The sequence below is a fragment of the Streptomyces sp. NPDC054757 genome (assembly GCF_053612185.1).
In genome coordinates this window covers 1-197051 of record NZ_JBSHBW010000014.1, presented here as the reverse complement: position 1 = coordinate 197051, position 197051 = coordinate 1, and the positions used below count along the sequence as shown (strand labels likewise).

The window sequence follows — 197051 nt, the reverse complement described above, 5'->3', positions numbered from 1 at the left end:
GCGGGGGCGCGCCCCCCCGCCGCCCCCCCCCCGCCCGGGTGGCCGGCCCCACTGCGCCCCGCGCCGGGGGGGCGCCCCGGCCCGGGGGCCCCCCCACGGCTGTCGGCGGCGGGTGTTGTTCCAGCCGGTCGGGGGAGGTGCGCGCCGGCCGGTGTCCAGCGCGCCCCGAACCCTCCCTCAGTCCGTGGCCGTACTGACCGAGCGGGCCGCGAGGTAGCGGCCGGGGAAGTCGCCGCCCCCGTGGACCGCGAGGTCGGCGCCGTTCACGTACGACGCCTGGCTGCCCGCCAGGAACAGACAGGCGTCGGCCACATCGGACGGCGCGGCCATCCGGCCCATGGGGATGGTCCGCGCCACCGCGGCGCCTCCGTCGTCGCCGTAGACGGACGCGGCGTTCTCGGTGCGGATCAGGCCGGTGGTGATGTGGTTGACGCGGACCAGCGGCGCCCACTCAAGGGCCAGGGCGCGGGTCAGGCCGAGCAGTCCGGCCTTGGCGGCCGAGTAGGCGGCCGTCCCCGGCTGCGGGTCGTGCCCCGAGACGCTGCCGATGTTCACGACCGAGCCGCCCTCCTCCTGTGCCCGCATGACGCGGTTGGCCGCCTGGGCCGTGTAGAAGGGGGCCAGCAGATTGAGTGCGACGATCCGCTCGACGAACCGCGGTGAGACCGTGGCGGCGTCCGAGTCGGGCGAGCCCCCCGCGTTGTTGACGAGGGTGTCCAGCCGGCCGAAGCGGGCCGCCGCATGCTCGATCAGGCCGGCCGCCGCATCCGGGTCGCGTACGTCCGCCGCGAGGAAGGCCGCCGTGCGCGCGCCCGAGGCGGGCAGGGCGTCCGGTGTGCCGCGTCCGCACACCAGGACCTCGGCGCCCGCGCCGAGGAACGCCTCCGCGATCGCGTAACCGATGCCCTTGGTGCCGCCCGTGACGACGACCGCGCGTCCAGTGAAGTCCGCCGGGTTGCTGATGGTCATGAGCCGCCTCCGTGCCGTCCGGGCCCGGCTGCGCCATGGACGGCCGGGAGCTGGTACGGGATCAACCTACCAAGCGTTAGGTAGGTGAACTAGAGTGCCCGGGACTGGCCGAGAATTCCGACGGACGAGGGGTCTCCATGACGCAGGACCACCGGGCCCGCACCGTTCCCGGTGTGCTGGCGGACACCGCCCGGCGCCACCCGGACACCGAGGCGCTCATCGACGGTGAGACCCGGCTGACGTACCGCGAACTGGCCCTGCGGGTGCGGCGCGCCACCGCCGCCGTGATGGCGTCCGGAGTCCTTCCCGGTGACCGGGTGGCGGTCTGGGCCCCGAACGGGCACCGCTGGGTGGTGGCCGCGCTCGGGGCGCTCGGCGCGGGAGCCGTGCTGGTGCCGGTCAACACCCGCTACAAGGGCGAGGAGGCGGGCTGGCTGCTGGCCAGGAGCGGGGCCAGGACCCTCTTCGTGGACAACGGCTTCCTGGGCCACGACTACCTCGGATACCTCGGCGGGCTGTCCGGCGGCGCGGACTGCGGCACGGAGGGCGGCACCCCGCCGCCCGTCACGGCCTCCCCGGACGGCGCACCCGGCCCGGCCGGCCAGGACGGTGCACCCGATGCGGCGCCTACGGTCGGAGCACCCGCGACCGCCGTGCCCGGCCAGAGCCCCCTCCCCGCGCTGCCCGCTCTGGTCGACGTGGTGCTCATCGGCGGCGGCCCGGCGCCCGGGGCGCGCAGCTGGGAGGAGTTCCTGGCCGCGGGCGCGTCCGTGTCCGACGCGGCGGCCGGGGCACGCGCCGCCGGGGTCGGCGAAGAGGACGTCTGCGACATGTTCTTCACCTCGGGCACCACAGGACGGCCCAAGGGCGCGCTGACGGCTCACGGCCAGAACATCCGCGCCTTCGACGCGTGGAGCCGGCGGGCCGGGCTGCGCCACGGCGACCGGTACCTCATCGTCAACCCCCTCTTCCACACCTTCGGTTACAAGGCCGGGGTCCTCGCCTGTCTGGGCCGGGCCGCCACGATGGTGCTCCAGCCGGTCTTCGACGTACGGGAGACGCTGCGGCTGGTGAGCGAGGAGAAGGTGACGGTGCTGCCCGGCCCGCCCGCCCTCTACACCTCGATCCTCGGGCATCCGGACCGCCACGGCTACGACACCTCGTCCCTGCGCCTGGCCGTCACCGGTGCTTCCGTCGTGCCCGTCGCGCTGGTCGAGCGGATGCGTGAGGAGCTGAGGCTGACCGTGCTCACCGCATACGGACTCACCGAGTCGTGCGGTCTGGTATCCATGTGCACGGCGGACGACGATGCCCGGACGGTCGCCGAGACCTCCGGCCGGGCCGTGGAAGGTGTGGACCTCTGTGTGGTCGACGCGGCGGGCAACCGGCTCGGGCCGGGCGAGGACGGTGAGATCGTGGTCGGCGGATACAACGTGATGCGCGGGTACTTCGAGGACCCTGCCGCGACCGCCGGGGCGATCGACACGCTGGGCCGGCTCCGCACCGGCGACGTCGGACGCATCGACGAGCACGGCAACCTCACCGTCACCGGCCGGCTGAAGGACATGTTCCTGGTGGGCGGCTTCAATGTGTACCCGGCCGAGATCGAGCAACTGCTCGCACGGCACGGGCAGATCTCCGACGCCGCGGTCGTCGGGATACCGGACCCGCGGCTCGGTGAGGTGGGCCGGGCCTATGTCACCGCCCGGCCGGGCGAGCGGCCGGACCCCGCGGAGGTGATCGCCTACTGCCGGGAGCGGCTGGCGAACTTCAAGGTGCCCCGCGAGGTCGTGGTCCTCGACCGACTCCCGCGCAACGCCCTGGGCAAGGTCGTCAAGACCGCCCTGGACAGGGGCTGATCAAGGTGTACGCGGTCAACGGGCCCGACGGACCAGGGGCGTTCACCTCCGTACCGGTGGTGTCCGGCCGGCAGGCCGTGTTCCGCGGCTGACCGCGAGACGCGTCAGTAGGCAGGGCACGCGGAATCCCACGGGCACGTGGAGTCCAGGGCACGCAGAATTCAGGGCACACAGAGGTATTCCGGGCACGGTGAGTGAACCGGATCACTTTCTGTTCATGTTCAGGCATAGGTAAAGGCCGAACGGGGAGGTGACCAGACCGCTGGTGTGAACCAGTGGCATCGGTTCGGTGATTGAAAGGCAGAACACACGTGTCGGCAAGCGAGACCATTCATGTAGACGGGATGTGGCGGGGCGCCGCGTCCGGCGCCACACGGGAGGTTCTCGACCCCGCCGACGCGAAGACCCTGCAGATCGTGGCCGAAGGCGACGCGCAGGACGCGGACGCCGCCGTGCGGGCCGCGCACACCGCTTTCGCGGGCGGCCAGGGCGACTGGCCACGCACGCCCGTGGCCGAACGCGCCGCGCTGCTGCGCCGGGTCGCCGGACTGCTCCAGCGCGACCGCGAGGAGATCGCGCTCATCGAGAGCCGTGACACCGGCAAGACGCTGGAGGAGGGCCGGGTCGATGTCGACGATGTCACCAACGCCTTCCGGTACTTCGCCGATCTGGTGATGAACGAGAGCGGCGGCCGGGTCGTGGACGCAGGTTCGCCCGATGTGCACAGCGTCGTCGTGCACGAACCGGTCGGCGTCTGCGCGCTGATCACCCCGTGGAACTACCCCCTCCTTCAGGCGAGTTGGAAGATCGCACCGGCCCTCGCCGCGGGCAACACCTTCGTGGTCAAGCCCAGCGAGGTCACCCCGCTCTCCACCGTCCATCTGGTGAAGCTCCTGGTGGAGGCGGGGCTGCCCGCCGGAGTGGCCAACATCGTCACAGGCCCCGGTGTGCCCGTGGGGGCCCGGCTGGCCGCCCACCCGCAGGTCGCACTGTTCTCCTTCACCGGGGGACTGGCCAGCGGTACCACGGCGGCGAGTTCGGCCGTGGCCGGTGCGAAGAAGATCGCCCTGGAGCTGGGCGGCAAGAACCCCAATGTCGTCTTCGCCGACGCCTGCGCCACCGATGAGGGCTTCGACACCGCCGTCGACCAGGCGCTGAACGCCGCCTTCATCCACAGCGGCCAGGTCTGCTCGGCCGGTGCCAGGCTCATCGTCGAGGAGTCCGTACGGGACCGCTTCGTCACCGAACTGGCCCGCCGCGCCGAGCGGATCAGGATCGGCCGCGGCACCGCCGAAGGCGTCGAATGCGGACCGCTGGTCTCCCAGCAGCAGCTGGACAAGGTCGAGGCGTACGTCGCCTCCGCGCTGGCCGAAGGGGCACGCCTGCGCTGCGGCGGCAGGCGCCCCGAGCCGTCCGACGACCGGCCCGCCACCGGCTACTTCTACGCGCCCACCGTCCTGGACGGCTGCCACCGCTCCATGAAGGTCGTGCGTGAGGAGACCTTCGGCCCGATCCTGACCGTCGAGACCTTCCGCGACGAGGAGGAGGCGGTGACACTGGCCAATGACACCGAGTACGGACTGGCCGGCGCCGTCTGGTCGGCCGACACCGCCCGCGCCCGCCGGGTCGCCGCCCGGCTGCGGCACGGCACCGTCTGGATCAACGACTACCACCCCTATCTCCCGCAGGCGGAGTGGGGCGGTTTCGGCAAGTCCGGCATCGGCCGTGAGCTGGGCCCGTCCGGCCTGGACGAGTACCGCGAGTCGAAGCACATCTACGAGAACCTCCGGCCCGCCCCGGTCGGCTGGTTCGCGGGCTGACTGCCCGTCTGTTCCCGTACCACGCAAGAGCGTCAGCACTTTGCAGAAGGAGCAATGCCCCATGCCTCCGGAGATCTCCACGGTCACCGCCGACTACGTCGTCGTCGGTGGCGGCACCGCGGGCTCGGTGATCGCCTCCCGGCTCACCGAGGACCCCGCCGTCAGTGTCGTCGTCGTCGAGGGCGGCCCCACCGACATCGACCGCGACGACGTCCTCACCCTCCGCCGCTGGCTCGGCCTGCTCGGCGGCGACCTGGACTACGCGTACCCCACCACCGAGCAGCCGCGCGGCAATTCGCACATCCTGCACAGCCGCGCCAAGGTGCTCGGCGGCTGTTCCTCGCACAACACCCTGATCTCGTTCAAGCCGCTGCCGGGCGACTGGGACGAGTGGTCGGAGCACGGTGCGGCCGGCTGGGACGCGAAGTCCATGGACCCGTACTTCTCCAAGCTCCGCAACAACATCGTCGCGGTGGACGAGAAGGACCGGAACGCCATCGCCCGTGACTTCGTGTCCGCCGCGCAGCAGGCGGCGGGCGTCCCGCGCGTGGAGGGCTTCAACAAGAAGCCGTTCCACGAGGGCGTCGGCTTCTTCGACCTCGCTTACCACCCCGAGAACAACAAGCGCTCATCGGCCTCGGTGGCCTATCTCCACTCGCACATCGAAGCGGGCGACCGGCCCAACCTCACGATCATGCTGGAGACCTGGGCTCACCGGCTCGAAGTGGAGGACGGCCGCGCGACGGGCGTACACGTCCGCACCAAGGACGGCGAGGAGATCCTCCTGCGGGCCGGCCGCGAAGTGCTGGTCTGCGCGGGCGCGGTGGACACCCCGCGGCTGCTGATGCTGTCCGGCATCGGCCCGAAGCAGGATCTGGAGGCGCTCGGCATCCCGGTCGTGCACGACCTGCCGGGCGTCGGCGAGAACCTTCTCGATCACCCGGAGTCCGTCATCGTGTGGGAGACCGACGGGCCCATCCCGGAGAACTCGGCGATGGACTCCGACGCAGGTCTCTTCGTCCGCCGCGACCCCGGATCGCGCGGACCCGACCTGATGTTCCACTTCTACCAGATCCCCTTCACCGACAACCCGGAGCGCCTCGGCTACGAGAAGCCCGAGCACGGCGTTTCGATGACCCCCAACATCCCCAAGCCCCGCAGCCGCGGCCGCCTCTATCTGACCAGCGCCGACCCCGAGGCCAAACCGGCCCTGGACTTCCGGTACTTCACCGACGAGGACGACTACGACGGCCGGACACTGGTCGACGGCATCCGCCTCGCCCGCGAGATCGCGAAGACCGAGCCGCTCGCCCACTGGCTCAAGCGCGAGGTCTGCCCGGGGCCCGATGTCGTGTCCGACGAGGACATCAGCGAGTACGCCCGCAAGGTGGCCCACACCGTCTACCACCCGGCGGGCACCTGCCGCATGGGCGCCCCTGACGACGCCCTGGCCGTGGTCGACCCGGAGCTGCGGGTCCGCGGGCTGTCGGGCATCCGTATCGCGGACGCGTCGGTCTTCCCGACGATGCCCTCGGTCAACCCGATGATCGGAGTCCTCATGGTGGGCGAGAAGTGCGCCGAACTGCTGACCGCGGCCCAGGGAGGTACGGCATGACCACGACCAGTACCCAGGCGGACTCCGGCGACGGGGAGCCGCGCGGCGACGCGGCGGCCGCGGCCGGCGACGGGAAGCGCGGCACCGTCTTCTCCGTCCGCAATCTGTGGAAGGTCTTCGGCCCGGGTGCCGACCGGATCCCCGCCGACACCACGCTGACCGGTCTGAGCGGAGAGGAACTGCGGCAGCGCACCGGCTGCACCGCCGCCGTACGCGATGTCTCCTTCGACGTCCACGAGGGCGAGGTCTTCGTGGTCATGGGCCTCTCCGGCTCCGGCAAGTCGACACTGGTGCGCTGTCTGACCCGGCTCATCGAGCCGACCAGCGGCGGCCTCACCATGGACGGCGAGGACGTCCGCGCCATGGACAGGACCAAGCTGCGCGAACTGCGCCGCCACCGCGCCGCCATGGTCTTCCAGCACTTCGGGCTGCTCCCGCACCGCACCGTCCTGGACAACGTCGCCTACGGCCTTGAGGTCCAGGGCGTGAGCCGGGCCGAACGCCGCGCCAGGGCAGCCGGTTTCATCGAGAAGGTCGGCCTGACCGGCCTGGAGGACCGGCGCCCGAGCCAGCTCTCCGGTGGCCAGCAACAGCGGGTCGGGCTGGCCCGCGCACTCGCGGTCGACCCCGAAGTCCTGCTCTTCGACGAGCCGTTCAGCGCCCTCGACCCGCTCATCAGGCGCGATATGCAGGAGGAGGTCGTACGGCTGCACAAGGACGAGGGCCGCACGATGGTCTTCATCACCCACGACCTGTCCGAGGCGCTGACCCTGGGCGACCGTATCGCCCTGATGCGGGACGGCCGGATCGTGCAGCTCGGCACCCCGGAGGAGATCGTCGGCTCGCCCGCCGACGACTACGTACGCGACTTCGTACGCGACGTACCGCGCGAACAGGTCCTCACCGTCCGCCGTGCCATGCGCGCCGCACGGGGCAGCGAGGCCGACGAGGGCGAGTCGGTCGAGCCCGGCACGCTCATATCCGACGCCATCGACACCGTCGTCCGCTCCGGAAGCGCCGTACGCGTCGTCGAGGGAGACCGGTGCCTGGGCGTCGTGGACCACGCCTGTCTGCTCGCCGTGGTGGCCCGTCTCGACGAGAGCCCGGCCGAGAGCGGAGTGGCCGCCTGATGCCCACGCAACCGGCCCACGTGCCCGTCCGCCCGCCCGTCCCCCCGGCCGCCCGGAGGCGCGCATGACGGCCACCACCGCCACGCCCGTACCCGCCGACACCCCCGCCGCTCCCGGCAGGGCGGCCAGGCTCCGTGGGGCGCTGCTCCACCGGGCCCCGGGCAAACTCCTCGTACTCGCCGTCGCCGCCGCCGTACTGGTCCCGATCGCGAACTCCCTCTGGTCCGGCGGGCTGTGGCCCGGCGCCCTCACCGTGGACGTCTCGAAGCCGCTGGGGCACGTCAGCGACTGGATCATCGACAACCGCGACACCCACCCGGTGTTCCTGTACTTCCTCGGCTATCTCAGCAACGCCGTGATCATCGCCGTACGCGCTGTCTATCTGGTGCTGCTCGCCCTCGGCTGGACCGGGGTCACCGCCGGGGCGACCCTGCTGGCCTGGCGGGTCGCCGGCTGGCGCATCGCCGCGACCGCACTGGTCGCCTTCCTGGTCAGCGGAGTGCTGGACATGTGGGTGCCGACGATGCAGACCCTCGCGCTGATGGTGGTGGCCGTCGTCGTGTCCGCCGTCGTCGGAGCGGCGCTGGGACTGGCGGGCGGCCTGTCCGACCGGCTCTTCCGCATCCTGCGCCCGGTGCTCGACACCATGCAGGTGCTCCCGGCCTTCGCGTATCTGCTGCCGGTGGTCCTGGTGTTCGGCATCGGCGTCCCGGCGGCGCTGCTCGCCACCGTCGTCTACGCGGCGCCGCCGATGGCCCGGCTCACCGCCCTCGGGCTGCGCGGCGCCGACGCCGGGGTCCTGGAGGCCGTCGCCTCGCTCGGCTCCACCGCACGCCAGCGGCTGGTCACCGCCCGGCTGCCGCTGGCCCGCAAGGAACTGCTGCTGGGCCTCAACCAGACCATCATGATGGCCCTCTCGATGGTCGTCATCGCCTCACTCATCGGCGCCGCTGGGCTCGGCGACCGCGTCTACCAGGCGCTGGCCTCCGTCGACGTCGGCGGGGCGCTGGCCGCGGCCATCCCGATCGTGCTGCTCGCCATCGTCATGGACCGCACCACGGCCGCTGCCGGGGCGCGCCTCGGCAGTGAGCCCTCCGGGCCGGCCGCCCTGCGCGGCCCGCGCGGCTGGGCCCTCGCGGCCGCCGGCACCGCCGTCGTCGCGGTGGCCGGCCGGCTGGCGGGCTCCACGCTCTGGCCGTCCGGGGTCACCGTCGCCATCGCACGGCCCGTCGACGACTTCAAGGAGTGGATGGTCGACCACCTCTACTCCGGGGTCCCCGTCGTCGGCGGCACCGCCGACTGGGCCGCGCACTTCACCTCGTGGATCCTGGACCCGCTCAGGGACGGGCTGACCGGCCTGCCCTGGTGGGGCGCGCTGCTGATCGTCGCCGCCCTGGCCTGGCTGATCGGCACCTGGCAGACCGCGTTCACCGCGGTGCTCGCGCTCTGCGCGATCGGCGTACTCGGCATGTGGAAGCCGTCCATGGACACGCTCTCGCAGGTCCTCGCCGCACTGGTCGTCACGCTGGTCATCGGCTTCGCCGTGGGAATCCTCGCGGCGGGCAGCCGCCGCACCGAAGCCGTACTGCGCCCGGTCCTGGACGTCATGCAGACCATGCCGCAGTTCGTCTACCTCATCCCGGTGGTCGCGCTCTTCGCCGTGGGCCGCGCCCCGGCCGCCGCCGCCGCGGTCGTCTACGCGCTGCCCGCCGTCATCCGCATCACCACCCAGGGCCTGCGCCAGGTCGACCCGGCGGCGGTCGAGGCGGCACGCTCGCTCGGCGCCACCCGGCTGCAGACCCTGCGCCAGGTCCAGCTGCCACTGGCCCGCCCCGCGCTCCTGCTCGCCGTCAACCAGGGCGTGGTGCTCGTGCTCGCCGTGGTCATCATCGGCGGCCTGGTGGGCGGCGGGGCACTCGGCTACGACGTCGTCACCGGACTCGCCACCGGCGACCTCGCCGTCGGACTCGTCGCGGGGGTGGCCATCGTCTGCCTCGGCCTGATGCTCGACCGTGTCACCCAGCCCACCGAACGCCGCATCCGGAAGGGGGCCTGAGCCGTGACCCGCACCCGTGGCGCGCGCCGCGCCACCACCGCCCTCGCCGCGCTGGCCTCCGGCACCCTGCTGGTCGCGCTGAGCGGCTGCGGCGCCGCCGACATGACCAAGCAGACCTCGCCGTTCGCCGCGGCCAAGGGGGCCAAGTCCGTCACCCTCTCCGTGCAGAGCTGGGTCGGCGCCCAGGCCAATGTGGCCGTCGCCAGGTATCTGCTCGAACACCGCCTCGGCTACCGCGTCGACACCGTCCAGGTGGACGAGATCCCCGCCTGGGACGCGCTCAGCCAGGGCCGCGTCGACGCGATCCTGGAGGACTGGGGCCACCCCGACCAGGAGAAGCGGTACGTCAAGGAGAAGAAGACGATCACCGCGGGCGGCGACCTCGGGGTCACCGGCCACATCGGCTGGTTCGTACCGAAGTACTGGGCGGACAAGCACCCCGACGTCACCGACTGGAAGAACCTCGACAAGTACGCCGGTCAGCTCCGCACGGCGGAGAGCGGCAGCAAGGGCCAGCTCATGGACGGCTCGCCGTCCTATGTCACGAACGACAAGGCCCTGGTGAAGAACCTCAAGCTGGACTACGACGTGGTCTTCGCGGGGTCCGAGGCGGCGCAGATCACCCAGATCCAGCAGTTCGCCAAGGAGAAGAAGCCCTTCCTGAGCTACTGGTACGAGCCGCAGTGGCTCTTCAACCAGGTGCCGATGGAGGAGGTCAAGCTCCCCCCGTACACCGCGAAGTGCGCGGACAAGGGGGTCAAGGACCCTCAGTCCATCGACTGCGCCTATCCGTCGACACCGCTGCAGAAGTACTTCAACACCGAGTTCACCAGGACGGGCGGCACCGCCGCGGCCTTCCTGAAGAACTTCCGGTGGACGAAGGACGACCAGAACAAGGTCTCCGCGATGATCGCCTCGCAGGGACTCTCGGCCGACGAGGCGGCCAAGCGCTGGGTGGACCAGAACCCGGCCGTCTGGAAGAAGTGGCTCCCCGGCAAGAAGTGACGGAAGCCGCGTGTACGGGCCGAACCGGTGGGTCCGGCGCGGCAGGTCCGGCCCCGCTCCGGCCGCCCGGCCAGGTCCTTCGTGGTTCGCCCGGGGTGGGGGCCGGGGCCGGATGTGCTGCGCCTGCTGTGCTGCGCCTGCTGTGCCTGCTGCGCCTGCTGTGCTGCGCCGTACGGGTGGGAGCCGGGCGCCGTCCGCAGGGCCGCCCGCGGCCGCTGTTTCGGCGACCCCCCGGCCCCGGTACCCATGGGACACAGGCAGCGGCTGCCGGGCCTGCCGGCGCGTGAGGGATTCCGGGGCCCTGGACGGCCGGCCCCACCACCCCACGTACACCGGAGGATCCCGTGCTGACCACCCACTACGTCCCTGGCGCCCCGGACTGGCTCGACCTCGGCGCCCCGGACATCGACGCCTCCGTCGCCTTTTACACAGGGGTGTTCGGCTGGACCTTCCAGTCGGCCGGCCCCGAAGCCGGCGGCTACGGCTTCTTCCGGAAGGGCGGCAGGATCGTCGCGGCCATCGGCCCCTCGGCCGTGGAGGGCGCACGGGCCACCTGGACGGTCTACTTCCACACCTCCGACGCCGACGCCACCGCCCGCGCGGTCGAACAGGCCGGCGGTACGGTCCGCGTCCCGCCGGCCGATGTCTTCACCGCCGGCCGTACGGCGCGCTTCACCGACCCCGCGGGCGCGGAGTTCGCCGTCTGGCAGCCGGGCGACAGGCAGGGGCTTGACACCGTCATGGAGCCGGACGCGATGTGCTGGACGGAGCTGCACACCACCGACGCGGCAGCGGCGGAACAGTTCTACCGTGCGGTCTTCTCCTGGGACCACCAGGAGATGTCCATGGGCGATGGCATGGTCTACACCGTGGTCTCCGCGCAGGGCGGTGGCGAGGGCGACGACACCAGCCACGGCGGGATCATGCAGATCCCGCAGGAGAACGTGCGGGCCGGGGCGGCGTCGGAGTGGCATCCGTACTTCGGCGTCGAGGACTGCGACACCACGTTCACCGCGGCCACCGACCGGGGCGCCACGGCCCTGATGCCGCCGAGCAGTGTTCCCGGAGTCGGCAGGCTGGCCCTGCTCACGGACCCGGACGGCGCGGTGTTCGCGCTGATCAAGGGCGATCCTTCGATGGCCTGAAACCCGTGCGGACAAGGGCCCCGGCAGTCCCGCCCGCACGGGACCTGACAGTTTCCGCGCGGGCACGGGGGACGAACTCCGCCCGTGCCCGCGCGGGAGCGGGCGTGCGGCAGGCCCGGCCTCAGCTCGCGGGCGCCGCGTTGAGCAGGTCGAGCGCGCTCTGCTGGCAGCCGTAGTCCGGCGTTCCGGCCCAGGGGCCGTTCCAGTGCGGCCCGTACATGTCGAGCGCGTTGCGGTCCTTGCTGTGTGCGGCGTCCGCCCAGCGGCTCAGCGGGGCGTTGTACGGGTGGTCCGACAGCTCCGAGTTGAGCTTGCCGAGCCCCCGTACATAGGCCCCCTTGAACGACGGCCCGTCACCCGTGCAGCCGTCGGACTCGCCGGGCTCCCGCAGCACACCGTCGGTCTCCAGCCGGGTGGACGAGGCGTCGGCCAGGGTCCGGGCGGTGTCCAGGAGGCTGTTGTCGCCGGTGGCCCGGTGGAGTTCGGCCAGTCCACCGAGGATCACACCCTGGTTGTACGTCCAGGTCTGCTGGCCGTTGTTGGAACAGGCGTCGGTCAGACCGTCGTTGATCATGTGGTCCGCGTTGATCATGCCGCTGGAGCTGAACCACGACCACTCGTTCTTCGCCCGGTCCAGATAGGCGGAGTCGCCCGGGATGCGGTTGTGCAGGGCGGCGTTGAGCTGGAGGAACAGCTCGTTGGTGATCGCGTTCTTGTAGGTCTTGTTCTCGTTCCACAGCACACCGCCGCCACAGGTCCCCGTCCAGTTGGCGAACATGTGGTCGGCGTCGGCCCGTGCGGTGTCGAGATAGCGGCTGTCGCCGGTCAGGTCGTACGCGGCGACCCAGGCCAGCCCCCACCAGCCGGTGTCGTCGAGGTAGTCGTTGGTGAAGTTGCCGCCCTGCGCGCCGATGTTCTTGTCGTAGATGCTGGAGACGGCGTACTTGTAGCTGGGCATGCCGCTGGTACGGATGTTGTCGATGACGGCCGTCAGCGCGTTGGCACTGGTCCACCAGCCATTGCCACCGAACAGGCCGGTGCCGCGGTCGAACGACATCATCAGCGCGGTCGCCGCCGCGGTGCTCCTGCTGCCCGCGTTCCAGTCCGTACGCGCCCACTCCGTGCAGGCGATCTCGGCCCGGTCCCCGGCCTTTCCGCAGGCCCGGAGCGCACCGACTCCGGCCGAGTTCCAGTCGTCGACGTTGTACATCTGGGTGCGCCAGCCGCCCGATCCCGAAGGGGTCCTGGTGTCACCCAGCTTGCTCCCCGACGACCAGGTCTTTCCGCCGTCGAAGGAGCGGTCCAGCCAGACCTCGTCACCCGGGTTGCCGTTGTCGATGGAGGCCCACCCCATGACATCGTTGTCATCGATATGCAGAGCGATGCTGCGCGAGTAGACCGAGGCGGTGACCGGCGTCCGGTCCTTCGTCGCCGTGGCGGGGTCGCGGGCGTCGCAGTACTTGTTGCAGATCGCTCCCTGGGCGCCGGTGGAGGCCGTGGTTCCGGCGGAGGCCGCCGATGGCAGGAAGCCGAGAAGCAGGCAGGACATCGCGGCGAGCAGAGTCAGCCGTCCGGGTGTGGGGGTCATGTGAGCCTTCCGGTGGGGTGGGGGCCGTCAGGGTGCCCGGGGCGGGCGGGCGCAGAAAAAATCAGGTCCATGCCAATAGTGAACCCTGCGGCGTGAGATGAGCCCCCGCCGTACGGGCCGGAGTTCAGCGGTCGGCGGTGGGCCCGGCGGCAGGTGGCCATGGGCTCCCGGGCAGCCGCTGCGTTTGCGGGGGCGTGTCACTCGTGCCGAGAATCGGATCCAGTACGGCAGCACGCCCCTGTCCGTGACATCGGGGACCTCGGGCACCAGAACGGAGCACGGCCATGAAGCCGATCGTCACCGTGGGCCTGGACAGCAGGGCCGAGTCGCTCTCCGCGGTCCGCTGGGCGGCGCGTGAGGCGCAGTCGCGCGGCGCGGCCCTGCGCGTCCTGCACGCACGGGTGCCGCATCCGGACGGTCACGCCGGGACGCCGGACGAGGGCGGCCAGGAGGGACTCGGCCTTCCCCGGTGGATCATGGAGCGGGCGCGCATCGTCATTGACGAGCGCTGTCCCGGACTGCCCGTCACCGAGCAACTCACGGAGGGCGACCCGGCGGAGACCCTGCTGGAGGCGGCGGGCGACTCGCAGGTGGTCGTGCTCGGCTCCCGGGACATGGCCCCGCTGGCCAGTTACTACCTGGGCGACATCGGTCTGCGGGTGGTGGCGCGCGCCGACGCCCCGGTCGTGCTCGTCCGGGCGCGGGAGGCGACCGGGCCGGTGGCCGATGACGGCGCCGTGGTCCTGGGTCTTTCGCTGCACGGGCCGTGCGACGCGCTGTGTGCGTTCGCCTTCGACACCGCGGCCAGGCGCGGCGTCATGCTGCGGGCCGTGCACGGCAGAAGCGTTCCGGAGCACGCGTACACCCGGAGCGGAACCGACTCCCGTGCCGCCCGGCGGGCCACCGAGCGCGCCCAGTCGGAGCTGAGCGAGGCGCTGCGGCCCTGGCAGGAGAAGTTCCCCCAGGTGCGCACCACCGAACGGGTACGGACGGAGAGTCCGGCCCAGGCCGTCGTCCGGGGCGCCACGGGCGCGGGGCTGCTGGTCGTGGGGCGCCGCAGGGGCCGGCCCGCGCTCTCGCCACCGGTCGGCCATGTCCTGTCGTCGGCCGTGCACCACACGCCGTGTCCGGTGGCGGTCGTCCCGCACGACTGACCGGGCGCCGGCCCCGACCGGCGGACCACCGAAACCAGGCAGAGAAGGCAGGGAGCGCCATGCGCGAGACCAGTACGGAAGCACCGGCCGCGGTCACCGACGACGAACTCGCGTCCCTGGTCGCGCACTGGCGGGCCGCCAACTACCTGGCGGCCGGCCAGATCTACCTCCAGGACAATCCGCTGCTCACCGAACCGCTGCGGCCGGAACACATCAAACCCCGGTTGCTCGGCCACTGGGGCACCTCGCCTGGACTGAACCTGGTCCACACCCATCTGAACCGCGTGGCCAAGGCACGCGGCCAGGACACGGTGTGTGTCTGGGGGCCCGGCCACGGCGGCCCGGCCGTCCTCGCCAACTCGTGGCTTGAGGGCAGCTACACCGAGACGTACCCGGACATCGGCCGGGACGCGGCCGGCATGGCGCGGCTCTTCCGCCAGTTCTCCTTCCCCGGCGGTGTGCCCAGCCATGTCGCGCCCGAGACGCCGGGCTCGATCCACGAGGGCGGGGAGCTGGGCTACTCGCTCTCCCACGCGTACGGCGCGGCCTTCGACAACCCCGGTCTGCTGGTGGCCTGTGTCATCGGCGACGGCGAGGCGGAGACCGGGCCGCTCGCCGGGTCGTGGCACTCCAACAAGTTCCTCGACCCGGTGCACGACGGTGCCGTCCTCCCGATCCTGCATCTGAACGGATACAAGATCGCCAATCCGTCGGTGCTCGCGCGCATTCCCGAGGCGGAGCTCGACGGACTGCTCCGCGGGTACGGGCACGAGGTCCTGCACGTCACCGGCGCCGATCCGGACACGGTCCACCGGGACATGGCCGAGGCGATGGACACCGCCCTGGACCGCATCGCGCTCATCCAGCGCGGCGCCCGCGAGGAGGGCGCCGCCGTACGCCCCCGCTGGCCCGTGATCGTACTGCGCACCCCCAAGGGCTGGACGGGGCCCGCAAGCGTCGACGGGCTGCCGGTCGAGGGCACCTGGCGGGCCCACCAGGTGCCGCTGCCCGGCGTCCGCGAGAACCCCGAGCACCTCAGGCAGCTGGAGATGTGGCTGCGCTCCTACCGGCCGGAAGACCTCTTCGACCCCCAGGGGCGGCCCCGCGCCGAGGTACTGGCCTGTGTCCCCGAAGGCCCCCTGCGCCTCGGAGCCAACCCGCACACCAACGGCGGCCTGCGCCTGCGGGAACTCCCCGTACCGTCCCTGGACGAGTACGCCGTGCAGGTCCCCCGGCCCGGCGCCACCCTGCACGAACCGACCAGCGTCCTCGGCGATCTGCTCGAAGCGGTCATGGCGGCGACCGCGGAGCGCCGCGACTTCCGGGTGGTGGGCCCCGACGAGACCGCCTCGAACCGGCTCCAGGCCCTGTACGGGGCCAGCGGCAAGGCGTGGCAGGCGGAGGTCCTCGGCGTCGACGAGCATCTCGACCGGCACGGCCGGGTGATGGAGATCCTCTCCGAACACACCTGCCAGGGCTGGCTGGAGGGCTATCTGCTCACCGGGCGGCACGGGCTGTTCTCCTGCTACGAAGCGTTCGTGCACATCGTCGACTCGATGGTCAACCAGCACATCAAGTGGCTGAAGGTGTCGCGCACGCTGCCCTGGCGCCGGCCTATCGCCTCCCTCAACTACCTGCTCACCTCGCACGTCTGGCGCCAGGACCACAACGGCTTCTCGCACCAGGATCCCGGCTTTGTGGACCACGTACTGAACAAGTCACCGGAAGTCGTCCGCGTCTATCTCCCGCCGGACACCAACACCCTGCTCTCCGTCGCCGAACATGTCCTGCACAGCCGGGACTACGTCAATGTCGTGGTGGCGGGCAAGCAGCCCTGCTTCGACTGGCTCACCATGGACGAGGCGCGCGCCCACTGCGCGCGCGGTGCCGGGGTCTGGGAGTGGGCCGGCACCGAACGGGAGGGCGAGGAACCCGATGTCGTGCTGGCCTGCGCGGGCGACGTACCCACCCAGGAGGTGCTGGCCGCCGCTCTGCTGATCCGCCGCTACCTGCCTGGGCTCGCGGTCCGGGTGGTCAATGTGGTGGATCTGGCCCGGCTGCTCCCGGAGTCGGAGCACCCGCACGGTCTTTCGGGCAAGCAGTACGACGCGCTCTTCACCCGCGACAAGCCGGTGATCTTCGCGTATCACGGCTACCCGTGGCTGATCCACCGCCTCGCCTACCGCCAGGCCGGCCACGAGAACCTGCATGTACGGGGTTACAAGGAGTCCGGGACCACGACCACCCCCTTCGACATGGTGGTCCGCAACGACCTGGACCGCTACCGGCTGGTCCTGGACGTCATCGACCGTGTCCCGGGGCTCGCGGTACGGGCCACCCACGCGCGCCAGACCATGGAGGACGCCCGCCTCAGGCACCACGCCTGGATCCATGCGCACGGCACCGACCTGCCCGAGGTGGCCGACTGGACCTGGCAGCCGCTGCCGCTCGACGGCTGAGAGACCGCTCGATCCGGAGGTGCCCTTCCACCTGAGCGACCCCGCCGGACCCCGCCATCTGAGACATGCCCGCGGATCACGGCGCGTCCGCGGGCCGCGGGCGGCACAATCGGTGGCGCCGTGAAAGGCCCCGGCGCCACCGGGAGCCCTCCGTCCCCGCCCCCTGTGGAAGGGCCTCCGATGACAACTCCCCGGGTACGCCGGGTGCGAGTCCCGCAAGTGGCCCTTTCCGCCGACGAGTTCGCCACGGCCGACTACGCCTCCGCCTTCGAACTGCCCTCCCGGCATGCGCGCTCCCGGACGCCCGAGCAGTGGGCACGGGCCACCTTCGAGGGCGCTCCGGCCACCGTGCGCTGGGCCCTGCTGCGGGGCTGGACCCTCGTCCTCGGGCTGCGGATGGGACCGAGGCCGTCGCCGGACCATGTCCTCGGCTGGCCGGTCTCCGAGTCCGGCCCCGGATCGGTGACTCTCGAAGCGCGTTCGCCGCTGGTCGCGACCCGCAACGTCGTGGTGGTGAACGGCTCGGGCGTCGTCTGGGTCACCTTCGTGCGCTACCACAGGCGGCTCTCCCGGCTGGTGTGGGCGGCAGCCGCGCCCGTGCACCATCTGGCGGTGCCCTATCTCCTCGGGCGGGCGGAGCGGACCCGTACGGCTTCCTGACCGCCCGGCGGCGCGGACGCCGCCGGGCGGCGCACCCGCGCGGCTCTGTCAGGAAGACCGTGCGGGCGGCTTTCGGCCGGGCGCCAGGTCAGGGGCGGACGGTGCAGACAGCCAGCAGACAGAAATTCGCCCCCTGGGTGTTGCTCGGCCCCGTGCTCCTGCCCCCGGCGCCCTGATCACCGATGGTGCAACGGGCCAGCAGGCAGAAGTTGATGCCCTGTATGCCGCGGTAGGCGTTCGCGAGTGGCGGCGCGGTGGCCGTCCGGTGCGCTGTGCTCTGGGCCGGAGCAGCGCCCGGCGCGGCCCCGGCGGGGGCCGAAGCCGCGGCGGCGCCGCCCGCGGAGACCAGCAGGAGCAGGCCGGCGGCCGCGGTGGCGGTCCCCCAGCGGGGCAGGGAAACGGGAATCCTCAAGGGTTCTCCAACTCTCGTACGGACCATACGGTTTCGCCGTCATTCGGCACTGAAGCCGGTGCGGCTTGGTCGGCCGGCCCGGTGTGTCCCAGGTCTCTTCCGTGTGGTCCCCGCGCTTCCGCCGGTGGGGAAAAGATCCGATTAACCCGCTTGATGATCTGAAAATGTGAGCTAAGACACAGCGGCAGTCCATAGCATCCTCAGCTCCGAACCGTTGGTTGACAGCGCATCTGAGGCGGTGTCGGCATTGGAGGCAGCAGCTGTGGTTCGTCGTGAAGGGGCCGGAGGACCGGCCCGGAGGAAGGCCCGGCGGCGACCCGTTCGGAGTCGGTCGCGATGACCGCGCACCCCTCGGACCGCCCTGCCCGGTGAGCCCGCTACCGCCCGTTCCCCTTCTCCGGCCGACGGCTGCAACCCCCCGTCAGCCGTCCGGCCGTCCCCAGCTCCGAGGTGAGTTCCGCGTGACCCACGCACAGACCCACGACAGCCATGCCGCCGACGGCGGTGCCGACAGCAAGCGTGCCGACGACGGTGGTGCCGACAACAGCCTTGCTGACGGCCGTGGAGCGGTGCTCCCGCTGACCGCCGCTCAGCGGGGGCTCTGGTTCGCGCAGAAACTCGACCCGGGCAACCCGTCGTACAACGTGGCCGAGTACGCGGTCATCCCCGGCCGGGTCGATCTCGCGCTGCTCAGGGAAGCGGTCCGGCATGTGGCCGGGGAGACGGAGGCGATGCGGCTCACCTTCGGCGAGCACGACGGCATCCCGTACCAGCGGGTCAGCCCGGACAGCGGCATCACGGTCCCGCTCGTCGATCTGTCGGGCCATCAGGATCCGGAAGGTGCGGCGCGGCGTCTGATGGCCACCGATCTCGCGACCGCGGCCGACCCGGCCGTGGGGCCGCTGGTACGGATGACGCTCTACCGGCTCGCCGACGACCTGCACTTCTTCCACCAGCAGGTGCACCACCTCGCCCTCGACGGCTACAGCGCGGTGCTCGCGCTGGGCCGTATCGCCGACGCCTACACGCAGATGACCGCGCCGGACGCGGAGCCCGTCGCGTCGCTGCCCGCGCCGCTGGGACCGCTCGTCGACGCGGACCGGGCCTACGAGACGTCTCAACTGCGCGCCGCCGACAAGGAGTTCTGGGCGCGTTACCTCGACGGGGCGCCCGCAGCCGTGGGGATCGCCGGGGAGGAGGCCGGCGCCCCCGGGCGCGGATTCCTGGCGGCGAGCGGCGAGATCGACCGGGACGGTGCCGAACGGCTGCGCGCGGCCGCCCGCGCCTCCGGTGTCGCCTGGCCCGCCTTCGTCATGGCGGCCGTGGCCGCCTACCTGCAGCGCAGCCGGGGTGTGCCCGAGGTCGTCATCGGGCTGCCGGTCACCGGGCGCCGGACCTCCGTGTCCCGTACAACGCCCGGCATGCTCTCCAACATCCTGCCTCTGCGGCTTCCGGTGTCCCCGTCCGACCGGGTGAGCGACGTGGCGAAGCGGGCGTCGGCCCAGGCCCGCGCCGTGCTGAGACACCAGCGGTACCCCGCCGAGGATCTCCGCAACGACCGGGGGCTCGCCGCCGGAGGCGGCCGTCTGACCGGCCCCTCGGTCAATGTGCTCGCCTTCGACGACACCCTCCGCTTCGGACCGCACACGGCCACCCTGCACAACCTCTCCGTCGGCCCGGTCGACGACATGGTGGTGGCCGTGCACGCCTCGTACGGGGGCGGCGGACTCCGCATCGACCTGCTGGGCAATCCGCGCCTGCACACCCAGCGGGAACTGGAGAACCACCACGACCGCCTCCTGCGCCTGGTCGGGCGCTTCACCGATGACCCCGGGCGGCAGATCGGCTCGCTGCGGACCGTCGGCGACACGGAACAGCGCCGCCTCATCGGCCTGGGCTCCGGGGACGCGGGCACGGCGGGGGAGAGCGGCACCGTACCGGCCGCCGCTCCCGCCACCGGAACGCTGCCCGAGCAGTTCGCCGCCCGCGCCCGCGAACACCCGCAGGACACCGCCCTGGTGTCCGGCGCCGTGCGGCTGACCTTCGGCGCACTCGACGCGCGGGTGAACGCCCTCGCCGCCCGGCTGGCGGAGAACGGCGCAGGACCGGGCACCCGGGTCGCGGTCGGACTGCCCCGCTCGGCCGACCTGGTGGTCGCGATGCTCGCCGTCATGCGGACGGGCGCCGCCTACCTGCCGCTCGACCCCACCTATCCGGCCGACCGGCTCGCCTACATGATCGAGGACTCCCGGCCGGTCGCGCTGGTCGCGACCCATGGGTCGGCGGCCCGCACCGACCCGGCCGGCGGACTGCCGCTGGTCGAGCCGGACGCCGCGGGACCGGCCACTTCACCGGCCGCCCCGGCCGGTTCCACCCGGCCCGGTCCCCGCGATGCCGCCTACGTCATCTACACCTCGGGTTCCACGGGCCGCCCCAAAGGCGTGGTCGTCGAGCACCGTTCCCTGAGCAACCTGCTGGCGCACCACCGCAGAGAGGCCCATACGCTGGCGGAGCGGGCGCTCGGGCGGCGGCTGCGGGTCGCCCTCACGGCGGCCACCTCGTTCGACGCCTCCTGGGACCCGGTCCTGTGGATGCTGGCCGGACACGAACTGCACATCGTGGACGACGACACCCGCAGGGACCCGGAGGCGCTCGTCGCGTTCCTGGTGGAACGGCGCATCGACGCCATCGAGACCACGCCCAGCTACCTCCGTCAGATGATCACGGCCGGGCTGCTCGGCTCTCCCGTACACCACCCCCGGGTGATCGCGCTCGGCGGGGAAGCGGTCGACGACGCGCTGTGGAGCCGACTCGCCGACCACCAGGACCTGTTGGTCTTCAATTTCTACGGACCCACCGAGACCACGGTCGACGCGGTCACCACCCGGATCTCCGGCGGGACCCCGGCGATCGGCCGGCCGGTCTCCGGTGCGCGTGCCTATGTCCTGGACTCGGCGCTCCACCCGCTGCCCGTCGGGGCGACCGGTGAGCTCTACCTCGCGGGTGAGGGCGTAGCCCGCGGCTACTCGGGCCGGCCGGGCCTGACGGCGGACCGGTTCCTGCCCGACCCGTTCGGCGCGCCAGGCAGCCGGATGTACCGCACCGGAGACCTCGCGAACTGGAGCGACGACGGCACCCTGGAGTTCGCAGGCCGCAGCGACCAGCAGATCAAGGTACGGGGGTACCGCGTCGAGACCGGCGAGATCGAGTCCGCGCTGCGCTCGCTGCCGGGCGTCGACGAAGCCGCGGTGACGCTCGCCGCCCCTGCGGACGGGGGAGTGGAGCGGCTCGCCGCCTATCTGGTGAGCCGCACGGGGCCCGCGCCGGTGTTCCCGGACATACGCGACGCCCTCGCGGACACGCTGCCCGAGCACATGGTGCCCACCGCGTACGCGGCCGTGGAACGGCTGCCGCTGACCCCGAACGGCAAGCTGGACACGGCCGCGCTCCCGCACGCCGCACCCCTGGCGCCCCGGGCGGGAGGCGAACCGCGCACCCCCGACGAGGCCGCGATGTGCGGGCTCTTCGCGGAGTGCCTGGAACTGCCCAGAGCCGGCCGGGACGACAACTTCTTCGCACTGGGCGGCCACTCGCTGCTGGCGACCCGGCTGGTGAGCCGGGTGCGTGCGCACTTCGGCGTCGAGCTCCCGATCCGCGCACTGTTCGAAGCACCCACCCCGGCAGGTCTTGCCGCGCTGCTGGACAGCGCCCACGGGGCACGGCCCGCCGTGACGCCCGCGGTGCCGCGCCCGGAACGGATCCCGCTCTCCTTCGCCCAGCAGCGGCTGTGGCTCCTCGACCGGATGGGCGGAGGCAGTCGCGCCTACCACCTGCCGGTCGCGCTGCGGCTGACCGGACCGCTCGACCGGCAGGCACTGGCCCACGCACTGGACGACGTGGTGCGGCGGCACGAGAGCCTGCGCACCGTATTCGCCGAGGACGCGGAAGGCCCCCACCAGCGGGTCCTCGCACCGGAGGACATCCGGGTACCGCTGTGGGCCCCGGACGGCGGCACCGGACGAGAAGACAGCACCGGACGAGACAGCACCGGACGAGACAGCACCGGACGAGACAGCACCGGGCAGGACGGCCTCGGGCAGGACGGCCTCGGGCAGGACGGCCTCGGGCAGGACATCACCGGCCCGGCCGAGTTCGTCCTGGACCGGGACCTCCCGCTGCGCGCGGAGCTGACCGTCACCGGCCCCGACTGCCATCTGCTGGTCCTGACTCTGCATCACATAGCCGCCGACGGCTGGTCGATGGGCCCGCTGCTCGGTGATCTCTCGGACGCCTACGCGGCACGCCGCGACGGTGTGGAGCCCGACTGGGCGCCGCTGCCGGTGCAGTACGCCGACTACGCGCTCTGGCAGCGCGCACTGCTCGGCGACCCCGCCGACCCGCGCAGCCTGGCCGGAAGACAGCTGGAGCACTGGACCGCGGCGCTCACCGGGCTGCCCGCCGGGATCTCCTTCCCGGCCGACCGGCCCCGCCCGGCGCACTCTTCGGGCCGGGGCGCCACCGTCCCGCTGCGGATCGGCGCGGCCACCCACCGGGCCCTCACCGAACTCGCGGCGCGGGAGGGCGCGAGCACCTTCATGGTGCTGCACACCGCGCTCGCCGCCCTGATGACCAGGCTGGGCGCCGGGGACGACATCGCTGTGGGCACCCCGGTCGCCGGGCGCACCGATGAGAGCCTCACCGGGCTCGTCGGCTTCTTCGTCAACACCCTCGTGCTGCGTACGGACACCTCGGGGGCGCCCGGCTTCCGTGAACTGCTGAACCGCACCAGAAGCGCCGACCTGGACGCCTACGCCCACCAGGAGCTCCCCTTCGACCGGCTGGTCGAAGCGCTCAACCCGTCGCGCAGCCCGGCACAGCACCCGCTCTTCCAGGTCATGATCAGCCTCAACAACGCACCCGCTCCGACCGTCTCCCTGCCGGATCTCAGGGCCGAGCACGACCCGGCGGCCGGACGCACCGGCGCGAAGTTCGACCTGACCTGGGACCTGGCCGAACACCATGACACCGCAGGGACACCCGCGGGGATCACCGGTGAACTGGAGTACAGCGAGGACCTCTTCGACCGTACGAGCGCCGAACGCTTCGCCGACCACTACGCGCGCCTCCTGGCCGCCCTGCTGCGCCACCCGGACCGGCCCGTCACCGACGCCGACTTCCTGACGGCCGCCGAGTACACGGCCGCGGTCGGCGGCCCCGCGGACACCCCGGCCCCCGCGCGGGGCCAAGCCGCCGAACCCGTCGACCCGATCGGCACGGTGGTGGACGTCCTCACCACCCGGGCCGTCGTCACCCCCGGCCGCACAGCTCTGGTGGACGGCGGCGGCGCCCTCACCTTCGGTGACCTCCACGACCGTACGGAGCAACTGGCCCTGCTGCTGCACGAGTCGGGGGTCCGGCACGGCGACCGGGTCGCCGTCGCACTGCCGCGTACCTCGCTGCACATCGTGGCGCTGCTCGGTGTGCTGCGCGCCGGAGCCGTCTTCGTGCCGCTCGACCCCTCGCACCCGCACGCCCGCAACCGGCTCATCCTCGACACCGCCGCCCCCGCACTCGTACTGACGACCGGCCGCACGACCGACGCGCTCCCCGAGACCGGACACCGCAGGCTCCTCATCGGTGACGGAGCCCCGCGACCCGCCACGGCCGGCCCGGCGCCGCAGCCGCCCCGGCCCTGCGACGCGGCGTACGTGCTGTACACCTCGGGATCCACCGGCCGCCCCAAGGGCGTGGTCGTCGAGCACCGTTCACTCGCCAGCCTGCTCGCCAGCCATCAGGAACGGCTGATCGGACCGGCGGAGCGGGCCAACAACGGGCTCGCGCTGCGGGTCGCGCTCACCGCGGCCACCACGTTCGACGCCTCCTGGGACCCGCTGCTGTGGATGATCGCCGGTCATGAACTCCACCTGGTGGACGACGCGACGCGGCGCGACCCCGAGGCGCTCACCGCCCATCTGCACAGCAACGCCATCGACGTCCTGGAGACCACCCCGTCCTTCCTCGAACAGCTCCGCTCCTGCGGCCTGTTCGCACCCGGCCGCCCCCGCCCGCGGGTGCTCGCCCTCGGCGGCGAAGCGGTCAACGAAGCACTCTGGAACGAACTCGGAGCGCTGGACGACGTCGCCGTGTGGAACCTGTACGGGCCCACCGAGGCCACCGTGGACAGCGTCATGGGACCGATCACCGCCGGGACCCGGCCGCACATCGGCCGGCCGGTGGACCGGATGCGCGCCAGGCTGCTCGACGCCCGGCTGCGTCCCGTCGCCCCGGGCGTCACCGGTGAGCTCTATCTGACCGGTGCCGGGCTCGCCCGCGGATATGAGAACCGGGCGTCGGCCACGGCCGCGCGCTTCCTGCCGGACCCCTTCGGCGGCCCCGGGGCGCGGATGTACCGGACCGGCGACCTGGTGCGCCGCCGCGCCGGACATCTGGAGTACGCCGGCCGGGCCGACGGCCAGGTCAAGGTCCGGGGCTTCCGTATCGAGACCGGGGAGGTCGAGGCGGCGCTCCTTCGGCACGCCGGAGTGGTCCAGGCCGCCGTGGCCGTACGGCCCGACGCGTCCGGCGCGGCCCGGCTCGTGGCATGGGCCGTCCCCTGCGACGGGCAGGACCTCTCCCCGCGCGCCCTGCGCGCCTTCGTGGCCGGGCGGCTCCCCGCGTACATGGTGCCCTCGTCGGTCGTCCCCGTACCCGGGCTGCCACTGACCGTGCACGGCAAGGTCGACTTCGACGCCCTGCCGGCCGGAGCGGCCGAGAGCGACGGGACGGACGACCCGCCGCGCTCGGCTCAGGAGGAGATCCTGTGCGCCCTGTTCGCCGAGACCCTCGGACACCCCCGGGTCGCCCGCACGGCCGACTTCTTCGACCTCGGCGGCCACTCCCTGCTGGCCACCCGCCTCGTCGGCCGGATCCGGTCCGCCTTCGGCACCGAACTGCCCGTCCGTACACTCTTCGAGGCGACCACCCCCGCGGCACTGGCCGAACGGCTCGGCGAGGCGGGCGCCGCACGGCCCGCGCTGCGCAGGACGGCCCGCCCCGACCGGCTGCCGCTCTCACCCGCCCAGCAGCGCCTGTGGTTCCTGCACCGGATGGACCCCGACGACGCCTCCTACCACATCCCCGTCGCCGTACGGCTGACCGGAACACTCGACCGCGACGCCCTGCGCTGTGCGCTGGCCGACGTCGTGGCCCGGCACGAGAGCCTGCGCACTCTCATCCAGGAGTCCGGCGGCGATCCCCACCAGACCGTACTCGCCCCCGGCGGCGCCCGCCCCGAACTCCCCGTGACAGCGGCCACCCCGTCCGGGCTCACCGAAGCGCTCCGGGCATCCGCCGTCCGCAGCTTCGACCTCGCCCGTGAACTGCCCCTGCGAGCCGAGCTGTTCGCGCTCGCCGACGACCAGCACGTGCTGCTCCTGACGGCCCACCACATCGCGGCGGACGGCTGGTCGATGGGCCCGCTCGCCCAGGATCTGGCCGGTGCCTACAGCGCCCGGGTAGCGGGCCGCACACCGGCCTGGACACCACTGCCCGTGCAGTACGCCGACTACGCCCTGTGGCAGCGCGCCGTCCTGGGCGCCGCCGAGGAGTCCGACAGCCTCGCCGCCCGCCAGCTCGCCCACTGGCGGGGGCAGCTCGCATCGGCACCGGCCGAGACCGCGCTGCCGGCCGACCGTCCGCGCCCGGTGCACCCGAGCGGCCGGGGCGGGACCGTCGCACTGCGGCTCTCGCCGGAGACCACCGAGGCGGTCTCCCGGCTCGCCCGCTCCTCGGCCACCAGCACCTTCATGGTGCTGCACACGGCACTGACCGTCCTGCTGCACCGGTCCGGCGCCGGCGACGACATCACAGTGGGGACGCCGGTCGCCGGGCGCACCGACGAGGAACTCGACGGACTCGTCGGATTCTTCGTCAACACCCTCGCCCTGCGGGTCCGCACCGACGGCGCACCCACGTTCCGGGAGCTGCTGGGCCGGGTGCGCGAGACGGACCTGGCGGCCTACGCCCACCAGGACCTCCCCTTCGAACGGCTCGTGGAGGAACTCAGGCCCGACCGCTCACTCAGCAGGCACCCGCTCTTCCAGGTCATGCTCACCCTCAACAACACCGTGCGGCCCCGGCTGGAACTGCCCGGTCTCCAGGCGGAGATGAGCGGAGTCGGCACCGGGGGAGCCAAGTTCGACCTCTCCCTGAGCCTGACCGAGCAGCACGAAGAAGGGGGCGCACACCGGCTCGAAGGGACGCTGGAGTTCAGCCGGGACCTCTTCGACACCGCGACCGCCCGTGACCTGGCCGACCGGTTCGGCCGGCTCGTGGACGGCGCCGCCGCCGCGCCGGACACCCCCATCCGGGACCTCGCCCTGATCCCCGCCGCCGAGCAGACCCGTCTGCTCGCCCTGGGCGAGGGGCGGCCCGCTCCCTGCCCGGCCGGCACCGTACTCGACCGGTTCGCCCGGACCGTCGCCACCGCACGCACCGGCGACATCGCTGTCACCGCCCCCGACGGCAGTCTCTCCTTCACCGGACTCGACTCCCGCTCCGACCGGATCGCGGCCCTCCTCACCGAGAGCGGGGTACGGCCGGGCGACCCGGTCGCCGTCCTGCTGCCGCGCTGCACCGACTCCATCGCCACGCTCGTCGGCGTACTCAAGGCCGGCGGCGTGCACGCGCCGGTCGACGCGAGCCTGCCCGCGGGGCGGATCACCGCGATCCTCGACGACACCCGGCCGCGCACCGTCGTCACGGTGGCCGGCACCGCGGAGCGGATACCCGGGCAGTGGCACCGGACGGTCCTCGACAGCGACCGGTCGGCGCGTACCTTGGCACTCCCCGCCCCGGGCCCCGCGCACCGTCCCGCCCCGGACGACCCCGCCTATCTGATCCACACCTCGGGTTCGACCGGACGGCCCAAGGGCGTACTCGTCGCCCACCGCTCCCTCGCCCGCCTCCTGGAACACCACCGTGACCATGTCTTCGCACCCGCGGCGCGCACCGCGGGCCGGGCGCGTCTGACCGCCGCGCTCACCGCGACGCTCTCCTTCGACGCCGCCTGGGACCCGGTCCTCTGGATGTTCGCCGGTCACCGCCTGCACCTCGTGGACGACCTCACCCGGCGCGACCCCGAAGCCCTGGTCGCCCGGGTACGCGAGGAGCGGATCGACGTCCTGGAGACCACGCCGACCCACACCCGGCAGCTCCTGGACAGCGGGCTGCTCGCCGTGGGGGAGCACCACCCGGCCGTGCTGATCCTCGGCGGCGAAGCCGTGCCGCAGGGACTGTGGAGCGAGCTGCGCGACGTCCCCGGAACGCAGAGCTGGAATTTCTACGGGCCCACCGAGGCCACCGTCGACACCCTGGAGACCCCTCTGGCGGCGGCCCGGCCGGTACTCGGCGCCCCGGTGACCGGTACCCGCGTCCACGTCCTGGACGACGCGCTGCGCCCCGCACCCACCGGGACCACAGGCGACCTCTATCTCGCCGGTGACAGCCTCGCGCTCGGATACCTGGGCCGCCCGGCGGAGACCGCCCGCAGCTTTCTGCCCGACCCGTACGGGCCGCCCGGCAGCCGGATGTACCGCACCGGCGACCGGGCACGCCGTACCCGGGACGACGAGCTGGAGTTCACCGGGCGCGCCGACCACCAGGCCAAGGTCCGCGGCTTCCGGGTCGAACCGGACGGGATCGCCGCCGTACTCGCGACGCACCCGCAGGTCGAGGCGGCGGCGGTCACCGTGCACGGGAGCGGTGCGGAGGCCGCGCTGGCCGCCTACATTGTGCCCGCGGACAGCGACGCACCGGCCGGCTCCGCCGGGCTTCGCGACCACGCGGCACGCCAACTGCCCGCGTACATGGTCCCGTCCAGCTGGCTCACGCTGGAGCGGCTGCCGCTGACCCCGAGCGGCAAGCTCGACCGGGCCGCGCTGCCACCGCCCGCACCGCGCACCCGGGACGCCGGGACCGGCCGGGTTCCGCGCACCCCCCGGGAGGACGTGCTCTGCCAGCTCTTCGCCGAAGTCCTCGGAACCGACCAGGTGCTGACCGATGACGACTTCTTCGCACTCGGCGGCCACTCCCTGCTGGCCACCCGCCTCATCGGCCGTATCCGTACGGCACTCGGCGTGGAGCTGGGCATCCGGGCGCTGTTCGAGGCTCCGACCCCGGCCGGGCTCGCCGAGCGGCTCGACGGCGCGGCCGACAGCCCGCTGACGACGCTGCTGCCGCTGCGCACGGCAGGCGGTCTCCCCCCGCTGTTCTGCGTCCATCCCGCGGGCGGCCTCGCCTGGTCGTACGCCGGTCTGCTGCCGCATCTGGACGAGGGCCGGCCGCTCTACGGACTCCAGTCGCCGAACCTGGACGGCGGGGCCCCCTTCCCCGACAGCATCGAGGCCATGGCCGCCGTCTACGTGGCGGAGCTGCGGACGGTCCAGCCGCACGGCCCCTACCACCTGCTCGGCTGGTCCTTCGGAGGCAATGTCGTCCAGGAGGTCGCCGTCCAGCTCCAGGAGGCGGGGGAGCGGGTCGCCCTGCTCGCTCTCCTCGACGCGTTCCCGGTCGCCCCGCTCGACAACCTGGACAGCGCCGACCGGGACACGGTCTTCCGCGCGCTGCTGGGCAACCTCGGTGTCGAGGGCGCCGCGCCCGGCGGCGACACAGCCGTGGACGCCACGGCCGTACGCGACGAGTTCCGGCGCACCGGCAGCCCCCTGGGCGCCCTCGAACCGGCCACCATCGATCACATGGTGGACAACTTCGCAGGCCAGGCGCGGCTGATGCGGGTCTACACCCCCCGTACCTTCCACGGCCCCGTGCTCTTCTTCACCGCTGCGGAGGGCCGCCCCGCCGGCACCTTCGGAACGGACCTCTGGGCGCCGTACATCACCGGTCCGATCGAGAACCACGACGTGGCGTGTGCGCACGCCCGGATGATGCAGCCCGCGGCCCGCGAGCAGATCGGCACCACCGTGGCCGCGGCCCTGCGCGCCACTCACCCCACCGCACAAGGAGAACTGTCATGACCAACCCCTTCGACGACCCGCAGACCCAGCACCGCGTCGTGGTCAACGACGAGGGACAGCACGCACTGTGGCCCTCGTTCGCCGCGGTACCCGACGGGTGGGGAGCGGTGTACGGGCCGGCCGACCACGGAGCCTGCCTCGCCTACGTCGACCAGAACTGGACCGACCTGACACCGCGCAGTGCCCGGATCACCGTCGGCTGACCGGCCACCGGAGCCCCCGGCATGCCGGGCGTCCGCCATTCACCCGACGAGAGGCAGCGATGACGGCCCAGCCGACGTCCCCAGCGATCCAAGCGGAAGGAATCACCAAGAGATTCGGTGCGAAACAGGCCCTCGGGGGTGTCGGTCTGGAGGCCGGGCCCGGGACCGTACTCGGCGTCCTCGGCCCCAACGGGGCGGGCAAGACCACCCTGGTGCGGATCCTGTCGACCCTGCTGCGACCCGATGCCGGGCACGCCAGGATCGCCGGCCGCGACGTGGCACATGACCCCGAGGGGGTGCGCCGCAGGCTCGGGCTCTCGGGCCAGTACGCGGCCGTCGACGAGAAGCTCACCGGGCGCGAGAACCTGTACCTGGTGGCCCGCCTCTACGGAATGCGCCGGACCGCCGCCCGGCGCAGGGCGGCCGAACTGCTCGCCGGCTTCCGCCTCGACGAGGCCGCCGACCAGCTGAGCGGGGCGTACTCCGGCGGAATGCGCCGGCGCCTCGACCTCGCGGGCGCTCTGGTGGCCCGACCGCCGGTGGTCGTACTGGACGAGCCCACCACCGGGCTCGACCCCCGCGGCCGCATCGACACCTGGCAGTCCATCCGGGAACTCGTCGGCGCCGGCACCACCGTCCTGCTCACCACCCAGTACCTGGAGGAGGCCGATCAGCTGGCCGACAGCATCGTCGTCATCGACCGCGGCACCGCCATCGCACGGGGCTCGGCAGCCGAACTGAAGGCCAGGGTGGGCGGCGAGCGTCTCGCGCTGACCGTGCCCGACCCGGAGGCCAGGTCGCGGACGTACGGGATACTCGGCTCCCTCGGCGCCCACGAACCCGAACTGGACCGGCGCACCGGCCGGTTCACGGTCACCACCGACCACGGTGCGCACACCCTGGAGTACGTACTGGGGTGTCTGCGGCTCGACGGGATCACGGTGCGGGACGTGGAACTGGCGCCACCCACCCTCGACGACGTCTTCCTCGCACTCACCGGCGGCCCGTCCCGGGGGACCGGGGGCGGCCCCCCGACGGCCGAGCCGGTGGGTACGGCCGTGCCCGCCGGGCGAGGACCCGGCCGGGAGACGCGGGAGGGGCAGCCGTGGCAGGGGTGAACCGGGTGGCGCGCGACGCCACCATCATCGCCTGGCGCAATCTGCTCAACCTGCGCCGTACACCCGGATCCGTGATCGCCGCGCTCGTCCAGCCGGTGATGTTCGTGCTGCTCCTGGCCTATGTGTTCGGCGGGAGCCTCGGGGGCGCGCACTACCGGACCTTCCTGATGGGCGGGATCTTCGCGCAGGCGGTCACCTTCAACGCGGCGTTCACCGCACTCGGACTCGCGCACGACATGGACAAGGGCATCGTCGACCGGTTCCGGTCGCTGCCGATGCCCAGAATGGCGGTGATCCTGGGCCGGACCCTGTCCGATCTGACCATGAGCGTCGTCACGCTCACCGTGACCTCGCTCTGCGGACTCCTCGTCGGATGGCGCATCGCCAACTCCGCAGCCGAGGCGGCCCTCGCCTATCTGCTGGTGCTGCTCTTCGCCTTCGCCATGTCCTGGGTCGGCGCCACCATCGGACTGATGGCCCGCAGTGTGGAGGTCGCTCAGAGTGCCGGGCTGATCTGGCTCTTCCCGGTGACGTTCATTTCGTCGGCGTTCGTCCCGACGGACACGATGCCGGGACCGCTCAGGACCGTCACGCAGTGGAATCCGGTGTCGGCGACGGCCACCGCCGTCCGCCTGCTCTTCGGAAACCCTCCACCGGGCGGACTGCGGGCGGACGGCGCCTGGCCCGTCGTACACGCCCTTCCGTACGCCCTGCTCTGCGCCTGCGTGATCACCGGCGTCTTCATGGGCCTGGCACTGCGGCGCTTCCACCGGATCACGGTGCGCTGAGGGCGGCCGCGACGACGGGGCGGGCGGGGACTGCGCCGGGGGTCAGACGTCGGCCCAGACCAGCCGCCCGCCCGCCTCCTGCGAGGTGCCCCAGGCGGCTGCCAGCGCGGTCACGATGAGCAGACCACGGCCCCGTTCCGAGAGACCGGCCGGTGCGGCGCCGTCCGGCTCGGTCTCGCACACCGGCGGCCTGCGCTGGGCCGGAATGCCGTCCCCGCCCGCGTCCCACACCTGGATCCTTATCCGGGAGCTGGTGCGCCGCAGGCAGCAGCGGACCGTGGCGGACCGGGCACAGTAGCGGACGGAGTTGGTGACGAGTTCGGAGACCAGCAGGACGGCGGTCTCCGTCCGCTCCTCCGGCTCGCCCCAGGCCAGCATGGCGTCGCGGACGCGCTGCCGTGAGTCGGTGACCCCCTCCGGTATGCGCGGCGTCGACCAGCGGTAGGCGCAGTCGTCCCTGTCGTCGAAGGGCGCGGCAGAGGCATCACCATCGAATTCAGACATATATGCACTATCAACACTTTCGGCATACTCTGCAACTGTCAGAGTGTGAATCACGCAGAATGCGACCCCGCGGTTGCCCGGTTTCGCCGTGAATGAGCCGTGAAGGAGATGGACGCCGTGAGAGCCCGCTCAGGCCCCACCCTGGAGCATCGTGTGGTCGCGGAGCAGCTCCGCCTGGCCCGTGAGCGCGCCGGCTGCAGCCTGGCGGCCGTGGCCGTGGCGCTGGACCTCTCCGAGGCCACCGTGCGGCGCATCGAGCGGGCGGAGACCGCTCTGGACGCCGGGCAGGTCAGGGATCTCCTGGAGTACTACCACCACCCGGAGGAGGACGCCCGGCGGATCAGGGCCAGTCTGGTCAGGGCGAACGAACCCGGCTGGTGGCACCGCTGGCGGGACGTCCTGCCCGCCTGGCAGCGGGACGTCATCGGTATCGAGTCGTCGGCCGGGGTGATCCGGATGTGGCACCCCGCCCTCGTCCCCGATCTGCTGCGGACCCCCGCCTACGCCGCCGCGGTCGAGGCGGTCCGCCACCCACAGGCGCCGCCCGCGGTACGGGCACGGCGTACGGAGTTCCTCCGGGCACGGCAGGAGCGCTTCCACGAGCGGGAGGCGGTCCTGTGGGCGCTGGTCCCGGAGGCCGCCCTGCACACCTGCGTCGGCTCCCCCGAGGTCATGCGCGAGCAGCTCGACTCCCTGCGGCAAGCGGTCGGCCGCCCGAACATCACCCTCCAGGTGATGCCGCTGGGGGCCGGACCGCACGCCTTGACGGGGGCTCCGCCGCTGGAGCTGATCCGGCTTCCCGTCCCGGAGATCCCGGACCACGCCGTCGTGGGCGCCCCCGGCGGCGAGGCCGCCGTCACCCATGACCGCGCGCTGGTCTCCGCGTACCGGATGCTCCTCGACTCCGCCTGCGGCGCGGCGCCGGCCGCGGGCGCCGCGCTGTCCGCGCTGTTCCGGATCTGAGGTCTGAACGGCCCGGACCGGCCGGTATCACCCGTACTGGTGTGATCGACCGAGTCTCACCGGAAAATGGATCAAGATCCGGTATTCCTTTGCGCATGGACACCTACCGGATCTATCGGTCCGATTCCTCTCGTAACCCTGCCCCCGCCCGCCGGTCCCGGTCGCTCTCCGGCCTGCGGGCCGGCGCCGCGCTGCTCGCCGCCGCCACGGCCGTACTGGCCGCCACCGTGCCCGGCGCGTCCGCGGCCGCACCCGCGAACAGGCCCGCCGTGGAACGCCCTTGGCAGGACGGGCCGGCCACCGCAGCGACCCAGCGGTACCTCGACGAGGTGAGGGACAACCCGGACCAGCTCAGGTCCTTTCTCCGCCCGATGCCGAAGGGCGGGGACCTGCACACCCATCTGTCGGGCGCCGTACCCGTCGAGGCGCTGATCGGCTTCGCGGCCGACGACGGGCTGTGCATCGACGAGTCCACGCTCTCGGCATCCGCCCCGCCGTGCGGACCCGGGACGCGGCCCGCCGCGGACGCCGTGTCCGACCACGACTTCCGGCAGGACGTCATCCACGCCTGGTCCATGGAGGACTTCAAGGAGACGCCCGCCGAGAGCGGCCACGACCACTTCTTCGCGACCTTCGGGAAGTTCAAGGCCGTCACAGGATCGCACCGCGGCCGGCTGGTCGCCGAGGTGACGAAGGTGGCCGCCGCGAACCACCAGGATTACGTGGAACCGCTGTTCACCCCGCAGGGCCCCGCTCTGCAGCAACTGGGGGCGGGCCTCCGGTGGACCGGCGACTTCGGCCGGATGCGGGAGGACCTGCTCGCGGGCGGCAAGCTGGGCCGGGTCCTCGACGACGCCAAGGCCGAGACCGCCCGGGAGATGGCCGAGCAGCGCGCCACCCTCGGCTGCGACGCCCCCGAACCGCAGCCCGCCTGCCGGGTGCGGGTGCGCTTCGACTTCCAGGTCGGCCGCGCCGCCGATCCGCAGTACGTCTTCACCCAGCTCCTCGCCGGCTTCGAGATGGCCGAGAAGGACCCGCGCTATGTGGGGGTGAACCTGGTGCAGGCCGAGGACGCCCCCATCGCCCTGCGCGACTACCACCTGCAGATGCGCATGATCAGGTATCTGCGCTCCGTCTACCGCACGGCGCATGTCACCCTGCACGCCGGTGAACTGACCAGCAAGGTGGCCCCCCGCGACGACCTCAGGTTCCATGTACGCGACGCCGTCGAGACCGCCGGGACCGAGCGCATCGGCCACGGAGTGGACGTCATGGGCGAGGACCGGCCGTGGCAGCTGCTGCGGACCATGGCGCGCCGCCACATCGTGGTGGAGGTGCCGCTGACCAGCAACTGCCAGATCCTCGAAGTCTGCGGCGACGACCACCCGGTCAACCGCTACCTGGCCGCCGGTGTGCCGGTGGCGCTGTCCACCGACGACCAGGGCGTCTCGGGCACCGACATCACGGCCGAGTACGCTCGGGCCGTCACCGACCACCACCTGTCGTACCGTCAGCTGCGCGACAGCGCCCGTACGTCACTGGAGTACGCCTTCATCCAGGGCCGCAGCATCTGGCGAGCCGTGGGGGACCACCGGCCCACCGCCGCCTGCGCCGGCAGTGACCCCCGGACCGGCAGGCTCACCGGGAGCTGCCGCGAGCTGCTGAACGCCAGCCCCAAGGCCGCCCTCCAGTGGCGTGACGAGACGGAGCGCGCCGCGTTCGAGGCGCGCCACCAGGCGTAGGGACCCCTGTCCCTGTCAGGCCCGGGCCGGTCCGCGACTGACCGCGGACCGGCCCGTCCGGCTACTTCTCCGAGAGCAACGGGCCGACCATCGCGTGCAGTTGCTCCACGCTCACCCCGCCGGACGCCCGGGCGGCGATCCTTCCCTCGCGGTCGACCACCACCGTGGAGGGGATGGCCTGGGGGCTGAGGCTGCCGGCCGGAAAGCGCAGCAGCAGTCTGCCCTGCGGGTCGTACAGACTCGGATACGGCACACCCCGGCTCTTCTCGAACGCGAGGGCCGGGCCGGTGGAGGGGTCGCCGGTGTTGATCCCGACGAACCGGGCGCCACGGGTGCGGAGTTGGCGGGAGACCGCTGCCAGGTTCTTGGCCTCGGCGCGGCACGGGGCGCACCAGGAACTCCATACGTTCAGCACGACGACCTTGCCCCGGTACGCGGCACCCACATCGAGCGTGTCGCCACCCAGGGTCTTCCCGGTGAGGCGGGGCGCCGTGACGCGGTCGGCCTTCGCCACCGCGGTGAAGCCTTTGCTGCCCGCCGCCCGTCCGCTCCCGTCCGAACTGCCTTTGCCTGAAACGACGTTGCAGCCCGCCAGGGCGAACACGCAGACGGCCGCGGCCACCCCGAGCCGGGCGGTGCGGCGGCCGCCGGGGCCGGGGTGGCCGAGGGCGGCGCTGCTCGGGGCAGGGCTCACAGGGATCATGTGAAAATTTTCGCATGGCTGTCGCGCGCCACCCTGACGGACCCCGCCCGTTGGTTCGGCGGGCGCGGGCGCGGGCGCGAGTGCTGATTGATGGGGGGTGCGGGCACCTGCAAAGCACAGGCACGGGCACACGCCGGCGGGCCCCGGCCTTCCGGCAGGGGCCCGCGGCAGGCGAGGGTGTCAGTCCTTGAACGAGTCCTTCGCGCCGGCGGCACGGTCCTTCGCGTCACCGAGGGTGTCCTTGGTCTTGCCCTTCGCCTGGTCGGTCCTGCCCTCGGCCTCCTGGCGCTTGTCGCCGGTCATCTTCCCGGCGGCCTCCTTGGCCTTGCCCTTCATCTTGTCCATGGCGTTGTCGTCGCCCATTACAGCTCCTCGTACAGTGCGGATCGCTGACCAGCCCACGGTAGGACCGTTCTGCGCGTACCGCCTGATATCGCACCCAATCGCGCTCCGGGACCACCGCCGACGGCCGCGCAGCCACCGCCCCCGGGTGTCAGCGCGCCGCCGGGCAGTGCCGTGAGCGTGCCGGTGACTCGCTCAGCAGGAAGTCCGCCACGGCGTCGGCCGCGCACCCCTTCGCCATGGCCACACCGTGGCCGGTCGCCTCGACGGTGACCATGGCGGCCCGGCCGCCGAAGGCCCGCAGGGTCCGGCGGGCCTCGCTCAGCGGGGTCGAGGGATCCTCGGTGTTCTGCGCCATGAGGATGTTGTGCGGACCGCGCGAAACCGGCTTCGGCGGGTGGTCGGAGCCGGCCGACGGCCAGAAGGCGCACGGCCAGATGTTGGCCGGGGACCCTGCCGTCAGCGGGAACAGCGCCGCGCTGCGGGCGACCGCCCGCCGGTAGCCCGCGACGCCCTTCGGCCAGACGCTGTCGTTGCAGACGATGGCGTCCTGCGCGCTGAAGAAGTTGTCGGGGAGCACCCTGCCAGTCTGGAGCTTCGACGTGAGGTCGGGCGGAATCGAGCCGGTGCCGGCCGCACCGAGCAGCTCCGCGAGCGCCGGGAAGGAGTCGCGCTGTTCGAGCAGGGTCGCCGCGGCCTCCAGCAGGCTGTTCCCGGTGAGGCCCCGGCCGGTCATCAGCGGCAGCGGCGTTCCGTTCAGCTCCCGGGCGGTGGACAGGACCGTGCGCCGCACGTCAGGCGCCGAGCCTCCCAGGTGGTAGGCGCCGTCCCGGGCCGCGGCCCACCGCGCGAAGCCGCCGAAGGCGTCCTCGACCCCGCGCCCCTTGTTCTGGATGACCGCCTTCACCCCGCCCGGCGGGACGACGCTGTCCAGGAGGACCCGTCCCGATGTCGCGGGGTACAGCGAGGCATAGACCTGGCCGACGAAGGTCCCGTACGAGGTTCCGGTGTAGGACAGGGTGCGCAGCCCGAGGGTGGTCCGGACGCGGTCGATGTCGCGGGCGATGTTGACCGTGTTGAAGAAGGGCAGGGCCGCTCCCGCGTGCCGGGCGCAGGCGCCCGCGACGCGCCGGGCCCACGCCACATTGGCGTCGATGCTCCCGTCGGCCGCCGGATAGGAGACACCGGCGGCCGCTGTGCGGTCGGCGCGCGCGATGCCGCAGTGCAGCGGGTCGCTGTGGCCGATGCCCCGGTAGTCGAGCCCGTACAGGTCGGTGGCCCGGGTGACGCGGGCGGGCAGCGCGGACACGTCCAGCGAGGGCAGGTCGAGCCCGCTGCTGCCGGGGCCGCCCTGCCCCGTCATGAGGGACTTCGGCCGGGGCGCCCCGGAGCGGATCCGCGACACCTCGATGGTGAGGCGGCGTCCGCCGGGGGCGCGGTAGTCGAGCGGTACGCGGACGGTCGTGCACTGCTGGCGCGGATCACGCCGGACCGGGGCGGCGCCGCCCGTGCCGGTGTCCGCGGCCGGGCAGGCGCCCCAGCGCACTCCGGTTCCGGCCGTGTCCGCGGTGGGCGAGCCCGCCGTACGGCGTTCGGCGCCGCTGCCGCAGGCGACCGCCCCGGCCAGGAGGGAAGCGAGGACGGCCAGGGCCAGGGCGGGGTGCGGTTTCTCGCGCGGTGGCCGTGCGGCGGGCCGGCGGGTGAGCTGCCGGAGCGGGACGACGACAGCGGCAGCGACGTTGGGGACGCCGGGGCTATTCACGGAACATGAGGCCTTTCAGCACGACGGATGGAGCCGTTGTGTGCTGAGTCTGTGGCCTGCGGCCCGTGAGAACGATCAACCCGGCGGGTGGAGTCCCGGCCGCCGTCCCGGCTTCCACGTCCCGGCTCGCACCCCGGCCGGGTACGGAGAGTGCGGGAAGGGGACGGCGCGAGCCCGCCGGTGACCGCGGTCCGCTGGGGATCCGCTGTCACCGGCGGGCTCGTGTCCGCCGTGCCGCCGGGGGCTTTCACTCACCCGGGCTCGACCGCTCCACGCCGTGTAACTCCGGCTCAGTACGCCGAGTTGACGTTGTCGATGGAGCCGTAGCGGTGAGCCGCGTAGTTGGCGGCGGCCGTCAGGTTCGCGACCGGGTCGGTCAGCTTGAAGGAGGTTCCGGCGACGTGGTACGTGTTGAACGTGGGCTGGATCACCTGGAGCAGGCCCTTCGACGGAATGCCGTTCTGGGCGTTGATGTCCCAGTTGTTGACGGCGTTCGGGTTGCCGCTGGACTCACGCATGATGTTGCGGTGCAGGCCCTCGTAGGTGCCCGGGATGTTCTTGGCCTTCATGATGGCCAGCGATTCCTTGATCCAGCCGTCGAGGTTGTTCTTGTAGTGCACGGGCGCGGCGGCCTTGTGCTTCGCGGCGCTCTTCTTGACGGCGGCCTTCTTCTTCGCGGCCTTGGCCTTCGTGGACTTCTCGTCCTTGTCGTTCTTCTTGGCGGGCTTGGCCGCGGCCTTCTTGGCGGTGTCCTTCTTCGGCGCGTCCTTCGCGGGAAGGCCGTTGACGGAGACCGGCTTGACCGAGGCGGCCGCCTGCGTCGCGGGTATCTGGGCGCTGCTCGACTCGGCGGTGGCGGCCAGAGCGGTGCTGGCTCCCACGGTCACGAGGACGGCGGCGGCGATCTTGTGGTTACGAGTGGTACGGGGCACAGAAATGCGGGGCATTCGGTGCATTCGGGGCATGGAGATGCGGGGCATGCTGGCCTCTTCCAGGTGGGGGACGTGACGTGCGGCCTTCGGCGGCGCAGTGGATGTGAACCGAGGGTCTTGGCCGCGTTCGCCGACTGGCGTGGGTCGCAGGCTCGTTCTCGGTGCTTGCCGGGAACCATGGTTAGCGCCCGTCTTCAGCGGTGGCAATGACCCCCTGTACTACCCCTCATCGTGAGATGAGCTGAAATGCCCGAAATCATGGCTCTTCTGTGGGGCAGGGTGGCGTTGAGGGCCGACTATCACGGGTCGTAAGTGACCTAGGTCCTGTGGCTGGTGTCACCTGGTGAAGTGCCCGAAAATGCCCAAAAAGTCGTCTGGGTCACAGGGTTGAGGGGCCTCGTGGTGATTCAGGGACGCTGTGGTGGGTACACGGCTGCCTCCCGGAGTCGGGCCCGGGCTCCCCGCCCCTCGCCCTTGCGGCGCCTGGGCTCTCGCCCGTGCCGTGCCTGGGCTCTCGCCGCGCTGTGCCTGGGCACTCGCCTCTGCTGTGTCTGCGCAGGATTGCTGGGTGCGGTGGCGGTCCGGGCCCGGTTCGGCAGCGCCGCGCGACGGACCTGGAGGCCCGTGGAGGCAGACGGCTCAGGGCCGGAACGGACGGCTCCACCAGAGATACCCTCGAATCAAGGGAACCCCGCCCGCCATCCGGTGATACGGCGGCCGTGGCGCGCGGGACACTCAGCGAGGAGGTTCCCACGATGACTTCCACGACACGGCTGATGACCGTACTTCCCACATTTCACCGTGAACGCCTGATGGACCTGGCCCGGGACGTCTTCTTTCCCCAGGACGCGAGGATCTTCGAGGAGGAGTCGCCCGCGGACAAGTTCTGGATCATCCACACCGGCACCGTGGCCCTCGATCTGCATGTACCGCAGCGGGGCAGGGTGATGGTCGACACCCTGGGGGTCGGGGACCTGCTCGGCTGGTCCTGGCTCTTCCCGCCGCACCGGTGGCACTTCGGCGCCGAGGCGTTCAGCCCGGTCCGGGCGCACGAATTCGACGCGGTCACCGCCCGGGAGGTGTGCGAGAGCGACCACGAGCTCGGCCTGGCCCTGGCGCGCTCCGTCGCCGAGGTCCTCGCCACCCGCCTTGAGGTCGCCCGTACCAAACTGCTCGACCAGTACATGCTGCACGGGGCCACCGGGGCATAGGACCGGCCGGCCGGAACGGGCAGGAGCTGCCGGTACGCGCGGGAGTGGTCGATGCGCGCAGTACTAAGGGGACGGCCGGTATGTGCGGTGCGGTACTAAGGGAGAGCGGCCGGTACGCGCAGTACTCAGGGGGAGCGGCCGGTACGCGCAGTACTCAGGGGGAGCGGTCAGGTGCGCGGCGGCCCGGATGAGGCATCTGCGGTCACGGGCTGTGCCGATTCCGTCACCGCGGCGTGGCGGAGCCGCCTGAGCCGGTGCATCACATCGTTGCCGCCCCGGCCGAAATAGTCGTGCAGCCGGACGTACTCCGCGTAGAGGAGGTCGTACGCCGCCGCCCTCGCCGGATCGGGTGCGTACCCGGCCGGGCGGATCCGGCCCATCGCCGACGCCGCGGCGTGGATGTCCTCGTACGCGCCGGCGGCCACCGCGGCATGCATGGCCGAGCCGAGCGCCGGGCCCCGCGACGAGTGGATCAGGCTCAGCGGGCGCCGGGTGACATCGGCGTACAGCTGGTTCAGGAAGGTGTTCTCCAGCAGACCTCCCGCGAGTGTGATGCCGGTGACCGGGACGCCGCCCTCCTCGAAGGCCTCGATGATGCGGCGGGTGCCGAAGGCCGTCGCCTCCAGCAGGGCGCGGTAGACGTCCTCGGGCCGGGTGGCCAGTGTCAGCCCCACGACCAGGCCGCTCAGCTCGTGGTCGGCGAGCACCGACCGGTTCCCGCTGTGCCAGTCCAGCGCCACCAGACCGTGCTCCCCGACGGCCTGCGCGGCGGCCAGCCGGGTCAGATGGCCGTGGAGCGTACGGCCCAGCCGCTCCGCCTCCCGTACACAGGACTCCGGGACCGCGGTCCGCAGGAACCAGGCGAAGATGTCGCCGACACCGCTCTGCCCGGCCTCGTACCCCCACAGCCCGGGAACGATGCCGCCGTCGACCACCCCGGACACGCCGACCACCGGGCTCGGCTCGGGGGAGCTCACCATGTGGCAGGCCGATGTCCCCATGATCAGGACCATCCGGCCGGCCCCGGCCGCGCCCGTCGCCGGCACGGTCACATGCGCGTCGATGTTCCCGACACAGACCGCGATCCCCTCGGGCAGTCCGGTCCAGGCGGCCGCGCGGGCGGTCAGACCTCCCGCGCGGGCCCCGAGCCGCCCGGTCGGATGCTCGACCTTGTCGCGTACGAAGTCCCGGAAGGCCGGGTTGAGCGCGGCGAGGAACGCGTCGGACGGGTGGGCGCCGTCCTGCAGCAGACCCTTGTATCCGGCGGCGCACGCACTGCGGACATAGCGGCCGCAGAGCTGCCAGACGATCCAGTCCGTCGCCTCGGCCCAGTGCCGGGTCAGGCCGTACAGCTCCGGATCCTCCTCAAGGAGCTGAAGCCCCTTGGCGAACTGGCCCTCGGACGAGACCCGGCCCCCGTACCGCTCCAGCCATGGTTCGGCGCGCTCGGCCGCCAGGGCGCTGATCCGGTCTGCCTGCGGCTGGGCCGAGTGGTGCTTCCACAGCTTGACGTACGCGTGCGGCCTGTCCCCGTACCCCGGCAGCTCGCAGAGCGGGGTGCCGTCGGATGTCACCGGGACCATGGTGCACGAGGTGAAGTCCGTCCCCACGCCGATCACCCGCTCGGCGGGCACCCCGCTCGCCTCCAGCGCCCGGGGTACCGCGTGGCGCAGTACCCCGATGTAGTCGGAAGGGACCTGGAGCGCCCACTCGGGCGGCAGCCGCGGGCCGCCGCCGGGGAGCGCCTCGTCGAGCACACCGTGCGGGTAGGGATGTTCGGCCGCGCCCAGTTCCGCCCCGTCCCGTACGCGGACCACCACCGCCCGGCCCGACAGGGTGCCGAAGTCCACACCGACGACGTACGACTCCTGGTCCCGGCCGCTCCCCGGCGCTGCGCTCACGACTCACTTCTCCTGCCCGTAAGGCCCGTAAGGAGGGGCCGGCCCGCGCGGCCGGTTCCGGTCGGCGGCGCGGGCGCGGAGCGCCGTTCGCCGCGGATCATCGTACGCGGGCGGGGTGGACGTGAAAGCGCAGCAGAGTGGTGTCGTCGGACGGCTGCCCCTCGGTACGGACCACCGGCCCGGGCGACACCGCGTCCGCCACGGCGGGCCAGAGGGACGCGGCCGGAGCGTTGGCGGAGAGGTAGGAGAGGGTCCAAGGCCCGGGATGCCGCTGGAACAGCAGACGCGCCGCCTCCCGTGCGACACCCCGGCGGCGGTGGCGGCGTACGACGAAGAACTCGCTGATGTTCCAGGTGCCTTCGTCCCCCTCCACATCGCGGCGGGCCAGCGCGAACCCCGCCAGCCGGTCCGCCGCGGTGATCAGGTATGCCTCCCGGTCGGCCGAGCCGGTGAAGTAGTGGTCGAAATACCGGTACTCATAGGTGCCCTGGGCGGATAGTTCCGCCGGGCGGAACTCGGAGAAGTCGTACAGGTACAGCTGCAGCAGACGGGCCAGGACGGACTTGTCGCCCGGCCCCGCTGCCGTGAGACGGACGGGGGCGGACGCGCTCGTGCGGGTGGTGTTCATCCGGGCACGGTCCCAGGCCACGGGCGGTCCCGCCCCCGAATTACCGCCGCCCCTGGTCCGCGCCCAGGTTGGGGCGGGCCGGGATCCGCTGCCCGAAGTAGTCGGTGAGCGTGCCGTCGTCCACCGGGGCGCCCGCGCCGCGCGCGGGCGAACCGGCACGCAGCCTGACACCGTCCGGCGCCGTGGGGTGTGCGGAGCGCAGCAGCGGGTCGGCGTCGACGGCCGCGTGGTCCCGGGGCTGGGCGGTGTTCCAGTACAGGTTGCCCGAGTAGGTGCTGAGGGTGTCGGTGACCGGTGAACCGCCCACGGCTCCGACGAGGACATTGTCCGAGAAGACTGTCCCGGTCTGGCCGTTGTTGGAGATCAGCGCGGTGCCCGGCCGGTCGGTGACGACGGTGTTGCGGTAGACGCGGGTGTCCGTGGTGCTGCCGCAGACCACCGAGATCACCCCGTAGGGGGCCGAGGTGTTGCGGTCGTTGATGCTGATGTTGTCGTGCACCCGGTTGCCGTCCGTGGTGGTGGTCGCCCCGTTGCAGATCAGCAGGAAGCCGCCCTCGTTGTCATGGCTGTAGTTGTAGCGGTAGACGTTCCGGGTGTTGGCGCCGTCGATGTCGTACGCCATGGAGTCCCGCGTTCCGTGCCCCCCGCTCACCTCGTTGTACTGGTAGAGCACGTCATCCGAATTCCAGGCCCACACACCGGCGTTGTAGGCGGCGGAGCGCATGTTGAAGCCGTCCACGCGGTTGTGCTCGACCAGCGCACCGCGTGCGTTCTGTACGACGATGCCGTCCCCGCCCGCGTCCGAGACCTTGTTCCGGTCGATGACCAGGCCGGTGATGGCCTCCCAGCTGCTGCCTGTTCCGTCGGGGTTCGCGGCCCGGTGGCTCCAGGTCGAGGCCGTGCCGATGCCGGTGCGGTCCGTGTGCCTGACGGTGGAGCGCGTGATCCGTACGCCGTCGAAGCGGGTCGGCACGGCGGACCCCTGCACCACGAAGAGGATGCCGCCGCTGGGGTCCGGGTCCTTGCTGTCGGAGCCGTTGACATCATGGACGTCCACGCCGTCGACGACGTAGTGGTGGCCGGTGCCGAAGTCCCGCAGCAGGACGAGCAGTCCGGCCCGGCGGTCCGTCGTGGTGGCCGGGCCCGTGTCGGAGAGGTCGAGGTCGCGGATCTCCCAGCCCTCGGAGTCGCGCAGCAGGACGGCGGCGCGGGCGCCCGCCCCCTCGATGTGCGGTTTGGCCCCGCTGCCGTAGGCGCCGAGCCGGATGGGGTCGGTGGCCGTGCCCGAACCGGTGGGGGCGAGCGTCCCCGTACAGCCGCGCCCGCGCCGCAGCAGCAGCCGGTCGCCCGGGGCGTAGGCCCGTGAGGCTTTGGCGAGGCTGTGCCAGGCGCGGGCCGCGCTGGTGCCCGGCGAACTGTCGCTGCCGCCGCGGCAGTCCACGTAGTAAGTGGTGCCCGTGCGGGGCTGGGCGGCGGCAGCGGCGGTCGGTGCCAGACCGGCGACGGCGGCCGCGAGCGCGGTCAGTACGGCCTTGGTCCGCAGCAGTTCTCTGAACATGGCCGGGACGGTATCCGGAGCCCCGGTGCCCCGGCCATGGACAGAAGTGGAGGGCACTTGGACCTCCGTCCCGGCGCCTGGTGCCCGTCGGGCGGCACCCGGCGAAGGTGCCGGCCGCTGGTACCGCCCGAGGGGCATCTCAGCCGCGGTCGGCTCCGGCGACCCTGCGGGCGATCCGTACGATGTCGCCGGCCGGTTCCGTGCGATACGGGGGGTGGTCGCGGATCCAGCCTTCCTCGACGGCGTACCAGTCGATGTCCCGGGGCGCGCGGTTCCCGGCGAGTGCGGAGCCCCGCTCCTGGAAGTAGGTCTTCCAGCGGAGCGTGTAGAGACCGCCGACAAGACCGGACCACTCACGGTTCGCGTAGTCGCGCAGCCCGCCGTCGTCCGCGGCGGCGCGACCGCCCCAGACGGTGAGGAGCGACACCGCGTCCTGCTCCAGCCGGTCCTTCTCCGCGCTGCCCGCGCCCCAGGACCTGGCGTCGGCGATCCAGCGCCCCAGCAGGAACCGGCGGTCCGTGGCGACGGTCTCCTCCAGCAGCCCCATCCACTCGAACCACTCGGCGGTGAGCCGCCGGAACGCCGTCAGGTCCGCGCCGTCGTACGCCGCCTTGATCCGGGGGAGCAGGGTGCGGCTGTGGTGGGAGACGGTCTGGCGGGTGACGTCCAGCAGGTCGTAACGGTAGGCGCTGCTGCGCCGCAACGCGGCTGGTACGGCGAGGAGTTCGGGCAGGGCGCGGGCGAACTCGGCCGTGTCGTAGCGCAGGCCGCCCGGCGACCAGGCCGCGCCGCTCCGTGCGGTCAGCGAGGGGCGGGCGCCGAAGAGCCCGTCCGGTGCCTCGCTCCAACTGTCCTCGCGGGTCGTCCCGTACGCGGTGCGGCGCAGGATGTCCCAGGCCGCCCGCGCGTGCCGGTCGGGCGCCCCGTACCGCTCGGCCGACCACCGGTCGAACCAGGCGGCCAGGGAGACCGGTCCGTCGCTCCAGGGCAGATCGCTGAAGAGCGCGAAGGCCGCCGGATTGTTGTCCGCGCCTTCCGGCATCAGCGCGATGCCGCTCAGCGCGCTGCCCTGCTTCGTCCGCCACTGCTCGTACAGAGCGACCCAGTCGGGGGTGTTGGCCCCTATCGTGGTGTGCCCGCCGAAGTTCCAGATCGAACCGAAGGCGTACGGCGTCCCGGCCCAGTCCTGCTCGCGGTCGGTCACGGTCGGGTAGCGGTCCGAGAGGCCGTCCACGATGAACATCTTCGACCGGTCGACGGCCTCGATGATCTCGCGGCGGGGGTTGGTCTGCCAGCCCAGTACGTTCCAGACGGCCCCGGGACGCGCGGTCCGCAGGGCCTTCTCCACGGCCTTCGCGGCCTCGCCGACGGGTACGTCCCCGGGGTCTCCGCCCTCGTGCAGCAGGTCGACCTTGTACATGTCCGAGTCCCCGAGAAGGGCGCGCTGGATCCGGTAGAAGGTCTCGGCGACGCGTCCGAAGACCGCGGTGCGCGGATCCAGCCAGTCGGGCCGGGTGAAACCGGTCCAGGCTCCCTGCGGCACCACATGGGCGCCCGGATTGCGGTCGGCGAAGCCGGGCGGCACCGTACCGAAGTAGCCGGGGAGCACCGGGGTCATGCCCAGTTCGCGCACCCGTCCGACGATCCGCTGCGCGAGGCGCACCCGCCGGTCCAGAAGCTGCTGGGAGACCGGCCCGCCGAAGCCCGACATGTTCTGCAGCAGCCACCACGGCTGGTGCGCGGGGCCCGGTATCCACGCCCGCAGCTCGGCGTCGCCGTACCCGAACTCCTGGAAGGTGCGGTGGTAGACGGTGTCCGCACCGGCGTAGACGAGGACCTCGTTGTAGCCGTTCAGGGCCAGCACGTCGAGTTCGTGCTCCCAGTAGTCCCAGCCGCTGTACGGGCCTGTGTAGCCGTCGTTGGTGTCGTTGAGGACGAACCGGTGCGCGACGTTGGCGGACTTGACGAGCGGGGTCCGCAGGCCGGGCAGCCGGAGGGGGAGGGCGGTCTGCTCACCGTTCCAGGAGAAGTGGGCGTGCGCCGCCGATCTCAGGTAGTGGTGCACGCCGGTGAGCTGTACGGCCGGGGTGTTGCCCTCGACCACGATCCGGCCGGCCGTCCCGGACACCCGGAAGGCGTCAGCGCCGTCCCTGGCCGGCACGGTGCGGAAGGAGAACTGGTCGCAGTGGCGGGGGAGGAGCCGTGCCAGCGCCCGGGCAGCCGCGGGGCGCTGCGTCGCCGATGCGCTGCCGGGGCCGGCGCCGAGAGCGGCGGCGGCGCCGAGAGCGGTGAAGACCGTGCGTCGGCCGATGTCCATGGGGCGACTCCCTTATGGCGGGTGTGGCGGACTTATGGCGGGTGTGACGGACCGGATCACTGGCCGGGGATCTTAGCTTGTCGTTACGGTCCGCGATCGAACGCGGCTCGAACCAGGTGAGGGCTTCTGCAGTCACCGGACGTGGTCGCGGTCGTGGACGTGGCCGTAGTCGTGGCCTCCGGCTGATCCGTACCTCCGTCACAGAGCCAGAGGAGTCAGGGCGAAGGCTGTGGTCGTGAGTTCGGTGTATCAGGGTGTCCTGCGGGACGGGTCCGAGAAGGCGTCACATCTCCGGACGGATTGTCGTGTACGGACGGGCCGGTGCGGACGCTGGTCGACCTGTCACCCGCGCCGGAACACCGTCGTGGTCAAGTAGCCCTGTACGGAGGACCCAGTCAACGGCAGGTCGACTTCGTCCGGCTTCGCCGGGGCCTGGCCGGGGCGCCGCCGTGCTGACCTCGGTCCAGACCCGCGAGGTCATCGGGCGATGGTGGACGCCGGGCAGTGGTGGCCGAGTGACCTGGACCTCCTGCTGCCGCCGGCCCACGTCTGCCGGGTCGTCCTGGCCCCGCCCACCGGTGGCCCCGCGTCCACGTCAAACCGATCCGCAACAACGGCACCACCTTCGTCCCTCTCACCCGCGGTGGAAAATTCGACACCCGCATACCCCACGCACTGAACGGCTCCGGTCGCGACGCGGCAGCCGAAATCCTGGCCCTGTTCTCCACCAGCGGCGGACAGCTCCACGCCCGCCGGCGCTGATCGCGGACACGTCTGCGTCCGCTGTGAGACGTGTCCGCCTCGGCTGCGCCAGTGGTGGCCACCCGATCCGCGGACGCCGTATCGGACCGCACCGACCGATTTGCGATTTCAGCAAGGCTATTTGCCACCCAAAGGCATGTGCGCGCAGACTGCGTCCAGAAAGCGCTGGTTCACGATTCCCTTACAGGACAGATGGGGTTGCGGATGGAAAATCGCCATGTTGTGATCATTCCGATTGAGATCGACGAGGAGAAGGAAAGCTCGTATCTCGACGCCTGGCAGGATGCTGCGAACGTGATGGCAGCTCAACCCGGTTTCATTCGGACGTACATGTTCCGCACGATCGTTCCAGGGAGCGAATTCTCTCTCGTCAATGTGGCGGAATGGGAGTCCACCGCTCACTGGGAAGAGGCGATGAACGTCTGCCCGATGCTGGGACAGCGGATAGCCGTCGCCCATGCCTCGAACTACGAGGCGATCCGGACGGTCCTGCCTGCGCAGAGGCCGGGTTCCGGAGATGGTCACACGCCCGTCGGCCTGTCTCCGGTGGAGGCGCGTCGCCGCGTTGTGGACGGGGAGCTCACGCTGGTCGATGTCCGCGAGGACGATGAATGGGCGGCGGGTCACCCGACGGGCGCCGTCCACGCCGCGCTCAGTACATTTCCGGCCTCGCTGTCGGATGTGCCTGACGGCCCCCTGGCCTTCATTTGCCGCACGGGAAATCGCAGCATGCAGGGCGGCGCGCGGGCGATCCAAGGGGGCCGCTCCTCCGTCTACAGCGTGACAGGCGGCCTTGAGGCATGGGAAGCGGCTGGTTTGCCGGTTGCCCTCCCCGACCGCGGGGGCTCGGCGAACAACGGCAACCGTGCCGGAGCTGCGGTACATAAGGTCTGACGAAAGCAGAACCGGCGGATAACCGCCGCATACGTCCGCCGGCGTGAGGCCGGCCGGGTACGCCACCCGCCCCGCACCCTTCGGGAGTTCCCTACCGCCATTTGAGTCGGGGCTCGTTCATGCGGTGGGCGGCGATTTCCCGAAACGGGAATTGCAGCGGGTGCGGAATTTCAGAAAGGAACCATAGCGTGTTTTCTGTCGACACCCTGGAGTTCGAGGGGCTGGGCAACCGCAGTTACCTGGCCGGCGGTCCGAGAGCAGCGGTCGTGGTCGATCCGCCCCGTGACGTCGACCAGGTGATCGCCGCTGCCGCCCGGCGGGGGGTGCGCATCGCCTGCGTGGCGGAGACGCACGTGCACAACGACTACATCACCGGCGGTCTGGAACTGGCACGCCTCACCGGCGCCCGCTACCTGGTCCCGGCCGACGCCCACGTCTCCTTCCCGCGCACTCCCGTCACGGACGGCGACACGTTCGATGTGGACGAACACCTGGTGCTGCGTGCGATAGCCACCCCGGGCCACACCCCGCACCACACCTCGTACGCACTGGAGGAGGGGGGACGCGCGGTGGCGGTCTTCACTGGCGGCTCGCTGCTGATCGGCACCGTGGGGCGTCCGGACCTGGTGGACCCACGGCTGACCGAACGCCTGGCCCGCGCGCAGCACGCCTCCGCCCACCGGCTGGCGGCAACGCTCGACGACCAGGTGCCCGTGCTGCCCACGCACGGCTTCGGCAGCTTCTGTTCCTCCTCGCAGGCCGAGGGCGATGCGACCACGATCGGCAAGGAACGCACCAGCAACGACGCTCTCACCCTGGATGTGGACTCCTTCGTGAAGCGGGTCCTGGCTGGCCTGGAAGACGTACCCGCCTACTACGCGCACATGGGTCCGGCCAACGCCGCCGGCCCCGCGCCGGTCGACCTGACCCCGCCCGAGCCCGCCGACGCCGCACAGATCGCCGGGCGGCTGGCGGCGGGGGAGTGGGTGGTGGACCTGCGCAGCCGGGTCGCCTTCGCCGACGGCCATGTGGCCGGATCGTTCAACTTCGAGGGCACCGGCAAGCTGGCCACCCATCTGGCCTGGCTGATCCCGTGGGGCAAGCCGGTCACCCTGCTCGGCGACACCCCGGCGCAGATTGCCGACGCGCAGCGGGAGTTGACCCGGGTCGGCATCGACCGCCCGGCCGCCGCCAGCACCGGAGATCCGGTCACCTGGATTCGTGAGGGGGAACAGCTCGCTTCCTTCCCTCGCGCCCGCTTCGCCGACCTCGCCGATGCACGCAAGCGGGGCGAGGACGTGGTGGTACTGGATGTGCGCCGGGATTCCGAACGTGCGAACGGCTTCATCGAGAGCTCCGTGCACATTCCGCTCCACGAGCTGCACGGTCGGGTCGGCGAGATACCCGACGGCATGGTGTGGGTGCACTGCGCCGGCGGTATGCGGGCGGCGACCGCCGCTTCCCTTCTGGACGCGACCGGACGAAAGGTCACCGCCGTAGACGACGGCTTCGAGGCCGCCGCCGACACGGGCCTGAGCGTCACCCGGCCCTGATGTCCTGCTCCACCTGCACAGAAGAAGGCACGTGTTGTTCCTCTCCCCTCACCACGCTGACCACCTCGGCCCGAACATGCCTGCCCACCTGCCCCAAGCTGTCCTCACCACCGCCTTCACCGCCCAGCCACCTTTCTGATCAAATACCGCTGACCCGCCAACTGGAGCGACTTCTCAGCTTGTTCTTCAACCCTTGGCGGGGCCTCAGCGGCGGCAGTAGATTCTCCGCAGTGACCTTGATGGAGACGCAGGGCCTCGCGTCGATGACCGACGAGGCGCAGTTGAGTTGGAGGGCGCTGGGGGACATGACTCGGCGGCCCGCCGTGGTCATGCTCCACGGCGGGCCGGGTCTACCGGACTATTTGAGCCAAGTCGCCCCCATGGTCGCGGACCTCGCGCCCGTGTACCGGTACGACCAGCGCGGCACGGGCCACTCCCGGTGGCGGGGCCGCCATTCCTTCGCCCGGCATGTCAACGATCTCGTGGAGCTGCTCGACGCATGGGACGTGCCCAGGGCTGTGCTCATCGGGCACTCCTACGGAACTGACCTGGCGAGTCGGTTCTGCCTGGCGCACCCGGACCGGGTTGCCGCGATGCTGCTGATGTGCGGGCCGTTCGTCGGCGATTGGCGCACGGAGGACAGAGCGGAGCGAGACCGCCGCATGTCCGCAGCTCAGCAGGTACGGCTCCGCGAACTGGAGGAACTGCCGCACCGCACGGAGGAGCAGGAAGTCGAGCTGCTCACGCTGGCCTGGTTCACCGATCACGCCGATGCCGAACGGGGGTGGCGCTGGGCCGCGCAGGGTGCCCGGCGGCGTCGCCCCGTCAACTGGGCCATGAACGGTGATCTCGGCAAGGCAGGGCGCGCGGACCCGCTCGATGAGCATCTTGCCGAGCTGCGCGCGTGCCTGCCCGCGCGGGCGGAGCTTGTCGGTGGCGCCGACGATCCCCGCCCCGTATCGGCTCTGGAATCACTCGCGCTCCGGCTCGGTCTTCCGCTGACGCGGATCGAGGGCGCTGGGCACGAGCCCTGGTTGGAGCAGCCCGACGTCGTGCGTGCACACCTTCGGCGATTCGTGCAACGCGCAGTGGGCTCGTAGGGCTTCGACCGGTCTGTCAGCTGCTCCCGATCGGGCCTGGGCGGGCCGGACCCCGCGACTGCGGCACGATCCGCCGGGCAGCCCCTGAGCCGCTCACCGGGGCATCCGTCGGACGCGGGGACGGCTGCACCAGCTCCGGTCAGTCCGTGGGCGCCGCCGTGGCGGGGCCGTCCCACAGCCGCAGGCCGACGGTCAGCCCGTGGACACAACGGGCCGCGAGCTCGGCCGGGCCGCCGGGGCCGTGGTCCGGTGCGTCCGACGCGGCCCAGACCTCGACGGCGACACGCATCGCGGTGTTGGCGGCGGCGGAGGCCAGCCTGATCTCCAGCGGGTCCGCCCCACCGCCCGCCAACGCGGCGAGCACCGGGGTGAGTTCCTCCTCGGCGTCGTGGGTCACCCGGAGCCAGACGGAGAGCAGGCCCGGATGGGTGTCCATCGCGCGGATCAGCCCCCGGGTCCAGTGCAGCGCCTGGGTCTCGGCCTCGTCGGTGGGGGTGAGCGCGCGCAGCGTGGCGCGTTCGAGCGCCAGGGGTGCGGGCAGGTCGCCCGGGGTGTCGCGCAGATCGGCGATCCACTGCCGCACGCCGCTGGAGAGCAGGGGGGCGACCGCGTCCTCCTTCGTCCGGAAGTACCGGTAGAAGGTGCGCAGCGCGATGCCCGATGCGCGGGCGATGTCCTCGGCTGTGGTGCCGTCGGCGCCCCGTTCGGCGAAGAGGGCGGCGGCGGTGCGGGCGATCTCCAGCTGGGTCGCCGCCTTGCGGCGCTCGGTGAGCGAGGGCCGGCCGGTGGCTGTCCGGGGCGTGTCTGGCATGCCCCAAGGGTATGTCCCGGTGCCGCTGTCCTGCTCGATCTGCCTTTCTGGCACAACGTGCCATAAAGGCGTACCGTGCAGAAGAAGGGTTCGAAGGCGAGCCCGGAACGGAGACAGGAACAATGAACCGCTTTGACGGACGCCGCGTACTGGTCACCGGTGGTGGCTCGGGCATCGGGCAGGCCACTGTGGCCCGCATCCTCGCCGAGGGCGGCACCGTCGTCGCCGCCGACATCGTCGAGGCGGGCCTCGACACCACCCGCGAGCAGGCGCGCGCGGCAGGGACCGAGAGCCGGCTCACCACGGTCGTGGCCGACATCTCGGACGAGGCGTCGGTGCGCTCGGCCATCGGCGGCGCCATCAGTGATCTGGGCGGCCTGGACGCGCTGGTCAACGCGGCGGGCATTCTGCGGTCCTCGCACACCGCGGACACGAGCCTGGAGTTCTGGAACAGGATGCTCGCGGTGAACCTGACCGGCACCTTCCTGGTCACCCGCGAGGCGCTGCCCGCGCTGCTGGCGGACGGCAAGGGCGTGGTGGTCAACTTCAGCTCCACGTCCGCGAGCTTCGCCCACCCGTACATGGCGGCCTACGCGGCGACCAAGGGCGGTATCCAGTCCTTCACCCACGCCATAGCCATCGAGTACGCCAAGCAGGGGCTGCGGGCGGTCTGTGTCGCGCCGGGCTCCATCGCCTCGGGCATGACCAGCGACCCGGGCCTGCCCGCGGACGCCGACCTCAGCCTGCTCGCGAAGCTCTCCCCGGCCATCGGCCAGGGCTTCGCCGGGCCGGAGACGGTGGCGGGTGTGATCGCCATGCTCGCGTCCGACGACGGCGCGTTCGTGACGGGCACCGAGCTCCGTATCGACGGCGGTACGCACGCCTGAGCCGTGCCATCCGGCGGCCGGGGCAGCCACCGCCCAGCCGGCCGCCCGACGGAGCCTCTCCGCCGGGCGGCCGACGAGCGGCCGACGAGCGGTGGCTGTCCGGTATGGGCAGACTGGAAGCACCGGACGAGGCGCCGTCGGCGGCGCCCGGCCCCTCAGCGCAGCGCCGCCCCGACACGCGGCGGGCGTGGGGCGGCGGAACCGGACGGTTCCCGGCGGACGAGGAGGAGATCCCGGTGGATGCCGCAGGCGTGGAATGGAGCGACGCGGTCTCCGGGGCCCCCTGTTGGGTCAACCTGACCGCACGGGATCTGGTGGCGGCCCAGGACTTCTACGGCGCCGTCATGTCCTGGCGGTTCCGGCCGGCGAAGCTCGGCGAGGAGTTCAGCGTCGCCCTTCTGGACGGATCCCCGGTCGCCGGTATCGGTGCGCTCGCGCCCACCCTCCAGGTCGCCGTCGCCTGGACCCCGTTCTTCGCCGTCTCCGACGTGGACGTGGCAGCCGCCCGGATCAGGGAGCGCAGCGGCACGGTGGCCATCGGACCGGTCTCCCTCGTCTCGGGGCGCGGAGCGCTGGCCGCCGACCGGGAAGGCGCGGTCTTCGGGATCTGGGAGGGACAGCTCCTCTCCGGCTGGGAGGCGTGGCGCGACAGCACCCCCGCCTGGCTGCGGCTGCGTACCCGTGACGCCTTCGACGCGGCGATCTTCTACGGGGGAGTGCTCGACTGGGCCACCGGGCTCCCGGGCAGCTGCGAGGTCGAGTACGAGGAGGACGAGGTGGTCCTGCGCAGTGGGGGTCACGTGGTCGCCCGCCTCAGCTCCGGCGCGCTGGAGGCGGCTCGCGATCCGGCGATCCGGCCGCACTGGCAGGTGCACTTCCCGGTGCCCGACGTCTCGGTCTGTGTAGCGGCGGCGCTCGCGCACGGCGGCACCGTGGTCGCCCGCCACTCGACGCCCTCCGGTATGGAGGCGACACTGTGCGACCCGGACGGCGGTCTGTTCACCGTGACCCCGCTGCATCCCGGTGACGTGGGGGCCCGGCTCTCGCCGGGGCCGGCCGAGTAGGGGAGACCGGTGGGGGCTGAGCAGGGGCTGGGCGTTACGCGGAGGCTGGGCGCCACGCCGTGACCGGACGTCAGCCCGCTGTGCCTGAACATCACGCCGTGACGGAACGCCATGCTGTGGCCGAACGCTGCACCGGGCCGGCCGGCGCGCCGGGACCGACCCCGTAGGCGTTCCCGGCTCCTGCGGGCACGTGCTGTCAGGTCGGGTACCGGCAGTCGCCAACCGGCAGTCGCCAATCCGCAGTCGCCAACCGGCAGTCGCCCACCCGTAAGAGGCAGCCCGCGATCCACGGCAGAAGGGCCCCGCCGTTCTGCGCAGATCCCGTTCGAGCGGGGCGGGCTGACCGGCGGCGCCCGTGGGAGGAGCCGGGCCGGTCCGTCACCGCATCCCCAACACCCCTGCGCTCAAGCGCCGTTCGGTGCCACCCCCGTATCGCCTCTGCTCACTCTCCCCAGCAGGCAAGCCTTTGGCCATGGGACACCCATCGGCTGCCCCCGAGAGTAAAACGCGGGTACAGACGCCCCCGGTCATCTTGTTGACGTGTTCCTGGCGAACGTAGGTTGTGGCCGCCTCGCCGCGTACCCCGCAGGCCGGGGCAGCAAAGGCACCCGCACAGCTCCTCGTTCCCCCACAAGACGGAGGCAGAAAGTTGTTGCGCAGATCCCTTTCCCTCACGGCGGTGGCCGGTATGGCCGCCGCCGCGCTCGCGCTGGCCGCACCCATCGGCCAGGCGGCGCCCGCCTCTTCGGGCTCATCCGCCCATGGCGTCAAGGTCGCCCGCTCGTGTGCGCAGCCGACGAAGAAGGACTACATGGCGTGCAACGCACTCCATGTCACGTCCGGCACCCCCGCGTCGGCGAACGCCGAGCGCAACCTGACCGCGGCCGCGGCGCCGTCGGGCCTCGGCCCGTCCTCGCTCCAGGCGGCGTACAAACTCCCGTCCGCATCGGCGGGTTCGGGTGCGACCGTGGCGATCGTCGACGCGTACGACGACCCGAAGGCCGAGTCCGACCTGGCGACCTACCGTAAGCAGTACGGGCTTTCGGCGTGCACCACGGCCAACGGCTGCTTCAAGAAGGTCGGCCAGTCCGGCACCTCCAGCCTGCCTTCGGCCGACGGCGGCTGGGCCGAGGAGATATCCCTCGACCTCGACATGGTCAGCGCGGCCTGCCCCAACTGCCACATCCTCCTGGTGGAGGCCACGTCACCGACGATGGCCAACCTGGGCACCGCGGTCAACACGGCCGTCAAGCTCGGCGCCAAGTACGTCTCCAACAGCTACGGCGGCGGCGAGTCCTCCTCCGACAGCTCGTACGACACCAAGTACTTCAACCACCCCGGTGTGGCCGTCACCGTGAGCTCCGGTGACGACGGCTACGGCGCCGAGTACCCGGCGTCGTCGCGCTATGTCACCGCTGTGGGCGGTACGTCGCTCAAGACCGCTTCCTCCACGCGCGGATGGGTGGACACGGTGTGGAGCGGCGCCGGTTCGGGCTGCTCCGGCTATGACGCCAAGCCCACGTGGCAGAAGGACACCGGCTGCGCCAAGCGCACGGTCGCCGATGTGTCCGCGGTCGCCGACCCCAACACCGGCGTCGCCGTGTACGACTCGTACAGCCCCGGCACCGGCTGGATGGTCTTCGGCGGCACCAGCGCGTCGTCGCCCCTGATCGCGGCGGTCTACGCACTCGCGGGCACCCCGTCGTCGGGCTCCACCCCGGCGTCGTTCCCGTACGCGCACACCGGTTCGCTCAATGACGTCACCAGCGGCTCGAACGGCAGCTGTGGCTCGTCCTACCTGTGCACCGGCAAGGCCGGCTACGACGGCCCGAGCGGCCTCGGCACCCCCAACGGAACCGCGGCCTTCACCGGCTGACATCCGTTGTTCCCTCCTTGCGGGGCGGTCCCCTGGGGGCCGCCCCGCAAGGCTGTCCGCACGCCCCACCGGGGGATGCCGGACGAGAGCGCCCCTCAGGGCGCCGCCGCCGGAGCGTTCAGCTCCCGGCCCCGTCGGGCGGCAGGTCCTCCAGCAGACTCCCCAGCGCGCCGAGCACCAGCCGGGAGATCTCCTCGGGAGCGGCGCTCGCCAGGGGTTCCCTGGCCACGACGACCCGCATCAGGCCGATCCCGAGCAGCCACGCCATGGCCAGATCCGCGCGCAGGAGACTGTCCTCCTCTGCGGACAGGGTGGACAGTGCCGCCGAGTACGCGTCGCCCACGGCCCGGACCATGTCGCCCACCTCGCCACCGGCCCCGATGGACCGCAGATAGACGGCCAGCGGCAGATCGGCCGTCTCCTTCCCGCCATCGGTGAGCATCCCGCGCAGAGCGGTGGCGAACAGCCGCTCCGGCGCCGTCGTGCGCACCTGCTCCTGGCCCCCGGACGCCATCACCTCGGTGAGCAGCGCCTGCTTCGAGCCGAAGTAGCGGAACAGCAGAGCCTGGTTGACCCCCGCGTGCGCGGCGATGTCGCGTACCGTCGCCGCCTCGTATCCCCGCTCGGCGAAGAGCTTCGCCGCCGCGTCGAGGAGCAGTCGCCGGGTGCCCCGGGCGTCACGGCGCCGCTCGGCAGGTCCGTCGGCCGGGTGTTCCCCCATGATCCGTTTCCTCCTCGATGAGGCGTCAGCATAACGGCCGTATACCGCCGTTGACGGTGCCCTGTCGCGCATCTAGCGTTTGTAAGCAGGTGCTTACAAAAGAGGAGAGCAGCGTGACCACAGCCAGCACGGAACCTCTCGCCTATCCCTTCAACGCGGCCGAGGGGCTTGCCCTGGCCGAGGAGTACGAACAGGTACGCAACCGCCCGGGACTGCTGCGGGTCCGGATGGCCTACGGCGAGCCGGCCTGGCTCGTCACCCGCTACGAGGAGGCCCGCTTCGTCCTCGGTGACCTGCGCTTCAGCCGGGCCGAGGGGTACAAGCACGACGAACCCCGTCAGGGCGAGGGCCGCAGGGACAGCGGCATCCTGGGCATGGACCCGCCGGACCACACCCGGCTGCGCTCGCTGGTCGCCAAGGCGTTCACCGTCCGTCAGGTCGAGAAACTCCGGCCCCAGGTGAAGGAGTTGACCGCCTCGCTGCTGGACCGGATGGAGGCCGCCGGACCGCCGGTCGACCTGGTCGAGGAGTACGCGCTGCCGATCCCGGTCGCCGTGATCTGCCGGATGCTGGGTGTGCCGGAGGAGGACCGGCCCAAGTTCCGGGTCTGGAGTGACGCCGCGCTCTCGACGAGTTCGCTGACGGCCGAGGAGTTCGACGCCAACCGTGAAGAACTCCGCGCCTATATGGCCGGGTTGATCGCCCAGCACCGCGCCGATCCGCGTGACGACCTGATGACGGCCCTGATCGAGGCCAGGGACGGCGGCGACCGGCTCTCCGAACTCGAACTGGTCGACCTCTGCGTCGGGATCCTGGTCGCCGGGCACGAGACCACCGCGAGCCAGATCCCCAACTTCGTCCATACCCTGCTGGACCACCCGGGGGAGTGGCAGCGGCTGGGCTCCGAGCCGGGCCTGATCGACGGCGCGGTGGAGGAACTGCTCCGCTTCGTACCGCTGGGCAGCGGCGCGGGCCAGCCACGCTACGCCAAGGAGGACATCGAGGTCGGCGGGACCCTGGTCCGCGCCGGCTCTCCCGTCCTGGTGGCGGTGGGCGCGGCCAACCGGGACGCCCTGCGCTTCTCGGCCCCTGGCAAGCTGGACCTCTCACGCGCGGCCAACCAGCACCTCGGTTTCGGCCATGGCGTCCACCACTGCCTGGGCGCCCCGCTGGCGCGGCTCGAACTCCAGGAGGCACTGGGCGCGCTCACCGCCCGCTTCCCGGATCTCCGGCTGGCCGGTGACATCGTCTGGAAGGGCGAGATGCTGGTCCGCGGCCCCCGGGTCATGCCGGTGGGGTGGTGAGCCGATGACCTGGCATGTGGAGGTGGACCGCAACCAGTGCATGGCGTCGGGGATGTGCGCCGGAGCCGCCCCCGATCTCTTCGCCCTCGACCACGACCGGGCCCGTGCGCTCCGCAGCGAGATCGAGGAGGACGAACGGGCCCTGGACGCCGCGGACATCTGCCCGGCGATGGCCATCGCCGTCCACGACGGGGAGAAACCCATCGGCCCGCGCCCGTAGGAACGGGCGGGAGTCCGGCGCGCCGCCCCTCCGCGGTCTTCGCGTCTTCGCGTACGTCCGCGAGGGGCGGCGCGGCCGTCCGGCCCCGTCACACGTCCAGCAGCCACCGGGCCGCCGCGCCGAGCGCCGCGTCCGCCTCCGGGAGGACACCGGCGCCGCCGAGGAAGCCGTGGAACATCCCCCGCTCCACGCGCACTTCGGCCGGGACGCCCGCCTCGCGCAGCAGCTCCGCGTAGTCCCTGCCCTCGTCCCGCAGCGGGTCGCACTCGGGCAGTATCAGCAGTGCGGGAGGCAGCCCGCCCAGGTCGCCCGCGCGCACCGGGGACGCGTAGGGCTCAGCGCCGTCGCCGTCCGGCCCGAGGTACTGCTGCCAGTACCAGCGCATATGGGCGGTGGTGTGGAAGAATCCGGTGGCGTACTCGGTGGCCGAAGCGGTCTCCAGACGGTGGTCGAGTACCGGGTAGACCAGCAGCTGGGCCGCGATGGCCGGACCGTCGGAGTCCCGGGCCATCAGGGCGGCCGCCGCCGCCAGGTTGCCGCCGCTGGAGTCGCCCGCGACGATCAGCCGGGACGGGTCGCAGCGCAGCTCACGGGCGCGCCCGGCTGCCCACTCCAGGACGGCGTGGACATCGAGCAGCGCGCAGGGGAACCGGTGCTCGGGCGCCCGGCGGTAGTCGGCCGACACCACCAGCGCCCCGGTGCGCGAGGCGAGTTCACGGCAGAGCCCGTCATGGGTGTCCAGGCCACACATCACCCAGCCGCCGCCGTGGCAGAAGACGATGAGCGGCCGGCCGCCGTCCGTACGGTGCGGATCGGGTTCGTAGATCCGTACGGGCACGGGTGAAGCGCCCGCTGGGCCCGGTACGTACGCGTCGCCCACCCGCGCGATCTCCGGGAGCCCGCGGGCCGGTCCGGCCGATGAGGCGGCGCGCAGGGCGGCCACGTCCAGGGGGCCGTCGACCGGGTCGGGGAAACCGTGGGCCAGTGCGTCGGCGAAGCGGCGTGCGGCAGGGGTGAGGCTCATCCGGTGGTCAGCCCCCCGTCCACGGTGAACTCTGCTCCGGTGATGTAGGAGGAGGCGTCGGACGCCAGGAAGCGGACCAGTTCGGCGATCTCGTCCGGTCTGCCCATGCGCCGCAGTGGCACCCGCGGGTGCTCCCGCTGCCCGGCGTCCTCGCCCAGCGCCCCCGCGACCATCGGGGTGTCGACCATCCCGGGATGCACCGAGTTGACCCGGATGCCGTCCGCCGCGAGATCCAGGGCGACGTGCTTGCTGAGCCCGCGCAGCCCGAACTTGCTCGACCCGTAGGCCGCGTGCTGCGCGATGCCCACCATTCCCGCGGTAGACGAGATGTTGACGATGGATCCGCCTCCCGCGTCCCTCAGGGCGGGGAGCGCGGCCTTGATGCCCAGGAAGGGCCCGAGCAGATTGACGCGGAACAGCAGTTCGAAGTTCTCCTGCGTCTCGGCATCGACCGGGGCGGTACGCCACAGGGCGGCGTTGTTGACGAGGATGTCCAGCCGCCCGAAACTCCGTACGGCCGTCTCGACCGCCGTCTCCCAGCTCGCCGCGTCCGTCACATCGTGCGGGACGAAGACCGCGGCCCCGCCGAGACCGGCGGCGACCTCGCGGCCCTCCTCCTCCCGGACATCGGTGATCACGACCCGGGCGCCCGATGCGACGAACAGCCGTGCCTCGACGGCTCCCTGGCCGCGGCCGGCTCCGGTGATCAGCGCCACCTTGCCGTCCAGCCGTACTGCGTCCGCTGCCGCCGCTGCCGCGTCCGCGGCCTCCCGGGCGGTCACTTCTCGCCGTCCAGCGCCCGGAAGTGCGGGATGACCGTCTCGCCCCACTGGCGGATGGTCTCCATGCACGCCTCCTGCGGCACCGTGCCCATCTGGATCAGGCACATCACCTCGTCCACTCCGATCTGCCGCAGCTTCTCGACATAGGCGATGGCGGTGTCCGCGGTGCCGTAGGCGTGGTCCGCGTTGTAGGTGCCGGTGTCGACCGGGCGGGCCGGGATGTTGGCGTCGTGCAGCCTGGCGACCAGTTCGTCACGCTCGCGGGCCAGCACCGCCACATGGTCCTCGTCCTCGTCGTCCCCGGTGGGGGCGGGCGAGTTCCCGTACCAGTGCGCGATGGACTCGGCGAAGAAGCGCTGGCCCCGGGTGCCGATGCGCAGCGCGCGCTCCGCGTCGTCGAGGACGATCGTCGGGCAGAGCGCCGAGAAGTGGTCGTTGACCTCGGTCGACACACACCGCTCGCCGCTCCTGGCGGCGATGGCCTCGTCGTACACCGCACGCATCGCACGGACGTCGTCGGCCCCCGCGAAGCCCATCACCAGGGCGCCGATGCCCAGTTCGGCGGCGAGCTTGAGGGTGTCGTGCTTGCTGCACGCCATGAAGAGGGGCGGATGCGGGTCCTGCACAGGGCGGGGCAGGATGGCGCCGGGGCCGATGTCGATCGAGCCGTGCCACTCGAAGCGCTCCTCGCGCCAGGCGGCGGAGAAGATCCGCAGCGCCTCCTCCATCTGCGGATAGGTGTCCTCGGGGCGCACCCCGTACATGGACATCTCCTGCTTCGTCGCGCCGCGCCCCGAGCCGATGTCGACGCGTCCGCCGGAGAGCACATCGAGCATGGCCGCGCGCTCGGCGACCCGGACCGGGTGCTGGTACCCGAAGGGCATCGTGACGACGCCGTGGCCGATGCGGATCCGGGAGGTCCGGGCGGCGACCCAGGTCAGGAAGATCTCGGACGCGCTCATGTGCGCGTACTGCGAGAGCGAGTGGTGCTCGACGGCCCAGATCCGGTCGAAGCCCACCTCCTCGGCGTACACGGCCTGTTCGACGCAGTCGTTGATGACCTGGCGTTCGCGTTCCGGGGTCGGGTTCGAGAGCTGAGCCTCGAAGATCATGGAGAACTTCATGGGATGCCTCCGAGTATTTCGATTAGGAATACTTCTATCAGGCATAGGTGGAGGACGGAAGGGGCGGGGCCCCGGCCGCCCGCCGTGGTCTGCCCGGACGCGGCCGGACCGTAGACTGCGGGGCGTGGCGGAGAAGCGGACGAGCAGCGAACAGGGCGGCGAGCAGGGCGGACAGCGGGGCGCCGGGTCCGGCAGGCCGGCGCTCCCGGCGACCAGCTGGGCCGTGCTGGGGCTGCTCTCCTTCGGCGAGGAGCTGTCCGGCTACGACCTGAAGAAGTGGTCGGACTGGTCGCTGCGGTTCTTCTACTGGAGCCCGTCGTTCTCGCAGATCTACGGGGAGCTCAAGCGGCTGGACAAGGTCGGCTATGTGACCTCCCGGATGGTCGCCCAGGAGACCGGCAACCGGGACAAGCGGGTCTACGCGATCACCGCCGAGGGGATGGACGCCGTACGGGAATGGGCGCGCGAGGCGCCCGTCGAGCCGCCCGTGCTCAAGCACGGCGTCATGCTGCGGATCTGGCTCGGCCACCTGCTGGAGGCCCGGCAGATGCGCGATGTGCTCGGCACCCACCGCGAGTACGCGGAGAAGATGCGGCAGCGCGCCGAGGTCGACATCGCCGGGGCGCGGGACGAGGAGGCGTGGGCCTACCCCACCCTCACCCTCAAGTGGGCCGAGCGGTACTACGCTTCGGAGCGCGATCTGGCCGACTCGATGCTCGCCGACCTGGAGGAGCTGGAGCGCAGGCGGCCGTAGCCCCGCCGGAAGTACAGCAGCGGCCCGGCCTCGCCGTGCCGCTCCAGCGTGGTGACCCGGCCGAGCGCGATCAGATGGTCGCCGCCGGGGAAGGTGTCCGCGAGCTCGCACTCGACGGTGGCCAGCGCCCCGTCCAGCAGCGGTGCGCCGTTGGCGCCGGGCCGCCAGCCCGCGTCCCGGAACTTCTCCTGGCCGGTCACCGCGAACTGCCTGCACAGCGGCTGCTGTTCGGCGGCGAGGATGTTCACCGCGAAGCGGCCGGCCGCGCGGATGTGCGGCCAGGTCGTCGAGGTGAGGGCCGGGCAGAAGCAGATCAGCGGCGGATCCAGAGATACCGCTGAGAAGGACTGGACGGCCATTCCGGTGGGGCGTCCGTCGCTCTGGATCGCGGTGATGACCGCGACCCCGGTGCAGAAACTGCTGAGTACCTCCCGCATGGAGTCGTCGAATCCCGGCGTGGAGTGGGGTGTGAGGGTCGGCATGCTGCCTCCAATGTTCCTACTAGGTGTATGCCTAACCGAAACACGTGTGATTGGATACCGGCCACGCCCGCACGTCAAGTAGGGAGGGTCATCATCAGCACGGACCAGGTGCCACCGCCCACCACCCTCGCGCAGCTGACGGACTTCGCGGCCCGCGCCCACGGGGATCTCGACGCCCTCGCCGACGGAGAGGTGCGCTGGGACTTCGGACAGCTGGACGAGGCGGTCCGCGCCGCGGCGCGAGCCGTCATCGCCCTCGGCGTGGAACCGGGCGACCGGGTGGCGCTATGGGCCTCCAACAGCCGCGCATGGATCACCGCAGCCCTCGGCGCGCTCTCGGCCGGGGGTGTCCTCGTGCCCCTCAACACCCGCTACAAAGCGGCCGAGGCCGCCGACATCATCCGCCGCAGCGGGGCCCGCACCCTTCTCACCGAACGCGGCTTCCTCGGTATCGACTACGTCGCCATGCTGCGGGACTCCGGAGAGGACCTCGGCGCGCTCGAAACCGTCGTCGTACTCCGGGGCGGGGCGACCGGACCCGCGCTGGGCTGGGACGACTGTCTCGCACGCGGCCGGCAGGTCTCCGAGGCCCACCGGTCCGCCCGCGCCGCCGCCGTCGCGCCGGACGACCTCGCCGACATCCTCTACACCTCGGGCACCACCGGCCTCCCCAAGGGCGTCATGAGCACCCACCGGCAGGTGCTCGCCGGTATCGGGGCCTGGTCCCGGGCCGTCACCCTGCGTCCGGGCGACCGCTATCTGCTGCTCAACCCCTTCTTCCACACCTTCGGATACAAGGCCGGCTTCGTCGCCTGCCTGCTGCGCGGCGCGGCCATGGTCCCCGAGGCGGTCTACGACGTGGACCGGGTACTGCGCCGGATCGCGGAGGAGCACATCAGCGTGCTGCTCGCCCCGCCGACCGTCTTCCACGGCCTGGTACGCCACCCGCGCCTCGCGGGCCACGACCTCGGAGCGCTGCGCCTGGCGGGCACCGGGGCCTCCGTCGTACCGGTCGAACTCGTCGACGAGATACGCGAACGGCTCGGCGTACCCGGCGTGTTCACGGCCTACGGGCTCACCGAGTGCATGGGGGTCGTCGCCGTCTGCCCCGTCGACGCCGACGCGTGGAGCGTCTCGCACACCGTCGGTCTGCCGCTCCCCGGAACCGAGATCCGCATCGTCGGCCCCGGCGGCCCGGCCGGTGACGCGCTGCCGCCGGGCCGCGCCGGGGAGATCGCCGTACGCGGCCCCCAGGTCATGCGCGGATACCTCGACGACCCGGGGGCCACCGCCCGCGTCATCGACGGCGACGGCTGGCTGTACACCGGCGACATCGGCGTACTGGACGCACGCGGCTACCTCTCGATCACCGACCGGCTCAAGGACATGTACGTCGTCGGCGGCTTCAACGCCTACCCCGCCGAGGTCGAGAACGTCCTGCGCTGCCATCCCCTGATCACCGAGGCCGCGGTGGTCGGCGCCCCCGACGAACGGCTCGGCGAGGTCGGCGTCGCCTATCTGGTCACCGAGGGCGGGCAGCGCCCCGACCCGGCCGAACTCACCGCATGGACCCGGGAACGGCTCGCCAACTTCAAGGTCCCGCGCCGCTTCCATGTCGTCCCGGAGCTGCCGCGCAACGCCAGCGGCAAGATCCTCAAGGCCCGGCTGCGGCGCGCCGAAGAGAGGGCCCGCCAGGAAGAGGCCAACCCGCAAGAGGCCGACCCGGAAGGAGAGAGCCGATGAGATTCGGCGAGGAGCACCAGGAACTGCGCACGGCCGTACGGTCGCTGCTGGCCCGGCACGAAGGGGCCGCCGCCTGGGGGCCGCTGACCCGCCAGATCGGGGCCGCGGGACTGGCCGTTCCCGAGGAGTACGGCGGTGCGGGGTGCGGCCCCGTCGAGGTCCATGTGGTCATGGAGGAGCTGGGAAGGTCCCTGGCCCCGGTCCCGTATCTCGGCTCCGCCGTCCTCGTCACCCAGGCGCTGCTGGCCGCGGGCGACACCGAGCTGCTGCCCGCGCTGGTGGACGGCGGGAGCACCGGGGCTCTCGCCTGGGCGGAGAACGGATCGTGGCGGCCGGAAGCCGTACGGGCCCATGCCGTACGCGGCCCCGGCGGCTGGCGGATCAGCGGGGTCAAGGAGCACGTCCTGGACGGGGCCGACGCCGATGTACTGCTGGCCGTCGCCCGTACCGAGGCCGGTCTCGCGCTCTTCCATGTCCCGCCGGACGCCGGCGGTGTCACCCGGAAGACGCACACCACCATGGATCTGACCCGGCCGCAGGCGACGCTGACCTTCGACGGGGCCGAGGCCCGACCCGTCGCAGCCGACGGCGACCAGGTCCTCGCCCATGTCAGGGATCTGGCCTGTACGGCCCTGGCCGCGGAGCAGGTCGGCGCAGCGGAGCGCTGTCTCGAACTGACCGTCGCCCATGTGCGCGACCGGGTGCAGTTCGGCCGGCCGATCGGCTCGTTCCAGGCGGTGAAGCACCGGCTCGCCGACGCCTTCGTACGGGTCGAGTCCGCGCGCTCCGCCGCACTCGGGGCCTCCTGGGCCGCGGCGGACGGCTCGGCCGACCTGTCGCGGTACGCGGCCGTCGCCAAGTCCGCCTGCTCCGAGGCATTCTCGGCGGTGGCCGGGGACATGATCCAGCTGCACGGCGGAATCGGCATCACCTGGGAGCACGACGCCCACCGCTACTTCAAACGGGCCCACGGCTCGGCCCGGCTCTTCGGCTCACCGGCCGGGCACCGCGACCGTATCGCCGAGGCGGTGATCGGACCGCCCGGGGCCCTGGCCGGAGCGCGGGGTGCCCTGGCCGGGCCGCCCGGGGCCGGTGCGGAGCGCCTCGGCTGACACCGGCGCGGCGGCCGGCCCGCCGGAGGGTACAGCGCCGGCCGTGCCACCCCTCTTCTCCCTTATCTCCTCTCCCCAGCGATCGTTTGGCAGGTGTAGGTGTCATGGGCAGTACCGAGACGTTCCGCTCGGAGTTCCGTACGTGGCTGCGGTCCGCGCTCACCGGAGAGTTCGCCGCGCTCAGGGGCCGTGGCGGTCCCGGCCGGGAGCACGAGGCGTTCGCCGAACGGCTGGCCTGGGAGCGGCATATGGCCGCTGCGGGCTGGACCTGCGTCGGCTGGCCGGAGGCGTACGGCGGACGCGGCGCGACCCTGGAGGAGCAGGTCGCCCTCCACGAGGAGTACGCACTGGCCGACGCCCCGGCCCGGGTGGGGCACATCGGTGAACAGCTGCTCGGCCCCACACTCATCGCCTTCGGTACGGACGGGCAGCGGGCCCGCTTCCTGCCGGGGATCAGATCGGTCGGCGAACTGTGGTGCCAGGGATACAGCGAACCCGAAGCGGGCTCCGACCTCGCCAATGTCCGTACCCGGGCCGAGCGGGACGCGGACGGGTGGTCGGTCACCGGCCAGAAGATCTGGACCTCGCTGGCCCATGAGTCCCAGTGGTGCTTCCTGGTGGCCCGCACCGGCCAGGGCGCCCGCCGGCACGAGGGGCTCTCCTGTCTGCTCGTGCCCATGGACCAGCCGGGGATCGACGTACGGCCCATCACTCAGCTGACCGGCACCAGCGAATTCAACGAGGTCTTCTTCGACGGGGCCCGCACCGCCGCGGAGAACGTCGTGGGGGATCCCGGCGACGGCTGGCGGGTCGCCATGGCCACCCTCGGTTTCGAGCGCGGCGTCTCCACCCTCGGCCAGCAGGTCGGGTTCCGGCGCGAGCTGGAGGCGCTGATCGCTCTGGCACGGCGCAACGGCGCGGCGGACGACCCGCTGGTCCGCGACCGGCTTGCCCGCGCCTGGACCGGTCTGGAGATCATCCGGTTCAACGCCCTGCGGATGCTGGACGGCGCCGCCGCCGGGGCTCCCGGGCCGGAGGCATCCATCAGCAAGATCTACTGGGCGACCTGGCACCAGGAGCTCGGCGAGCTGGCCATGGATGTCCGCGGCGCGGGCGGCATGCTGGCGGACGGCGCGCCGTACGACCTGGACGACTGGCAGCGGCTCTTTCTCTTCTCACGCGCCGACACCATCTACGCCGGGTCGAACGAGATCCAGCGCAACATCATCGCGGAGCGGGTGCTCGGCCTGCCGAAGGAGGCGCGGGCCTGACCCCGGCCGGGTGCCCGGTGCCGGGCCCCGGCCGGGCGCCGCCGCCGGGCGCCCCGGCAGCCGGGCGGCGTTCCCGGCATCCGGGGGCCGGGCATCCGCTACGTCAGCAGCCTCGCCCGGAGCTTGTGCAGCGTCCCGGCGTCCAGGCCCAGTCCCTTCGAGAGATAGCCGTCGAAACCGCCGTACCGGTGGGTCACCTCGCCGAGCGCCGCACCGATGTACTCCTTGCGGACCTCCTGCAGCGGCACGATCAGCTGCGGATCCTTCATGACCCCCGAACTCTTCAGCCCCGCGCGGGTCCTGAGGTCGGCGGCCCTGCGGATGGTGTTGGAGAGCAGATAGTCCGACTCGGCGGTGCGGGCCGGGACACCCACCGCCCGCAGCAGGACGTAACTCATCCAGCCGGTACGGTCCTTGCCCGATGTGCAGTGGAAGAGGAGCGGAAGCCCCTTGCCTTCGGCGATGGTGTCCAGCACCCGGGCGAACTGGCGGCGCGCCCCCGCCTCGGTGACGAAGGTGCGGTAGATCCGCCGCATCGTCTCCGCGCCTCTGCCGTCCCCCAGGGCCTTCTGCTGGGTGGCCGGGTCGCGGCTGCCGATGGCCGCCGTCGTCCGTTCGTACAGCCCGGTGTCGTCGATCGGCAGGGGGACAGCGGACGCCCCCTTCGGGAGCCGGTCCGTGCCGTCCGTCCTGACTTCGAGGGGAAGCCGGAAGTCGACCACCGACTTGAGCCCGAGCTTCGACACCGCGGTCAGATCGGCCGGTGTGAGCTTGCCGAGTGAGTCACCGCGGAACACGACGCCGTAGCGCAGCTGTTTGCCGTCGGCGGTCCGGTAACCGCCCAGGTCACGGACGTTGACCGCGCCCTTGAGCGCGATGTGCCGGGCGGCCGGTGACGCGGCTCCGGTGCCGGTGGCGGGAGCTGTGGTGCTCCTGGGCGAGGGGTGGGACGGGGTGGAGGTGCTGGAACAGCCGGTGAGCACCAGGGCCGTGCTGAGCACGGCGGTGACGGCGCCGGTGACGGCCCGGTTCGGGTTCGCCCGCCGGATCGGCTTTCGGGTACGGGGCATCGGAACAACTCCCAGGGTGGGGAAGGGAAAGGGGCAGGGGTGAGGTGCGGGGACCGGAGCGGTGCGGTGGCCGCGGAGGGCGTGCCGCGCGGCCGGTCCGCCCCGCCGTCGGCGGCCCCGATGAAGGCGGCCCCGATGAGTCGATCCCCCCGGAGCGGCGGTCCCCCGGAGCGGCGGTCCGGTCCGGCCGTCCGGGACACCGGGGCCCGCCGGGCAGGCGGTGAAGTGCCGTACGGACAGCGGCGGCCCACGTCCACCCGGTACGGGAACGGGCAGGCCAGTACGGCAGGGGACAGGGCGTCCGCGCTGCTCCGCGGGGCCGGCGGACGGATGCTGGACGGGAAGGTAGCAGCGGATCCGCTCTCCGGGGGAGGTGCCGCAGCCGTGGTTGTCGCGGGACCCGGCCGGGCCCCGCCCCACTGGGCCCCGACGCCCCTCCCGTACAGCCGTCGCACGCCCGCTGCCTGCGGGAACACCATCACCCCCGGCCGCGCCCGCCGCCCCGCGCCCCGGACAGGAACGCGCGGGTTTCCCACTCAGCGGGAGCCGCCGCTCGGCGTCGCCGGGGGCCGCGGCCTAGCCTCGGCGGACAGTCCCGTCACCGGCGTCGCACCACGCGTGGTCCCACCAGTTCCGGTACGGCCCCACGGGCCCGGCTCGTCGAGTCCCCTTCAGCCCCACACCCCTTCAGCCCCACCACTCCTCAGTCCCACACCCTTGCGGAGGACCGCCCATGCTCACGGCCAGTGAACGGCAGACCGCCGCCGACGCCCTCGGCGCGGCCGAACGCGACCGGCGGCCCATCGCCCCGCTGACCGAGCTGTTCCCCGGCATCGGAACCGAGGACGCCTACGAGATCCAACTGCTCGGCATCGGCCGAAGGGTCGCCGCCGGAGCCGCCGTGCACGGTCACAAGGTCGGGCTCTCCTCACCCGTCATGCAGCGCATGATGGGCGTCGACGAGCCGGACTACGGCCACCTCCTGGACGACATGCGGCTCTCCGCGGACCGGCCGGTCCGCGTCGACCGCTACTGCGCGCCACGCATCGAGGTCGAGGTCGGCTTCGTACTCGGCGACGACCTGCCGGGTGAGGACTGCACCACGGCGGACGTACTCGCCGCCACCGAACGCGTCGTCCCCGCCATCGAGCTGATCGACAGCCGGATCGCCGACTGGCGCATCGCCATCGCCGACACCGTCGCCGACAACGCCTCGTCCGCCGGATACGTCACGGGTGACGGGCGCGACCCGCGCGAACTGGACCTCAAGGCCATCGACGCCGTGCTGCGCCGGGGCGACGAGGAGATCGCCGCGGGCCGCAGCGACGCCGTACTCGGCGACCCCGCCGCATCCGTGGCCTGGCTGGCCCGCACCGTGGCCCGCTTCGGCGTCCCGCTGAAGAAGGGCCATCTGGTACTGCCGGGCTCCTGCACCAGGGCTGTCGACGTCGCGGCCGGCCAGACGTACACCGCCGATTTCACCGGGCTCGGCCCGGTCTCGCTCTCCTTCATCTGAGGTGATGATGACCAACAGGACCAAGGCGACCGCCGCCATCGTCGGCTCCGGCAACATCGGGACCGACCTGCTGTACAAGCTCCAGCGGTCCCCGTACATCGAGCCCCGCTGGATGATCGGCGTCGACCCCGCCAGCGAAGGGCTGGCCCGCGCCCGCGCCGCCGGGATCGAGGCCGGCTCCGACGGAGTCGGCCCGCTGCTCGACGGGGACGAGCGGCCGGACCTCGTCTTCGAGGCGACCTCCGCCGGCGTGCACCGGGCCAACGCCCCGCGCTACGCCGAACTCGGCATCCGCGCCATCGACCTGACCCCGGCCGCGGTCGGACCGGCTGTGGTGCCGCCCGCGAACCTGCGCGCCCATCTCGACCAGCCGAACGTCAACATGATCACCTGCGGTGGGCAGGCCACCATCCCGATGGTCTACGCCGTCTCGCGGATCGCCCCCGTCCGGTACGCCGAGATCGTCGCCTCCGTCTCCTCCGTGTCGGCAGGACCGGGAACCCGCGCCAACATCGACGAGTTCACCCGGACCACCTCCCGCGGCATCGAGGACATCGGCGGCGCGGAGCGCGGCAAGGCCATCATCATCCTCAACCCGGCGGACCCGCCCGTGATGATGCGCGACACCGTCTTCTGCGCCATCCCCGAGGACGCCGACCGCGACGCCATCGCCCTCTCCGTGAAGCAGGTCGCCGAGGACGTCGCCTCGTACGTGCCCGGCTACCGGCTGCGCTCCGAGCCGCAGTTCGACGACCCCACCCCGGAGAACGGCGGCATGGCGCGCGTCGCGGTCTTCCTTGAGGTGGAGGGCGCGGGCGACTACCTCCCGCCGTACGCCGGAAATCTCGACATCATGACCGCCGCCGCCACCAAGGTCGGCGAGGAGTTCGCCAAGGCGCTCCTCGCGTCCGGCCGCTGAGGAGTACCAGATGCCCTACTCGGACACGCTCGACATCCGCGTCACCGACTCATCCCTGCGGGACGGATCGCACGCCATGCGCCACCAGTTCACGGTGGAGCACGTACGGTCGATCGTCACCGCACTCGACGGCGCCGGGGTCCCGGTCATCGAGGTCACGCACGGCGACGGACTCGGCGGCTCCTCCTTCAACTACGGCTTCTCGCACACCCCCGAACAGGACCTCATCAAGACCGCGGTGGAGACGGCGAAGCAGGCCCGCATCGCCTTCCTGATGCTCCCCGGGCTCGGCGTCAAGGACGACATCCGTGCCGCCCACGCCAACGGCGCCGCCATCTGCCGCATCGCCACGCACTGCACCGAGGCGGACATCTCCGTCCAGCACTTCGGGCTGGCCCGCGAGATGGGCCTGGAGACCGTCGGCTTCCTGATGATGGCGCACTCCACCACCCCCGAAACCCTGGCCGGGCAGGGCCGCATCATGGCCGACGCGGGCTGCCAGTGCGTGTACGTGGTCGACTCGGCCGGTGCCATGGTCATGGACGACGTGACCGACCGGACCGCCGCCCTCGTCGCCGAACTCGGCGACGACGCCCAGGTGGGCTTCCACGGCCACGAGAACCTCGCACTCGGCACCGGCAACTCGATCGCCGCGATCCGGGCCGGAGCGCTGCAGATCGACGGCTCGACCCGCCGGCTCGGCGCCGGGGCGGGCAACACCGCCGTGGAGGCGCTCGTCGCCGTCTGCGCCAAGATGGGCATCCGTACCGGTATCGACGTACTCAAGATCATCGACGCGGCCGAGGACGCCGTACGCCCCGTGATGGACGACGAGTGCCGGCTCGACCGGCTCGCCCTGCTGATGGGGCACGCGGGCGTCTACTCCAGCTTCCTCAAGCACGCCTACCGGCAGGCCGGACGGTACGGGGTCTCCGGCGCAGAGATCCTGCTGCGCGCGGGGGAGCGCAGGCTCGTCGGCGGCCAGGAGGACCAGCTGATCGACATCGCGCTCGAACTCTCCGCCGACCGCTGACCAACCGCTGACCCGGAACCCGGCCCGGCACCCCCGGCCCCGGTCCGGCACCCCGCCCGGCCCCGGTCCGGCAGGTCCGGAGCAGCCGCGGAGCCCGTCCCGACGCGTCAACCACCACCAAGGAGGCACAAGATGACCGCAGCAAGCGAGGAAGTCCGCGTCATTGAGGCGGCCGCGCCGCCCACCCGCTTCGCGCGGGGCTGGCACTGCCTCGGCCTCGCCGACTCCTTCAAGGACGGGCAGCCGCACGAGATCGAGGCGTTCGGCACCCGGCTCGTGGTCTTCCAGGGCCAGGACGACGGCGAACTGCACGTCCTCAACGCCTACTGCCCGCACATGGGCGGCAACCTCGCCCAGGGCACGGTCAAGGGCGACGCCGTCGCCTGCCCCTTCCACGACTGGCGCTGGTCGGGCAACGGCCGCTGCGCGGGGATCCCCTACGCGCGCCGGGTGCCGCCGCGGGCCAGGACCCGGGCCTGGACCACCGCCGAGGAGAACAAACAGCTCTTCGTCTGGCACGACCCCGAGGGAAACCCGCCGCCGCCCGGTGTGGTCATCCCGCGGATCGAAGGGGCCTTCAGCGACGAGTGGAGCGACTGGAGCTGGAACGTCCTGCGGGTGGAGAACTCCAACTGCCGCGAGATCGTCGACAACGTGGTCGACATGGCGCACTTCTTCTACGTGCACTACTGCTTCCCGACGTACTTCAAGAACGTCTTCGAGGGGCACACCGCCACCCAGTACATGGAGAGTTCACCCCGCGGCGACGTCGACCTCGGGACTCTCAGCACCGAGGGCGTGCTCCGTTCCGACGCCTCGTACCACGGCCCCTCCTACATGATCGACTACATGTGGAGCGATGTCGGCGCGGACGTGGACATGGAGAGCGTGCTGATCAACTGCCACTATCCGATCGACTCCGACAGCTTCCTGCTGATGTACGGCGCGATCGTCAAGAAGCTGCCCGGTATGACCGACGAACAGGCGGCCGACGCCGCCCGGCTCACATCGGAGGGGCTGGCCGTCGGCTTCGAGCAGGACGTGCACATCTGGAAGAACAAGACCCGTATCGACAACCCGCTCCTCTCGGAGGAGGACGGCCCGGTCTACCAACTGCGCCGCTGGTACGAGCAGTTCTATGTGAACGCGGGCGACGTCAAGGACGAGATGACCCAGCGCTTCGAGTTCGAGATCGACACCTCCCGGGCCACCGCCGCGTGGCGGCGCGAGGTCGACGAGAACGTGGCGCGTCACCGGAGCGAGGGCTGACATGACACCGGTCGAGTGCGCGGCCTGCGGCAACCAGGTCCTGTGCGAGAAGTTCTCCATGGCCCACACCTCGGTGCAGTGGACGGCCGAGGCGGCAGAGGTCTGCGACGAGTACCGGGACCGGATGCGTACCTGCGCGGCCCTGCGCGACAGCATCGACCGGGCCGTCGGTGACGGACGGCTGGCGGTGGCCGATGCCTGAGCTGCCCCAGGTGCCGGCGGCCCGGACGCACCGGGTCCGGGTCACCGCTGTGGTGGCCGAGACGGCGGACGCGTACTCCTTTGAACTGGACCCGGCCGATGGCGCACTCGCCTACCGGCCGGGCCAGTTCCTGACCCTGAGACTGCCGGGGCCGGACGGGGGAGTGGCCGCACGGTGCTACTCCCTCGCCAGCTCCCCGCACTCCGGTGAACCGATGAAGATCACGGTGAAGCGGGTGGCGGGCGGCCACGGCTCCAACTGGCTCTGCGACCACATCGGCGAGGGCGACGAACTGGAGGTGCTGCCACCGGCCGGCACCTTCGGCTCAGGTCCGCCGGACGGCGATGTGCTGCTGGCCGCGGCGGGCAGCGGCATCACCCCGGTGATCTCGCTCGCCAAGTCGGCACTGGCCGGGGGCGAGGGGCGCGTCGTGCTGCTGTACGCCAACCGCGATGCGGCCTCGGTGATCTTCCGGGACGAACTGCGCGAACTCGCCGAGGCCCATCCCCGGCGTCTCCTCGTCCTGCACTGGCTGGAGGTGCTCGACGGCCTGCCGACCGCCGACCGGCTCACCGGACTCCTCGGCCCTTACGCCGGCCACCGCGCGTACCTCTGCGGGCCCGCGCCCTTCATGGACGCGGTGGACACCGCCCTCCGCGCGGCGGGGGCGGAGCCCGCCGCCATCCACCGGGAGCGGTTCTTCTCCCTCAGCGGCGACGTCTTCCGGGCCCCGGTCCCGGCCGCTCCGGCCGAGCAGCCCGCCGGGGCCCGGGGCGAAGCCGCCGAGGCGGTCGTCGAGCTGGACGGCGAGACCCACCGGGTGGCCTGGGATGCCGCCACACCGCTGCTCGACGCCCTGCTCGCCGCGGGTATCGACGCCCCCTACTCCTGCCGGGAGGGGGCGTGCGCCGCCTGTGCCTGCCGGGTGCTCGAAGGGGAGGTCACCGTGGCCCACGACGAGGTCCTGGACGACCAGGACCGCGCCGAGGGATACATCCTGGCCTGCCAGGCGCTGCCGGCCTGCGAGCGGATCAGCATCAGCTACTCCTGAGCTGTCTGCCTGTCTGCCTGTCTGCCTGAGCTGCCCTGCCTGCCGCCCCGTGGCTGCCCCGGCCTGCGCCCCGGTCCAGGTCCGCCCGGCCCCCCCCCGGGGCCCGATCCCTCACATCCAGTCGGCGAACCGCAGCCACGACATCATGTTGTCCATCTCGGCGGGGTCGATGGGCGGAGCCACCGCGGGGGCGGGCGGCGGCGCGGGGGCGGGGGCCGTCCGCGTACGGGCCTCGGCGCGCCCCGGCCCGAAGAGCGAGCGCCACACCGCCCGGGACGTGGCCAGCACCACGGGGGCCAGCCGCTCCAGCTCGCGGTGGGTGCCATTGCCGCAGAGCGACACCGAAGCGATCGCCCGGCCCGCGCCCCGCAGCGGCGCCGCCACACAGGACACCCCGCGGAACGCCTCCTCCACGTCGAAGGCCACGCCCCGCTCCCGGATCCGCCGCAGCTCCTCGTGGAACGCCTGCGGCCGGGTGATCGTCCGCGCCGTACGCGGCCGCAGTCCCGCCCGTACCGTCTCGGCGACGAGCGCGTCCTCACTGAACGCGAGGATCGCCTTGCCCGTCCCCGTGCAGTACGCCGGCTGCCTGCCGCCCACCCGCGAGGGCACGCCCCCGTCCTGGGCGCCGCCGATCCGCTCCAGATAGACCACTTCGGGCCCGTCGAGGACGGCGAGGTGTGCCACATGCCCGGTGGACTCGTGCAGCGTGTGCAGATGCGGCAGGGCCGCCCGGCGCAGCCGGTTGTGGTGCGAGGCCAGGGCGCCCAGCTCCAGCATCCGCATACCGAGCCGGTAGTCCCGGCCCTCCCGGTCCAGCCAGCGTAGACGTACGAGCTGATCGAGTATGCGGTGCACCGACGAGCGCGGAAGGCCCGACCGGTGCATCACATCGGTCAGCGTCAGCCGGGGTGCCGGGCCTTCGAACGCGCCCAGCACCAGGGCGGCCTTCTCCAACAGTGAGGGCGGCTGCTCTGCCATGACGTGAGGCTTCCACGGTTCCCGCTCAGCGGGAAGAAGGTATTTCGTTTCGGAATAGTAAAAGCGTAGGTTCCTCGCATCCATCCAGGACGACCGAGAGGGGATGCGCATGAGTGCCGACGATGTCCTCGCCGCAGTGCGGGCCCTTGCCCCGACCCTGCGCGAGCGCGCCGCCGAGACCGAGGCGCTGCGCCGCGTGCCGGACACCTCCATCAAGGAACTCGCCGAGACCGGATTCTTCCGGCTCCTCCAGCCGAGGGCGTACGGCGGCTTCGCCGCACACCCCGCCGTCTTCTACCGCGCCGTCAGAGAGATCGCCAGGGCCTGCGGGTCCACCGGCTGGGTCGCCTCCGTCGTCGGCGTGCACCCCTGGCACGTCGGCCTGTACGACCGGCGCGCCCAGGACGAGGTGTGGGGCCGGGACAACCGGGTCCGCATCTGCTCCTCGTACGCCCCGACCGGCAAGGTCACCCCCGTCGAAGGCGGCTTCCGGCTCTCCGGGCGCTGGCGCTTCTCGTCCGGCTGCGACCACGCCGAGTGGGCGCTGCTCGGCGGCATCATCCACGACGCCGACGGCACCGCGGTCGACATGCGGACCTTCCTGGTGCCGCGCACCGAGTACCGCATCGACGACGTGTGGGACACCGTCGGACTCCGCGGCAGCGGCAGCAACGACATCATCATCGAGGACACCTTCGTCCCCGAGCACCGCGCCCTGAGCTTCGGACCGGTCACCGCCCTGCGGGCCCCCGGCATCCAGCACAACCCGGAACCGCTCTACCGCCTGCCGTACGCCTCGGTCTTCACCACCACCATCTCCACCCCGGTGATCGGCATCGCCGAAGGCGCGTACGACAGCTATGTCGCCGCCACCCGAGAGCGGATACGCGTCTCGTACGGGCAGCAGGTCGCCGAGGACCCCTTCGCCCAGGTGCGCATCGCCCGCGCCGCCAGCGACATCGACGCCTCCTGGCTCCAGCTCATCAGGAACATCTCGGACCTGTACGAGTGCGCCGAACGCGGCGACGATCTGCCCACCGCGCTGCGCACCCGCACCCGCCGCGACCAGGTGCTCGCCACCGAGCGGGCCGTCGCCGCGGTCGACCTGCTGATGGAGAACGCCGGCGGCAGCGCCATGCGCACCGGGGACAACGCGATCCAGCGGGCCTGGCGCGACGCCCACAACGCCCGCGGCCATGCCGCCAACGACCCCGAGCGCGCGCTCGTCCTCTTCGGCCGGGGAGCCCTCGGCCTCGACCCCCAGGACACGATGCTGTGATCGACCACGCCTCCACCTCGCGCACCGCGACGGCCGCCGGACTCACCCTCCACTACCACGAGGCGGGGCCCGCGGACCCCGGCGCGCCCGTCGTGATCATGCTGCACGGCGGCGGCCCCGGCGCCTCCGCCTGGTCCAACTTCGGCGGCAACCTGCCGGTGTTCGCCGAGCACTTCCGTACCCTCCTCGTCGACCAGCCCTGCTTCGGCGGCTCGGACAAGCCCGAACTCGACAAGGACTTCTTCAGCTACAGCGCGGACGCCGTGGCCGCCCTGATGGATGAACTGGGCATCGCCCGCGCCCACTTCATCGGCAACTCGCTCGGCGGCGGCACCTCCGTACGCATCGCCCTGAACCACCCGGAGAAGGTCGGCAAGCTCCTGCTGATGGGGCCGGGCGGTATCTCCCTCAACCTCTTCGCCGCCGACCCCACCGAAGGCATCAAGCGGCTCTTCGAGTTCAGCGCGGCGGCCGAGTCCACCAAGGACCAGCTGCGCACCTTCCTCACCACACTCGCCTACGACCCGGCGATCGTCACCGACGAGCTGATCGAGGAGCGCTGGGCCCAGGCCACCGGACCGGGCGCCAGGCTCGGCAACGCCCGGATGGCCGCGTCCTTCGCCAACCCGGCCTGGCAGCAGGACACCATGCTGTGGCGCGAGGCCCACCGGATCACCGCGCCCACCCTGCTGACCTGGGGCCGCGAGGACCGGGCCAACCCGCTCGACGGAGCACTGGTGGCGCTCAAGGCGATCCCCGACGCCCGGCTGCATGTCTTCCCGCACTGCGGCCACTGGGCCCAGACCGAGCAGGCCGACGAGTTCAACCGGCTCGCCGTCGACTTCTTCACGCACTGAGAGGCACCGGGTTCATGGACATTCGCACACTGGGCTATCTGCGTCTGGAAACCGCCAGGTTCGACGAGTGGCGTGCCTTCACGCTCGACGTCCTCGGCATGATCGAGGCGCCCGGTTCGACCGAGGACACCCTGCGGCTGCGTCTCGACGACCGCGCGCACCGCATCACCGTCGTCCGCGGCGCCACCGACCGGCTCCTCGCCGCGGGCTGGGAGGTACGCGACGCCGCAGCGCTCGACACCGCCCGCGCGGAACTCACCGCGGCCGGGGTGCGGATCGAGGACGCCAAGGCGGACGAGCTGGCCGACCGGCGGGTGCAGGGCATGTTCCACTGCCAGGACCCGGCCGGCAACGAGCTGGAGATCTTCTGGGGCCAGGCGCAGGACCACAGCCCGGCCGTCACCCCGTACGGCAACCGCTTCGTCACCGGCGACCTGGGCCTCGGCCATGTGGTGCTCCCCGCGCCCGCCATCGAGGAGTCGTACGACTTCTACGAGAAGCTCCTCGGCTTCCGGCTGCGCGACTCGATGCGGCTGCCCGCAACGATGGTCTCCGGCGCCCCGGCCGGCCGCGACTTCCACTGGATGCACTTCATGGGGTGCAACCCCCGCCACCACAGCCTGGGTCTCTTCCCCGGCCTGATCGAGCCCGGCATCGTGCACTTCATGGTCGAGGTGGAGACCCTCGACGACGTGGGCCGCGGGCTCGACCGCCTGCACGCCGCGGGCATCCCCGTGGCGTCCTCGCTCGGCCGGCACACCAACGACCTGATGGTGTCCTTCTACGCCCAGGCCCCCGGCGGCTTCCAGGTCGAGTACGGCACCGAGGGCCGCCTCGTGGACGACACGACCTGGGTCGCCAAGGAGATGACGGCCGACAGCTTCTGGGGCCACCAGTGGAACGGCTGACGGAACCGGTCGCCCCCGCCGCCTTCCGCGAGGTGCTCGGCCGGTTCGCCAGCGGCATCACGGTCGTCGCCTCCGCAGGCGGCGACGGCAGACCGGTGGGCCTGGCCTGCCAGTCCTTCGCCTCGCTCTCCCTCGACCCGCCGCTGATCATGCTCTGCGTCGGAAAGGCGTCGACCAGCTGGCCGCGCGTCGCGGAGACCGGACGCTTCGCCGTCAGCGTCCTCGCCGAGGAGCAGCGCGAGGTCTGCGCCTCGCTCGGCGGACGCGGGGGCGACAAGTTCGACGGCGTCGGCTGGACGGTGTCGGAGCACGGCACCGTACGGATCGACGGCGCCCTGGCCACCGTGGACTGCGCACTGCACAGCGTCCAGGAGGCGGGCGACCACCTCGTCGTCACCGGCGAAGTGCTCGAACTCGCAGCCAGGCCCGACGGATCGCCGCTGCTCTACTTCGGCAGCGCCTACGCGGCGGGCGACTTCCGATGAACCGCGGCGCGCGCACCGGCCGCGCCGGCCGCCCGTGCCCGCGGCGCGCCACAGCCGTGCCATGTGACCGGGGGCCGGCGCCGGCCGGCGCCCGGCCGGAGAGGACCGCACCATGAACACCCGCTGGGACCACAGTTACGACGTGGTCGTCGTCGGATCCGGCGCCGCCGGACTCGCCGCGGCCATCACCGCCAGGCTGCGTGGCCTGACCGCCCTGGTGATCGAGAAGACGGAGCTGTACGGCGGCTCCACCGCCCTGTCGGGCGGCGCGATCTGGGTACCGGGCAACTTCCATCTGGACGACGCAGGGCTCGGCGACACCCCCGCCAAGGCGCGCGCGTACCTCGACGCGACCGTCGGCGACCGGGTGCCCGTCGAGCGCAAGGACGCCTATCTGGAGCACGGACCGCGCATGGTCCGCGAGTTCCACGACCGCACCACGGTCAGATTCGCCTACACCCCCGGCTACTCGGACTACTTCCCCGAAGCACTCGGCGGCTACCCGCAGGGCCGCTCCATCGAGCCGCTGGTCTTCGACTTCAAGAAGCTGCCGCCCGAACGCCGCGCCACCATGCGCCGGGCCGGCCTGCCCACGTACGGGCTCACCATCACCTCGTACGACTTCCGCTTCCTCAACATGGTCGCCCGCACCTGGAAGGGCCGGCGGACCTCGCTGAAGGTCGGCATGCAGGCGGCCGGGGCGCTGGCCAGAGGTGCGAAACCCATCGCGCTCGGCGAGGCCCTGATCGCCCGGATGCGCCAGTCGCTCGACGCGCTCGGCGGCGAGCTGTGGCTCTCCACCCCGCTCACCGGCCTGGTGGAGGAGGACGGCAGGATCGCCGGGGTACGCGCCGAACGCGACGGCTCACCCGTCACCATCCGGGCACACGGCGGTGTGGTCCTCGCCTCCGGCGGCTTCTCGCACGACCAGACGCTGCGCGAGAAGTACCTGCCCGCGCCCACCTCGACGGCCTGGACCTCCGCGTCGGACGGCCAGACCGGCGACGCGCTGCGGATCGGCGTCGAGGCAGGGGCCGCCACGGACCTGCTCGACAAGGTCTGGGGAGCCCCGTCCGTCGTCCCGCCTGGACCGGACGACAAGCCGTTCTTCCTCGTCGCCGACCGCGGGATCCCCAGCATGGTCATCGTCAACGGCGCGGGGGAGCGGTACGCCAACGAGGCCGCTCCGTACCACCAGTTCGTCGACGAGATGTACGCCAACGACCGGCCGGACGCCTCCACCGTGCCGTCCTGGCTGATCCTCGACGCCCGCTCCAAGGCCCGCTACATCTTCATGGGCCTCTTCCCCGGCCAGTCCTTCCCGAAGGAGTGGCTGGCGAGCGGCTTCGTCAAGAAGGCCCGGAGCCTGCCCGAGCTGGCCGCCCGGATCGGCGCGGAACCGGAACGGCTGCGCGCCACCATCGACCGGTTCAACGGCTTCGCGCGGAAGGGCCGCGACGAGGACTTCCAGCGGGGCGAGAGCGTCTACGACCGGTACTACGGCGACCCGACGCTGCTCAACCCCAACCTCGCGCCGCTCGACAAGGCGCCGTACTACGCCATCCCCGTCCACCCGGGGGACATCGGCACCAAGGGCGGTCTGGTGGCCGACGGGTCCGCGCGCGTCCTGCGTGAGGACGGCACCGTCATCCAGGGGCTGTACGCATCGGGCAATGTGTCGGCCGCGGTGATGGGGGAGACCTATCCCGGGCCCGGGGCGACCATCGGCCCTGCCATGACGTTCAGCTGGGCGGCGGTGGGCGACATCGCGCAGCAGCTCAAGGGCGTACGCAGGCAGTGACCCTGGCCGGGGTGGTGCGGGAGGGGGCGGTCGAGAGCTGACCGCCCCCTCCCGCGTGTCTCCTGTTTTCCCTGCTTTCCCTGTCTTTTCTGTCTTCCTTGTTCCTTATACATCGGACAACTGGATGGTTTGGGTTGGCTGTTGATTCGATGTCGCACCTCTTGACACCCGGATGAAGCGGATAGCAGAGTTCCGCCCGATCGCGAATTCGCTGATACATCCGATGAAAGCTGCTCGCGGCAGAGGGATCTGTGCGACAGCGGCCCCTACGTGGCAGGGAGTCAGACGTGCATCGCAGCCTGGACGGCAGCAGACCAGGAGGCAGAGCCCCCGCGAAAGCGCGGCTCGCGACGGCGGCGGTCCTCACCGCCCTGGCGGTGGGTGCGGCGCCCGCGCTCACCGCGGGCACCGCGGCAGCGGCCCACGCCCCCTCGGGCCGGAACATCTACGTATCGGTGTCCGGCAGCGACCGGAACTCCGGGCTCTCCACCCGCGCGCCCCTGCTGACCCTGGCGGCGGCGCAGACCACCGCGCGCAAGGCCACCAGGTCCGGGCACCCGGTCCATGTGTGGGTCCGCGGCGGTACCTACCACCTCACCGCCACCCTCAAGTTCGGCGCCGCGGACTCCGGCCGCCCGTCGGCGCCGGTGACCTACTCCTCGTACCCCGGCGAGCGGGCCGTGCTCAGCGGGGGCCGCAGGGTGCGCGGAGGGTGGACCACCGACCGGCACAACAGTGCGGTCCGGGTGGCGGACATCGGCGCACACCACAAGGTCGACGGGCTGTTCGTGGGCGGCGCCCGGCAGGTGCTCGCCCGCTACCCGGACTTCGATCCGGACACCGCCGTACTCAACGGCTCGACCACGATGGCCGCCCTCAACACCCGCTCCGCGCACTGGAAGAACCCCTCCACCGGCGACATCCGCGGCCTGCACTCCTCCCACTGGGGCGGCAACGACTACACGATCACCGGGCGCGACGCATCCGGCCTCAAGCTGAAGTGGGCCGGGGACAACAACCGGGGTGGGGAGGTGGACACCCAACACGTGGTCGCGGAAGGCGTCTTCGAGGAACTCGACGCGCCCGGCGAGTGGTTCTACGACCAGGACACCGGGAAGCTGTACGTGATTCCGCCGGCCGGCACCGATCTGTCGAGGACCACGGTCGACACGGCCGAGCTGGACGAACTCGTCCGGGTCGAGGGCGCGTCCGCCGCACGGCCCGTCCACGACCTCACATTCGACGGCTTCACCTACACCGCCACCCACCGGACCCTCTTCGACACCCCGTACGAGCCGCTGCAACTCGGGGACTGGGCGGTGGCACGGGCCGGGGCCGTCCACATCAAGAACGCCAGGAACATCACCGTCTCCCGCTCCTCCTTCGCCCAGGTGGGCGGCAACGGTGTCTTCATCGACGGCTACAACAAGGGCGACGCCGTCACCGGCAACAGCTTCTCGGGGTCCGGCGCGAGCGACGTCCAGGTGGTCGGCTCCACCCGGGCCGTCCGCAACCCCTCGACCTGGGCGCACATGGTCGATCCGCCCACCGACCTGACCCCCGGACCCAGGACCGACGACTATCCGCGCGACATCGACATCAGCGGCAACAGCATGGCGGACATGGGCCGGTTCGAGAAGCAGAGCGCCGGAGTCAACATCTCGATGAGCAGCCGCGTCACCGTCGCGCACAACACCATCCACGGCAGTCCGCGCTCCTGCGTCAACGTCAACGACGGCACCTGGGGCGGGCACCGCATCCAGTACAACGACATCTTCGACTGTGTGAAGGAGACCTCGGACCACGGGCCCGTCAACGCCTGGGGCCGGGACCGCTACTGGCCCATCGCCGGGCCCAGTACCAACCCCAGCGCGGAGTCCGACGCGCTGCAGAAGAGCTACGCGCTGCTCGACGTGGTACAGCCGATCACGATCAGCTCCAACCGGATCTGGCACAACAGCGAATGGGCCGTCGACCTGGACGACGGATCGAGCAACTACGTCGTGAAGAACAATCTGCTCCTCGGCGCAGGCATCAAGCTGCGCGACGGATTCCGGCGGACGGTCACCAACAACATCCTGGTCGGCGGATCGGTCTACGAGCAGATCTCGCACCGCGACAACGACGACGCCATCAGCAGGAACATCATCCTGGCGGACTCGCCCTACGCGCTCACCGGCAGCGATCCCGCCACGGCCGAGTACACCGCCGACCACAACCTGTTCTGGGCCGCCGGCCGTCCGGTCAGCCTGCCCGGCGTCTGGGGCGCCAACCGGCTCGACACCCACTCGGTCACCGCGGACCCGCGGTTCGCCGGGGGATCGCCATGGGAATCACCCGGCATGACGGACTACACACCGGCCCCGGACTCGCCCGCGAAGGCCCTGGGATTCGTGGACCTCCCGATGGACCGCTTCGGCACCGGAAGGCCGGGTGAGGCGACACCCCCCGCGGTCGTCCTGCCGGCCGCCCCCGCGCCCGACACCGTCATCGAGACCCAGCCCGAGCCGCTGATGGGCGCCACCGCCCGGCAGATCCACGACAAGGAGACCCAGTCGGCCGTCGGACTCGGTGACCTGGACGGCCTCTACCTGCCGAGCGTCCCCGCCACCTCCTACGCGTACGGGCAGGGGCTGCGCCCGCTCGACGTGATCCGGTCGGTGAACGGGACCGGTGTGAGCGACCGCGACAGCTTCTGGACCGTCTACCACAGGCTCGCGCCCGGCAGCACCGTCACCCTCGGCGTGTGGCGCGCGCAGTCCGCGACCACCGTCACGCTGGTCAAGCCCACCGGGCCGCAGGAGTACAACAACACCGCGGGCGTGACCTACACCGGGAGCGGCTGGGGGTGGCGCGGCGCCCAGGCCGGCGGTCAGGGCTCCTTCCAGGACGACATCGACGCCACCACCGCCGTCGGTGACTCCTTCACCATCACCTTCAACGGGACGGGAGCCGACTTCCTCACCGAACTGAACGCGGACGAGGGGAAGATCGACATCGCCGTCGACGGAGTCCACCGGGAGACGGCCGACGCCACCAGCGGCTCCCGCCAGTACCAGCAGAAGCTCTACTCGGTCAGCGGCCTCCCGGCCGGGGTGCACACCCTCACGGGAACGATGGAGAGCGGACAGTACATGATCGTGGACGGGTTCACCGTACGGAGCTGAGATCCGGCCGGGCCGAGGGGCGGGCGTCACACGTGGCGCACCCGCGGCAGGGCGCCCCGCCCGCCCCAACCGGTTCCGGCCACCACGGGGGAGTGGCGGGTGGGACGTCCTTCCGGCAAGTACCGTGGGATACGGGATGGTTGGGGTGGGGCGCTACGACCCGTCTCCCCCGGCCTGTGGTGTTTCCGGATGTTCCGCGGTCCTCCGGACGGAGCCCGGTTCTTCTTCTGGGGGGTTCATGCAGAGATCAAGAACGCTGTCGGCGGCTCTCGCCCTGTCGTTCGCCACGGCCGGTCTGGGGGTGGTCGCCGCGCCGGACGCGTCCGCGATCACCCCGCCGGTGGCGTTCACGGCGGACGCGCTGCCGACCTGGCAGACCAACGGGATCGTCTGGGCGCTCGCCCAGAGCAACGGCGTGGTGTTCGCGGGCGGTACGTTCTCCGCACTGCGGCCGCCGGCCGGTTCCTCCGGCAAGGCGCGGTCCGCGGTGAACTTCGCCGCCTTCAACGCGGCCACCGGTGCACCGACCGGCTGCTCCCTCTCCTTCACGGTCGGCAGCGGTACCGCCACGGTGCGGGCCCTGGCGGTGTCCCCCGACAAGAAGACGCTCTACGCGGGCGGCTACTTCGGCGCGGTCAACGGCACCAAGGTCTCCTCCCTGGTGGCCGTCGACATCGCCACCTGCAAGCCCAGGGCCTCGTTCCGGCCCGCTTTCGCGGCGACCGTCCGCGCGCTGACGGTGACCAAGGACACGGTGTACGCGGGAGGTGACTTCGCCACCGTCAGCGGACAGAAGCGCGCACGGTTCGCGGCCGTCAAGGCGTCCACCGGGGCCGTGCTGCCCTTCACCGCGGACGCGGACGCACCGGGCCGCGCCCTCGCCCTCACACCCGACGGCAAGAACGCTGTGCTCGGCGGTGACTTCTTCAAGGTCAACGGAGTGACGTCGCACGCCCTCGCCGTGGTGAACGCCCAGTCGGGCAAGGTGGCCAAGGCCTACCCGGGCTTCATCGAGACCAACTCCGTGGTCAAGACGCTCGACACGGACGCCACCGGGATCTACACCGGCAACGAGGGCACCGGCTTCGGTGTGTTCGACGGCCGTATCGCGCTCGACGCGAGCACACTCGGCCAGCGCTGGCGCGACACCTGCCTGGGCGCCACCCAGTCGGTGAAGTCGTACAAGGGCGTGCTCTACAGCGCCTCGCACGCCCACGACTGCTCCAGCGTCGGCGAGTTCCCCAACGGGCCGCGCCACCACTTCCTCGCGGAGCCGACCACGGGCACCGGCAAGCTCGGCTGGTTCCCCGACACCAACGACGGCAACGGCGAGGGCATCGGTCCGCGCGCACTGACCATCGCGACCGCGGGATCCACCCAGTACCTGTGGTCGGGCGGCGAGTTCACCACCGTCAACCGCTCCGCCGCCCAGAGCCTCACCCGGTTCGCATCCACCGGGGACAAGGGAGCGCCGACCGTCCCGGTGGGCGCGGCGGCCAGTGCGGAGCCGGGGCAGGTGCGGATCAGCTGGCGCGCCGCCTTCGACACGGACGACTCGAAGCTGACGTACAAGGTGTACCGCGACGGGGCCGCCACACCGATGGCGACCGTACGGGCCGACTCGCTGATGTGGGACCGCCCGCAGATCTCCGTCACGGACACCTCGGTCACCAAGGGCAAGAGCTACAGCTACCGGATCACCGCATCCGACGCGGCGGGCAACACCAGTGCCAAGTCGGCTGCCGTCACCGCCACCGCGACATCCGCGGCCGAGCGCTATCCGACCGCGGTCCTCGGCGACGGCGCCTCGCTCTACTGGCGTTACGACGACCGCACGGCGCCGTTCGTGGCGGACTCGTCGCGCGCGAACCGTTCCGGGGTGGACGCCAACGCCCCCGCACTGCGCCAGACTCCTGGAGCGGTCGGCGGCCCGTCGACCGCGATCGGGTTCAACGGCACCAACCAGTGGATATACAGCGACCGCCGGTACGCCGCGCCCGTCAAGTACAGCCTGGAGACCTGGTTCAGGACCACCAGCAAGACGGGCGGAAAACTGATCGGCTTCGGCGACAACACGACGGCCGCAAGCAAGAAGTACGACAAGCAGGTGTACATGACCAACGCGGGCAAGCTCGTCTTCGGGGTGAGCGCCGACGGACTCAGGACGCTGGTGAGCCCCAAGGCGTACAACGACGGAAAATGGCACCAGATGGTCGCGACGCAGGGCCCGACCGGGATGCGTCTGTATGCCGACGGCCACCTCCTGAAGAGCAACACCGTGACGAAGAGCGAGAGGTCGAGCGGGTACTGGCGGGTCGGCGGCGACACCCTGACCGGCTGGCCCTCACGCCCCACAAGCGGCTTCTTCAAGGGTGAGCTGGACGAGACGGCCGTCTACCCGGGGGTGCTCAGCGCCGCACGGGCGGCTGGCCACTACTCGCTGGGGAAGGGAGCCGGGCGATGAGCGGGGGTGGCCGGTCCGACCGTGACGCCCGGACGGTCGAGATCGGCTACGCCCTGGCCAGTGCGGGCTTCCTGGGCGCGGTGGTGTTCGGCGTGATCGCCGGTCCCGCGGCCGTATGGAATCTGCCGCACCGCGTCACGGCGGCCCTGGTGGCGACGGGGACGGTGGCCGCCGGGCTGTTGGCGGTGGTGCGCGTGGTGCATGTGCTGCGTACCTTCGAACGCGGACGCCGGACGCCGGGGCCCGGCAGGGGGACGGGTGTGCCGGAGCGCTGAAGGGGCGGAGGGGAGCCCGGGGGAGCCCGGGGGTCTTCGCCGGGGATTTGTGCATGTCACAGGCGTCCCGACAGAATGCGACCCGGTACTGATCCGATCCGAACCTGAGGAACCGGTTGTGGCCCCCGCACCGCCCCCGCACCCCGCCCCGGCGCCCGTCACCGTCGTCGGGATCGGCGCCGACGGCTGGGACGGGCTGCCCGCCGCGGCGCAGCAGGCCCTGCTCGACGCGGAGGTCCTCGTCGGCGGCCCACGCCAGCTGGGGCTGCTCCCCGCGCGGTGCGGGGGCGAGCGGGTGGAGTGGCCCACACCGCTGCGCCCCGCCGTACCCCGCATCCTCGCGGCCCACGCCGGGCGCCGGATCTCCGTCCTGGCCAGCGGGGACCCCATGTTCTACGGCATCGGGCGGGCGCTCACCGAGGTGCTGGGCGAGGGCGGGCTCCGGGTGCTGCCGTACCCCTCCTCCGTCTCGTACGCCTGCGCCAGGCTGGGCTGGCCGGTCGAGGACACCGAGGCCATCACCCTGGTCGGCCGGCCCATCGCCCGGCTGGCCGCCGCGCTGCACGACCGCCGACGGCTCCTGGTGCTCAGCGCGGGCGCCGCGACACCGGCCGACGTGGCGGCGCACCTCACCGGGCACGGCTTCGGAGCGAGCCGGATACGGGTGCTCGAACAGCTGGGCGGCGAGCGGGAGAACCTCATCGAGGGCACGGCCGCGAGCTGGCCGCATCCGCCCGGCGACCCGCTGAACGTGATCGCGGTCGACTGCCGCCGTACCCCGGGCGCCCCGAGGACCGGCGCCGTCCCCGGGCTGCCCGACGACGCGTACGAACACGACGGCCAGCTCACCAAACGCCATGTGCGCGCCGCCACCCTGGCCGCGCTCGCCCCGGCCCCCGGTGAACTGCTCTGGGACATCGGGGGCGGCTCGGGCTCCATCGCCATCGAGTGGATGCGCACCCACCCGTCCTGCCGCGCCGTCACCGTCGAGCGCGATCCGGTGCGGGCCGGGCGCATCGCCCGCAACGCCGCCCGGCTCGGCGTCCCCGCGCTGCGCGTCGTCACCGGCGCGGCCCCGGACGCGCTGGCCGGACTGCCCGTGCCGAACGCGGTGTTCATCGGGGGCGGACTCACCGCCCCGGGGCTGCTTGACGCCTGCTGGGACGCCCTGCCCGACGGCGGACGGCTCGTCGCCAACACCGTGACGCTGGAGTCGGAGGCGCTCCTCGCCGACCGGTACCGCCGCCACGGCGGTGACCTGGTGCGCCTCGCCGTCGCGCACGCCGTGCCGGTCGGGGGCTTCACCGGCTGGCGGCAGGCCATGCCGGTCACCCAATGGGCCGTCGGGAAGAGCGCCGAGAGGGACGTCGGGAAGACGGTCGAGAGCGCCGAAGCCGATATGACCGAAGCCGATATGACCGAAGCCGAAATGGCCGACGCCGACATGACCGACGCCGAGAAGAACCCGTACCCACCCCTTCCTGGAGACGACAGATGACCGTGTACTTCATCGGTGCCGGACCCGGCGCCGCGGACCTCATCACGGTGCGTGGCGCCCGTCTGCTCGCCTCCTGCGGTGTCTGTCTCTACGCCGGCAGCCTGGTCCCGCGTGAACTGCTCGCCGAATGCCCGCCGGACGCCCGGCTGACCGACACCGCGCAGCTCGACCTGGACGAGATCACCGCCGAACTGGTACGCGCCGACCAGGAGGGCCACGACGTGGCCCGTCTGCACTCCGGGGACCCCTCGGTCTTCAGCGCGGTGGCAGAGCAGATGCGCCGGCTCGACGCCGCCGGGGTGGCGTACGAGGTGGTGCCCGGGGTTCCCGCCTTCGCTGCGGCGGCCGCCGCGCTGAAGCGCGAACTGACGGTCCCCACAGTCGGCCAGACCGTGATCCTCACCCGCGTCGCCCAGCGGGCCACCGCCATGCCGGACGGCGAGGACCTGGCCACACTCGGCGCGTCGGGCGCGCTGATCGTGCTCCACCTGGCGGTGCAGCACACCGAACGGGTCGTGGCTGAGCTGCTGCCGCACTACGGCGCGGACTGCCCGGCCGCTGTCGTGGCCCTGGCCAGCCGCCCCGACGAGATCGTTCTGCGCGGCACCCTCGACACCCTCGCCGGGCAGGTCGCGGAAGCGGGGATCCTGCGCACGGCGGTCATCATGGTGGGCCGCACCCTCGGCGCCGAACAGTTCGGCGACAGCCACCTGTACTCGCCGGAGCGGGAACGGGACTGCCTGCCCGCCCCGGGAGCCTGACCGCCGACCGCCCGCTGTCGGCCGTCGGAACGCCAGGGTCTGTCGGCACTTCGACGACAGACCCTAGGGAGCCACCGGTATCAGCCACTGCGCGGCCGCCGCGAGCAGCGAGGTGACGCCGACCCCGATGGTCGGATCGGGCGCCGGGGCGAAGAGGGACGAGTGGTTGCCGGGGATCTCCGGCGGGATCCCGTTCTCCAGGATCCCGCCGGGGTCGAAGCCCTCGAACCGGGCCGGATCCGTACCGCCGAAGTACCAGAAGACGGAGGGCACGCCGAGCGCGGTCCCGAAGGTGCCGAAGTCCTCGCTGCCGGTGATCGCCTGGGGCAGCGTGAACACCCGGCCATCACCCAGGGCGGCGGTCAGCCCGGCCTGCACCGTGCCGGTGGCCACGGGGTCGTTGAACGTGACCGGGAAGCAGTGGAACGCCTCGATCTCGGGCTCCTTCGGGGCCCCGGACGCGGCGGCCTCACCGCGGATGATCCGTTCGACGGCCGCCAGCACCCGTTCCCGTACCGCTGCGGTGGTGCTCCGGATGTTGATGCTCAGGTCGGCGGTGTCCGGGATGATGTTCTCCTTGGTGCCGCTGTGGACGGACCCCACGGTGACCACGGCCGTTTGACCCGCTCCGACCTCACGCGACACCACGGTCTGCAGACGCATGATGACCGCCGCCGCCAGCACGACGGGATCCACGGTCGCCTCGGGCGTCGACCCATGGCCGCCCCGCCCGAACAGCCGGACCCGCAGGCTGTCCGAAGCCGCCATCACCGGTCCCGGCCGGGTGCCGACGAAGCCGGCCGGCGCGGGGGCCACATGCTGGCCCAGACAGATCCCGGCCCGGGGGAACCGTTCCAGGAACCCGTCGTCGATCATGGCCGTGGCCCCGCCGACCTCCTCCGCCGGCTGGAACACGGCCACGACCGTGCCCCGCCAGGCGTCCCGGTTGGCGGCGAGCAGCGCGGTGGCCCCCAGCAGACAGGTGACATGCATGTCGTGCCCGCAGGCGTGCATCACGGGCACCTCGTCGCCGTCGCCGTCCTGCGCGGTCACGGTGGAGGCGTAGGGCAGTCCGGTCTCCTCCCGTACCGGCAGCCCGTCCATGTCGGCCCGCAGCAGGACCACCGGCCCCTCGCCGGTCCCGAGCACCCCGACGACACCGGTGCCGCCCACCTGCTCGGTGACCTCCCAGCCCTGCTCACGCAGCCGGTCCGCGACGAGGGCGGCCGTGCGGACCTCCTGGAAGGAGAGCTCCGGGTGGGCGTGCAGATCCCTGTACAGCTCGCGCAGGGCGGGCAGTCGGCCTTCGAGGCCGGTGAGCAGGGGAGTGGCGGAAACAGTCATACGGCGCTCCTCTCTACAGTGGCCATCACCGGACGGTGGCCGGCGGCTGCCCCACCCTCCGGCCCGCGCGTCAAGGAGGCCCCGAAATGCAGGAAAGCCGCATACCTGACCGGGAACCGCCGGATTCCCGCAGCCGTCTGTCCGAACCCGATCTCGTACTGGTGGACGCACTGCAGTACGCGCCGCGCGCCCCCTGGACCCGGATCGGGCGGGCGATCGGAGCGGACCCGACGACAGCGGCCCGCCGCTGGGAGCGTCTGAGGGCCGCGGGGCTGGCCTGGGTCACCGCCTATGACGCGCCCGACGCGGCGACCATCGCCTATGTGGAGGTCCGCTGCCGGCCGGGATCCCTCGACGCGGTCACCGCCGCGCTGGCCGGGATGGCCTGGGTCTTCAGCCTCGACGTGACAGCGGGCGACTACGACCTGCTCGTGTCCGTCGCCGCGGCCGATCTGCCGCGGCTCGGGCAGTCCGTCCACCGCCTCATCGGCGGACTGCCGGGGGTGCGCTCCACCCGCACCCGGCTGGCCCTCACCTTCTTCGGAGAGGGTGGCGACTGGCGGATGGGTGCGATGGAACCCGCACTCCGCACGGGTCTGGCAGCCTCTCGCTCACCCCGCAGGCCCCGCGGCGGCACTCGGACGCCCGCCGAGCAGGACCCCGAGGACCGGGCCCTGAAGACCGCGCTGGGAGCCGACGGACGTATGGGCTACACGGAACTCGGCGCGGCGGCCGGCATGAGTGAGCACACCGCCCGCCGCAGACTCCAGCGGATGATCCGGACCGGCTCCATCTCCTTCCGCTGCGACCTCGCCCGTCCGCTGGCCGGTCTGTCCACGATGGTGGTGTTCCGGGGTGTCGTACCGCACGGACGGCTGGAAGCGACGGGAAGCGCGGTGGCCCGGATGGAACAGGTGCGGATGTGCGCGTCCGTGAGCGGCCCGCACAACCTGCTCATCGCGGTCTGGCTCCCCGGCCTGAGCGGTATCGCTTCCTTCGAGGCGTCGCTCGCCGAACGCTTCCCCGAACTGGAGGTCAAGGACCGGTCGGTGGCCCTCCAGTCCGCCAAACGCATGGGATGGCTCCTGGACATCGACGGCCGCGCGGTCCGCCGTGTGCCACTCGGGCTTCCCGAGCACGACTGACCGCGGTTGACTGAGCAGGGCCGGTCGCGGCGGACGGGCTCAGCGGGCGCGCCACGCTCCCGTCGCGCTGCGGCCCACGATGCCGCCCGCGCGGTCGATGCAGATGACGTCGACCGCGACCGGCGCCCCCCGCAGCACCGAGAGCGCCTGGTCGCGGGCGGCCACCGCCACCAGATCGCCCAGCGGTACCCCCGCCGCACCGCACAACTGCAGGGCGGCGAGCCCGGTGTTGGCCCCGGCGACCTCAGCGGCCAGCGCTTCACCGGCGCCGCCCTGCCGGGCCAGGCCCGCCAGGAAGCCCTTGTCCACCTGGGAACGGGCGGAGTGCAGATCCAGATGCCCGGCCGCCAGTTTCGAGAGTTTGGCGAAGCCCCCGCAGACGGTGAGCCGGTCCACCGGATGACGCCGTACGTACTTGAGCACGGCCCCCGCGAAGTCACCCATGTCGAGCAGAGCGTCCTCGGGGAGCCCGTACTCGGCGACGACCGTACGCTCCGACGTGGAGCCGGTGCATCCGGCGAGATGGGTACGCCCGGCCGCCCGCGCCACATCGACACCGCGCCGGATCGAGTCGATCCAGGCCGAGCACGAGTAGGGCACCACCACGCCCGTGGTCCCCAGGATGGACAGACCGCCCAGGATGCCCAGGCGGGGGTTCCAGGTGGAGCGGGCGATCTCCTCGCCGTGGTCCACGGCGACGGTCAGCTCGGCGTCCGCGCCGGTGCCATGGCGTTCGGCGACCCGCGTGAGGTGTTCGCGCATCATCTGCCGCGGCACCGGATTGACCGCGGGCTCGCCCACCTCCAGCGGAAGGCCGGGGCGGGTGACGGTACCGACACCGGGGCCCGCCCTGAACACCACCCCCGAGCCCGGGGGCAGCCGCCGGACGGTGACCCGGACCAGCGCGCCGTGGGTGACGTCCGGGTCGTCGCCCGCGTCCTTGACCACCCCGGCGGTCGCCCGGCCGTCGCCCAGCTCCTCCACGGCCAGCGCGAACGACGGCGTCTGCCCCTTGGGCAGGGTGACCGTCACCGGGTCGGGGAACTCGCCGCTCAGCAGCGCGGTCCAGGCGGCCGTCGCGGCAGCCGTCGCGCAGGCGCCGGTCGTCCAGCCCGGCCGCAGCCCGGTGTGCTTGAGTTGGGCGCTGCGGCCACCCACCCCCTCAGCCACGAGAGGCTCCGATGCACGTACTGATACTCGGCGGCACGACCGAGGCCCGGCGGATCGCCGCGGAGCTGCACCCCGGGGCCCGTGTCACCAGTTCCCTGGCCGGGCGCCTGGCACGGCCCGTGCTGCCGCCGGGGGAGGTCCGTATCGGCGGATTCGGCGGAGCCGGGGGTCTGGCGCAGTGGCTGCGCGAGCACGAGGTCGACGCGCTCATCGACGCGACCCATCCTTTCGCCGGAACCATCAGTTTCAACGCGGCTTCGGCCGCTGCCACCGCCCATGTTCCCCTGCTCGCCGTGCGCAGGCCCGGGTGGGTGGCGGGCGAGGCCGACGACTGGCATCCGGCCGACTCCCTTGAGCAGGCCGCCGCGATGCTTCCGGTGCTGGGGCGCCGGGTCTTCCTCACCACGGGGCGTACGGGTCTGGCCGCGTTCGCGGCTCTGGACGGGCTCTGGTTCCTGGTGCGGTCGGTCGACGCCCCGCACCCCCCGCACCCGGCGCACATGGAAACGCTGCTGGACCGGGGCCCCTTCGCCCTGGAAGGCGAGCGGGCGCTGCTGCGCGACCACCGGATCGACGTACTGGTCACCAAGGACAGCGGGGGGCCGGCCACCGCGGCCAAGCTCACCGCGGCACGCGAGGCGGGCGTTCCGGTGGTCGTCGTCCGCCGCCCCGCCGTGCCCGAGGGCGTACAGCTCGCGCAAACCCCCGGCGAAGCCGTCCGGTGGGTACGGGAGCGGCGGGACGGCGGGGGAGCGGCCTGAGCCGCGCCCGCCGCCAGCACCGGGACAGCAGCCCGGTGCACCGGACACCGGTGCACCCCGTACGGGTCAGCCCCGTACCCGTCCGTCCCGTACCGGCCTGCCCCGCTCACCCCTCGGGATAGCTCCGTGGCGTCCAGACGATCTCCTCGCCGTCACCACGCCGCACGGTCCGGGTCCTGGACGAGCCGACCAGCAGAATCGTGCGCATGTCGACATCGGCCGGATCCAGCGCCCCCAGACGCACGATCCGCACGCTCTCGTCCGGCCCGCCGACGTCCCGGCCCAGCACCACGGGGGTGCCCGGCGCGCGGTGCTCCAGAAGCAGGTCGCGGGCCTTGCCGACCTGCCAGGTCCGGCTGCGGGAACCGGGGTTGTACAGGGCGAGCACCAGGTCGGCCGCCGCAGCGGCGCGCAGCCGCTCCGCGATCACCTCCCACGGCTTGAGCCGGTCCGAGAGCGAGATCGTCGCGTAGTCGTGGCCGAGCGGCGCCCCCGCACGCGCGGCAGCCGCGTTGGCCGCCGTCACCCCCGGCAGCACCCGCACCGGAACATCGCGGTACGCGTCCTGGGCGGCGACCTCCAGTACGGCGGTGGCCATGGCGAACACACCGGGGTCGCCGCCCGACACCACCACGACCTTCCGCCCGCGCCCGGCCAGATCGAGAGCCAGCTCGGCACGCTCCGACTCGACCTTGTTGTCGGAACCGTGCCGCCGCTGCCCCGGCCGGACCGGGACCCGGTCCAGATACGTGGTGTAGCCGACCAGATCGTCCGCCGCCGCCAGTGCGCCCCGGGTCTCCGGGGTGAGCCAGAGCGGCCCCGCGGGCCCGGTACCGACCACGGTGACATCGCCGTGCTCCCGTACCGGACCGGGTGCGCCGATCCGGCTCGGCAGCACCGCCACCGAGAAGTACGGCACCGATCCCGCCTCCACATCGGCCAGTTCGCCGGTACGCTCCCCCGGCATCGTGGCGCGCTCCACATAGCGGGCGTCGGCCATCCGCCCCGACCGGGCGACGGCCCGCCGTACCGCGGGGAAGGTGCGGCCCAGCTTCATCACCACCGCGGAGTCCGTCGACGCCAGACGGGCCGTCAGCTCCTCCTCGGGCAGTGTGCCCGGCAGGATCGTCAGCACCTCCTCGCCCTCGACGAGCGGCGCACCGAGCCGGGCGGCGGCGGCGCTCACCGAGGTCACACCCGGGATCACCTCGGTCGGATAGCGGTCCGCCAGCCGCTTGTGCATATGCATGTACGAGCCGTAGAAGAGCGGATCGCCCTCGGCGAGCACCGCCACCGTGCGGCCCGCGTCGAGATGCGCGGCCAGCCGGGCCGCCGCTTCGGCGTAGAACTCCTCCATGGCGCCCCGGTATCCGCCGGGATGGTCGGTGGTCTCCGTGGTGACCGGGTAGACCAGCGCCTCCTCGATGTGGTCGGCGCGGATGTGCGCGGCCGCGATGGACCGGGCTATGGACCGGCCGTGCCGGGCGCTGTGGAAGGCGACCACCTGCGCCTGCGCGATGACCTCCACGGCGCGTACGGTCATCAGCGACGGGTCGCCCGGGCCGAGCCCGACCCCGTACAGCCGTCCGGTGCTCTGCTCGCTCATGCCGCTGTTCATTCCTCTTCGCTCGCGATGGCGTTGACCGCTGCCGCCGCGATGGCGCTGCCGCCGCGCCGCCCCCGCACCACCAGATGGTCGAGGTCCAGACCGTTCGCCGCCAGCGCGTCCTTGGACTCGGCCGCGCCGACGAAACCGACCGGCACCCCGATGACCGCCGCAGGGCGCGGTGCGCCCTCGCGGACCATCTCAAGGAGCCGGAACAGGGCGGTCGGCGCATTGCCCACGGCCACCACGGCGCCCTCCATACGGTCACGCCACAGTTCGAGCGCGGCCGCGGTGCGCGTCGTGCCCAGCTCCGCCGCGAGGCCGGGCACGGACGGGTCGGAGAGCGTGCACACCACCTCGTTGCCGGCCGGCAGCCGTTTACGGGTCACCCCGCTGGCCACCATCGCCACGTCGCACAGCACCGGGGCCCCGGCACGCAGCGCCTCGCGGGCGCGCGCCACCACCTGCGGGGTGTAGGCGAGATCACGCACCAGGTCGACCATGCCGCAGGCGTGGATCATCCGGACGGTGACCTGGCTGACATCGGCGGGAAGCCCCGAGAGGTCCGCCTCTGCGCGGATGGTCGCAAAGGACTGGCGGTAGATCGCCGGGCCGTCCTTCTCGTAGTCGAACACTGTCTTCTCGCTCATTTCGTCACTGCGTGAGGGGTGTGGTCCGGGCATCCGCCACGGTGGCGGCGAACTCTGAAGGGTCGTTCATGGTGCCGTGCAGCCGTTCGCCGCGTACGGAGACCTCGTAACCGCCGGCCGTGGCGACCACGTCCACCCGGTCGCCGTGCGGGTGGCCGCAGCGCCGTGCGCACCCCGACCAGTACACGGGCAGGCCGCGGCCCGTGCCGGGGGCCAGCGCGGCGTCGGCGCGCACATCGGCCAGGGACTTGGCGCAGCCGGGGCGCCCGATGCACGCCCCCACCCCGTGCCAGGGGGAGTCCGGACCGGTGATCATCCCCGCCGCCGACAGTCCGGCCGACCGGGCTTCGGCGGCGTCCGGGCCCAGGCCGGGGAGCACCACTCCCCGCCAGGGGGTCAGCCGCAGCTCCCCGCTCCCGTCCCGCAGCGCGGTCCCGGTCAGCAGGCGCCACTGGGCGGCGGTGAGGGAGCCGAGCGGCGCCCCGGCGCAGAGCACGGCCCGCCCGTCCGGGGCCATGACGGTGCCGGGCACGGGACCGGCACCGGACGGCAGCGGTCCGACCCGCTCCCGGGCAGCGGCGGGGATCCCGGCCGCCGCCAGCCGCTCCGCGACCGCCCGTACGAACAGGCCCGGAACGCCGGGCAGTTCAGCCACCCGCCAGGCTCCGGTCCCGGCAGCACGGACGGCGTCCAGAAAGGTCTCGGCCGCCAGCAGGGCGCAGCGGGCCGCGTCCGCGGCCGGAACCGCCAGCGTCTCCCGCACCCCGTCGGCACACAGCAGCGCGCCGCCGTCCGCGGAAGCGACCAACGTCACATCGGCGCCGAGTCCGGCCACATCGCCGCGGCCGTCGTCGAGCGCGAACAGGAACCGGCCCGAGAGACCGGCGGCGGCCTCAGTGGCACAGAGCAGCGCATCCAACTCCCGTGCCCAGCCCTGCACATCGGCGGCCCCGCGCCCGTCGAGCCCGCACAGCGGCGATGCCACGACATTGCGGGCCCGCTCATGGCGTACGGACGGCAGCAGCCCGGCGCCCGCGAGCAACGCGGCGAGCTCCTGGCCGCTGCCGGGGTCCAGCCCCCGCAGCTGCACATTGCCGCGCGACGTCAGATGCAGCGTCCCGTCGCCCAGCCGCAGCGCGGCGTCCAGCAACACCCCGGCCTGCGCGACCGTCAGTACCCCCGCGGGGATCCGGACCCGCGCCAGTGCGCCGTCGTCCGCCGTGTGCAGGCGCAGGCTGCCCGGACACGCGTCACCGCGGTCACGCCGGGGGACCGGCTGCTGTGGCGGCGGAGGTATGGAGGAGTGGGGCATGGCGGCGAGCATACCGACCGGCTCACAGGGCCCGTGTCCTGCACCGATACGCCGGCTCGCGCACACCGGGCGGGCCGCGGGCGGGACCGCGGGCACTCTCCCGGCCGCCCGCCAAGGTCGTTACTATGCTTCTCGACGGGCCATGAGGGTCTTCCGTTCGGATCAGCCGGATCAGGGTGCACGCCGGACCCGCGAGCCCGGTACGAGCCGGACGAAAGCCCACGGGCCCGTTGTCGCCCAAGACGGCGACAGGGGAGGAAGCCCGGTCAGATTCCGGCGCGGTCCCGCCACTGTGAGCCCGGCTCCGTGAGCCGGGTGAGCCAGGAACTCCCTTCCCCGGACTCTCGGCCCCGCCCGAGCAGGGGAGACCCGATCCTCCACAACCCGGGGCGCGGACACCCCGAGGAAGGCATGACGCCGCATGCTCCTGCTTCTGTCGACGTCCGACACCGATCTGCTCAGCGCACGTGCCGCGGAAGGCCCGGTGGCGTACCGCTTCGCCAACCCGTCCCGGCTCCCGCTCACCGAACTGCCCGCCCTCCTCGAAGGCGCCGACCTGGTCGTCGTACGCCTCCTCGGCGGCATCCGCGCCTGGCAGGAGGGGATCGATCTGCTCCTGGCCGACGGGCGCCCGGTCGTCGTCCTCACCGGCGAGCAGGCCCCCGACGCCCAGTTGATGGAGGCATCGACCGTCCCGGTCGGCATCGCGGCCGAGGCCCACGCCTATCTGGCACACGGCGGGCCCGCCAACCTCGGCCAGCTCGCCCGGTTCCTCTCCGACACCGTGCTGCTCACCGGCCACGGCTTCGAACCGCCGGCGCCCGCACCCAGCTGGGGTCCGCTGGAGCGCACCGCACGCGCCACGGACGGCCCGACCGTCGCGGTGCTCTACTACCGGGCCCACCACATGAGCGGCAACACCGCCTTCGTGGACGCCCTCTGCTCCGCCGTCGAGGACGCCGGGGGCCGGCCCCTGCCGCTCTACGTCGCCTCACTGCGCACCCCCGAGCCTGGGCTGATCGAGACGCTGCGCGCGGCGGACGCCATCGTCACCACCGTCCTGGCCGCCGGCGGGACGAAGCCCGCAGAGGCGTCAGCGGGCGGCGACGACGAGTCCTGGGACGCGGGCGCCCTGACCGCCCTGGACGTCCCCATCCTCCAGGCGCTCTGCCTCACCGGATCGCGGGCCGCCTGGGAGGCCAACGACGAGGGCGTTTCGCCGCTGGACGCGGCAGGGCAGATCGCGGTGCCCGAGTTCGACGGCCGCCTGATCACCGTGCCGTTCTCCTTCAAGGAGATCGACCAGGACGGGCTGCCCGCCTATGTCGCCGACCCCGAACGGGCCGCCCGCGTCGCCGGGATCGCCGTCCGCCACGCCCGTCTGCGGCACATAGCCCCCGCCGACAAGAAGCTGGCCCTGGTGCTCTCCGCATACCCCACCAAACACTCCAGGATCGGCAACGCCGTCGGCCTGGACACCCCCGCGAGCGCCGTGGCCCTGCTGCGCCGACTCCGCGACCAGGGGTACGACTTCGGCACCCGGGAGATCCCCGGTCTCGCCTCGGGTGACGGCGACGAACTGATCCGCGCACTGATCGAGGCAGGCGGCCACGACCAGGAGTGGCTCACCGAGGAACAGCTCGCCCGCAACCCGGTCCGTATCCCCGCCGCCGACTACCGGCGCTGGTACGCCACACTCCCCGCCGAACTGCGCGCGGACGTGGAGGAGCACTGGGGACCGGCGCCCGGCGAGATGTTCCTCGACCGCAGCCGCAACCCCGAGGGCGACATCGTGCTCGCCGCACTGCGCCACGGCAATCTGCTGATCCTCATCCAGCCGCCACGCGGCTTCGGCGAGAACCCGATCGCGATCTACCACGACCCCGATCTGCCGCCCTCGCACCACTACTTGGCGGCGTACCGCTGGATCGCCGCATCCGCGGACGACGGCGGTTTCGGTGCCGACGCCGTGATCCATCTCGGCAAGCACGGCAACCTGGAGTGGCTGCCGGGGAAGAACGCCGGCCTGTCCGCCGCGTGCGGACCCGACGCCGCCCTGGGCGATCTTCCGCTGGTCTACCCGTTCCTGGTGAACGACCCGGGCGAGGGCACCCAGGCCAAGCGCCGTGTCCACGCCACCCTGGTCGACCACCTGGTGCCGCCGATGGCCCGCGCCGACTCGTACGGGGACATCGCGCGCCTGGAGCAACTCCTCGACGAGTACGCCCAGATCGCGTCCATGGACCCGGCGAAGCTGCCCGCCATCCGGGCCCAGATCTGGACGCTCATCCAGGCCGCCAAGCTCGACCACGACCTCGGTCTGGAGAACCGGCCCGACGACGAGGGCTTCGACGACTTCATCTTCCACGTCGACGGCTGGCTGTGCGAGATCAAGGACGCGCAGATCCGCGACGGGCTGCACGTCCTCGGCAATCCGCCCGCCGGAGCCGACCGGGTCAACCTGGTCCTCGCCATCCTGCGCGCCCGCCAGATCTGGGGCGGCACCGCCTCACTGCCCGGACTGCGCGAAGCACTCGGCCTGGACGAGGCGAACGCCACCCGCACCGGCGCCGACGCGGCCGAGGACCAGGCACGGGCCCTCGTCGAGGCGATGGAAGCGGCGGGCTGGGACCCGGAAGCCGCGGTCAAGGTGGCCGAAGGGCACCCGCAGGCCGTGGCGGACATCCTCGGCTTCGCGGCCCGGGAGGTCGTCCCGCGGCTGGCGGCCACCACCGACGAGATCGACCACGCCCTCCACGCCCTGGACGGCGGCTTCGTCCCCGCGGGCCCCTCCGGATCCCCGCTGCGCGGACTGGTCAACGTTCTGCCGACCGGCCGCAACTTCTACTCCGTCGACCCCAAGGCCATCCCGTCCAGGCTCGCCTGGGAGACCGGACAGCTGCTGGCCGACTCGCTCGTGGAGCGCTACCGCACCGACAACGGCGAGTGGCCCAGCTCGGTGGGGCTCTCCCTCTGGGGCACCAGCGCGATGCGCACATCGGGCGACGACGTGGCCGAGGCCCTCGCCCTGCTCGGTGTCCGGCCCGTGTGGGACGACGCATCACGCCGGGTCACCGGCCTGGAGCCGGTCCCGCTCGACGAGCTGGGCCGCCCCCGTATCGACGTCACCCTGCGCATCTCGGGCTTCTTCCGTGACGCCTTCCCGCACACCATCGGCCTGCTGGACGACGCGGTACGGCTGGCCGCGTCCCTGGACGAGCCCGACGAGCAGAACCACGTACGCGCCCACACGCAGGCCGACCTGGCCGAGCACGGGGACGAACGCCGCGCCACCACCCGGATCTTCGGCTCCCGCCCCGGTACCTACGGCGCCGGGATCCTCCAGCTCATCGACAGCCGCGACTGGCGCACCGATGCGGATCTCGCCGAGGTGTACTCGGTGTGGGGCGGCTACGCCTACGGGCGGGAGCTGGACGGGCGCCCGGCCCGCGCCGAGATGGAGACGGCGTACAAGCGGATCACGGTCGCCGCGAAGAACACCGACACCCGTGAGCACGACATCGCGGACTCCGACGACTACTTCCAGTACCACGGCGGTATGGTCGCCACCGTCCGGGCCCTGCGCGGGAGCGCCCCCGAGGCGTACATCGGCGACTCGACCCGCCCCGAGACCGTCCGCACCCGCACGCTCGTCGAGGAAACCTCCCGGGTCTTCCGCGCGAGGGTGGTCAACCCCCGCTGGATCGAGGCGATGCGGAGGCACGGCTACAAGGGCGCCTTCGAACTCGCCGCCACCGTCGACTACCTCTTCGGGTACGACGCCACCACGGGTGTCGTCGCCGACTGGATGTACGACAAGCTCACCGAGACGTATGTACTCGACCCGGTCAACCGCGACTTCCTCCAGGAGGCCAACCCCTGGGCGCTGCACGGGATCGCGGAACGGCTCCTGGAAGCCGAGTCCCGGGGCATGTGGGCCGAACCGGACCCCGCGACGCTCGAAGCGCTGCGCCAGGTGTATCTGGAGACCGAGGGCAGCCTGGAGGGCGAGGACTGACGCGGGGCCTTTCCGCCGGCCCTCCCACCGGGGCCTGCCTGCTGCTGCGGCGGCGGTGGTACGAGCCGGTGGAGGGCCGCGCGCCGGCCTGCCAACACATCCCCGGGACCGGGGAGAGGTGACCGGTCCGCGCCGCCGCCGACCGCGGCGGGAAAGGCGCGGACCCGCGGGTCCGGACCGGGGAGCCCGAGCCGCCGTTACGCCGTACGGGCGGGCCGGACCGCGCCACGCGGTGACCGCGGCGGGCCACGGCTGGTCCGACAGGGTGGAATCGGGCGGGCGCCCCGTGGTGTCGGCCGCGTCGCCGGGCCGGTGTATGGCAGTACGGAGCCATGCAGTCAGAAAATCACACTAATACGCAAGGGCGGCGCAGATTCGTACGCGCCGCCGTCGGTCTGAGCGCCCTGGCCGTCGGCGGCGTGGTCTCCCGGGCGTGCGGTCTCCCGGGCACCGCCGCATCGGCCCCGCACCCCTCACACGCCCCGGCGGCCGCCCCGCCACCGGACCCCGTACAGGCCCCGCCCGCCGCCGGACCACCCGCGGCGGCGGCCGCCCGGCCGCCCGACTACCGGCTGCGCCCCATCGCGGGCGAGACATCCATGGGCGCCCCGGCCCACAACCCGGCCGTGCGCACCCATGCCGTGTACTCGTTGGCGGACAGCGGCCGCCGGATCGCGCTCACCTTCGACGACGGCCCCGACCCCGAGTACACACCGCAGGTGCTCCGCATCCTGGCCCAGTACAACGTGCAGGCCACGTTCTGCGTCATCGGCGAGAACGCCGTCCAGTACCCGCAGTTGCTGCACGACATCGCCAACGGCGGACACGCCGTCGCCAACCACTCCTGGACCCACCCCCAGCTCACCAAGTTGAAGCCGGCCGCCGCCAGGTCCGAACTCTCGCGGACCAGCGACCTGATCGAGAAGGTGCTCGGCGCCCCGCCCGACTGGGCCCGCGCACCGTACGGCGACTGGAACCCGGTCACTCTCGGAATCTGCGCCGACCTGGGCATGGAACCGCTGGGCTGGTCCGTCGACACCAACGACTGGGCGCGGCCGGGAACGCGCAGCATCACCAACTCGGTGCTGAGCGACGTCAAGGACGGCGCGATCGTGCTCTGCCACGACGGCGGCGGCAACCGCTCCCAGACCGTCGCCGCGGTCAGGACCTACCTGCCCCGCCTGCTCGACAGGGGCTATGTCCCGGTACGCCCGGAGCTCTGACCCGTGGGCCGGGCATCGCAGACCGTCGTAGGCGGTGACAGCCTGCCCCGCCGGGGTGCCTCCCCACCGGGACGCGCCCCTGTGGGGCAAGGGTGATGGTCGGAGCTCGTAACAGGATCTTGTAGAACGGACCTGCCGGCGGCGTCCGGAACACGGGGCGGCAGGCCGGAGCCTTCGAGCGGTTGCACCGCCTCTTGCTCTCCGAGCCGCACGTGGCCGGCGAACCCGACCGGAGTCGCGCATGCGTGGACGGCTCTCATATCCGCGCGAGTATCGGCGCGAGACGGATGGGCCGGGCTTCGTCGCCAGCCGTTCGGAATGAGGTCTCTGGAGACCGTAGGTGACGGCCAGCCGGCTTGTGTCGGCGCGGACCCGGGCCTGTGGAAGCCTGACTCCGGACCGACCGCCGGCTTCACGCTGTCCGTAGCTGTCGTCTCCAGCTGCGAGGACCCGTCCGGACGCTGTGACCCCGACGGTGTGGTATGTGCCCGGGTCGGGCGCCACCCATCTGCTCCTGGACACCAACCCGGACTCGCCCGGTCTGCGCGGCACCGCCGAGGAGGACCGGCGGCTCCTCGGACTCCTCACCGAGAAGGTGCTCGCCCCGGTGCCGGGGTGCCATCCGCTGAGGTGGAGGAGGCGTACGAAGCCGGCCAATTGCCCTCGCAGAGTTACCGGTTACTACTGCTTTCCCGGACGCTGGCCATAGTAAAAGACAGAAACACGGTGGACCCTCTTGCGGCGCGATAGCAATCGCTTACATGCTGACGCCCAAGCGAACACCGGCCATCGGGAGATGACATGCGCATGCCATTCTTTGCGAGTACGTCCAGCAGAAGGCCGGGGCGCCGCGGCGTCAGGGCCGCCGTAGTCCTCGGCGCCACCGCCCTGCTGGCGCTCGGCACGGCGGGACAGTCATGGGCGTCCACGCCCACCTCGCGCTGGAGCACGGGCGCCCCGACCCCGGTGACCACGCTGCGGCTGCCGATGTCCGTTGACTCCGCTCCTGACGCCTCCGGTCTCTACTTCGCGTACTACACGACTCTGGAGAGCGGCACCCGGCCGTACGCCGGATTCCAGCCGGAGCCTGTGGACGCGGACGGGCACCACACGCTCCAGGCGGTCTTCAGCTCCTTCAACGCGGAGGCCACCACGACGGACACCCACTGCACCTACGGGGCCGACGGCGGCGCCGGAGTGAGCTGCGCGGTCCGGTTCTCCTACACGCCGGGCACCATGTACTCGCTCGTCCTCAAGCGCGCCGGTGTCAGTGGGGACACCCAGCTGATGTCGGGGGACGTCGTCCAGACCGCGACCGGTGCGTCCGTCGCACACATCGGAAGCTTCAGCCTTCCGTCCGCATCGGGCCGGTTCAAGAGCGCCGACCAGGGCTTCATCGAGCCCTATCTCACGGCCGGCTGCGGTCAGCGGACCACCGTGACCTACGGAAAACCGGTCGGCACTGAGGCGGGGACGGACTATGTGGGCGACCTTCCCACCGTCACCGATCCGGCGTCGGGCAGCTGCCTGAGCACCACATCGACGACCACCGCCCAGGGCCGGCAGGTCACGGTGGCGGGCAACGCCGCGGTGGCCGCCGCCCGCCGCTAGCGCGCGTATCCGGGAAGGGCTGCTCGCTGCCGGGCGGACGGTGAGCGGCCCCGCCTGTTCGATTGCCCGCATCGCCGCCGTGCCGCAGGATGGGGGGCATGCGCTTCTCGGTCAACATTCCGAACTTCGGAGATTTCGCGGATCCCAGGACAGTGGCCGAGGTAGCCGCAGCCGCCGAACAGGCGGGCTGGGACGGGCTGTTCGTCTGGGACCATGTGGTGCACGACAAGGCCGAGCGCCAGGGCGTGCCCTTCGGGGACCCGTGGATGCTGCTGACCGCAGCGGCGCTGGCGACCACCACGCTTCGGCTCGGCACCCTGGTCACCCCGGTCGCCCGGCGCCGTCCTGAGCAGCTCGCCCGCCAGGTGGCCACCCTCGACGCCCTCAGCGGTGGCCGGGTGATCTTCGGCGCGGGGCTGGGCGGCCCCATCGAGGACGAGTACGGAAGCTTCGGCGAGCCGACCGACCCGAAAGTCCTCGCCGGGCGGCTGGACGAGGGCCTGGACCTGCTGCGGCGCTACTGGACGGGTGAGCCCGTCAGCTCGGAAGGCGAGCACTACACAGTCCGGGACGTGACCCTGCTGCCCGCCACGGTGCAGCGCCCGCGCCCCCCGGTCTGGATCGGCGGATTCTGGCCCAGCCGTCCACCGATGCGCCGCGCCGCCCGCTGGGACGGCGCGGTTCCGCTGTTCGCCTCAGCCAAGCACGGCCGGATTCCGCCCGCGGACGAGGTACGCGATCTGGTCGCCTTCCTCCGCCAACAGCGTGCCGACGCCGATGAGGCTCCTCCCTTCGAGATCGTCCTGGGCGGCGCCAGCTCCGCCGAAGCCGCCCGCGCCCATGACGAGATCGGACCGCTCATCGACGCCGGCGCCACCTGGTGGGACGAACGGCAGCTGCAGACCGACGGAGCGCTCGACCGCTACGAGCCGGTCATGCGCCGGATCGAACAGGGCCCGCCCGTCTTCTGACGGTCGTCCCACGAGGTGCTCGCTGCCGTGGGACGTACGTCGTCAGAGAGGCCGGAGCCGGGTGCGGAGGAGGCAGAATTCATTGCCTTCCGGGTCGGCCAGGCAGTGCCAGTTCTCGGCGCCGGCCTGGCCGACGTCGACGGGCCTCGCGCCGAGTGCCAGCAGCCTCTCCAGTTCGGCGTCCGGGTCGCGGTCGGTGGGGTTGACGTCGATGTGCAGCCGGAGTTTCCCCGCCCGCGGGTCGCCGCTCGGGCTGATGACGAGGGTGGGCTGCGGGCCTCCGAAGCCGGCGTCGGACGGCCCGATCTCGATGCCTCCGTCGTCCTCCCGGCCGAGTTCGACGTAGCCGAGGACCTCGCTCCAGAACGCGGCGAGCCCTTCGGCGTCGGCGGCGTCGATGACCAGTTCACCGATGCGGCATGCCATGCCGGTGAGTGTACGGAGTGGGGCCCGGGGCGGCCCCGGCGCGGAACCGCCGGAACCCGCCGTTGACCTTGCCCTTGGGGGAGGCCCCAGCATCGGTCGGACCGGGCCGAGGGCCCGGTACGAGGAGGAGCGGGCATGGAGTTGCTGACCATCGGGGCGTTCGCCAGGGCGTCCCGTCTGTCACCGAAGGCGCTGCGTCTCTACGACGGGCTCGGGCTGCTGGCCCCCGTGCGGGTGGATCCGGTGACCGGCTACCGTTTCTACGCTCCCGAGCAGCTGGAACGTGCCCGGCTGGTCGCCTGGCTCCGCCGCCTCGGTATGCCGCTGGCGGGCATCCGGGACGTCTGCGAACTGCCGGCGCCGGAGGCGGCGCAGGCGGTCCGTACGTTCTGGTACCAGGTCGAGGCCGACACCGCCGCCAGGCGGGACCTCGCCTCCTTCCTCGTCGACCACCTGTCCTGGAAGGACTCACCCATGACATCGAACGCCGCCCCGCTGAACATCCGCTACGCCGCCCTGTCCGACACCGGGCGGGTCCGTGAGAGCAACCAGGACACGGTCTACGCCGGATCCCGTCTGCTCGCGGTCGCCGATGGATTCGGCCCCGGGGGCGCCCCCGCAAGCGCTGCCGCCATCGGCGTACTCAGGCGCCTGGAGACCGACGGAGTCCCGGCGGGCAGTCTCCTCAACGTCCTTGAGGACGCCGTTGAGCGGGCCCGGCAGGCGGTCGGCGGCATCGCCGCCGCCGACCCGTCCCCGCAGAGTGTGGGAACCACGCTCACCGCGATGCTCCGGACCGGATCGCAACTGGCCCTGGTCCACATCGGCGACTCACGTGCCTATCTGCTGCGCGGGGGTGAGTTCTTCCAGATCACCCACGACCACACCCTGGTCCAGTCGATGCTCGACGAGGGCCGCATCACCCCGGACGAGGCCGTCTCGCACCCCCAACGATCCCTGCTGGTCAGGGCGCTGGCGGGGGAGGGGGACGCCGTCGCGGAGCTGCGCCTGCACGACGCCCGCGCCGGAGACCGCTACCTGCTCTGCTCCGACGGCCTCTCCGCTGTGGTGCCGGCCGAGGACATCCGACGGGTGATCGAGGACACGGCTGATCCGGACGCGGCCGTACGTGCACTCGTCGCACTGGCCAACGGGTCCGGTGGCCCCGACAACGTCAGCTGTGTGGTCGCCGACGTCCTGGAGCCGGAGCAGCGCCCGTAGGGCGGCGGACGGCTGCCGCCGCGTCGGCCCGTAGCTGATCCCCAGTCAAGCCCGTTGGGGACGAGAGAGATCCGGGACCGGCCGGCCGTACTGCGCCACGGCCGGCCGGTTCATGCCCGCGCCCCCGGCGTGGACTCCGGTGTTCTGCGGATCTTCACAGAGTGCTGGTGCCATGGGGCTAGCTGCGAGGCTCGGGAGTCCTGCACTCTTGTGCGCGATGTAGCGCAATCACCATCACGTATGCGCAACTCATTCCTAGGGTGAGGGCAGGCGAATGACACCGATCAGTCGAAGAGGGTTCGTGGCGCTCGGCGCGGGGGCGGTTGCCGGCGCTGTTGTTCCGATGGGCGCGGGGGAGCGTGCCGAGGCCGCGAACCGGGCGGCCGGTGCGACCGGAACGCTCAGGGACGTCAAGCACGTGGTGATCCTGATGCAGGAGAACCGCAGCTTCGACCACTACTTCGGGCGGCTCAAGGGGGTCCGGGGTTTCGGCGACCGCAGCGGGATATCACTGTCCGGCGGACAGTCCGTGTTCAACCAGCCGAACGGCGCCGGGCGCCAGTACCCGTGGAAGCTCAGTGCCACCCCGGCGGCAGGCGGGGTCGACAGCGAGACGCTCGCCCAGTGCAACGGCGACCTGCCGCACAGCTGGTCCTCGCAGCACTCCGCCTGGAACAAGGGCCGCCTCGACAACTGGGTCTCGGGGGTCGGCAACGTCCGTACGCTGGGCTACCTCGACCGCGACGACATGCCCTTCCACTATGCGCTGGCCGACAACTACACCGTCTGCGACGGGTACTTCTCATCCACCCTCAGCGCCACCGGCCCCAACCGGACGTACCTCTGGAGCGGCAAGGTCGACGCGTCGAGCAAGGACGGCGGCGACGAGTCCGGGCTGACCTGGGAGACGTACGCCGAGGCGCTGCAGCGCGCCGGGGTCAGCTGGAAGCTCTACCAGAACGCCGACGACAACTTCGGCGACAACGGCCTCGCGTACTTCACCAAGTTCACCGACGCCGCGCCGGGCGACCCGCTCCACGACCGGGGCATGGGCTCCGTACCCGCCACCACCGGCTCCACCCCCGACGACATCGCCGCTGCCATCAAGGCCGACGTGCTGGCGGGCACTCTTCCGCAGGTGTCGTGGGTGGTCCCCAACCAGGGGTTCTCCGAGCACCCGTACGCCCCGCCGGGCGACGGCGCGCACTTCGTCAACCTGGTCTACCGGGCACTCGCCGCCGACCAGGACGTGTTCGACTCGACGGTCCTCTTTCTCAACTACGACGAGAACGACGGCTTCTTCGACCACGTACCCCCGCCGTCACCGCCCGCCGACGAGCCGGGCGAGTTTCTGAACGGTGTCCCGTTCGGCCTGGGCTTCCGGGTGCCGATGGTCGTGATGTCGCCCTGGACCCGGGGCGGCTGGGTGTCGTCGGAGGTCTTCGACCACACCTCGGTGCTCCGGTTCCTGGAGACCTGGACCACGGCGCTCGGCAAACCGGCCACCTGTCCGAACATCAGCGCCTGGCGGCGCCGGGTCACCGGCGACCTCACGGGTGTCTTCGACTTCACCGCACCGGTGTACGGGGTGCCGTCCGGCCTGCCGTCCACCGCCAAGGTGATCGGGATCGACAGCTGTACCTCACTGCCGAACCCGGCTCCGCAGACCAACGCCCTGCCCGCCCAGGAGAGCGGCACCCGCCCGGCCCGCGCGCTTCCGTACCAGCCGAACGCCAATCTGGACCGCCTTGAGTTCGGTTCGGCCGGAAAGATCCTCGCCTGGTTCGGCATGTCCAACCAGGGCTCCCAGGCCACGAGCGCCGCGCACTTCTCCATCCACCCCAACGCCTACCGGTCGACGGAGCCCTGGCAGTACACCGTCGACGCGGGCGGCACCGCGACCGACTTCTTCAACATCGGCGCCGGGTACGGATCGGGGAAGTACGACATCACGCTGATGGGGCCCAACCGTTTCCAGCGCCGGTTCGCCGGCGACGCGTCGAAGGCCGGAAAGGCCGTGGAGGTGGCCGCCCGGTACGCGACGGCGCCCAACACCGGCAAGCAGGCCATCTGGTTCACCTTCACCAACACCTCCTCGTCGGCGGTCACGTTCACCGTCAAGGCCGCCAACTACCGTACGGACGGACCCTGGACGTACAAGGTCGCGGCGGGCTCCACCGCCGAGGACTACTTCAACGCGGTGACCCTCGCGCACGGCTGGTACGACTTCACCGTCACGGCCGACTGCGACAGCACCTGGTCCCGCCGGTACACCGGCCATATCGAGACCGGGGCGCCGAGCGTCAGCGGCTGACCGGGTACGGAGGCTCACGGACGGCGCTGTGGCCACGGGCCGTCCGTGAGCAGTCGCCGGTCCGGTCGCCGCGGGCATGGCACGGGCCGGTCGAGGTGCGCCGCCGGTCCGGCCGACGCGGGCACGGGCCGGTCGCCGACGCGGGCACGGGCCGGTCCGGGGGCGGTGGCGGACCGCACGGGCCGCTCAGGACGGCGGCCGGTTGCGCAGCGCGAAGTCGACCATGTCCAGGGCGTACGCCCAGGAGGCGTTCGCGCCGCGCGGGGTGTGGCTGAAGCCGCCCACCCGCTCCAGGCTCACATATCCGTGGAACGTGCTGTGCAGGAAGCGCACCGCGTCGGTCTCGTCGGGTTCCGGCAGGTGGTAGTCGCGCAGGAGCGCCCGGGTCATCTGCGACTGCCGGGGCGCCGCGCTGTTGAGGGCTTCCTCCCTGTCCAGCTCGAACTGGGCCGCCGTGTACCGGCCGGGATGTGCCTTGGCGTAGTCGCGATAAGCGTTGGCGAACGCCACCAGCGCGTCCTTTCCCGCACGCCCGGCGAGCGCGGCGCTCGCCGCGTCGGCCAGTTCCTCCAGTGCCAGCAGCGCCACCCGCATCTTCACCTCACGCGCGTTGCGGATATGCGCGTACAGGCTCGGATCCTTGACGCCGAGCCTGCGGGCGACCGCGGAGAGCGTCAGATTGTCGAAGCCGATCTCGTCCGCCAGCTCCGCCGCGGCCCTGGTCAGACGTTCGGGGGTGATGCCGGGTCGTGCCACGCGTCCTCCACAGGCTAATGGAATAAAGGGTTTGCCTAAACATATTAGGCCAGCTAGCGTCGACTGATGTGAGACACCTCAGTGAGACCGAAATCCGTGACTCGTTCCTCAACTGCTCCAAGGGTGAGGCCAAGCGTCTGAACGTCCCCAGGGACCTGGAGGAGCTACCGTGGAGCGACCTCGACTTCCTCGGCTGGCGTGATCCCGGAGCCCCCGACCGCGCCTATCTCGTCGCGGACGACGGCGACCGCCTGCTGGGCCTCGTGCTGCGCGCCCCGGCCGGGACCAGGCGGGGCTTCACCTCCCGCAGTATGTGCTCGCTGTGCGTCACGACCCACGTCAGCGGCGGTGTGGCCCTGATGACCGCGCGCCGCCCCGGCGAGGCGGGCCGCCAGGGAAACACCCTCGGCCAGTACCTCTGTGCCGATCTGGCCTGCTCGCTCTACATCCGGGGCAAGAAGCAGGCGGGCGCCGGGTGGAGGTCCGAGGAGACCCTGTCCGTGGAGGAGAAGACCGTCCGGACCCGGAACAACGTGATGGCTTTCATCGAGCGGGTGATCGCGTAGCCGGTGCGGAGGGCCTTTGTGGGCCCCGTGCGCCCGTCGGGTCCATGTTTCCGTGAAGTTACGCCACCGGAGGCTCCTCCTGCGGGCCTCTGGCCAGGGGGTCGGCCGAGTGGCCGATCAGTTCCGCCGCCACCGCTCCGAGCGGCCAAATCCCGTATGTCGGAAGGCTTGTTCCGCTTCTCGACAGGGTTCTAGGGTCGGGCCACCCGGCGCGGTCGACCGACCTCGTACGCCGGTGAATTCCGGCTCCGTCACGTGCGCGGCACACCCGCTGCTCCCCGTGCGGACGCCTCTGGGCCAACGGTCAGCTGGGAACGGAACGGAAAGCAGGCGAGCGGGTTGGTGAACGACGGGCAACTGGACCCTTCCGACAGGGACCGGCGCAACCCAGTACAGGAACCATCGGGCGGACAGCCGCAGGACCAGGGGTCTGCCGCGGAGCGGGACGGCGGCCAGGACGGTGCCGGACCGCGCGGCGGCAGGGGCGGTGCCGGATCGCGCGGCGGCCAGGACGGTGCCGGACCGTGCGGCGGCCAGGACGGTGCCGGACCGCGCGGCGGCAAGGAAGGTGTCGGACGCCGCGGGTTCCTCGCCGGGGTCGGACTCACCGGTGCGGGAGGGCTCATCGGAGCCTCCATGGCGGCCACACCGAGCGCCGCGGCCGGGCCTTCCCCGGACACTGCCGCCGGGGGCACGCCCCACGCGGCGCCCGCGACGGCGTCCCGGGCGGGCGATGCGGACAAGCTGCGGCCGGACCGGCTGACGGGCCGTCGCATGCTGCTCGTACCCGAACTGCTCCTCCTCGCGGACGGGCCGGCGCGGGGGCAGGCCGTGCTCGTCGAGTCCGGGAAATTCCGCGACATCGGTCCGGCCGAGCGCCTCATCGCTGCCCACCACGACCTGCACCCGGTCCGGCTGGACGGGCACTTGCTCATGCCGGGGTTCATCGACGCCCACCACCATCTGACCCAGAGCTTCGGCAAGGCCAAGTCGTTCGGACAGCCTTCGGAGATCTTCAAGACGATCTGGGAACCGCTGGAACACGCGCTGGACGAGGAGAGCGCCTACCTCTCCGCGAAACTGGCCGCGCTGGAGGCGCTGCGGGGAGGCTTCACCACCGTCGCCGACGCGGGGACCCGCGCCCCGGTCGATGTGGCGGCGCTGGCCAAGGGCACCGACGAGGCCGGGATCCGCTGTGTGCTCTCCAAGATCGTCTCCGACGGCAAGGGCGGCCCCGCACACCTCGCGCGGTGGGGCGGTCACCCGCTGATCCACCCCTCCCTCGCCATCGCCGTCCCGGAGGACGCGACCGCCGCGGTCATCAAGAAGACCGCGGACCTGTGCGCGGAGGCCGGCGTGGTGCTCCAGATCCATGTGAACGAACATCTCGCCTCTGTGGAACGCTCGTTGAAGAGCGTGGGCCGCCGCCCCATCGACTATCTGCACCACATCGGCGCACTCGGCCCGCACCTGCTCGGCGCGCACGCCACCCTCACCACCCCCACCGAGATGCGTCAGCTCGCGGACTCCGGAGCGGCCGTCAGCTACAACCCGGTGGCCAGCGCCTGGAAGGGCAACGCCGTCGCGCAGGCCACCATGATGGCCGCGACGGGCGTGCGGTTCGGTACGGGGACCGACGGCACCCGTGGCGACGGGTTCCGGCTGGTCGACGCGGCGGAGTCCGCGCAGCGTCTGACCTCCGGCCTGGCGACGGGGGACTCCTCGTGCGGCGCCGGACGGCTGTGGCTCGACCACGCCACACGGCTGAGCGCCGACGCCGTCGGGCTCGGACATGTGACCGGCGAGATCGCCGTCGGCAAGGCGGCCGACTTCCTGGTCGTCGATGTGAACGTACCGGAGCTCACCCCGTCCTCCGACCTCCGCTGGGAGCTGGTACGCCTCTCCAACCGGGACCAGATCACCGCCGTCGTGGTGGACGGCCGACTGCGGCTGTGGGAGGGCTGGCCCCCGGACTGGGACGGCCGCGCCCTGGTGGCACGGGCCGCCGAGGTGGGCCCCCGGGTGGTGCGCCGCGCCAAGCTGCAGCGCGTCGAACCTACCTAGCACCTGGCCGTCACACTGAGTACGCCCTGCTCGGCAAGGAGGCGCGCTCGCTCACGATCGATCCGTCCGCTGGAGCCCGCCGGGCCCAGAACGCCGACGTCAGCCCCGGCCGCGGGAGTAATCAGAACGCCTTCCCACAGGTTGGTCAGCTCGCGCTCTGTCAGTTCCACGTGCTCTCCCTGCGGTCCGCCTTCGGCTGCTCGATGTGCTGGGGCAGCCCATTCGGCCTTGATGCCGGGGGGAGGGAAGGGCAAAGCCGCGCTGACCGTCGATCCGTGGGGCAGCAGGGTTCCCCTAGCAGGCCTGGGCGGGGTCTTCGGCTCCGTAGCGGAGGCTGCCGGAATGCGTGATCGGCGGTTCAGGTCCGGTAGCGGGCGCGCCCCACTGCGGCAGCGGCAGTCAGCGGGACGGTGAGAAGGACAGCGGTCAGGAAGATGCCCCGGTAGGCATGGTGCTCGGCAGGACCAGCGGCGAAGGAGCTGGCCAGAGCACTGCCGGTGTAAAGGGCCAGACCGAACATGGCGACACCGGTGGCACGGGCCGTCGGGGACAGGGCGGTGGCCCAGGACTGAATCGTGGAGTGCATGAACGACCAGCCGCAGCCGAGGAGCAGGGCGCATCCCACCAGTGCCGGGACAGACCGGCTGGCTGCGGCGAAGCTGAAGGCCACCGCCGTTTGCGCCCCGCCGGTCACGATCAATCGCACTGGCGTCCAGCGTCCGACCAGCCGCTTGACTATCTGCGCCGCTGTCATTGAGCCCACCCCGTACAGCGCGGAGACCGCACCGGCCACCGTCGCCGAGGCGCCCTGGGCTTCGAGAGCCGGTGCAATGTACGTCAAGAAGCCCAGGAGTACGGCGCCTTCGAGCATGGCGACCGCCATGACGTACCACTGCCAGCGGGAGCTCAGGACGACCTTGCACGGGGCGAGCAGCGCACCGGACTCTGCGCGAGACGGCTCCGGCAGTCGTCGCAGGGCGACGACCAGACAGGCGGCGATCACGCCGGGCAGCGCGAAGACCAGCCGCCAGCTGACGTAGTGCGCCAGCGAACCAGCGACGACGGTGGCTACGGCGGTGCCCAGCGCGAATGCGGTCATCAGCTCGCTGAGAGGGCGCTGGCGGACAGCGGCGGGCACCGTGTCCCCGACATAGGTGAGGGAGGCGGCGATGGATGCGGCGAAGAATGCGCCGGCCGCGACGCGAGCCACGATCAGCATCGTCACGCCGGGTGCGATTGCTGAGCAGATTGCGGCGATAGCGGCCCCGGCCAGTGAGATCCGCATGACCCGTACTCGACCGATGCGGTCACTCGCCAGGCCCCAGACCGGCTGCGTCAGGCCGTACGCGAGGAAGTAGCCGCTGGCGGCGAGCATCATCGTGTGCAGCGGCGCGCCGAGCTGGACGCCGATGAGTATCAGCATCGGGGTGATGCAGAAGCGGTCGAAATTGCTGACGAAACCGGCGGCGCGCAGCAGGCGCAGTGAGGTGGCAGCGATGGGGGCAGCCGGCTCGGTGGTGTCTGGAGGGGGTGCTGACGTGGTGGGGGGCGGGTCGGCGGTGTCCATGGGGCTCCTTGTGCTGTGACTGCTGGTCCTCCCGTAGTGGGTCAAGCCCATCAGGGCGGTGGGCCGTTGGGACTCTGTAGCCGATTACTCTTGCTCACACCCTGGGCACGGTACGAGGCACCAGAAGGACGCCCTGGGAGGAAGGGGCGGGTATGAACGACGGTCCGCGCAAGGAGCTCGGCGCGTTTCTGCGCTCCCGACGTGAGCGGTTGACGCCCTCTGCTGCAGGGCTGCCCGGCTCGACCCGCCGGCGCACCCCGGGGCTGCGACGCGAAGAGGTTGCCGAGCTGGCCGGCGTCAGCAGCTCTTGGTACGCGTGGCTTGAACAGGGACGGGTCCGTACGTCGGAGCAGGTGTTGCGGTCCGTCGCACGAGCTCTGCGGTTGAACACAGACGAAACGGCGCATGTACTGTCGTTCAGCGAGCACGCGGTGCCCCCCGAGCAGCCGCCGGGATGGGTATCGCGGAATCTGCTGTCGCTGGTGGAGACCCTCACGCCGAACCCGGCCGTGGTGCTCGACCCGCACTGGGACCTGCTGGCCTGGAACACGGGATATACGGCGCTGCTCACCGACCTCGCCCGCCTCGCGCCCAAGCAACGCAACCTGCTGTGGCTGGTGTTCCGCTGGCCACCGTCCCGTACGCTGCTGGCCAGTTGGGAGCCCGAGGCGCGGAGCCTGCTCGGCCAGTTCCGGGCGAAGGCGGCCCGACACCCGGAAGACGACCGGTACGCCGAGGTCACCGAAGAGCTTCTTGCAGACCCGGACGCGGCCCGGTGGTACCGCCACCGGGAGACCTCGTCCTTTCACCCCGCCGTACGCCACTTCCAGCACCCCGTGGTCGGCGATCTCCACCTTCGCTACACCAAGCTCGCCGCCGTGGACGAACCCGGCCACTATCTCCTGGCCTACATTCCCGACGACCGGGCCACTGAGGAGGCGCTGGGAACGCTCACTGAATGAGCGGGGCGCCGCTTCCGCTCAGGATTTCAGGTACGCAGTGCGGCGGCCCGACCGCGCCCGGGAGGCCGCTCACGGGCCCAATCGACTATGGGGACCAGCAGTCAGGAGGCGAGCATCTGGCGCTTGAGCATCTTGATGTGGTCGACGTGTCCTTCGACGAGCCGGAACTCCAGGGCAGGGTGAGTCCGGCGGACTGCGAGACAGCGGGGGAGGGGGCGGACGAACCGGGACAGGGCCGCTGGGGACAATGGACCCATGTCTGTCCCAGCAACCTCCATCCGAGCAGCCCGCACCGAGGACCTGCCGGCCCTCCAGGACATCGAGAGGGCGGCAGGACAGTGCTTCCGCGGCATCGGTATGCCGGAGATCGCTGACGACGAACCGCCGCCGCTGGACGAACTGGCCCGCTACCAGCGGGCCGGACTCGCATGGGTCGCGGTCGACGGGTCGGATGCCCCGGTGGCGTACCTCATCGCGGACCATGTCGACGGCAACATGCACATCGAGCAGGTCTCGGTGCACCCGGACAGTGCACGCCGTGGCATCGGACGCGCGCTGCTGGACCATGTGGCCGAACGGGCCGCGGCCGACGGGAACCGCGCCCTGACGCTCACCACCTTCGCCGACGTGCCGTGGAACGCGCCGTACTACGCACGCTGCGGCTTCCAGCCCCTCGACGAGCACCACCTCGGCACCGGCCTGCGGGCCGTACGTGCCCGGGAGGCCGCGCACGGCCTCGACCGGTGGCCACGGCTGTGCATGCGCCGCGCCCTCTGACAGCCGTGGCGACTCCCGGCCTATGGCCGATGCCGGGAGTCGCTACCGCAGCAGGTCGGCCAGCCGGTCACGGACCCCGTCCTTCACGGCCGCCATGTCCGGCATCAGCCCGTCCCGGTCGTCGGGGTCCCGGGTCAGGGCGTACAGCCGGTCGTCGGCGCGGGCGAGGATCAGATCGCTGCTGGTCCCGGCGATCTCGGCAGACCCCTGCGCGGTGTACTCGGTGACGGTGATCAGCGCGGAACGCTCCGACGCGGTGAGCACCGCCTCCGTGTCCAGTGCCGGATCGGGATCCGCCGACGCACCTCGCGGCAGCCAGTCGGTGAGCATCCGCAACGCTTCGTCGAGCTTGTACAGGCCGATCTGGTGCACCCCGAGCGCATCGATACGGACCATGAGGCAGATCCGCTCGGGCTGGGGAAGTACCAGGATGCGCCACGGCTCCCCGGGCTCCGACCCCGTCGTACGGGCATCGAGCACCTTGCGGGCCCGCTGCTGGAACGCCACGGCGATCCCCAGGTCCCCCTGCACCCGGACCTGCTCCCCCGTGGAGCCCGCCAGGAGCAACTGGCGTGCGGCCAGCGACCGTACGGCCTCGGCGAGCACCTCGTCGGACGGGCGGGCCTCCAGGAAGTCCACGATCGCGTCCACGGCGGTGAGTTCGGCGATGGTGTACGCGCCGAGGAGCACCGGACCGGTGTTCACCAGGTTCACCACGGCCGAGACCAGCCCGGTGGGGACGGACGCCGCGTCCGATGGCGTCTCAGCGGCAGCATCGTGTCGGTCGTCGCTCATCTCGGCCTCTCCGCCTTCCACCAGGTCCCCGCAGGCGCCTCACGACTCGCTCGCAGGACTGCGGCGGCGCTCGCCGACGGCGTCTCGGTGACCCACACCTCGGAGCTGCCGAACAGCCCGCGTCCCGCTCTGCCGGGCAGAGAGCGGCCCAGCTCCGTGGTCGGGTCCACCCGCTCCGGGGGGCGGAACCGGGCCGCCAGATCCTGCGAGACGGCGGTGACGTCGTCGGACTCCTCGATCCGGCGCAGCGTCCGGGTCAGCAGCCGTGCGACCGGAGGCGTCAGGGACGTGGGTACGGTCAGGACCGGCGACAGGTACATCGGGCGCCGCTCCGTCATCCGGGACAGCCCCCACGGCCCGACATTGCTGCGGGTGAACCGGTACACCACGTAGTCCATGAGATGGCGCAGATCGCTCACGCTCGGCAGTCTGCGCCCGCCGAAGGCGGCGGGGGTCTTCTCCAGCTGGACCCAGGTGCCCTGGGCGGTGCGCCCGTGCAGCTTCTCGCGCACCACCTGGCCGCGCATCCCGATATCGGGGTAGACGCTCTTGTCGATGTCCCGGTGGTGGCTGGACAGACGCGTATGGCTGACCTTGTCGAACCGCCAGGCCTCGTACAACTCCGGATCGTCCACCAGCACATGTCCGCCGCACAGCACATCGTGCAGCTGCGGCACCTGCAGCCCGTGCCGCTCCAGATCGGAGAGGATGGCCGCCTCCTCCGGGCTGAGGCGTTCCGTCGCCGCGATCAGGCCTTTCCGGTACGCGCCCGCCCGCGCGGTGATCTCGATCATGAGCCGCATCCGGGTGCGCGCCTCGTCGGCCCGCTGGGCGCGCACTCCCGAGGCCGCCCGGCGGGGCCGCCCCACGCCCGGGACCGATGGCAGTGCGTGCTTGCGCTCCACCGGACCAGTACAGCACAGGCGGCACACACCCGCAGCGGCCACCTGCGGCCAACCCGCAGTCATCATCGACCACCTGCGGCCACCAGCGGCCGCCCGGCCCGCGAGCACGGCACCCGGGGGGCGGCCCGTGTCCACTCCTGACCACGCGCCCCGGGCCAGACGTACGGGTCTTGACCTCAAGCGCGGTTGATGAACCAGGGTCGGTGCCCATGACACGCTTCCTGGACCTCGTGCACCCTGCCGCCGGCACCGCTCTGCTGAGCGAGTGGATCACCGGTACCCCCGAGCGCTCCCGTACGGCCGCCGACGCCGTGATGGCCGAATGGGCGGCGGCCGAGAAACCGCCCGGCCGTCTGGCCCAGCACATCCTGCTCTCCGCCGACGGCGCCGGCCTCCTCTTCTACGCGCAGTGGACCGGCGATGAGGAGCACCTGGCATGGGCCCGCGCCCACCGGGCTGCGACCGTCAGCCGTGTCGACACACTCGTACCCGGGATCGAGCGCCCCGGACTGAACCGGACCCGCCTGCGGCGCAGCGTCGTTCATGACGCGGAGTCACCGTCCGGCGTCCTGGTGGTGAGCGCGATGGCGGCGGGCGCCGTGGAAGGCATGCTCCGGCCCGCGCCCGGCCTGCTCGCGGCGCACGTCCATCTCACACCGGACGGTGCACGCGCCATCGTCGTCGCGGAGTGGACCGACGCCGCCTCCTCCGGCACAGCCGCTGCCCAGTGCCCCGGCGCCAAGCGGTACACGCTCCATGGCTCGTTCGTCGATGCCGACTCGTGAGGCTCGCGAAGCGCGTGAAGCGCCCGGCCGACAACGGCGCGTGGGCGGCCGCGTGAGGGCTCCCGGCCCGGCCGCCATCGCCCCATGCCGCTGTTCAGAACAGCTGGAACGGTCAGAACAGGAGGGACCCCAGGGCGTCCACCGCCTGGCCCGGGTCGTCGCCGATCCAGAGCGTGTGGCCGTCCGGCCTGATCAGCGCGGCCGGGGCCGTCGACCAGGACATGGCCAGTTCCGGGTCCATGGGTGGGTGCGCGCCGGGGTCGGGGGTGGCGGCGACCGTGTCGACCAGCCCCTCCAGACCGGCGCCCGCGACCGCCCGGTCGGCGTGGAGGCGGCCACCGGTGAGGTCGAGCAGGGTGAACCGTCCGGGACGCGCGGTTTCGAACAACCGCTCAGGGCCGGTACCGTCCGGCGCCGCCGCGAAGGCCAGGTCGGGAGCGCGGGCGCCGAGGCGCGGGTCGTTGCCGTCCGGGCCGTCGAGCGCCCCGTAACGGACGTCGAGTTGGGACAGCCGGGCGGCGAGGTCGTGGTTGAGCGCCGGATATTCCGTCAGCAGGGCGTCGAAGCGGCGGCGCAGGGTGAATCCGTCCAGGCCGGTGGCCGTCACCAGGGCGACTTGCGCCCGTACGTCGGCGAGAACGGCCGCAGCCACCGGACGGCGTTCCCCCGTGTAGTCGTCGAGCACCCGGGTGGCTGCCCCCGCGCACAGAACGGCGGTCAGCCGCCAGGCCACGTTGTGGGCGTCCTGCACACCGAGGTTGAGCCCCTGACCGCCCATCGGGTAGTGCATATGGGCGGCGTCCCCGGCCAGCAGCACCCGCCCCTCACGGTAGGTGTCGGCGAGCTTGCCCGCGTCCCCCACCGTGGCGACCCGGCGGGGGTCGCGCATGCCGAGGTCGGTGCCGGCCACCCGCTCCACGGCGGCCCGCAGACGGCCGAAGGGCACCGGGACGGGCGGTGTCTCATGCATGGTCGCGTGGTCGATCACGGCGACGACGTGGCGTCCTCCCGGCTGCGGGATGGTCAGCAGGACTCCTGCCTCGCAGGAGAGGATCGGCGCGCCGCTCGGCGGCGGCGCATCGAGGACCACATCGCCGCTGAGGGTCGTGGTGACGGTCTCGGTCCCGGCGAAGGGGATCCCGGCAGCGGTGCGTACGGTGCTGTGCGCGCCGTCGCACCCCACCACGTAACGTGCGGTCAACTGCCCCGTCCCAGCAGGGGAGTCGGTCTCCACGACCACATGGTCGGGGTACTGCCGCAGGCCGGTGACCCGGCAGCCGCGGGTGACCTCGCCGCCGAGCCCCACCAGCCGGCGTTCCATCAACTCCTCCGTCGCCACCTGCGGGTTGAGCAGTACGGAGGGGAACCGGGTGGGCAGTCCGGTGAAGTCGAGCCGGGTCTGTCCCAGCGCGAAGTGCCAGGAGCCGACGTTCTGCCCCGCCGCGATCAGCGGTCCGGCAAGCCCGCGGGTGTCGAAGAGTTCGAGGGTGCGCGGCTGGACGGTGAAGCCGCGGGACCAAGCCGAGCGCTCTGTACGGGCCTCAAGCAGCCGGACGCCGACCCCGGTGGCGGCCAGCTCCGCGGCCAGCCAGGTGCCCACCGGTCCGGCTCCGACCATCAGGACATCGGTATCAAAATCCATCATGGCGCTCCTGGCTCACTGCCCCGCCCCAGCCGTCCGGCCGTACACGGGCCGCTGGGCGGGGCAGGGTAAAGAAGGGCGGGCGAACGGTACTGGGAGGCGCGTACGGCCCCGTAGAACACGCAGGTAGAACACGCAGGTAGAACACGCAGGTAGAACACGCAGGTAGAACACACAGCGAAAAAGGCACGGCAAAGAAGGACAGTAAAAAGGCACGGCCAAAAGGGCACCGCTAAAAAGGCACAGCGACGTTATCAGGTTCATCGGACCGGCCAGTCCGGGGGCGAGGGGGCGCCGAGCACGGGAGCCGTCCCTGACCGCAGCTCACATCGCGGCGTCGGGCCCTGATCACCACATCGGGTGGCATGAACGTGGTTCCGGTACTTCTCGGGACAACCGGACCCGATCCTGAGGAAGTCGGAACACTGGAACACAGAAGGGTTCGGCCCATGACCACAACAGCGCAGGACGTCATCGCAGCCAAGTACGAGCGGGCGTTCGACACCATGGACGCCGACCACAACGGCTACCTGGACTGGACGGACTACCAGAAGCTCGCCGACCGCTACATCGAGGCGTACCGGCTCGACAAGGACGACCGCCGGGCCAGGGCGCTCCGGTCCTTCTCCCAGATCTACTGGCTGGAACTGCTACGCCACGCGGACGCCGACGGGGACCGGCTCACGAAGGAAGCGTTCGTCCGGGCCAACCGTCTCGCGGCCGTCGACACCAGCCGGCTCAACGTGACCGAGGGCGCCGGCCACGCGATCTTCGATGTCATCGACGTCAACGGTGACAACGAGATCAGCAGGGACGAGTTCGCCCGCGCGCTGAGGGACGTATGGAGGATCGAAGCCCCCGACGCGATGGACTCCTTCATGCAGCTGGACACCGATGGCGACGGCGCGATCTCGCGCCAGGAATTCATCCGCGCCATCCGCGAACACTTCCTCTCGAACGATCCTGACGCACCGGGCAGCCTGTTCTTCGGACACGTCTGATCTCCGTCCGCATCTGACCAACGGTCCGGGCGCGAACACGCTCGATGACCCCTGACGTCCTACGTCGGGACTGGGCATGTCCGGTCCGGCGACATGCGCGCGGCCACCGTGACCAAGGCGGTGGCCGTGGTGGCCGCGCGCACGCAGACGAGGCCCGACCGACCGGGCACGGGCACGGGTATGGGCAAGGGCACGAAGATCCGATCAGGTGCGCAACGGCTCCGTACGCTCGGCTTACTTCGGAGGCAATCGCCTCGGCGTGCCCGTACTGACAGGGTTGGTGATCTCTCCGCGCAGACCGCCCGGCCCACCGGACGTGCCTACCAGGCGCGGTTCGCGCTGCATCTCACCGTCGTGGACGGCCTCGTGACCCGGCATCATGTCTACGAGGACAGCCTGGCCGTCGCCCAGGCATTCGAAGCGAAGAGTCAGTGAAGGACCACCTGGCCGATCGCGAAGACGTCGCTCACCTCAGCAAGTAGTTGCGACGGAGGGCCGCTTCAGGCGTTGAACACAGCGTTGCGGCGCAGCTGCTCTGCGCACCACCGGAAGTGCCCGTCACGGTCGTCCAGGCCGAAGAGGTCGTAGGTGGTCAGTGCGTAGGCGGCCTGATAGGCGGCGAGGGCCGCCGGCGGGTACCCGAGCTCGTGGGCGAAGAGCCTGGTGAGTTCCGTGGTGTGCTCTTCGGCGTGCGGCCCGTACATGTCCCAGATGGCAGCGGTGACGGCGGCCTCGAAGGCCGGGTCGCCTGCGGTCGAGTAGAAGCCGAAGTCGAGCACCGCGACAGGCCGGCCGGTCACGGCGATATGGATGTTGGGCGGGACGAGGTCGCCATGGATCACTGTCACCGGTGGTTCGGGAAGCGAGCGCAGTGCCTTCTGCGTGTGCTCAACTCCCGCGTCGAAGTACGGGACATGGGCGGCCAGGGCGCCACCGTGCCGGGAGACGGCCCTGGCGACCAGGGCCGCGAGCGCGTTACGGAAGCAGTCGTGGTCCCGCCACAGCGGGCGGTCGTCGCCCTGGACAGTCAACTGGCGCATGGCGTCGGTGCCGGGCACGGAGGCCAGGCCACGCAGCACGGCAAGGAGCACATCGATGTGCTGGGCGGGCAACTCGCGCCCAGGCGCCCCGTGAGCCGAGTCGGCCCGCATCGGGGCTCCGGGCAGTTCACGCTCGTACGTCATCAGAACGCCCCCGTGGTCCTCAACGTCGAAGATCTCCGGGGTGGAGAACGGCAGCGCGTGCCGAGCGATATCCGCGTACACCTGGCGGGTGAGGCCGAAATCGGCCGGCGGCCGACCGCTCCACACCTTGGCGACCCGGCCCTCGCCCAGCCGGTAGACGACGCCCTCAACACCGGCACCGATACGGCGGACACTCGTGTACCCGCGCTCCGTGAAGTGCCCAAGCCAAGGGTCGGACAGAGGGACGTCTGCGTTCGGAGTGTTCTTCATCCGTGTATGAGAACAGGCGCCGCACGGACCTCGCACGGCGTCCTCCCGGGGCAAATCGGCCCGTACGAGGCTCATACGGCGCCCATACCGCATCCATGCGGCATCCACGCGGCACTCGTGCGGTCAACTGGATTGACGGAGCAAGTACGTGGAGGGCAAAGTTCACCCAAACTTGACAACGTTGTCACAGGAAGGATCGCCATGAGAGCGTGGAAACGCGTGTTCGCCGCCTTGCTGCTCGCCACCACAGTGGCCGCGGCATCCACCACTCCGGGCGTCGCAGACGCCAAGGGTCGGGGACCGAAGTTCGCCGATGATCCGACCGCACTGGTCGACACGTCGATCGGCAACAACGGCGACGGGACCACGTTCCCCGGCGCCGCCGTTCCGTTCGGCATGGTCCAGTTGAGCCCCGACACGCAGCTCAACCAGTACGCGTCCTACGACTACAAACAGGACAAGATCCTCGGCTTCAGCCACACGCACCTCTCCGGCGTCGGCTGCCAGACGATGGGCAACTTCCGGTTCATGCCGACCATTGGCGCGGTGACATCGTCCGATCCGGCGCAGTACGGTGCGAAGTTCAGCCACGACAACGAGACCCGGGCGCCCGGCTATTACGGAGTGAAGTTCGACAACGGCATCAAGGCCGAACTCTCCGCGACGCAGCGGACCGGCCAGCACCGATACACGTACCCCGCAGGTTCGGGGCCCGAGAACGTGCTCATCGAGACCGGTGAGAGCAACGGCAGCACCTACGCCGGAGACGTCCACGTCGTCGGCAACGACACCGTCGAAGGCTGGCTCCAGGGCGGCAACTTCTGCGGTGAGACCGGCAAGGAGCGCTACCGGATCTACTTCAGCGCCAAGTTCGACCGGAAGTTCGCAAGCTTCGGCACCTGGACCGACAACACCATCACCCCCAACCGGCGTGACGCGTCCCGCGGAACCAAGCGCGCGGGAGCCTATGCGACGTTCGACCCGGCCAAGGGCCACCAGGTCGGAACCTCGGTGGGTCTGTCCTACACGTCGATCGACGGGGCGCGTCTCAACCGCAAGGCGGAACAGCCGAAGTCGTTCGACAAGGCCCGCACCGCCGCGCACCGCACCTGGCAGCAGGAACTCGACCGGATGCGGGTCGCCGGCGGCAGTACCGCCGACCAGCGCACGTACTACAGCGCGCTGTACCACTCGCTGCTGCACCCGTCGATCGGGTCCGATGTGGACAACCGCTACCGGGGTTTCGACGACCGGGTGCACCGTGCCGATTCCACGTACTACCAGATGTTCTCGCTCTGGGACACCTACCGTTCCCAGAACCAGCTGGTGGCCCTGCTGAACCCGGACAAGGCCACGGACATGGCCAAGTCCGTGCTGCACATCTACCAGGACGGTGGCTGGCTGCCGCGCTGGGCGCTCGGCAACAGCGAGACGAACGTGATGAGCGGTGACCCCGTCACGCCATGGATCGTCGACATCTACAACCGGGGCCTGCTCGACAACCGCACCGCCCGCCGGCTCTTCGGGGCGCTGTGGAAGAACGCCAACGAGGTCCCCGCGGACCAGTCGGTCTTCCGCGGCCGTGACGGCAATCCCACGTACGTCAAGAACGGCTGGGTCGGCTACCAGAATCTGCCGGGTTACAAATACGGTGACAGCCGCCAGTCGGGTTCGGCCACGCTGGAGTACGCGCTCGCCGACTGTGCGCTGTCTACGATGGCCGGCGGCCTCGGCTACCAGGACAAGGCCGCGACGCTCGCCGGGCGCTGCGACAACTTCACCAAGCTCTGGGACCCCAGCGTCACTTCGCAGGGATTCTCCGGATTCCCGGTCACCAGGAACGCGGACGGCACCGTCGCGGGCGACCCCGATCCCGCACAGGCCGGGGCGTTCCACGAGGGCACCGCGTGGCAGTACGAATGGCTCGCCCAGCAGGACCCGCAGACGCTCTTCGGGCTCATGGGCGGCTCTTCGCAGGCCGAGCAGCGGCTCGACAAGTTCTTCGACATGCCGACCGTACTCACCGACCCGGCGAAAGCCGCTTCGGACTCCTGGGTGACCGGGGCGTACGACTACCACAACAACTTCGCCTTCAACCCCAACAACGAGCCCGACTTCCACACTCCGTGGATGTACGCGTGGACGGGCGCGCCGTGGAAGACCTCCGCCGTACTGCGGGCGATGCGGACCCTTTTCACCGACAACGTGTACGGGATGCCCGGCAATGACGACCTCGGCGCCACTTCCTCGCTGCTGGTCTTCGCCATGGCGGGCATCTTCGAGGCCCAGCCCGGCTCGGCCACCTACGTCGTCTCCGCGCCGATGTTCGAGAAGGTCGAGATCCGGCCCGAACACGGCCGCACGATCAGAATCGACGCCCCGGGCGCGAACGCGTCGCAGCTTCAGTACGTGTCCTCCGTGCACACGAACAAGGGCAAGCTGAGCCAGAGCTGGCTGTCCCACAAGAACCTGCTCCGCTCCGGCACGATCAGGATCAAGCTCTCCGACAAGCCGACGAGGTGGGGAGTCGACGCGGCCCCGCCCGCCATGGCCCGGCCCTGAGGATCGGGGGTGCGGCCCCTCCTGTCCAGCGAGGGGCCGCACCCCGCCCGGGTTTTACCGCCGACCCGCAGCCGTACGGTGTCCGCGGTGACCACGGCTACGTGACGAATCCCCGACGCGTGACGTAACGCGGTGGCCTGCCACCTCAGCCGGCGGCGGCTTCGGCCACCGAGACGTCCGCCCGGGTCCGGCCGCGGCCCAGCCGGTCCCAGAGGCTTAGCAGAGGGGACGTCATCACCGTCGTGACCAGGGCGACAATGACGAGCACGCCGAAGAGCGCCGGTGAAGTGATGCCCGCGGCCAGACCGACGTTGATGGCGATGAGCTGCATCAGGCCGCGGGCGTTCATCAGCGTGCCCACCCGGACGGCGACGTCCTGCCCCTCGCCCAGCAGCCGCGCGGTGGCCCAGCAGGCACCGAACTTGCTGACGACTGCCACCAGGACACAGGCCGCGGTGAACAGGAGCATCCTGCCGCCGGACAGCAGCGTGAAGTCGGTGTTCAGGCCGGAGTAGGTGAAGAACAGCGGCAGGAACACGATGCGGCTGACCGGCTCGATGGCCCGCACCGCGCGGGTCACCACAGGATCCCTGGGGAAGGCGACACCGAGACTGAACGCGCCGAACACGGCGTACAGGCCGATGCGGTCGGTGTACCAGGCGGCGATGAACAGGAGGAGGACGACGACCAGCAGCGTGTGTTCCTCGGTCAGCCGCCGGGCCCATTTTAGCGCCTGCGGCCGCAGGCGCACGAACACAGCGAGGAACACACCGAGCCCGACCGCGCCGATCGCGGCCAGGGCGAAGGTGGACGCCCCTCCGCCGGCCAGGCTCAGCACCGCTGCCAGCAGGATCCAGGCCACGACGTCGTCCAGCGCGCCGGCGGCCAGCGAGATCGAGCCGAACCGGGAGTCGGTCAGGCCACGTTCGGTGATGATGCGCGCCAGCATCGGGAAGGCGGTGATGGCGAGGGTGACCCCGATGAAGAGCGCGCCCACCATTGGCGAGATGCCGTCGGGGTAGATGTCCACCCAGTTGTGGGCCATGGTGGCGAGGCCCGCCCCCAGCACCAGCGGCACGGTGATACCGGCAGCCGACACGGACACCGCCGTGCGGCCCACCGACGACAGCCGGTCCGTGCGGAACTCGTAGCCCGCCAGGAACATGAAGGCGACGAGGCCGATCTGCCCGGCCACGTACAGGATCGGACGCAGTTCCTGGGGGAAGAGGGCGTCCTCGGCACCGGGTGAGACGAGACCGAGCACCGACGGGCCGAGAGCCACGCCGGCGACCATCTCGCCCACCACGGGCGGCTGTCCCAGATAGCGCAGCAGCAATCCGACGAGACGGCAGGTGACGAGGATGACGGCCACGGCGAGGAAGAAGGCCGGACCCAGCTCGGTGGTCGACAACGGGGACTCCCTGGTGAGGAGGCGAGGAGAGGGGGACGCCGTCAGGTGTTCCGGCCCGTGTACGGGCAGGTCGTGACAGCCGGTTCGCGCTGCCCGTCGGCGCCGGAAGCGGTCTGCTCCCGTGGCAACGGGCGGCCTTCGGTGTCGTGCTCGGCGAAGAAGCGTGCGGCGGGCCTGGTACGGCGGGCGTCCAGCACCATGTAGGTGCCGAGGACGAGCTGCGTCAGGCTGCGTCCGACGTCCTCGGCCCGGTCCCGTACGGCCAGCGCGGTGCGCAGGACACGGCGCCGCGGCGTGTCTGCCGGGTGGTTGCGGGGGACGAGGAGACAGGGTGCGCGGTGGGGGATGGAGCGGGTGTGGCTGACCGGTGAGTCCAGCTCGAAGCGGGCCAGTACCTCGCGGGTGGCGGCGCGCATCGCGAGGGGGGAGAGGCGCCAGGCCGGACAGGGCCGGTTCGCGGCGATGCCGAACGGGATGTGGTGGGCCTCCTTGGCGGACAGCGTCTCCCAGCGCCCGGGGACGAAGTCCTCGGGGTCGGTATAACCGCCGGCGTGGTAGTCGGGGTAACTGAAGGTCAGCACGGATCCCGACGGGATGAGCGGCAAGCCGTCGAGGTCGATGTCCGCGGTGGTGATGCGGTGGGCCACGCCGAACAGCGGGAAGAGGCGGAACGTCTCGTTCATGACGTGCGACAGATAGCGGTCGTCGTCGCCGCCCGCTGTCACCCGCTCCTGCACCTCCGGATGCTGGGCCAGCACCAGCAGAAGGTGGGCCATCGCCTCCGACATCTGCACGACGGCGGTGTTGAAGAAGGTGCCCTGGAGGTAGTACGCATGCTGGCGGCGGGTCAGCCCGGCCGGCAGCACATGTGGCACCGCACCGGCGTCCAGCCTGCGCAGCAGGTAGCGGGTCAGCCGGTCGCGGCGGCGCAGGTGCCGCAGTCTGGTGCACTTCAGGGCGTTGACCACGTCCTCGGCGTTGTCGACGATCAGCTTCCGCGCCTCGGGCGGGCAGTCCTCCTGGAACACCAGCCTGTAGAAGAACTCGGCCCACACCGGCATCATCAGATCGCGCAGCCGCACGGCCCGCACTCCACCGGAGGGCAGGGCGTCCAGCACGTGCCGGGTACTGCGCGCGGCCGCGTCGTACAGCTCGGCCGACGGGCCGGACAGGATGGCGAGGGTGCACCGGGACACCTCATCGTAGCGGGGCCCGGCCTCCAGGTGCTCCTGGTGGATGTCGGCGCCGGGCGCGAGCCAGTACCAGAACAGGTCGGACAGCGCCGCGCCCTTGCTGCGGCCGTTCGCCGCGGGCTGGCCGTAGATCTCCTCGAAGCGTTCGGCGCCGCCGTACTCCTCCTGCGGGAAGGGCAGGCCCTCGTCGCCGTTGACGCGGGCGAAGAGCTTCATCCGCAGGGACACGATCCGGCCGGGCAGCCAGGCCGGGGAGGAGAGCAGCAGGGCGCCGCCCGCGGCCAGGGCCGCCGCCGTGGTCTTCTTCAGCATGTCCGTTCCCCTCTCGTCGGCCGCAGTGCCGTGCCGCGCTCGACGACCTGATCGGCCGTGAGGTCCCGGGGCCGGTGGCCACCGCACAGGGCGAGCACGTGGTCGAAGTCGGCGCGCAGCGCGGTGAGGCACTCGCGTACGCCTTCCTCGCCCAGGCCGGCGAGCGCCCACAGCACGGGCCTGCCGACGCCGACGGCACGGGCACCGAGGGCGAGGGCCGTCGCGATGTCGCTGCCCCGGCGCACCCCGCCGTCCATGAGGACCGGTATCCGTCCTGCGACGGACTCGACCACCGCGGGCAGCGCCTCGACTGCTGCGGGAGCGGCATCGAGCTGCCGTCCTCCGTGGTTCGACACGAGCAGCGCGTCCATGCCCTGCTCGACGGCGGTGCGCGCGTCCTCGGGGTGCAGTACGCCCTTGAGGACGAGCGGCAGGTCGGTCTGTTCACGCAGCCGGCACAGGTCGTCCCAGCCGGCCGGCCACATGGCGATGGAGCGGGGGCGGCCGGGCTCGCCGCCGGGCAGGTCCCGCATGTTCTCGGTGACAAGGCCGGGCGGCAGATCGTGGAAGCCGTTGCGCAGGTCCCGGGTGCGACGGCCGAAGACGGGAGAGTCGACGGTGACGACGAGGGCGGAGCAGCCCGCCCGTTCCGCCCGGCGGACCAGCTCGGTGGTGACTTCGGGCTCCGGCTGGAGATAGAGCTGGAACCAGACCACCGCTTCGTCGTCCTGCTCGCGGGCGGCCGCGACGACGTCTGCCACGGCGGTGGTCGACGCCATGCCTGTCACCAGCGGGACCCCCGCCGCGGCGGCGGCGCGTGCGGTGGCCGCTTCGCCGTCGGGGTGGGCGAGCCGGTGGAAGGCGGTGGGCGAGACGAACAGCGGGGCCGGCCACTCCCGGCCCAGGACGCTGACCCCGGTGCTGCGGTCGCCGCCGCCGCGCAGCACCCGGGGGAGCAGGGCCAGCCGGCCGAAGGCGTCCTCGTTCTCCCGCAGCGCGGTCTCCTCACCGGCGCCGCCGGCGAAGAAGTCGTAATGCTCCTGCGGGAGTTGACTGGGCACGGGTCGGGCCGGATGGTGCGCCGGGCCGGTTTCCCGGCCGGTCATGGCCGGGGTGCGGCGAGCGCGTCACCGGTCGGGGAACCGTCGCCGGCCGCGAGGCGGGCGGTCAGGAAGGAGCGCAGCGGGCCGACGTGCACCTCAGGGTTGTCCCACTCGTTCTCCAGGTTCTCCGTGACGTGGTGCTCGGCGACCGGTTTTCCGCTGCCGTCGGGAAGGAACTGCCGTACCACGGGGTGCAGGTAGCGGGCGTCGAGACCGCTGGTGTCCTGCTGGTTCATACGGTTGACGCTGATGTCGAAGGGGTCGACCTGGTCGTGGTCGGCGCCGTACTCCAGGGTGACGGTGAAGTAGGCGGACAGTGCCCCGAAGTCGCCCCGCCCGGCTGCCGTGTGCAGGTGCCCCACGGGCACCTCCTCGCAGTAGCGCACCCCGCCGTCGGCGTCGACCAGGATGCTGTCGCCGAGGAACCCGAACATCTGCCACAGAGCCGAGGTGCGGTTGATGCGCTCGGTGACCGCGTCGGCCACAGCGGCGCCGGTGGCGGGCAGGCCGGTGTGCGGCCACTGCACGTCGTGATAGCGGCGTTCCAGTATGCGGGCCAGCGCCTTCACGCCGTACCGGAAACCGTGGATGAAGCCGCTGGTGGACTTCTTGAAGTCCAGCGACTGGGTAATGGTTCCGGCGAAGTAGAGATCGGGTACGCTGACCGATTCCCAGGCATCTGTGAGGTGCGGGAAACGGTCCTTGACGACCAGATCCGGGCGGCATTCCTCAGCGAATATCGAAGCGTCGAAGCGGAATCCGGTGGCCAGAATGACCCGGTCGTACCGGATGTCTTTGACGACTTCATCAACGCGCGAGAAGCTGACGCTCACCACATATCCGCCGTCGGCATTGCGTTTGATACGGAGAATGTTTCCGTCGAGGATCGCATTCTGTGATTTGAGCTGGTACGTATCGAGGAAGTTGTTGTTGACGGCCCGTAGGTGCCCCACGAAATGAGTACGCCAGGCAAGCTTCAGTGAACCTGGTCCGGCCACGTGGATGACCGCGGCGGTCTCGATGAGGTTGTCCGCGGTCTCGAACGCGGAATTGCCCCGGCCGATGATGAGAACCCGCTGGTCGGTGAAGTCCTGCGGATCGACCGTCACCTCGTCGTAGCGCTCGGCATCGGCCGCGCCCTCGATGGGCGGTACATAGGGCCGGGAGACGCCGGTGGCGACGATGACACGCCGTGCCCGGACAACGTTGCCCTTCTCGTCCGTTGCCACGAACTCGCCGCCGTTCGGGCGCGTTACGCGGCTGATGCGGGTGTGGTAGCGGATGTTCAGGCCGTGCTCGCGGACGAAGTCGCCCAGGTAGCGGACGAACTCGTCGGCCGGTGGGAAGTAACGGGGGGTGTAAGCGGTGAACAGGGGGCCCTCGTCCGAGAGCAGGGAGTTCCAGTCGACGCGCAGTCGCAGCTCCGGGTCGCTCCAGCCGGTGTGCACCTTGTTGCTGGAAATAAGAGTCCGGTGCCTGGGGAAACGTGTGAAGAAAGCGCCCGGCGCGTCGCTTCCTTCCACGATCAGATAGTCCCGTCCGGACCTCTTGAGAAAATATCCGGCTTGCAGGCCCGCAGGTCCGCCGCCGATGACGAGATAGTCGACATGGACTGAATCGGACATTCTGGTCCTGCCTTCCGTGGGGTGTCGCAGACGGTACTTGATGGTTAAAGCACGCGACCACCCCGCCTGTATGTGATCTAGATCACTCGTACTGGCAATGGGTGAATTCCGGGCGTCGGTTAACGTGTGTGGTCGATTGACGGGCTAAGCGGGCCGTCGCACCGGTCTTTACGATCGATTTTCGGTCATTCACGCAGCCTTTACGTCGGCAGTTTCCGGCCCAGAGTGGAGATGAAGTGGACGAACAGTCCGGAGGCACCTTTCCGCAGACACTCATCGACGCGTTCCGTGCCGCTCCCGACCTCCCCGCCTTCGAGTACGAGGGGTGCACGGTCAGCAGGGGAGAGGTGCTCGCTGCGGTCGCCGCATTCGTTCGGGGCCTGCGCAGGGTGGGCCTGACCTCCGGTTCGCACGTGGCTCTGGACACCGGCGTCTCCCCGGAGGCGTTCGCTCTCCGGATCGCCGCCCACACCGTCGGCTGCACGGTGATCGGCCTGCGCCCGGGACTGCCCCGAGAGCACCTGCGGTCCATCCTGGCCCGCGGCGTCGCCGCCGTGATCACCGACGACGCCGCCGACAACGCGGAACTCGCCTCCGAGGCCACCGCACTGGGCGTCCCGTTGCTGGACGCCGCCACCCTGCGGCCCGGAGAGGCGGTTCCCTCCGGCTCTGCCGACCTCACCGCGCAGGGCAACCCCGACGACATCGGCATCATCCACCTCACCAGCGGCAGCACCGGGCGCCCCAAGGGCACGACGGTGACCTACGCCGCACTCTCGCTCAACTGGGCCCTGGAGCCCTCCCGTTGGAACGACCGCATCCGCCGGCTCGCCGCGTGCTACGAACGCTTCCTGCTGTTCGGCACGCTCAACAGCGCAGTGGTCTTCGAGCATCTGGGCCTGTGCCTGATGGGCGGCGGCACCGCCGTGATCCCCGGGCAACAGCTGCGCTTCCCCGACGTGTTCGCCCAGCACCGCGTCACCGCATGCCTGGTGACGGTGCCACGGTTGTACGCCATCCTCGACGCCGTCCGGGAGAACGGCGCGGACCTCTCCTCGCTGCGCAACCTCCTCGTGGCGGGCTCACCGCTCCCGCCGCACCGGCTCACCGACGCCGCCGCGCTGCTCGGACCTGTCGTCCACCACGGCTACGGCCAGACCGAGACGGGCATGCTCTCCGTACTCGAACCCGGGGAACTGACCGGGGACCCGGGCCTGGCCGACAGCGTGGGACGCCCGCTGGAGACCGTCGAGGCGGCGGTACGCGACAGCGAGGGCCGGGACGTACCGACCGGCGACACGGGTGAAGTGTGGGTGCGCAGACCGGACTTCTTCTCCGGCTACTGGGACGACGCGCAGGAGACGGCCGACGTGCTGCGGGACGGCTGGGTACGCACCCGCGACCTCGGCAGCCTCGACGCCGACGGGTATCTGCGGCTGGCCGGACGCATCCGCGACATCGTCATCGTCAACGCCATCGTCCACTACGCCGGTCCCATCGAACGCGCCCTCGCCTCACATCCCGACATCGACCAGGCCTACGTCGTGGGCGTCCCCGACGAGCACACCGGCGAGGCCATCCACGCCTTCGTCGTACTACGGCCAGGAGCCGCCGCCCCCGAAGAGGAAACGCTGCGCAAGCTGGTCGCCCGTGAGCTCGGCACGGCGAGCGTCCCGGTCGGTGTCGGCTTCCTCGCGGAGGTCCCTGTCGCCCCCAGCGGCAAGCCGGACAAGGCGGCGCTGCGCGCGATGGTGCCGCCGCGCTGACCGAACGGCGCGTTCACGCTGGTCGTGGGGGCTGACGGGGTGGAGGGGATCGCGGAGGTCCCCATAGCGGTAGCGGCCGAAGGAGTAGGGGGATTGGGTGGATGTCCGCTTATTCGGTGTGTGGAGGTGAGGGGGTTCCGTAGGGTGCGGGCATGGCGGCGGACGAGGGCGAGCAGGACCAGGCTGTGAAGGCGGCGATGGTGGCCGAGATGCGACTCCTCGATCCGGGTGTCCGGGCCTCGCCGGCCCTGGTCTCGGAGCTACTGGACCCCCAGTTCACCGAGATCGGCGCCTCGGGGAAGCGCTGGGACGCAACGTCGATCCTGACGGTGACGAGCGCGGGCTCCGTGGTCCCGGAGGCCCCGGTGGTGGTCAGCGAGATGACAGGGGTCGTACTTGCTCCGGGCATCGTCCATCTCACGTATGTCGCTGACAACCGAGGTCGGCGTGCCTGGCGCAGTTCGTTGTGGAGACTTACGGAGACGGGCTGGCGTATGTACTTCCACCAGGGCACTTTGACGAGCTGAGTGGGTGTCTGGCTGGTCGTCGGGCGGTAGTGCCGGAGCGGGGTGTCGGGGAAAGAGGTGAGGGCTGGAACGGGTTCACCCATGAACCTGTTCCAGCCCTCACCAGGACCTGAGTCCTGCCGTCTCCCGGGGGAGCCGGCCGTCCCACGGACTCAGGTGGTCGTGGGGGTGCGGTCGTTCCGTCTTGGTCCGTCTTGGTCCGTCTTGTTCTGCCGGGTCAGTAGGCGGAGTTGACGTTGTCCATCGAGCCGTACTTGTCGGCGGCGTAGTTGGCTGCGGCGACGATGTTGGCGACGGGGTCGGTGAGGCTGTCCTTGGTGCCCTTGACGTGGTAGGTGTCGAAGGTGGGCTGGATGACCTGGAGGAGTCCCTTGGAGGGGATGCCGTTCTGGGCGTTGACGTCCCAGTTGTTCTGGGCGTGGGGGTTGCCGCTGGACTCGCGCATGATGTTGCGGTGCAGGCCGTCGTAGCTGCCGGGTATGTGTTTGGCCTTCATGATGGCGAGGGATTCCTTGATCCAGCCGTCGAGGTTGTTGCTGTACTTCTTGTCCTTGACGATCGCGGCGACGGTGTCGACGTGCTTGGCCTTGGAGCCGTGCTTCACCGCCGTGGTGGCGTGCGCGGTCTTCTTGGCGTGGGCGGCCTTCTCGGCGTGGTGGGCCTGCTTGGCGATCTGGGCGGTGGTGACGGCGGAGGCCGCTACGGCCGCGGGGGTGGGCTCGGCGGCGTGCGCGGAGTGCGGGACCAGGGTCAGCGCGAGGGCTGCGGCGCCGGCGCCGGCGATGCCGGCGACAGAGGACTTGCGGAAGTTCAGGGTGCGGGTGGCAGTCATGGGGGTACCTCTCCAGGTGGTGGGACGTCGCGTGGGGAGGGCCGACTGGGGGGTCGGCGACACGGGTGGGGCCGCTGGGGCCGTGGTCCGTGTCGTGGGGCCGGTGTCTGGGTGGCGGGCGGTGTGTTCCGCCCGGTCCGGCGCTCGGCTCCCCGGTACGTCAAACACCGTGCGGGAGGCCCCCGGCTGGTGGCAATAATGTGACCTACGACCCCATCTAGTGACAAAACGGACAGGGGTGGAAGAGGGGCGATCCTGACGGGAGAAAGCCCGCCGCCGGTCTACTAGGCGCCGTCCTATGTGACGCGGGCCCTATGCGCGGGCTCACACGACACCGGCCCCGGAACCCCGGATTCCTACTCCCCGTAACACCCCGTACACAGCGATAGGGGTCCCGTTCCTCGGCCCCGGTCGCGCCCCCGCCTTCCTCGGCCCCAGCCTGGGTCCCGCTCTGCGGTTCGCTCCTTGCGCTCCCGGCCTTGCGCAGAGTGGCCGAGGAGCCGGATCGCTCCAGCAGGTCCAGCACCGCCGGGTGGTCCAGCGTGGTACCAGAACACATTCCGGGTGCGGGTGGACCTGGGTGAGCAGTCAGGGCAGGCGGTTGGCGATGCGGGGTCGCCTCGTCGGCGAGGTCGTCGTCGAAGCCGACGGTCATCTCCACCTTGGCCACAGTCCCGTCGGTGAGCTCGATGCCGCGCAGAGTGGGTGGCATCGAGCGGGCGGCGTCTGCGGTGACTGCCGCTTCGCGGGCATCGGTCTTGGTCTTGCCGGGGCAGAGAGCGGCGATGCAGCGCATCGTCAGGCCGTCCGGTTGGGCGGCGTGGCACCCGGTGTCCGGGGTGACCGACAGGGGGGACAACCGTGCCGGACTGGAGGCCGGGAGCCCCATTACGGGGCCACGAAGAAGGTAACGGTGGGTGCTGGTGTTTGTTGGTTGCCTGTGGCAGGTAAGAATGCGTGTCTATGACTTCTCTTAGCCAGTTGGTGTCCGGTGTTCATGTGTGGGCGCCGGGGGGCCACGGGGTCTGGGGCCTGGCCAACTGCGGCCTGATCTCCTCAGGCCGCGATGCCCTGCTGATCGATACCCCCTACACCCTTGACCTGACTGATGAGTTCCTTGCTGCGGCCCGGCATGTTGCCGGCCCCGGGGCCCGGATCGGTACGGTTGTCTCGACTCACGGCAATGGCGACCACACCTGGGGCAACCAGCGTGTGAGCGGTGCCGAGTTCATCGCGACCCGCCGCACCCTCGAACATCAATGTTTCGAGCCCACTCCGGGGCAGTTGCGTGCTCTGATCGAGGACACCGACGCCGGCGCCCCGCTGGGCTGGTACTTCCGCAGGCACTTCGGCGGGTTCGACTTCACCGGTATCACGGTCCAGGCTCCGACCAGGACATTTGACGGCCGGCTGGAGCTGTCCGTGGGAGACATCCCGGTCGAGCTGTACGAGGTGGGCCCGGCTCATACGGTGGGTGACCTGGTGGTGCATCTGCCTCTGCAGAGAGTCGTGTTCGCGGGGGACGTGGTCTTCGCCGGGGATCATCCGTGTCACTGGGCGGGGCCGCTGGACAGCGCAGCTGCCGCCTGCAGGAAGATCCTGGATCTTGACCCCGAGTGGATTGTCCCCGGCCACGGCCCCGTCCTGGACCCCGGCGGGCTGAACACGTATATCGAGTACCTCGAAGACCTCTCCGGCCAGGCCCTCCTGATGCACGGCCAGGGCAGAACCCCTGCCGAGGCGGCGGAAATCCTGATCGCCGAGAACCGCTACCCGGGGCTGGGCCTGGCTGAACGCATGGCCATCACGCTCGGCTCCGAGTGGCGCCACCTCGACGGTGACACCTCGGATCCCGACCTCGTGGGTCTTGTGGGGGCCGCCGCCCGGATCGCCTGGCACCACTCGGGAGCCGCAGCAGAGACTCGCGCCCCGGCAGCCAGCTGACCACGGCGGCTGTGCCACCGTGGTTTCAGCCGCCGTCACCGCCCCACCACTCCGCCGACCCATTCCGACATCGTCTTTCCGCCGTTCTCGCCGCCCCCCACTTCGACCACGCCCCAAGGCTGTGCGAGATGCCGGTGACCGGGGAAGCCAGAAGCTGCGGAATGCCCGTCCGTCCGGCGGCTCATGGTCTCGGTGTGGTGCCGGCCGGAGGCGGGATCTGCTGGAGTATCGCTCCCGTGGCGGCGACGGGCAGTGCCGGGACCGGCACGCGGGTCGCGTGGTATCGGTGTCCCTCAGCAGCCGGGTCAGCACCCGTGCGGCAGGGCGGGAGGGGCGGGCATCCGGAGGAAGACCGCTGACGAGGTCCTCGAACGCGTCGCCCCATATCTCAACAGAGTTCCCGGCTCAGAAGACTGGCGGCGCGGGGTACAGCGATGAGAGGAAGGGGCTGTGATGCCTTCTGCGATCAGTTTGGTGAAGGTACAGGAAACTGCTCCTGGCTTGGTCGACCTGTACAAGAAGGCTGTGGTCAGCCTGCGTAAGAACCGGCTGGAGGGGGTGCGGGCCGCGGTCTATCTGGTGCTCGACCGGTCCGGGTCGATGAGGCCGTACTACCGCGACGGGACGGTTCAGCATCTGGCGGAGCGGGTCCTGTCGTTGTCGGCTCATCTGGATGACGACGGTGTGGTTCCGGTGGTGTTCTTCTCCACCGACATCGATGGAGTCAGTGAGGTGAGGCTGGACAACTACGAAGGGCGTATCGAGAAGCTCCACCAGAACCTGGGGCGCATGGGGCGTACGAACTATCACTGGGCCATGGACGAGGTGATCGACCATTACCAGGGGTCCGGGAGCCAGGATCCGGCTTTGGTGATCTTTCAGACGGATGGCGGGCCGACGAGTCGGCTCGCAGCCGAGCGGTACGTGTGTAAGGCCGCGAAGTTGCCGCTGTTCTGGCAGTTCGTGGGCTTTGGTGATCCCGACGACAACGAGTTCTCGTTTTTGCGTAAGCTCGATGAGCTCGCTGTTCCACGCAAGCGGATCGTCGACAACGCCGGGTTCTTCCATGCGGGAAAGAATCCTCAAGCCTTGAGCGACGGCGAGTTGTACGACCGGATGCTGCACGAGTTTCCCGACTGGCTGGCCAGTGCGCGCGCGGCGGGAGTTGTTGTCCATGGGGACGGGGCAGTGCGGTAAGCACCGCGCAGGAGTCTCCGCTGTCCCGGGACGAGACGACGCCCGGCATACTGGTCGCTCTCCTGGCTCAGTCGGGCGGCTCCTGCGATCTTGCCTGCCGATGCTTCCGCCACGGGCGCCCTGGGCATTCAGGACGGGCGCCTGCACACTGTGGAGTTGACGCCGCTCGGCAACGGGAAGCCAAGCCTGTGGTCGTCCCGCGCCCCGCAGCCTTCAGCGATGACGGCGCAGGATGGGACCCGAACGCGCGAAGACCGCACGCCTTTCAGTCGATCCGGCATCGGCAAGGTGTAGCAAAATGAATGATTCCTCCCATCGAGACATGTGAATCGCGTATTGATGGACGCATGTACCCCTTGGGGCGTGGCGGGGCCGATTCGGGCGCGTTTGCGCATGGCGTTCACGGGTATTAACTGAAAACTTGTGTGCTTCTTGTGACAACTTGTGAGGGTTCGGTGGCTGCTGGGATCGCCGTGTCTGCCTTCCCGTGTGGAGCACCCCTCTCTCCTTCGTCAAGAGGCGGGACGGTTGTTCTGTCGTGATTCAGGCGTTTTGGGGGATGGTGTGGGGCTGGAAGAAGATGCCGTCACGGAGTGTCGCGAAGAGCAGATAGATACGGCAGCGGGTGCCACGCATCAGGGCTTGCTTGTGGCGTTTCCCCTCGGCCGTCGTCCGTTCGTAGATCGGAGCCCCGGATTACCGAGTGACGGGAGCCGGGCCCGCTTAGGCGGCGGTGGGGAAGGCGGATCCGTCACGGACGTCGATGAGGATCCTGGGTTCGGTCCTGACGTCCGTCGCCGGCATCGACGTCAGGGGCACGGAAGGAGGGCGGGGCTCCAGCAACTCCTTGATGGCGGCGGCGAGTTCCCTGCGCTGGTCGGGCAGCGCGGTGAGGTTCTTCGCGAGCTGGGGAACGATCGCTCCGGCCGCATCGGTGCCCGGGACTACGAACGTCTGCCCGTCGAGGGCGGTGAAGAGGGCCTCGACCAGCCGCCCGGCCATCCTGGGCGCCTTCGGCCTCAGCAGTGTGATCAGGCGCAGTCGGCCGACCGCCGATGTCGGAGGTCCGTCACCGCCGCAGGGGAACAGCGGACGCCACGACACGCGTTCTGCGAGCCGACCACATGACCTCGCGAGAAGGGAGCCTGCGCTTCCAGGTGCTGGGATCGGTCGAGGTGCGCTGCGGGGATTCCCCCACCCGCCTGCCCGGCACTGTGGCGCGCCGCGTGCTCACCGTGCTGATGCTGTCCCCCGGCGAGGTGCTCAGCACCCCTCGGCTCGCCAAGGCGGTCTGGGGCTCGTGCGGTCCGGCGACCGCCTCGAACCAGGTGCGCAAGGCGGTTACCCAACTCCGCCAGGCGATACCGGGTGCGGGTGACTACCTGCTCACCGACGGTCCGAGCTACCGGCTGAACGTCGGTGCGGCCGAGTCCGACCTGGTGGAGTTCAACCAACGCCGCCTACGGGTCCGAAAGCTCACGGAGAGCGGAGCAGACGAGGCCCAGCTGACCCAGGAGCTGCAGACGGCCCTGTCCCTCTTCCGCGGCCAGGTCGCGGCCGACGTCGTCGACGGCGACGAACTGGAGAACGGCCTGATTCGCGCGGCCGCGCGGGTGGTGGAAGAGCGACGGCTCGCGGCGGAGAAGGAACTGATCACCCTGCGGCTGCGCTCGTCGCCGCCGGCGTCGGTCATAGGAGACCTCCGGGAACTGGTGGCGCAGCACCCGCTCGCGGAGGACCTGCGCGCACAGCTCATGCTCGCGCTGTCCCTCTCTGGGAGGCAGGCCGACGCGCTCGCCGAGTACGCCGAGATACGCACCCTGCTCCGCGACGAACTGGGCATCGACCCCGATCATTCGCTGGCCCAGGTGCACGAAGCGGTGCTGCGCCGGGACGCGTTCGCCTATCTGCGGGCCGGAGCCCCGCCCCGCTACTACGTGCAGCACACCACCGCGGAGCATGACGCGGGCAGACGGCACGTGACACCGCGGGTCCAGAAGGCACCCATGAGGGCCACCTGCACCCTGCCTCACGGGCTGACCGACTTCGTCGGCCGCCGGGAAGAGGTGGACACTCTGCTGCGGATCGCCCGGGCGGGCTCCCGCGGCTCGGGGCCGCTGCTGATCTGCGTCGACGGCATGGGAGGCATCGGCAAGACGGCCCTCGCGCTGCATGTGGCCCACCGGCTGGCCCAGGACTGCCCGGACGGCCAGTTCTACGTCGCGCTGCACGGGTTCAGCCCGCATGAGGGGCCCCGCCAACCCGCCGAGGTGCTCCAGGTGCTGCTGCGCTCCCTGGGGACCGAGGCGGCGCGCATCCCGGCGGACCTGGACAGTCTGGTGGCCGTGTGGCGTGCCCGGCTGGCCGATTCCAAGGTGCTGCTGCTGCTCGACAATGCCGCGAGCGAGGCGCAGATCGTGCCGCTGCTACCGCCGGGCAACGGCTCCCTCGCCCTGATCACCAGCCGCCGTCGTCTCTACGGCCTCGACGGCACCGAGCCCTGCCCGGTTTCCCGGATGAGCGCGGGCGACTCCCGCGAACTCATCGAGCGGCTGCTCGGGGACGAACTGGAACCCGAGGCGACGGAACGGCTCATCGCGTACTGCGGAGGACTCCCGCTGGCACTGCGCCTGGCCGCCGCCAAACTGCGCAGCCGCCCCACGTGGACGCTGTCCCACCTGGTGGAGCGCCTCGGCGACATGCGCAGGCGCACCTCCGAACTCCAGGCGGGCGACCGGAGCGTCCGGTCGGTGCTCCAGCTCTCCTCCGACGCACTGACCGAGGCACAGCGCCACGCCCTGTGCGTGCTGGCCCTGGTGCCCGACGCGAGCATGGACGCGTACGAGGCGGCCGCCCTGCTCGGCACCAGCCCGAGCGGGGCCGAACTGCTGCTGGAGAGCCTGCTCGACGTGAACCTCCTCGAACAGCCCCGCATCGGCCGCTACTCCCTGCACGGGCTCGTGGCCGGTGTCACGGCGGGCATGGAGGAATTCGAGCAGCTCCTGCTCAGCGGCGCGCGGGGCTCCGCGCTCCGTCGGCTGCTCGACTACCACCTGGCGGTCAGCACGCGGAGTTGCCTCCTGCTCGGCCGCCCGGACGACGGGATCGGAACCGGCCACGGCACCGCCCCCCACCTCCCCGAGATCAATAGCCGGAAGGCGGCGACGGAGATCTGCGAACGGGAGTCACCCGCGATGCTGGCGGTGCTGTGCGGCTCCCGGCAGGAGGGGTTCTTCGGGCCGGCCGCGCAGCTCGCGCGCAACCTGCGGTTCGTCCTGTCGCCGGACGGCTGCCACGTCTTCGACGACGAGGAGAACGGCGGGGAGTACGCCGGCGGGGCCACCGGCCCGAGGGAGGCCGAGGCGTTCAGGACGGAGCTGCTCGGTCTTGCCGCCGCCTGCCGGCGCACCGGCCTTCTGGAGCAGAGCGCGACGCTGACTGCCACAGCGCTGAGTCTGGCCGGGCCCCGGGGGACCCGCTGGGGGTAGCCGGGCATCCAGGTCCGCACAGGCGCGGTGCGGCCGGGGGTCAGGGCGAGGACGCGACCCGCGGCCGCGCGGCGGGCTCCAGCCTGACGGGGATGCTGCGGTAGGCGCGGAAGGTGACGCTGGGCCGCCGCTCGACGGCGCCCGCCGCAGCCGGCGTGGCCGGGGCGTGCGCCAGCCACCGCAGCACCGCGCGCCCCTCCACCTGGGCCAGGGCCGCGCCCAGGCAGTGGTGCACCCCGCCGCCGAAGCTCACGTGCGGGTTGGGGTCGCGGGTGATGTCGAGCCGCTCGGGGGCGGCGAACCGGGCCGGGTCGTGGTTGGCGGAACCCAGCAGCAGCACCAGGATGCGGCCCGCGCGCACGGTGCGGCCGTCGATCTCCACCGCTTCCTTCACATAGCGCGCGGTGGCCTGGATCGGCGCGTCGTAGCGCAGGAACTCCTCGACGGCCGGGACCGCCAGCTCCGGCCGGCCGCGCAACAGGGCCAGCTGCTGGGGGTGTTGCAGCAACGCGGAGAAGATCGTGGAGATCAGATTGGTGGTGGTCTCGAACCCCGCGAAGAACAGGAAGACCACGTTGTCGACCAGCGTCTCCCGGTCGAAGCCGGGATGCGTGCGCCGGGCGGCCAGCAGATTGCTGATCAGGTCGTCGGCGGGCCGCTTCGCCCGCTCGTGGACCAGCCCCGAGACGTAACTGCGCAGCCACGTCACCGCCTTGTGCGCCGCCGCCCGCTCCTCGACGGGCACGTACAGGGCGAACGCCTTGGCCAGCTCCACCGCGTGCGGCCGCACCGCGGCCCGGTCCACATCCGGGATGCCGATCAGCTCGCAGACCACGGTGACCGGCAACGGGAAGGCCAGGTCGCCGACCACGTCCAGGACCCCGCCGGAGCCCGCCCGGTCCTGGGCCTCCGCCATCAGCCGGGCCACCTGGGCGGCGACGTACTCCTCCAGCCTGCGCATCAGCCCCGGGCTGAACGACCGCTGCATGATGCCCCGCAGGAAGGTGTGCGCGGGCGCGTCCTGGTCCAGCACGATCCGCTTCAGGAACTCGTTCGCGGGCCCCGCCCCGGTGGAGAACTCGTGGTACTCCGGCGGGTACTCGTGCCCGAGCCGTCGGTCCTTGAGCAGCCGGCTGACATCCTGGTGGTGCGAGACCACCCACTGACCGGCCGCGCCGCGGGCGAGCCGGCCCGCCGTGCGCAGACCGGCGTACACCCGGTAGGGGTCCGCGACCACGGCGGGATCGCGGGAGTCGAACTTGACGGGCAGCTCTCGCATGCGGCCGACGCCTCCTGTGGTGTGCGCTGGTGTCCGGTGAGCCTGACAGCTCGGGAGCGGGGGAGCGGGAACCTGTCGCCAGTCCTTCACCGCCGTCCGCCGCCCCGCGCAGGGCTCGCAGACTGGGCGGGCCAGGGGACCACCGGAACAGAGCCGCGCACCCGAGGGTGCCGGGAGGTGACGCAGCGTTGAACACCGTGCTGAACATGCCGCGCTTCCTGCTGGACGACGCGCGCGCCACGCGCGACCCCTACCCGGTCTACCGCAGCCTGCGCGCGTACGGCCCGGTCTGCCGGGGCGGCCCGGGCCAGTGGGTCTTCCCGCGGCACGAGGAGGTCTCCACGCTCCTCCGCGACCCCCGGCTGGGCCGGGAGTTCCCCGAGGAGTACCAGGCGGTGTCGGTGGGCGAAGGACCGGCCAACGACTATCTGCGGCGCATCGTCGTCGACCGCGACCCGCCCGGCCACACCCGGCTGCGCCGGCTGCTCGTCAAGTCGCTCAGCCCCGCGATGGTGCGCGGGCTGCGCGAGCCGATCGCCCGGCTCGTCGACGGACTGCTGGACCGGTTCGCCGACGAACGCCGCTTCGACCTCGTCGCCGACCTGGCCGTGCCCGTACCGATGGCGGTGATGAGCGAGCTGCTGGACATCCCCCGCCCCGACCGGGCCGACATCGCCCGCCTCGCCACCTCGCTCGCCCAGGCCTTCGCGGTCTTCATCCCGCCGGACAAACAGCGCGAGGCGCACGGGGCCGTGGTCGAGCTGCGGGAGTACATGGCCGGGCTGGTCCGTGAGCGCAGGCGCCGCCCGGGCGAGGACCTGCTGTCGCGGATGCTCGCCGCGGTCAAGGAGGGCGAGGAGCCGCTGACCGACGAGGAGATCATCGACAACGCGCTGTTCGTCTACTACGCGGGCTTCGAGACGACCACCAACGCCATCGCCACCGGCGGCGACCTCTTCGTCCAGCAGCCGCACACACAGCGCCAGTTGCGGGCCGACGCCGGAATCGTCGGCAGCGCGCTGGAGGAGTTCATGCGCTACGACGCACCCATCCACGCCACCACCCGGCTGGCCCTGGAACCGATCGAGATCGCCGGACTGACGATCCGCAAGGGCCGGGTGGTGGTGCTGCTGCTCGCCTCCGCCAACCACGACGAGCGGGTCTTCCGCGACCCGGGCCGGGCCGACCTGACCAGATCGCCCAACCCGCACCTGAGTTTCGGCGGCGGCGTGCACCACTGCCTCGGCGCGGCGCTGGCCAGGGTGGAGGGGGCGGTGGTCTTCGAGCGGCTGGTCGCCCGGTTCGCGGATATCGCTTCGGCGGGCGAGGGCGTGTGGGAGCCCAGCGCGGGCGGCTTCCGGTTCCCCTACTGGGCCCACCGCAGCGTGCCGGTGGCGGTGCGGCCCGCCTGAGCCGGACGTGGCAGCGAGCCCGCCGGTGCGGCGATCGCGGTCACCACGACGCCCGCACCCGCGGCCCAGCGTCCACGCAGGGCCGGGAAGCCGGTGGCGACCGGGTCGAAGGCGGCATCCGCCCGGCGGACCCGGCGGAAGCCGCCCGAGACCGGCCGCACCACGAACGTGCCGGAACCACGGCCGGTTTCGAGGACGACCTCGGCGTCGTCGAAACCCAGCCAGCACCCCGTCGCGGGATACCAGACCTTGTAGTACGCCTCCTTGGCGCTGAAGAGCAGCCGGCACCACGGCACGTCCGCCCCGGTCGTCGCCAGCTCGTCGAGGTGGGCCCGCTCGGCCGCCGAGGCCACCCGGGCCAGCACCCGGGCGGGCAGCGGGGCGCGGGGTTCGGCGTCGATGCCCAGCCCGTCGGCGTCCCGGGACCGCGCCACCGCCGCTGCCCGGTAGCCCTGGCAGTGCGTCAGGGAGCCGACCGTCCCGGCCGGCCACCGGGGCGCACCATCGACGCCGCGCACCAGCGGAACGGGCGGGACGCCCAGCTCGGCCAGGCAGCCGCGCGCCACCCGCCGGACCGTGGCGTACTCGGCACGGCGCGCGGGCAACGCGTCGGCGACCTGGCGCCGTTCCGCCTCGAAGAGCTCGGGGCCGGTCAGCTCGCACGTGCTCTCCCGGGCCGCCGCGTACGCCGGCAGCAGGGTCCGGATCACGCCGGAGGCCGCCGTGGTCCGGGTCAACCGGATACCGCCGCCGCCCGCAGCGCCACCTTGTCGATCTTGCCCACAGGGGTCCGCGGCAGCACCGGCAGCTCGCGCATCTCGTCGGGCAGCTTGAACGAGGCCAGCCCCTTGCCCGCCAGATACCGCTTGATCTCCACCAGCGAAGGCGTCCGTCCCGACGCCCCGGGGACCACGAACGCGAGGATGGCCTCGCCGAGGCCGGCGTCCGGCCTGGCCACCACCGCAGCGTCGTCAAGCGCCTCGTGGCCGCGCAGATGCCCCTCGATCTCGTCGGCCGACACCTTCTCGCCGCCCCGGTTGATCACGTCCTTGGCGCGGCCGACGATCACCAGGTTGCCCTCGGGGGTGAGCCTGGCCAGGTCGCCGGTGCGGAAGAAGCCGTCGGGCGTGAACGACGTGCGGTTCGCCTCCGGCGCGTTCCAGTAGCCGTTGATCGTGTACGGGCCGCGCGTGACCAGCTCGCCCACCGCACCCTCCGGCACATCGCGGAACTCCTCGTCGATCAGCCGGAGTTCGTCGAGTCCGGACAGCGGGCGGCCCTCGGTGCCGGACACGACCTCTTCCGGGTCGTCCAGACGCGTGTAGGTGAGCAGGCCCTCGCCGATGCCGAACCAGTTCGTGATCCGGCAGCCGAGCGCGGACTGCGTGCGCCTGGCGGCCTGCTCGTCGAACTTGGAGCTGCCCACCTGGAGGATGACCCCCTCCATGTCCACCGGCCGCTTCGCCGCGACCTTGGACCACAACGCCGCGAGGGCCGGCACCACCGTGGTGTGGGTGACGCCCTCCTTCTCGATCAGCGGGAAGACCTCGTCGGGGGAGGGGCTCGCGGCCAGTACCGCCTTGCCGCCCACCAGCAGTGCGCCCAGCACTCCGGGGCACCCCAGCGCGGCGTTGTGGGCCGCCGGGTTCGCCGCCAGGTAGACGCTCTCCGCGTCGAATTCCAGAGCCTGTGCGCAGGCGGCGATGTTGAAGAGGTAGTCGTCGTGCGTACGCGGTATCAGCTTGGGCTTCCCGGTGCTGCCGCCGCTGAGCAGCAGGAACGCGACACCCGAGGGATCGACCTCGGGCAGCGGCCCGCCGTCGGCGCCCTGGGCACGGACCCGGTCCAGGGGCGTGAGGTCCCCGCTGTCGCCCGCCACGATCACCGTGCGGACGCCGGGGAGGGACGCGGCGTGGCGGGCGAGGGTGCGGTAGTCGAAGCCCTGGAACCGGCCGGCGGTGACGTAGCCGACCGCGCCGGAGGCCTCGATCAGGTGCCGCACCTCGCTCTCCCGGTGCCCCGGCAGCGCGAACACCGGGATGATGCCCGCCCGGAACATCCCTACCGTGACGGTGAGGAACTCGACGACGTTCGGCAGCTGGACCATGACCCGGTCACCCGGTTTCACCCCCCGGGCCAGGAGACCGCGAGCGATCTCGTCGGCCTCGGCGCGTACCTCGCCGTGCGTGAGGCGGCGTCGGCGGTCCACGGCAGCGGTCCGGTCGGGGAAGGCCGCCGCCGCCCCGGCCAGCGCGTCGCCCAGCGGCACCCCCCGCCAGATCCCGGCGGCCCGGTAGCGGGCGGCATCCTCGTCGCTCCACGGTGTGAACTCATCCATGGCGGCCAGTGTTCCGGCCCGCCAGGCCACGCCGCCCGGGACGAACAGAGCCGTGAAAGAGACGACGGCCGCCACCGCGATCGCTCCTATCGTCACCAGCGTCACCGACGAGATCCCGACCCCCGGGACGCCCGGCCGAGGAGTGATGGATGAGCCGACCCCACACGCTGAGCTGGCTCGACGCACCCCGCGACGACACCGGGGTGGAGATGTTCGACGAGACCTCCCATGTCTACCGGCCCTACTCCGAACTCGCCGACGCGGCGAGCCGGATCTCGGGCGGGCTGATCGGGGCGGGTGTGCCCCGCGGGGCGGTCGTGCCGCTGCTGTGCTCCACCGGACCCGACCTCATCGCCGCCTTCTACGGGGTGCAGGCCGCCGGATGCGTGGTGAGCGTACTGGCGCCCCCCACCCGGGTGTCGGGCGAGGCCGCCCGCGCACACGTCCGCGCCGTCGTCACCGCCGTGGACGCCGACACCGTGGTGGTGGACGCCGCCCACCACGACTACGCCGTGGACGTGCTCGCCGAGGCCGGGCCGCGTACGCGCCTTCTGCTTCTGGAGGAGCTCGTCGCTGCCGAGCCCGGCCGACGGGCCCCCGACGAGCAGGCCCTCGTCCAGTTCACATCGGGCAGTTCGGGCCGGCCGCGCGGCGTACGGATCAGCCACGCCGCACTCGACGCCAACACCGCCGCGATCCGCGCCTGGGAGCGGGCGGGCCGCGACGACTCCTGGTGTTCCTGGCTGCCGATGCACCATGACATGGGGCTCATCGGCTGTCTGGTGGTGCCTGTCTCCGGCAACAACCGGCTGGCGGTGTGCAGGCCCGAGACCTTCCTGCGCCACCCGCTGTCGTACGTCACCCGATTCGACGCCAACCGCGTCGACCGGCCCGCCACGATCACCGCGACCCCGGCTTTCGGACTGCAGCGCATCGTGGACCGGATCGGCCATGCCGACCTCGAAGGCGCCGACCTGTCCGGCACCCGGGCGGTCATCGTCGGGGCCGAACGCATCGATCCCGCCCTGGTGACCCGCTTCACCGCTCTGATGCGCCCGCACGGCCTGTCTCCGCACACCCTCACCCCCGCCTACGGCCTGGCCGAGAGCACCCTCGCCGTCACCGGAGTGCCCGTCGGGGAGACCCCACGAGCCGTCCGCGTGCACCGCGACACCCTGCGCATCGGAGCCCGGGTGAGCCTCGCGGCCGCGGCCGCGGACCGCGAGACGGTCCACGTGATGAGCTGCGGCCGCGCACTGGACGGCCTGACGGTGCACGTCGTCGACGAGGACGGAAAGCCTCTGCCCGAAGGCTACGTCGGCGAACTGGCCGTCTCCGGCTCCTCGCTGGCCGACGGCTACCTCGCGGACGGCTCCGCCGAGTGCACCGCCTTCGAGGACGGACGGCTCCTCACCCGCGACGTCGCCTTCGAGCTGGCGGGGGAGTTCCACGTGCTGGGCAGGCTCGGCGACAGCGTGAAGGTCCATGCCCGCTCCCTCTTCGCCGAGGACGTCGAGCTGATGCTCGGGCGGGCCGGGCTCAACCTGAGCAGGGTCTGCGTCGTGCTCGGCGAGGCCGACGGACACCCGCACGCCGTGGCCGTGCTGGAGGGACTCGACGACCGGGCCGCCGAGGTGGCCGAGGACGTGCTCGCCACGGCCTGCCCCGGCACCCGCCGCCACGTGGCCCGAGTGCCGCGCGGTGCGATCCCCCGCACCAGCAGCGGCAAGAGCCGCCGCCGTCAGCTCTGGCAGCACCTCAGCAACGAACGCGTCTTCGACGCGGTGCCCGCCGCGACCGACACCACCGCCTGACCAGCCCCGGAACAGCAGAGCCCGACCGCCCCCAGAAACAGGAGACCACATGTCCTACTCCAGTGAAGAGGTGCGCGAGACCGTGCTCGCGATCATCGAGCAACTCGCGCCCGAACGGGAGCGGTTCGAGCCGGGCAAGGACATGCGTCTGGTCGAGGACCTGGGGTTCCACTCGCTGGCCCTGCTGGAGATGGCGTTCGCGATCGAGGACGACTTCGACCTTCCGCCGATCGACGAGCAGACCGGACGTGCCATCCAGACCACCGAACAGGTGCTCACCTACGTCCTGAGCCAGGTCGAGGTCCGGACGCCGTCGTGACCGCCACCACTGACCCGAGCACGACGACGTCATGACGGAATGAAGGAGCCACGATGACCGAGGCGATCTCCCTCTCGGACCTCACCAAGCGATTCGGCGAGCAGACCGCACTCGACCGGGTGTCGCTGCAGATCCCCGCCGGAACCGTGGTGGGCCTGCTCGGCCCCAACGGAGCGGGCAAGACCACCCTCATCAACTGCCTCACCACGCTGCTGCAACCCGACGGCGGCACCATCCGCGTCCTGGGCCACGACCCCGCGACCGACCCCTCCCTGGTACGCGCCAACATCGCCCTCACCGGGCAGTTCGCCGCCCTCGACGAACAGATCAGCCCGCGCGAGAACCTGGTGTTCTTCGGCCGGCTGCTCGGTCTCGGCAAGGGCGAGGCCCAGCAGCGGGCGGGCGAGATGATGGAGCGCTTCGAGCTGGGCGAAGCGGCGTACACCCCCGTCGGATACCTCTCCGGCGGCATGCGCCGCCGTCTCGACCTCGCCGTCAGCCTGGTCGTCCCGCGGCCGGTGCTGGTGCTGGACGAACCGACCACAGGCCTCGACCCGCGCAGCCGCAAACTCCTGTGGGAGATGGTGAGGGCCGAGGCGGCACGGGGGGTCGCCGTCCTGCTCACCACGCAGTACCTGGAGGAGGCCGACCAGCTCGCCGACCGCATCGTCGTCATCGACAAGGGCCGGGTCCTCGCGGACGGATCGTCCGACGAGCTCAAGCGGGGCGTGGGCGGCCTGATGTGCCGCCTCACCCTGACCAGCGCCGCCGACGCCGAAGCGGCGCGCCTCGCCCTCGGCGAACTGCCGGGTGTGACCGCCGATGGCGAGAAGGTCGCCGTGCCCATGGCGCGCCCCGAGGACATCGCCGGGCTGCTCGGCCTGCTGGACGGCAAGGGGCTGCGGATCGCCGACATCGAGGTGACCAAGCCGACGCTCGACGAGGTCTTCTTCGCGTTCACGGAGCCGGCTGCGAAGGAGGCCACCCGATGAGCACCACGCCCGACGTCGCCGCGGTGCCCGGCCCCCCGGCACCCCCGGGCCGCCCGGCCGGCTGGCAGCACGACTTCCAGGTGCTCTTCGACCGGCTGCGGGTGCGCTCCTTCTCCCGGGGCGGCCTGGTCGCCACCGTCGTGCAACCGCTGCTCTTCTTCGCCATCTTCTACTGCACCTTCGCCACCATGCTCGACGAACGAGGCATCCACTTCGGCCGCTTCGTCACCCCCACCGTCCTGGTCCAGGCCCTGATGTTCGTGGCCATCGGAAGCGCCACCGACCTGGCCGCCGACCGTTCAAGCGGCGTCTTCTCCCGCCTGCTGACCAGCCCGGTCGACATGCGCGCGATGAGCCTGGCGCACCTGGCCGTCGTCGCGCTGCAGGGCCTCCTGTCCAGCGTCGCCGTCGTCATCGCCGGACACCTGGTGGGTTTCCGCTTCGGCCAAGGGGTGCTCGCCGCCCTGGGATTCATGGTGTTCGCAGTGGCGTTCACCGTCGCCCTGTCGCTGGCCACGGCCACCATCGCGCTGCGCCTGCGCAACCTGGAGGCCCTCAGCGCGGTGCTCCACCTGCCGTACCTGCCGCTGCTGGTGCTCTCCACCGGCTTCGTCAAGGCGGACCTCTTCCCCGGCTGGCTCCAGCCGGTCGTCGCGGCCTCCCCGGTGTCCGGGGTGATCGACGCGCTGCGCGCCCTGTCGAGCGGCGAACTCACCTGGAGCGCGACGCTGCCCGGCCTCGCGTGGCTGGTGGGTCTCGTCGCCCTCTTCTCGTGGACCACGACCGCAGCCTTCAGGAAGGTGGCCGTCCGATGACCGTGCAGTCGCCGGGGCCCGTCGCACCGACGGTGCTGCCGTCCCCCTCGCCCGACCCGGCCACCCTGGCCAGGGCCTCCGCGATCATCGCCGGGCGCGTGATCCGCCAGTTCGTCCGCAACCGGATGATGCTCATCGTCACCATCGCCTTTCCGCTGCTCCAGCTCTTCATGCTGCTGGCCGCCTTCAGCGTGCTGGTGCGCGACACCCAGGACGTCGACTACGTCCGGCGGCTCGCCCCGCTGATCGTGCTCACCACGGCGTTCTCCTCGATCCTCACCACCGCGATCGCCCTGTGGAGCGACATCCGCAGTGGGGTCTTCAACCGGCTGCGGGCGATGCCCCTGGACATGCGGGCGTACGTCTTCGGGCGGATCGGCGGCGACTTCGTACGCATCATGGGGGTGGCCGTCCTGGTGACGCTGGTCGCCCACACGGTCGGCTTCCGGTTCTCCCGGGGGCCCTTGGCGATCGTCGGCTTCTTCGGGATCGTGGCGCTGTTCGGGATGATGTGCAGCGCGCTGGCCGTCGCCGTGGCGCTCGTCGCCCAGCACCCCGGCATCATCGTGCGCTACGTCCAGATGCCCACACTGGTACTGACGTTGATGTCCAGCGGTTACGTACCCCTGGAGGCATTCCCGGGCTGGATTCAGCCGGTGGTGAGCGTCAACCCCGTCTCGCTGGCGGCCGGCGCCCTCACCGGGCTCTCCCACCAGGGCGCCCTGACCGGACCGGTGCTCGGCACCGCCGGCTGGACCCTGGGGATCACGGCGGTGTGCACGGTCGTCGCCACCCGGCGCTTCGCGATGCTCGTGAAGCGCGGCTGACCGTGGCGGACATCGTCGTACTGGGCGGGGGAGTGACCGGTCTCGGCCTCGCGGTCTTCGCCGCCCGCCGCGGACACCGGGTGACGCTCGTCGAACGGGACGGCCCGCCCCCCGGGGGCGGGGCCCACACGGAGGTGGCCGACTGGGCAAGGCGCGGTGTGCCGCACGCCCGCCAGGGGCACGCCCTGCTCGGGCTGGGCATCGGGGTGCTGCGCGAGGAGTGCCCCGAGGTGCTGGCGGAACTGACCGGCAGGGGCGCGGTCCCCGTCACCCTGGAGACGGGCGGCGACGATCTCGGCCTGCTCAGCCGCCGGCTGGTCTTCGAGGCCGCGCTGCGCCGCCGGGCCGCCGCCGACCCCGCAGTCACGCTGCTGCACGACCGGGCCACGGGCCTGCTGAGTTCCGGCGCACCGCACGGCGTTCCCCATGTGCACGGGGTCCGCCTCGCGGAGGGCGGCGACCTGGCCGCTGACGTGGTGCTGGACGCCACCGGCCGCAGATCGGCGGCGGCCGCCTGGCTCCCCGCGATCGGCGGCACCCCGCCCCGGGAGACGGTCCAGTCCTGCGGGTTCTCCTACATCGCCCAGGAGTTCGCGCTGGGCCCCGGCGGCCGGTTCCCGTCCCTGCGGGCGCCGGTGGTGCACGAGCTGGACTTCGCCACCGTGCTGGCCTTCCCCGGCGACAACGGCCGCTTCCATCTGTCGACCACCGTGTCCTCCCATGACCCCGTACGGACGCGGCTGCTGGAGCGCACGGTCTACCTCCGCTTCCTGGCCAGCGTGGCACCGGTGCGCGACTGGCTCGACGGGGCGGCCCCGGTCGGAGACCCGATGCCGATGGCCGGGCTGGAGAACCGCCACCGGTCGCTGGCGGTGGACGGAGCGCCGCTGGTCACCGGCTTCGCGCTGGTGGGCGACGCCTGCGTACAGACCAACCCCACCTTCGGACGCGGCGTCTCCCTCGCCCTGGCGCACGCCAGGACCGTCGCCGACCGGATCGGCAGCCTCGACCAGGCCCCGGTGGACTGGGCGCGGGAAACCCACCAGGCCACCGAAGAGTGCCTGGGGCAGTGGTTCGAGCAGCAGGTCGCCACCGACGCCGCCCGGCTCGCCGAACTCGCGGGCGGCGCGCCCGACGACTCGCTGACCGCCCGCGTGCTCACCGCCCTCGCGGTCCTGCGCGAGGAGGACGAACTCGTACGGATCGCCGCCGAGCGCGTCTACCACATGCTGCTCACCCCGGCCGAGCTGATGCGCGACCGCAAGGTGGCCCGCAGGGTGCTCGCGTTCCTGCGCGAACACCCCGAACTCCGGCGCGAGCACGTCGGACCCAACCGTCAGGACTTCGAGCGCCTGGTCATCGGCTGAGCGCCCACAGAAGGGAACACCATGAAAGTCACCCTGCCCACGGACGTCACGCTGAGCTACGACATCTACGGACCCGAGGACGGCCCCGTGGTCGTGCTCGTGCCCGGCCAGCACCAGGCATCCCTGTTCGAGACCATGCAGGTGCCGCAGCTGACGAAATCCGGGTACCGCGTCGTCACCTTCGACCTGCGCGGCGTGCACCCGTCCGAGGAGACCCCGCCGCCGTACACCGTGGAACTGCTCGGGCAGGACCTGGCCGCCCTCAACGAAGCCCTGGAGCTGGGCCCCTGTACGTACATCGGCTACTCGGTGGGCGCGATGATCCTGCTGGAACTGGCGATGAAGCGCCCCGACCTCATCGAGCGCGCCGCCCTCATCGGGGTCCCGTGGAAGCCCGGCAAGCTGCAACAGGCCATCCAGGCCGAGGCGGTGGACCGGCTCAAGAACGGGCACAAGGTCCCGGCCCTGCTGGAGGGGGCCTTCCGGGCGATGTACCTGTTCGGGCCGCGCGCGCTCAACCGCGACCAGTTCATCGCCCCCTATCTGGAAGGGCTGGCGGGCCTGGCCGAGTCGGGCGGGCACGGCGCCATCGGACACGCCGAGGCGAGCACCAATTTCCGCCCCGGCGACGAGGAAGTGGCCGCCGTGCGGGTGCCGCTGCTCGTGGTCGGCATGGAGCACGACATCGTCGCGCCCCGCCACCTGTCGCGGGAGCTGGCGGACCTGATCCCGACCGCCCAGTACACCGAGATACGCAACTGCGGGCACGCGTCCCTGCTGGAGAAGCCCACCGAGGTCAACGCCCTGGTGGCCGACTACCTGCGCTCCGGCAAGGTCGGCACTCCGCGCGGCTCGCGCCGGCTCTCCGATGACCGTACGGAAGCCGTCTGACAGCCGTGGTGCAACGGGACGGGCTCCCGGCCTCGCGCAGAGGCCGGGAGCCCGTCGTCGTACCGCCCGTTACTGGCGGGCCGTGAGCCGGTACAGCCGGTGGAACGGGTGCCCCACATCGATCGCCCGGGTGTCCAGGCCGGCCTCGGCGGCGTACGCGCGCACGGTGTCCGGGCGCATCACCGTTCCCGTGGCCGCGCTCGGCGTCCGGCTCATCCCGACGGGCAGGCAGTGCAGCACACTCACCGCGTAGTGGAAGCGCTCGCTGTCCGGCGCCGTCGGCGTGAACCGCTCGCCGACCGACGGCTCCATCAGCAAAACCGCACCCCCGGGAGCCGTCAGCCCACGGCAGGCCCGGAGCACGTCCACCGGCGCGGACATGTCGTGCAGAGCGTCGAACACGCAGACCAGAGTGTGACCGGCCACCCCAGCCTCACCGGCGTCACCGGCCCGGAACGTGACCCGGTCGCGCAGCCCCTCCGCGGGATCGGCGGCGGCGAGATTCGCCTCGGCGTCCCGGATCGACGCCTCGTCCAGGTCGAGCCCGTGCACCTCGGCGTCGGGGAACATCCGGGCCAGCGCCAGCGTGGAGAGGCCGGAACCGCACGCCACGTCGGCGATGCTGCTCCCCGGCACCCGCAGCCGGGCATCGATGTCGGGCAGGTGACGGCTGATCCAGCCGGGCAGGTGGTGTTCGAAGACACCGCGGTTCAGGCCCGCCTGGCCACCGCGCAGGGCCTCGCCGTAGGCCGCGTACGGCAAGCCCCGGCGACCGCGGTAGGCCTCCACCAGCTGTGGCAGCACGGCCGCCATACCGCCGATGGGCATCACGACCAGCGGCGCGATCCAGTTCGGGCTGCCGGCGTCGAGGAGCGCCTCCGCGTGCGCCTGCGGCAGCGTGAACTGTCGTGCCTCCGGTGGCGCGTGCGGCGCGTCGACGGCCAGCACCCCGGCACAGGTCTGCTGCTCCAGCCACTCCCGTACCATCCGGGCGTCGAGGCCGGCCTCCTCGGCCACCTGCGCGGCCGTGGCCGGACCGGTGCGGCGCAGGGCTTCGTACAGGCCAAGTTCCAGGCCCAGGAAGCAGGTCATCAGCTCGGCGGACGCGAGCCCGGCGCCGAAGAGCCGCAGCGAGAACGCCTGCGTGGAGTCCGCAGCGGGCGCGGCCGGCTTCCCCCGCTGGGCGGGAGGCGTACCGGGTGGGGGACCGGCGGGCTTTCCGCGCGGTACGGACGGTATGCCGGAGGCGGGGTCGCGGAAGGCGGGAGCCACGGCGGTCAGAGGTGGGCGAGGACGTTGACGACATTGCCGTCGTGGTCGCGGTAGAAGAAGCGCCGTACGCCCCACTCCTCGTCCGCCGGTCCGTACAGGATCTCCAGACCGGCGGCGCGGGCCCCTTCGAGCGCCGCGTCCAGGTCCTCCACCTCGATGGAGGCCGCCGGGTTCACCGGGCCGGTGGGGTCCTTGGTGATCAGGCTGACCTGCACGGAGTGGTCCGTGGGCGGGGCGAGCGTGGCGATCCAGCCGTGATTCATGATCACTTCCATTCCGGTGACCCGGGCGTGGGCCTCCACTGCGGAATCGAGGTCGGTCACGGTGAGCAGCGGCATCGCGCGGAGTGCAGACATGTGCGCCAGCGTAACCAGTGCGCCCCGCGCCCCGGGGGGCCTTTCCGCCCTCTTTCACCCCCGCGGCGCATACCCCCCGGCGGCCGTACGTTCTCCTCGCATCGGCCTCCTTGCGCGCGAGCGCGCGCCGGCCGAACTCGCCAACCCCCAAGGAGGACTGACGTGGGACTCGTCACCGCGACCGGCACGGACATCCCGGAATCCAAGCTCGCGGAGCTGGGTGGGGCGATCAGGGGCCGGACCGTCACCGCACAGGACGCCGACTACGACGAGCGCAAGCAGATCTGGAACGGCTACTTCCAGAAGAGCCCCGGGGCGATCGTCCAGGTGGACGGCGCCTCCGACGTCGTCAAGGTCGTCAACTTCGCGCGGGAGAACGACATCGAGCTGGCCGTCAAGGGCGGCGGCCACTGCTTCGCAGGCACCGGCACCGTCGAAGGCGGACTACTGCTCGACACCTCCCGGCTGCGCGGCATCCGGGTCGACCCGGCCAAGCGCCGTCTGGTCGTCCAGCCCGGACTGGAACAGGGCGACGTCGACGCCGAGACCACCAGTTTCGGCCTCGCCGTCACCGGCTCCCAGGAGTCGTACATCGGCATCGGCGGGCTCACCCTCGGCGGTGGCCTCGGCTGGCTCGCCCGCTACCGCGGTCTGCTCGTGGACAACCTGATATCCGCCGACCTCGTGCTCGCCAGTGGCGAGCTGGTGACCGCCACCGCCGAGAACCACCCCGACCTGTTCTGGGCGATCCGTGGCGGCGGCGGCAACTACGGCGTGGCCACCCGCTTCGAGTTCGACCTGCACCCGCAGGGCGACTGCATGGCGGGCCTGCTGGCCTTCCCCATCGACCAGACGGTCGACGTGGCCCGGCGGCTCGACGAGTTCAACCGGACCGCCCCCGACGAGCTGACCACGTCCTTCGCCTTCCTCACCGCCCCGGGCGGCGCACCGGCCATCGGCCTGGGCTTCGTGCACGCGGCCCCGGACGAAACCACTGAGGAACTGATCGGCCAGATGCGCGGACTCGGCACCGGCGCGCTCCTCGACCACTGCGGCCCGATGCCGTACGTGGCCGTGCAGCGGATGCTCGACGAGAACACCGTCGCCGGTCACCGGTACTACCCGCGCTCGTTCCTGCTGCCCGAACTGCGCGACGAGCCACTGCGGATCCTCGCCGACGGCTTCGTCAACGCCCCCTCCGAACGGAGCCTGGTCGGCGGCGGCCTGATGGGCGGTGTGATGTCGAACGTACCGGCGTCCGAGACCCCGTTCCTGCACCGCGAGGGTTACCTGACCAGCATCCTCACGTCCTGGACCGACCCGGCCAAGGACGAGGAGGCCGTCGAGTGGACCGAGAAGGTGTACTCCGAGCTCCTCCCGTACACCACCGGCGCGGTCTACGCGAACCACCTGGGCGCGGACTCCGCCGAGCGCATCGAGGACGCCTACGGCTCCAACTATGAGCGGCTGACCCGGATCAAGGGCGTCTACGACCCCGACAACTTCTTCCACACGAACAACAACATCAAGCCCGCGAGCTGAACCTGACGGGCCCGCCCGCGGAAGGCGGGCGGGCCCTCTCGTACGACGGCGCCCGGACCGCCTCCCCCGAGGTCCGGGCGCCGTCTCGTGCGCGCGGGGCCGCTCAGCCGGCCAGCCGTATGACGCTGACGCCTTCGCGCACGGTGAGCACGCTCTGCCGCACCCGGGGATCGGCGGCGACATGGGCGTTGAACGCGCGCATGGCGACGGTGTCGGGCTGCTGGTCGCGCTCGTTGGCGACGCCGCCGAACTGGAGGACGTTGTCGGCCAGGATCAGCCCGTGCGGGGACAGCTTGGGCAGCACCGCCTCGTAGTAGCCGACGTAACCGGGCTTGTCGGCGTCGACGAAGACCAGGTCGAAGGGGCCGGGAAGGTCCCGCACCGACGTCAGGGCCGGGCCTTCCCAGAGGTGGATGCGCTCCGCCCAGGGCGACGCCCCGAAGTGCTTGCGGGCGATCGAGGCGTGCAGCGGGTTGAGTTCGCAGGTGTGGAGCTCGGCGTCCTCGGGCATCGCCTGGGCCATGCAGAGCGCGGAGTAGCCGGTGAAGGTGCCGATCTCCAGGATGCGGCGGGGGCGCAGCGCGAAGACCAGGGAGGCCAGGAACTCGCCCTCCAGGCTCCCCACCATCATGGCCGGCAGCTCGGTCCCGGCCTCCGTGTCGGCGACCAGGACGGCCAGCCAGGGGGGCGCGGGGGAGGATGCCTCTTCGGCGTACTTCTCCACGACGGGTCGTACGATCATCCTCGGTTCCTTCCCGCGAGGTCGGTGGAGGCGTGCAGCCGCCCGGTCAGCCAGTGCGTCAACTCGGCCTGGGCGGGCCCGCGCAGATAGAAGTGACCGCCGGGAAAGGCGGTCACCTCGGTGTGCGCCGAGGTGACGCCCGCCCAGGCCGCCGCGTCCGCCGCGTCGACCTCGGGGTCCTCGGTGCCGTAACAGACGCTCACCGGCACCGAGAGATCGCGGCCGGTGCCGGGCCGGTAGGTGCCCACCAGGCGGTAGTCGGCGCGGAGCACCGGCAGCGTCATCTCGCGTATGCCCGGCAACTGGAGCAACGCCGCGTCGGTGCCGCCGAGCTGGCACACATCGGCCCACAGCCGCCCGTCGTCCAGGTGCTTGTCGTCCGGCTGCTGCCGGGCCGGTCCCGGACGCCCGGAGACGACCAGCCGCTCCGGGAGCGCCTCGCCCGCCTCACCGAGGAGCCGGGTGACTTCGTGCGCGACGGAGGCGCCCATGCTGTGCCCGAAGAACCACACGGGCTTGTCGTCCAGTCGGGTCAGCGCCTTGGCCAGCGGCTCCACGAGGCCGGCCATGTCGGTGCGGCAGGGCTCGCCGATGCGGTCCTCCCGGCCGGGGTACTGCACCACCATGCCCTCGACGCCTTCGGGCAGTTCACGCGCCAGCGGGCGGTAGAAGCTCGCGGACCCGCCGCCGTGCGGGAAGAACACGACGCGCCGGGCGGCCGAGGGTTGGGGAAAGTAGCCGCGCAGCCACGGGTTCGGGACGTCGGTGCTCATGTCCGGACCCCCAGCAGGTCCGCGGCGCAGAGGAGTCCGGGCGGCGCCTTCGGGTGGTGCAGCCGCACAGGCCCGCAGGCCTCGCTCACGCGCATCCCCAGCCTGGCCAGGGCCACGTGGTACTGCACATGACCCCGGCTGTCGGCGCCCGCCCGGACGTCGTCCCAGGTCGCGCCGATGGCCCGCGCCGTGGCCTGCGGCCACAGTTCGCGCAGCACCACGTCGTACGGGGCGCCCTCCGCCGGCCCCAGGTGCTCCACGCTGGGCACCTTGAGGTGCGGGGCGGTGGAGTCGCCGAACCGCACCAGTTCCTTCATGCCGTCGGGCATGTGCGGGCGCATGCTCCACTGCACCGGCCCGTGCGTGTTGACCAGGGTGAGGTGCCCGCCGTCGGTGCCCAGGGTGATGCGGTGGAAGAGGTGGCTGTAGTTGTCCGGGTCCGAGGGCACCAGCTCGTTCTGCAGCCGGAAGGACAGGGGAACACCGGCGAAGCGCCCGGTGAGACTCCGGTACGGTGCCCCCTCCGCCCCCGCGAGCACTGCGTCGATCCCGTGCGGGCGGATCGAGCCCAGCGCCTGGCCCAGGATGTCGAAGACCGTGTAGAGCACCTGGAAGGCGCAGGTCACGTCGAGGAACAGCGGCTGCTGCCGGGCCACCAGGTCACGGGCTGCCCCGATGAAGCGGCGCACCGGCTCCACATGCGGATAGTGGGTGTTCAGCCGGAACACCACCCCGGACTCGGTGGCGGCCCGCAGGCACGCCACCAACTCGTCCGGATGCAGGGGGTGTTCCTGGAGCACGTGGATGCCACGGCGCATCAGCGCCCGCGAGAGGCCGGGCCCGGGGCCGCCGTTCATCACCCCGCCCACCACCACGCAGGCCAGGTCGATGTCGCCGGGCACCTCCTCGACCGTCGGCCACAGCGGTACGCCGTAGTGCGCGGCGCAGGCGCGGCTGCGGGCACTGCCGGAGGCGAGGATCCCGGCCAGCTCGAAGCCGAAGTCCGCCCGCTCGAAGGCCGCCAGATAGGCACGGCCGAAGCCGGTGCCGGCCACCAGGACGCGAGGACGGCTCACAGTTCGCCCTCCTCCATGGCACGGGCCGCGAGGATCGGCCGGTCGACGACCTCCAGCAGCCCGACCGCGGGTTCGGACCGCAGTGCGGCGAGTACCGTCCCGGCGTCGAGCACGTCGGAGCCGAAGTGCACGCCCGGGGCGGCCCTGCCGTCGAGCACCGCCAGTACGGCGAGCGCGGCGGCGAGGCCGGTCAGGGCGTACGTGTCACTGGCGCGCAGGGCCAGGCTGCGGGTGGCGGGGAGTCCGGCGTCGTCGGTGCCGGTGACCTCGAACAGCATGAGCTGGAACGGGTCCCGGCCGAACAGGTCGAGCGCCGCGGCACGGGTCAGCTCCCCGGCCGCATCGGCGAGCCCGGACTCGCCGCGCATCGCCCCCTGGAGCCTGCTCAGGCAGTTCATCATGTGCGCGCCGCCGTCGAAGACGTTGTACCAGTCGATCTCCGTCAGCCCCGTGACCTCCGGGAGCCGCGCGGACTCGAAACTCAGGTACGGGTAGACGTCCACCCGGTTGTTCGCGTACGGCAGTTCCACGCCGGTACGCGGCTCCAGCTCGCGCTCCACGCGGATGCCGCCCCGGATCGCCCCGCGGGCCTCCCCGTACGCGCCACCCATGGAGAGCAGGTAGTCGGCGGCTCCGGCCGGGGTGAGCCGGTCCATCGTGCCGACGTAGGCGGTCAGCCGCTGCGGGCGGCTCATGGTGGAGCACAGGTGGCGGGGGAGCAGCCCGGTCAGTCCCGGCTGCATGCCCGCGGTGATCACGGCGGTGCCGGTGAAGGTGCCGGGCCGGACCAGCGCCTCCAGGAGCGGTTCGTCGCCGCCCGGGTCGACGTAGTCGGCGCCGGCCGCCGCCGCGGCCCAGGCCACCCTGTCGAGGACCTGGTAGGACGGGCCCGCGCAGTTGAGGACGGTGTGTGCGCCGCGGCAGAACCGGGCCAGCGACCGGCCGTCGTGCAGGTCGACCTCGACCGCATCGCCGCGCAGACCGGACTTGGCCAGCAGGGCTTCGGCCTGCGTACGGTCGCGCCCACCGAGCCGTACCACGGCGTCGGGAAGACGTTCGGCAATCGCCCGGACGGCGGCCGCGCCGACGGCGCCGTAGGCGCCGACGACCGCGACGGACGGAGTGCTGTACTCGCTCACGCGTTCTCCTCATCGGGCCGACCGGTCACATCGGATTCCTCATCGGGCAGGTCGATCACGTCGGATGTGACCAGCCCACGGCAGGCGAAGTGGTCGCCCGGCACGGTCTGCCGCAGCAGCCCGCCCACGCAGACGGACTCCCACAGCGCGGTCATGTCGCCCGCCATGGCGGGCCAGACCGGGGACTCATCGGCATGCACCAGCAGCCGGGCCTCTCCGGTGTACACACCGGGGTCGTGGGCGGCCACGCACGCGGCGAGAGCCCTTCCCCGTACGAGCTGTTCGGTCAGCACGTCCGCGCCGAGGCCCAGGACCCCGGCCAGCTTGGCGAGCCGCTCCCCGCGGGGGAGTACGCCGAGTGCGGCAGCCGCTGCGGCCGCCGCCCGCAGCTCCGGCTCGCTCCGGTCCGCCAGCGCGGCCAGTGCGCCGGGCGGTATGTCCCCGGCGGGGGCGAGCGCGGCGAGTGCCGACCCGAGGCCGGAGACGCCCGGGTAGCCCAGGGCGGCCGGATCCTGCCCCCGGTCCAGACAGAGCAGCGCCTCTTCGAGGACGTCGTCGCGGACCGTGGCGGGCAGCGGATAGCTGCTCAGGACGGTCAGCCCGCAGACCGGCGCCCCCAGTTCGGCCAGTTGCTGGGCGACGGCGAGCGCCAGCACGCCCCCACTGTGCGCGCCGACCAGGTGGAACGGTCCCGGGCTCAGGGCCCGCACCTTCGCCACGATCTCCTGCGCCACGTCGTCCAGGGTCTGCCCCTCGGCCACCCGCACCGGCGGCACCACCGCCACCGGGTCGCGCGTCCCCAGGCCCTCGGCGAGCCGCTCCGCGTGGCCGCCCAGACCGTCGCCGACCAGGACGTGCACCGGGTTGCCGAGGGCGTCCGCCGCCCCGGTCAGCGCCAGTTCGTCACCGGCCCCGCTCTCCTCGGACAGGTCCTGCCCCTGCTGGAGGAAGGCGGACAGCTCGTACACCGAAGCGCCGCCCAGCAGCTCCCGCAGCAGTTCGTCGAAGAAGATCTCGGCGGCGGCCGGCACCTGCTCGCGCAGCGCCGTGACGAGCTGGGCCGCGAGCAGCGAATCCCCGCCCAGGGCATAGAAGTTGATGTCGAGCGGGACCTCGGACTCGCGCAGCACCTCCGCGTACACCGCAGCGACCGCCGACTCCAGCTCACCGGCCTCGCGCGAGCCCTCGCCGGCTGCCGCCGCGCCCGCCGCACGGTGGTCCTGCGCCCACCCGGCCAGGGCGGCCCGGTCGATCTTGCCGTTGCCGGTCAGCGGCAGCGCGTCCAGCACCTCGAAGCGCGACGGGATCATCTCCGCCGGGAGCCGCCCGGCGAGCCGCCGGGCCAGTTCCTCGGTGTCGAGGGGCTCGCGGTCGGTCTTGAAGCGGGCCGCGAAGACGTGCATGCCGATGCGGGCCAGCTCGTCATCCGGCGCCGGGACGCACCACTCCAGACCGGCCCCGGCCTCGGCCAGCAGGTCGTACCACTGGTGGCGGCCGATGAAGGTCTGGTCCTTGCCGTGGCGCACGTCCTGGAAGTCCCCGGCGGTGGCGTCGAAGAGGAACTCCATCGAGGTGAGGATCTGGTAGTTGTCCCGGGTCGTCTCGATGAAGACCAGCCACCCGCCGGGCACCAGCGCCTCGCGCATCCGGCGCAGGACCGCGCGGGCGTCCTTCGCGTAGTGCATGACGTTGCCGCACAGGATCACGTCCACCGAGTTCGGCCTGACACCCTGCTCGCGGTACGGCTCGTTGAAGTCGAACAGCGCGTAGTCGACCCAGGGGTGCTCCGCGAACCGCTCGCCGGCCTTGTTGAGGAAGAACTGCGACACGTCGCTGAAGGTGTAGCGGACGTTCGCGCCGTCCAGCGCCGGGATGGTGTCGACGCTGGTGCCGCCGACCCCCGCCCCGACCTCCAGCACCCGCAGCGGACGGCCGGAGGCGTTGCGCCGGGCCACGCCCAGCACGGTGGAGGTGGCCAGCCGGTTGAGGTAGCGGGAGAGGAAGCCCTCCATGTAGGCGGCCTCGTGGATGCTCAGGTCCCCCTCGGGGAACAGCATCCGCAGCGGGTCGCGCTCGTCGCGCATCAGCTCCGGGAGGTGGTCGGCGGCGAGCTTGAAGTAGTCCACCAGCTCGGGGCGGTCGTTGGCCTCCGGAAGCAGCCGGTCGACCTCGGCCCATGCCTGCGCGACGTCCTCGGGACCGACCAGGCGCAGACAGCCGAAGGTGCCGTCATCGGCCCGGTCCAGATAGCCGTTCTCCGCACAGGCGGCCAGCCAGCGACGCACCAGCCGTTCGTGCTTGGACGCCACCCTGGCCAGCCGCATGATGTCGGAGGTGCTGTGCCGGGTCGCGGCATCCGGCCACACACCCTCCTGACGCAGGACGTCCACCATGCGGCGCAGCGCCGCGTCGTCGAGCACCGCCGCGAACTCCACCACCTTCGCGACGTCCACCCCGCCACGGATCTCGTCGGCCGCCGCGAGCACCTCGGGCGCGAGGGACGGGTCCACGGGGTGGGCGGCCGGGTCGGCGGGCGAAGGCGAGACGAACGCGACCAGCCTGCGGTCGTTGCGCTCGCCCTGCGTGGTCACCGCCACCGCGTCGACCTGCGGGTCGGTGGCCAGGGCCGACTCCACCTCGGCGAGTTCGATGCGGTGCCCACGGATCTTGACCTGCCGGTCGTCGCGGCCGATGAACTCCAGGGTGCCGCCTGGCAGATAACGGGCGAGGTCGCCGGTGCGGTAGACCCTCTCGCCGTCCGGCAGCTCGAAGAAGCTCGCCGCGGTCTTCACCGGGTCGCCGAGATAGCCCTCGGCGAGACCCGTGCCGCCGATGTACAGGTCGCCTACGACGAGGTCGGGGCTGGGCCGCAGGAACGCGTCGAGGACGTGGAAACGCTGGTTCTCCAGCGGAGTCCCGTACGGGATGCTCGGCGCCGCGGTGTCGACCTCGCCGATCGGGTGGAAGATCGACCAGATCGCCGCCTCGGTCGCGCCGCCGAGGCTGAACAGCTCCACCCGGGGCAACCGCGCGCGGACGGCGTCGGGGAGCGTCACGGGTATCCAGTCGCCCGACATCATGCCGAGCCGCACGCTTCCGCAGTCGCGGCCGTCGCCGCGCAGGTACTCCTCAAGGAGCATCATCTGGGCGGGCACGGTGTTGAGTACGGTCACGCCGTGTTCGGCGATCAGGTCGGCCCAGTGCGAGGGGTCGCTGCGCCGCTCCGGGTCGGGAAGCACCAGAGTGCCGCCGCGTCCCAGGACGCCGAAGACGTCGAAGACCGACAGGTCGAAGCCCAGGCCCGACAGTCCCAGCGCGACGTCGTCCTCGCCGATCCCGAACCTCCGGCAGACATCGTCCAGGGTGTTCACCGCCGCACGGTGACTGATCTCCACGCCCTTGGGGAGCCCGGTCGAGCCCGAGGTGAAGATGACGTACGCCGAGTCGCCCGGGGCGACCGGTGGTTCCTCGAACGTGCCCGCAACAGCGGGTAGTCGGTCCACATCGATACGGCCGACCCCCGCGGGGAGCCCGCCGCCGCCCGTGCTGTGCGTGAGCACCAGGCCGATCCCGGCGGACTCGATGATCGTGTCGCGCCTCGCCTCGGGCTGGCTCGCCTCCACGGGGACGTACGTGCCCCCGGCCAGCAGCACCCCGAGCGCGCCGGCGATCTGCTCCCAGCCCTTCTCCAGCAGCACCGCGACGCGCTGGTGCGGCTGGTGGCCCTGCGCGGCGAGCGCGGCGGCGACGGCCGCGGCCCGCCCGGTCAGCGTCGCGTAGTCGACGCTCCCGCCGTGGCCGGTCACCGCCGTCGCGTCCGGACGCCGACGTGCCTGGTCGAACAGAGCCCGGTGCAGCAGCGCGTCGCTGACCGGCCGTGCCGTGTCGTTGGCCACCGCGCGCCGCTCGGCCTGGTGCGCGGGGAGCGCGAGCGGGTCGCCCTCCCACGCCTCGTCCCCGTCGGCGAGCCGCCGCAGCAGATCACGGAACGCGGCGAACATGTCGTCGACGACCGGCTGGGGCACGGTGTCGTCCCGTACGTCCCAGTTGACCAGCAGCGCCCCTCCCGACTCCATCGCCTGGCAGTCCAGCCAGACCTGCGGCGTCTGGCTGATGCCGTTGCTGATCTGCGTGCGCATCATGCCCTGCGGGGCGAGACCGTCGGAGAGCCCGATGGCGCTGGTGAACACCACCGGCATCATCGAACCCTGCTGGCCCCTGCGGCGGGTCAGCTCGCGCAGCACCTCCACGCCGGAGAACAGCCGGTGGTCGAGGTCCTCGAAGAGCTGCTCGCCCGCCCTGCGGGCCCGCCCGGCGAAGGTGCCGGCGCAGCCGCCGTCCACGGCCAGCAGCTCCACGGAGGTGAAGTCACCCACTATGTCGCCCACGTCCGGGTGGAGCGGCAGCCTGCTGAGCACCGTCACGTCGAGGGTGAAGCGGGGACTGCGGCTCCAGCGGCCGATCACCTCGGCGTACGCGGCCATCACGGCCGTCGACGCGGAGACCAGCTGCTCCCCGGCACGGGCCTTGAGCGCCGACCACAGCACGGGCTCAAGACGCAGCTCGCGCCGGGTGAAGCCGGCCGCGCCCTGCCTGCTGGGCCGGTCGACCAGGGGCAGTTCGGGGGCAGGTGGCAGGCTGTCCAGGCGCGCCGTCCAGAAGTCGCGGTCGCGCTCGTAGGCGGGGCCCTGGCGCACCGCCCGCTCCGCCCGCAGATAGTCGCGGAAGGAGATCGCGGGAGCCTTGAGAGCGGCGCCGGGGTCCTCGTAGAACGTGCCGAACTCGTCCAGCAGCCGGTAGATGCTCACGTAGTCGGCGATCAGGAAGTCGATGGAGAAGTGCAGGACGGCCCGGTCGGCGCACTCGGTGACCTCCAGTGAGTACAGCGGGCAGGCGGTGACGTCCTTGGACTCGGCGGCGAGCCGGCCGCGGACCCCCCGCAGCACCTCCTCGGCCGCCGCCTGCGGCAGCGCGGTCGCGTCGTGCCAGCCGATGACCGGGGCGGGCGGGTCCTTCAGCACCCTCTGGTAGCCGTCGTAGTCGATGACCACCCGCAGCATCTCGTGCCGGTCCACCACCCGCTGCCAGGCCCGCAGCAGCCGGTCGCGGTCGAGCGCCGGGAACTCCAGCTCGCCGTACGCATGACAGGGCACCGAGCCGTACTCGAAGGCGCCCCGGCGGCCCAGCAGGTAGGCGGACTGGACCTCGGTGAGCGGGAACGGCTCGTGGGCCGCGTCGGGATCGGGCCGCACCTGCTCCGGGGCGCGCTCGCGCAGCGTCCGCAGTACGTCGTCGCGGCTGCCGGAGAGCAGGGCGCGCCGCTCGGGGGTCATCGCCCCTTCCGGGCCCCGGAAGCGAAGACGCCCCTCGTCCTCCCACAGGTGGAGTCCGGCCTGTTCGAGTTCGCTGATGATGTCGGCGGGGGTCACAGGACACCTTCTTCCAGTCGGGCGGACGTGTGGTGCTGGTGGCTGCCGGAGATCTCGGCATCGATGACGGCGGCTATCTGCGCGATGGTCGGGTGGTTGAAGAGCTGGCGCAGTGAGAGCTCCACGCCGAAGCGCCTGGCGAACCGCTGGATGACCCGGGTGGCGGTGAGGCTGTCGCCGCCGAGGCCGAAGAAGTTGGCGCTGCGGCCCACTCCGGGGGCCTCCAGCAGGTCGGCCCACTCCTTCGCCACCGCGCGTTCGGTCTCCCCCTGCGGATGGTCGTCCGACGGCGGCTCCTGTGCCGGATGGCGCAGCCCGTACAGCTGCGCGACGGCGGCGCGGTCCACCTTGGCGTTCGCGTTCAGCGGCAGCCTGTCGACGACGGTGAGGTGCTCGGGAACCATGTGGGCGGGCAGGTGTCCGGCCAGTGCGGCCAGCAGGTCCGGCGCGGCCGGTACGGGGTCTGTGCGCTGCTCCGGCGTGACGACCGCAGCCGGCTCCAGGGTGACGACCGCGGCGAGGCGGCGCACCCCGGCACTGCTGTCGACCCACGCCACCGCGTGTACGACACCGGGCAGTTCACGCAGCCTGGTCTCGATCTCGCCGAGTTCGATCCGGTGCCCGCGTACCTTCACCTGGTGGTCGCGCCGCCCCAGGAACTCCAGGACCCCCGAGGGGTGGTAGCGGCCCAGGTCGCCGGTGCGGTACCACCTCTCGCCCCCGGCCACCACGAAAGAGGCCGCCGTGCGGTCGGGATCCCCGCGGTAGCCGAGTGCCACACCGGCGCCCCCGATCCACAGTTCGCCGGGCACGAAGTCGGGCCGGTCCCGTCCGTGCGCGTCGACCACGCGGAAGCGCTGGTTGGCCAGCGGACGCCCGTACGGGATGGACACCCACGCGGGGTCGACGGCCGTGACCTCGTGGGCGTTCGACCAGATCGATGCCTCGGTGGCGCCTCCCATGGCGACGAGCAGGGCATCCGGCGCGCTCGCCCGCAGCCGGTCGTACAGATCAAGCCCGACCCAGTCGCCCGAGACGATCGCCACCCGCAGCGACGGCAGGCTCGTGCCCGACTCGCAGGCCACCAGCAGCATGTCGAGCAGGGTGGGTACCGTGTTCCAGACCGTCACCCCGTGCTCGGCGGCCAGACGGGCCCAGACGGCCGCCTCCCGCCGGACACCCTCGGTGAGGGTCACCACGGTGCCGCCCACCGCGAGCAGCCCGAACAGGTCGTAGACCGACAGGTCGAAGTCGAGTGCCGAGGTCTGCAGGGCCACGTCGCCGGGCCCCACGCCGTAGCGGGCGTTGACGTCGTCGATGGTGTTGGCGGCGGCGGCGTGGGTGATCTCCACCCCCTTGGGCTCGCCGGTGGACCCCGAGGTGTAGATGACGTACGCGAGCTGTGAGGGGCCGACCGGCACGGACTCTGCGAGCGGTACGGCCGCCGAGGCCTCGGCCACCGTCACCGTCCGCACCGCCTCGTCCCAGTCCCCGCCGGATTCGGGCCCGTCGGCGACCAGGGCCAGGCGCGCCCCGGCGGACCGCACGATCCGGTTGCGGCGCGCCGCAGGCTGGCCGGCCCCCACCGGTACGTACGCGCAGCCCGCGGCCAGGACGCCGAGCACCGCGACCGCCTGGTCGGGCCCCTTCGGCAGCGAGACGACCACGGTCTCGCCCGGCCGCGCCCCGAGCGACACCAGGTGCCCGGCCACACGGAGCGCACGCCCGGCCAGCTCGGCGTAGGTCAGGGCCTCGCCGGACGCCGTGCGGACCGCTACGGCGTCCGGGGTGCGGCGGGCGACGTCGAGGACCGGCTGGTGCAGCGTACGGGCGGGGCGGGCCACCGCGGTGGCGTTCGCCTCGGTACGGACCTTCGCCTGCGCCTCCGGAAGGGCGACCGGCGGGGCCGGGCGCGACCAGTCGCTGTCGGCGAGCGCGACCAGCAGGCGGCGCATCGCCTCCAGGGCCGACGCGACGACCCCGGGACTGTAGAGGCCCTCGACGTGGTCCCAGTTGACGGCGAGTCCGCCGTCGCGCTCCACCACCTGGCAGTCCAGGGCGACCTGCGGGCTCTGCGAGAGCCCGCGGCGCAGCACGCCGAAACCGAAAGCGAGGTCCTTGAAGTCCGCACTCACCCCGAGCGTCGAGGTGAACACCACCGGCATCAGCATCTGGCCGCCCCCGGTGCGCCGGGCCAGCTGCTGCAACACCCAGGTGGTGGAGACGTGGCGGTGCTCGATGCCCTCCCAGACCTGCCCCTGCAACCGGCGCACGGTGTCGGCCCAGGAGCCGTCGGGGCGGCTGTGGTGGCCGAGCAGCAGCAGCGAGGTGAAGTCGCCGACCACCTGGTTCACCTGGGGATGGACGTCCTGCCGGTCGAAGACCGTCAGGTTGAGCGTCAGCGAGGTTTCGGCGCTCCACGCCGCCAGTACCTCGGCGAAGGCAGCCGCCACGACCGTCGACGCGGTCAGCCCCTCGTCGGCCGTGCGGCGGCGGAGCTTAGCCCAGGTCGGCGCGTCGATGCGGAACTCGTCCCGCACGAAGCGCGGCAGTCCGATGTGCTCCGGGTCGAGTGCCATGGGCAGTGCCGGAGCCGCGGGCAGCTCCTCGATCACCTTCAGCCAGTACTCCTCGTCCCGGGCCCGTGCCACCGGATCGGTCTGCTGGGCCAGCAGGTAGTCACGGAATGACAGCTCCAGCGCCGGGAGTTCGAGGCGGGGATCGGCGTACAGCGCGTTGAGCTCGGTGAAGATGGTCATGATCGACAGCGCGTCGAGCACCACGTAGTCGAAGCCCACTCCGAACACCGTGCGGCCGTCATCCCTCTGCACGGCGCGCACGTCGAACAGCGGCCAGGAGGTCACGTCCAGGACCTGCTGCGCCATGTCCCCCAGCGCGGCGACCGCCTTCTCGTGGTCGGCCGCGGTGGTGCGGGTGACCGGGAAACGGTAGTGCGGTACCTCGGGCAGGATGCGCTGGCCCCCCTCGCCGTCCAGCACGGCGCGCATCATCTCGTGCCGCCGCACCAGCCGGTTCCAGGCGGCCTCCAGCCGGTCCAGGTCGACCCGGTCGCTCTCGAACTCCCAGTACCAGTAGGAGGCGACGCCGCCGAGGGCGAAGTCCGGGTCGCGGCCGAGCCAGTAGGCGCGCTGCACATCGGTGAGCGGGAAGGGCTCGTGGCGGTGCCCGGGGTCGGCCGGGACCGTTCCGGGGGCCTGCGCCTCGGCGCGCGTCAGCGTCCGGGCGAAACCACTCACCGTAGGACGGGTGAACAGGTCGCCGAGCCTGGCCCCGTAACCCTCCCGGCGCAGCGCGGCGAGCAGACGGGCGGCCTGCAGGCTGTCGCCGCCGATGTGGAAGAAGTTGGTGTCCCGGCCGATGCGGGGCACGTCGGCGTCCCTGTCCCTTCCGGGGTGCGAGGAGCCGGTGTCGCCGCCGGCGCGCCCACCGCCGAGCAGCTCCGCCCACAACGCGGCGACCGTCTCCTCCGCCGCACCGCGCGGGGCGTCCGACGCACCGCCGGACCTCCGCGCACTCAGCGCTTCGGCCAGCAGCCGCGCCGCCTCGGCGCGGTCCACCTTGCCGTTGCGGCTCAGCGGCAGCTCGTCGACGGCCACCGCGCGGGCCGGCACCATGTACGCGGGCACCTCCCGGGCGGCGGTCGCCAGCACCTCTCCGGTGTCCACCGAGCCCGGAGTGACCAGGGCGTACAGCGCGCCGCCGTGCCCGGCCACCGGCGTCACCACGGCCTCGCGCACCCCGGGATGCAGGCCCAACGCGCGCTCCACCTCGCCCAGTTCGATCCGGTAGCCGTTCACCTTGACCTGGAGGTCCGCGCGGCCGAGGAACTCGATCACGGCCCCGGGCCGGTAGCGGGCCCGGTCGCCCGTGCGGTACCAGCGCACCCCGTCAGCCTCCACGAACTTCGCGGCGGTCAACTCCGGCGCGCCCACATACCCCCGGGCCACCCCGGCCCCGCCGATCCACAGCTCTCCGGCCACCCAGTCGGGGCGGTCGCCACCCTGCTCATCGACGATCCGGCAGAACTGGTTGGGCAACGGCACGTTGTACGGGATCGACGCCCAGGAGGGATCCACCTCCGTGACCTCCTGGACGGTCGAGTGGATCGCGGTCTCCGTGGTTCCGCCCAGGACCGCGAACACGCTGTCCCGGCGCAGCGCGTGCACCCGGCCGGGCAGGTCGAGCCCGGCCCAGTCGCCGCCGATGAGCTGCAGCCGGAACGGCCAGGCACCCGGCTCCGGCCGCGACGAAGCGGTGGTGAGCGCCATGTCGAGCAGCGCGGGCACACAGTTGAGCACGGTGGCCCGGTGCTCGGCCGCCCTGCACAGCCACACATCGGGGGAGCGCCGTTCCTCGTCGTCGACCAGGACCAGCGCGCCGCCGCAGATGAGCGGGCCGAAGATGTCGTACACGGAGAGGTCGAAGTCGAGCGCCGACAGGCACAGGGTCCGGTCACCGGGACCCACGCGGTAGCGCTCGTTCAGCGCGGCCACCGTGTTGTGGGCCGCCGCGTGCGTCAGCTCCACGCCCTTGGGCTCCCCGGTCGACCCGGAAGTGAAGATCACGTAGGCCGGATCGTCCGGCGACACGTCCACCGCACGCTCCAGCAGCGGCACCACGGGATCGGTGCCGCACCGCACGTCGACGTTGGGGATCCCGCCGTCGGCGGCCTCAGGGTCCGGGCCGCGGGTCACCGTGCACCGGGCCTGTGCCAGCGCCTCCACGGTGCGCCGCCGCGCCTCCGGCTGCTCCGTGCCCACCGGCACGTAGGCCGCGCCCAGCGCGTGCACCGCCAGCACCGCGACCACCTGCTCGACGCCCCTGGGCAGGGTGAGCACCACCCGGTCGCCCGCGGTGACCCCGGCCGTGCGCAGGACGTGGGCCAGCCGCAGGGCCCGCTGGGAGAGCTCGCCGTACGTGAGTACCCGGCCCTCGCCCCAGAGCGCCGCCGGCGCCCCGCCGCGCTCGGCCGCCTGCCGGAAGAACTCCTGGTGCAGCGCCCGGCGGGGCAGTTCGGCGCGGGTGTCGTTGGCGCTGCGACGCGCCTGGAGCTGTGGCGCGGGCGGGCGCACCGGCAGACTCTCCCACCAGGCGCTCGGCTGGGAGGCGAGCAGCCGCACGCGGTTGACGAAGGTCTCGAACATCGCCTCGGGGACCCCGGCCTCGAAGAGGTTCTCGGTGGTCTCCCAGTTGATCAGCATGCCGCTCTCGTGCTCGATCAGCTGGAGGTCGATCCACACGCCCGAGGTCTGCGAACTCATCCACACCGGGGTGCCGAGCACGGCACGGGTCGCCCCGTCGAAGAGCTCACCGAGGCTGAGCGCGCTGGTGAACACGACGCCGGCCCGCCGGTTCGCCCCGGCGGCGGTCCTGGCCAGGTCGCGCAGGACCGAAGTGCCGCCGTACGCCGTGTGCGTGGCGTCGCGCCGGTACTGCTCCTGCACCGCGCGGGCGCGCTCGGCGAAGGTGCGGCGCGCATCGGGCGCCACCTGGAGCAGCAGCAGGTCGGTGAAGTCCCCGACGACCCGGCCGACTTCGGGGTGCACCGGGATCCGGTTCAGCACCGGCAGGTTGAGCAGGAACTCCGCGTCCTCGCTCCAGGCCGCGAGCACGTCCGCGTAGGCGGCGGCGACGGCCATCGACACCGTCAGGCCGTTGCTGCGCGCGTGCTGGGCGAACCGCTCGTACGTCTCCGGCGCCAGCCAGGCGTGCCGCCGGACCGTGTGCACCCCCTCGATCCGCTCCGGCGGCGCGGCCAGCGGCAGCCGCGGTGCGTCCGGCAGGTCCTCGGCGCGGTCACGCCAGTAGGAGACGTCGGCCGGGCGGGGCTCCCGGCCGGTCTCGGCGACCAGGCGGCGGTATTCGGGGAAGGTCAGGGCGGGCTGCGCAGGGGCGGCGTCCGGGTCCTCGTACAGGCGGGCCAGGTCGCCCATGACGATCCGGAAGCTCGACGCGTCGCAGATGATCATGTCGATGTCGAGGAACAGCCTGCCCCTTCCGGCAGGCAGCAGCGCCAGCCGCACGTCGAGCCCGCCCCCCTCGCCGACCGGCAGCGTCTGGTGGGAGATGCTCTCGCGCAGCGCCGACAGCCGCTGTTCGCGCTCCGGGTTCTCCAGACCACGCAGGTCGACGACCTCGTCCAGCCCCCGGCACTCCGGAAGGATCCGCTGGCCGCCCCCGGCGCCGACGGCCGCACGCAGCATGGGGTGCCTGCGGCGCAGCGCGGTCACCGCGGCGTTCCAGCGCGCGACGTCGGCGGTGACGTCGAACTCGAAGTAGAAGTGCGACCCGGTCCCCAACGGCATGCCCGGCTGCCGGCCCGACCAGTAGGCATGTTGCATCGGGGCCAGCGGGAACTCGCCCGCCTCCGCGGCAGGGTCCCCCTCGGCTTCCGCGCGCGGCCCCGCCTCGTCCTCGGTTCCGGACAGCAGCACGGACCAGGCGCGCACGGTGGGCTCCTCCACCAGGTCGCCGAACGTCACCTCCACGCCGGCCTCCTGCCAGGAAGCCGCCAGGTTCATCATGCCGAGGGAGTCCAGGCCGAGGGTGACGAGGTCCTCCTCGAAACCGATCTCCGCGGCGGGAAGTTCCAGCCGCTCGGCGACGGTGTCGCGGATCTCCTCCGCGGACAGTGCGCGTCCCGCCGTCACCTCACTGGTCATCGTGGCCTCCCATGCGCTGCCGGGGACGGGCCCCGGCCTGGTCGGTGTGGGGCGCCGCGCTGCGGGCGGCGGTGGTGCAGATGTCGACGTACACGGCGAGCAGCGACTCGACGAACTCCGAATCGAAACGGTCGGGGTTGTAGAACAGCAGCACCCGCACCGTGCCCCGGTCGGGCACGGTGACCAGCTCCAGCTCGAAGCGGGTGGCGACGTCGTCGGGAACCAGGACCTCGATGTCCAGCCCGCCGGCCCGGGTCGAGTACACCGGGTCCGCCATCATCTGGAAGACCACGTCGTCGAGCCGCCGGTCGGTGCCCCCGAGGCTGATCGGCAGCATCTGGAACGGCAGAGCCTGATGGACGAAGGCCTCCATCACCGTGCCGTGCGTCGCCCGCAGGTGCGCGGCGAAGTCGGTGCCGGTGAGCCGGGTCCTCAGCAGCACCATGTTGGCCAGGAACCCCACGGTGCGGCGGTGTTCGGCGCTGCGATTGGCGAACAGGGTCGCCACGGCCAGGTCCTCCGCGCCGCTGACCGACTGCAGGGCACGGTAGTAGGCGGTGAGCAGGGCCACGAACATCGTCGACCGCTCCCGCTTGGCCAGGGTGTCCAGCGCGGCCACGGTCGGCGCGTCGAGGACGTGCTGTACGAGCCTGGTGTCGCGCGGCGCGCCCGCGGTGGCCTGCCGGATCGGCAGCGGGGGCAGCGTCACGTCCTTCAGGCGCTCGCCCCAGAAAGCGCTCAGCCGCTTCCCGGAAGGCCCGGCCAGGGTCTCGCGCTGCTCCTCGGTGAACCGGGAGTACGCAGAAGAGTTGCCGGCAGCCTTCCCCTCCAGCGCGGCACACAGGTCCTCGAAGATCACGTTGCAGGACCACGAGTCGGTCACCATGTGGTGCATGTTGAAGCAGAGCACGTGATGGTCTTCGGCGAGCCGCCACAGGGTGATGCGCACCGCGCTGACGGTGGCGTCGATCCGGGTGCCCAGCTCCCTGGCGATCTCCCGGTCTGCGGACGCCCCGGGATCCGGCTCGCCGGAGAGGTCCACCTCGCGGATCTCCGGTGACGCGGCCGGGTGCACCAGCGCCTTGAGCCGGCGGCCGCCGCCGGTGAACGTGGTGCGCAGCGCCTCGTGCCGAGACGTCACATGGCCGACCGCCTCCCGGAGCCTGCCGCGGTCGAGCGAGCCGCGCAGCCTGCACAGCACCGGGCAGTTGAGCGCGCCCTCCTCGCCCCGGTAGCGGTCGAGGAACCACAGCAGCGTCTGGCCCACGGACGGACGGATCTCGGTGACTGTCACGTCCGGCAACGTAACGACGGTAGCCGCCCGCGCAGCCGCCGCTGAAAGAAAGCTGAGAGGACCTTCACGTTCCTTTCTCGCCACTCGGGCCCGCCCCTCGCCCGGGTCAGGGTGAGGGCACCTGTGTCGCGCGCGGCGCCCCAGCGGGGCGCCGGACCCCGTCCGGCGGCACCGTCACACGGGAGGTCGCTCGATGCCAGCCAACCCCTTCGAAGACCCGGATGAGAGCTACCTGGTCCTGTGCAATCCGCGCGGCCAGCGGTCGCTGTGGCCGGCCCGGCTGCCGTCCCCCGCCGGATGGCTGGTGGAGATGCCCGCAGCCTCCCGCGCCCGCGCCTGCGCGCACGTCGAACGCGTCTGGCCGGACGTGCGCCCGGAGGCCCCCTCGGCGGCCGTGTCCCCGGCCGAGACCCTTCCCGTTCTCTTCGAGCGCGTGGTGGCGGAGCACCGGGAGCTGCCGGCGGTCGAGAGCGAGAGCACCGCTCTGGCATACGGAGAGCTGGCGGACCGTGTGAACCGGCTGGCGCGGCGACTGCTCGCGGCCGGGCTCGGCCCCGGCGACCTCGTCGGGATATCGATACCGCGCGGGACCGACCAGGTGGTGGCGGCACTCGCCGTGACGACCGCCGGAGCGGGCTACGTACCCCTGGATCCGGGCTATCCGGCGGCGCTGCTGCGCCACATGGTGGCCGACTCGGGGCTGCGGACCCTGCTGCACACCGGTCTGCCGCCGGTGGACGTCACCGGTCTGGAAACGCTCGACCTCGCCTCCCCGGGCCCCGGTCCCCGCCCGGGCGAGCCAGTCACGGACGAGGAACGAAGGCGGCCGCTGCACGCCGATGACACCGCCTACGTCATCTACACATCGGGCTCCACCGGGACGCCCAAGGGCGTGGTGATCCCGCACGCCGGCATGGCGGCGCTGGCCGCGGCGCAGCGGCACTGGATCGGCCCCGGGCCCGGCGACCGGGTGCTCCAGTGGGCCTCGTTCAGCTTCGACGCCGGCTTCTGGGACCTGACGCTGGCCCTGCTGTCGGGAGCCACCCTGGTGCTCACCGACGACCGCGCGGTGCTGCCGGGCGAGGAACTGCGCCGCACGCTGATCGACCGGCGGATCAGCCATGCGGTGCTGCCTCCGGTCGCGCTCACCGCCACCGACCCGGACGGCGTCCTGCCCGGCGGGGTGGTGCTCTCCACCGGGGACTCCTGCACACAGGCGCTGGTGGCACGGTGGGCGCCCGGCCGGCGCATGTTCAACGGATACGGGCCCACCGAGATGACTGTCGGGGTGACCATGGCGGGTCCTGTACGGCCGGGCGAGCCGGTCAGCATCGGGGAGCCGTGGCCGGGCAACGAGGTCCGGGTGCTCGGCGCAGACCTCCAGCCCTGCCGGCCGGGCGAGGAGGGCGAGCTCTATCTGGTGGGTGAGGGCGAGGCCCTCGGATACCTCAACCGGCCCGCTCTGACGGCGGAGCGCTTCGTCGCGGACCCGTACGGCGTGCCCGGAAGCCGGATGTACCGGTCCGGCGACCTCGGGTACCTGGACAAGGACGGCCCGCTCTACTTCACCGGCCGGGCCGACCGCCAGGTCAAGCTGCGGGGCTTCCGGGTCGAACTGGGCGAGGTGGAGCAGGCGTTGGAGTCCTGCGACGGGGTCAGGCTCGGGGCGGTGGTAGTCACCGGTGAGGTGGACTCGGCGCGCCTGGCCGCCTTCGTGGTGCCCGGCGCGGACCCGGCCGACGACCTCGCGGAGGAACTGCGCCGACGGCTCTCCGAGCGGTTGCCGGGGCACATGGTGCCCGCCCGCGTCGAGGTGGTGGCGTCCCTGCCGATGACCAGCAACGGCAAGATCGACCGGCGTGTCCTGGAGCACCGGGCCGCCGCCTTCGCCGCGGCTTCGTCGTCGCCCGCCGCTGCCGGATCCGGCCGTGTGAGCGGCGCGACGGCGCCCGACGGGCCCGCCCGTGCCTTCGACAGGTCCGACCCGGTGGCCGCGCTGTGCGCACTGGCCGCCAGGGTGCTGGAGGTGCCCGCCATCGCGCCGGGTGACAACTTCTTCGACCGCGGCGGTCACTCGGTGCTGGCGGTGCGGCTTGCCAAGGCCGTACGGGACGACTGGGGGATGAACCTGCCGGTACGGGCCATCTTCGAACGGCCCACCATGGCGGAGCTGGGCGGCCTGCTGACCACGGACTGAACCGGCACGGTCCGCGCCCGTCCGCGCCCGTCCGCGCCGGTCCGGCGGCCCCTTCCCGGCGAGCGGTACCGGAAGGGGCCCGGCCCCGGCTCAGTCGAGCCGCAGGCGCAGGGCGCTGTGCCCGAACAGGAAGTTGGAGTAGACGCGCGGAGGTTCCTGCAGGATCTCGATCCGGCGCACCCGGCGGATCAGCGAGTCCAGAACGGCGGAGAGCTCCAGCCGGCCGAGAAAGGCCCCCAGACAGAAGTGGGGACCGTACCCGAGTGCGAGGTGCGGGTTGTGCTCCCTGCCGACGTCGAAGCGGCGGGGCTGCGCGAAGACGGCCGGGTCGTTGTTGGCCGAGATGTTCCACAGGGTGACGATGTCGCCCGCCGACACCTCGGCAGGGCCGATCCGCAGGTCGGCGGTGGCCGTGCGGGCGAAGTGCATGGCCGGGGTCACCCAGCGGAGCACCTCCTCCACCGCCGTCTTCACCGCCGCCTCGCCGGTGTGCAGCCGACGCCACTGCTCTTCGTGGGTGCCCAGCGCGTGCAGTGCGCCGATCGTGGTCACCCGGGTGGACTCGTCGCCCCCCAGAATCAGGCTGTAGCAGTTGAGGGCGAGATCGTCCTCCGTCATCGGCTCGCCCTCGACACGGGCGGCGGCGATCATGCTGATCACGTCCTCGCCGGGCCGACGGCGGCGCTCGCGGACCACGTCCACGAAGTAGGACAGGATCTCGTTGCGGGCCTCCAGCGCGGCGAAAGGGTCGTCCTCGGCACTGTCGGACGACAGCGCGCGCTTGTTCCAGTCGAGCAGCAGGGGCCGGTCGGAGGCGGGCAGTTCCAGCAGGTCGCACACGGTGTTGAGGGGCAGGTGCTCCGCGATGTCGCGCGCGGCATCGGCCTCGCCCGCACCGACCACGGCGGTCACCAGGGCGTCGGCCCGCTGCCGCACGGCGTCCGCCACGTCCCTGAGGACCCGTGGCGAGAAGGCACGCAGCATCACCTGGCGCAGCTCGCGGTGGCGGGGACGGTCCATCACCGCCAGCATCCGGCCGCCGGCCGAGTCGCCGCCACGCAGCAGGACGTCCAGCACCGTGCCCCGGGCCGAGCTCAGCCGGGCCGCGTCCTTGTAGCAGTCCTGGACGTCCTGGTGCCGGGCCACCGCCCAGAACCCGGGGCGGCCGCCCACCGGGGGATGCCAGCGCACCGGTTCGCTGCGGCGCATCCGGTCCCAGTACGTGTGCGGGTCGTGCTCGACGAAAGCGGCCGGGTCGGTGAGGTCGAGAGCCGCAGCGGAGGTGCCGTCGTACGGGCCGTCGAAGACGGCGGCGTTGCCGGAGGAGACCACCGGGAGACTCCTTTCGGTCCGGGCGCCGGGCCCGCGCGAGGGCGAACTGTCGCCTTGATCCTCACCTCTCGCGCCCGCGCCCGAGGCGGCGCTGAATGAATGATGAAGGATTCGGCGGCGGCTCCTGGCGTGCGTGCAATTCTCAAGTCCGAGGCGGCGAAGGGGAGGTCGGCCATGGGCTTGCGCCGTGGATCTGTGCGCACGGTGAGGAGCGCCCCGCGTCCCGGGCTCAGGCTTCTCGCGCTGCCGCACTCCGGCGGCCGCGCGGAGAGCTTCGCGGGCTGGCGGGCCTCGTTCCCCGCCGCATTCCCCGAAGCCGCGGTGGAGCTGTGCGCCGCGCAGTACCCCGGGCACGGCGACCGGCTGTCGGAGCCGCCGATGGAGGAGGTCGGCGCGATCGCCGAGGAGATCGTCGCCGACCTGACCCGGCTGCCGCCGGCGGACTTGCTGCTCTTCGGCCACAGCTTCGGCTCGGCCGTCGCCTGCGAGGTGGCCCGCCGCTGCCCCGGGGCCGGCATCGACGTCCTCCTGCTCGTCGCCTCCTCCGCCTGGGCTCCCGGAGACCCGGCCCGGCCCCCTCGCGACGACCACCTGCTGCCCGACGAGGAGCTCTGGGAGCGGCTGGTCGCCCTGGGGGGCATCGACCCCGGCATCGCGTCGGAGACCGAGATACGCGATCTGCTGCTCCCCGCGATGCGCGCGGACATCGGCGCGCACGAGCGCTACCTCGGCTGTCCTGACCCGGTTTCACTCAGCTGCGACGTGCACGCCTGCATGGCCCGGGGGGACCGCCTCGTACCGGCCCCGGCCGGCCACTACTGGAGCCGGCTCACCACGGGGAACGCGAGCATCGACATCAGACCCGGAGCCCACTTCCACGTCTTCGACGACCCCGCGCTCCTGCTCGCGGACCTGGCGCGGAGGGTTCCGGCCTACGCGAAGGGAGGTCGTACCGCGCATGAGTAGTTCTTGGGCAGGCCTGCGACTGGTCGTCACCGGCGGCGGCTCGGGCATCGGGGCCGCCGTGGTCGCCCGCGCGGCCGGGCTGGGCGCCGACGTCCTCGCGGTCGGCAGACGGGCCGACCGGCTGGCGGAGGTGACGGCGAAGGCGCGGGCCGACGGAGCCGGCACCGCCGTACCGTACGCCGTGGACGTCACGGCCCCCGACGCCGCCGTGCGGATCGCGGAGCGTGCCGGGGAAGTCCTCGGCGGCGTCGACGCGCTGGTCAACAACGCGGGGCACGCGGTCTTCGACCGCCTGGAGGACGCCGCCGAGGCGGACCTGCGGAGGATGGTCGACACCAACCTGGTGGCTCCCGCCCTGCTGATCCGGGCGCTGCTGCCCCTGCTGCGCAGCAGCCGGGGCAGCGTGGTCAACGTCTCCTCCGTCGGCGGCGTCCTGGCGATGCCGTCCCGGTCCTTCTACGGGGCCAGCAAGGCCGCACTGAACTCCCTGACCAGGTCACTGGCGGTGGAACTGGCGCCCGAGGTCCGGGTGAATGCGGTACTGCCCGGCCCCGTCGACACGGGCCTGTGGGACCTGGCGGCCGGCGGGGGCGCCGACGCCCTCCGCGAAGGAATCGTGGCCGGCACCCCCCTGGGCCGGTTCGGACTGGCCTCGGAGGTGGCGGCCTGGGTGTGCCACCTCGTGGACCCCGAGAACTCGTCCTGGGTCACCGGATCCCTGGTGTCCGTGGACGGCGGACGAGCAGCGTGAGCCACACCCCAGGAGCCCCTGGCCGGCCCGACCCGGCCGCTCCTGCCACCAGCGGAAAGGCATGAATCAGATGACGCAGACAGCTCCACCGTGGTTCGCCCGGGCCTCGGCGATCCCCTCGTCCTGGCTGTACGAGTCCTTCCGGATCGCCAACGAGCGCGAGCGGGAGCACCCCGGCCTGATCAAGCTGCACGTGGGTGAGCCCGCCTTCGCCCCGCCGGATTCCGTCGCCAAGGAATTCGCCGCCGCTGCCACGGACGGCCGGGCCCGTTATATCGACGTGCAGGGGCTCATGGAACTCCGTGAGCGTCTCGTGGACAAGCTCGACACCGTGAACCACATCGACACCGAGCCCTCCCGGCTCTTCGTCAGCCCCGGCTCGTGCCAGGGGCTGAGCGCACTGATGCGCTGCCTCGCCGACTCGGGGGCGGAGATCCTGATGCCGGAGATCCACTGGCCCGTGCACCTGCAACAGGCCCTGCTCGCCGGCTTCCGCCCGGTGTTCTACAAGCTCGACGAACACTTCGCGCCCGACCCCGGGTCGATCCGGCAGCTGGCCACCCCCGCGACGCGGGTGCTCCTGCTCAACACCCCGTCGAACCCCACCGGCGCGGTCGCCGGCCTCCCGCTGCAGCAGGCCCTCTACGAGATCGCCGACGAGCACGGCTGGCAGATCATCAGCGACGAGGCGTACGAGGACTTCGCCTTCTCCGGACCCCACCTGTCGATCGCCGCCCTGGAGCGCGACCGCCCCGCACCCGAGCGCCTCGTCAACAGCGTCTTCACCTTCTCCAAGGGACCGGCGATGACCGGCTACCGGCTCGGCTACGTCGCGGTCTCGCGGCCCGGGACCGCAGCCGCCATGCGAACGGTGCAGGAGTCCTGCATCATCGCGCCCTCCGCGCCCGTCCAGTACGCCGGGCTGGCCGCCCTGGACGCCTCGGGAGCGCTCGCCGGCAACCACGACTTCGTACGGGGAAACCGGGACGCCGCGCTGTCCTTGCTGGTCGACGAAGGGCTGCTGCCCGCACTGCCCGGTGGCGGCTGGTACGCCATGGCCGACATCTCCTCCACCGGCCTGACCGGCGAGGAGTTCAGCGCCGAACTGATGCTCCACCACGACGTCGTGGTCGTTCCCGGCAGCGGGTTCTCCGCGCGGCCCGAGTTCGCCCCGGACGGCTCGATGCGGCCGCTGAAGCCCGGCGGCGTCGCGTCCGGCCTGGTCCGGATCGCGTACTGCGTCGACCGCGAGCAACTCACCACCGGGGTGGAACGCCTGGTCGGCCTGGTCCGGGAGAAGAGGGGACAGTGATGCCGACAGACGTGACCTATGCCGCCTACCTGAAACTTGACGACCTGCTCAAACTCCAGGAACCGCGCACACCCGAGGACGACGCGGACCTCACCACGGTGCTCTCCGAACAGTTCTTCATCGTCAGCCACCAGACCTGCGAACTGTGGCTGAAGCAGATCCTCGGCGACCTCGCCGCCGTGGAAGGCAACTTCCTGACGATGACCACCGCGGACATGGAGCGGTCGGTCGACCTCCTCTACCGGGCCGGCGAGCTGCTGCGCCTGCTGCACGAGCAGCTCATGGCGCTCGAACGGCTACCGCTGGAGGACTTCGCCCAGTTCCGGCGGTATCTCGGCACGGCCAGCGGCGCCCAGTCCAGCCAGTCCCACGAACTGGAGCGGGTGCTGGGCAGCGGCCGCCGCTCGGGATCTCTGTTCCTGGCCTTCCGCGCCGGGCTGGAGCGCATCGGAGCCGACCTTGAGGAGATCGTCGGAGCGGGCGTCGAGGCGGGCTCGTTCCACCGGGTCGTCGAGGCGATGCTCAGGGTCGGCAACGGCTACTTCCAGTGGAAGATCGGGCACGTGGCCCTGGTGATGAAGATGCTCGGGGAGCAGAGGGGCACCGCCGGCACCTCGGGGACGGCACATCTCATGGACCGCGCCACGATGCCGTTCACCGAACTTCACGAACTGCGCGGCAAGGTGCACGAGCGCCGGAGCCGGCAGGCAGGCTGACCGCCGCGGGAGCGGAGTCCGGCCCGCGCACGGCCCGCGCACGCGGAACAGTCCGCCCGCGACGCGCACGCGAAGTGCCCGGCCCCTTTTCGCACGGGCCGGACACTTCGCGTTCCGGGGCCGGCTGTTTCAGGCGGCGGCCTCCAGCATGTAGCCCCGGCCCCACACGGTGCGCAGGCTCAGGCGGACGCCGTCCAGCCGCTGGCGCAGCCGCATGATGTGCAGGTCCACAGCGTTGCTGGTGACCGCCTCGTTGGTGATGTGGCTCAGGGCCTCCTTCAGCGTGTCCCGGCGGACGAGATGGCCGAAGTCGGCCAGGAAACATCGCATCATCTCGCTCTGCGCCTCGGACATCGGCACGGACTGCCCGCCGTAGTAGAGCACCCCGGTCGGATCCAGCGCGGGCATGAAGTCGGTTCCGGTGCGCAGCTGCAGGGTGTGGACGCGAGCCGCCAGGTCGAGACGGGCCACCGGCGGACGCACCCAGTCCTCGGTGGGTGAGATGTCGTCCGGCGGCGGCGTCCGGCCCTCCAGGACCAGCAGACACGGCAGCCCCGCCTCGCGCAGCTGGTCCCGCTCGTGGCTCTGTACCGGCCAGCGGAGAAATGTGACTTCTTGCTTGTGGACGAACGTGGCCATAGTCGTGCCCCCGTTTCCCGTGACAAGTGGAAGCTGGTGTTCGGGGGCCGGTGGCATCGTCGGGCCTGCGCGCGCCCGTCCGGCCGCCGCCGGGGGTCAGCCGACGGAGCTGCCGGAGCTGGTCCGGGACGCGAACGGGACGTTCTGCTGCTGCCTGGCTTCGATGACAGTTCCCACGTGTCACCGCCCCCGTGATTCCGATCCTGCCGGGTCCCGATTCCAGGTCGGTTCCGGGTGGGTTCCGCTACGACGGGGGCTCGATTCCGGCTTGTGCCGACAGCTCCGGCCTGTGCCGCGCGTCGGTCCGCGGCAGGGCGCCGGTCCGCGAGGGCGCCGAAAGAAGCACGACATGGTCGCGTGCGACCGCCCGGTGATCGGCAAGAGACCTCATACGGGGGTCGGCATACGGGGTCGGCCATCCGGAATCTCTGACCAAGGTCATGATCAGGAGCACGCGATGAAGAACGAGAACAGCACACCACGCCGACGGGCCGCCGTCGTCGGCGCCGGCATCACCGGACCTCTGCTGTCCCTGTGCCTGGCGAGGCTGGGATTCGAGGTGGACCTGTACGAGGCCTATGTGCGCCGTACTCAGGACATCGGCTCGTTCCTCAACCTCGCCCCGAACGGGCGCGCGGTGCTGGAGCGCCTGGGCCTGGCCGACCGGATCCTCGGACAGGGCACTGTTGCGGGCTCCATCAGCTTCGCCAATCACAAGGGCCGGGAACTCGTGCAGAACCCGGAGCGCACCACCAACATCATGCGCGGCGAGCTCAGCGGCGCCGTGCGCGAGGCGGCGAGCGACGCCGGGGTGAAACTGCACACCGCCAAGCGCCTCGTCGCACTGGACGCGACCGACGACGGCCGCTGGCGGATCGGATTCGAGGACGGCACGCAGACCGATGCCGACATCGTGCTCGGCTGCGACGGCGTGCACTCCGCCACGCGCCGGCTGCTGCTCCCCGATGCGCCGGGGCCCGCCTACACCGAGGTGGTCGGCTCCGGGGGCAGATCGGAGATCGGCGCCGAGGAGCTCCCCGTGGACGGGCGCTTCCACATGGTCTTCGGCCTGCGTGGCTTTTTCGGCTACCAGGTGATGTCGCCCGGTGTCGTGTGGTGGTTCGAGAACCACCAGGAGACCCGCGAACGCAGCTTCGCCGAGCTGGCCGAGGTCGACAATGCGCAGTGGGTGGCTCTGCTGGCCGAACGGCACCGCCCCGACCCTGCGGTGATCCGACGCATCCTGACCGCCTCCGCCGGACCGGTCGGCCGGTGGCCGGTCTACGAGGTGCCGCCCCTGGAGACCTGGCACCGGGGGAGCGCCGCGGTGCTGGGGGACGCCGCGCACGCGGTGGCCCCGCACCTGGGGGCGGGCGCTGCGCTCGGTATGGAGGACGCCTACGAACTCGCCCTGGCACTGCACGAACACCCCACCGCGCCCCAGGCGTTCACCGCGTTTGAGCAGTCCCGGCGGGACCGGGTCGCCGCGCTGGCGAAGCAGGCCCGGCAGACGGGTGCGGTGATGACCCCCGACCGGTGGATCACCCGGGTGATACGTGACCTGATGCTGCCGATGGCCATCAAGCAGGGGGTGCGCAAGGGCACCGAGGCTTATTCCTACCGGCCTTCGCCGTGGCCCGTGCGGGCCGACTGAGACGCACGCGGGCACAACAAGACCTCAGGGCCCTCCTGCTACCGCCTCGGGGATCGGCAGCCACATCACGCAGCCCTGCCAGTCGGCGGACACGCTTCCATGGCGCAGAACACGTCGATCAGCGACCATCCGGTGCCGCCCGGACCGATGACAGCACCCCCGGATCATCAACGACGGGGCAAGGAGTCATACCGGCCCCGGAGGCCACGAGCCGACTTCGGGCTCCGCTCGGAAGGTGATGGGCGACCTCGACGGACGGTGCGGGAGGCCCCGAGGAGCCGCCGGCGGTCGCCGCCCACCCGACCGGTGTATCAGCGCAACTCGCCGGTGACGATCCACAGGTGACCGAACGGGTCGCGGATGCGTCCCTCCCGTTTGCCGTACGGGCGGTTCTCCACCGGTACGACCACGGTGCCGCCTCCGGCGGCCATCCGCTCGGCGACGGCGTCCTGGTCGGTGAACTCCGCCTCCAGCAGGACCGGGGAGCCGCCGACGTCGTCGGGCGAGAGCCAGCCCCACTCAGGCACCGCCGGGGACAGGGAGAGCGGGGAACCGCCGACCTGCAGGACGACGACCATAACGCGGCCCCCGTCGTCCTGGGCGCGGAAGACCTCCTCCGCACCCATGGCCTTCTGGTAGTAGGTCGCGGCGGTGTCGGGGTCCGGGACGATCAATCGTGGCGTCAGACTCATGAGTTGACTCTATTCCTTCTCGCGGCGGCCCGCAGGGGTGATTCGACCAGTTCGAGCCATGTGCCGCGGCGCCCTCTCTGCCGAGTCTTCAGGCGGGGCATGGTCTTGCACACTCCTTTCGAAGGCGGTGAATGGCTGCTCCACCACGACGTCGCGACGCTGCGGTTGCTCCACCACGACGCTGCGGCTGCGCCCGCTGCTCGATATGCCGGCCTTCGGGTCGGCTGTCGCCGGGCGCTGTTGCCGGCCCGCCCTGCTGTGGTGTCCGTTCGGCTTGGCCCGCCCCGCCGGTGGGTAGTTGCCGGCAGGCGGCGGGTCTCGGCCGGGGTGGGGTTTGCGAGGCCGGGTGTGTCGCGTTTGGCCCCTCTGTGTGTGGTGGCCTTGTGCTCGGCCCTCGCCCCCCTGTGCTCTGCCGCCGCGGACCTGTGGTGTCTGGAGGAGGATGCCGAGGTCGAGTGGGTGATGTGTGGCTGGCGGTGAGCGGGGAGAGCGTAGCGGGCTGCTGGGCGCAGCGGAGCAGCAGGGCGGTTGAAGCGGGTTCCTTGGGCTTGAGGGTGTCGTACGTGCGGCAGATGTCGGGGTGGTGGCCCGGCCGGGGCCACAGGCACCCTACGGCCGTGGCATCCCCACCACACGTCGGTGATCGATGAACCCACGAGGGCGGGCTGTCGCACGGGCTTCAGTCAAGAGCGAGAACCGGTTTTCAGAGGTGTGTGTCAAATGCCTTCCAGAACACGGTCAAGTGCTGCCCGGCCCGCGGGGCCCCAGTGGGGTTTGCCGCCGGGAAGGCCCCGGTCTCCGTTGTGGCCCATGAGTATCAGGAAGAGGCTTTTCATAGCGGCCAGTCCGCGTGCACGCCGGATCGCTGCCTGGTCCGCGTGCGCGTACGTGTCGAAGAACCGTGAGGCGGTGCCTGCGGGCAGCAGTACCCACGCGGCGGCGAGGTCCCACGCCGGATCGCCGGCGGACAGGTCACCGAAGTCGACGATGCCCGAGAGCGTTCCGTGCGAGACGACGACGTTCGCGGGATGGAGATCGCCGTGCACCCACACGGGCGGGCCCTCCCACGCATCGGCCGTAACGGCGTCGTCCCAGACGGCGCGGACATCGGCAGCGATGTCGCCGGGGACAGCGGCCTGGAAGAAGCTTTCGAAGCCGTCCGTGCAGTTCCTGGGATGGGTACCGCGGTCCGTAGCGGCCGGCGCCTCGGCGGGCGCCTGAACATGGAGTGCCCGCAGGAAGCCCGCCAGCGTGTCGGCCGCGTGGGTGCCGCGGCTGATGGAGCTGTGGTCCAGCGGCTCGCCGGGAACCCATGTCATCACGGTCCAGTGCTTGGGAAAGCGCTTGGACGGTTCGCCGGACCGCACCGGGGTCGGTACCGGGAGCGGCAGACGCGGGGCCAGTACCGGTAGCCACCGCCGTTCCTTGAACTGGAGCTGCGGGGTGGGGTCCATGCGCTGCATGCGCACAGCCAACTCGTCCCCGAGGCGCCACATCTGGTTGCCCCAGCCGCCCGCTACCTCACGGATGGCCAGCCCTGCAAGATCTGGATGCTGCTCCTGCAGCAGGTCGCGGACCAGGTCTGCGGTGATCTCGATCTCGGTGTCGGTCATACGAAGCCACAGTACTGAGGCGGCAGGCGAGCGGGCTCTGGCTCTCCGGAACATCTCGCTGTGATTCCTCTGGCGTCACTGATTCGGTTCCGGAGATCGGTGAGCTGACAGGCCGGACCGCTCGGTGAGGCAGCTTCTAGGAGAGGCCCGCGGAATAGATCCATCCGGTCATGCCCTTGCCGTTCACCACATCGTCGACCTGGCCGTAGTACCAGCGGTGGCCGGCGGAGTTCTTGGTGCTGCAGGTCATGTCGAAGGTCTGGCTGCGCTGGAGAGTGCCCTTCGCCGAGTAACCGGCCCCCGGACCGCTGTGGATCGTCGCTCCCACGATGTCCATGGCATGCATCTTCCTAGCTGCGCCGGGCCCGTGCCGAGAGGGTCGGCCGCCAGGCGGAGCCGTCGTGTCGTGTTGACGGCACCACATGACCAGCAGCCCCTCCTCACCAGGTAACTCGTAGTGTCGTCGATACCTGACCTCGTCCGGTACGGGTGGCCCCGCTCCACACCTGGCCACAGGACCCTCTCCCACGGGTTTGTAGGCCTCCAAGCACAGAGAAACCCTGCCCCGTACAGGGGTAGAAGTGGCGCAGCCACAGGCGCACAGCCGTGCGCAGGCTGGTCGTGCGTGAGGGCCCGGGGCCTTGATGGTCCGGGGCCCTCGTTCACGAGGCCGTCGTCGGTGGCCGTCGTGCGTGACACATGCTCATTTCACCTGGGGGTGAGATGAGCGGAAGTGGTAGCGGAAGTTGTTCTCTGGGTCAGGTGAAGGGCCAGGGGCTTTGGGAGAGCCAGGTGGCCGAGCCGATGCCGGAGATGCAAGCCGCTGTCCAGGCTGCCCAGCGGCGGGTGGAGAGTTCCTCGAGCGCCTTTGCGGTCTCCGAGCCGAGCAGTACCCCGAACATGAGGGTGAGGAAGAGGTCTCCCCACCCGATGGCGGGTCGCCCGATGATGAGCCATCCTGCCGCGCAGGCGATCATGCATGCGGCCATGTAGGCCCAGGGTGTCGTGGTGGTTCTGGCTGTTGCGTAGGTCCGCTTGCGGTGCAGCAGGATCACGATGATCTGCGCGACGGCGGTTGCTATGGCGATCACTGGTGTTCTACCAATCAGAACTTGCAGGCCTTTTTGACGGCGGGGATTCCGAGCAGGGCGGCCACTGCCTTGCGGTGGGCGGAGGTCAGCTTGCGTCGCTTGGCGTAGGTCTGGATGAGCTTTGCGGCCTTCTTGACACCGATCTTCTTGATCAGCTTGACGGCTGTGATGACGCGCTTGGAGCTTCCGGCCGGCGTGAAGGTGAAGATGAACCCGGCAACAGCCGCGGAGCACTTGATGATCTTCTTGGTTGTCGACCACCACGAGGGGTCGATCACGAGGGGGAAGGCGCTCTTGGCGTCGAACTCGACGTGCTGCACCAGCTTGTTGCCGACAACCTTGTAGCTGGTGGGGATGTCGTTGCCCTTGGCGTCCTTGGCCCAGGGGGCGTCGAAGAACCCGGCGGCGTCCGTGGTGGGAGCCTTCTCGGCGTCCTGGTCGCCCGGGGCGTAGAGCGAGACGGATCCGTCGTCGTGGGTGACGGCGGACATCCCGGAGGGGATGGTGAAGCCGGTTTCGTAGTCGTGTGGGGCGCTGCTGTTCTTGAGGATGTTCAGGGTGCGGGAGGCGCCGTCGGCGGTGGGCTGGACCACGGTGTCCACGGGGCCGGAAGAGGTGTAGACGACGTTTCCGCCGACCTGGGTGCCCTTGGTGCTGGCCGCGGGGATGGTCAGCTTGTTGGGCATCAGTTCGTTCTGGACGTTGATGGCGTTGTTCTGGCCGTCCCAGGGAACGGAGACCACGTTCTCCTCGGTCACCGCGATGGAGGCGTAGGTGGAGTCCGAGGACGTTGCCGCGGTGATGTCGGCGGCGTCGGAATAGGTGTTCGCAAGCCCCAGCGTGTTCTCGGCGGCCGTCGGCTTCCACGAAGTGTCCACGGTGAAGCGCACCGGGTCCGACCATCCGTTGGCGTAGTGGGTGCCGTCGTAGCTGGTGGTGCGGAAGCTGTAGGTCTTGCCCGTGGTCAGCTTGCCGGCGGGGACTGTCACCTGCGAGGTGCTGTTGGCGGGAGCAGGAGCGGCGTTGAACATCACCACGACCTTGCCCGTGGCCGTGTCCGTGATCTCGTAGGTGCCGGTGACCTCGTCCTCGCCGTTGGGGTCGACGGTCGAGTATCGAAGGACCGGCGTGGTGGTGTTCACCTTGAAGATGCCGCCGCTGGAGATGAACGGGGCACCCGCCTGCAGGTTGGCGCCGTTGAGGGGACGGTAGTTGTATGTCACCTCCAGCGTCGGGATCTGGTCCTGGTTGGTGGCGTTGGCCGAGTAGAACCGCTTCCAGGCGTACGTGTCGGACTCATCAGCGGCCTTGAGCGCGACGGAACCGGTCTCGGCTTTGGCCGAGGCCCACGTCTGAGCCAGCCTGGTGATGTCGGCGGTGGCCCATCCGGCGTTGTTGCAGGTTGCTGACTTGGTGTCCGTGGAGGTGGCGATCCTTTCCAGGAGCTGCGGCTGCTTGGTCCAGCGAGTGTTCTTGTCCGCTGCTCCGGAGGCCCACACTTCCCAGCCGCGCTTCTCGCACGACCAGGAGTGGTAGTTCCACAGCTTCAGGGACGCCTTGGAGACCAGGGCATCGGAGAAGTTTTCCGTGCGGAAGGTGAGGAACGACCGGGCGACGCGCTTCGTGCTGCCGTCGTAGTCACCTGGCCAGCCGACCTTCAGATCGGTGTTCGCGGACTGGTCCGTTGTGTCACCACCCTGCACGAACGTGTCGAAGAGGACATCGAGTGCGTCCGTCGCGGGATCGATGGTGACGGGGTACTGGGTTGCCGTGTCGGTCAGCCACTGCGTGTCGGGTCGCAGCGTGAGCTGTGCGACGTTCCCGGACTGGGTGACCTCCATGGCTACCTTGCGCCGGTTGGTGTGTTCACCGGAGCGGTGATCGACCTGCGCGTCCCACATGGTCGGGGCAGGCATGACGGCAATGGTCTGCCCTGAATCGCCCACGAAGTCGATGCCGCCGCCGGCGTTGGCTATCGCATTCATGCCGTCGGGCAGAACGATCGGAAGCGAGAGGGGGGCGCCGTCCCGCGGCGCCTGGCGCAGTTTCAGGTACTGCTCGAAGCCGGTGCGGGTCGCTTCGACGATCAGGTCACCGCCGGGAATGACGTTCGCATAGGTCGCGGTGTTTCCCGACAGCTCGGGAGCGGGCAGCCCGCCCTTCCACTGCACCGCGATACGCGATGCGCCACTGCCCAACGAGACCAAATCCCGTGCCGAATCCTGCGGGGTCGCCGCCGCGGCCTTCAGCGAGCGCGACAGGGAACCCCCCTTGCCCGCGAGCCTGAGACCTTCCGGGTGTGCCTTGGCGACCACATCGCCATCGGACTCCCGCCGCAGGTCGACATCCACGTCCACCCAGCGACCGTCCCGGATCATCCGGATGGGCCCCGCAGCGGTCTGACGCGTCAGGGTCCCATCCGGATTGGCGTAGACGGTGTCGGTCTCCGTCCGCATCTGCAGGACCTCTACTTGCCGGTCCTGCACCTTCGCGGACGTCATCGCCGCTTCGACGCTCTCCGCCTCCGAAATCGGATGGGCCTGCAGTGCCTCCATTGACTCCGCGAGAGCGGAGAGAGCTTCCTCGGCTCTCGCGCTGGCCGACTCGTCCGCCGCAGGCTGCCCCGCCGCCACGGCGACGTTCGGCGTGGCCAGCAAGACTGCTCCGGCGGTCAGCATCGCGATGCCGCTGGCACGCAATGTGTTCTTCATCGTGGTTCTCCCCAAGAGCGCGCCACGTCGCCTTCGGACGTGCCCCCCGGCGACAGCGCGCTTGATCGTTAGCGGCGAAATATAACCACGCTTGACATAATCTTGGCGAATCCTTCACCCAAAAATCACTTCTGGACTATTGATTAATAGAGGCCCAACGTCTGCAACTACGCGTTCTGGAAAGCTGGTTCAATCTCGGCCCAGTGTTCCGCCACTAGATCCCAGCCCCGGGCACGGTCTCTGCCCGACATGGGTGAGGGGTACGCAACCTGCGGACCGCGCCACGCCCGCCCCCGCCGACGCAGTGGCTCGATGACCTTCATGCCCTATGCATCACACCCGGACGGGCCTCGGCTTGGCTTCCGGCGCGGTACCGGTCCGTACGGGGCCCTTTGAGGCGAGCTGTCGATGGGGAGATATGACCGGTCAATCGCACGCCGGCTTACCGCCCTGCGAAGCCGCGCCCGGCGACGAGACGGTCTGGTTCCGCGACGCCGGACCCCGACGTCGAGCGGGCGGCTACGCCTGGGACGCCGTCACAGCCGCACTCGGGAACCATCCGCACTTCATCCGCGCCGCCCTCGAACAGCCCTCCTTCGGGCCGCTCAACATCGACACCAGCACCGCGCTCACCCGCACCGGCAACGCGTACATCCTCACGCTGACCGCCCGCCACCGCCCCGTCGACGACCAGGAGCACACCGCCCCGGGCCGCCCCGCGCCCGGCCGTCGCCTGATGCCCACCGGCCCCGTGGCCGCCCGCATCGTTATCCGGGGTTCGCGGGTGTTGCTACAGGTCAACGTAGCTGTGTGAGGGACGTTAGGCACGGTTCTGTTGGCCGGATCCTTCGACTGTGGCCAGCGGCGAGATGTGCTGGCGGCCGAGTTCACGAACAGGAGCGGCCCTGCCGACGCCGTTGCGCCAGGCAGGGCCAGCCTCCGTCAGACGCCGATCAGGTGCCTGATGGTCGGATCGATCACAGCGCTATCGCCAGCGCAATGAACTGTCCGACAGGACCGATGTCGTGAGGGTTGGAAAGTCCCGGCATCGGACCCGGTCAAACCGCACCTCCGGATTCGAGATGGATCGGACGACGGTGGTGGGGAACGTCGCAGGCCGTCGCCATCTGCCAGTCCCGCCTTTGGATCCGGGCCGGATTGTCCAACTCGTCGATGTCCAGCACCTGGTGTGATCACGGCGGTCGAGTCGTCTGGGATAGGCCCGTTCACCGGGCTGAGCCCGCGTCAGTTCGGGAAGCCGGTGACGGTCTTGCGGCGTGAGGGCGCGGATGCGGCCCTCCGGGGCCGGCCGCGGGGTCTGTCGCTGGAAGACCGGGCTCTGCTGGTCGCGGTCTACTGGCGCACGAACCTGACCATGCGGCAACTGGCCCTGCTGTTTGGGTGTCCAAGTCGGCAGCGGGCCGGATCATCGAGCACCTCGGTCTCTTGCTCGCCCTCCAGCCTCGCAAGCGGTTCGCGAGGGGCACCGTCCTGGTCGTGGACGGCACCTTGGTGCCCACCCGCGACCACGCTGTCGCCGAGCAGTCGAAAAACTACCGGTACTCCACCAATCACCAGGTCGTCATCGACGCCGGCACCTGCCTTGTCGTGGTGGTTGGCCGGCCCCTGCCCGGCAACCGAAACGACTGCAAGGCGTGGGAGGAGTCCGGTGCAAAGACTGCCGTCGGCACGACGATGACGATTGCCGACGGTGGATATCCGGGCACCGGACTCGTCATATCCCATAGGCGCCGCACGGGCGAGGAGTCACCTGACTGGAAGCAGGTCCACAACAAGCCCCACAAGCAGGTCCACGCTCGTGTTGAACACGCATTCGATCGAATGAAGACCTGGAAGGTCCTCCGCGACTGCCGCCTCAAAGGCGACGGCGTCCACCACGCCGTGCTCGGCATCGCCCGCCTGCACAATCTGGCCTTTGCCGGATAGACCACCCGGCTGCACAGCAGCCCACCATGCCGGAATCTGCTCAGAGAGCACTTACGGGACAACGCTTAGCCCGGGCCGGTCTGTTGGAGCCGGGTGATGGCTTGCTTTCGGTCAACTCTCGGACCCGTTGCGGCACGGTATGGGCCCGTCACCCCGAGAGTGACGGGCCCGCTGGTTCGGGAGTGCGATGGGGTCAGCGCCGGGCACTGACCCAGAGGATGAGCACGGTCACCAGCCCGCTTCCTGCCTGGTAGGCCGCGCCGTGCAAGGCCTCGAATCCGAGGTAGAGAGGCCGGCCCCGATTAGCACTCAGAGAACGGCGCAGATGACGACGGGTGCGCCTGGTCCACGATTCCGGCCAGGGGTGCGCCGGCCCCGGCCCTCCGCGTTACTCTTCATTCGGTGCCCTTTCTGGCTGCTCGCTTGGACTCGCACCGTGCAGGGGGCTCGTCTCGACTCGTCTGGCCTAGGAACCAGAGTTGAGACAGAGCTCCCTTTGCGTTGAGACCAGCCTAACGGCGTTCTGCGCCCTTGATTTTGGGGTGGCGTGAAATTTGTCCGTGCACGAGAGCGACGGACATTTGGGGCACCACGGGTCCAGTCCCGATTCAAGTGCATCCCCTCCCGGCGGCAGTCCTGAGGCAATCGAGAACCGCCAGTGGGCTACGCGGCCTGGCCGGAAGTTGCAGGTATCGAAGGCGCAGCCTTGTCCTTTGACCGATTCCTATGGCCGCTCGGACGCCCCAGATACGCGTCAGACGGGCCTGGTCCTGGCAACTTCCGCCCCCTGCACCCCGGCTGTGCGGCGTCCCATCGGTTCTCCCCGCATAAGGAATTGTCTGGGAATCGCCATCGCCCTACGTCAGCTGAGGCCAGATTTCGTGTCCTCGGTCAGGGTGAACCGCTTCCACAGGCACGCGATGGTGCTGCAAATAAGGGCGGCAACGGCGCGCTGTACGGATGCAGCGATTCACCACCGCTTTACACCGGTACGTCGATCGTGGGACGGGCTAGTCTCGCCGTTTCAGTTGGATTGCTGGGCGGCTGAGCGAGGTTGTTTGAGGCTGGGTCGGGTGGTGAGCATGGTCAGGGCCCGACGCGGGGTCGGTTTCTCCGAGATCCTTGGGGCGAGGTGGGCGGCGGCGGGTCAGCTGGCGGGGCGGGGTAGTGCGGCCAGTCGGTGGAATGGGGCCGTGAGTTCATGTCTCCAGGGCCAGGTCGCCGAAGATGCTCCATACCTCGTTCGCTGAGAACGAGGAGCAACTGCGATCACGCGGAGTCACGGGTGACATCCAACGATCACCTGATGACGGTCGGCCCAAGACCAGCGCATGGATGACGGTGGAGACCGACGGCGATGTCGCCATGCTCATCGTCTGGGACAGGGGCGAAGCTCAGTTGGAGTGCGGTGACTGGGCCAGTAGCCAGATCCGGCAAGAACATCGCGATCTCCGCACCCCGGACCAACTCCTCGGCGCCATCGGGGCCCGTCTCGAATGGGCCCACGCGAAGAGCGGACGACGGGCACCCCGCAACCTGTTCCCTCTGACCGGCAAAGCCGTTCGCGAGGAAAGGCCACGCGATTTGAGACACAAGCGCGTGGACATGGCCTGAGACAGCCATGAACCCGATGGTCAGCGAGGCTCTATATGGCATGGGCGGCGAGATCCTGCACCCGCAGCAGGGGACCGGCGGGCAGGCCGTCCGTAGCTTCATCCTCACCCAGGGGATCCGCCCACGCACCCCCTGGAATTCGGCACGCCGCTCTCCCGCACCTGGCACGGGAGGCGAGCGGCTGAGACCGGCAGGTGTGCGTCGGGGGCGAAGTGCGAGGCGGTGTGGTCCGGGGGAGGGTGGGAAGCCGGTAAGGCATCGTCCCGGATATGAGGAGGAAGGTCATGGGGGCAAGCTGGACACGATGGGCGGGTGCGGCCACCGTCGCCTACGGTGTGGGCACCATGGTGCGACCGGTCTGGCTCGCACGGCCGTGTCAGCTGACCGGGCGGGGCGGATCCGTGCCGGCGCCGACGGCGTTGCTGGTCCGAGCCATGGGGGCGCGGGACGCCGCGATCGGCACCGCCATGATGGTCGCCAAGAACACTTCCGCGAGGCGCACGGCGACCGTGTGCCGGGTGGTGGCGGACCTCTCCGACGCGGTGCTCTTCGGCACTCAGCTTCCCGATCCCGCTGCCCGCCGCAAGGCCGCTGCGGCCGCCGGAGCGTGGGCTGCGTTGTGCACGGCGGCCGCGGCGGCGGACGGCTTGCTGTAATACCGGTCATGCTCGCTCATCCTGGGCGCGACAGGACTCACCGACCGCGCTCGGCGGTCGGTGTCCGTCACGCTCCGATGTACTTCGTGGCCACCCACCCGCGCTTGTTCGTGTCGGCGATCCGTACGTACTGCCAGTGGTGGCCGTGGGTGTCCCAGAGGTAGACCTTCTTGCCCTTGGGGATCTGCCCCAGGGCTGTGCACCCGGTCGAGGGCCCCGTGCACACTCCTCGTGGCACTCTTGCACTGCTCACGGTTTCGGAGCCGGCCGCCGGCGGTGCGGGTCACGGCCGGCGGCTCCGGTATGGCCGTAACGGCCGGTGCCTGGCCCGCTTCGTCCATGTCCAGCACTGCGTGGGGGGCGGCCTGTTCCGTAGGAGCTTGACCCGCCTCAACTTGGCGTTCGACCGTCACCCGCCCAGCTTCACCGCCACACGCCCCGCCTCGCCGCCGACCGCGATCTCCACGACCGTGCTGCGCGGAACAGGCCACTCTTCCCTCTCCGCCTGCTGGGCCAGGGCGGCCAGACCCCGCTGGAACGCCGCCCGAGCCAGTCCTCCTGCTTCCGGCCTTTCCCGGACCCTCGACTACGTCGGTCAACGCCGCAAGCGAGCCCCGCCGGGGCCAGTGGCAGCCAAGGAGAAGGGCACCCGCACACCCAGCCCGGTCAGCTGCTTCCGCTGCTCGGGCAGCAGCTGCGCCAGGCGCCCGGTTCCTGCCGCCACTGCCACGTGCCGGTTCGTCACCCTCGAAGACGACACGCCCGGCACGGTGCATGGCAGGACGCCGTCAGCGTCGACCAGATCGGCGAGCACCGGTAGGGGCGCTGCCAGTCGAGCAGCCACGGACAGTTCCAGTCCGGGACCATCACGTCGTCCTCACCCCGCCTGGCGCCCCGCCGTGGCGCGAGGTGCCCGGTGACCTGCCGGTGGCCTGCCGGTAGACCCGAAAGACGGCAGGACTTGTTCTCCCATGCCTCCTCGCCCGGCTCCCAGATCAGTCCCGGCCTCAGGCACGTCCAGCACGCCTTGTATCGCTCTTCCAGCTCACCGGCTCGTAGGGCCTTGCGCTGCTGGTGCACTCATCACCCACAGAGAAGTCCTTCACGACGCCGACCTCGGTCTCGGTGCCGTACGGGACGGCGTACCAGGCAGGTGATCTCGTGTTCGCCCCTCCAGCGGGGCAGGGCCTGGTAGCTGGCCTCGGGGAACATCGGTACAGCGGTTGGCGCTGAGAACGATCATGGTCAGTTAGCACACTGGCTGGGGCTCTGTTGGGGTTCGTGGAAAGAGCGCCGGGCGGGTGCCGGGGCTGGCTACGGTCCGTCCGTGCCGGTGGGGTTTCTGACTGATGAGCAGGCCGAGGCGTACGGGAAGTTTACCGAGGAGCCGACCCGCCCCGAGCTGGAGCGGTTCTTCTTCCTGGACGACGTCGACCGCGATCTGATCGCCCGGCGGCGCTCCGCGCACCACCAGCTCGGCTTCGCACTCCAGATGTGCACGGTGCGTTACATCGGCCGCCTCCTCCCGGACGACCCGTTGGATGCGCCGTGGCCGGTGGTCGAGTACCTGGCCGCGCAGCTCGGTGTCGAGGACCCGTCGGTGGTGAAGCGGTACACCGAGCGGCCGAAGACGGCGTACGAGCACGCGTGGGAGATCAGGGACGCCTACGCGTACCACGAGTACGACGATGCGGAGTGGTCGAGGCGGTTCCGTACCTTCCTGCAGGGGCGGGCGTGGACGCACGCCGAGGGTCCGAAGGCGTTGTTCGATCACGTGGTGGGCTGGCTGCGCCGCAACCGGGTCCTGCTGCCCGGGGTGAGCGTGCTGGCCCGGCAGGTGTCGGAGGTGCGGAAGGTCGCGGACAGGCGGCTGCACGACACGGTCGCGGGCGCCGCCCGCCGCGCGGACCCGGCGCTGCCCGGGGGATCTGGTGGCGACGCTGAAGACGCCGGAGGGTTCCCGGCTCTCGGAGCTGGAGCGGTTGCGCCGGCCGCCGACGCGGACGAGGGGGACGGCGTTCGCCCGCGTGCTGGAGCGGGCGGACGAGATCGGCGCGTACCGGCTCGGCAGGTTGAGGCTGTCGCAGATCCCGCCGAACCGGATGGCGGTGCTGGCCCGGTACGCGCTGGGGTCGAAGGCGCCACTGCTGGAACGGGCTCAGGAGCCGCAGCGCACGGCGATGCTCACCGCGGTGATACGGCACCTGGAGGCGAAGGCGATCGATGAAGCCCTGGACCTGTTCCAGGTCCTGATGGCAACGAGGCTGCTGAATACCGCGCAGCGGAAGACGGAGAAGGAGCGGCTGTCGACGCTGCCGCAGCTGGAGAAGGCGTCACGCGTGCTCGCGCGGGCGGCGAAGGTGCTGTTCGAGGAGCTGGAGCTGGTCGAGGAGCAGGAGACGGACCTGGACGTGGCGGCGCTGCGGCTTCGAGGGCAAGCTCCTGGGCGGACGGCTCTGCGAACGCTGCACCCTCACCGACCGCCTCACCGCGCTCCTGAACGACGGAGACAGCCGCATCAGACCCACGCTAGTTCCGCTGTTCGACCTACTGGTGGCGATGGACAAGCCCAGAAGCGGCCTGGCCTGGCTGGAGATGCGCCGCGACCAGCCGGGCAGCGCATCGCGGCTACTGCGGCGGCCCGGCCTCGGCGAGATCCCGCTGACCCACGGCGCCTTCCACGGGCTCCAGCCCTGGCGGGCCGCCGCTCACCTGGAAGAACTCCTGATGACATGCGGAGCCCTGCCCGCGGTCGACAAGTACCTCTGCTCCTTCCAGCGCTGGCTTCCCGGCCACCTGACCGGCATCGCCGACGCACAGTCAGGCATTCCGCACTTGGAGGCTGATCATGACCATCGCCCCGCACCAACGGCTGCCCGAGCACGCCAAGACGATCCGACTCCTCGCGACCCGGCACGCCCCCCCGGCTGCGGACCCGCGCCGAGAGGAGCCACACCACGCCCAGCATCCGCCGGTTCGCTGCCGAACAGGTCAAGTACGCGACCGCGTTCCTGCAACGGCTCGGCGAGCGGAACAGCACCCTCGCGTCATGCGCCCAGACCGACGTCGACGCCTGGTTCGCCGAGAACACCGAACATGCCCGCACCTGCTGGAGAGCCTTCCTCAACTGGGCCATGCAGAGCCGCCGCTGCCGAGGCTCTCTCTCCATCCCCACGATGAAGATCTCCCGCCGGGCCGCACTGAGCGAAGACGAGCGCTTCGATGCCCTTGGCCGGCTGCTGACCGATCCGGCGATACCGATACCTCTCCGCGTCGCCGGAGTCATCGTGCTCCTCTACGCCCAGCCCGTGAGCCGCGTCGTCCGGCTCAGCGTCGACGACGTCATCCGGGACGGCGACACCGTGCTGCTACGGCTCGGGGAACCGGCCTCACCCGTCCCTGATCCGGTCGCTGCCCTGCTGCTGGAGCACACCGCGAACCGCGACACCATGACACCGCCACCAACCCCGCGCCCCGCCGGCTCTTCCCTGGCCGCCGGTCGGGACAGCCCGCCCGCCCCGACCACCTGTCCGCGCTCTTGAGGAAAGCCGGAGTCCCGACCACGCCCGTACGCGGCGCCGCTGTCCGGCAGCAATTCCTCGACCCCCCGCACCCGCCGTCGCAGACGCTCTCGGCTACCACGACAAAACCACCAGCCGACTCCGCAACAAGACCGGCGGAACCTGGAGCCGATACGCCCCGGGGGATCACACAAGGTCACCAGCGGGCTGGGCTCCTCCGGGAACCAGCGACAGTTGAAACAGTTGAATACGAGAGCCCACCAGTAGGCCGGATCACTTGCGAAGTCGAGAGCGGTACTCGCCCGGGGCCGTGCCTCTGGCACGTCTGAAGGCACGGCTGAAAGCGTGCGCAGAACCGTATCCGACCGCGCCGGAGATCGATTCGACGGGCTCATCGGTATCACGGAGCCGGACGGACGCCAGATCGATGCGCCACTGTGCCAGGTACGCGCCCGGCGTCTGTCCGAGGGCGGACCGGAAACGCCGGGAGAGCGTCGCCCGGGAGACGCTCGTCGCGGCGGCCAGGGTCTCCGTGGTCCAGGGGTGTCCCGGTCGGGCGTGGACACACGCCAGGGCGTCGCGCACGACCGGATCACGCATCGCTCCCAGCCATGAGCCGGACTGCTCCTGCGGATGGCGGGCCAGCCAGGCACGTACGAACTGGACGAGCAGAAGGTCGACGATGCTGTTGACGGCGGCGGTGGTGCCGATCTGCGGCTGTGCGAGCTCGGCAGCGAGAAGTTCAACGGCCTTTCTGAGCTGCGCGTTCTCCAGGGCTGTGACGTGCATCGGCCGGGCGAGGGAGGTAAGCACCGGTGTGCGCACCTCCGGGTCCTGCTCGTAGCGCAGGACGATCACCTCCGTCTGCACCGGCGCCGAGCCCAGCCGCAGGGCTCGGCCATCGGCGAAAGACCGGGCCGCCGCCTCCCGGTCGCAGGGACCCATCGTCGCACCGGCGCCGCCGGCTATCCCGTGTACGGTGCCCGGCGGCACCAGGACGGCGTCTCCGGCCTGCACCTGAAGAGGTTTCTCGCCCGTGACGTGGAGCCACATGGTGCCGCGGGACACCACATGCAGTGCCGCTCCCGGAGAGGTATCCAGATACAGGCCCCAGGTTCCGCCGGCCTTCAGCACGACCCCGAGCGCCCTACGCGCACCCGAAACACGCAAGACCTCCGCCAGCACATCCATGAGTCCATCCTCGTCCACCGCCGCGCACCGCCCACCGACGGCGCGTGTGTCCTGGTCCACAGCTTCACGTCACGTCAAGAACGACCTTTCCGTGCACCTTCCGCGCGAACAGCGCTTGGACGGCGTCGTCCACGCCTTGCCAGTCGCCCCGCAGTCCGACCGGCGCCGAGAGCTTCCCGGCGGCCATGAGGCCCAGCATGTCCGTCAACTCCCCGCCGGTCGGCGTCATGTCGCCGTAGGTGGCGATGCTGCGGGGCTCACCAAAGCCGAACAAAGCCCCTGGCGGGAACGTGGTTTCCTGCCCCGAGGAGTAACCGACCAGGTGGATGGTGCCGCCCTCGGCGAGGGCACTCCACGCCTGGGCCACCAGCGGCCCGCCGACCGTGTCCAGGACGAAGTCGAACCGGTCCCCGGTCTCGGCCAGGTCGGTCAGGACCTTGTCGGCGCCGAGTTCACGGAGTCCGGCGGCTCGCTCCGGTGAACCGACGAGTGCCGTCACCCGGGCGCCCGCAAGCGCCGCCAGTTGGACGGCGAAGTGCCCCACGCCCCCGCTGGCGCCGGTGATCAGAACGTTGCGCGCCAGCAGGGAACGCTTGCGCAGCACCCGCAACGGGGTGACGCCGGCGATCCCCAGCGCGGCGGCATCGGCCAGATCCACGCCCTCGGGGACGGTGCCGAGCGAGGCGGGGCTGACTGCCACCCGCTCCGCCCACGCGTGGGGAGCCATTCCCACCGCGACGCGCGTACCTGCGGGCGGCCCCGAGCCGTCGGATGCGGCGCGCACCACGATGCCGGCCGCGTCGTGACCGTGCACAGCGCCGGCCGGCCACTGGTGCACGTAATTCAGCTCTCCGAAGTTGAGACCGATATGCCGTATCTCCACCAACGCCTCGCCGATGGACGGTACGGGCTCATCGACATCGGCGAACCGGACGGGTCCGGCCTCACTGTGATCGACCACAAGGGCGCGCATAAGGGGTGTGTTTCCTTCTCTCGCGGGGGCACCTGAACACTCGGCGCGGCAGCAGATCGAGTGCGCAAATGCCGCACTGCCGCCTCCTTGGAACCCTACGCAGGACCAGGACAGCGACCAGATCCGTGAGAATCAATCAGTTGACGATCTGTGTCAGTGCGGCTCGCAGCGCGTCAAGCCCTGCACTCGTCCGGTGGACGACACTGTGACGGGCACAGACACGCCCGGCTTCAGCGCTCCCGTCGGGCGGCGGAGCCGCGCGATCCGCCAACTCGTCCTTCCAGGCCCTGGCCCCGTCATCGCGAAGGCACTCGGTTACCACGACAAGACAGCCACCCGCCTGGTCACTGAAGCCGGAGGAACCTGGAGCCGATGCGAGCCCACCAGTCCCGAGGCCGTTCTTCGCCCAGCGGCGGACGAAGGCGCCTTCGTGGGCGGACAGGCTGTCCAGGATGGTAGATCGGGGCACCCTCTGAGCGGGCGGCGCGGATCGACTTCAGCGCTGCCAGCGCGGTGATAGGTCGCCAGATGCCGCTCGGGCCGGGCTTGCTCGGCCCAGCACGACCCGGCGGGGGCCGGATGCCGAGCGGCCCGAACTCGTCCAACGCACATACACGGTCCGGGAAAAGCTCCAGAATCTCCTCGACGCGGTCCAGCTCGACGCCGCGCTCGGGGCCGGACGACTCCTTCCACGTCTTGGTCCTCTGGAAGGTGACGCCGCGGCGGGCGAGCAGGCACCGTAACGCCTCGCGGCCGATCCGAATGACGCATCCGTGCACTTCCCTCAGGTAAGCGGCGAGTTCAAGGACGGACCAGCGGGTGAAGGGCCGGCCGAGCTTGACCGGGCGGGCGGTAGCCGTCTGCACGACGAATTCCTCGTCATCAGGGCTGAGCAAGCGGGGACGGCCTCCCGCCCACCGAGGGGCCAGACAGACCAGGCCCATCTCATTGAACCGGTGGATCACACCCCACACGGTGTCCTCGCCGGCCTGCACCAACTTCGCGATCACCGGCACCCGGTTCCCGCCGGCCCAGGCCAACAGCATCATCGCCGCCAGCAGCGCACCGAACTGGTGCTGCCCCGGCACACGATCTGCTGCAACTTCCGCCCCTGGCCGGTCAACCTGCACACACGGACAAGCTCAGCCACCACACCCCCAGCAGCCCAAGCGAACGTCACCGTGCATCCAACCGCCCAGACGACCGCCCCGGCGAACCTTCCCGGTCAGAACAACCAGACGGCCGGGCTCATAGTGAGACCGATGCAGAGTGCCGGACGCTGTGCAACCAGCTCCCGGATCGGCGGGCGTTCGTGACTCGCGGGTCATCCCCATCGCGCTCCGACGACATCGAAAACATGGTCCTATCGCATTCACTATGCGAAAGAGCCATTTTCGATAGAGTGAGGCCATGCTGTTGTGCGTTCTCATTCATGGTGAAGCTGCGTCATCGGCCTGACCTGTGTGGATGCAGATGACTGAGAGATGCTGGGATGGACTTTAGGTAGCGCTT

The 197051-nt window shown here is 71.4% G+C and carries 146 protein-coding genes, 4 pseudogenes and 1 riboswitch; of the genes and pseudogenes, 88 read left to right on the top strand and 62 right to left on the bottom strand.

Annotation, left to right across the window (positions count from 1 at the left end; translation table 11 throughout):
* Positions 1-177 precede the first annotated feature (177 nt).
* Positions 178-969, bottom strand: coding sequence for an SDR family oxidoreductase (locus ACWGKJ_RS18835; protein ID WP_385029487.1), 792 nt, complete (start codon positions 967-969; stop codon positions 178-180).
* 137 nt (positions 970-1106) lie between these two features.
* Here ACWGKJ_RS18835 and ACWGKJ_RS18830 point away from each other — a divergent pair, with 137 nt between their 5' ends.
* The 7 genes from ACWGKJ_RS18830 to ACWGKJ_RS18800 all read left to right on the top strand — a co-directional run bounded on the left by ACWGKJ_RS18830 (position 1107) and on the right by ACWGKJ_RS18800 (position 11599).
* Entirely contained in the window at positions 1107-2828 is a 1722-nt protein-coding gene (locus ACWGKJ_RS18830; protein ID WP_385029484.1) for an AMP-binding protein, read from the top strand.
* A 344-nt stretch (positions 2829-3172) separates the two neighbouring features.
* Positions 3173-4648 (top strand): aldehyde dehydrogenase family protein, encoded by a 1476-nt coding sequence (locus ACWGKJ_RS18825; RefSeq protein WP_385029496.1) that lies wholly within the window; start codon positions 3173-3175, stop codon positions 4646-4648.
* A gap of 61 nt (positions 4649-4709) precedes the next feature.
* Positions 4710-6263: a GMC family oxidoreductase gene (locus ACWGKJ_RS18820; protein WP_385029481.1), complete on the top strand. Its 1554-nt coding sequence runs from the start codon at positions 4710-4712 to the stop codon at positions 6261-6263.
* Entirely contained in the window at positions 6260-7393 is a 1134-nt protein-coding gene (locus tag ACWGKJ_RS18815) for a quaternary amine ABC transporter ATP-binding protein (RefSeq protein ID WP_385029477.1), read from the top strand. The genes ACWGKJ_RS18820 and ACWGKJ_RS18815 overlap by 4 nt, the downstream gene beginning before the upstream one ends.
* 64 nt (positions 7394-7457) lie before the next feature.
* On the top strand, positions 7458-9449 hold the full coding sequence (locus tag ACWGKJ_RS18810) for an ABC transporter permease (protein WP_385029474.1): 1992 nt from the start codon (positions 7458-7460) through the stop codon (positions 9447-9449).
* Between the two features lie 3 nt (positions 9450-9452).
* Complete coding sequence (locus ACWGKJ_RS18805; RefSeq protein WP_385029471.1) at positions 9453-10454, top strand: ABC transporter substrate-binding protein; 1002 nt, start codon at positions 9453-9455, stop codon at positions 10452-10454.
* Positions 10455-10798: 344 nt separating this feature from the next.
* A complete protein-coding gene (locus ACWGKJ_RS18800) occupies positions 10799-11599 on the top strand; it encodes a VOC family protein (RefSeq protein WP_385029468.1) in 801 nt (266 codons plus the stop codon).
* A 121-nt stretch (positions 11600-11720) separates the two neighbouring features.
* Here ACWGKJ_RS18800 and ACWGKJ_RS18795 read toward each other — a convergent pair whose 3' ends face one another.
* Entirely contained in the window at positions 11721-13187 is a 1467-nt protein-coding gene (locus ACWGKJ_RS18795) for a glycoside hydrolase family 76 protein (protein ID WP_385029465.1), read from the bottom strand.
* Between the two features lie 284 nt (positions 13188-13471).
* Here ACWGKJ_RS18795 and ACWGKJ_RS18790 point away from each other — a divergent pair, with 284 nt between their 5' ends.
* The 3 genes from ACWGKJ_RS18790 to ACWGKJ_RS18780 all read left to right on the top strand — a co-directional run bounded on the left by ACWGKJ_RS18790 (position 13472) and on the right by ACWGKJ_RS18780 (position 17460).
* Positions 13472-14341 (top strand): universal stress protein, encoded by an 870-nt coding sequence (locus tag ACWGKJ_RS18790; RefSeq protein ID WP_385029462.1) that lies wholly within the window; start codon positions 13472-13474, stop codon positions 14339-14341.
* Between the two features lie 59 nt (positions 14342-14400).
* Complete coding sequence (locus ACWGKJ_RS18785; RefSeq protein WP_385029459.1) at positions 14401-16800, top strand: phosphoketolase family protein; 2400 nt, start codon at positions 14401-14403, stop codon at positions 16798-16800.
* A 219-nt stretch (positions 16801-17019) separates the two neighbouring features.
* Positions 17020-17460: a DUF2867 domain-containing protein gene (locus ACWGKJ_RS18780; protein ID WP_453315769.1), complete on the top strand. Its 441-nt coding sequence runs from the start codon at positions 17020-17022 to the stop codon at positions 17458-17460.
* A gap of 88 nt (positions 17461-17548) precedes the next feature.
* Here ACWGKJ_RS18780 and ACWGKJ_RS18775 read toward each other — a convergent pair whose 3' ends face one another.
* A complete protein-coding gene (locus tag ACWGKJ_RS18775; protein ID WP_385029453.1) occupies positions 17549-17872 on the bottom strand; it encodes a hypothetical protein in 324 nt (107 codons plus the stop codon).
* 569 nt (positions 17873-18441) lie between these two features.
* Here ACWGKJ_RS18775 and ACWGKJ_RS18770 point away from each other — a divergent pair.
* Genes ACWGKJ_RS18770 through ACWGKJ_RS18755 form a run of 4 tightly spaced genes read left to right on the top strand, consistent with a single transcriptional unit; the run spans position 18442 to position 31014 of the window.
* The gene (locus ACWGKJ_RS18770; protein ID WP_385029493.1) at positions 18442-28905 is read left to right on the top strand and encodes an amino acid adenylation domain-containing protein; all 10464 of its coding nucleotides are present in this window, start codon (positions 18442-18444) and stop codon (positions 28903-28905) included.
* Positions 28902-29108 carry an MbtH family protein gene (locus ACWGKJ_RS18765; protein ID WP_385029450.1) on the top strand — a complete coding sequence of 69 codons (207 nt, stop codon included), beginning with the start codon at positions 28902-28904 and terminating at the stop codon, positions 29106-29108. The genes ACWGKJ_RS18770 and ACWGKJ_RS18765 overlap by 4 nt, the downstream gene beginning before the upstream one ends.
* 59 nt (positions 29109-29167) lie before the next feature.
* Positions 29168-30226 (top strand): ATP-binding cassette domain-containing protein, encoded by a 1059-nt coding sequence (locus ACWGKJ_RS18760; RefSeq protein ID WP_385029447.1) that lies wholly within the window; start codon positions 29168-29170, stop codon positions 30224-30226.
* Positions 30214-31014: an ABC transporter permease gene (locus ACWGKJ_RS18755; RefSeq protein WP_385029445.1), complete on the top strand. Its 801-nt coding sequence runs from the start codon at positions 30214-30216 to the stop codon at positions 31012-31014. The genes ACWGKJ_RS18760 and ACWGKJ_RS18755 overlap by 13 nt, the downstream gene beginning before the upstream one ends.
* Positions 31015-31056: 42 nt before the next feature.
* On the opposite strand, the gene ACWGKJ_RS18750 is transcribed toward ACWGKJ_RS18755, so the two are convergent.
* Positions 31057-31518, bottom strand: a complete 462-nt coding sequence (locus ACWGKJ_RS18750) for an ATP-binding protein (protein ID WP_385029442.1) — start codon at positions 31516-31518, stop codon at positions 31057-31059.
* A gap of 117 nt (positions 31519-31635) precedes the next feature.
* Here ACWGKJ_RS18750 and ACWGKJ_RS18745 point away from each other — a divergent pair, with 117 nt between their 5' ends.
* Positions 31636-32481 (top strand): helix-turn-helix domain-containing protein, encoded by an 846-nt coding sequence (locus tag ACWGKJ_RS18745; RefSeq protein WP_385029490.1) that lies wholly within the window; start codon positions 31636-31638, stop codon positions 32479-32481.
* A gap of 95 nt (positions 32482-32576) precedes the next feature.
* Positions 32577-34223: an adenosine deaminase family protein gene (locus ACWGKJ_RS18740; RefSeq protein WP_385029439.1), complete on the top strand. Its 1647-nt coding sequence runs from the start codon at positions 32577-32579 to the stop codon at positions 34221-34223.
* A 61-nt stretch (positions 34224-34284) separates the two neighbouring features.
* Here the strand turns inward: ACWGKJ_RS18740 and ACWGKJ_RS18735 are convergent, their stop codons facing one another.
* The 4 genes from ACWGKJ_RS18735 to ACWGKJ_RS18720 all read right to left on the bottom strand — a co-directional run bounded on the left by ACWGKJ_RS18735 (position 34285) and on the right by ACWGKJ_RS18720 (position 37977).
* Positions 34285-34926 carry a TlpA family protein disulfide reductase gene (locus tag ACWGKJ_RS18735; protein WP_385029436.1) on the bottom strand — a complete coding sequence of 214 codons (642 nt, stop codon included), beginning with the start codon at positions 34924-34926 and terminating at the stop codon, positions 34285-34287.
* A gap of 180 nt (positions 34927-35106) precedes the next feature.
* Positions 35107-35289 (bottom strand): CsbD family protein, encoded by a 183-nt coding sequence (locus tag ACWGKJ_RS18730; RefSeq protein ID WP_385027845.1) that lies wholly within the window; start codon positions 35287-35289, stop codon positions 35107-35109.
* 130 nt (positions 35290-35419) lie between these two features.
* On the bottom strand, positions 35420-37030 hold the full coding sequence (locus ACWGKJ_RS18725) for an alpha/beta fold hydrolase (RefSeq protein WP_385027848.1): 1611 nt from the start codon (positions 37028-37030) through the stop codon (positions 35420-35422).
* Between the two features lie 290 nt (positions 37031-37320).
* A complete protein-coding gene (locus ACWGKJ_RS18720; protein ID WP_385027851.1) occupies positions 37321-37977 on the bottom strand; it encodes a transglycosylase SLT domain-containing protein in 657 nt (218 codons plus the stop codon).
* A gap of 740 nt (positions 37978-38717) precedes the next feature.
* Between ACWGKJ_RS18720 and ACWGKJ_RS18715 the strand changes: the two genes are divergently transcribed.
* Positions 38718-39173, top strand: coding sequence for a cyclic nucleotide-binding domain-containing protein (locus ACWGKJ_RS18715; RefSeq protein WP_385027854.1), 456 nt, complete (start codon positions 38718-38720; stop codon positions 39171-39173).
* Positions 39174-39340: 167 nt separating this feature from the next.
* Here ACWGKJ_RS18715 and araB read toward each other — a convergent pair whose 3' ends face one another.
* The 4 genes from araB to ACWGKJ_RS18695 all read right to left on the bottom strand — a co-directional run bounded on the left by araB (position 39341) and on the right by ACWGKJ_RS18695 (position 45577).
* The gene (araB, locus tag ACWGKJ_RS18710; protein WP_385027857.1) at positions 39341-41074 is read right to left on the bottom strand and encodes a ribulokinase; all 1734 of its coding nucleotides are present in this window, start codon (positions 41072-41074) and stop codon (positions 39341-39343) included.
* Between the two features lie 97 nt (positions 41075-41171).
* The gene (locus ACWGKJ_RS18705) at positions 41172-41702 is read right to left on the bottom strand and encodes a GNAT family N-acetyltransferase (protein ID WP_385027860.1); all 531 of its coding nucleotides are present in this window, start codon (positions 41700-41702) and stop codon (positions 41172-41174) included.
* A 40-nt stretch (positions 41703-41742) separates the two neighbouring features.
* On the bottom strand, positions 41743-43260 hold the full coding sequence (locus ACWGKJ_RS18700; protein WP_453315768.1) for a right-handed parallel beta-helix repeat-containing protein: 1518 nt from the start codon (positions 43258-43260) through the stop codon (positions 41743-41745).
* A 139-nt stretch (positions 43261-43399) separates the two neighbouring features.
* Positions 43400-45577 carry an alpha-N-acetylglucosaminidase gene (locus ACWGKJ_RS18695; protein ID WP_385027758.1) on the bottom strand — a complete coding sequence of 726 codons (2178 nt, stop codon included), beginning with the start codon at positions 45575-45577 and terminating at the stop codon, positions 43400-43402.
* A 792-nt stretch (positions 45578-46369) separates the two neighbouring features.
* Here ACWGKJ_RS18695 and ACWGKJ_RS18690 point away from each other — a divergent pair.
* The 3 genes from ACWGKJ_RS18690 (at position 46370) to ACWGKJ_RS18680 (ending at position 49886) form a co-directional block, all read left to right on the top strand.
* Positions 46370-47233, top strand: coding sequence for a rhodanese-like domain-containing protein (locus ACWGKJ_RS18690; protein WP_385027761.1), 864 nt, complete (start codon positions 46370-46372; stop codon positions 47231-47233).
* Between the two features lie 188 nt (positions 47234-47421).
* Positions 47422-48786: a rhodanese-like domain-containing protein gene (locus ACWGKJ_RS18685; protein ID WP_385027764.1), complete on the top strand. Its 1365-nt coding sequence runs from the start codon at positions 47422-47424 to the stop codon at positions 48784-48786.
* A 239-nt stretch (positions 48787-49025) separates the two neighbouring features.
* On the top strand, positions 49026-49886 hold the full coding sequence (locus tag ACWGKJ_RS18680) for an alpha/beta fold hydrolase (RefSeq protein WP_385027863.1): 861 nt from the start codon (positions 49026-49028) through the stop codon (positions 49884-49886).
* A 139-nt stretch (positions 49887-50025) separates the two neighbouring features.
* Here ACWGKJ_RS18680 and ACWGKJ_RS18675 read toward each other — a convergent pair whose 3' ends face one another.
* The gene (locus ACWGKJ_RS18675) at positions 50026-50697 is read right to left on the bottom strand and encodes a TetR family transcriptional regulator (RefSeq protein WP_385027766.1); all 672 of its coding nucleotides are present in this window, start codon (positions 50695-50697) and stop codon (positions 50026-50028) included.
* A gap of 122 nt (positions 50698-50819) precedes the next feature.
* Here ACWGKJ_RS18675 and ACWGKJ_RS18670 point away from each other — a divergent pair, with 122 nt between their 5' ends.
* The 3 genes from ACWGKJ_RS18670 (at position 50820) to ACWGKJ_RS18660 (ending at position 54524) form a co-directional block, all read left to right on the top strand.
* Positions 50820-51584 (top strand): SDR family NAD(P)-dependent oxidoreductase, encoded by a 765-nt coding sequence (locus tag ACWGKJ_RS18670; protein WP_385027769.1) that lies wholly within the window; start codon positions 50820-50822, stop codon positions 51582-51584.
* A 104-nt stretch (positions 51585-51688) separates the two neighbouring features.
* Entirely contained in the window at positions 51689-52648 is a 960-nt protein-coding gene (locus ACWGKJ_RS18665; protein ID WP_385027773.1) for a VOC family protein, read from the top strand.
* Positions 52649-53336: 688 nt separating this feature from the next.
* On the top strand, positions 53337-54524 hold the full coding sequence (locus ACWGKJ_RS18660; protein ID WP_385027866.1) for a S53 family peptidase: 1188 nt from the start codon (positions 53337-53339) through the stop codon (positions 54522-54524).
* Between the two features lie 118 nt (positions 54525-54642).
* Here ACWGKJ_RS18660 and ACWGKJ_RS18655 read toward each other — a convergent pair whose 3' ends face one another.
* Positions 54643-55245, bottom strand: a complete 603-nt coding sequence (locus ACWGKJ_RS18655) for a TetR/AcrR family transcriptional regulator (RefSeq protein ID WP_385027776.1) — start codon at positions 55243-55245, stop codon at positions 54643-54645.
* Positions 55246-55358: 113 nt separating this feature from the next.
* Between ACWGKJ_RS18655 and ACWGKJ_RS18650 the strand changes: the two genes are divergently transcribed.
* Positions 55359-56549 (top strand): cytochrome P450, encoded by a 1191-nt coding sequence (locus ACWGKJ_RS18650; protein WP_385027779.1) that lies wholly within the window; start codon positions 55359-55361, stop codon positions 56547-56549.
* Between the two features lie 4 nt (positions 56550-56553).
* The gene (locus ACWGKJ_RS18645; protein ID WP_385027782.1) at positions 56554-56769 is read left to right on the top strand and encodes a ferredoxin; all 216 of its coding nucleotides are present in this window, start codon (positions 56554-56556) and stop codon (positions 56767-56769) included.
* 88 nt (positions 56770-56857) lie between these two features.
* Here the strand turns inward: ACWGKJ_RS18645 and ACWGKJ_RS18640 are convergent, their stop codons facing one another.
* The 3 genes from ACWGKJ_RS18640 to ACWGKJ_RS18630 are packed head-to-tail and all read right to left on the bottom strand — an operon-like array spanning position 56858 to position 59699.
* Complete coding sequence (locus ACWGKJ_RS18640; protein ID WP_385027786.1) at positions 56858-57793, bottom strand: alpha/beta hydrolase; 936 nt, start codon at positions 57791-57793, stop codon at positions 56858-56860.
* Positions 57790-58575, bottom strand: coding sequence for an SDR family NAD(P)-dependent oxidoreductase (locus tag ACWGKJ_RS18635; protein ID WP_385027788.1), 786 nt, complete (start codon positions 58573-58575; stop codon positions 57790-57792). The genes ACWGKJ_RS18640 and ACWGKJ_RS18635 overlap by 4 nt, the downstream gene beginning before the upstream one ends.
* Complete coding sequence (locus ACWGKJ_RS18630; protein ID WP_385027791.1) at positions 58572-59699, bottom strand: LLM class flavin-dependent oxidoreductase; 1128 nt, start codon at positions 59697-59699, stop codon at positions 58572-58574. The genes ACWGKJ_RS18635 and ACWGKJ_RS18630 overlap by 4 nt, the downstream gene beginning before the upstream one ends.
* A gap of 223 nt (positions 59700-59922) precedes the next feature.
* Here ACWGKJ_RS18630 and ACWGKJ_RS18625 point away from each other — a divergent pair, with 223 nt between their 5' ends.
* Positions 59923-60453 (top strand): PadR family transcriptional regulator, encoded by a 531-nt coding sequence (locus ACWGKJ_RS18625; protein ID WP_385027868.1) that lies wholly within the window; start codon positions 59923-59925, stop codon positions 60451-60453.
* Here ACWGKJ_RS18625 and ACWGKJ_RS18620 read toward each other — a convergent pair.
* Positions 60381-60935, bottom strand: a complete 555-nt coding sequence (locus ACWGKJ_RS18620; RefSeq protein ID WP_385027794.1) for a flavin reductase family protein — start codon at positions 60933-60935, stop codon at positions 60381-60383. The genes ACWGKJ_RS18625 and ACWGKJ_RS18620 overlap by 73 nt on opposite strands.
* A gap of 108 nt (positions 60936-61043) precedes the next feature.
* Between ACWGKJ_RS18620 and ACWGKJ_RS18615 the strand changes: the two genes are divergently transcribed.
* The 3 genes from ACWGKJ_RS18615 to ACWGKJ_RS18605 all read left to right on the top strand — a co-directional run bounded on the left by ACWGKJ_RS18615 (position 61044) and on the right by ACWGKJ_RS18605 (position 65061).
* Positions 61044-62678: a FadD3 family acyl-CoA ligase gene (locus ACWGKJ_RS18615; protein WP_385027797.1), complete on the top strand. Its 1635-nt coding sequence runs from the start codon at positions 61044-61046 to the stop codon at positions 62676-62678.
* A complete protein-coding gene (locus ACWGKJ_RS18610; protein WP_385027800.1) occupies positions 62675-63790 on the top strand; it encodes an acyl-CoA dehydrogenase family protein in 1116 nt (371 codons plus the stop codon). Before ACWGKJ_RS18615 ends, ACWGKJ_RS18610 begins: the two co-directional genes overlap by 4 nt.
* Positions 63791-63894: 104 nt before the next feature.
* Entirely contained in the window at positions 63895-65061 is a 1167-nt protein-coding gene (locus ACWGKJ_RS18605; protein WP_385027803.1) for an acyl-CoA dehydrogenase family protein, read from the top strand.
* A gap of 98 nt (positions 65062-65159) precedes the next feature.
* Here the strand turns inward: ACWGKJ_RS18605 and ACWGKJ_RS18600 are convergent, their stop codons facing one another.
* Positions 65160-66131 carry a tyrosine-protein phosphatase gene (locus tag ACWGKJ_RS18600; protein WP_385027806.1) on the bottom strand — a complete coding sequence of 324 codons (972 nt, stop codon included), beginning with the start codon at positions 66129-66131 and terminating at the stop codon, positions 65160-65162.
* Between the two features lie 733 nt (positions 66132-66864).
* Here ACWGKJ_RS18600 and ACWGKJ_RS18595 point away from each other — a divergent pair.
* From ACWGKJ_RS18595 to ACWGKJ_RS18570, 6 genes are all read left to right on the top strand, one after another.
* Positions 66865-67647, top strand: a complete 783-nt coding sequence (locus ACWGKJ_RS18595) for a 2-keto-4-pentenoate hydratase (protein WP_385027809.1) — start codon at positions 66865-66867, stop codon at positions 67645-67647.
* A gap of 7 nt (positions 67648-67654) precedes the next feature.
* Positions 67655-68566 carry an acetaldehyde dehydrogenase (acetylating) gene (locus ACWGKJ_RS18590; protein ID WP_385027812.1) on the top strand — a complete coding sequence of 304 codons (912 nt, stop codon included), beginning with the start codon at positions 67655-67657 and terminating at the stop codon, positions 68564-68566.
* A 10-nt stretch (positions 68567-68576) separates the two neighbouring features.
* A complete protein-coding gene (gene dmpG / locus ACWGKJ_RS18585; RefSeq protein ID WP_385027815.1) occupies positions 68577-69599 on the top strand; it encodes a 4-hydroxy-2-oxovalerate aldolase in 1023 nt (340 codons plus the stop codon).
* 132 nt (positions 69600-69731) lie between these two features.
* Positions 69732-70868: a Rieske 2Fe-2S domain-containing protein gene (locus tag ACWGKJ_RS18580; RefSeq protein ID WP_385027818.1), complete on the top strand. Its 1137-nt coding sequence runs from the start codon at positions 69732-69734 to the stop codon at positions 70866-70868.
* Between the two features lies 1 nt (position 70869).
* Positions 70870-71070, top strand: a complete 201-nt coding sequence (locus ACWGKJ_RS18575; protein WP_385027821.1) for a hypothetical protein — start codon at positions 70870-70872, stop codon at positions 71068-71070.
* Complete coding sequence (locus ACWGKJ_RS18570) at positions 71063-72121, top strand: 2Fe-2S iron-sulfur cluster-binding protein (RefSeq protein WP_385027824.1); 1059 nt, start codon at positions 71063-71065, stop codon at positions 72119-72121. The genes ACWGKJ_RS18575 and ACWGKJ_RS18570 overlap by 8 nt, the downstream gene beginning before the upstream one ends.
* A gap of 111 nt (positions 72122-72232) precedes the next feature.
* On the opposite strand, the gene ACWGKJ_RS18565 is transcribed toward ACWGKJ_RS18570, so the two are convergent.
* Positions 72233-73102 carry an IclR family transcriptional regulator gene (locus tag ACWGKJ_RS18565; RefSeq protein WP_385027827.1) on the bottom strand — a complete coding sequence of 290 codons (870 nt, stop codon included), beginning with the start codon at positions 73100-73102 and terminating at the stop codon, positions 72233-72235.
* Between the two features lie 103 nt (positions 73103-73205).
* On the opposite strand from ACWGKJ_RS18565, the gene hsaA reads away from it, so the two are divergent.
* The 10 genes from hsaA (at position 73206) to cobM (ending at position 86597) form a co-directional block, all read left to right on the top strand.
* A complete protein-coding gene (gene hsaA, locus ACWGKJ_RS18560) occupies positions 73206-74381 on the top strand; it encodes a 3-hydroxy-9,10-secoandrosta-1,3,5(10)-triene-9,17-dione monooxygenase oxygenase subunit (RefSeq protein WP_453315767.1) in 1176 nt (391 codons plus the stop codon).
* The gene (hsaD, locus tag ACWGKJ_RS18555) at positions 74378-75238 is read left to right on the top strand and encodes a 4,5:9,10-diseco-3-hydroxy-5,9,17-trioxoandrosta-1(10),2-diene-4-oate hydrolase (protein WP_385027833.1); all 861 of its coding nucleotides are present in this window, start codon (positions 74378-74380) and stop codon (positions 75236-75238) included. The genes hsaA and hsaD overlap by 4 nt, the downstream gene beginning before the upstream one ends.
* Positions 75239-75252: 14 nt before the next feature.
* Positions 75253-76146, top strand: a complete 894-nt coding sequence (locus ACWGKJ_RS18550; protein ID WP_385027836.1) for a VOC family protein — start codon at positions 75253-75255, stop codon at positions 76144-76146.
* A complete protein-coding gene (locus tag ACWGKJ_RS18545; RefSeq protein ID WP_385027839.1) occupies positions 76134-76631 on the top strand; it encodes a flavin reductase family protein in 498 nt (165 codons plus the stop codon). Before ACWGKJ_RS18550 ends, ACWGKJ_RS18545 begins: the two co-directional genes overlap by 13 nt.
* Positions 76632-76743: 112 nt before the next feature.
* Positions 76744-78432, top strand: a complete 1689-nt coding sequence (locus ACWGKJ_RS18540) for an FAD-dependent oxidoreductase (protein WP_385027842.1) — start codon at positions 76744-76746, stop codon at positions 78430-78432.
* Between the two features lie 287 nt (positions 78433-78719).
* Positions 78720-81599 carry a PDZ domain-containing protein gene (locus ACWGKJ_RS18535; protein WP_385025841.1) on the top strand — a complete coding sequence of 960 codons (2880 nt, stop codon included), beginning with the start codon at positions 78720-78722 and terminating at the stop codon, positions 81597-81599.
* Positions 81600-81837: 238 nt separating this feature from the next.
* Positions 81838-84063, top strand: coding sequence for a LamG-like jellyroll fold domain-containing protein (locus ACWGKJ_RS18530; RefSeq protein ID WP_385025838.1), 2226 nt, complete (start codon positions 81838-81840; stop codon positions 84061-84063).
* A complete protein-coding gene (locus ACWGKJ_RS18525; protein ID WP_385025835.1) occupies positions 84060-84338 on the top strand; it encodes a DUF6332 family protein in 279 nt (92 codons plus the stop codon). Before ACWGKJ_RS18530 ends, ACWGKJ_RS18525 begins: the two co-directional genes overlap by 4 nt.
* Positions 84339-84456: 118 nt before the next feature.
* Positions 84457-85836 (top strand): precorrin-6y C5,15-methyltransferase (decarboxylating) subunit CbiE, encoded by a 1380-nt coding sequence (cbiE, locus tag ACWGKJ_RS18520; RefSeq protein ID WP_385025832.1) that lies wholly within the window; start codon positions 84457-84459, stop codon positions 85834-85836.
* Positions 85833-86597, top strand: a complete 765-nt coding sequence (cobM, locus tag ACWGKJ_RS18515; protein WP_385025829.1) for a precorrin-4 C(11)-methyltransferase — start codon at positions 85833-85835, stop codon at positions 86595-86597. The genes cbiE and cobM overlap by 4 nt, the downstream gene beginning before the upstream one ends.
* Before the next feature lie 63 nt (positions 86598-86660).
* Here cobM and ACWGKJ_RS18510 read toward each other — a convergent pair whose 3' ends face one another.
* A complete protein-coding gene (locus tag ACWGKJ_RS18510; protein ID WP_385025826.1) occupies positions 86661-87941 on the bottom strand; it encodes an amidohydrolase in 1281 nt (426 codons plus the stop codon).
* Positions 87942-88027: 86 nt separating this feature from the next.
* Between ACWGKJ_RS18510 and ACWGKJ_RS18505 the strand changes: the two genes are divergently transcribed.
* The gene (locus tag ACWGKJ_RS18505) at positions 88028-89086 is read left to right on the top strand and encodes an Lrp/AsnC family transcriptional regulator (protein ID WP_385025823.1); all 1059 of its coding nucleotides are present in this window, start codon (positions 88028-88030) and stop codon (positions 89084-89086) included.
* Positions 89087-89125: 39 nt separating this feature from the next.
* Here the strand turns inward: ACWGKJ_RS18505 and ACWGKJ_RS18500 are convergent, their stop codons facing one another.
* On the bottom strand, positions 89126-90256 hold the full coding sequence (locus tag ACWGKJ_RS18500; RefSeq protein WP_385025820.1) for a cobalt-precorrin-5B (C(1))-methyltransferase: 1131 nt from the start codon (positions 90254-90256) through the stop codon (positions 89126-89128).
* Between the two features lie 11 nt (positions 90257-90267).
* Here ACWGKJ_RS18500 and ACWGKJ_RS18495 point away from each other — a divergent pair, with 11 nt between their 5' ends.
* Positions 90268-91017, top strand: coding sequence for a cobalt-precorrin-6A reductase (locus ACWGKJ_RS18495; RefSeq protein ID WP_385025817.1), 750 nt, complete (start codon positions 90268-90270; stop codon positions 91015-91017).
* A gap of 106 nt (positions 91018-91123) precedes the next feature.
* Here ACWGKJ_RS18495 and ACWGKJ_RS18490 read toward each other — a convergent pair whose 3' ends face one another.
* Genes ACWGKJ_RS18490 through ACWGKJ_RS18480 form a run of 3 tightly spaced genes read right to left on the bottom strand, consistent with a single transcriptional unit; the run spans position 91124 to position 94597 of the window.
* Positions 91124-92623, bottom strand: coding sequence for a precorrin-2 C(20)-methyltransferase (locus ACWGKJ_RS18490; protein ID WP_385025814.1), 1500 nt, complete (start codon positions 92621-92623; stop codon positions 91124-91126).
* Between the two features lie 8 nt (positions 92624-92631).
* Positions 92632-93258, bottom strand: a complete 627-nt coding sequence (locus tag ACWGKJ_RS18485) for a precorrin-8X methylmutase (RefSeq protein ID WP_385025844.1) — start codon at positions 93256-93258, stop codon at positions 92632-92634.
* A 19-nt stretch (positions 93259-93277) separates the two neighbouring features.
* Complete coding sequence (locus ACWGKJ_RS18480) at positions 93278-94597, bottom strand: cobalamin biosynthesis protein CobG (RefSeq protein WP_385025811.1); 1320 nt, start codon at positions 94595-94597, stop codon at positions 93278-93280.
* A gap of 202 nt (positions 94598-94799) precedes the next feature.
* A riboswitch (cobalamin riboswitch) is annotated at positions 94800-94931 on the top strand.
* Between the two features lie 75 nt (positions 94932-95006).
* Between ACWGKJ_RS18480 and cobN the strand changes: the two genes are divergently transcribed.
* From cobN to ACWGKJ_RS18455, 5 genes are all read left to right on the top strand, one after another.
* Entirely contained in the window at positions 95007-98603 is a 3597-nt protein-coding gene (gene cobN / locus ACWGKJ_RS18475; protein WP_385025808.1) for a cobaltochelatase subunit CobN, read from the top strand.
* Positions 98604-99022: 419 nt separating this feature from the next.
* Positions 99023-99826, top strand: a complete 804-nt coding sequence (locus tag ACWGKJ_RS18470) for a polysaccharide deacetylase family protein (RefSeq protein ID WP_385025805.1) — start codon at positions 99023-99025, stop codon at positions 99824-99826.
* A 463-nt stretch (positions 99827-100289) separates the two neighbouring features.
* Complete coding sequence (locus ACWGKJ_RS18465) at positions 100290-100535, top strand: hypothetical protein (protein ID WP_385025801.1); 246 nt, start codon at positions 100290-100292, stop codon at positions 100533-100535.
* 98 nt (positions 100536-100633) lie between these two features.
* Positions 100634-101437: a hypothetical protein gene (locus tag ACWGKJ_RS18460; protein ID WP_385025798.1), complete on the top strand. Its 804-nt coding sequence runs from the start codon at positions 100634-100636 to the stop codon at positions 101435-101437.
* Between the two features lie 98 nt (positions 101438-101535).
* Positions 101536-102408, top strand: a complete 873-nt coding sequence (locus ACWGKJ_RS18455) for an LLM class flavin-dependent oxidoreductase (protein WP_385025795.1) — start codon at positions 101536-101538, stop codon at positions 102406-102408.
* A gap of 42 nt (positions 102409-102450) precedes the next feature.
* Here ACWGKJ_RS18455 and ACWGKJ_RS18450 read toward each other — a convergent pair whose 3' ends face one another.
* Positions 102451-102834: a VOC family protein gene (locus tag ACWGKJ_RS18450; RefSeq protein WP_385025792.1), complete on the bottom strand. Its 384-nt coding sequence runs from the start codon at positions 102832-102834 to the stop codon at positions 102451-102453.
* A 135-nt stretch (positions 102835-102969) separates the two neighbouring features.
* Between ACWGKJ_RS18450 and ACWGKJ_RS18445 the strand changes: the two genes are divergently transcribed.
* Both ACWGKJ_RS18445 and ACWGKJ_RS18440 read left to right on the top strand, forming a co-directional pair.
* Positions 102970-104055 (top strand): MerR family transcriptional regulator, encoded by a 1086-nt coding sequence (locus tag ACWGKJ_RS18445; RefSeq protein WP_453315766.1) that lies wholly within the window; start codon positions 102970-102972, stop codon positions 104053-104055.
* A gap of 274 nt (positions 104056-104329) precedes the next feature.
* Complete coding sequence (locus ACWGKJ_RS18440) at positions 104330-106369, top strand: phosphocholine-specific phospholipase C (RefSeq protein ID WP_385025783.1); 2040 nt, start codon at positions 104330-104332, stop codon at positions 106367-106369.
* Positions 106370-106555: 186 nt separating this feature from the next.
* Here the strand turns inward: ACWGKJ_RS18440 and ACWGKJ_RS18435 are convergent, their stop codons facing one another.
* Positions 106556-107125, bottom strand: a complete 570-nt coding sequence (locus ACWGKJ_RS18435) for a TetR/AcrR family transcriptional regulator (RefSeq protein ID WP_385025780.1) — start codon at positions 107123-107125, stop codon at positions 106556-106558.
* Between the two features lie 68 nt (positions 107126-107193).
* Between ACWGKJ_RS18435 and ACWGKJ_RS18430 the strand changes: the two genes are divergently transcribed.
* Together ACWGKJ_RS18430 and ACWGKJ_RS18425 are read left to right on the top strand one after the other, a co-directional pair.
* Entirely contained in the window at positions 107194-107691 is a 498-nt protein-coding gene (locus ACWGKJ_RS18430; protein ID WP_385025777.1) for an FBP domain-containing protein, read from the top strand.
* A gap of 342 nt (positions 107692-108033) precedes the next feature.
* Complete coding sequence (locus ACWGKJ_RS18425; RefSeq protein WP_385025774.1) at positions 108034-109755, top strand: amidohydrolase family protein; 1722 nt, start codon at positions 108034-108036, stop codon at positions 109753-109755.
* Positions 109756-110113: 358 nt separating this feature from the next.
* Here the strand turns inward: ACWGKJ_RS18425 and ACWGKJ_RS18420 are convergent, their stop codons facing one another.
* The gene (locus tag ACWGKJ_RS18420; RefSeq protein WP_385025771.1) at positions 110114-111322 is read right to left on the bottom strand and encodes an MFS transporter; all 1209 of its coding nucleotides are present in this window, start codon (positions 111320-111322) and stop codon (positions 110114-110116) included.
* A gap of 152 nt (positions 111323-111474) precedes the next feature.
* Between ACWGKJ_RS18420 and ACWGKJ_RS18415 the strand changes: the two genes are divergently transcribed.
* Both ACWGKJ_RS18415 and ACWGKJ_RS18410 read left to right on the top strand, forming a co-directional pair.
* Positions 111475-112284, top strand: a complete 810-nt coding sequence (locus ACWGKJ_RS18415) for a helix-turn-helix domain-containing protein (RefSeq protein WP_385025768.1) — start codon at positions 111475-111477, stop codon at positions 112282-112284.
* A 255-nt stretch (positions 112285-112539) separates the two neighbouring features.
* Complete coding sequence (locus tag ACWGKJ_RS18410; protein WP_385025765.1) at positions 112540-113061, top strand: GNAT family N-acetyltransferase; 522 nt, start codon at positions 112540-112542, stop codon at positions 113059-113061.
* Positions 113062-113103: 42 nt separating this feature from the next.
* Here ACWGKJ_RS18410 and ACWGKJ_RS18405 read toward each other — a convergent pair whose 3' ends face one another.
* Complete coding sequence (locus tag ACWGKJ_RS18405; RefSeq protein ID WP_385025762.1) at positions 113104-113856, bottom strand: hypothetical protein; 753 nt, start codon at positions 113854-113856, stop codon at positions 113104-113106.
* Complete coding sequence (locus ACWGKJ_RS18400; RefSeq protein WP_385025759.1) at positions 113853-114761, bottom strand: hypothetical protein; 909 nt, start codon at positions 114759-114761, stop codon at positions 113853-113855. The genes ACWGKJ_RS18405 and ACWGKJ_RS18400 overlap by 4 nt, the downstream gene beginning before the upstream one ends.
* 209 nt (positions 114762-114970) lie before the next feature.
* Between ACWGKJ_RS18400 and ACWGKJ_RS18395 the strand changes: the two genes are divergently transcribed.
* Positions 114971-115546: an antibiotic biosynthesis monooxygenase gene (locus tag ACWGKJ_RS18395; RefSeq protein ID WP_385025756.1), complete on the top strand. Its 576-nt coding sequence runs from the start codon at positions 114971-114973 to the stop codon at positions 115544-115546.
* A gap of 112 nt (positions 115547-115658) precedes the next feature.
* Here ACWGKJ_RS18395 and ACWGKJ_RS18390 read toward each other — a convergent pair whose 3' ends face one another.
* On the bottom strand, positions 115659-117191 hold the full coding sequence (locus ACWGKJ_RS18390) for an FAD-dependent monooxygenase (RefSeq protein ID WP_385025753.1): 1533 nt from the start codon (positions 117189-117191) through the stop codon (positions 115659-115661).
* 446 nt (positions 117192-117637) lie between these two features.
* On the opposite strand from ACWGKJ_RS18390, the gene ACWGKJ_RS18385 reads away from it, so the two are divergent.
* Both ACWGKJ_RS18385 and ACWGKJ_RS18380 read left to right on the top strand, forming a co-directional pair.
* Positions 117638-118189 (top strand): EF-hand domain-containing protein, encoded by a 552-nt coding sequence (locus ACWGKJ_RS18385; protein ID WP_385025750.1) that lies wholly within the window; start codon positions 117638-117640, stop codon positions 118187-118189.
* A gap of 93 nt (positions 118190-118282) precedes the next feature.
* Positions 118283-118624 (top strand): nuclear transport factor 2 family protein, encoded by a 342-nt coding sequence (locus ACWGKJ_RS18380; protein WP_385025747.1) that lies wholly within the window; start codon positions 118283-118285, stop codon positions 118622-118624.
* A gap of 65 nt (positions 118625-118689) precedes the next feature.
* Here ACWGKJ_RS18380 and ACWGKJ_RS18375 read toward each other — a convergent pair whose 3' ends face one another.
* Positions 118690-119643, bottom strand: a complete 954-nt coding sequence (locus ACWGKJ_RS18375) for a phosphotransferase family protein (protein WP_385025744.1) — start codon at positions 119641-119643, stop codon at positions 118690-118692.
* A 201-nt stretch (positions 119644-119844) separates the two neighbouring features.
* Here ACWGKJ_RS18375 and ACWGKJ_RS18370 point away from each other — a divergent pair, with 201 nt between their 5' ends.
* Entirely contained in the window at positions 119845-122205 is a 2361-nt protein-coding gene (locus tag ACWGKJ_RS18370; RefSeq protein WP_385025741.1) for a GH92 family glycosyl hydrolase, read from the top strand.
* A 145-nt stretch (positions 122206-122350) separates the two neighbouring features.
* Here the strand turns inward: ACWGKJ_RS18370 and ACWGKJ_RS18365 are convergent, their stop codons facing one another.
* From ACWGKJ_RS18365 to ACWGKJ_RS18350, 4 genes are read right to left on the bottom strand one after another with little or no spacing between them, the layout of a single operon-like run.
* Complete coding sequence (locus ACWGKJ_RS18365) at positions 122351-123616, bottom strand: cation:proton antiporter (protein WP_385025738.1); 1266 nt, start codon at positions 123614-123616, stop codon at positions 122351-122353.
* A gap of 41 nt (positions 123617-123657) precedes the next feature.
* A complete protein-coding gene (locus tag ACWGKJ_RS18360; RefSeq protein ID WP_385025735.1) occupies positions 123658-125121 on the bottom strand; it encodes a cytochrome P450 in 1464 nt (487 codons plus the stop codon).
* Positions 125115-126227 carry an alpha-hydroxy acid oxidase gene (locus ACWGKJ_RS18355; protein ID WP_385025732.1) on the bottom strand — a complete coding sequence of 371 codons (1113 nt, stop codon included), beginning with the start codon at positions 126225-126227 and terminating at the stop codon, positions 125115-125117. The genes ACWGKJ_RS18360 and ACWGKJ_RS18355 overlap by 7 nt, the downstream gene beginning before the upstream one ends.
* Complete coding sequence (locus ACWGKJ_RS18350; RefSeq protein ID WP_385025729.1) at positions 126224-127849, bottom strand: NAD(P)-binding domain-containing protein; 1626 nt, start codon at positions 127847-127849, stop codon at positions 126224-126226. The genes ACWGKJ_RS18355 and ACWGKJ_RS18350 overlap by 4 nt, the downstream gene beginning before the upstream one ends.
* A 236-nt stretch (positions 127850-128085) precedes the next feature.
* Here ACWGKJ_RS18350 and ACWGKJ_RS18345 point away from each other — a divergent pair, with 236 nt between their 5' ends.
* Positions 128086-129615 carry a class I adenylate-forming enzyme family protein gene (locus ACWGKJ_RS18345; RefSeq protein WP_385025726.1) on the top strand — a complete coding sequence of 510 codons (1530 nt, stop codon included), beginning with the start codon at positions 128086-128088 and terminating at the stop codon, positions 129613-129615.
* Between the two features lie 152 nt (positions 129616-129767).
* Positions 129768-130142 (top strand): nuclear transport factor 2 family protein, encoded by a 375-nt coding sequence (locus ACWGKJ_RS18340; protein ID WP_385025723.1) that lies wholly within the window; start codon positions 129768-129770, stop codon positions 130140-130142.
* A 217-nt stretch (positions 130143-130359) separates the two neighbouring features.
* On the opposite strand, the gene ACWGKJ_RS18335 is transcribed toward ACWGKJ_RS18340, so the two are convergent.
* Positions 130360-130974, bottom strand: a complete 615-nt coding sequence (locus ACWGKJ_RS18335; RefSeq protein ID WP_453315765.1) for a transglycosylase SLT domain-containing protein — start codon at positions 130972-130974, stop codon at positions 130360-130362.
* Between the two features lie 217 nt (positions 130975-131191).
* Positions 131192-131863, bottom strand: a complete 672-nt coding sequence (locus ACWGKJ_RS18330) for an IS110 family transposase (RefSeq protein WP_385032009.1) — start codon at positions 131861-131863, stop codon at positions 131192-131194.
* Between the two features lie 74 nt (positions 131864-131937).
* On the opposite strand from ACWGKJ_RS18330, the gene ACWGKJ_RS18325 reads away from it, so the two are divergent.
* Positions 131938-132918 carry an MBL fold metallo-hydrolase gene (locus ACWGKJ_RS18325; RefSeq protein WP_385032012.1) on the top strand — a complete coding sequence of 327 codons (981 nt, stop codon included), beginning with the start codon at positions 131938-131940 and terminating at the stop codon, positions 132916-132918.
* Between the two features lie 453 nt (positions 132919-133371).
* Positions 133372-134115 carry a vWA domain-containing protein gene (locus ACWGKJ_RS18320; RefSeq protein ID WP_385032015.1) on the top strand — a complete coding sequence of 248 codons (744 nt, stop codon included), beginning with the start codon at positions 133372-133374 and terminating at the stop codon, positions 134113-134115.
* 543 nt (positions 134116-134658) lie between these two features.
* Here ACWGKJ_RS18320 and ACWGKJ_RS18315 read toward each other — a convergent pair.
* A pseudogene (locus ACWGKJ_RS18315) lies at positions 134659-135162 on the bottom strand (IS110 family transposase); the annotation flags it as partial.
* Between the two features lie 77 nt (positions 135163-135239).
* Between ACWGKJ_RS18315 and ACWGKJ_RS18310 the strand changes: the two are divergent.
* Entirely contained in the window at positions 135240-137603 is a 2364-nt protein-coding gene (locus tag ACWGKJ_RS18310) for an AfsR/SARP family transcriptional regulator (RefSeq protein WP_385032021.1), read from the top strand.
* A 40-nt stretch (positions 137604-137643) separates the two neighbouring features.
* On the opposite strand, the gene ACWGKJ_RS18305 is transcribed toward ACWGKJ_RS18310, so the two are convergent.
* The gene (locus ACWGKJ_RS18305; RefSeq protein WP_385032024.1) at positions 137644-138882 is read right to left on the bottom strand and encodes a cytochrome P450; all 1239 of its coding nucleotides are present in this window, start codon (positions 138880-138882) and stop codon (positions 137644-137646) included.
* Between the two features lie 197 nt (positions 138883-139079).
* Here ACWGKJ_RS18305 and ACWGKJ_RS18300 point away from each other — a divergent pair, with 197 nt between their 5' ends.
* Positions 139080-140294, top strand: a complete 1215-nt coding sequence (locus ACWGKJ_RS18300) for a cytochrome P450 (protein WP_385032063.1) — start codon at positions 139080-139082, stop codon at positions 140292-140294.
* On the opposite strand, the gene ACWGKJ_RS18295 is transcribed toward ACWGKJ_RS18300, so the two are convergent.
* Positions 140249-141031, bottom strand: coding sequence for a 4'-phosphopantetheinyl transferase family protein (locus ACWGKJ_RS18295; protein WP_385032027.1), 783 nt, complete (start codon positions 141029-141031; stop codon positions 140249-140251). The genes ACWGKJ_RS18300 and ACWGKJ_RS18295 overlap by 46 nt on opposite strands.
* Positions 141028-142728, bottom strand: coding sequence for a (2,3-dihydroxybenzoyl)adenylate synthase (locus ACWGKJ_RS18290; RefSeq protein WP_385032030.1), 1701 nt, complete (start codon positions 142726-142728; stop codon positions 141028-141030). Before ACWGKJ_RS18290 ends, ACWGKJ_RS18295 begins: the two co-directional genes overlap by 4 nt.
* 53 nt (positions 142729-142781) lie before the next feature.
* Between ACWGKJ_RS18290 and ACWGKJ_RS18285 the strand changes: the two genes are divergently transcribed.
* From ACWGKJ_RS18285 to ACWGKJ_RS18255, 7 genes are read left to right on the top strand one after another with little or no spacing between them, the layout of a single operon-like run.
* A complete protein-coding gene (locus ACWGKJ_RS18285) occupies positions 142782-144446 on the top strand; it encodes an AMP-binding protein (RefSeq protein ID WP_385032033.1) in 1665 nt (554 codons plus the stop codon).
* Positions 144447-144495: 49 nt separating this feature from the next.
* Positions 144496-144765 carry an acyl carrier protein gene (locus ACWGKJ_RS18280; RefSeq protein WP_385032036.1) on the top strand — a complete coding sequence of 90 codons (270 nt, stop codon included), beginning with the start codon at positions 144496-144498 and terminating at the stop codon, positions 144763-144765.
* A 53-nt stretch (positions 144766-144818) separates the two neighbouring features.
* The gene (locus ACWGKJ_RS18275; RefSeq protein ID WP_385032039.1) at positions 144819-145757 is read left to right on the top strand and encodes an ABC transporter ATP-binding protein; all 939 of its coding nucleotides are present in this window, start codon (positions 144819-144821) and stop codon (positions 145755-145757) included.
* On the top strand, positions 145754-146572 hold the full coding sequence (locus ACWGKJ_RS18270; RefSeq protein ID WP_385032042.1) for an ABC transporter permease: 819 nt from the start codon (positions 145754-145756) through the stop codon (positions 146570-146572). Before ACWGKJ_RS18275 ends, ACWGKJ_RS18270 begins: the two co-directional genes overlap by 4 nt.
* The gene (locus ACWGKJ_RS18265; protein WP_385032045.1) at positions 146569-147399 is read left to right on the top strand and encodes an ABC transporter permease; all 831 of its coding nucleotides are present in this window, start codon (positions 146569-146571) and stop codon (positions 147397-147399) included. The genes ACWGKJ_RS18270 and ACWGKJ_RS18265 overlap by 4 nt, the downstream gene beginning before the upstream one ends.
* Positions 147348-148766, top strand: coding sequence for an NAD(P)/FAD-dependent oxidoreductase (locus ACWGKJ_RS18260; RefSeq protein ID WP_385032048.1), 1419 nt, complete (start codon positions 147348-147350; stop codon positions 148764-148766). The genes ACWGKJ_RS18265 and ACWGKJ_RS18260 overlap by 52 nt, the downstream gene beginning before the upstream one ends.
* 21 nt (positions 148767-148787) lie before the next feature.
* Positions 148788-149657: an alpha/beta fold hydrolase gene (locus ACWGKJ_RS18255; protein WP_385032051.1), complete on the top strand. Its 870-nt coding sequence runs from the start codon at positions 148788-148790 to the stop codon at positions 149655-149657.
* A gap of 69 nt (positions 149658-149726) precedes the next feature.
* Here ACWGKJ_RS18255 and ACWGKJ_RS18250 read toward each other — a convergent pair whose 3' ends face one another.
* Both ACWGKJ_RS18250 and ACWGKJ_RS18245 read right to left on the bottom strand, forming a co-directional pair.
* Positions 149727-150929 carry a class I SAM-dependent methyltransferase gene (locus ACWGKJ_RS18250; RefSeq protein ID WP_385032054.1) on the bottom strand — a complete coding sequence of 401 codons (1203 nt, stop codon included), beginning with the start codon at positions 150927-150929 and terminating at the stop codon, positions 149727-149729.
* Positions 150930-150934: 5 nt separating this feature from the next.
* Positions 150935-151285, bottom strand: coding sequence for a VOC family protein (locus tag ACWGKJ_RS18245; RefSeq protein WP_385032057.1), 351 nt, complete (start codon positions 151283-151285; stop codon positions 150935-150937).
* Positions 151286-151447: 162 nt separating this feature from the next.
* Here ACWGKJ_RS18245 and ACWGKJ_RS18240 point away from each other — a divergent pair, with 162 nt between their 5' ends.
* On the top strand, positions 151448-152827 hold the full coding sequence (locus ACWGKJ_RS18240; RefSeq protein WP_385032060.1) for an FAD-binding oxidoreductase: 1380 nt from the start codon (positions 151448-151450) through the stop codon (positions 152825-152827).
* A gap of 103 nt (positions 152828-152930) precedes the next feature.
* Here ACWGKJ_RS18240 and ACWGKJ_RS18235 read toward each other — a convergent pair whose 3' ends face one another.
* From ACWGKJ_RS18235 to ACWGKJ_RS18205, 7 genes are read right to left on the bottom strand one after another with little or no spacing between them, the layout of a single operon-like run.
* Complete coding sequence (locus ACWGKJ_RS18235; protein ID WP_385027623.1) at positions 152931-153569, bottom strand: O-methyltransferase; 639 nt, start codon at positions 153567-153569, stop codon at positions 152931-152933.
* Entirely contained in the window at positions 153566-154342 is a 777-nt protein-coding gene (locus ACWGKJ_RS18230; protein ID WP_385027620.1) for a thioesterase II family protein, read from the bottom strand. Before ACWGKJ_RS18230 ends, ACWGKJ_RS18235 begins: the two co-directional genes overlap by 4 nt.
* Positions 154339-155418, bottom strand: a complete 1080-nt coding sequence (locus ACWGKJ_RS18225; protein WP_385027617.1) for a Gfo/Idh/MocA family oxidoreductase — start codon at positions 155416-155418, stop codon at positions 154339-154341. Before ACWGKJ_RS18225 ends, ACWGKJ_RS18230 begins: the two co-directional genes overlap by 4 nt.
* The gene (locus ACWGKJ_RS18220) at positions 155415-156557 is read right to left on the bottom strand and encodes a saccharopine dehydrogenase NADP-binding domain-containing protein (protein WP_453315764.1); all 1143 of its coding nucleotides are present in this window, start codon (positions 156555-156557) and stop codon (positions 155415-155417) included. Before ACWGKJ_RS18220 ends, ACWGKJ_RS18225 begins: the two co-directional genes overlap by 4 nt.
* The gene (locus tag ACWGKJ_RS18215) at positions 156554-161986 is read right to left on the bottom strand and encodes an amino acid adenylation domain-containing protein (RefSeq protein WP_385027614.1); all 5433 of its coding nucleotides are present in this window, start codon (positions 161984-161986) and stop codon (positions 156554-156556) included. Before ACWGKJ_RS18215 ends, ACWGKJ_RS18220 begins: the two co-directional genes overlap by 4 nt.
* Complete coding sequence (locus ACWGKJ_RS18210) at positions 161983-168669, bottom strand: amino acid adenylation domain-containing protein (RefSeq protein WP_385027611.1); 6687 nt, start codon at positions 168667-168669, stop codon at positions 161983-161985. Before ACWGKJ_RS18210 ends, ACWGKJ_RS18215 begins: the two co-directional genes overlap by 4 nt.
* Entirely contained in the window at positions 168659-169963 is a 1305-nt protein-coding gene (locus ACWGKJ_RS18205) for a condensation domain-containing protein (protein WP_385027608.1), read from the bottom strand. Before ACWGKJ_RS18205 ends, ACWGKJ_RS18210 begins: the two co-directional genes overlap by 11 nt.
* A 193-nt stretch (positions 169964-170156) precedes the next feature.
* Here ACWGKJ_RS18205 and ACWGKJ_RS18200 point away from each other — a divergent pair, with 193 nt between their 5' ends.
* A complete protein-coding gene (locus tag ACWGKJ_RS18200) occupies positions 170157-172160 on the top strand; it encodes an amino acid adenylation domain-containing protein (protein WP_385027605.1) in 2004 nt (667 codons plus the stop codon).
* A 90-nt stretch (positions 172161-172250) separates the two neighbouring features.
* Here ACWGKJ_RS18200 and ACWGKJ_RS18195 read toward each other — a convergent pair whose 3' ends face one another.
* Positions 172251-173492, bottom strand: coding sequence for a cytochrome P450 (locus ACWGKJ_RS18195; protein WP_385027602.1), 1242 nt, complete (start codon positions 173490-173492; stop codon positions 172251-172253).
* A 204-nt stretch (positions 173493-173696) separates the two neighbouring features.
* On the opposite strand from ACWGKJ_RS18195, the gene ACWGKJ_RS18190 reads away from it, so the two are divergent.
* From ACWGKJ_RS18190 to ACWGKJ_RS18175, 4 genes are all read left to right on the top strand, one after another.
* Positions 173697-174458, top strand: a complete 762-nt coding sequence (locus tag ACWGKJ_RS18190; protein WP_385027599.1) for a thioesterase II family protein — start codon at positions 173697-173699, stop codon at positions 174456-174458.
* Complete coding sequence (locus tag ACWGKJ_RS18185) at positions 174451-175209, top strand: SDR family NAD(P)-dependent oxidoreductase (protein ID WP_385027596.1); 759 nt, start codon at positions 174451-174453, stop codon at positions 175207-175209. Before ACWGKJ_RS18190 ends, ACWGKJ_RS18185 begins: the two co-directional genes overlap by 8 nt.
* Positions 175210-175279: 70 nt before the next feature.
* Positions 175280-176521, top strand: a complete 1242-nt coding sequence (locus ACWGKJ_RS18180; RefSeq protein ID WP_385027593.1) for a pyridoxal phosphate-dependent aminotransferase — start codon at positions 175280-175282, stop codon at positions 176519-176521.
* The gene (locus tag ACWGKJ_RS18175) at positions 176521-177237 is read left to right on the top strand and encodes a tryptophan 2,3-dioxygenase family protein (RefSeq protein ID WP_385027590.1); all 717 of its coding nucleotides are present in this window, start codon (positions 176521-176523) and stop codon (positions 177235-177237) included. The genes ACWGKJ_RS18180 and ACWGKJ_RS18175 overlap by 1 nt, the downstream gene beginning before the upstream one ends.
* Positions 177238-177366: 129 nt before the next feature.
* Here ACWGKJ_RS18175 and ACWGKJ_RS18170 read toward each other — a convergent pair whose 3' ends face one another.
* On the bottom strand, positions 177367-177876 hold the full coding sequence (locus tag ACWGKJ_RS18170) for a helix-turn-helix domain-containing protein (protein WP_385027587.1): 510 nt from the start codon (positions 177874-177876) through the stop codon (positions 177367-177369).
* A gap of 457 nt (positions 177877-178333) precedes the next feature.
* Between ACWGKJ_RS18170 and ACWGKJ_RS18165 the strand changes: the two genes are divergently transcribed.
* Entirely contained in the window at positions 178334-179530 is a 1197-nt protein-coding gene (locus tag ACWGKJ_RS18165) for an FAD-dependent oxidoreductase (protein ID WP_385027584.1), read from the top strand.
* A 311-nt stretch (positions 179531-179841) separates the two neighbouring features.
* Here ACWGKJ_RS18165 and ACWGKJ_RS18160 read toward each other — a convergent pair whose 3' ends face one another.
* The 5 genes from ACWGKJ_RS18160 to ACWGKJ_RS18140 form a co-directional block, all read right to left on the bottom strand.
* Positions 179842-180222 (bottom strand): VOC family protein, encoded by a 381-nt coding sequence (locus ACWGKJ_RS18160; RefSeq protein ID WP_385027581.1) that lies wholly within the window; start codon positions 180220-180222, stop codon positions 179842-179844.
* A gap of 716 nt (positions 180223-180938) precedes the next feature.
* Positions 180939-181835 (bottom strand): aminoglycoside phosphotransferase family protein, encoded by an 897-nt coding sequence (locus ACWGKJ_RS18155; RefSeq protein WP_385027578.1) that lies wholly within the window; start codon positions 181833-181835, stop codon positions 180939-180941.
* A 136-nt stretch (positions 181836-181971) separates the two neighbouring features.
* Complete coding sequence (locus tag ACWGKJ_RS18150; RefSeq protein ID WP_385027575.1) at positions 181972-182172, bottom strand: SH3 domain-containing protein; 201 nt, start codon at positions 182170-182172, stop codon at positions 181972-181974.
* 421 nt (positions 182173-182593) lie between these two features.
* Positions 182594-182926 (bottom strand): hypothetical protein, encoded by a 333-nt coding sequence (locus ACWGKJ_RS18145; RefSeq protein ID WP_385027572.1) that lies wholly within the window; start codon positions 182924-182926, stop codon positions 182594-182596.
* 14 nt (positions 182927-182940) lie between these two features.
* Positions 182941-185637: a DNRLRE domain-containing protein gene (locus ACWGKJ_RS18140; protein WP_385027569.1), complete on the bottom strand. Its 2697-nt coding sequence runs from the start codon at positions 185635-185637 to the stop codon at positions 182941-182943.
* 418 nt (positions 185638-186055) lie between these two features.
* On the opposite strand from ACWGKJ_RS18140, the gene ACWGKJ_RS18135 reads away from it, so the two are divergent.
* The 4 genes and pseudogenes from ACWGKJ_RS18135 to ACWGKJ_RS18120 all read left to right on the top strand — a co-directional run bounded on the left by ACWGKJ_RS18135 (position 186056) and on the right by ACWGKJ_RS18120 (position 189854).
* The gene (locus ACWGKJ_RS18135; RefSeq protein WP_385027566.1) at positions 186056-186451 is read left to right on the top strand and encodes a hypothetical protein; all 396 of its coding nucleotides are present in this window, start codon (positions 186056-186058) and stop codon (positions 186449-186451) included.
* Positions 186452-186826: 375 nt separating this feature from the next.
* Positions 186827-187584, top strand: a pseudogene (locus ACWGKJ_RS18130) (transposase).
* A 1335-nt stretch (positions 187585-188919) separates the two neighbouring features.
* Positions 188920-189198, top strand: coding sequence for a hypothetical protein (locus ACWGKJ_RS18125; RefSeq protein WP_385027563.1), 279 nt, complete (start codon positions 188920-188922; stop codon positions 189196-189198).
* A 284-nt stretch (positions 189199-189482) separates the two neighbouring features.
* Positions 189483-189854, top strand: coding sequence for a hypothetical protein (locus ACWGKJ_RS18120; RefSeq protein ID WP_385027560.1), 372 nt, complete (start codon positions 189483-189485; stop codon positions 189852-189854).
* Positions 189855-189921: 67 nt separating this feature from the next.
* Here ACWGKJ_RS18120 and ACWGKJ_RS18115 read toward each other — a convergent pair whose 3' ends face one another.
* Positions 189922-190092, bottom strand: coding sequence for an SH3 domain-containing protein (locus ACWGKJ_RS18115; RefSeq protein WP_453315763.1), 171 nt, complete (start codon positions 190090-190092; stop codon positions 189922-189924).
* Positions 190093-191181: 1089 nt separating this feature from the next.
* On the opposite strand from ACWGKJ_RS18115, the pseudogene ACWGKJ_RS18110 reads away from it, so the two are divergent.
* Positions 191182-192277, top strand: a pseudogene (locus ACWGKJ_RS18110) (DUF4158 domain-containing protein); the annotation flags it as partial.
* A gap of 753 nt (positions 192278-193030) precedes the next feature.
* Entirely contained in the window at positions 193031-193396 is a 366-nt protein-coding gene (locus tag ACWGKJ_RS18105) for a hypothetical protein (RefSeq protein ID WP_385027554.1), read from the top strand.
* Between the two features lie 252 nt (positions 193397-193648).
* Here ACWGKJ_RS18105 and ACWGKJ_RS18100 read toward each other — a convergent pair whose 3' ends face one another.
* The 3 genes and pseudogenes from ACWGKJ_RS18100 to ACWGKJ_RS18090 form a co-directional block, all read right to left on the bottom strand.
* Positions 193649-194566, bottom strand: a complete 918-nt coding sequence (locus ACWGKJ_RS18100) for an AraC family transcriptional regulator (RefSeq protein ID WP_385027551.1) — start codon at positions 194564-194566, stop codon at positions 193649-193651.
* Between the two features lie 64 nt (positions 194567-194630).
* Entirely contained in the window at positions 194631-195539 is a 909-nt protein-coding gene (locus tag ACWGKJ_RS18095) for a zinc-binding dehydrogenase (RefSeq protein ID WP_385027548.1), read from the bottom strand.
* Between the two features lie 400 nt (positions 195540-195939).
* A pseudogene (locus ACWGKJ_RS18090) lies at positions 195940-196689 on the bottom strand (helix-turn-helix domain-containing protein); the annotation flags it as partial.
* Between the last annotated feature and the right edge of the window lie 362 nt (positions 196690-197051).

What these genes read in the sequence shown, in the direction of transcription:
- ACWGKJ_RS18405 (WP_385025762.1), bottom strand. Translation starts at nt 113,856, where the DNA reads ATGAGCGACGACCGACACGATGCTGCCGCTGAGACGCCATCGGACGCG.
- ACWGKJ_RS18530 (WP_385025838.1), top strand. Translation starts at nt 81,838, where the DNA reads ATGCAGAGATCAAGAACGCTGTCGGCGGCTCTCGCCCTGTCGTTCGCC.
- ACWGKJ_RS18410 (WP_385025765.1), top strand. Translation starts at nt 112,540, where the DNA reads ATGTCTGTCCCAGCAACCTCCATCCGAGCAGCCCGCACCGAGGACCTG.
- dmpG (WP_385027815.1), top strand. Translation starts at nt 68,577, where the DNA reads ATGCCCTACTCGGACACGCTCGACATCCGCGTCACCGACTCATCCCTG.
- ACWGKJ_RS18360 (WP_385025735.1), bottom strand. Translation starts at nt 125,121, where the DNA reads ATGCTGAAGAAGACCACGGCGGCGGCCCTGGCCGCGGGCGGCGCCCTG.
- ACWGKJ_RS18510 (WP_385025826.1), bottom strand. Translation starts at nt 87,941, where the DNA reads ATGACTGTTTCCGCCACTCCCCTGCTCACCGGCCTCGAAGGCCGACTG.
- ACWGKJ_RS18230 (WP_385027620.1), bottom strand. Translation starts at nt 154,342, where the DNA reads ATGAGCACCGACGTCCCGAACCCGTGGCTGCGCGGCTACTTTCCCCAA.
- ACWGKJ_RS18835 (WP_385029487.1), bottom strand. Translation starts at nt 969, where the DNA reads ATGACCATCAGCAACCCGGCGGACTTCACTGGACGCGCGGTCGTCGTC.
- ACWGKJ_RS18370 (WP_385025741.1), top strand. Translation starts at nt 119,845, where the DNA reads ATGAGAGCGTGGAAACGCGTGTTCGCCGCCTTGCTGCTCGCCACCACA.
- ACWGKJ_RS18395 (WP_385025756.1), top strand. Translation starts at nt 114,971, where the DNA reads ATGACACGCTTCCTGGACCTCGTGCACCCTGCCGCCGGCACCGCTCTG.
- ACWGKJ_RS18105 (WP_385027554.1), top strand. Translation starts at nt 193,031, where the DNA reads ATGAAGATCTCCCGCCGGGCCGCACTGAGCGAAGACGAGCGCTTCGAT.
- ACWGKJ_RS18310 (WP_385032021.1), top strand. Translation starts at nt 135,240, where the DNA reads ATGACCTCGCGAGAAGGGAGCCTGCGCTTCCAGGTGCTGGGATCGGTC.
- ACWGKJ_RS18415 (WP_385025768.1), top strand. Translation starts at nt 111,475, where the DNA reads ATGAACGACGGTCCGCGCAAGGAGCTCGGCGCGTTTCTGCGCTCCCGA.
- ACWGKJ_RS18605 (WP_385027803.1), top strand. Translation starts at nt 63,895, where the DNA reads ATGGGCAGTACCGAGACGTTCCGCTCGGAGTTCCGTACGTGGCTGCGG.
- hsaA (WP_453315767.1), top strand. Translation starts at nt 73,206, where the DNA reads ATGCGCATGAGTGCCGACGATGTCCTCGCCGCAGTGCGGGCCCTTGCC.
- ACWGKJ_RS18375 (WP_385025744.1), bottom strand. Translation starts at nt 119,643, where the DNA reads ATGAAGAACACTCCGAACGCAGACGTCCCTCTGTCCGACCCTTGGCTT.
- ACWGKJ_RS18305 (WP_385032024.1), bottom strand. Translation starts at nt 138,882, where the DNA reads ATGCGAGAGCTGCCCGTCAAGTTCGACTCCCGCGATCCCGCCGTGGTC.
- ACWGKJ_RS18160 (WP_385027581.1), bottom strand. Translation starts at nt 180,222, where the DNA reads ATGAGTCTGACGCCACGATTGATCGTCCCGGACCCCGACACCGCCGCG.
- ACWGKJ_RS18795 (WP_385029465.1), bottom strand. Translation starts at nt 13,187, where the DNA reads ATGACCCCCACACCCGGACGGCTGACTCTGCTCGCCGCGATGTCCTGC.
- ACWGKJ_RS18825 (WP_385029496.1), top strand. Translation starts at nt 3,173, where the DNA reads ATGTGGCGGGGCGCCGCGTCCGGCGCCACACGGGAGGTTCTCGACCCC.
- ACWGKJ_RS18355 (WP_385025732.1), bottom strand. Translation starts at nt 126,227, where the DNA reads ATGACCGGCCGGGAAACCGGCCCGGCGCACCATCCGGCCCGACCCGTG.
- ACWGKJ_RS18665 (WP_385027773.1), top strand. Translation starts at nt 51,689, where the DNA reads ATGGGCAGACTGGAAGCACCGGACGAGGCGCCGTCGGCGGCGCCCGGC.
- ACWGKJ_RS18610 (WP_385027800.1), top strand. Translation starts at nt 62,675, where the DNA reads ATGAGATTCGGCGAGGAGCACCAGGAACTGCGCACGGCCGTACGGTCG.
- ACWGKJ_RS18280 (WP_385032036.1), top strand. Translation starts at nt 144,496, where the DNA reads ATGTCCTACTCCAGTGAAGAGGTGCGCGAGACCGTGCTCGCGATCATC.
- ACWGKJ_RS18270 (WP_385032042.1), top strand. Translation starts at nt 145,754, where the DNA reads ATGAGCACCACGCCCGACGTCGCCGCGGTGCCCGGCCCCCCGGCACCC.
- ACWGKJ_RS18675 (WP_385027766.1), bottom strand. Translation starts at nt 50,697, where the DNA reads ATGCCAGACACGCCCCGGACAGCCACCGGCCGGCCCTCGCTCACCGAG.
- ACWGKJ_RS18600 (WP_385027806.1), bottom strand. Translation starts at nt 66,131, where the DNA reads ATGCCCCGTACCCGAAAGCCGATCCGGCGGGCGAACCCGAACCGGGCC.
- ACWGKJ_RS18570 (WP_385027824.1), top strand. Translation starts at nt 71,063, where the DNA reads ATGCCTGAGCTGCCCCAGGTGCCGGCGGCCCGGACGCACCGGGTCCGG.
- ACWGKJ_RS18120 (WP_385027560.1), top strand. Translation starts at nt 189,483, where the DNA reads ATGGGGGCAAGCTGGACACGATGGGCGGGTGCGGCCACCGTCGCCTAC.
- ACWGKJ_RS18390 (WP_385025753.1), bottom strand. Translation starts at nt 117,191, where the DNA reads ATGATGGATTTTGATACCGATGTCCTGATGGTCGGAGCCGGACCGGTG.
- ACWGKJ_RS18325 (WP_385032012.1), top strand. Translation starts at nt 131,938, where the DNA reads ATGACTTCTCTTAGCCAGTTGGTGTCCGGTGTTCATGTGTGGGCGCCG.
- ACWGKJ_RS18580 (WP_385027818.1), top strand. Translation starts at nt 69,732, where the DNA reads ATGACCGCAGCAAGCGAGGAAGTCCGCGTCATTGAGGCGGCCGCGCCG.
- ACWGKJ_RS18480 (WP_385025811.1), bottom strand. Translation starts at nt 94,597, where the DNA reads ATGCTCGCCGCCATGCCCCACTCCTCCATACCTCCGCCGCCACAGCAG.
- ACWGKJ_RS18285 (WP_385032033.1), top strand. Translation starts at nt 142,782, where the DNA reads ATGAGCCGACCCCACACGCTGAGCTGGCTCGACGCACCCCGCGACGAC.
- ACWGKJ_RS18490 (WP_385025814.1), bottom strand. Translation starts at nt 92,623, where the DNA reads ATGAGCGAGCAGAGCACCGGACGGCTGTACGGGGTCGGGCTCGGCCCG.
- ACWGKJ_RS18135 (WP_385027566.1), top strand. Translation starts at nt 186,056, where the DNA reads ATGACCGGTCAATCGCACGCCGGCTTACCGCCCTGCGAAGCCGCGCCC.
- ACWGKJ_RS18155 (WP_385027578.1), bottom strand. Translation starts at nt 181,835, where the DNA reads ATGACCGACACCGAGATCGAGATCACCGCAGACCTGGTCCGCGACCTG.
- ACWGKJ_RS18320 (WP_385032015.1), top strand. Translation starts at nt 133,372, where the DNA reads ATGCCTTCTGCGATCAGTTTGGTGAAGGTACAGGAAACTGCTCCTGGC.
- ACWGKJ_RS18785 (WP_385029459.1), top strand. Translation starts at nt 14,401, where the DNA reads ATGCGCGAGACCAGTACGGAAGCACCGGCCGCGGTCACCGACGACGAA.
- ACWGKJ_RS18380 (WP_385025747.1), top strand. Translation starts at nt 118,283, where the DNA reads ATGCGCGCGGCCACCGTGACCAAGGCGGTGGCCGTGGTGGCCGCGCGC.
- ACWGKJ_RS18100 (WP_385027551.1), bottom strand. Translation starts at nt 194,566, where the DNA reads ATGGATGTGCTGGCGGAGGTCTTGCGTGTTTCGGGTGCGCGTAGGGCG.
- ACWGKJ_RS18140 (WP_385027569.1), bottom strand. Translation starts at nt 185,637, where the DNA reads ATGAAGAACACATTGCGTGCCAGCGGCATCGCGATGCTGACCGCCGGA.
- ACWGKJ_RS18735 (WP_385029436.1), bottom strand. Translation starts at nt 34,926, where the DNA reads ATGATCCCTGTGAGCCCTGCCCCGAGCAGCGCCGCCCTCGGCCACCCC.
- ACWGKJ_RS18125 (WP_385027563.1), top strand. Translation starts at nt 188,920, where the DNA reads ATGACGGTGGAGACCGACGGCGATGTCGCCATGCTCATCGTCTGGGAC.
- ACWGKJ_RS18705 (WP_385027860.1), bottom strand. Translation starts at nt 41,702, where the DNA reads ATGAACACCACCCGCACGAGCGCGTCCGCCCCCGTCCGTCTCACGGCA.
- ACWGKJ_RS18790 (WP_385029462.1), top strand. Translation starts at nt 13,472, where the DNA reads ATGAAGCCGATCGTCACCGTGGGCCTGGACAGCAGGGCCGAGTCGCTC.
- ACWGKJ_RS18575 (WP_385027821.1), top strand. Translation starts at nt 70,870, where the DNA reads ATGACACCGGTCGAGTGCGCGGCCTGCGGCAACCAGGTCCTGTGCGAG.
- ACWGKJ_RS18385 (WP_385025750.1), top strand. Translation starts at nt 117,638, where the DNA reads ATGACCACAACAGCGCAGGACGTCATCGCAGCCAAGTACGAGCGGGCG.
- ACWGKJ_RS18595 (WP_385027809.1), top strand. Translation starts at nt 66,865, where the DNA reads ATGCTCACGGCCAGTGAACGGCAGACCGCCGCCGACGCCCTCGGCGCG.
- ACWGKJ_RS18165 (WP_385027584.1), top strand. Translation starts at nt 178,334, where the DNA reads ATGAAGAACGAGAACAGCACACCACGCCGACGGGCCGCCGTCGTCGGC.
- ACWGKJ_RS18440 (WP_385025783.1), top strand. Translation starts at nt 104,330, where the DNA reads ATGACACCGATCAGTCGAAGAGGGTTCGTGGCGCTCGGCGCGGGGGCG.
- ACWGKJ_RS18750 (WP_385029442.1), bottom strand. Translation starts at nt 31,518, where the DNA reads ATGTCTGAATTCGATGGTGATGCCTCTGCCGCGCCCTTCGACGACAGG.
- ACWGKJ_RS18340 (WP_385025723.1), top strand. Translation starts at nt 129,768, where the DNA reads ATGGCGGCGGACGAGGGCGAGCAGGACCAGGCTGTGAAGGCGGCGATG.
- ACWGKJ_RS18645 (WP_385027782.1), top strand. Translation starts at nt 56,554, where the DNA reads ATGACCTGGCATGTGGAGGTGGACCGCAACCAGTGCATGGCGTCGGGG.
- ACWGKJ_RS18185 (WP_385027596.1), top strand. Translation starts at nt 174,451, where the DNA reads ATGAGTAGTTCTTGGGCAGGCCTGCGACTGGTCGTCACCGGCGGCGGC.
- ACWGKJ_RS18275 (WP_385032039.1), top strand. Translation starts at nt 144,819, where the DNA reads ATGACCGAGGCGATCTCCCTCTCGGACCTCACCAAGCGATTCGGCGAG.
- ACWGKJ_RS18265 (WP_385032045.1), top strand. Translation starts at nt 146,569, where the DNA reads ATGACCGTGCAGTCGCCGGGGCCCGTCGCACCGACGGTGCTGCCGTCC.
- ACWGKJ_RS18460 (WP_385025798.1), top strand. Translation starts at nt 100,634, where the DNA reads ATGCCATTCTTTGCGAGTACGTCCAGCAGAAGGCCGGGGCGCCGCGGC.
- ACWGKJ_RS18445 (WP_453315766.1), top strand. Translation starts at nt 102,970, where the DNA reads ATGGAGTTGCTGACCATCGGGGCGTTCGCCAGGGCGTCCCGTCTGTCA.
- ACWGKJ_RS18760 (WP_385029447.1), top strand. Translation starts at nt 29,168, where the DNA reads ATGACGGCCCAGCCGACGTCCCCAGCGATCCAAGCGGAAGGAATCACC.
- ACWGKJ_RS18655 (WP_385027776.1), bottom strand. Translation starts at nt 55,245, where the DNA reads ATGGGGGAACACCCGGCCGACGGACCTGCCGAGCGGCGCCGTGACGCC.
- ACWGKJ_RS18350 (WP_385025729.1), bottom strand. Translation starts at nt 127,849, where the DNA reads ATGTCCGATTCAGTCCATGTCGACTATCTCGTCATCGGCGGCGGACCT.
- ACWGKJ_RS18245 (WP_385032057.1), bottom strand. Translation starts at nt 151,285, where the DNA reads ATGTCTGCACTCCGCGCGATGCCGCTGCTCACCGTGACCGACCTCGAT.
- ACWGKJ_RS18820 (WP_385029481.1), top strand. Translation starts at nt 4,710, where the DNA reads ATGCCTCCGGAGATCTCCACGGTCACCGCCGACTACGTCGTCGTCGGT.
- ACWGKJ_RS18590 (WP_385027812.1), top strand. Translation starts at nt 67,655, where the DNA reads ATGACCAACAGGACCAAGGCGACCGCCGCCATCGTCGGCTCCGGCAAC.
- ACWGKJ_RS18810 (WP_385029474.1), top strand. Translation starts at nt 7,458, where the DNA reads ATGACGGCCACCACCGCCACGCCCGTACCCGCCGACACCCCCGCCGCT.
- ACWGKJ_RS18330 (WP_385032009.1), bottom strand. Translation starts at nt 131,863, where the DNA reads ATGGGGCTCCCGGCCTCCAGTCCGGCACGGTTGTCCCCCCTGTCGGTC.
- ACWGKJ_RS18640 (WP_385027786.1), bottom strand. Translation starts at nt 57,793, where the DNA reads ATGAGCCTCACCCCTGCCGCACGCCGCTTCGCCGACGCACTGGCCCAC.
- ACWGKJ_RS18505 (WP_385025823.1), top strand. Translation starts at nt 88,028, where the DNA reads ATGCAGGAAAGCCGCATACCTGACCGGGAACCGCCGGATTCCCGCAGC.
- ACWGKJ_RS18550 (WP_385027836.1), top strand. Translation starts at nt 75,253, where the DNA reads ATGGACATTCGCACACTGGGCTATCTGCGTCTGGAAACCGCCAGGTTC.
- cobN (WP_385025808.1), top strand. Translation starts at nt 95,007, where the DNA reads ATGCTCCTGCTTCTGTCGACGTCCGACACCGATCTGCTCAGCGCACGT.
- ACWGKJ_RS18830 (WP_385029484.1), top strand. Translation starts at nt 1,107, where the DNA reads ATGACGCAGGACCACCGGGCCCGCACCGTTCCCGGTGTGCTGGCGGAC.
- ACWGKJ_RS18720 (WP_385027851.1), bottom strand. Translation starts at nt 37,977, where the DNA reads ATGCCCCGCATTTCTGTGCCCCGTACCACTCGTAACCACAAGATCGCC.
- ACWGKJ_RS18170 (WP_385027587.1), bottom strand. Translation starts at nt 177,876, where the DNA reads ATGGCCACGTTCGTCCACAAGCAAGAAGTCACATTTCTCCGCTGGCCG.
- ACWGKJ_RS18150 (WP_385027575.1), bottom strand. Translation starts at nt 182,172, where the DNA reads ATGGACATCGTGGGAGCGACGATCCACAGCGGTCCGGGGGCCGGTTAC.
- ACWGKJ_RS18765 (WP_385029450.1), top strand. Translation starts at nt 28,902, where the DNA reads ATGACCAACCCCTTCGACGACCCGCAGACCCAGCACCGCGTCGTGGTC.
- ACWGKJ_RS18815 (WP_385029477.1), top strand. Translation starts at nt 6,260, where the DNA reads ATGACCACGACCAGTACCCAGGCGGACTCCGGCGACGGGGAGCCGCGC.
- ACWGKJ_RS18210 (WP_385027611.1), bottom strand. Translation starts at nt 168,669, where the DNA reads ATGACCAGTGAGGTGACGGCGGGACGCGCACTGTCCGCGGAGGAGATC.
- ACWGKJ_RS18095 (WP_385027548.1), bottom strand. Translation starts at nt 195,539, where the DNA reads ATGCGCGCCCTTGTGGTCGATCACAGTGAGGCCGGACCCGTCCGGTTC.
- ACWGKJ_RS18455 (WP_385025795.1), top strand. Translation starts at nt 101,536, where the DNA reads ATGCGCTTCTCGGTCAACATTCCGAACTTCGGAGATTTCGCGGATCCC.
- ACWGKJ_RS18175 (WP_385027590.1), top strand. Translation starts at nt 176,521, where the DNA reads ATGCCGACAGACGTGACCTATGCCGCCTACCTGAAACTTGACGACCTG.
- cobM (WP_385025829.1), top strand. Translation starts at nt 85,833, where the DNA reads ATGACCGTGTACTTCATCGGTGCCGGACCCGGCGCCGCGGACCTCATC.
- ACWGKJ_RS18525 (WP_385025835.1), top strand. Translation starts at nt 84,060, where the DNA reads ATGAGCGGGGGTGGCCGGTCCGACCGTGACGCCCGGACGGTCGAGATC.
- ACWGKJ_RS18420 (WP_385025771.1), bottom strand. Translation starts at nt 111,322, where the DNA reads ATGGACACCGCCGACCCGCCCCCCACCACGTCAGCACCCCCTCCAGAC.
- ACWGKJ_RS18680 (WP_385027863.1), top strand. Translation starts at nt 49,026, where the DNA reads ATGGAGACGCAGGGCCTCGCGTCGATGACCGACGAGGCGCAGTTGAGT.
- ACWGKJ_RS18700 (WP_453315768.1), bottom strand. Translation starts at nt 43,260, where the DNA reads ATGTTCAGAGAACTGCTGCGGACCAAGGCCGTACTGACCGCGCTCGCG.
- ACWGKJ_RS18200 (WP_385027605.1), top strand. Translation starts at nt 170,157, where the DNA reads ATGCCAGCCAACCCCTTCGAAGACCCGGATGAGAGCTACCTGGTCCTG.
- ACWGKJ_RS18630 (WP_385027791.1), bottom strand. Translation starts at nt 59,699, where the DNA reads ATGAAGTTCTCCATGATCTTCGAGGCTCAGCTCTCGAACCCGACCCCG.
- ACWGKJ_RS18715 (WP_385027854.1), top strand. Translation starts at nt 38,718, where the DNA reads ATGACTTCCACGACACGGCTGATGACCGTACTTCCCACATTTCACCGT.
- ACWGKJ_RS18660 (WP_385027866.1), top strand. Translation starts at nt 53,337, where the DNA reads ATGGCCGCCGCCGCGCTCGCGCTGGCCGCACCCATCGGCCAGGCGGCG.
- ACWGKJ_RS18740 (WP_385029439.1), top strand. Translation starts at nt 32,577, where the DNA reads ATGGACACCTACCGGATCTATCGGTCCGATTCCTCTCGTAACCCTGCC.
- ACWGKJ_RS18180 (WP_385027593.1), top strand. Translation starts at nt 175,280, where the DNA reads ATGACGCAGACAGCTCCACCGTGGTTCGCCCGGGCCTCGGCGATCCCC.
- ACWGKJ_RS18450 (WP_385025792.1), bottom strand. Translation starts at nt 102,834, where the DNA reads ATGGCATGCCGCATCGGTGAACTGGTCATCGACGCCGCCGACGCCGAA.
- ACWGKJ_RS18495 (WP_385025817.1), top strand. Translation starts at nt 90,268, where the DNA reads ATGCACGTACTGATACTCGGCGGCACGACCGAGGCCCGGCGGATCGCC.
- ACWGKJ_RS18540 (WP_385027842.1), top strand. Translation starts at nt 76,744, where the DNA reads ATGAACACCCGCTGGGACCACAGTTACGACGTGGTCGTCGTCGGATCC.
- ACWGKJ_RS18565 (WP_385027827.1), bottom strand. Translation starts at nt 73,102, where the DNA reads ATGGCAGAGCAGCCGCCCTCACTGTTGGAGAAGGCCGCCCTGGTGCTG.
- ACWGKJ_RS18620 (WP_385027794.1), bottom strand. Translation starts at nt 60,935, where the DNA reads ATGCCGACCCTCACACCCCACTCCACGCCGGGATTCGACGACTCCATG.
- ACWGKJ_RS18335 (WP_453315765.1), bottom strand. Translation starts at nt 130,974, where the DNA reads ATGACTGCCACCCGCACCCTGAACTTCCGCAAGTCCTCTGTCGCCGGC.
- ACWGKJ_RS18730 (WP_385027845.1), bottom strand. Translation starts at nt 35,289, where the DNA reads ATGGGCGACGACAACGCCATGGACAAGATGAAGGGCAAGGCCAAGGAG.
- ACWGKJ_RS18255 (WP_385032051.1), top strand. Translation starts at nt 148,788, where the DNA reads ATGAAAGTCACCCTGCCCACGGACGTCACGCTGAGCTACGACATCTAC.
- ACWGKJ_RS18695 (WP_385027758.1), bottom strand. Translation starts at nt 45,577, where the DNA reads ATGGACATCGGCCGACGCACGGTCTTCACCGCTCTCGGCGCCGCCGCC.
- ACWGKJ_RS18235 (WP_385027623.1), bottom strand. Translation starts at nt 153,569, where the DNA reads ATGATCGTACGACCCGTCGTGGAGAAGTACGCCGAAGAGGCATCCTCC.
- ACWGKJ_RS18670 (WP_385027769.1), top strand. Translation starts at nt 50,820, where the DNA reads ATGAACCGCTTTGACGGACGCCGCGTACTGGTCACCGGTGGTGGCTCG.